This window comes from Aeromonas sp. MTB (assembly GCF_056632455.1).
In genome coordinates this window covers 3,006,673-3,237,358 of record NZ_CP147026.1, presented here as the reverse complement: position 1 = coordinate 3,237,358, position 230,686 = coordinate 3,006,673, and the positions used below count along the sequence as shown (strand labels likewise).

Sequence of the window (230,686 nt, the reverse complement as noted above, 5' to 3'; positions counted from 1 at the left end):
GCAGCGGCAACAAGGTAGCCGAGACTCTTTTAAAACGTATTGAGGGCATATAACTTCCGGGTTATTACGCGATATTCGGGAGATTTCCCGCATAGATTAAATTCGCGTGGATTCTAACACCGGGCTTGTCAGGTAAGCAGGGGGGAGGGACAAAAAAAACGGCGCCCGCAGGCGCCGTTTTCAACTCGTTCAGCTCTGATTAAAGAACGTGAACAGAAGCGGTGTTGGTTGTGCCGCTCGGTACCAGAGCACCGGAGACCATCACAACCACGTCACCTTTCAGACCCATGCCGATTTCCAGCGCGGCTTCTTTACCGATGCGATAGAAATCGTCGGTAGAGGCGATGCTGTCAACCACGTGAGCAACCACACCCTTGGTCAGAACCAGCTGGGCAGCAGTTTTCTTGTTGGTGGTGATAGCCAGGATCCAGGCTTTCGGGAAGTACTTGCGAATGGCCTTGGCAGACTTGCCGCCTTCGGTAGCAACCACGATCAGCGGGGCGTCCAGCTTCTCGGAGGTCTCTACGGCGCCTTTACATACGGCTTCGGTGATGCGCAGCTTGTTGCTGTCGTTGGCAGCAGACAGGTTGGACGGCATCACGGCATCGGTACGCTCGCAGATGGTGGCCATGATGGTCACGGCTTCCAGCGGGTACTTACCCTTGGCGGATTCACCGGACAGCATCACTGCGTCGGTACCGTCCAGGATGGCGTTGGCCACGTCACCAGCTTCGGCGCGGGTCGGACGCGGGTTCTTGATCATGGAGTCCAGCATCTGGGTGGCAGTGATAACCACTTTGCGGGCTTTGTTGCACTTGGCGATGATCATCTTCTGGGCGAAGATAACTTCTTCAACCGGGATCTCTACACCCATGTCGCCACGAGCAACCATGATGCCGTCGGAAACAGCCAGGATCTCGTCGAAGTTGTCCAGACCTTCCTGGTTTTCGATCTTGGAGATGATCTGGATGTTCTCGCCACCGTGGGCTTTCAGGTGCTCACGGATTTCCAGAACGTCTTCTTTCTTACGGATGAAAGAAGCAGCAACGAAATCAACGCCTTGCTCGCAACCGAAGATCAGGTCGCGCTTGTCTTTCTCGGCCAGGGCCGGCAGCTTGATGGAGACGCCCGGCAGGTTAACGCCTTTGTTCTCGCCCAGGTCACCGTTGTTCAGCACTTTACAGATAACTTCGCGCTCGGTGATTTCGATAACGTCCAGACCGATCAGGCCGTCATCAACCAGGATGCGGTTGCCGACGCGCAGATCGTTGGCGAAACCTGCATAGGTCACCGCCACTTTGTCTTTGTTGCCAACCACGGTCTGGTCGGTGGTGAAGGTGAAAGTCTGGCCAGCGACCAGCGCGACGTCGTTGCCGCCTTCCAGCTTCATGGTACGGATTTCCGGACCCTTGGTGTCCAGCAGGATAGCTGCGTGCTTGCCGGTCTCGGCCATTACAGCGCGCAGGTTGCTGATGCGGCTGCCGTGCTCGGCGTAGTCACCGTGGGAGAAGTTCAGGCGCATGACGTTCATGCCGGCGTCCAGCATTTTGGCCAGCATTTCTTTGGATTCGGTCTTCGGACCGATGGTGCAGACAATTTTGGTCTTTTTCATGTCAATCTTCATGGTTAAGGAATTTCCGCCGAGCAATATACACCAGTTTTTGGAATCTTTTTATGATCCAGAAACAACGTTTTGACCAGATAACGTTTTCTTTTCAGGGATAACGTTTTCCTGTGAGTCACATTTTAGAGCATACGGCCACAGGTTCGGGCTGAAGGGATACAAATGTTGCCATCTGTGGTTGTTTGGCCGGGTTGAGGTTCAGATGTTGTAAAATGACCACCCGTCCGCTGTCACCGTCTTGTCACCGGCTTGCGCAAAAATGTTAGTTCATTGGCGCACGGGTGAAGGAGGTCGGGATGAAAAACAGCCATGAAACCGGATGGGCTCTGCTCTTGCTGGGCGCCGCCCTGCTGCTGGTTCAGACGCTGCCAGCCCGCTACTGGCCTGATAATGCGCGACTGCTGGCGATTTTCTCCCTCCCAGTGAAAGGGGAGGCGGCCGCCGAGGGATTGGCGTGGCGAGAGTGGCAGGATCACAGTGCAGCGACCCGGATGGCGCTTCGTGCAGCCCGACCGCTGCCGGATGCTCCTCAGCCTTGATATTTATTGCTGCTTACCGGTCGTGAAAGCGTGAAATTATCAACCATTAGTTGATAGTTCTTATCTATCTTGCTGGATTGTCCACCTTTCATGGCAGGGGGATAATCGATTCCAACAGCGATATCCCCTCCGGTATCGCCCCCTGATACTTTGTTGGAGTCCGCTTTATGTCCCTCGCCCCTGTCTGGTTTATCTCTCACGGCGCACCGGATCTGGTGCTGCGTGAGCAACCCGCCACCCGCTTTCTGCGAACCCTGCGTCTGGGTGAGCTCAAGGGGCTGGTGGTCATCTCCGCCCACTGGTTCAGCCGCGAGTTGCAGATCAACGTCGAGCCCAAACCGGCGCTGATGTATGACTTTTACGGCTTTCCCGAGCCCCTCTACCGGATGCGCTGGCCTGCCAGCAGCCCCGAGTGGCTGCAACAAGGGGTGAGCGACCAGCTGGCACAGGCCGGACTGACCGCCACCCCGGTGCGGCGCGAGCTGGATCACGGGGTCTGGTCGCCCCTATCCCTGATCGACCCAAACAGCGAGATCCCGCTGGTGCAGATCTCCATTCCCGCGAGCTTCACCCCGGCCCAGTTGTGGCAACTGGGAGAGGTGTTGGGGGCGCTGCGCAGTCAGGGGATTGGTATCCTCGCCTCCGGCGCAATCACCCACAACCTGCGGGCGCTGGCACCGGAAGGCTCGCCAGTGCCGGAGTGGGCCAGCCAGTTTGTCGACTGGCTGGAGCAGAAGATGGCCGACGAGGATCGTCTGGCGCTGCTCGACTATCGCCAGCAGGCTCCCGGCGCGGTGGAGTCCCATCCCCACGATGACCACCTGCGCCCACTCTTTGTGGCGTTGGGGTCGGCCGATGGTGTGGCGCCCACCCGGCTGCACGAGAGCTGGGATGGCGGCAGCCTCTATATGGGCGCCTACCGCTTCGGCTGATACCCTCTCAACAAGACCCCGCCAATTGGCGGGGTCTTGTTGTTTACGGTGTGGGGGGTGAGCCGAAGGCTCTCAGGGGACCAGCACCCGGCTCTCGCCGCCGCCGAGGGCTTCGACCCTGATCTGCACGCCGATCCGCTCCACCAGCGTCTGGACGTGGGAGATGACCCCGATCTGGCGACCGGCGGCCTGCAGGGAGTCGAGGCTGGCTAGCGCCAGATCCAGACTGTCCGGATCGAGGGTGCCAAACCCCTCGTCGATAAACAGCGACTCGACCTGGGTCTGCCGTGACGAGAGGCTGGAGAGGGCCAGCGCCAGCGCCAGCGACACCAGAAAACTCTCGCCACCGGAGAGGGAGTCCACCGAACGCACCTCGTCCCCCATGTCGAGATCTACCACTTGTAGCGCCAGATCGGTGCCGGGTACCCGCTCCAGCCGGTAGCGCGGTGACAGCTCGGCGAGCTGGGCGTTGGCCTCCAGCAACAGGCGCTCGAGGGTGAGGCTCTGGGCGAAGGTGCGGAACTTGGCGCCGTTGGCTTGCCCGATCAGATCGCACAGCTGCTGCCAGTGGTCGGCCACCGCCTGCTGGGCGGCCAGCTCCTGTTGCAGGCTACCTGCCTTGAGCGCTGCGGCTTCGGCCTGTGCCAGCTTGCTCTTGCACTCGAACAGCTGCTCTTCAAGGGCGCGACAACGGGCATCGAGTGCCGCCAGCTGAGCGCTCAGATCTACATCCGGCAGGGCGGTCAGCTCGGGGTGATGTTCCCGATAGCGATCCCGTTTGCTTTCCTCCAGCGCCAGCGCCCGTTGCCGCTCGGCAAGACGGGTACGCGCCTCACCAAGGGCATCTTCCAGCCCCTGTAGGGCAGAGCGGCGAGCCTTGAGTTCATCGGGGCTGATGGCGAGCAGACGGCGCAGGTCGTATTCGGCGATGCCGAGGGTACTGGCGTGGGCAGCCCAGCGCCCCAGCACCTCCCGCTTGCGGCGGCTGCTGGTCTGCTTTTCCTGCTCCACATGAGTGAGGCGGGTCTTGAGTTCGGTCTGCCGCTCCCGCAGAGCGCGGGCGCCGCTTTGCATCAGCTCCAGTTCGCTGGCGAGTTGTTGCAGCCGCTGTTGCCAGCGGCTCTCGACCAGCGGGATCTCCTCGCCACCGAGACAGGCGGCGCGGCTGGTGAGCAGCCCCTGACGCTGCTGTTCGTGCTCCTTGTAGTCCCGCTCGAGTTTGTGCAGCAGCTCGCGCTGGGTCTGCAGGCGTGCCTCCTGCGCACTTAGTGTCGGGGTGAGGCTGGCGATCTCGCTGGCCAGTCGCTCCCACTCGCTCTGGCCGTGCAGCCAGGACTCGCAGGCTCGCTGCCACTCGTGCCACTGCTGGCTGCCGAGCCACTGGCGCCACGGTTGGCCGCCCATCTGTTCGTCGAGGCGGTGGGCGCCCTGTTCCAGACGCTGGCGCAGGGTCGCCTCCTGCTCGCCCATCCCCTTCACTTCCCCTTCCAGTGCGATGCGCTGGCGGTCGGCCTCTTGCCACTGCTGGTCAAACTGCTGGTGCTGGGCAGCCAGTTGGCTCAGTTGTTGACGCACCCCTTGCAGCTGTTGTTGGCCAAGCTGGGCCTGACGCAGCTGCTGCTGGCTCTGGGCCAACCCTTGCTCCAGCGCCTGGCCACGGCCAAGCAATGTGCTCATCAGCTCGTTCCACTCAATGGGGCTTTGGCGCAGCGGCAGCGGATGGCCGAGCAGGGTATCGCCCCCCAGCTGTTGCCAGCGCTGGGTCAGCTGCTCGGCGCGGGTTTCCAGCTCAGGCAGATGTTGCTGACGCACCGCCAGCTGGCGGGCCAGCTCCTGACGCTCGCTCTCGCACTGAATGTACTGATGGTTGAGCCGCTCCCACTCCAGCTCCAGACTGCGGGTCCGTTCCGCCAGTTGACCAAGAATGCCGGCCACCTTTGGCTGGCTCTGGCTGTAGGGGTGCTCCTCGGAACCGCACAGCGGGCAAGGTTCGCCATCGCTCAGGATATGGCGATACTGCTCGAAGCTGGCGATGGCGCGGGACTGCTCCAACGCATGGCGCGCCTCATCCCGCTGCAGGGCGAGCCGCTCGCGGGCGGGGGCCAGCTCTTCGCCAAGGGTGGCGAGCTTGCCAAGGGCCTGCTCCAGCTGGGCAATCTCCTGCTGCAAGCGGCCATGCTGCTCGCCGTGGTTGCGGCCATAATCGGCCAGCTCCAGCAGCTGGCGCAGCTGACCCAGTTGTTCAGTCTGCTGCTGCCACTGCTCCTGCGCCTTGGTGAGGCGACTCTCCCACTGCTGCTCCTGCAGCTCGTTCTGTTGCTGTTGCAGCCGGTCTTGTTCATGTTGCCAGTAGTTGCGCTCCTGCTGACCTTGCTCCAGTTGGCGCTGCAACTGTTGCAGGGCGCGCAGCTTGTGATCGCGCAGGGTGAGTAGTTGCTGCAGCTTGTCGGCATCCTCGGCCCAATCCTGCATGGCGGTGAGCAGGGGCTGCCACTGGCGGGCAACCGGTGCCAGCTCCTTGTGCTCTTCGAGCCAAAGTCCCCACTGCTGGTGCTGCTGCTTGAGCAGTTCCACCTGTCGGCTCTGCTCGCGCCAGCCTTGCTCGAGGGTGAGCTGCACTTCTCGCTCCTGCGCCCCCTCCTGCTGGATCTTCTGCAACTGCTGCATTTTCTCCCTGATGCGGGTATCGAGCTCCTGCGCCCGCTTGAGTTCGGGTTGCAGGGCGCCCCATTCCCGCTCGGCGGCGATCTTCTCTGCCAGCAACTGCTGCTCGGTCAGCGCGCTCTGCTGGGTCTGCTCCTCGAGCTTGGCTAGCTCCGGCCCAAGCTCTGCGATCACCTTCTCCTGCTGCTGCACTTCCAGAGTGAGGCGGGCCAGCTCGTCGTGATCGGCTCGGGCCACCTGGGCCTGTTCGGCACGGGCAAACTCATCGCGCTCGGGGGCCGCGCCGCCGTGGGCCTGCAGGGCGGCATCGAGCGCCGCCTGTCCCTCGGCGCAGCCCTGCAGCTGTGCGGCAATGCGGATGTTGAGGTCACGCAAGTCCTGCATCAGCTGCTGCTGTTGCTGCTCGTGTTTGAGGGTGGTGGAGAGGCTTACCTGCTGACTTACCCACTGTTCGCGGGTGGCTTCGTCCATCAGCGCCACGTCGCCGAGGCGCTGGGCGATGGTGGCCAGCTTCTGCTGTTCTTCCCGCGCCCGTTCATAGGTCTGGATGGAGATGGCGGAGTAGAGCTCGGTGCCGGTCATCCGTTCGAGCAGAGCGGATCGCTCGTTGGCATCCGATTTGAGGAAGGCGGCAAATTCCCCCTGCGGCAGGATCACCGCGCGGCGGAACTGCTCCCAGGAGAGACCCACCAGCTCGTCGATGCGATCCTGCAGCTCCCGCTTGCTGCCGGAGAAAACCTGCCCTGACTCCACATCGGTCAGGGTTCGTTCCTGCGCCTGAAAACGCCCCTCCGAGCGGTTTCGCGCCCGGCGCACCGCCCAGCGGGCCAGCCAGATGCGACCATCGCAGCCACGAAACTGCACCTCGGCAAAACCGCTGGCGTGGCCGCGACTGAGGATGCCGCGCACGTCGTTGGCCTTGAGTTTCTCCTCATCATCCATGCGGCCCACTTCGGCTACGTTCTTGCGATTGGCGATAAAGCGCGGCATCTCGTCGTAGAGGGCCAGACAAATGGCGTCGAGCAGGGTGCTCTTGCCCGCGCCGGTATTGCCGGTGATGGCAAACAGACCGGCGGCGCCGAGCGCCCCCCTGGTAAAGTCGATGGTGAAGGGGCCGGTCAGACTGGCCAGATTCTCACCTGACAGAGACAAGATTTTCATTGGTTTGACTCCTTCACCTGCTCCAGGATCTCTTCAAACGAGGCAACCAGCCCAGCCTCGGGCTCCCCTTCAAACTGGCGCTGATAGCAGAGGCGAAACACCTCGGTGGGGGATAGTTCATCGAGCCTGCGCCGCTCGCGACCATCGGCCAGTCCTTCTCCCGAGCCCTGATACTGGGTGCTGATGCGGGCCAGACGCACCGGTTTGTCTGCGATGGCGGCGAGAATCCGTTCGCGGATGCGGGCCTCGGGCTTGGGCAGCAGCAGCCGCACTTCGAGGAAAGGTTGTGCCTCTTGTGGACAATCAGGTAGCTCGAGCGATGCGATGGCTTTGAGTGCGTCGTCGAGGGTGCTCTGGGGCAGGCGGATCATCTCCACCGCGCGGGGCACCGGGATCCGCTCCAGCCCGGCCAGTTTCCCCCTCGCCAAGGTCACTTCCAGTACCTGATGGTTGTAGTTGGCTTCGGCAAGCGAGAGCGGTAGTGGCGAACCGCTGTAGTGCACCCCCTCGGCCGGGCTCTGGGCCAGATGGAGGTGGCCGAGCGCCGTGTAGTCGGCACTGACAAAGAGATCGGCAGGCAGGGCGTGCTGGTTGCCGCCAAGTACCCGCCGCTCCGACAGCTCGGAGAGCTGGCCCGCCGCCAGATAGGCGTGGCCCATGGCGATGAGCGGCAGCTCCTCCCCGCAGCGGGCGCGCCCTTCGGCCAGTACCTCGGCGTAGATTTGGCGTACCCCTTCGATCAGTCTGTCCTGCCCTTCTGCCAACTGCTCCACCCGCAGATCGCTGCTGCGCAGAAACGGCACGGCGGCGCACCAGGCGGCAATGTTGCCCTCCCGGTCTTGCAGCGGGACCAGAAGGCGGTCGGTTTCGAGCTTGCCCCCACTGTCGCGGCTGATGCTGCCCACCAGATGCAGATCAAAGGCGCGCAGCAGCTCGTGGGGGGCATCGAGCTTGGAGGGGGAGTCGTGGTTGCCGCCGATCAGCACCATGTTGAGGCGGGGCATCTCGGCGCGCAGCCGCGCCAGAAAACGGTAGAGTTGCTGCCAGGCGCTGGCGGGGGGATTGGCGGTATCAAACAGATCGCCCGCTACCAACAGGGCGTCGATCTCGCGCGCCTTGAGGGTGTCGCTCAGCCAGTCGAGAAAGGCATCGTGTTCAAAACGGCGGTCATGACCATGGAGTTGATGGCCAAGGTGCCAGTCGGCGGTATGGAGGATTTTCATTGGAAAGCAGCCCGGTTGCAGGGACGGTGCCTGTGGCACCCGATGAAGACAAGATGAGGATGCCCCGTGCTTTTTTCAAGTAAAACAGGGGGCTTGCATCGATTCAGGCGGGTTCGCAGCACATCCGGTATTGGGGGTGGCCGGTGAGGGGGTCGGACTCCTCGGCCTCAATGACGAAGCCGTGGCGGCGATAGAAACGCACCGCCTGATCATTCTCGACAAAGACCCGGGCGTGGAGCGACGCCCCCTGACGCTTGGCCTCCTGCAGCAGGGCATGGCCGACGCCGCGTCCCTGACGGTCGGGGCGCACGAACAGGGCGGCGAGATAGTTGTCCACCAGCGCCATAAATCCGAGCAGGTCGCCGCGCTCCTCGAACACCCAGATGGCGGCGCGATCGAGATAGCGGGTACGCAGATCCTCCTGGGCCTGCCACCAGCAGGAGGCATCGACGAAATCGTGGGCCTGCAGGGAGGCCAGCAACCAGATTTCGACGATCTCTTCCATGTCTTCCGGGCGACTGGGCCGCAACATACCTTCATCCTTATTAACAATTTACTTTCGCAGTCTAGGAGAACTTGATGAACAAACTGGTGACATAAATGAGACCCTGTGAGGTCGATCGCCCTTTATTTAGCGAGAATGATTGGCTGATCACAAAGCGCCTCTCTAGTACAATGCCCGCCGGACAATCTAGAGACCGAGGACGCCATGTGGTTTAAAAACCTGCAGATTTATCGCTTTACCCGCCCCTTTGACCTGACCGTGGATCAGCTGGAAACCCAGCTGGAAGCCTGTGCCTTCACCCCTTGCGGCAGTCAGGACATCTCCCGTTTCGGGTGGGTCAAGCCCCTTGGCAAATTCGGCTCAACCCTGACCCACTCTGCCTCCGGCCACATCCTCATTTGCGCCCGCAAAGAGGAGAAGATGCTGCCAGGTACCGTGGTCAAGGAGATGCTGGCCGAGAAGGTAGAAGCGATCGAGTTCGAACAGGGACGCGCCCTCAAGAAGAAAGAGAAGGAGGCGTTGAAAGAGGAGATCCTCCACACCCTGCTGCCCCGTGCCTTCAGTCGTACCAGCCAGACCTTCGCCTGGATCAATCCGGCCGACAATTTGATGGTGGTGGACGCAGGTTCTGCCAAGAAGGCAGACGATCTGCTGGCGCTGCTGCGCAAATCCATCGGCTCCCTGCCGGTGGTGCCGGTGGCTCTCAAGAACCCGCCGGAGATCACCATGACCGAGTGGTTGAACGAGGGCAACCTGCCCGCCTCCTTCACGCTGGAAGATGAAGCCGAGCTGCGCAGTGCTATGGAGCACGGCGGCATCATCCGCTGCAAGCAGCAGGATCTGATGACGGATGAAATCAAGAACCATCTGGCAAACGACAAGCTGGTGACCAAGCTGGCCCTCAACTGGGGCGAGACTGTCAGCTTCGTGCTGGGGGATGATCTCTCCATCAAGCGTCTGAAATTCAGCGAAGAGCTGCGCGAGCAGAACGACGACGTCACCAGCGAAGATCCGGCCGCCCGTCTGGATGCGGACTTCGCGCTGGTCACCGCCGAGCTGTCCCAGTTTATCCCGGCGCTGTTTGCCGCCCTGGGTGGCGAAGAGCAGTCCATCTAACCGGACTTGCGCCTGTTTGGCCTCTGCCATCCCATCGTAAAAACCGCCTTCGGGCGGTTTTTTTATGTCTGTTACGTATAGCCATTATTGATAGATGAGTAAGATATTGATCTTGTTCAATAACTTGAGCTGTCAGCGCCAATCGTGACATAGTCCCCCTTCATGGTCATAAAACAGACAAGGAGAGTGTCATGTTGCGCAAACCTCTGGGGCTGGCTGTCGCCCTTGCCCTGCTGGCCGGTTGTGCCAGTGACAACGGCTTTCACTACACCCCGCCAGCCCAGACCCTGATTGCGCCGGAGGCGGCCAGTGGCTGGACCGACAAACAGGGCTGGCAGAGCCATGACTTCATGGTTGCGGCCGCCAACCCGCTGGCGGTGGATGCGGGCTACCAGATCATCAAGGCCGGTGGCAGTGCCGTCGATGCCGCCATTGCGGTGCAGCTGGTGTTGACACTGGTGGAGCCGCAATCCTCCGGGATCGGTGGCGGGACGCTGCTACTGGTGTGGGATGGCCGCAAGGTGAGTGCAGTGGATGGCCGCGAGACGGCGCCGGCTGCCGCCACCGACCAGCTGTTTATGCATGATGGCAAGCCGCTGGCGTTTTATGACGGGGTGGTCGGGGGCCGCTCGGTCGGCGTTCCCGGCACCCTGCGCGCTCTGGCACTGGCCCATCAGCGTTATGGCAAGCTGCCCTGGGCTGTGCTGTTCCAGCCCGCCATCACGCTGGCAGAACAAGGATTTGTGATAAGTCCACGGCTAGCCACATTGCTGGCCAAGGATCCCTATCTGGCACGGGATCCGGAGGCGCGTGCCTACTTCTATCAGGCGAATGGCAGCCCCAAAACGGCGGGCACCCGGCTGACCAACCCGGCGTTGGCCAGGGTGCTGCGCACTCTGGCCACAGAGGGGGCGGATGCCTTCTATCGGGGGTCGCTGGCAGATGCCATGGTGGCCAAGGTACGCCAGCATCCCACCAATCCCGGGGTACTGGCAGCCACCGATCTGGCCAGCTATCAGGCCAAACTGCGGGATGGCCTCTGCTTTGACTATCGCCAGAGCAAGATCTGCGGCTTTCCCACTCCCTCGTCCGGTACTCTGGCGCTAGGCCAGATCTTCGGCATGCTGGAGAGCCGCGATATGGCAGCCCTCAAGCCGATCACCACGAAGGAGGGGGGGCTGGCTGCCTCCAGCGAGGCTATCCATCTCTACAGTGAAGCGGCGCGTCTCGCCTTCGCCGATCGCAACCAGTACGTCGCCGACAGCGATTTTGTCAGCGTGCCGGTGCAGGGGCTGCTGGACAAGGGCTATCTGGCCGAGCGCGGCAAGCTTGTCGGTCAGCACTCCATGGGGATTGCCAAGCCCGGCACGCCGCCACTGGCGCTGGCACGCGGCAAGGATGCGACTCCGGAACTCCTCGACCAGCCATGTCTCGATCGTCGACAAGGCGGGGATGGCCATCTCCATGACCAGCTCCATCGAGGATGGTTTCGGATCGCGTCAGATGGTCAACGGCTACCTGCTCAACAACCAGCTCACCGATTTTTCCTTCACCTCGGTAGATGCTGCCGGTCTGCCGGTGGCAAACCGGGTGGAGCCGGGCAAGCGGCCCCGCTCCTCCATGTCACCCCTGCTGGTGTTTGACAAACCAAGTGGCGAGCTGACCATGACGCTGGGCTCGCCGGGGGGCTCCGCCATCATCAACTACGTGGGCAAGACCCTGCTCGGCACCCAGGATTGGGGTCTGAACCTGCAACAGGCCATCAACCTGCCCAACTTTGGCAGCCGCAACGGCCCCACCGAGCTGGAAGCGGGGCGCACCCCCATGTCGGTGGTCGAGGGATTGAAGGCGAGGGGACATGAGGTGGTACTGAATGAGCAGACCTCCGGCCTGCAAGGGGTTGAGCGCAATGGCGGTGGCTGGTTTGGCGCAGCGGATCCGCGCCGGGAAGGGATCGCCAAGGGGGAGTGAGGTTCCCATAGCAACAAGGCCAGCATAATGCTGGCCTTGTTGCTGATGGTGTATGGCAGAGCGAGTTACTGGATACCCAGCAGCTCCACGTCGAAGATCAGGACTGATCCCGGCGGGATTTTGCCAGCGGCACGGTCGCCGTAGGCGAGGTTGGCAGGGATGTAGAAACGGGTCTTCTCACCTTCCACCATCAGCTGCACCCCTTCGGTCCAGCCTGCAATCACCTGATTGAGGCCAAACTCGATGGGCTCGCCACGGGCGACCGAGCTGTCAAAGACGGTGCCGTCCAGCAGCTTGCCCTCGTAATGCACCTTCACCTTGCTGGTGGCGGTGGGGTGAACGGTGCCGGTGCCCGGGGTCAGCACTTCGTACTGCAGGCCGGAGGCGGTGGTAGTCACCAGCGGTTTGTCCTTGTTGCTGGCGAGGAACTCGGCGCCAATCCGCACGTTGTCGGCCGCCAGCTTCTTGTTGTTGCTGCTGGAGTAGAAGTAGTAGGCCACACCGGCGATGAGCAGCGCGATCAGTATGAATTTCATCGGTTTTTCCTGTTCCATGAAATGTAAAAAGTGCAATGAGGGCGCCATCTTATCGCGCACCGCCCCTGATGGCGAGCCACAGGGTGGGAGGATGTGAGCGGGCAGGCAAAGCCCGGCGAGCTGGACGCAAAAAGGGGCGAGTCGGTGACTCGCCCCTTGTCATGACGGCGGCGCTTACTTGGCGGCCACCATCATCAGGGCGGGCAGGGCGAAGAAGAGACCCGTCACATAACCCAGAGCCAGCAGCTTGTTCTCGCTGCCGACCAGGGCCAGCCCCTCGGCTGCGCGCACCGGCAGGTCACGCAGGAAGGGAATGCCATAGATGATGACCACGGCAAAGAGGTTGAACAGCACGTGGACCAGTGCGATGGTCAGGGCCAGCTGGGCACCGGCTCCGCTGATGGCGGTGGCTGCCAGCAGGGCGGTGATGGTGGTCCCGATATTGGCCCCCAGGGTGAAGGGGTAGAGCTGACGGGTGCTGAACACACCGCCGCCGGCCAGCGGGATCATCAGGCTGGTGGTGGTGGAGGAGGACTGCACCATGATGGTCACCAGCGCACCGGAGGTGATGCCGGTCAGCGGGCCACGGCCCAGCGCCTTGTGCAGCACCTCTTTGGCGCGGCCAACCAGTACCTGTTGCAGCACTTTGCCCAGATAAGTGACGCAAGCGAGGATCAGCAGGATACCGATGATGATGGTCGCGATGGCGGCACCCTTGCCCGGCAGGAAGGCAACGGCGCTGTCAATCAGCTGCTGGGCCGGTGCGGTCAGCGGCTTCATGAAATCCATGCCCTTCATCGACATGTTGGCGGAGCCTACCAGCAGGTTGGCCAGCCACTCGGCGCTGTGTTGCAGCAGACCGAACATCAGTTCCAGCGGCAGGAAGATGAACACCGCCAGCAGGTTGAAAAAGTCGTGCACGGTGGCGGCGGCGAAGGCGCGGCGGAACTCGGCGCGATCCCGCACATGGCCCATGGAGACGATGGTGTTGGTGATGGTGGTGCCGAGGTTGGCACCCATCACCATGGGGATGGCCATGCTGATGGGCAGGCCGCCAGCCACCAGACCAACGATCACCGAGGTGACGGTGCTGGAGGATTGCACCAGCGCGGTAGCGAGAATACCCAGCAGCAGGGCGACAAAGGGGTTGTTGGCAAAGGCGAAGATCTGGGCTGCGCCCTCGGCGCCGCCGGAGAAATCTTTGAAGCCGTGGGAGATGGCGCCCACGGCAACCAGGATCAGGTAGACCAGTACGATGACACTCATCCAGTTGAACAGGGCGCGGGTCGCGGGCGGCTGTGACAAGGAGTGATGGTGTTGCATAAAGCCTCTTGAGACGGTCGTTCCGTCTTGGGTTGTTGATGACCCGCGCATTTAATCAGTGGTTAATGACAGAAATATGACAAGGTGACACTTTTATGATGGTTTTATGACTTGCTTTGGTGGTTTGCTCGTCAATAGATGATGGGGATGGCGAGAAATATGGCTGGTGGCGCCATCCACCCTGTCTGTTCCTTGCCGACCAAGCAAGTGCGGGAGAGTGGCAATAGTCGAACCCCATATTCAGCCCGTCAAATAGCAAGAAGGGGAGCCATGGCTCCCCTTCTGTCTATCCGTTATCCGCAAAGGATCAGGCGTCAGCTGCTTCTTCGTACTGACGGAACGGGATGCGGAACACCGCCAGACGCAGGAACAGATAGGTTGCGCCGAGACCAGCCCAGATCAGGCCCAGCTCCAGCGAGCTCTGCTCCAGGTTGATCCACAGAGCACCGATGGTGGCGGCGCCGAGCAGCGGCATCAACAGGTAGATGACGTGATCCTTGAGGGTCTTGTTGCGCTTCTCGCGTACCCAGAACTGACCGATCACCGACAGGTTGACGAAGCTGAACGCCACCAGTGCGCCGAAGTTGACCAGCGCCAGCGCGGTATCCAGATCAAACGACACGGCGGAGAGGGCCAGACCGCCCACCATCAGCACGTTGATGGCCGGAGTGCGGTATTTCGGGTGGATGTAGCCAAACACCCGCTCCGGGATCATCCGGTCACGCCCCATCACGTAGAGGATGCGCGACACACCGGCGTGAGCCGCCATGCCGGAGGCCAGTACCGCGACCGTGGTGCAGACCAGCACCACGGACTGGAAGAAGGTGCCGCCAACGTAGAGGGCGATCTCCGGCAGTACCGCATCCGGATGCTGGAAGCGGGCTAGGCTCGGGAAGTAGAGCTGCAGGCAGTAAGAGACCACCACGAAGATGATGCCGCCGATAAGGGCAGTCAGCACGATCGCCTTGGGGATCACCTTGCCAGCGTTCGGAGTCTCTTCGGAGAGGGAACTCAGACCGTCAAAGCCCAGGAACGAGAAGCAGAGGATGGTCGCACCGGTAAAGAGCGGTACCAGCTGTGCTGACTCGAAGTGGAACGGACGGCTGCTCATCAGGGTGCCAGCCCCTTCACCGTGGTAGATGCCCCACGCCATCAGGCCGATAAAGAGGGTGATGATGGCCAGCTGGATCACCACGATCAGACCGTTGAAGTTGGCGACCAGATTGATGCCGCGCAGGTTCAGGAAGGTCATCACGGTCACCAGACCGAAGATGAACACCCAGGGCTCGACGCCCGGGAACATGGCGGTCAGGTAGATCTTGGCCAGCAGAATGTTGATCATCGGCATGAACATGTAGTCGAGCAGGGATGACCAGCCGACCATGAAACCGACGTAGGGGTTGAACACCTTCTGGGCATAGGTATAGGCAGAGCCCGCAGAGGGGAACTTGCGTACCAGATGTCCGTAGCTGAAAGCGGTGAGCAGGATGCCACCCAGAGCCAGCAGATAGGCGGTGGCGACCCGGCCGTCGGTGATGTCACCGACGATGGCGAAGGTGTCGAAGACAGCCATGGGGGTCAGATAGGCCAGACCCATCACAATCACTTGTGTCAGGGTAAGGGTCTTGAGCAGCTTGGCGTTTTGCGATGCCATTACGCTTTCTCCTCAATCAGTGCCGCAGCACGTGCTTGCAACGAGCGCAGGGATACGATGGATTCGCAAGCCTGTACATCAAGGGCGCCGGGGAGGCGCATACCGGGCTGTACCGGCAGGAAAGCATTAAAACGCCCCATTGTTATCCTCTCAACGTCGGGAGATTGTTTGGCAATCTCGAATATCACTTCCGGAAACGTTCCGGCCTCTTGTGGTGGGTTTGTACTGCACTTCAAAAATACAAAAACCGATGTCGCAGTGAACATCGGTCCTTTATTGGCGGCGTATTGTGCATTCGGTCAGCCCCCTTGACAAGCAAAAAAGGGCGGATTAACGCATTTTTTTGCATACGCACGGGGCGGGTAAGTGGTCACTCGCCCCCTGCAGCCGTCCCCGAGCCGCTCCCCCTTTTTCGGGGGGGAAGAGAACCCTGTCATGGCGTATGAAAAATCGGCAAATCGGGGCTGCAGGGTGCATAGCGCCTCAACATTGATCCTGATCATATTTGCCGGCGCTCCCCCGGGCTCGAGTCCAGCGATCTTATCGGCTGGCGGGGGATGGAAGGGGGTGAAGTGGAAAAAGAGTGATTGCATATCCATTCATATTAATGACTGAGGATAAGAGGCGACGCGGCTCGGGCCATGGCACGGCGAGCGGCCCGGCTGGGTAGTTATTTGAAATCAGTCACACTTCCTGCAGAAACCGCATATCTGGCAACCCGTGCTGCTGGCCACCAGAGCACCGCAAAAACAACAAGGAGCCCGCAGGCTCCTTGTTCGCTATCGGGGGGAGGGGCGCCAGCGGTTACTGGGCGATCTCCACCTTGTCGGCGGTATGCAGCGGGATGCGGAACACGGTGAGGCGCAGGAACAGGTAGATGGCCCCCAGCGCCGCCCAGATCAGCCCCAGCTCGAAGGAAGAGGGCTCGAGGTTGAGCCACAGTACCCCGATGCAGGCAGCGCCACAGAGTGGCAGCAGCAGATACATCAGGTGGTCCTTGAGACACTTGTTGCGGCCCAGCTTCACATAGAAGTAGGCAATCACCGCCAGATTGACGAAGGTGAAGGCCACCAGGGCGCCAAAGTTGATCAGCGCCAGCGCCATCTCCAGATCCAGCGACACCGCAGAGAGGGCCAGCAGGCCGACCAGCAGCACGTTGAACGCCGGAGTCTGCCACTTCGGATGGATGTAGCCGAAGAAGCGGGCGGGCAGGGCGCGATCACGACCCATCACGTAGAGCAGGCGCGATACACCGGCGTGGGAGGCGAGCCCCGAGGCCAGCACCGCTACTGTGGTGCAGACCAGCACCACCGCCTGGAACAGCTTGCCGCCGACATAGAGGGCGATCTCCGGCAGTACCGCATCCGGATGCTGGAAGCGGGAGATGTCCGGGAAGTAGAGCTGCAGGAAGTAGGAGGTAGTGACGAACAGCACACCGCCGATCAGCGCCGTCAGCACGATGGCGCGGGGGATCACCCGATCCGCGTCCGGGGTCTCTTCCGACAGGGTACTGATGGCGTCAAAACCGAGGAACGACAAACAGAGGATGGAGGCCCCCATCAGCAGCGGTGACACCTGGATCTGCTCGGAGAAGAAGGGACGGCTGCTGGCCACGGTCCCCAGCCCTTCACCATTGTGAACGCCCCAGGCGATCAGGCCGATGAAGATGGCGATGATGCTGAACTGCATCACCACGATCAGGCTGTTGAAGTTGGCCACCAGCTTGATGCCGCGCAGGTTGAGGGCGGTCATCACCGCCGCCAGACCGAAGATATAGGTCCAGGGCTCTACGTTCGGGAAGAGGGCTTCCAGATAGATCTTGGCCAGCAGCATGTTGATCATCGGCATGAACATGTAGTCGAGCAGGGAGGTCCAGCCCACCATAAAGCCGACATAGGGGTGAAACACCTTCTGGGCATAGGTATAGGCGGAGCCGGCTGACGGGAACTTGCGCACCAGATGGCCGTAGCTCAGGGCTGTGAACAGCATGCCGATCAGGGCAAACAGGTAGGCGGTTGGCACATGGCCTTCGGTGATTTCGGTAACGATGCCGAAGGTGTCGAACACAGCCATGGGGGTGAGGTACGCCAGTCCCATAACCACGACCTGCCACAGTTTGAGGGTCTTTTTCAGACCAACCTGCTGGGCCGCCATTATGCATGTTCCTCATGCAGTGCCAGAGTGGCACGGTCCATCAACGAAACCGGGAGAGAGGCCCGGGAATCAAGGGCGCCAGGGCGGCGCACACCGGCCATGGCCGGTTGGAAAGCATTGAGATGCCCCATGTTGTTCCTCACTAGACTTGGTGTCGGGAGACTGCTGCCAATCTCGCTATCTTTTCCGGGGGTGATCCGGCCTCGTTTATGGGTGTGTTCACTGTCTAAAAAAGAACCGATGCCATTGTTTTACATCGGTTCATTCAGTGGCGGCGCATTGTGCATTTGCAGGGCCCCCTTGACAAGAAAAAAAGGGGGCGAAATTGCATTTATTTGCACAGGTAAGTGGTCACTTTCCTGCTGGTCAGGCCAGCACGGCCTCCAGTGATTTTTCAAGGAGTTGCAACCCCTCGTCAATCACTGCCGCAGGGGCTGTCAGGGGGGCGAGAAAACGGATGACATTTGCGCGCACCCCGCATGAGAGCAGGACAAGACCCCGTTTGCCCGCCTCGGCCACCAGTCGCTTGGTAAGGTCGGGATCGGGCTGGCTGGCATCACGCCGTTTCACCAGCTCCATGGCCACCATGGCACCGGGGCCGCGAATTTGACCTATGCAGTCAAAACGCTCGGCTATGCGTTCCAGCCCCGCCTTGATCTGCTCACCCTGATCCAGCGCTTTCTGGTTGAGTTTTTCCTCGTCGATCACCTGCAAGACCGCCAGCGCGGCGGCGCAGGCGATGGGGGAACCGGCATAGGTGCCACCTAGGCCCCCCGGCTTGGCCGAGTTCATGATCTCCGCCTTGCCCACGACCGCCGAGAGAGGGAAGCCCCCCGCCAGACTCTTGGCCAGGGTCATGATGTCCGGCTCGATGCCGGCATACTCGGTGGCGAAGGTCTTGCCGGTGCGGCAAAAACCGCTCTGGATCTCGTCACAAATCAGCAGAATGCCGTGCTGATCGCAGACGCTGCGCAGCTTCTGCATAAAGCTCAGGGAGGCGGGATAGAAGCCCCCTTCGCCCTGTACCGGCTCGATGATGATGGCGGCAACGCGGGAGGGTTCTATGTCGGCGCTGAAGCAGAGCTCGAGGGCGTGCAGGGCATCCTCTTCACTCACCCCGAGATAATCGGCGGGGAAGGGGATGTGGTAGACCTCGCCCGGGAAGGGGCCAAAGCCGGTCTTGTAGGGCACTACCTTGCCGGTGAGCGCCATCCCCATCATGGTGCGGCCGTGAAAGCCCCCTTTGAAGGCGATGGTGCCGCTGCGGCCGGTGTGGGCACGGGCAATCTTGATGGCGTTCTCGACCGCCTCGGCGCCGGTGGAGAGAAACAGGGTGCGTTTCGGGGTCGGGCCGGGCACCAGGGCGTTGAGCTTTTCGGCAAGCTCGATATAGCCCGGGTAAGGGGTGACCTGAAAACAGGTGTGGCTGAACTTTTCCAGCTGCTCGCGCACCGCTGCCACCACTTTCGGATGGTTGTGGCCGGTGTTGAGCACGGCGATGCCGGAGGCAAAGTCGATGTAGCGGTTGCCCTCCACATCCCACAGCTCGGCATTTTGCGCACGGTCGATAAAGACCGGCAGCAGGGTGCCAACGCCGTTGACCACGGCCGCTTCGCGGCGCGCTTGCCACGCCTTGTTTGATTCTGACTGACTCATCTTTCCTCCCTGAGGGGCCGCAGCCCCCGATATTCCCTGAAAATGTGGCAGGCGTTTTGGCGCCCATCACCGCCGATCAGCCCATCGGGCCAGATCGGCGGCGCCTTGTCTCTCTGTTGCTGCCCTAGCGGATAGAGCCAAAGCAGAGGTATTTGGTCTCCAGATACTCCTCCAGCCCCTCGGCTGCCCCCTCCCGACCAAGACCCGACTCCTTGATGCCGCCAAAGGGGGCCAATTCGGTCGAGATGATCCCCTCGTTGATGCCGACCATGCCGTACTCCAGCTGCTCGGCGACGCGCCACACCCGGGCGATATCGCGGCCATAGAAGTAGGCGGCCAGGCCATAAGGGGTGTCGTTGGCAATGGCGATGGCCTCGGCTTCTGTCTCGAAGCGTACCAGCGGGGCGACCGGGCCGAAGATCTCCTCCTGCAGGATGGGGTTGGTTTTAGCCACCTTGCCCAAAATGGTGGGGCGGTAGAAGAGGGGACCGGCGGGGTGAGCTTCGCCCCCCAGCAGCACTTCGGCACCGGCGGCGACCGATTGTTGCACCAGTTCGGCGACCTTGCTGGCGGCGGCCGGGTTGATGAGCGGGCCGATCTGGGTGCCCTCCGCCATGCCATCCCCCACCTTGAAGGCGCTGACGGCAGCGGTCAGCTTCTCGGCGAAGGCGTCATAGACGCTGGCCTGTACCAGAATCCGGTTGGCGCAGACACAGGTCTGCCCGGCGTTGCGGTATTTGGAGGCGAGCGCCCCTGCCACCGCGGCGTCGAGGTCGGCGTCGTCAAAGACGATAAAGGGGGCGTTGCCACCCAGCTCCAGCGACAGCTTCTTCATGGTGTCGGCGCACTGGCGCATCAGCAGTTTGCCGATGCGGGTGGAGCCGGTGAAGGAGAGCTTGCGCACCACCGGATTGCTGCACAGCTCGTTGCCCACCGCGCTCGCCTGATGACTGGTGACGATATTGATGACACCGGCGGGGATGCCCGCCTGCTCGGCAAGCAGCGCCAGTGCCAGCGCGCAGAGCGGCGTTTCTGCGGCGGGCTTGATGACGATGGTGCAACCGGCTGCCAGCGCCGGGCCCGCCTTTCGGGTGATCATGGCAATGGGGAAGTTCCACGGGGTGATGGCGGCGACCACGCCCACCGGCTGCTTGATGGTTGCCAACCGGCGATCGCCGCTAAAGCCCGGGATAGTGCGGCCATAAGCGCGCTTGCCCTCCTCGGCGAACCACTGGATAAAGCTGGCGCCGTAAGCCACCTCGCCCTTGGCTTCCGCCAGCGGCTTGCCCTGCTCGCAGGTCATGATACGTGCCAGCTCGTCGCTGTGGGCGGTGATGGCGGCAAACCAGGCGTAGAGCTTGTTGCTGCGCTCCTTGGCGGTCAGCGCTGCCCAGGCGGGTTGCGCCGCGTGGGCGGCCGCGATGGCGCGGCGGGTATCCTCGGCATCCATGTCGGGTACCTGGGTAATGACGGCCCCGCTGGCGGGGTTGGTGACCTCGAAGGTGCGGCCGCTGGCGGCCTCGCACCACTGTCCATCTATATAGGCGCGGGATGTGATCAAGCTGGAGTGGGGTGTTGTTCCTGACATGAGAAGCCTCGAGTGTGGGTCAGAGCAGCTGGTTGCCGGAGTGAGCCGACCCTTCCTGCGCCGCTGCCGTATAAAATAATAAGCACAGAAAGACCATAATTTGAGCTGAAATGTTTTTCAAGTGTTAAATATATTTGAATTGCTGGGGGGCGCCATGCTAGAAAATGGGCTGTGTAGCGCGCTTTCCTCCGTTCGCTTGCAGGCTGTAAGTGGGCAGACGACCGGGAGATGGTAAATCAGGTGTGCAAAATAATGAACGGCTGTGCTGTGTAACATAGTGAACGGCAAGGGAAAGCTGGTTGGCTATTTTAACCAGCAGGGTAAACAGGCAGCGCCTGATCCGATGCGATCACGCGCAAGCAGGAGAGGCTGATGATGCAAGGATGCAGACATGGCGCAGCAGGGGGCCTTTCATGAGCGGGCCACAGAGTCGGGAGGGCGTGGCTCGACCGTTGAGTGGGGCTGACGCCGGGGCGCGCACCATGGGGGAACGGCTGGCGGCGGTGCGCCATCAGTTGGGGCTCTCCCAGCGGCGGGCGGCCGAGTTGAGCGGCCTGACTCATGGTGCCATCTGCATGATCGAGCAGGACAAGGTGAGCCCCTCTGTGGCCTCCCTGCAAAAGCTGCTCACCATCTACGGCCTGCCGCTGTCGCGCTTCTTCGCCGAGGAGGAGAGCCGCACTCCGGAGGTGGTGATCAAGGCGGATCAGCTTATCGAGCTGGGCAGTCAGGGGGTCTCGATGAAGCTGGTGCACAACGGCAACAACCGCCGCCAGCTCGGCTTTATGCTGGAGACCTATCCCCCCGGTACCGACACCGGCGGGCAGGTCAAGCATCAGGGGGAGGAGGTCGGCACCGTGCTGGAGGGGTCGGTGACCCTGACGGTAGCAGGCCAGAGCTATCAACTCGAAGCGGGCGACAGCTATGTGATCGACACCGGCGAGCCCCACAGCTTCAGCAATCCGTCGGGGCAGACCTGTCGCATCGTCAGTGCCCACACCCCGGCGAGCTTTTAATCCTGACAGTAGTTTGGCAACAGAACCGGTAAGGAAACAGGGATCATGACCGAACATGTAAACAGTTACTACGCAGCCAGCGCCAATAAACACGCGCCCTACCCGACATTGACCGAGCAGCTGGAGTGCGATGTCTGCGTCATCGGGGCGGGTTATACCGGTCTCTCCAGCGCCCTGCATCTGGTAGAGAAGGGCTACAAGGTGGTGGTGCTGGAGGCCGCACGAGTCGGCTTTGGCGCCAGCGGCCGCAACGGCGGCCAGATCGTCAACTCCTACAGCCGCGACATTGACACCATAGAAGCGAACTGCCCGCCGGATCAGGCCAGGCTGCTCGGTTCCATGCTGTTTGAGGGGGGCCAGATCATCCGCGAGCGGATCAAGCGCTACAACATCCAGTGCGATCTGCAGAAGGGGGGCGTCTTTGCCGCCGAGACCGAGAAGCAGCTGCACGAGCTCAAATCCCAATATGCTCGCTGGCAGAAGTGGGGCAACGACCAGCTGGAGCTGCTCGATGCCAAGGGGGTGCGCGAGGTGGTCGCGAGCGATCGCTATGTCGGCGCCCTGCTCGACAAGAGCGGCGGCCATATCCACCCCCTCAATCTGGCGTTGGGGGAGGCGGAAGCGATCCGCATCCAGGGTGGGCAGATCTTCGAACAATCCGCCGTCACCAGCATCACCCCGGGTCAGCCCGCACTGGTCAAGACCGCCAAGGGGGCGGTGAAGGCGCGCTTTGTGGTGGTGGCGGGCAATGCCTACCTCGGTAATCTGGTGCCGGAACTGGCCAGCAAGAGCATGCCCTGTGGCACCCAGGTGATCGCCACCGAAGTGCTGGGAGAGGAGCGGGCCCGTTCACTGCTGCCGCAAAACTACTGTCTGGAGGATTGCAACTACCTGCTCGACTACTACCGTACCTCCGGCGATCACCGGCTGCTCTATGGCGGCGGCGTGGTCTATGGGGCGCGGGATCCGGCGGATATCGAGCGGCTGATCATCCCCAAAATGCTCAAGACTTTTCCGCAACTGGCCGACGTCAAGGTGGAGTACACCTGGACCGGTAACTTCCTGCTCACCCTGTCGCGGCTGCCGCAGTTTGGTCGCATCGGCCCCAACATTTACTACATGCAGGGCTACAGCGGCCACGGCGTCACCTGTACCCATCTGGCGGGCAAGCTGCTCTCGGAGGTGCTGAGCGGTCAGGCCGAGCGCTTCGATGCCTTTGCCAAACTGCCGCACTACCCCTTCCCGGGTGGCCGCCTGTTCCGCATCCCCTTCACCGCTGCGGGCGCCGCCTGGTACACCCTGCGCGACCGGCTGGGGGTATAAGAGCTACCCAGCGAGAAATGTGGGCTGGTGGTTGCAGCTTAGTTAGCGCAGATGCCAGCACCAATACCGGAAACAACAAGGCCACCGCGAGGGTGGCCTTGTTTATCAAGCTGCAGAGCGTTGTTTAGCTGTAGAAGGCTTCAACGGTGCCCTTGAGCTTGATCAGGATGGGCTGACCACGGCGATCCAGCGCCTTGGGGGAGGGGATCTTTACCCAACCTTCGCTGATGCAGTACTCCTCGACATCGGTGCGCTCTTTGCCGTTCAGGCGAATACCGATCGGGTGCTCGAAGCAGGCGGCCACATAGTGAGGGCTGCGGGGATTGCAGGAGAGGTGATCCGGCAGAGCCGGTTTGATGCTGGTATCGCTCATCGATATAACCCGAAATGAATAAAAAGTGGGTCATTGTAGAGAATGCCGCCATGGCATTCAAGGCGGCCACAAAACAGGCAAAGGGGTCTGCCATCTATGTTGGCGACCCGCTTATCCTCGTTGCCAATGCATCACCAGCTCGGGGTGGCCGCTATGCTCGCACAACTGCTGCTCACCCTCTTTGAAACCGTTGCGGGAATAGAAGCGCCGCGCCTGCTCATTTTCGGCGTAAACCGTCAACTCGAGTCGATCATATTGGGCTTTGAGATGATCGAGCAGTTGGCGACCCAACCCGCGTGCTTGGTGATCTGGGGAGATAAACAGGGCGGCAACAGACCCCTGATACCAGGAGATAAAGCCCAGTAGCTGTCCATCCTCCTCATAGCCCCAGCTCTGGCTGGCGGGCAGATAGATGTCCCGCATCGCTGCCCGTTGCTCACGCCAAAAGGCGGCGGGAATAAAGTCGTGGGCTTGTACTGATGCCTGATACCAGAGCTCGACAGCAGCATCCAGATCGGTGGCAGATAATGGGCGGATCATATTGGCCTCGACGGTGAAGAGTTGTCGCACGATATGCCCGATCCATGTCGTGTTATCGGGCATATTGTCTATCGCAGGCTGGCTACTATTTGCGGGTCAGCTTGTCGAGGTAGCCCATGGCGAAGGCCGAGAGGACAAAGGTGATGTGGATCAGCAGGTACCACTTAATCTTGTCGTTGGGGAGATTTTCGGCATTCATAAACACCTTGAGCAGGTGAATAGAGGAGATGGCGACAATGGAGGCGGCGACCTTGTTTTTCAGGGAGCCGGCATCGAGCTTGCCGAGCCACACCAGTTTGTCGCTCTCATCCCCGACATCGAGGCGCGAGACGAAGTTCTCATAGCCGGAAAACATCACCATCACGATAAGTCCCCCCACCAGGGTGATATCGATCAGCGACAGTGTGACCAGCACCAGATCCACCTCTTTCATCTCCAGTATGTTGGGCAGAATATGGAGGATCTCCTGAAAGAATTTCACTCCCAGTGCCAGCAGTATGAGGCTGAGCCCAAGATAAATGGGGGCCATGATCCAGCGGGATGCGTACATCAATCTTTCAAACATGTTTTCCATAGTGCGATTACAGGTCCATCAAATGGTTAACAAACGAGTCGGCCATAGCTTAACCGAGATGCCTCACATCTCAAGCATCTCGATAGCATATTGCTGAATTGGGTGGTGTCAGGCAGGAGTTTTTAACCCTGGGTAGGGCAGTGCAGCGGGCCCGTGGTCGGGCCTATCCGGTGTCAGGGAAGATCCAGGGTAAAGCGGGCGCCGCCGAGGGGGGATTCATCGACCCGGATTTGGCCGCCATAGCTGTGGACGATTTCGGTCACCACCGCCAGACCGATGCCCTGACCGGGTGAACTGTCTGCCCGCACGCCGCGCTGGAAGATCTGCTCCGATTTGGCCGGGTCGATACCCGGGCCATCATCTTCCACTTCGATGCGCAGCCGCTCGAGATGGCGGCGCACCGTCACCTTCACTTCGCTGATGGCAAACTTGCAGGCGTTGTCGAGCAGGTTACCCATCAGCTCCATCAGGTCGCCCTGTTCGCCGTGAAAGAGGGCGTCATCGTCGAACTTGAAGTGGGTTTGCAGCTTCTTGTGGCGATAGACCTTGGTCAGGCTGGCCAGCAGTTTTTCAATCAGCGGCACCGGCTCGGTGCCCTTGCTGGCAAGGCGCTGGCGGCCGGTAACGGCCCGTCTGAGCTGGTACTGGATCATCTGATCCATGGTGAGGATCTGCTCGTTGATGTTGTCGTGGATCTCCCGCCCCAGCTTCACTTCGCGGGTGGTGATCTGGATCAGCGCCAGCCGGGTTTTCAGGCTGTGGGCGAGATCGTTGAGGGCGTGCTGGTAGCGCTGGGTCTGCTGGCGTTCGTTCTCCAGCAACTGGTTGATGGAGTCGGTCAGCGGGGCCAGCTCCCGCTCAAAATCGCTCGAGAGGTCATCGCGCTTGCCGGCCCGGATATCGTCGATCTGACGGGCGATAGTGCGCAGGGAGCTGAGGCTCCAGAAGGTGGTGAGCAGCAGCAGCCCGGCCAGCAGCATATAGGCGAGCAGTGCCTGTTTGGCGGTCTGGTAGAGGTAGGTGCGGGACTCTTCGTGGTAGCGTTTGGCCGAGTCGATCATCACCACGTAGTAGGCGGTGGTGCCGCTGCCGGGATTGCGGATAAACCGCAGGCTGTAGACGAAGTAGCTCTCGCCGTTCTTGATGGTGTGCTTCTTGAAGAAGTAGTCGAGATCCATCCCCCCCAGATATTTCATCAGATCGCCGCAGATGGTCTGTTTGGCCTTGATCACCTCCGGCATATGGAGGCTTGACCAGACCAGATCGCCATCGGCGCGGCAGATCAGGGTATCGAGGTTGCGATCCCCCGCACCACGGGATATCCGCCCCAGCTCGACGTTCGACCCCTTGTCATCCGGCTCGGTGGAGGAAAACAGCTTGGCCAGGTTCTCCTGCATCCGGGCGCTGGCCTTCTGGGTCTGCTCCTCGACATGGCCGAGGTAGAGGGCGTAGACGGCAAACCCCATGATCAGCGCGATGACCAGCAGCGAGCTGAGCAGCAGTTTGATGTGCAGTGAGCTGCGGATCATCTTGATGGGGCGCGGCAGATGAAACTGCATCAGTTACAGGAGAGGTTGAAGATATAACCCTGACGCCGGATGGTGGAGATGGGTTGAATCGTCCCTTCCGGATCCAGCTTCTTGCGCAGGCGGCTCACCATCACCTCGATGGTGTTGGGGTCCCCTTCGCCGTCGCCGTAGAGCTGGTCGAGCAGTTGCTGCTTGGAGACCACCTGACGGGCATTGCGCATCAGGTACTCCAGAATGAGGTATTCAAAGCTGGTGAGCACCGCCACTTCACCGGCGATAGTCAGCTCCTTGCGGGAGAGATCCAGCTCGTAATCACCGGCCTTCACCTTGGGCGAGATAAAACCGGCGCTGCGGCGCACCAGCGCATTGAGTCGGGCCAGCAGCTCATCTTTCTGGAACGGTTTGACCAGATAGTCATCAGCACCTGCTTCCAGTCCTTCGACCTTGTCCTGCCAGTTGCCACGGGCGGTCAGCACAATGATGGGGAAGGGGATCTGCCGTTCGCGCAGTTGTCGGATCAGTTGCAGGCCGTCCATATCGGGCAGACCGAGGTCGATGATGGCCACATCAATGGGATAGTCGGCGGCGTAGTGCAGTGCAATCCCGGCCTGGTCGGTGCTGTAGACCTGATTGTCGGCTTCGGTCAGCAGAGAGGAGAGGTGGTGATTGAGCAGCTTGTCGTCTTCGACCAACAGAATTTTCATGATGTGAGCGGTCATAGGGATCCAGGCTGTCAATTAGAAAGTGTATGTCGCTTCGAGTCAATTCGAATCCTAATGCATCCCGGCTGTATCGGGACTGAATCAGCGGGACTTCAGAGTTCGCGCCAACTGGTCGTTTAACCATGGTCCGGGTTGTCGATGGCCTTCTGGTCGGCAGTCATGTTGCGAAAGGTTTGATGTGATGAGAGAGATGGCCGGGAGGCTGCTGGCGCGACTGCAACAGCGTGAGCGCAGCGACCTCCTCTATATTGTCTGGCTCTGCTGGGGGGCAGCCTTGCTGCTCTACGTGCTGGGGTCGCCCTGTTTTCTGTGGCCAGTGGCGCCGATGCCGCTGGTTCTGCTTGTGTGGTTGGTGGAGAGAGTACGGATGTTTGGAAGAAACAAAGGTGGTGCGGCTGCTGCGTCGGCCGGGGCCACTGTGATTGCAGCCGGTGCCCGCTTCAAGGGCGAGTTGCAGGTGGAGGGGGATCTGGAGGTGCGCGGTCAGATCAATGGCACCATCCAGCTCATCGGTGGTGTGCTGCGCATCATGCAGGGCGGCAGTGTTGAGGGAGAGGTGAGTGCGCCCCACGTGATCATCAATGGTCTGCTGGAAGGCACCTGTACCTCCGCCGAGGTGGAGATCCTGGAGAGCGGCAAGATGCAGGGGATCTTCAAGGGGGGCAGTCTCTCCATCTGCAAGGGCGGCAACTTTGTTGGCCAGTCCCAGCCCACCGTGGCCGGCAAGGCCGATCCCGTGTTGCAAGCCTTGTCTGAAAACAGTGCGTCCGGGAGCAAGCAGCCGGAGAGCAAGAGCAATGTGAAAAAGCTGCCGCACGAGCCGAAAGGCAAGCCGACCGAGGAGCTGGCCAAGCAGGCGTGATGCCGTTTGCCAGCTGTGCAGATGACGGTTGTTCAGGAAAACAGAGAGAGGGCCACGATGGCCCCCTCTGCATTTCCCCGTTACCCGTTAGCTGCGGCGCGGCGGCAGCATATTGGTGAGGGTGTTGTCTTTGAGAATATGGTGGTGATAGAGGGCCGCCACCGTGTGCAGGCCGATCAGGGCGTAACCGATATTACCCAGCGTCTCGTGTACCTCCTTGATAAGCCCCTTGAGGTCTGGACTTGGGGAGAGCAGGGCCGGTAGCTCAAGCCCGAAGAAGGGGATGGGCTTGCCCGCGGCGCTCAGCAGCAGCCAGCCAAACAGCGGGGTGAGAATAAGAAAACCGTAGAGGGCGAGGTGGGCCAGTTTTGCCAGCTTGTGCATGACCGGGGAGAGCTCGGGCACGATACGCGGTGTCGGGCTCATCCAGCGCAGGGCCAGTCTGACAAACACCAGAGCGAAAATAAGCAGCCCCAGCATAAAGTGCCACTCCTTCATCAGGTCCCGGCCAGGGTCCCCTTTGGGGAAAATATCGCGAAATTCGATCAGGGCGTAGACGGCGATCATGGCCCACAGGGTCAGCCAGTGCAGCCCGATATTCAGGGTGCCATAACGTTGTTCACTGTTCATCAGCATAGGTTTGTTCCTTCGAAGTGCTGTCACATCCGTGTGGCATCCCCGCACTCAAACGTGTCGGGGTGAGGCCAGATCCTTTGGCGGCAACAGGCTGGCTGCCATGCTTGCCATCAACCGGCAGCCTGCGGCTGGCCTCAGTCAGAGAGGAGATGCCCTCTGCTGTCTGCATGGTATCACTGGCAACCGGGGGGATAGTCTGATCAATGCCACACAATTTACAGGCTCATTAAGCCCCTTGTGACGTGAAGAAGGCGTGAAATACATCCGTGATGTCAGCCCGCCCAGGTTCAGGCGGGCTCGATGGCCAGCACCATGCAATCCGGTTCGTTGATGCGAAAACGGACGTTGCAGTCAAACAGCCGCACCCCGTACTCCTTCTCATCGGGCTTGCCCTTCTTGTAGGCGGGGCGCGGATCTTGCGCCAGCACTTCGCTCACCAGCTGGTGCAGCTCGGGGTGGGCCTTGAGCCAGGGTTGCAACTGCTGCTCGGCCTCGGCACTGAAGCTCACCGCCAGCGGCGGGGTGGGCGCGTCGGGGGCAAAGCCGCCACGGGCATCCGGCAGGCTGTCGGCATAGGGAATATAGGGTTTGATATCGACGATGGGGGTGCCATCGAGCAGATCCACCGCCCCCAGCTCCAGCCACAGCTTGCCACGCTCGCGACCGACCCCGTGTAGCTCGACCACCGAGAGCCCAAGCGGATTGGGGCGGAAGGTGGAGCGAGTGGCAAAGACGCCGACCCGTTCGTTGCCGCCAAGTCGTGGCGGGCGCACCGTCGGGTGCCAGCCCTGCGCCATGGTCTGGTGAAACACGAAGCTGAGCCACAGATGGGAGAACTGCTCGATGCCGCGCAGCACATCCGGCTGATCGTAAGGGGGGAGCAGCTCGAGGCGGGCTCGGGCCGATTTGACCAGACCGGGCTGGCGGGGGATGGCGAACTTCTCCTTGTAGGGAGAGCGGATGATCCCGAGGGTGTCGATTTCGAACTTCATGGCGGATCCTGACTGAAAACCCCGGCAATTTAGCACAGGCGGCCCCAAAACGCAGGCTTGGCCTCGTTACGCCAATTTCTGCGGCGCTGCCGTGATCCCTGTCTCATCCCGGCCAGTCGGGGGCTGTGCCATACCGTCAAGTTGCGTAGGGTGGAGGCAACTGGCGTGTCAGGATGAAATGTGCGCACTCGCGCCGAAGGGGGAGGGAGAGGGATGAAACTGCTGATTATCGGTGGCACCGGCTTTTTGGGGCGCCACCTCACCGCGCTGGCACTGGATTGGGGCCATGAAGTGACTCTGTTCAACCGTGGCCTGCACCAGCATCCGGACTGGCGCGATCTGGTGCAGCTCACCGGCGACAGGGACAAGAGCCTGAGCGCCCTGCAAGGGGCCGGGTTGCAGTGGGATCTCGTCATCGATACCTGCTGCTATCGCCCCGAGCAGGCGGCGAGCCTCTCGGCAGCTTTGCTCGGGCGCTGCGCACGGCTGATCTTTATCTCCACCATCAGCGTCTATCGCGATTTCTCAATGCCCGGGATGAATGAGTCGGCGCCGCTGCATGCTATCCCCGAAGGTGAAATGCCCACTGACTATGGCCCCCTTAAGGTGTTGTGCGAGCAGGAGTATCGCGCCCGCTGGGGCGAGCGGCTTTGCATCCTGCGCCCGGGCGTGCTGTGTGGCCCCCATGATCCTACCGGGCGCATGGCCTGGTGGATTAAGCGGGTGCAGCAGGGCGGGCCCTGGTTGCTGCCGGGCAGTGGTGAGGATCGCTTGCAGTATCTCGATGTGCGCGACTGTGCCGAGTTTGTGTTGCGTGCGGCCGAGCAGCAGCTATCGGGCATCTTCAACCTGCTCAAACCCGGCATTACCTTGAGTGACTGGCTGGAGCGGCTGAGCGCTAGGTTGCAGCCCGCTCGCCCCATCCAGCCCGAATGGTTGCCCTGGTCGACCCTGATGGCAGCCGGTATCGAGCCTTGGCAGAGCTATCCCACCCTGCTGCCCTGCGCGCAGGCGGAATTTGCCGGTTACGGCTCTATAAGCGCCGAGGCGGCCATCGTTAAGGGATTGAACTTTCGGCCGCTGGAGGAGACCGCCGCCGACCTTGCCCACTGGCTGGCCATCGAGCCTGCCGCCGGGGTGGCGGAACATGCCATGACTCAGGCCGAGGAGACTTCGCTGCGGCAGCAGTTGCTGGAGCCCAGTCTGCAATAGGAGAGGGAGCATCGTGCCGCTGCTACCGAGCGTGGCGCGGCAGGTGTGAATACAACGAGAGAGGGCATCCCGCGGGATGCCCTCTCTGTCTATCCATGCCTGATGGTTGCCGAATACAGGCTGACGCGATTCCCCGTCCCATCGCTGTCGCTCATCGAGTTAGCGAATGGCGGCCCCCGCGTCTACCAGCAGCTCTTTCAAAATGGCGCGATGGCAGCGGAACTCCTGCTCGCAGTAACAGCCCACCGACAGGTTGGTGGTGTGGGAGAGGGCGGCCAGCAGCGCCAGATCATGCCTGGCGGCAGGTTGCGCCATCTCGGCCTTGTACTGTTTGCCAAACGCTGCCCACTGGGCGGGCGTCTCGGCTGCCTGCCCCAGCTTCATGGTCTCGCTGCTGGGAGCCAGGTTGGGAAACCAGACATCGTACCAATGCTGGCTGGCAAATTCGCTCTTGGGTACGCCGCGGGGTGGGCGGCGCACCGTGCCGATCCGCAGCCCCTCATCGGGCAGGCGCGGGCTGCCAAGGCGAACGATAGCGAGGGCCATGACAGCGGGTTACTTCTCTTCGGCTACTTTCAGCGCCTGCCCGTAGCAGATCACCTGTTTCAGGCAGCCCGGGGTGTCGCTGAACTCGGCGCACTTGTCGATGGTGACGCCGTTGCCACCCATGTCGGCCGCGCGGCGGCGAGCCAGGGTGCGCGCTTCACCGGCATTGGGCACCGGCTGGTTGGTATCGGCCTGGCAGGATTCACCCTCGATGGTGCCGAGGTAGAGGTAGTTGAGGTCAGCCAGCTCATCCTGTTCATAGATGCGCACGCTACCGGGTTTGAAGTATTCGTCGAAGTTCTCTTTATCCAGATTGCTGTTGAAGGCGTAGTTGGCACAGCCGGAGGCAATCAGGGGCATCATCAGGATCAGGCGTTTCATCGTCTCGTATCTTGTGTCGGTGATGAGGACAGTAGAAATGCGCAGGCGCTCCATGTCGGCATCTTGTTGAATAATGAGGGGGACATTATAGGGGCCAGCCGCCTGCGGCGACCAGCCCCGTTTTGCGCCCGGTTGTCAGGGTGTGACCCCCATCAGCCTGATATCAAACCGGAGCCAGTCGCTGATAGAGGCTGCGGTAGTAATCATCCCCCAGCAGCTCGTCATGAGGGGCGCAGAGGCGGATCTGTCCCTCTTCCATCAGGGCAATCCGGTCCATCTGCTCCATCCCCAGCAGGCGGTGGGAGATAAGCAGCAAGGTGCGATCAGCCCCGAGCCGGAACAGCAGATCCATGATCTCCCGCTCGGTCTGACTGTCGAGCCCTTCGGTCGGCTCGTCCAGCAGCCAGAGCGGCGCATCGTGCAGCAGGGCGCGGGCGATGCCGATACGGCGACGCTCACCACCGGAGAGGGGGCGGCCGCCGTCACCGAGCCAGGCGTCGAGGCCCGCCTCATCTTCCAGCAGATTGGCCAGTCCGACCTGGGTCAGCACCGCAATCAGCTGCTCGTCAGTGGCGGTCGGGGCGGCCAGCTTGAGGTTGCCCCGCAGGGTATCGGCAAACAGATGCACCCGCTGGCTTACTACCGAGATGGAGGCGCGCAGCGCCCCTTCGCTGTAGTCGGTGAGCGGCTTGCCACCCAGCAGGATCTTGCCAGCCTGCGGGCTCCACTCCCGGGTCAGCAGCCCCATCAGGGTCGATTTGCCGCAGCCGGTCTGGCCCAGCAGCGCCAGCTTCTCACCGGCGTGCAGTTGCAGGGTGCAGCCACGCAGCACCGGCTGGGGGTTGCCGGGGTAGCCAAAATAGAGGTCATTGATCTGCAGCGCGCCAGCGGTGGCGTGGGTCTGTTCGTCGCCCCAAACGGGGGCTTTTGCTTCTTGCAGGATCTCGTTCAAACGACGGGCCGAGGTGAGGCTGGTGGAGAGGTGCTGGAAAGCCCCCGCCAGCGGCATCAGTGCCTCGAAGCTTGCCAGGGTGGCAAAGACCATCAATGCGGTGATGGGGTCGGGCGCAGCGCCCGCTACCCCATGACCGGCCAGCCAGAGCATCAGGGTCAGGGTCCAGCCGCTCAGCAGTTGCACCGAGAAGTTGGCCAGCCCGCTCACCTTGGCCATCCGGGCCTGCGCGACGAGCAGCGCCTGTTCGGCTTGTTGCAGCTCAACCAGCGCCTTGGGGGCGGCTGCAAACATCTGCAGCTCGGCCTGACCATCCAGATAGTCCACCATCCGGGTACGCAGGGTTGATTTTTCCGCAATCAGCGCCTGACCGGGGCGACGGCCGAGGAAGTAGAACACCAGCGGCAGGGCAATCATGCCAAATAGCAGAATGGCACCCAAGGTGAGGGCGAGACGGCTGTCGAAAAACGACAGGAAGAAGACCAGTCCGGCGGTGCTGAGCAGGGCCGCGCCTATGGGGGTGATCAGCCGCAGATAGACGTGGTCCATCGCATCGATGTCGGCTACCAGTCGGTTGAGCAGATCCGCCTGACGGAAACCGGCCAGGGTACCGGTGGAGAGCGGCGAGAGTTTTTGCCAGAACCAGACCCGCAACCGGGTCAGAACCCGGAAGGTGGCGTCGTGGCTCACGACCCGCTCACCCCAGCGACCGGCGGTACGGACGATGGAGAAGAAGCGCACCCCGCCTGCAGGGGTCATGTAGTTAAAGGCATGGGTCGTCGCAACTGTCATCCCCGCCACGGCAGCGGCGGAGAGGAACCAGCCGGAGAGGGAGAGCAGCCCCATGCCAGCGGCCAGGGTCACCAGCGCCAGCAGCAAACCAATGGTGAGGCTGAGCCAGTGTTGGCGATAGAGGCGCAGAAACGGCAACAGATCACTCATCGAGAGAACCTCCGGAACGTTGGGAGAGCAGGCGGGCAAAAGGCCCATCCGCCTGACTCAATTGTTGGAAGCTGCCTTGCTCCACCAGCTGGCCGTGGGCCAGCACCATTATCTTGTCCATCTTGGTAAGCTGGTCGAGGCGGTGGGTGATCATCAGCAGGGTCTGGCCAGCCATCACCTGCTCAATGGTGGTCATGATGGCGCGTTCGGAGTGGCGATCCAAACTGGCGGTCGGTTCATCGAGCACCATCAGCTGGGTTGATTTGAGCAGGGTGCGCGCCAGTGCGAGGCGCTGGGCCTGACCGACCGAGAGGCCGCCAGCCTGATCGCCGACCGGATAGTCGAGCCCCTTTTCCATGGCAAATTCCCACGCCTGTGCCCGTTTCAGGGCATCTTCCAGCTCGGCATCACTGGCCGTTGGCTTGGCCAGCAGCAGGTTGTCGCGCAAGGAGGCGTGGAACAGCTGCGGGTTTTGCGAGAGCCAGCCCAGTTGCAGGCGCCACTGGCTCATGTCGAGGGTGGCAAGCTCCTGCCCGTTGACCTTGAGCTCGCCACGATAGGGGGCAAAGCCGAGCAGGGCGTTGACCAGCGAGCTCTTGCCTGCGCCGCTGACGCCGATGAGGGCGGTGCGCGAACCGGCTTCCAAGGTGAAGTCGATGGGGCCGACCAGCACCTTGCCTTCGGCGCTCAGCACTTCAAGGGCTTTAGCTTCTACCTTGACCGGGCTGTCGGCATGGAACGGCGCTGTGCCTGCGGCCGGTTCGCTCACCTCGGCTTCGAGGAATTCAAGCAGCTGCTCGGCAGCGCCAATGGCCTGCGCTTTGGCGTGGTAGTGGGCACCCAGTTCCCGCAGCGGGGCGTAGAACTCGGGGGCGAGAAACAGCACGAACAGGCCGGTAAAGAGGGTGACCTTGACCCCATAGCTACCAAAGTTCAGATGGTCGATATAAGAGAAGCCGAAGTAGACGGCGACCAGCGCCACTGAAATGGCGGCGAAGAACTCCAGCACTGCGGTGCTCAGAAACGCCAGGCGCAGCACCTCCATGGTGCGTTCGCGAAAATCTTCCGAGGCGTCGCGAATGGCGTCACCTTCTGCCTGGGTACGCATAAAGAGTTGCAGCGTACGCAGCCCCTTCAGGCGATCGAGGAAGTGGCCGGAGAGACGGGCCAGCGCCTGAAAATTGCGGCGGTTGGCATCAGCGGCGCCCACACCCACCAGGATCATAAAGATGGGGATGAGGGGGGCAGTGCCCAGCAGGATCAGACCCGCCGCCCAGTTGACCGGGAACACGGCCACCAGAATGACCACCGGAATAAAGACGGCGATGGCCATCTGCGGCAGATAGCGGGAGAAGAAATCCTGCATATTTTCAATCTGTTCCAGCAACAGGCTGGCCCAGCTACCGGCCGGACGGCGCTGGATATAGGCAGGGCCGAGGCGACTCAAGCGAGTGAGCACCAGCTGGCGGATGGTCTGGCGCACCGCGCTGCCCGCCTTGAAACTGGCTACTTCGCGGCCGTAGGCCAGCGCCGCTTTGCCAAGCGTCACCAGCAGCAGGGTAATAAAGAACGTGATGGATTGCTCAGGCGTTGAGCCTTCGATGATAAAGCCGTGCAACAGGGTCGCCAGCAGCCAGGCTTGCGCCACCATCAGAATGCCCTGGCCAAGGCCAAAAGCGATGGATATCGTGATCCAGCGGCGACCGTGACTCGATTGCTTGCGCAACCAGCCATAGAGACGTTTTTGCGTTTTTTTATCCATTACCACCATCCTCGCGTCGAGTGGCGCAAGACTATCCTTGCCGTTTGGCCTTGGCAACCTTGTAAATTATCTGTGTTGAAAATGTTTGATTGAAAAAGCAACCGTCTGTTCAATCCTTGTCCGAACAGATTGATTTATTGAAAAAAGTGGCAAAGGCGCCATTGCGCTCGGCGGCAAAATGCATATAGTAAGAGCCCTGACGCGGGTGTAGTTCAATGGTAGAACGGTAGCTTCCCAAGCTGCATACGTGGGTTCGATTCCCATCACCCGCTCCAAATTTCAGATGCCAGGCGGGCATCGTATAATGGCTATTACCTCAGCCTTCCAAGCTGATGATGCGGGTTCGATTCCCGCTGCCCGCTCCAGCTTCAAAACAAAAAGCCCACTCCTGCGAGTGGGCTTTTTGTTTTTCATCTGTCTTGTGCTGCGTTCGACGTCACACTCACCGTTTCTCAGCTTTTAAGGCAAACCGCAGATACAGAAAAGGCGCCCTAGGCGCCTTTTCAGATCAACAGCGTCGCGGGAGCTTATTCCTGCTCCAGCTCACCACAGAAACGGTAGCCTTCGCCGTGGATGGTGGCGATGATCTCCGGAGTATCGTTGACGCTTTCGAAGTGTTTGCGAATGCGACGGATGGTCACATCGACGGTACGGTCGTGGGGCTTGAGCTCGCGGCCGGTCATCTTCTTCAGCAGTTCGGCACGGGTCTGGATCTGGCCCGGGTTTTCGCAGAAGTGCAGCATGGCGCGGAACTCGGAGCGCGGCAGCTTGAACATGTCGCCAGTCGGGCTGACCAGTGCGCGGCTGTTGATATCCAGCGCCCAGCCGTTGAACAGGTAGCGCTCAACCAGCTTCTTCTCTTCGCCACCGGCAGCCACGTTCATGGTGCGGCTCAGCAGGTTGCGGGCACGGATGGTCAGCTCGCGCGGGTTGAACGGCTTGGTGATGTAATCATCGGCGCCGATCTCCAGACCCAGGATCTTGTCCACTTCGTTGTCACGACCGGTCAGGAACATCAGGGCGATGTTGTCGTTCTCACGCAGCTCACGGGCCAGCAGCAGGCCGTTCTTGCCCGGCAGGTTGATGTCCATGATCACCAGATTGATGGTGTGGGAAGTGAGGGCCTGGTGCATTTCGTCGCCGTTGTTGGCTTCGAGCACGATGTAGCCTTCGGCTTCAAAAATGCTTTTCAGGGTATTGCGTGTGACCAGCTCGTCTTCGACGATCAGAATGTGTGGTGTTTGCATGAGTATTCCCAGATTCTTATCAGTTAATTATCTTAAATTTAACACTCTTTGGCGTTTCAAACCGATTTCCTGACTGATCCTGAAAATTTATTACGTCATCCTGGGTATGAGAGTCAGGTCGGAATATCGCGAATTAGGCATCAGTACCGGCAAGTATCCCTGTGCCACTTATAGGTTCCCGACAAGTCTGGTCGAGCAGAGCCTGGAAAGGTCGTCCATTACGAAAGTGGCCGCATTTTATCAGTTAACAGGAGCATAACAACACTCTTTGCCGTCAGATAGCAACTTTTTAACTCTGATTTGATATAGGTCAAACCCTGGTACAGCAGCATCATACTTGGCCTGAACCGGGTTTTCGCCCATACAAAATGTAATGGAATGTAACATGTGATTGACATGAATTTGTGGGAAAACTACAAGAAAACCTGCTTTATAGCGCCATTTGAGCCACCAGGCTGGTCTGCCTTTGCCATCATCACAGCCTGGAATCCGGCCAGCCAGTGGGTCACAGAACGACGCAATATGCGGCGGGAACGGGCGATGTGGCGCCATCTGACCGTGGATTTGCAGGTGCCCGTGGTGGGGCCATTTTGGGGATCTGACCCGGACGAACGCTGGCAGGAGTCATCGCTGGCGGTGGCGCTATCCCTGCCACAAGCCCGTCAGCTGGCTGCCCGTTTCGGCCAGAACGCCATCTACTGGGTGGAGGATGGCCAGCTCTGGCTGACACCAGTATTGATGGATAAATCAGCAGTTTGTCTGGGCAATATTGAATCCTTCTGGATTGCCAGAAACCTTGCCTGATGAAAGAATGAACACCTTCATGCATCTGAAAGGAATCAAATCATGCTGGATCTCCTGCCCGACCTCTGCGATCAACATGGCGACTTGCTGCAAGTGGCCGACCCGGTGTTTCAGGATTTTGGCGGCAAGGCCCTCTTTTATGGTCGCGCCGTAACGCTCTCCTGTTATGAAGACAACAGTCTGGTGCGGGATCTGGTGACCCGCCCCGGTCACGGCAAGGTGATGGTGATCGACGGTGGCGGCTCGCTGCGCCGTGCGCTGCTTGGCGATCAACTGGCGGTCAAGGCGGTGGAGCAGGGGTGGGAGGGGATCCTGATCCACGGCGCGGCGCGGGATGTGGGCACCCTGGCGACATTGGCACTCGGGGTCAAGGCGCTGGCAGCCTGTCCGGTCAAGACCGAGAAACGAGGATTGGGAGAGCTGGGGGCCGTGGTCAGCTTTGCCGGGGTGACCATCCACGAAGGGGATTACGTCTATGCGGATCGCAACGGCGTGGTGGTGAGTGCCACGCCGCTGATCTGATTCAGAAGTTGAAACCGACCCCCAGGCTCAGTGCCTGATCGGCAGTGATGGCGCTGACGCCGTAGTTGGCGGTGAGGGAGAGTCCGGGGGTCAGCAGCAGGCTGGAGTTAAGCTCCAGCAGGGTGCTGGCCTTGTTGAGATCGAGATGCTTGATCTGGCTGCCGATATTGAATGCCGGAGAGAGCTGGTAGCGTATCCCCGAACTCATATTGAAACCGGATGTGCGATTCTGATCCGCCACCGCCGGGCCCGCTTCCATAAAGAGGGTCACATCATCCACCACCGGATACTGATAGCCGCTATTGACCAGCCAGAGATCAAAACTGTCGCTGTGATGGCTATGGCCATTGAGCAACACACCCGAGTAACTTTTGACATAGAGAGACGGGTTGGATTGCGGCTGAACCACTGCCCAGTCGGCGGCCTGTACGGCCATGCTGGCGCAGGTTGCAAGCAGTGTGATGATGAGTGATTTGACCATTCGTTTCCCCTCCCTGGGTCCGGAACTGAGCCTAAGCATGGCACATGCCAGCTGGTAGTAAAGTGAAGGGAGATCACAATAAAATCCTTTGGCATGGGCGCCAGCCATGTTAAACAGGCTGCCGTATTGATGGCTCTAATCATTAAGAGGTGAATCCATGAACAAGAAACTGACTCTGCTGGCCGCACTGGCACTGGGAGGCTGCGCAATGGCAACAGGTTCCAGCATGGCTCAACTGCAAGCATCCAGCTGGCAGCTGCAAGGCGCCACCGGCGATACCTTCACCCTGCAAGTGGTCGACGGCAAGGTGGCGGGTAAGGGCGGCTGCAACCGCTATTTTGGCGGTATCACCACGCAGGGTGACGGAGTCTTGACGCTGGGGGCTATGGGCTCCACTCGCATGATGTGCATCGGCGACGCCATGAACAAAGAGACCGAGTTCCTGCAAAAGCTGGAGAAGGTGGCCACCTACTCCATCAACGGCAACCAGCTGACTCTGAGCGATGCCAACAAGGCGGCCCTGCTCACCTTCAACGCTGTGCGAGCTGCCAAATAAGGCACGCGTTCGTCTGATTGCCCCGACAGTTCTGACTGTCTGATACGCCCTCCCTCTGGGGGGCGTCTGTTTATCTGCGATGAGCCCTGTGTGCTCGTCCGCAACGGTTGTTCACTCGTCGATTCTCCAGTCAGCCCGCTTTGATGCCAGAACCTCGTCTCTTCGCTTCGGTACGCATCTTGATCACTTCAATGATTCATGTATAGTTGAAATGAAAGGTCGCACCAAGGGGAGTGAAGATGAACAAAGAGATGGCCACCAAGGTCTTTGAATCGCTGGCATCCGGCATCCGGCTCGATGTATGGCGGCTGCTGGTGAAGGCCGGGCTGGAGGGGCGGGTCGCCGGTGAACTTGCCAGCGAGCTCGATATTGCCCCCAATACCCTCTCGTTTCACCTCAAAGCGATGCTCAACACTGGTCTGCTGTCGGTGGAGCAGGAGGGGCGCTTTCTGCGCTACCGCGCCAATATTCCCCTGATGCTGGATGTGATCGCCTACCTCACCGAGGAGTGCTGCGCCGGTCATCCCGAGGCGTGCGGCGTGATGCGTGCCGAGTCAGCCTGCTCCCCCCATGTTCTGCCTGCGCAGCCCTGCTGCAACAAGGAGTAATGCCATGTCCTCCATTCAGATTTTTGATCCCGCCCTCTGCTGCTCCAGCGGTGTCTGCGGTACCGAGGTTGATCAGGCACTGGTCACCTTCGCAGCCGACCTTGCCTGGGCAAAGGAGCAGGGAGTAGCCATCGAGCGTTTCAATCTGGCCCAGCAGCCGATGCAATTTGCCGAGACACCTGCCGTCAGCGCTTTTCTGACCCACGCCGGGGAGGAGGGGTTGCCGCTGGTGCTGGTGGAGGGGCAGGTGGTGTTGACCGGTCGTTATCCGAGCCGCAGTGAGCTGGCCCGTTATGCCGGGCTGCCTGCGCCGCAAGCGGCCATCAAGGGGATCGTCAAGGGCGGCTGCTGCTCCGGCAGCGGTTGCTGCTGAGTCGTGACGCACCATTCGGGAGAGGCTATGTACCATTTTCTGACCAATCCACCGCCGTTTCTCTTTTTCACCGGCAAGGGCGGGGTGGGCAAGACCTCGCTGGCCTGCGCCAGTGCGGTGGCGCTGTGTGATATTGGCAAGCGGGTGCTGCTGGTGAGCACAGATCCTGCCTCCAATGTGGGGCAGGTGTTTGCCACCGAGATCGGCAATCGGGTCACCGATATCGCCACAGTGCCCGGTTTGTCGGCGCTGGAGATAGATCCCCCCGCGGCGGCCAAAGCCTATCGGGAGCGGATCGTCGGGCCGGTGCGCGGCAAGTTGCCCGAGAGCGTGGTACGCAGCATCGAGGAGCAGCTCTCCGGCGCCTGCACCACCGAGATCGCCGCCTTTGACGAATTCACTGCGCTGCTGACCGACCAAACGCTGCTGGCCGAGTATGACCATATCGTCTTTGATACGGCCCCAACCGGCCACACCATCCGGCTGCTGCAATTGCCGGGCGCCTGGAGCGAATTTCTGGAGCAGGGCAAGGGGGATGCCTCCTGCCTGGGCCCGCTGGCGGGGCTGGAGAAGCAGCGCAGCCAGTATGCAGAGGCGGTCGCTGCGCTGGCTGATGCTGCCCGCACCCGTCTGGTGCTGGTGGCGCGGGCCCAGCAATCCACTCTGCGGGAAGTGGCTCGCACCCACGAGGAGCTGGCCGCCATCGGCTTGTTGAACCAGCAACTGGTGATCAATGGCCTCTTCCCCGAAGGCGCCATTGCCGGAGATCCGCTGGCAATGGCGCTCTGGCAGCGCGAGCAACAGGCTCTTGCCCAGATGCCGCAAGGGATAAAGGGGCTGGCGCAGGATCATATCCCGCTGCTGGCCACCAATCTGGTGGGGGTCGATAGTTTGCGGCTGTTGCTGCAATCAGAGGGAACAACCGCTCAATCCCCGACAGTACAGCCCACTGTCAAGCAAGCCCAGCCCGAGTTGAGTTCGCTGGTGGACGAGCTGGCCGCCGACGGTCACGGCCTCATCATGCTGATGGGCAAGGGCGGGGTGGGCAAAACCACGCTGGCTGCCGCCGTGGCGGTGGAGCTGGCGAGCCGCGGCTTGCCGGTGCACCTCACCACCTCGGATCCCGCGGCGCACCTGAGCGAGACGCTGGCAGGTAGCTTGTCCCATCTTGAGGTGAGTCGCATCGACCCCCACGCCGAGACCGAGCGTTACCGCGCCCAGGTGCTGGCCAGCAAGGGAGCGGCCCTGGACGAGCAGGGGCGGGCACTGCTGGAGGAGGACTTGCGCTCCCCCTGTACCGAGGAGATCGCCGTGTTTCAGGCCTTCTCGCGCATCATTCGCGAGGCGGGCAAGCGCTTCGTGGTGATGGATACTGCCCCCACCGGCCACACCCTGCTGCTGCTCGACGCCACCGGCGCCTACCACAGGGAGATCGCTCGCCAGATGGGAAACAAGGGGCTGCACTTCACCACCCCCATGATGCAGTTGCAGGACCCCAAGCAGACCAAGGTGCTGATTGTGACGCTGCCCGAGCCGACGCCAGTGCAGGAGGCTGCCAATCTGCAATCCGAGCTGCGCCGGGCCGGTATCGAGCCCTGGGGCTGGCTCATCAACCACAGCTTGCAGCAAGCCGCGGTCAGCTCACCGCTGCTGCAACTGCGGGCCGAGCGCCAGTTGCCCCATATCGAAGCGGTCGAGCAGCAACATGCCAGCCGCTACGCCGTGGTGCCGCTGCTCGCCGAGGAGCCAGTGGGGCCCGATGCCCTGCGCCGTCTCTGCCAGCACCATTGAGTCGCCGCCCCGGTCTGCTGCCGGGGCGGCTTGAATATGCCGTTACTTGTTATAAACCTGTGTTTTGAACCAATAGAAGATGCGGGATTGCGCCGCATCGGGAGCTGTGATGTCTGCAACATGTGATGCCAAGGCCGTGCCTGCCATCGGCTTTTTTGAACGTTATCTGACCGCCTGGGTCGCCCTCTGCATTCTGGTGGGGATTGGTCTCGGGCAGGGGTTGCCGGATCTCTTCAAGGCGATCGGCGCCATGGAGGTGGCCAAGGTCAACCTGCCGGTGGGGCTGCTGATCTGGGTGATGATCATCCCCATGCTGCTCAAGATCGATTTTGGCGCCCTGCATCAGGTGAAGGGCCACATGAAGGGGATTGGGGTCACCCTCTTTATCAACTGGCTGGTCAAACCCTTCTCCATGGCCTTCCTCGGCTGGCTCTTTATCCGCGTGCTGTTTGCCGACTGGCTGCCAGCGGATCAGCTCGACAGTTACGTAGCGGGCCTGATCCTACTGGCGGCGGCACCCTGCACCGCCATGGTGTTTGTCTGGAGTCGTCTCACCAACGGCGATCCCTACTTCACTCTGTCGCAGGTGGCGGTGAACGACCTCATCATGGTGTTTGCTTTCGCCCCGCTGGTGGCGCTGCTGCTCGGGGTCTCCAGCATAGTAGTGCCATGGGATACCCTGCTTACCTCTGTGGTGCTCTATATCGTCATTCCGGTCATCATCGCCCAGCTGCTGCGCAAGGCCTTGCTGAAAAAGGGTGAGGCCCATTTTGACGGCGTCATGACCCGCATCCAGCCCTGGTCGGTGGCGGCCTTGTTGCTCACTCTGGTGCTGCTGTTCGCCTTTCAGGGCAACGCCATCATTGAGCAGCCGCTGGTTATCGCCCTGTTGGCGGTGCCGATCCTGATCCAGGTGCTGTTCAACTCAGGGCTGGCTTACTGGCTCAACCGCAAGGTGGGGGAGAAGCACTCGGTCGCCTGTCCTTCTGCCCTGATCGGTGCCTCCAACTTCTTCGAGCTGGCGGTGGCTGCCGCCATCAGCCTGTTCGGCTTTCACTCAGGCGCGGCGCTTGCCACCGTGGTCGGGGTGCTGATCGAGGTGCCGGTCATGCTGCTGGTGGTGCGCATCGTCAATGCCAGCAAACCCTGGTACGAAGCGGGGCTGGGCCGTTAACTGATGGCCGCTAACAGATGGCCGCCAACTGATGCTATCCATTTTCTATTCACTTGATTCATGAGAGACACGCAAATGAGTGCAATCACCATCTATCACAACCCGGAATGTGGTACCTCCCGCAACACCCTGGAGCTGATCCGCAACAGCGGCGTCGAGCCCACAGTCATCCACTATCTGGAGACGCCCCCCTCCCGTGACCAGCTGGTGGCGCTGATCGCCGCCATGGGCATGCCGGTGCGCGATCTGCTGCGCAAGAACGTGCCCCCCTACGAGGCGCTAGGGCTGGCGGAAGATCGTTTCAGCGATGATGAGCTGGTCGATGCCATGCTGGCCCACCCCATCCTCATCAACCGCCCCATCGTCGTTACGCCGCTTGGCACCAAGCTGTGCCGTCCGTCGGAAGTGGTGCTCGATATATTGCCCGATCAGCAAAAAGGGGCCTTCGCCAAGGAAGATGGCGAGCAGGTGGTGGACGCGAGCGGCAAGCGCCTCAAGTAATCATCTGAACGCTCAAGTACGGATCGAAACAGGGCCAGCTTCACGCTGGCCCTGTTTCGTTGTGTGAACAAGTTGAAAAAGTTATTCCGGCTAATCGTTTTACCGCTTTTTCTGTGACGATGATCACTGTACCATCGCCGCCCGACCTGCCACCCGGCCGCATCTCCCCCTGCGACTGCGCTGGCGTCACCCGATACATGCTGTCACCCGGAACGTGAATGACCCCAGGATGGGACCCGCCACTAACCTGTAGGTTTGTGGTCTGCGTGTCGCGTGGGTCGGCACCTCTCCCGCCGGATCGCCCGCGACGCCTGTCTGCAGACTTGCCATATGAAACTCCTCTCTTCATAGGTGCAAGATGACACTGTTATTGAGTCTGGTCGGTATGCTGGCCCTGATGTTTATCGCCTGGTTGGCGAGTGAAAACCGCCGAGCCATCCGCTGGCGAACCGTGCTGGGTGCGCTCGCCCTGCAAACCGGTTTTGCTGCCCTGGTGCTCTATTTTCCCCCCGGACAAATCATGCTCGGTGCCATGAGCAATGGCGTCTCCGCCCTGCTCGGCTTTGCCGACAGCGGCATCCGTTTCGTGTTTGGCGATCTCGCCAGCAACGGCTTTATCTTCGCCGTGCGGGTGCTGCCGCTGGTGATCTTTATCAGCGCGCTGATTGCCGTGCTCTACCACTTCGGCATTATGCAGTGGGTGATCCGGGTATTGGGCGGTGCCATTCATCGTCTGCTTGGCACCAGCCGCGCCGAATCTCTGGTGGCCACCGGCAATATCTTCCTGTCGCAAGGGGAGTCGCCGCTGCTTATTCGCCCCTTCCTCGCCGGTATGACCCGCTCCGAACTCTTTGCGGTGATGACCTGCGGCATGGCCTCGGTGGCGGGCTCGGTGCTGGGCGGTTACGCCGGTCTGGGTGTGGATCTGAAATACCTCATCGCCGCCTCCTTTATGGCTGCGCCCGGTGGCCTGCTGATGGCCAAACTGCTGGTGCCGGAGCAGCAGCAGGTGAGCGATCAGACCGAGATCACCCTCGACAAGAGCGACTACAGCAACGCCATCGACGCACTGGCGGGCGGCGCCATGGGCGGCATGAAGATCGCCGTGGCCATCGGCACCATCCTGCTGGCCTTTGTCAGCGTGATCACCATGATCAACGCCGGTCTCACCACCGTCGGCGAGTGGTTCGGCTGGGCAGACCTCTCCCTGCAGCAGCTGCTGGGTTATCTGTTTGCCCCGGTGGCCTGGCTGATTGGCGTGCCCGCCAGCGAGATGATGGCGGCAGGCTCCCTGATTGGTCAGAAGGTGATCATGAACGAGTTTGTCGCCTATCTGGACTTTGCCAATATCAAGGCAGACCTGAGTGCCCACACCCAGATCATCATCACTTTCGCGCTGTGCGGTTTTGCCAATCTGGGCTCCATTGCGGTGCAGCTCGGCTCCATCGGTACCATGGCACCGGAGCGTCGTCACGATGTGGCCAATATGGGCTTCAAGGCGGTGCTGGCGGCGACCCTGGCCAACCTGATGAGCGCCACCCTGGCCGGGATCTTTGTCTCCCTATGATGAGATAAAGCTAGGCTGCGCCAGTAAAAAAAGCGCCCGCCCCATGTGGGGCGGGCGCTTTGCTTTATGGGCAGGGTGCTAGCGAGCGTTCGCTTCCCCCAGCCGTGGGTTAAGGGAGAGGATCCGGGTCTTGCTGACCCGGTGGCGATAGATCTCCCGCAAATAGAGCAGCGCCTTTTTCACCGATTCGCGGCTGAGGCGAATATCGTTGATGGAGACGAACTTCTCCTTCTCGCGGATAAGCTCCCGATATTTCTTCTCATACATGGGCTTGATGGCGTACCAGTTGGTATCGAGGATCTTGGCCGGGTTCTCGAACTCGTTGAGCATGCTGTCGAGCAGCGCATCGTTCCACTCCTCATTGCAGATCATCTCGATCACCGCCTTGTCCAGATGCTCATCGAAGCGATAGTGATCCTTGGCAAAGCAGCGCTTGATAAAGGCCACGATCAGGGTCAGGAAGTCATCGCTCAGGCAGGGGCTCTTGACGATCAGGGTGGTGAGGGAGATGTTGGCCGACGCCCCGATGACCAGCGCATAGCGCTTGAGGGTGGTATTGGGGAAGAGCCCGTTGAGGTGAGACTTGAGCCGGTTGAGATCCATATAGGAGAGCTTGTACTCCTTGGGCAGGGAGATGATCGACACCACCGATGAGCAGTTCTTGAAGAAGTGCAGCTCGTTGAGGTGGGCCGGGTCATGGCCACTTTTCACATAGTCGTCCAGATACTCCCGATAGTTGCCCGCCTCGATGGGCAGCAGACTGATCCCCTCGATGGCCTGGGTCATCTTGTTGAAGTGGGGCAGCTCGATGGAACGGGTGAAGAGATCGTCCACATTGAGCCCGTCCTCCTTGTCAAACAGGCAGCCGGGGGGCGAGATGGACTCGGCATACGCCACCGCCACCGGCCCCGCCAGACTCATAAAGAGGTCGTTGGCATCGAGTCGAATGGTCTCGCTGATATCGATGCCCGCCCGGCGAAAGTAGTTCTCGTCGTAGTCGGTGGTGACGGCCTGGGCGGTAAGAATGTTGAAGATCTGCTGGGAGATGTACTGGTTGGCGTACTTCTCCATGGTGTTGACATCAACATGCTGGATCTCGCCATCGTCGCTCTCTTCGGCGTAGCGCATGATGTCGTTGGAGATCAGCATCATGGCATTCCAGGGCCTGATCCGCTTGAGCATGCTGGCATCGCACGCCTGCTCGTTGTCGAAGTGATAGGAGAAGTCCCACTCCTCGGCCAGGTATTTGCACAGCAGGCGCCCCGCGTTGATGTGCAGCGCTTCCGAGATCTCGATACCCCGATCACAGATATTGGGCAGGATACAGATGCCGCTGGTGAAGATGGGATCGAACATAAAGTGCTCCCCGAGGGAGAGGTGCTCCTCCTCTTCTGACGGGGGCGAAAAGGTCTTGCTCATGTAGGAGTACTGCTGGGCCAGCCCGAACTCGGAGGCCATGCCGGAGCCGGTGCCGCCCCCGGCACTGAAGATGTAGAAATAGAGGCGGGACTGGTTGGCCTTGATGCCGCAGGAGTCCACCAGATAGGTATGAATGGCCTGCCACTCGGAGTTGGCGAAGTAGTGGGGGCTCTTGTTGAGGATGATCTTGGCCAGATACTGGCCAAGGATGGGGGCGTTACCCGCGCCACCCGCGTGGATCTCCGACAAGTCCATCACCCGCATCTTGGCGTAATCACGCAAGGAGCCACCTTCGCCGCTGCGATTGGAGTGGCGGATGCGGCCATCGATGTCCTTGTCCAGATCCCCCAGCATCACCATGGGCTCGATCAGAAAGACCGGCCGGGCCCCGTTGTTTGGCAGCCGCAGATTGCGCCGGATCCAGCTCACCGGACCAAACTCCTTCTCCCGCTTGCGTTGCTCTTCACTGTTGAACTCATTGAGATAAAAGCTGCGGGCGTTGTAGACCAGCGAGGCCACATCCTGCGCGATGTTGGAGCCGCAGCGCCCCAGCCCCACCAGACAGACGGAGGGAAAGTTGTGGGGCACGGTGGCGCCCGTTTCACTCTCTCCGATGGCGGCCGGAAACACCGCGTGGCGCAGCTGTTCCAGATTGGCAAGAATGCGGGCCAGATCCCCTTCGGTGTAGTAGAGGTAACGGTTGCCTGCGTCCTGCTCATCATCCGTGTTGATAGGTAGCAGATCGATATGCTCGGTCATGAAAAAAGATCCCTCTTGGCGGCGAATGTATATAAATCAGCAGCTTTGGACTGCCCGGTAACTCTAGATGATAAAAAGCGGGGACGCGGTGAGCGGAGGGCGAGAGTTGTGACTGTGTGATCATGGGCACAGCAACACGCCGGAAATCTGCCGGTACCCCTTACCGGGCGGATTGGGTGATGGCGCCCCATTCCCCTGAAAAGGGGGCGACCACACTCAACAACGTGTTGGCCGTGCGCCGGATCATCCCGTTCTGAGCGGCCTGTTTCCCTTGCACTGGCGTGGTGGCGCACACATGAAAAAGAATTTTTAGATTGGTTTTAGCACTTCCAATCGATTATTTGATTGGGCAGTAACGGCATTAGCGGTGTCAGATTAGGGGAGCAGGTTGGCCAACGCGCCGTCAGCCAGTCTTTACGCGGTCACACAAGGAGACACTCTGATGGAAACACTTGACCAGAAAATCGACACCATGCGAGAAGCATTTATGCAGCAGGAGCGCAAACAGGCCCACGACAAGTGGCAAGCCAGGGTCGAGGAGCTGCTACAGATACGGGGTGAGGAGAGACAACCGGAGGAGCAGGAAGAGTAGTGCTCGCTCTCGGGCGAAAGTTGAGGTAGCGAACCCTTCATATCGGCTACCTGTTATCTACCACCGATAAAAAAACCACCGACCTTTTGCAGGTCGGTGGTTTTTTATGGATTGCGGCCGATTGGATGGCCTCACTTCCGGGCCGAGCAATGGGGTCACATCCAGGGGCGTAGGGGCGCGACTACTTCGAATGGGTGACGGGCTCTTCGGAGAGCAACTCGTTAACGAGTCCTGCGGCCAGATGAATATTCGACTCCATCTGGTCGCCGTCCACCGCGTTCTCTTTCCATGATTCGGGGGCTTCGGGGTGTGGCCCGGAAACCGCCACCTTGCCTTTGCCGTATGAGCTGATCAGCGCGGCAATCTGATGGTTTTGAAAGTGGGCGATGACCTTGAGCTGCTCGGGGTTTGGCACCGGCGTAAATTGCGGGCCGGCCTGGTAATACATCTGGCGCTCTTCACCAAGCCAGTTGATCGGGAAGATCCTGGCGCTAAAGTCGCCGTCATAATCATCGGATGTCGCAGGGACAAGGCCCAGCGCCGGCACAAAGCCCTCTTCTTCAGACCAGCCGGTGGATGCCACAAAGGCACCCCCGCAGATCCCGAGGTAGCGGCCACCGCTTAGCAAATAGGTTTTTAATGCCGAGCGAGCGTCCGCGGTGAAGGCGTTGAGGAGCGGCTCAACATCGTCCTCAGTGCCGCCAACGATAAACACCCTGGCATTATCGAGCTCTGCAGGCAGCGCCTCGATATTGGAGAGATACCTGACCGGCAAGCCCACCTGCCTGACCACATCCGCAATCGCTCTGGTGCTATCCCCATCAGAAACCGGCCCGTTATAGATCAGCGCGTACGGCTCTTGCTGCGGCTGCGCAGAGGCGGCCTCTGCCATGCACCCTGTCATTAACCAAAGGCTGATAACGCTCGCAATCAGCCCGACGCTTTTTGATACATTCATCGCTGCCACTGTCCCTGTGATGTGAACCGAAGAGACTACTTATCACGATCCCGTTCTGCATGTCAGCCGCTGTTAAATGAACATTTCAAGTTAACGCACCAACGCTGATTGGGCCTGCGTTTAGCAAACAGCGAGCCAATACAGTGGGCGCACTTCACCTTCACTTCACCGAGCGGGGGTAGGGTAGCCTCACGTTTTCAGTTGGAGCTTCACCCTATGCCCACCATCGTCACCCACGCTGCCGTACCCCTCTGCCTTGGTCTCGGGCTTGGCAGCCGGATTATCCCGCCGCGCCTGCTGCTGGCTGGGGTCGCTATCGCCATGCTGCCCGATGCCGACGTGCTCGCCTTTAAACTGGGGGTCGCCTACGGCCATGTCTTTGGCCACCGCGGTTTTACCCACTCACTGCTGTTCGCCCTTGCCCTGCCCACGTTGGCCATGCTGTTTCACCGCCAATTTCGGGCCAGCGCCGCCACCGTCTGGTCATTTTTGCTGGTCTCTCTGCTTTCCCACAGCCTGCTCGATTCCCTCACCACCGGCGGCAAGGGGGTTGGCTGGCTCTGGCCGTGGCGTGATGAGCGTTTCTTTGCCCCCTGGCAGGTGATCCGGGTTGCCCCCTTCAAGCTGGAGGCCTATCTCACCGCCCGAGGTGAGGCGGTGATCCTCTCCGAGCTCTACTGGATCTGGCTGCCGGGGGTTGTATTGATGTTGGTGTTGATGGGATGGCGGGTGTGGGGGCCTGATTTTATCTTAAAAATGTGAGCCCTTTTTTATGATTAAATTTTGCTGGCTGTTATAGGTTTTGTCATGTCGAAAATAAATGTTCTTATGTTATCTAAAACTGGGCTGTTATCCCTAATACCAATTTTATTTACATGATCTTGGATGTCTATATCATCGCCAATATTTGGCTTATCGAACCACTCACCTTTGAAACTCAAAATACAGTAAGCACCATATTTAGATTTTGTAGAAGCCATATATGCTGGTAGTTGTTTAATGAGACCATGAGCTAGATCTTTAGAGTGAGCTAGTTTGAATTCCACGCAGAGCCTTACCATTCCACGATCTTTGACTGATGCGATTAAAACAAAATCGATATTACCAACGCCAGCACCATATTCTGGAATGATTTCGATATTACTTAATAGCATTTGATCAGACAACATACAGTGAATGACTGGCTGTAAGTCAACCTCTATTTTAGGTTTTCTAGATATTATTTTTTGCCCTTTGTACTCGATATTCCAAAATGATTTATATGCATTAGCTTCGCTGATTTTATCGTTGATAGATGATAAAGATGAATATACCCTGTTCCGAAACTCCTCCTCTGAATAATAGATGTCTTTATTTAAAAGACTATTCTTTCTTGCCCAGCGTAAAAGTTCGACAGGCGGGGCGACAGATTTTGTTTTTATCTCATAATGTTTGCGGGAATCTCTATTTATTCCACAGTTAAGGGTGATGCTTGAAGTTGACCAAATAACAAATGTTCGGATATCAGCAGAGAGATAAATAAACTCGTTAAGTTCTAAAACAGAAACAGTATCATTTCTTTGGAATACGATTGAATTATTTTGAAAGCTTAGGGAGAGAATGAATTCTTCATATTCTATATGGAATATTATTCCGCCATGTATGACCATGTCGCAAGAAACATCAAACATAATTGTTGCTTCTGTTCTAAATAAATCAGAAGGAATGAGTCCTCCTCGAAATGCAGGACTAATATAAACTATAGGTTCTATCATATAAATCCTTTTGACCGAAGATAAGTTGGTGACGGTGGTTGTGATTCAACCGGCTCAGGTCAGCCTTAATTACCGCCATAAAGATTATTCTTCCATCTTCTTGAGTATTGGCTATGATATGTCTTGCTCGAAAAGACAGGGTTCCTAATGTTTGTTATATTTTTATTTTATCACCATTATCTTGTTTATCTCGTATGTTGGGCTAAAAATCGTAGGTTGGAGCTGAACGAAGTGAAGCCCAACGTTTACCGCGAAATATATCTGTAAATCTATTTTATGGATCTGCCACATCCATATTTATCCCGATCTGGTCGGTGCAATAATGCTCGCCTGTTGGGCTTCGTTATGTTCGGCACCAACCTAAAAAAAAAACGCTACCGCCCCTGAGTGACAGCTCCCAGTTCGCTGCTGTTAACCTGCGAGATTGCAACAATCGCTGTCATGGTGTTCTTCCGAGAGGTTGATTGTCATTCGGGTATCTTAAGGGGGAGGGGGGCGCGTTGAGAAGCTTGTTTTGGCGGGAATCTGTGTTGGATCAATAAATTAGTCATCAGTGGTATCCAATGCGAGCAAATTTGGTTGCCGCAGATTCCCCTCACCCCAACCCTCTCCCGGAGGGAGAGGGCACAACACCCCCAGAGTCGCAAGTGGGGCGAAGCGATAAAAAGAAAGGGAGCCGGTCAGGCTCCCTTTTACATGGTTATGCGAACTGGCAACTCAGGGCCACAGACAGCTGACCCCATACCCGACCTTAGCGGTTGGTCGCGGCCTTCATCCCTTCCACAAACTCTTTCAGACGAGTCAGCATATGTTCCGGGTTCTGGTGGTGGGTCTCGATGATCTTCACCACGGCGGAGCCGGAGATGGCACCGGCGGCGCCCGCAGCAATGGCTTCACGCACCTGAGCCGGTTCGCTGATGCCAAAGCCGAGCAGGGCGGGGGGGGCGTTGAACTCGCGCAATGTGTTGATCAACCCCTCCACCGGCATGCCAGCCTTGGTCTCGGCACCGGTGACGCCAGCACGGCTCACCAGATAGGTGTAACCATTGCCAAGCTCCGCCACCTGTTTCAGGGTCTCGGCGTCGCCATTGGGCGGGGCGATAAAGATGCTGTCGATACCGAACTTGTCGGCGGCCGCCTTGTAGGGGGCGCACATCTGTACCGGCACGTCGGCGACCAGCACCGAATCCACGCCCGCCTGCTGGCACTTCTCGTAGAAGCCGTCGATTTTGCGCACATAGACCAGGTTGGCGTAGACCAGCAGGCCAATGGGCAGCTGCGGGTACTTGGCGCGGATGCGGCCAAGCAGCTCGAAGCAGTCGTCCGGGGTGGTGTGGCTGGCAAACGCCCGCAGGGCGGCGCCTTGAATGGTGGGGCCGTCCGCCACTGGATCGGAGAAGGGAATGCCGAGCTCGAGGGCATCGGCGCCCCCTGCGACCAGCGCATCAATGATGGCCAGCGAGAGTTCAGGAGTGGGGTCACCCAGCATCACGAATGGCACAAAGGCGCCCTGATTGGCTTCATCCAGACGGGAGAAGAGTTGTGCGTAGCGATTCATGACAAGGTTCCTTCTTTCTCGAAAATGTCAGCGACGGTGAAGATATCTTTGTCGCCACGGCCGGAGAGGTTGACGATGAGCACCTGCTCTTTTTCCGGTTCACTGCGGGCCATCTTGAGGGCGTGGGCCAGCGCGTGGGAGGACTCCAGCGCCGGTATGATGCCTTCGGATTTGGCCAGCTCCTGGAAGGCGTCCAGCGCCTCCTTGTCGGTCACCGAGGGGTACTCGGCGCGGCCGATGGCGGCCAGATGGGCGTGCTGCGGGCCGACGGAGGGGAAATCCAGCCCTGCCGAAACGGAGTAGGACTCCTGAATTTGCCCCTGATTGTCCTGCATCAGGTAGGAGTGCATGCCAAAGAAGACTCCCTTGCTGCCGTGACCGAGCGGCGCACCGTGCTCGCCACTCTCGATACCGTGACCGCCCGGCTCGACGCCGATCAGACGCACCGACGGCTCATCGATAAAGTCGGCAAACATGCCGATGGCGTTCGACCCGCCGCCGACGCAGGCGATCACCGCATCGGGCAGTCGCTCCTCCTTCTCGAAGCACTGGGCCTTGGCCTCTTCGCCGATCATCTTCTGGAACTCCCGCACGATAGTGGGGAAGGGGTGCGGACCCGCGGCGGTGCCGAGCAGGTAGTGGGCCGACTCGTAGTTGGCGGCCCAGTCGCGCAGCGCCTCGTTGCAGGCATCTTTCAGGGTGCTGGAGCCGGAGTGCACCGGAATGACGGTGGCGCCCATCAGCTTCATGCGAAATACGTTGGGCTTCTGGCGCTCGCAGTCCTTGGCCCCCATATAGACCCGGCACTTGAGGCCGAGCAGAGCGCAGGCCAGCGCAGTGGCCACGCCGTGCTGACCGGCGCCGGTTTCGGCGATGATCTCGTTCTTGCCCATCCGCTTGGCGAGCAGCGCCTGACCCAGCACCTGGTTGGTTTTGTGGGCGCCGCCGTGCAGCAGATCTTCACGCTTCAGATAGAGGCGGGTCTTGGTGCCCTTGGTCAGATTGCGGGTCAGGGTGAGCGGCGTCGGGCGACCGGCATACTCGGTCAGCAGGGACTGAAACTCGGTGATAAAGGCCGGATCATCCTTGGCATCGACAAAGGCTTTCTCCAGCTGGAGCAGGGCCGGGATAAGGATTTGGGGTACATACATACCGCCAAATTCACCGAAAAACGGGTTGAGCAGGGTCATGGCTTCTTCCTTGTATTAGCTAAATCGAAACATCAAAAAGGGTTGCGTTACAGGTTGCGCAGTGCGCCGAAGGCGGCTGCAATCTTGTGCGCATCCTTCTGGCCCGGGGCACTCTCTACCCCGGAGTTGAAATCAAGGCCGAGGCAGCCCACTTGTGCCGCTTGCAGGGCGTTGTCGGGATTAAGGCCCCCCGCCAGCATCAGTTTGGCTTTATCGAGCGTGGCCAACAGGGCCCAGTCGAACGCCTGACCGGTGCCGCCGCTCTGGCTGCCGACTTTTGTATCCAGCAGCAGGCGATCCGCCGGGTAGTCGAGGGCGGGCAGCGGCTCGCCGCTTTCCTTGCCAAGAGAGATTCCGACCGCTTTCCAGATCTGGCAGCCAGTCGGCAGCAGCGGGCGCAAGGTATCGATATAGGCGGCATCCTCATCCCCATGCAGCTGGACTGCGGCGAGCCCCAGCGCATCCACCGTCTTGGCGATGGTGGCGGGCTGGGCGTTGCGAAAAACCCCGACGTAAGAGAGCGGCGCACCCGCCATCACGGCGCGGGCGGCGGGGATGTCCACATAGCGCGGGCTTTTGGCCACAAAAATCAGGCCGCCAAATACCGCACCCGCCTGATGGGCTGCGGCGGCATCTTCGGCACGGGTCAGGCCGCACACCTTGTTCTGGCCCAGTACCAGCTTGCGCACTGCGGCTTCCAGATCCGGCTCGGCCATCAATGACGAGCCCACCAGAAAGCCCTTGGCATGGTGGCGCAGATCCGCCACCTGAGCGCGGTGGTTGATGCCGGACTCGCTGATCACTACCCGATCGCTTGGAATGTCTTTGGCCAGCTGTTTGGTGCGGTTGAGATCGACGCTCAAGTCGCGCAGATCCCGGTTATTGATGCCGATGACCGGCGCACCCAACGCGATGGCCCGGGTCAGCTCCTCTTCATTGCTCACCTCGGTGAGCACGCCAAGACCCAGCTCCTTGGCCACCGCGAACAGGGCGCGATAGCCCTCGTCGGTGAGCACCGAGAGCATCAGCAGGATGGCGTCTGCCTGATAGTGGCGGGCCAGATAGACCTGATAGGGGTCAATCATAAAATCCTTGCAGAGCACCGGCTGGCTGACGCGGCTGCGCACCCGCGGCAGGAAGGCGAAATCCCCCTGAAAGAACTTCTCGTCGGTCAGCACCGAGATGGCGGTGGCGTATTTGCCATAGATGTCGGCGATGGCCTCCGGGCTGAAATCGTCGCGGATCAAGCCTTTGGAGGGGGAGGCCTTCTTGCACTCCAGAATAAAACGGGTGGAGCCCGCCTTGAGCGCGCCGACGAAATCCCGATCGCTGGGGGTCAGCGCGCTCTGGAAGCTATCCAGCGGCTGGGCCAGCTTGCGGGCGGCGACCCACTCCTGCTTGGCCGCCACGATTTTGCCGAGAATGGTCTGGCTGATGGAGGCCATGTTCAGAAAACCATGGGGAGCAATAAGGTCTGACATCTCGTTATCCTTGCGAAACTGGCTCTTGCCCTGTGGGCGTTCTGAATGACTGCTGTGCAATGTGGTGGCTGACATCATGCCTCCTGATGACCCGCTTCCTGATGACTCAGGGTGGCCAGCCGAGCGGCCAGATCCGCTGTCTTGCCGCTCGCCAGCACTGCCAGCACCTCGGCCGCCGCGCTCTTGAGATCCTTCGCCTTGCCCGCCATCAGCAGCAGCGGTGCCACGTTGGCGGCGATGGCGGCGTTGTGGGCCGGGGTGCCACGTCCTTCCAGAATGGCGGCGGTGATGGCGCGGTTCTCTTCCGGTTCCCCGCCCTGAATGGCGCTGACCGGATAGGTCTCCAGGCCAAAGTCAGCCGGGGTGATCATAAATTCGCGGATCTCGCCGTCACGGATCTGGGCCACCTGGGTCGGGCCGTGGATGGCGATTTCATCCAGCCCGGCACCGTGCACCACCATACCGGTTTTCAGCCCCAGTGCCAGCAGGGTTTCTGCGATGGGGCGCACCAGCTCGGGGGCATAGACTCCCATCAGCTGATAGGTGGGGCGAGCGGGGTTGATAAGCGGCCCCAGCACATTGAACAGGGTGCGGGTCTTGAGGGCCTGACGTACCGGCATGGCATGGCGCACCCCGGCGTGGTACTGGGGGGCGAACAGGAAGCAGATGCCGAGCTCATCCAGACAGCGACGTGCCTGCGCCGGGCTCATGTCGAGCTTGATGCCCATCTTGTCGAGCAGATCGCTCGAACCCGACTTGCTCGAGACCGAGCGGTTGCCGTGCTTGGCCACTTTCAGGCCGCAGGCGGCGGCGACCAGCGCCGAGGTGGTGGAGACGTTGATGGTGTTGAGGCCATCGCCACCGGTGCCGACGATGTCGCAAAATTCATAGTCCGGACGCGGGAAGTCGCGCGCTTCTGCCAAGAGGGCCTCGGCGGCGCCGGCGATCTCCTCCGGGGTCTCCCCCTTGATCTTGAGGGCGGTCAGCAGGCTTGCGAGCACGATGGGATCCACTTCGCCACGTACCACCTGGCCGAAGGCGTCACGGGTACTTTCACGGCTCAGAGACTGACCCTGATAGAGGGTGTTGAGATGTTGATGCATGTTGGTCTCCTTACCGCACACTGCTTTCTGGACGGGTGATATGGGCGAGCGCCTGAGTCAGCAGACGGGCCCCTTCCGAGGTCATGATGGATTCGGGATGGAACTGGAAGCCCAGCACCCGCTCATCCTGCTGCTCGATGGCCATGGGCATGCCCTGATAGTGGGCAATCACCGTCAGCTCTTCCGGTACATAGGTGGCGACCAGCGAGTGGTAGCGGGCCACCGGCAGCGGGCTCGGCAGACCGGCGAAGGCGCCGTGGCCGTTGTGCTCAATCAGCGAACGCTTGCCGTGGACGATCTCGCCCGCCGCACCGACGGTGCCGCCGTAGGCTTCGCACAGGGCCTGATGACCGAGGCAGATGCCGAGGATGGGCACCTGACCGCGGGCCAGCTTGATCAGATCAATCAGGCAGCCCGCCTCGTGGGGGGCGCCCGGCCCCGGTGAGAGCACCAGCACGGCGTCCCCTTCGCAGGCGGCGATCTCGCTCATGATGCGGCTGGCCGGCAGGCTGTTGCGGTAGATCCGCACCGGATAGCCGAGGGAGCGGAACTGGTCGACGAGGTTGTAGGTAAATGAATCGAAGTTGTCGAGCAGGAAGATATTAGTCATGGCTCACGTCCTTATGTTGCTCCTGCTGAGCGCTCAGGGCTTGCAGAGAGGTGCCATGGCTGGCAGCGATGGCGGCCAGCACGGCGGCCGCCTTGGCGCGGGTTTCGTCCGCTTCGGCTTGCGGCTTGGAGTCATAGACCACGCCGGCACCGGCCTGCACGTGGGCCACGCCCTCTTTGACAAAGGCGGAGCGGATCACGATGCAGGTATCCATCTCGCCGTCGCCGTTGATGTAGCCGACCGCGCCGCCGTAGCTGCCGCGGCGCTTGCCTTCCACCATGCGAATAAGCTCGCTGGCGCGGATCTTCGGTGCGCCGGTGAGGGTACCCATGTTCATGCAGGCCTGATAGGCGTGCAGGGCGTCAAGGTCGGAACGCAAGGTGCCGACCACCTTGGAGACCAGGTGCATCACGTGGCTGTAGCGATCCACTTTCAGCAGCTCCTTGACGTAGCGGGTGCCGGGTTCGGAGATGCGGGCGATGTCGTTGCGGCCCAGATCCACCAGCATCAGGTGTTCGGCCACCTCTTTCTCGTCCTGACGCAGCTCCAGCTCGATACGGCCGTCGAGATCCCGGTTGATGCTGCCATCCGGGTTGAAACCGCGGCGGCGGGTACCGGCGATGGGGTACATCTCCACGTCGCGGCTGGCGGCGCAGAATTTCACCGCGCTCTCGGGGGAGGCGCCAAACAGGGTGAAGCCCTCATCCTGTACGTAGAACATGTAGGGGCTGGGGTTGGTCTGTTTGAGGCGGCGATAGGCGGCCAGGGGGCTCGGGCAGGGCAGGGAGAAGCAGCGGGACGGCACCACCTGAAAGATGTCGCCACGGCGGATAAAGCCCTTGAGCTTCTCCACCTCGGCGCAGAACTGTTTGTCGCTCTTGTCCACGCTCATGCCGCCGGTCAGGGGCTGGGTGGTCAGCTCGGCGCTTAGAGGTTGCTGGCAAATCTGTTTGAAGTCGGTGAGTCGTTCGGTCAGGCGGGTGTATCTGTCTTCCACCTGGCTTTCGTCGCTGTCGCCGCCAAAGATGCAGGCGAGCAGTTGAGTGGTGCGTTCGATATGGTCGATGGTGATCAGGGTCTCGGCCACGTAGAAGCAGTAGTCGGGGCAGTTGTTGCTCCCCTCCGGCACTTCAGGCAGATCTTCAAAAGAGGCGATCAGGTCGTAAGCAAAGCTGCCCGCCATAAAGAGGGCTTCTTTACCCAACTGGCAATCGAGCTCCCGCTGCAGGGTGCGCAGCACGTCCAGCACGCTGCTCCCCTTGAGGCGGGAATCTTCGTCCAGCTCCCGATCGGAGGCCGGGAAGTCGAGTTGCAATTCGCCATCTACCAGCGAGCGGGCAACCACCGCAGGCAGCCGCTCGGCCAGCAGGCTTTGCAACTGGGCACCGTTGTCATTGAGGCTGCGAACCCGCACGGTGCGACCACGGCACTCGATGCGCAGGCAGGCGTCTACCAGCAGCAGGCTCTGCTTGCCCGCCTTGGAGTCGATCTCCACCGATTCCAGCAGCAGGTTGTTGGGGCGGCCCTGACAGAGACGGGTATAGAGCGCCAGCGGATCGGCCACATAGGGGGCGTTGAGTTTGAGGGTATCGAATTCACCCAGAGGAAGGCGATGTGTGGCTGTCATAGTGCGTTCCCTTGCGTGTGATGCGTGTTACCGATGTTCATGACGTTGAATTCCTTGAAAATTTAATTGGTCCGGGGTGGCTGGTTCAGGGGCGCCATCGCCAGGTCAGCTTGCTTGTCTGAATTCTCGGTTTCATCACAGGTCCATTTGCCGGATAATAAAAAAGCCCGCTGGGGTCAGCGGGCTTTTTCTTTGGGTTCTTAATTTGCTGTCAGATTACAGGTACAGCAACGACCACACGCCCGCATGTCAGGGAGTGTGCCACCACCAGATGGTCAGGATGGAAGTCGTTTGCATGATAAAGTCCTGTAAAAAGATGTTTGCAATGAAGTGCCTACAGAAAACGATAAAGCCGCGGCCAAGTCAAGTCGCTTTTTAGCCTTCTTTCACCGATTTGCCATGAATGGTGACCTGACCACGAGAGCGGAATAACCTGATGAGATTCGATCTTCACTGCCATACCACTGCCTCCGACGGGGTGCTGAGCCCAGCCGAACTGGTGCGCCGCGCCGCCGAAAAACAGGTCGAGGTGTTAGCGGTTACTGACCACGATACCCTTGCCGGGCTTGATGAAGTACGCCGCACCATCGACGCTGAGCAACTGCCGCTGCGACTGGTGAGCGGGGTCGAGATCTCCACCGGCTGGGAGCATCACGAAATTCATATCGTGGCACTGGGGGTGGATGAAAAAAATCCGCAGTTGACCGACTTTCTGGCCGGTCAGCTGGCTCGCCGTGAGGCGCGCGCGCTGGAAATCGGGCGTCGTCTGGAGAAGTGCCTCATCCCCGGCACCTATGAAGAGGCCAAGGCGCTGGCCGGTGATGCTGCCGTGACCCGCGCCCACTTTGCTCGGGTGCTGGTGGCGCGCGGGGTGGCCGACAACATGCAGAAGGTATTCAAAAAGTACCTGAGCCGTGGCAATAAAGGCTATGCCCCGGCCGAGTGGCCCGAGATGAGCGAAGCCATCGCGGCCATTCACGCCGCCGGTGGGCTGGCGGTGCTGGCCCACCCCAGCCGTTACGATCTCACCGCCAAGTGGATCAAGCGGCTGCTGGTGGCCTTCAAGGCGGCCGGTGGCGATGCCATGGAGGTCTCATTGCCCCAACAGAGCCCGCAGGAGCGGGCCAATCTGGGCCTGTGGGCCAAGGATCACGACCTCTATATCTCGGTGGGATCGGATTTTCACTTCCCCTCCAACTGGACCGAGCTGGGCCGCCACCTCTGGCTGCCAAAGGAAGGCATGCCCGTCTGGCTGGCCTATCCCGGTCACTTTGGGCTCACCATCGAGCAACATGCCGAGCTGCTGGCGAGTCGGTAATGGCGCCAGCGAAGCGGCCACAAACAGGTTAAGGTAGTGTCATGGGTCTTTGATCCGTGACCATACGAGCGGGCAGGTATTGCTGCCCCCATTGCGAGAACAAGCTATGAGTCAGCATTTTTACGTACATCCTGAAAACCCCCAGGCCCGTCTGATCGGTCAGGCGGTACAGATCATCCAGAACGGCGGCGTGATCGTCTATCCGACCGACTCCGGTTATGCGCTGGGTTGCCAGATGGGTGACAAGGGCGCGCTGGAGCGCATCTGTCGCATCCGTCGCCTCGACGCCAACCACGACTTCACCCTGGTGTGCCGCGATCTCTCCGAGATCTCCACCTACGCCAAGGTCGACAACAGCGCGTTTCGCCTGATCAAGAACAACACCCCGGGCGCCTACACCTTCATCTTCAAGGCGACCAAAGAGGTGCCGCGCCGCCTGATGAACGAGAAGAAAAAGAGCATCGGCATCCGGGTGCCGGACAACAAGATTGCTCAGGCGCTCTTGGAAGCCCTCGGCGAGCCGCTGCTCTCCACCACATTGATCCTGCCGGAGTCCGAGATGGCCGAGTTTGACCCGGAAGAGATCTTCGACAAGCTGGGCAAGCAGATTGATCTGGTGGTCAACGGCGGCTATCTGGGCGAGCAGCCCACCACAGTGGTCGATTTCTCTGACGACGAGCCGGTATTGCGTCGTCGCGGCGCCGGAGATCCAACCCCGTTTGAGTGATGTCGCTGAACCGGTGACAGTCCCCTCCGCCGAGACGGGGACTGGCGCCGCGCTACCCATCGCGAAAGTCCTGGGGCAGCCCTATCACGAGCTGCCCCAGGATCTGTTCATCCCGCCCGATGCGCTGGAGGTGTTCCTCGATACCTTCGAGGGGCCGCTGGATCTGCTGCTCTATCTCATCCGGCGCCAGCAGCTCGATATCCTCAATCTGCCGATCCTGCAGATCACCGCCCAGTACATGGAGTACGTGGAGCTGATGCAGGGGCTCAACCTTGAGCTGGCGGCTGAATATCTGCTGATGGCGGCCTGGCTCGCGGAGATAAAATCCCGCCTGCTGCTGCCCAAGGCGCCGGAGCTGGAGGATGAAGAGGAGGGGGAAGACCCGCGGGTGACCCTTATTCGCCGCCTGCAGGAGTACGAGCGTTACAAGGTAGGTGCAGAGAGGGTCAATGAGCTGCCACGGGTGGAGCGGGAGATTTATATCGCCACCGCCTTTCCCCCCGATTTTGGCGCCCTCAAGCCACTGGCGCCCGATGTTTCGCTGGTTGAGCTCGCCCTTTACATGCAAAGTGTGGTAAAACGCGCGACTCATTTCGAACATCACCAGATCCGCCGCGAACAGATCCCGACCCGGGTGCGCATGGCGGAGATCCTTGCCATGCTCACGCTGGGGCAGACCCTGCGCTTTGAGCAGGTGCTGCGTGCCGAAGAGGGGCGCATGGGGGTACTGGTGACGTTTCTGGCCCTGCTGGAGCTGTGCAAGGAGCAACTGATCTGGATCCTGCAGGCAGAACCGCTGGGACCAATCCATTTCGCATTGGCCGAGCAGAGCGAGGAGGGCAACCGTGGCGCTGCCCACTGAACGACTCAAGACCCTGATCGAAGCGGCGCTGTTTGTGGCCGGTCGCCCGCTCAATGTCAGCGAACTGAAAAGCAGCGTGCTGGCGGATTATCCGGTGACCAGTCGCTATGTTCAGCTGCTGTTGGCCGAGATCAGGCAAGATTACAGCTCGCGAGGCGTCGAGCTCAAGGAGGTCGCCTCCGGCTGGCGCTTTCAGGCGCGTCAGGAGTATGCCGAAGAGCTCTCGCGGCTCTGGAGCGAGCGGGCGCCGCGCTATTCCCGCGCCGTGATGGAGACGCTGACCCTGATCGCCTATCGCCAACCCATCACCCGGGCCGAGATCGAAGCGATCCGCGGAGTGGCGGTGTCGAGCCAGATAGTGAATACCCTGAAAGAGCGTGGCTGGGTGCGCAGCATCGGCCACAAAGAGGTGGCGGGTCGCCCCGAGCTGCTCGCCACCACCAGAGAGTTTCTGGATTACTTTAATCTGCAGAGTCTGGAGCAGCTCCCCGAGCTGGATCCGGAGCTGCAACCCCTGTTGCCCTCTGCGGTGGACGGGGAGAGCGATGCCCGGTGAATGGCGCCCAAGTGTGCCAATGTCACCGAGATATACATTTTTCAACTGTGGCGAGTGCTCCAACCGGCGTTTGTTACAGTTAACCCCGTTGCCCCTTTTACCAGTGGGCAGCGATCAACAATCAGGTAACCCCGATGAGTGAAAAACTGCAAAAAGTGTTGGCCCGCGCGGGTCACGGCTCCCGTCGTGAGATGGAGGCCCTGATCACCGCAGGTCGGGTCAGTGTGGATGGCAAGGTCGCCACACTGGGGGATCGCGTCGAAGTGAACGCCGTGATCCGGGTGGATGGTCACCAGGTCAAGACCCGTGCCGCAGAGGAAGTGATCTGCCGCGTACTGGCTTACCACAAGCCGGAAGGGGAGATGTGTACCCGTCACGATCCGGAAGGTCGTCCCACCGTGTTTGATCGTCTGCCCAAGATGGAAGGTGCCCGCTGGATCGCGGTCGGCCGTCTCGACGTCAACACCTCCGGTCTGTTGCTGTTCACCACCGACGGTGAGCTGGCCAACCGTTTGATGCACCCGAGCCACGAAGTGGAGCGGGAATACGCGGTACGTGTCTTTGGCGAAATTACCGAAGCCATGCTGCAGCGTCTGCGCAAGGGCGTGCAGCTGGAAGATGGCACCGCCAAGTTCAACAAGATCAAACCGGCTGGCGGTGAGGGTCTGAACCAGTGGTTCAACGTTACCCTGACCGAAGGACGCAACCGTGAAGTGCGCCGCCTGTGGGAATCCCAGGAAGTGCAGGTGAGCCGCCTGATGCGGATCCGCTACGGCGACGTCAAGCTGGACCGCGGCATCCCGCGCGGCGGCTGGCAAGAGCTGAAACTACCGGAAGTGAACTACCTGCGCGGTCTGGTCAACCTGCCGCCGGAGACCGAATCCAAGGTCGATCTGCAGCAGGATGGCAAAACCAGCCGTCACAAGCAGGCCGCCCAGATCCGTCGCGCTGTGCAGCGTCACAAAGAGATGCAGGGCAAAGAGCCGCGTGCCCGCGCCACCACCGCCCGTCGCAAGCCGCAAGCCTCTACCCGCAACTCCGGCACCGGCAGCAAGTAAGCCGACAACCCGTTGCGAACTGTGTGCCGTCAAATAGCGCACAGTCGGCCAAGCAAAGGCCCGCACCAACAGGTGCGGGCCTTTTTGTATCAACCCCCCTGGCTGGCAAAAGGGTGGCTGGTGAGACGTTGAGGGGCATTTCTGTCGTCTGCTTGCCCGCAGACTCGCCGCTGCGGTTGCTCTGCTCCGGTGAGCTTGTTAGCCTGTGCGGCTCTGATAGAGGAGTGAACGATGAGCAAGGTACTTGATGAGCTGCTGGCGTTGCTGGCGCTGGAAAAAATCGAGGAGGGCCTGTTTCGGGGCCAGAGCCAGGATCTCGGTCTGCGGGCCGTGTTTGGTGGACAGGTAATGGGGCAGGCCTTGTCAGCCGCCAAGCAGACGGTCGAGACCGGCCGTCAGGTTCACAGTTTTCACTCCTACTTCCTGCGTCCGGGGGATGTGACCCGTCCCATCGTCTACGACGTGGAGAATATTCGCGACGGTCAGACCGTCTCCACCCGCCGGGTCAAGGCGATTCAGGGCGGCAAGCCCATCTTCTATCTCAACGCCTCGTTTCAGGTGCCGGCCGACGGCTTCGAGCATCAGGCGCAGATGCCCACCGGCATCACCCCGCCGGAGGAGCTCAAGAGCGAGCTGGAGCTGGTGCGTCCCTACGAGAACCTGATCCCGGCCTCTCTGCGCGACAAGATCCTCTGCGAGCAGCCCATCGAGATGCGTCCGGTGACCCTGGTCGACCCTATTCGCCCGACGGTGCAGGATCCGGTGCGTCACGTCTGGTTCAAGGCTAACGGTCAGATGCCGGACGATCTGCGGGTGCACAAATACCTGCTGGCCTACGCCTCCGACTTCAACTTCCTGCTCACCTCGCTGCAGCCGCACGGGGTGTCGTACTGGGAGCCGGATATGCAGGTGGCCACCATCGATCACTCCATGTGGTTCCACCGGGATTTCCGCTTCGACGACTGGCTGCTCTACGTGGTAGACAGCCCGAGCGCCAGCAGCGGTCGCGGTCTGGTGCGCGGCCAGTTCTTTACCCGTGATGGCATGCTGGTGGCGAGCACCATGCAGGAGGGGGTGATCCGCCGTCGCGGCAGTTAAGGCCTCAAAGCGGATAGCAAAACGGGGTGGCTTGGGCCACCCCGTTTTCGTTGCTGCGATGTGGGCGGGCGCTGCGGGATCAGCCGCCGCGCTGGTACTTGAAGCGCTTCTTGCGCCGGTAGGGATAGACATCCTCGAACACCCCCACCTTGATGTTGCTCTGCAGCATCTTCCAGTAGTTGGCGTCGAACATCTCCTTGTGCAGTTGCAGCATGATCTCGCGCACCTGTGGCTTTTGCAGCAGGAAGGTGGCGAACTCCTCGGGGAAGATGTCGTTGGGGGCCACCGAGTACCAGGGCTCGGCGCTCCACTCATCCTCGGGGTAGCGAGGCGGCGGGATCTGGCGGAAGTTGCACTCCGTCATGTAGCAGATCTCGTCGTAGTCGTAGAAGACCACCCGGCCGTGGCGGGTGACGCCAAAGTTCTTGAACAGCATGTCCCCCGGGAAGATGTTGGCCGCCGCCAGCTGCTTGATGGCGTTGCCGTACTCCTCCAGCGCGAGGCGGGTCTGCTGCTCGTCCGCCTTGTCCAGATAGAGGTTGAGGGGGATCATCTTGCGCTCGGTGTAGAGGTGCTTGATCACCAGCTTGTCGTCGCTGATGGTGAGCGCCGACGGTGCCACCGTCTTGAGCTCGGCAAGCAGCTCGGGCGAGATGCGATCGAGGGGAAACTCGAAGTTGGTGAACTCCTGGGTATCGGCCATGCGGCCAACCCGGTCGTGCTGTTTAACCAGCCGGTATTTTGCCTTTACCTGCTCGTGGCTCACATCCTTCGGGGGAGTGAACTCGTCTTTTATCACCTTGAACACCACATCGTAGGAGGGGAGGGTGAACACGCTCATCACCATCCCCTTGATGCCCGGCGCGATGATGAACTGATCCCGACTCTGGGCCAGATGGTGGCGGTAGTGGCGATAGAGCTCGGTCTTGCCATGCTTCTGGCAGCCGATGGCGTTGTAGATCTCGTAATCGGGCTTGTGGGGCATGATCTGGCGCAGGAAGGCGACAAACAGCGCCGGTTCGCGGGCATAGACCATAAAGTAGGCGCGGGCGAAACCAAACACGATGGAGGCGAGATCCGGCTCGAAGATCACCGTGTCCACATAGATGCTGTGGCCGGTGCTGAGCAGGGGCAGGATAAAGGGGAAGACCTGATCTTTTACCCGGATCAGCCCCACCAGATAGGCCCCTTTGTTGCGGTAGAACACCTCTTTGAGCAGCTCGATGGCAAACGGCTCATCATGGAGTATTTGTGGGCCGTTCTCCGCAAGATGGCGGTGGATGTCGACAATATCCCGTTGCTTGTCCTCGTAGGGAAGGGTGAAGCTGTAATCCCCCAAAAGCTGGCTCAAGGTCTGCGGCAGGTGGGCGAGATCGGTGCGATAGATGCGCAGCAGGGCGCTCAGGTCCGGTTTTTCGCCACGGCTGACAAAGGGGTGGATATAGAGGTTCTCGTCGCGGATATTGCGATGGCGAAAGATCCGCCGATAGACGGAGTTGAAGAAGGACTCCGCCACCTCGAAGTTGTCACAACGGGGCAGCAGATCGCTGAAGGCGCTCTTGACCCGCTTGAGCAGCTCCTGGGTGGCGTGGTGCTCCCCCATCATCTGACGGATGGAGCTGGCGGTGGCCCCCACATGGTGGTCATAGAGGCGAATACGCTCGCGCCCGGCGAGCTGCACCCCCAGCCAGTCACTGTTCTCGAAGCGGCTCTTGCTGCCCTGGGTTATCTCGAGAAACCGGCTGTAAAACGACTCGAAGCGTTGCAAGATAGTCTCGGCGACGGCCTGTTCCAATGGCTGCTGCATCTCTCTCTTCCTTGTGATCTGTCGGGCCGATAGCGCGAAGGATTGGGTGTAATTTGTTCACACGTCTGGCCACTATCGCAACATTCAAACGTCTGTTCAAGTGGCAATTTTCGGGGATAAACGGTAGATTGCGCCCCTGTTTTGGTGATGGTTTAGCGACTGTTTGCTGTCTGTTTGAGAGGCCGTCCGGCCTGTGAGGAAACCTGATGAAGCTCTATTTTGTCCTGGTGGCACCTGCCCGTCCTGCGAACGTGGGGGCGGCGGCCCGCGCCATGAAAACCATGGGATTCGATGCCATGCGACTGGTGGCGAGCCGGGTACACGAAGAGGAGGAGGCGAGCTGGGTGGCCCACGGCGCCCAGGAGATCCTGACCCAGGCCGAGGCGTTTGACACCCTGTCCGAGGCGCTGGCGGACATGGATCTGGTGATCGCCACCACTGCCCGTGAGCGCGGTCGCTACCAGCACTACCTCACCCCGGGGGAGATCCGCGAGCAGATCCGCAGCAAGCCTTCACTCAACAAGGTGGCCATCGTGTTTGGCTGCGAGGAGTCGGGGCTTTCCAACGAGCAGCTGGCCGAGGTCGATCTCATCAGCTATCTGCCCCTCAAGGTGAGCTACCCGTCCCTCAATCTGGGGCAGGCGATCATGCTCTACGCCTACGAGATGAGTCAGCTGATGGATGAGCTGAACGCCGACGGCGGCGCTGCGGTAGCAGAAAATTTTGATAACGCCGGGCAGGTTCGGGTGCTGAAAAGCAAAACAGCAGAATTACTTGGTGAACTCGGAGTTTCGCAGGATGAAAAACTGCATCAATGGGTGATGGACCGGGTGCCCATGCTGCCGCAGCGGGATTTGAACATGCTCCACCTGCTCTGCAAAGACCTTGCGCGCAAACTTGGCAAAGAGGTTTAAGTTGACAGCCCAGCGCCCGCCGCGGTATTGCTAAAAGCCAGCTTCGTCAACGAGTGTTCGTCATGCAGTTATTCATCAACGTCATCACCACCACCATTATTACCGGTACCACCACAGGTGGCACTGGGGCCGGTTGATGCGCTGACGAACAAGCACAGAAATCAGAAAAGGCCCGTACCCACCCAGTACGGGCCTTTTTGTTGGATTGGTTTTTAGATTGAATTTCATAGATTTACAGGGAGAGAAAGCGATGAGAGTGTTGAAATTTGGCGGGTCTTCACTGGCCGATGCAGAGCGTTTTTTACGGGTGGCCGATATCGCGGTCAACACCCACGGCCAATCTCAGGTAGCCCTGGTGCTCTCTGCACCTGCCAAGGTGACCAATCATCTGGTGGCGCTGGTGGAACAGACCAGCCGCGGCATGGATGCCAGTTCCACCCTGTTTGAAGTCAACGGTATCTTCTCCCGCCTGCTGGCCGGGTTGAAGGCGGCCTATCCGGCGCTCGATGACAAGGCGCTGTTGGCCCGTCTCACCGCCGAGCTGGATCAGGTTGAGCGCCTGATGCAGGGCATCCGTCTGCTGGGCCTCTGCCCGGACAACGTGCAGGCACGCATTCTGAGCCGTGGCGAGAACCTCTCCATCGCCTTTATGCACGAGCTGCTGCGGGTGCGCGGTCTGGATCTGGAGCTGATCGTGCCGGAAGAGTTGCTGGTGACCGATGGCGGCTATCTGGAAGCCCATGTCGATATCGAAGCCTCCCGCCTGCGCTTTGCCGCCAAGGGGCTGCGTAGCGACTGCCTCTACCTGATGCCGGGCTTTACCGGTGGCAGCGACAAGGGCGAGACCGTGCTGCTGGGCCGTAACGGCTCCGACTACAGCGCCGCCGTGCTGGCCGCCTGTGTCGATGCCGAGTGCTGCGAGATCTGGACCGATGTCGAAGGCTGCTACAGCTGTGACCCCCGTCTGGTGCCGGATGCCTACCTGCTGAAAACCCTCTCCTACAAGGAGGCGATGGAGCTCTCCTACTTCGGCGCCAAGGTGCTGCACCCGAAAACCATCGCGCCGGTGGCCCAGTTCCACATTCCCTGCCTCATCAAGAACAGCTTCAACCCGCAGGGGCCGGGCACCCTGATCGGCCCCGAGAGCGGCGACGATGACCTGAAAGTGAAGGCCATCTCCGACTTGTCCGGCATGTGCATGTTCAACGTCTCCGGTCCCGGCATGAAGGGGATGGTCGGCATGGCCGGTCGCATCTTCTCCGCCGTCTCCCGCGCCGGGGTCAGCATTGTGCTGATCACCCAGTCATCTTCCGAGTACAGCGTCAGCTTCTGTATCCACAGCTACGACAGCGAGAAGACCCGCAAGGTGCTGGAGCGCGAGTTCGAGCTGGAATTCAAAAACCAGCTGCTGGAGCCGCTGGATATCATCAGCGATCTGGCGATCATCTCCCTCATCGGTGACGGCATGCGCACTAGCAAGGGGATGGCGGCCCGCTTCTTCACCTCGCTGGCGCAAGCCTCCATCAATATCGTCGCCATTGCGCAGGGGTCGAGCGAGCGCTCCATCTCGGCGGTGGTACGGGATCGCAAGGTGGCGGAAGCCATCAAGGCGTGTCACCAGAACTTCTTTGGCAGCCAGCAGTTTATCGATCTGTTTGTGGTCGGGGTCGGTGGCGTCGGTGCCGCGCTGGTGGATCAGATTGCCCGCCAGCAACCGGTACTGGCCGAGCAAGGCACTGGCCTGCGTGTGGTCGGCATCGCCAACAGTCGCCAGATGGCGGTCAACAAGGATGGCCTGAACCTCGCCAACTGGCGCGAACAGCTGGCGGAAGCCCGCGACAGCTTCTCGCTGGAAGGGGTGAAAAAGCTGGTGGAAGATAGCCACATCATCAACCCGGTGATCGTCGACTGCACTTCCTCCGAGGCGGTGGCCGTCCAGTATGCCGACTTCCTCGCCGCCGGTTTCCATGTGGTCACCCCGAACAAGAAGGCCAACACCGGTTCGCTCGATTACTACAAGGCGCTGCGCCGCACCGCCCGCCAGACTCGCCGCAAGTTCCTCTATGAAACCAACGTGGGGGCTGGTCTGCCGGTTATCGAGAACCTGCAGAACCTCATCAAGGCTGGTGACAAGCTGCGTGCCTTCGACGGCATTCTGTCCGGTTCACTCTCCTTTATCTTCGGCAAGCTGGATGAAGGGATGGCCTTCTCTGAAGCCACCAAGATTGCCCGCAGTAACGGCTTTACCGAGCCGGATCCCCGCGACGATCTCAACGGCATGGATGTGGCGCGCAAGCTGCTCATTCTGGCTCGCGAAGCCGGCATGGCGCTGGAGCTCTCCGATGTCGAAGTCGAACAGGCGCTGCCACCCGGCTTTGATGTGAGTGGCGATGTGGAAGCCTTTATGGCCCGCCTGCCGGAGGCGGACAGCTGGTTCCGCGACCAGTTCGCCGCGGCCCAGCGTGAAGGCAAGGTGCTGCGCTATGTGGGTTCCATCGAGGGTGGCAAGTGCAAGGTCGCCATCAAGGCGGTCGGTGGCGACGAGCCGCTGTTCAAGGTCAAAGACGGGGAGAACGCGCTCGCCTTCTTCTCCACCTACTACCAGCCGATCCCGCTGGTGCTGCGCGGCTATGGCGCCGGTACCGAAGTGACTGCCGCTGGCGTCTTTGCCGACGTGCTGCGCACCCAGAACTGGAAGCAGGAGCTGTAAGCATGAGTTCAGACATGTACCCCTCTTATATAACGGAAGGCGCCATGGGTAATGACAGAAGTGTGGTTGCCTACGCCCCCGCCTCCAGCGCCAACCTGAGCGTGGGATTCGATGTACTGGGGGCGGCGCTCGCCCCCGTGGATGGCTCTCTGCTCGGCGATCGGGTGCAGGTAAAATCGGCTGACGTGCCTTTTGCGCTTTCATCCGTGGGCCGCTACGCCCACAAGCTGCCGGACGATCCGAAAAAGAATATCCTCCATGACTGCTGGGTCGCCTATGGCGAGGCGCTGGAGAAGCGGGGCCTTAAACTCAAGCCCCTCGAAATGGTGCTGGAGAAGAACCTGCCGGTGGGCTCGGGTCTGGGTTCCAGCGCATGCAGCGTGGTGGCGGCCCTTGAAGGACTCAACGCCTTCCACGGCGAGCCGCTTGATGAGCACGACATGCTGCTGCTGATGGGGGAGATGGAGGGCAAGATCTCCGGCTCCGTTCACTACGACAACGTGGCCCCCTGTTATCTCGGCGGCATGCAGCTGGTGCTGGAAGAGCACGGCGTTATCAGTCAGGGCATTCCGGTGTTCGATCAGTGGTACTGGGTGGTCTGCTATCCGGGTACCGTGGTTTCGACCGCCGCCGCCCGCGCCATTCTGCCGGCCCAATATCGCCGTCAGGATTGCCTCACCTATGGCCGCCGCTTGGCTGCCTTTGTCCACGCCAGCTACACCGGGCAGGAGGGGCTGGCGGCGAGCGTACTGAAAGACGTGATTGCCGAGCCCTACCGCGCGGCGCTGATCGAAGGCTTTGCCGAGGTGCGGGCGCAGGCGGCCCAGAACGGGGCGCTGGCTACCGGCATCTCCGGCTCCGGTCCCACCGTGTTTGTGGTGATGAAGGATCTGGCGCAGGCCGAGCGGATGAAGGATTGGATGGAAGCACATTTTGTGCAGAACGAAGATGGATTTGCCCGGGTCTGCAAACTGGACATGGCCGGGGCACGGGTAACAGGAAGCGAGCTATGAATCTCTACAACATCAAGGACAACAGCGAACAGGTGAGCTTCGCGCAGGCGGTGCGTCAGGGCTTGGGTCGCGAACAGGGGCTCTTCTTCCCCGAACAACTCGAACCGCTCGCCGATGTGGATGCCCTGCTGGATCTGCCGCTGGCCGAACGCTCCGCCCGCATCATCAGCCACCTGCTGGGGGACGAAGTGCCCGCCGCGAAAGTGAGCGAGCTAATCAATGCCGCCTTCACCTTCCCGGCGCCGCTGGTGAAACTCAAGGATGGCACCTATGCCCTCGAGCTGTTCCACGGCCCGACCCTGGCGTTCAAGGACTTCGGCGGCCGCTTTATGGCCCAGTGCCTCGCGGCCTTTAGAACCAACGACAAAATCACTATCCTCACCGCCACCTCCGGCGACACCGGTGCCGCCGTGGCCCACGCCTTCTACGGGCTGGAGGGGATCGAGGTGGTGATCCTCTACCCGAAGGGCAAGATAAGCCCCTTGCAGGAGAAGCTCTTCTGCACCCTCGGCGGCAATATCCGCACCATCGCCATCGACGGCGACTTCGATGCCTGTCAGGCGCTGGTAAAACAGGCCTTTGACGACGAGGCGCTGAAAAAGGCCATTGGCCTCAACTCCGCCAACTCCATCAATATCAGCCGTCTGCTGGCGCAGGTTTGCTACTACTTCGAGGCGGTGGCCCAGTTGCCGAAAGCTGACCGCTCGAAGGCGGTGATCAGCGTGCCGTCCGGCAACTTTGGCAACCTCACCGCAGGTCTCATCGCCAAGGCGCTGGGGCTGCCGGTGAAGCGCTTTATCGCTGCCACCAACGCCAACGACACTGTGCCGCGCTACCTCAAAACCGGTCAGTGGGAGCCGTACCAGACAGTGGCAACCCTGTCGAACGCCATGGATGTCAGCCGCCCCAACAACTGGCCACGGGTAGAAGAGCTGTGCCGTCGCAAGGGTTGGGCGCTGGAGACCCTGGGTTCTGGTATGCGTGACGACGCCCAGACCCGCGCTGCCCTTAAACGCCTGCACCAGCAGGATTATCTGTGCGAGCCCCACGGCGCCATTGCCTGGGATCTGCTGGGGGAACAGCTGGCCGAGGATGAAGTGGGGGTGTTCCTCTGCACCGCCCATCCCGCCAAGTTCAAGGAGTCGGTGGATGAGATCCTGCATCTCGATGTGCCGCTGCCCGGCCCGCTCGCCAAACACGCCGAGCTGCCGCTGCTCTCCGTTAATTTGCCAGCGGAGTTTGCCCGGTTAAGGGCGTTTTTGGTTGAGTAAGACTGGTTAAGCAAGATAGCCGGGTGTTGAATAGCAGCCATAAAAAATCCCCCGATATCGGGGGATTTTTGTTTTTCTGGATTGGGACAGGTGGCTCAAGTTCGAGCTGCTGTTTGCGTCCCACTCTTTCGAGTTTCTTGCTGGGTTTTGGATTGAACGGCAATATTGATTGGATAGGAACTAAATTATGAGTCAGCTGTGGAATGTCTCGCTCAGAAAAGTAAGGTTTTCATATTATCCTCATAAGGCGGCTGGATTTCTAAGCATTATATCGCCACAATCTGTTCCCACTCATGCTAGATAAGGCTGAGTTAAATAAGTTCTCATGTGTATACCTATAAAAATCAAATGAACATGCACTTATTGGATAATCTCTAAAAATAGACATTCCGGAACCTAGCCTAATAGTAAAAGCATCAAACTGGATATATCGATCATGAGCCTTTCTCTTAAAAATTTCTTCATCACATGAATTAATCTCAAGTAATGATATTGATTTCTTGTAAAATGCCTTTTTTGAAAGAGTGCGATCTATATAGGTAGTTATTGTATTATATATATCACTAAACTTATTCCCTCCAACTGAATATATGGTTATTGCGAATGTCCCATCACATTGGCTCAGAAGTTCAATGAATTTTTCTATGGCAGGCTTCTTTTTTGGTAGGTCGCGTTCAAAGTTTTCAAACAAATATCTATCAATAACAGTTATTTTTTTTGTGTTTCTGGCTATTGGTGCAAATCTCTCGTTCCATACCACATTAATGTCATCTCCTTCTGGGATTCCTTGGTGGGATAAGGAGCGAGACTTTTCAAAATATTGTGACTCATTCAGGTTATTAATGTTAACAATTTCCACAAATTCATTAACAGTGTGTCTTCCATTATTTAGTTCTAATTTGTTGAGTTCCAGTTGATTAATAACTATAGTTGGTATCATTAATGTTTTTAAATAATCCATACAGCCTTGAGCATCGGCAAAGCCTGATACAGGCTTATATTCTTTTAACATGTTTTTTTGTAGAAAATATGTGAATGCTGTTTTCCATTGAGCACTTAACTTAGGATCAATGTAGTCAAGCCATTCTTTGTATGATTCAATTTCTCCTTCCGGGGAAATTAAACACCCATAGTTTTGCCAAGTTTCAATTATAGAATGACTTACAATGGATACATTCAATGAATCACAGGTTAAAAAGGTATGGCTGAAATGAAAGTCATTTATCATGATTATTTACCAAATTGCTCAACCAATCGCTCTTCAAAGAATCCATCAGGCCAGTGGACAAGGAAATCTCCATCGCTGTCCATTTTTAACTCTGTGACTCTAGCTCCTGACTTATCACAGTTAACATAGGAAACAATAACTGATTCATTATTTATTTCATTGCTCTTATTTCTTATCCTTCGTTGAAGGCGAAGCAATAGTGCCTCACTGTGAGTCTCAATTATCCATTGATTTTTATTTTTTATTGATTCAATAAATAGATCTGCCAAATGAGCTTGTAATCGTGGATGTAGATGGATTTCGGGTTGTTCAACGCAAATGGTGGCGTTTTTATTTACTACCGATTCTATTATTATAGGTAAAACCTGTCCAATCCCAAAGCCTACATCAGCAGGGGTTACAATCGTTTCAGTACGTCGATCAATCAGCTGTATTGATAGTATTCTGCCTGTGACAGAATTACCTATTTCTTCGACACTTAACGTGTAAGGTATTTCAAACTTATCGAACCAGAAATTTATTTTTTCTATTAAATAACCATTGTCTGAACTTAATTTCAAAGCAATGTTTTTTTCTCCGTCATTAATACTGCTATAAAATCTTTTCGGGGGACTTCTTAGAGGACCTAGATATTTTATATCATCAAGTTTAAATTTACTCTCTGAAAATATCTGGCTAAATATATAGTTAAGGTGCTCTCCACCATCTTGGAAAATTGAGTAAATTGGTAAGTTTATATCAGGAGATAGATTCAAATCCTCAGATAGAGCTCTTATTAGTTGGCTTTCTGATATGCTGCTATTAGTTTTGCTTATTCTAGAGTAAATGAATTTCCTTAATTTATCCTGACCATCGTTGTCGATGTAAAATGTAGATTCACGTTCTAAACCGAATCGCTTTTCCTTTCTGTTTTTTATGATGAAACTTACTAGTTCATGTTGACTTCGGTTCTGGCAACAAGAAAATGATAATGAGCTCAAATAATCAATGCTGCGATTTTTATCCTCGTAAGAAGAGTAAGTTAAATCTAATTTTCTTATGTCATGATTTCCAAAGATGGGTTTGTTAGATGTCTTTAAAATATGTTCTTGAGCATCGATTGTACTATTGTATTCAATGGTTACATGAATGTCTTTATCTAAATCATGTTTATGTACTACAGTGCTGTATGAACCTAGGTCAAGATTGTCACTTGAAAATACAGGGGCTGCATGTAAAGTTCTACTTTTTAATGTTTCTCTTGTTAGCATTAGCATCTGAATAATTGAGCTTTTACCTGAAGAGTTTGGTCCATAGAGTAGAGTTATTGGGGCTAGATTTATTTTCTGCTCATCTTTAAATGATTTGAAATTTTCTATAGTGATGCTTTTAAACATATTTAACGACCAAGGCTAAGTTATTGTATTTATAGATATGAATGGGGTTTTTTGTACGAAATTTAAAATATTTATATTTAAATCTCATATGTCGGGCTTCGCTGCGATCAACGCCAACCTACGAATGGCATCAATCACAGTTCAAAGTCCACGCTACCGCCCGTGGATTACAGCTTCCAAAATGCTCCATTAACCAGCGAGGGCAGCAGCCCATCACAGATGAATAGGCACCGGATGGCTATGTTAAGCCAATCGAATCTGGCCATACCAGTCAAAAAGTGACGTAAGTGTCAGTAATGACTGATTTTTTGCGCTGGCTCAACAAATCGAACTGAGTGGGCACCGGATTCCCATGGCCCTTGATTTTATTGGGGTTGGCGGATGTGGCGGGAAGGTAGGGGGCGGGCTTGCTGTTGGAGAAGGCCTTGCGGGGACAATCCTGCATGGGCAATCGGCGCTATAGTGCGGGCGCTGGTTGCCCTGTGCCCCGTCTCCCAAGCTGGCGAGGCGGGGGATCTGCGGCAACAATCAGCTGTTGCAATCACAGCCATTTGCAACACATCGTCATGCAAATATGACCATGCAAACACATCACCAGATAGAGAGGTTATCTCCCATGAAGCGTACCATCCTGTTCGGCCTGCTCTGCGGCAGCGTGCTGCTGGCCAATCCGGTCTTTGCCAACGACGCAGCCCAGTTGCAGTGCGAGGCGCAGGCCGCGGCCAAAAAGCTTAACGGCGCCGCCAAGACCAGCTTTGTCGGCAAGTGCGTGAAAGATGCCGCTGGCGCCGCAACCGGCGAGTGCGAGAAGGCGGCGGCCGACAAGAAACTGGCCGGAGCGGCCAAGAACAGCTTTATCCAGAAGTGCGTGAAGACGGGCGCGGCGGTGGATCCGGCGGCCAAGTGCGAAAAGGCGGCGGCCGACAAGAAGCTGGCTGGCGCTGCCAAGAACAGCTTTGTCCAGAAGTGCGTGAAGGATAGCGCCGCCAAGTAAGGCATCTTCTCATCCGGTGTGTTTGCGGGGGCCATCAGGCCCCCGCGCTTTTGGGCGCACTGATGGCGCAACGCACAAACCTTGTATCGGGGCGGCAATAGCGACACTATTGACTCCTTTTTGGGTTCCGCAGTGGCGCAACCATGACCTGCCGTGACCGGACGAGGGGTTGGCGAGCTGCATTTGTGCGGAATTATGCGGGATAAAAAGGAGCAGAGCAGGATGATGGAAGTGACGGCGTGGCGTTGGCTCAATGAACCGGCCGAGTGGCACCAGACAGACGACGGTTTGCAGGTAGTCACGGACCAGCAGACCGATTTTTGGCGCAGTACCTGGTATGGCTTCGAGCGCCACAGCGGCCATCTCTATGGTTGCGAGGTGGCGGGGGAGTTTACCTTTCAGGTCTGCGTCGAGGGGGAGTTCACCACCCTCTACGATCAGGCGGGGCTGATGCTGCTACTAGACGAGGCGCACTGGCTGAAAGCGGGGATCGAGTACAACGATGCCCAGCCGATGATCGGCAGCGTGCTGACCAATCCGCGATCTGATTGGGCCACCGGTATTTTCAGCGGTAATCCGCGCCGCTTCTGGCTGCGGCTGACCCGGCTGGCCGATTGCCTGCGTTTGCAATACTCCACCGATGGCAAGGTGTGGCCGCTGCTGCGTCTAGCCCCGTTTCCGCCAAGCGAAAGTTGCTTTATCGGGGTGATGTGCTGCACACCGGAGCGGCAGGGGCTGGCGGTGCACTTCTCTGATTTGCGCCTCACGCCGCCCCTTGGCAAGGCGCTCCATGATTTGAGCTAGGCCAGCGGTTTTGCCTGCGACATTGAGCCAATAAAAAAGCGCCCGCAGGCGCTTTTTCCATTTGGCTGTTAGAGCCTCAATTAGCTGATCAGGCTGGCCCACAGGTCATATTCGTCGGATTCGTCGATCCGCACCTTGACCATGTCCCCCGGCTTGAGGCCGGTTTCGCCGTTGAGGTAGACCAGACCGTCGATCTCCGGCGCATCGGCGAAGGAGCGGCCAGTGGCACCCTCTTCATCCACCTCGTCGATGATGACGGTCATCTCCTGACCCACTTTGCGGGCCAGTTTGCGGATGGAGACCTGCTGTTGCAGCTCCATAAAGCGCTGGAAGCGCTCTTCCTGAATCTCTTCCGGTACCGGATCCGGCAGCTCGTTGGCCAGCGCCCCTTCGACCGGGCTGTATTTGAAGCAGCCGACGCGATCCAGCTCTGCCTTGTCGATAAAGTCCAGCAACATCTGGAAATCTTCCTCGGTCTCGCCCGGGAAGCCGACGATAAAGGTGGAGCGCAGGGTGATCTGCGGGCAGATCTCGCGCCACTTCTGGATCCGCTCCAGGGTGCGCTCAACCGTACCCGGACGCTTCATCAGTTTGAGGATACGCGGGCTGGCGTGCTGCAGCGGGATGTCGAGGTAGGGCAGGATCTTGCCATCGCGCATCAGCGGGATGACGTCATCTACGTGCGGGTAGGGGTAGACGTAGTGCAGACGTACCCAGATATCGAGCTTGGCCAGCTCTTCGCACAGGGCAACCATGCTGGTCTTGACCGGCATGCCGTCGTAGAAACCGGTGCGGTGCTTCACATCGACGCCGTAGGCGGAGGTGTCCTGGGAGATCACCAGCAGCTCCTTCACGCCCGCCTCTTTCAGGCGCTTGGCTTCGGCCAGCACGTCGCCGATGGGGCGGCTCACCAGATCCCCACGCATGGAGGGGATGATGCAGAAGGTGCAGCGGTGGTTGCAGCCCTCGGAAATCTTCAGATAGGCGTAGTGGCGCGGGGTCAGCTTGACGCCGTGGGCCGGTACCAGACTGGTGAAGGGGTTGTGCTGCGGCTTCTCCACATATTTGTGGACGTGGCCCAGTACCTCTTCATAGGCGTGGGGGCCGGTGATCTCGAGCACCTTGGGGTGGATCTCGCGGATCTGATTCTCTTTGGCGCCGAGGCAACCGGTGACGATCACCTTGCCGTTCTCAGCCAGCGCTTCGCCGATCGCTTCCAGCGACTCTTGCACCGCGCTGTCGATAAAGCCGCAGGTGTTGACGACGACCAGCTCGGCATCGTCATAGCTGGGCACCACATCGTACCCTTCGGTACGCAGCTGGGTCAGGATGCGTTCTGAATCGACCAGGTTTTTGGGGCAACCCAAGGAGACGAATCCTACTTTGGGGGCCTGTTTTGTGTTGGACATCGCTCAATCACTCTTAGGTGGCTCTTCTTTAAGGGCGCGGATTTTACCGGAATGGTTAACCAAAAACTATACAGCCAGCATGGCAGAACCGAACAATATCTCCGACCAGGCAAGATTGGGCCGCACCAGCAGCCGGTGATGGCGCGCCCTTGGTAGGGCTATTGCCTCTGCCGTGCGGGCTTGTTGTGGGGATGCTGCTTTGTTGATTTTTCTGTCAATTTTGCTGCTGTGGCGGGGAGAGCGTCAAAGGGAGTCACTATACTTCCATCACGGGGTCCCGTTGGAGAAGGCGATGGAAAGTTCATTTGGCGAAAAAATGCAGAGCGTACACGCCACCCTCAGGCAGCGCTTTGACAAGCTGAGTCGGGTGGCCATCGCGATTTACGATCCCCATACCGATCAGCTCAAGACCTTTGCCCACAGCACAGAGGGGCCCTCGCCGCTGGTGCAATATGAGGTGAAGCTGAGCGATGTCCCCTCCCTGAGTTATCTGGCGGAGCACAAGCAGCCCCGGGTGCTCGGCAATCTCGATGCCCTGCGTGGCTCGGCGTCGGAGCACAGCCGCAAGGTGCTGGAGGCAGGTTATGCCTCCAGCTATACCGAGCCGCTGCTGTTCAACAGCAAGCTGTTTGGTTTTCTGTTTTGCGATGCCATGGAGCCGGGATACTTCGAGGAGCCGATCCGAAGCGAGCTGTCGGCCTATGCCCAGGCGCTCTCGGCCATCATTGCGGTGGAGTTTTTCTCCATCCAGACCCTTGGCGGGGCGCTGACCACGGCGCGGGAGTTCAGCCGTTATCGGGATGAGGAGACCGCCAACCATTTGCACCGGATGTCTGCCTACTCCCGGTTGATTGCCAAGACGCTGGCCCCGACTTGCGGGCTGAGCGATGAGGAGGTGGAGTTTATCTACCTCTTCTCCGAGCTGCACGACATCGGCAAGATCGCGGTGCCGGATGCCATTTTGCTCAAGCCGGGCAAGCTGACCCCGGAAGAGTTCGAGATCATGAAGATTCACCCCGGCAAGGGGCGGGAGATGATCAGCCTGATGATCAACGAGTTTGGTCTCGATGGCATTCATCACACCGATATGCTGACCAATATCATCGCCAGCCATCACGAGCGCTTTGACGGGACCGGCTATCCGCTGGGGCTGGCGGGGGAGGCGATCCCGCTGGCGGCGCGCATCGTGACGGTGGCCGACGTGTTTGATGCCCTGACCAGCGAGCGCCCCTACAAGAAGGCCTGGCCATTCGAGACGGCGTTTGCCTATCTGGAAGAACATGCCGGCAGCCAGTTTGATCCCGCCTGTGTCGCCGCTGCCCTGCACAACAAGGCCGAGTTTTATGCCATCTATCAGCAGTATCAGGATCCGGCCTGCTCTGCGAGTGTGCCGGCCAGCGGCGCCGAGCCGGGTTGAGCGTGTGTGATGAGCTTAAGGGGCAATATGGAGGCTCATGCATGAATGGAAAGCGTAACAAGAGAGGGGGCACCAGCAGGTGCCCCCTCTCTTTTATGCGCCTCTCGATTCCACGCGCCCTTATTTTGCCGACCTTGTATCTGCGGCTATGGCGGCTGCGGTCAGGTTACTTTTTGGGCGTCGGCTCGCTGATCTGGTAGAGGTGATCCGCGCAGGCGCTGGAGCAGCCACAGGGGCGCACCTCTTTATCTTCTCGTTTCTGGGCAAGCTGATATTGGCGCCACCAGATGATGGTGCCCATGGCCAGGATCAGCACGAACGAGGCGAGCAGGCTCAACAACCAGATGGACATGATCTCTTCTCCTTGATGGTGATGACATGCACAGCGATGGCATCAGTGATGATGGCAGCAACCACCCTGCTGGTTGGCGCCTTCACTGCCGTGGCAACAAGTATGGCCTTGTCGTGAGCTCTCTGCCTGATGGCCACTACTGGCGCAACAGTGATCGGAGCCACTGTTGCAACCACCGTGACAATGGCCATGACTCGAGCCTGCGCCGACGGGCTGGATGGCACGGATAGTCGCCTTGCTCTGATGACGGCGAGATGGACGCCCCTGACTGGCCGCGGTAAGAGGTTGCAGATTGGCGGGGGCCAGCAGCGCGGGCAGCGGCAGGCGGGCAGAGCGGCACTGCAGCACCCGGATATTGGCCGCCAGCAGGCGCCCCAGCATTCGTTCGCCGATATTGCGCACCACCACCTGACCCACCTGATGATGGGCAAGGGCGTCTAGCAGCGCTTGCTTGCCGTGGCAGCCTTCGGCTGCGGCCGGATTGGGCAGGGTGGCGATGACGTTCCCTTCGGGGTTAAGAATTTGCAGCTGCTCGGCACGGGTAAAGTGGCCAGCCAGCAACCCCTGACTCAGCATCAGGGCGCTTTTGCAGGGGATGTTTGTGACAGGATTCATTTCGGCTCTTCTCCACTGGTTGGGTGGTCGGGCTCGGCGGGTTGCATCATCAATGCTTTGCCCAGACTCAGACACTCCACCACCTTGTAGCGCCCTTTTTTCAGGATATTGGCCAGGGTCTGGCGGGAGACCCCCATCACCAGGGCGGCCTCCTGCTGCTGCATTCCTTGAAGGTCGACGAGGCGCAGTGCCTCGAACTCGTCAGGGGCCAGCGTGACCTGTTCCAGCTGATGCATGGGGCGGCCGTTGGGTTTGAAGCAGCTGTTGGCGGGGCGGCCACAGATCTGGCGGGCAATCTTGGGTCTTGGCATGGTGGCTCCTAATTGGCATAAGCCATTTATACGCTCATATGTAGCATATGCCAATAATTTTGTCTGATGCAGCGGGCAGCGCGAGTGCTGTTTACGGCAGAGGGGGGGTAAAGAGGGGGAGGAGGAATACGCACAAACACTGTGAAGGTGGCAGAAACGACGCAGGCCCGAACATGGTTCGGGCCTGCGGTTTTGCAGAGGATGGCGGTTGCCTTCCCGACGCGCTTACGCCTGTTCGGCCTCGGCCACGGGGGCTGCGCTCTCGCTACCGTTGGCGAAGCGATCCGCCCACAGGGCAATCACGCCGTCACCGGTGACGTTGCAGGCGGTGCCGAAGCTGTCTTGCGCCAGATAGAGGGCGATCATCAGGGCGATGGAGGCTTCACCAAAGCCGAGCATGGAGGTGAGCAGGCCCAGCGCCGACATCACGCCACCACCCGGCGCGCCCGGTGCGGCGATCATGATCACCCCCAGCATCATGATGAAGGGGAGCATGGTTTCGATGCCCGGAATGGCCAGATGCTCGGAGAGGAACATCACCGCGGTGGCGCAGGTGACCAGGGTAATGGTGGAGCCACAGAGGTGAATGGTGGCGCACAGCGGCACAGTAAAGTTGGCGATACCGTCGCTCACGCCGTTGTTCTTGCTCGATTGCAGGGCGACCGGAATGGTGGCAGCGCTCGACATGGTCCCCAGCGCGGTGAAGTAGGCGGGCAGCATGTTCTTGATCAGCTGGGCCGGTGAGCGGCCAAGGGCCAGACCGGTACCCACGAACAGTACGGAGAGCCAGATCCAGTGCATCAGGATCGCCATCACCAGCACCACGCCGAAGGTTTTCAGGGTAGCGAATACGGTGCCTTCAACCGTCATCTCGACAAAGACGCCAGCGATGTAGAACGGCAGCAGCGGAATGATCACCTTGGCCAGCAGGCGGTCGATGATGTCACGACCCTGATCGGCGACCCGGCGCAGATCGGTGGCCTGGGTGGCGCTGATGCCAATACCGAACACGAAGGCGGCGGCCAGTGCCGACATCACGCCAAACAGCGGCGGGATCTCCAGATTGACGTAGGAGGCGAGTTTGATAGCCGTGGCCGTGGTGGGCTCGGCAGCGGTGGTGAACTGCGGGATCAGGTGGCTCGCCACGGTAAAGGCGAACAGCCCAGCAAGAATGGTGGAGCAGTAGGAGAGGGCCACGGTTTTGCCCAGCAGCTTGCCGGAGTTTTTCGGCAGGCTGGCGATACCGCTCATGATAAAGAACAGAATGATGAGCGGAATGGTGAAGGTGATCAGCTGACCTATCACTGTCTTGGCCGTAAACAGCACGCGCGCCACCCACTCAGGGGCGTAGAGACCGAGCAAGAGACCGGCAAGGATGCCAGCAATGAGTTTCAGGACAAGTTTCATAAGGAAATCCGGAGTTGGTTGTATTGTCTGTTTTGTTATTAAATTTTGATATTAATCACACTTTTTAACACGTAAGCCGTGTTATGTCTGCCTTTTCTGCGTTAACGCCGAGTTAAATATTGTCGAAAGCCAAGATCGCCGACTAGCTGTCGGCTTGGCGTTGAACGGGAAAATCCGTGATGAATTAGCCCGTTAGGTGGCCTGATGATCGCCACGCAGCAACATGACGTACTGGGTGGCGTTTTGACTTGAGGAATCTGACGTACTGGCTGATACGGCGTCCATCGGCGCCAGTTGCAGTGTTATCCCGGATGTAGTGACCAGTTGCTGTAGCTGATGGTGACTTATCTTGCCGCTTGGGGGCAGGGGGAAGCAGAGCGGAGCGCCCGCTTTGAGCAGGGTCGCCAGCGGTTGCAACAGGTGGACAAGGGTGGACACGTCGCCATCAAGCGGGCGGCTTAGCCAGATGCCATCGTAAGGGAGCACCGAGTGCATCTTCGCCAGCGGGCAGACCCGCACTGCTTGTCCGGATTGCTGCGAGGCGACTTTGGCGTCGGCCAGCACAGCTTCACAGGCAGTGACCACATACCCTTCTGCACGCAGCCAGCAGAGATCCTCCCCCATACCGCACTGACCATTGAGCAGGTGAGCGCCGGGTTTGAGGCGCGCCACAAAGGCAGCTCGAACGTGGGCGTGCTGGTCGTTAAATAGCCGGGAAGCGGGGATGGCGTCAGAGTGTGGCACAGGGGTTACCTCAAGCAGGGGGCACACAGGGTAACAAATCGGGGCCTGACTGCCAAAACGTGCGGTCAGTCCCCGATTTGGATGTGAGGACGTTGCCGGAGCTGATTAGCGGCCGCAGGCAGGCCCGTGGGGCTGGGCCAGCATGGTGAACATGCTCTCTATCATAAAGGCGGATTCGCCCTGCAGGTCGATCCGCCCCGGAAAGTGGAGCCAGTTGATGATGTAGCCATCCAGAGTGCAGTGGAGCAGGGTGGCGGCGCGCTGCAGGTTGAGGTTGGCGGGCAGTTGGCCCCGCCGTACCGCATTGGCCAGGGTGGTCTCCAGGTCTCGAAAGAAGTTGGCGGACTGGCTGCGGATATGCTCGCGCAGTGAGATGGCTTCCCCCTCCAGCGATTCGAGATTGAACAGGATGGTGAACATCTGCCGCTGTGCCGGATTGTGAATGAAGCTGTGGAGTACCCCTTCGAAGAAGAGGCGAAGTTGCCCGAGCGGATCCGGCTCATCTGGATTGAGGCAGGCATCGAGCTGGTGGGCGAGGGGGCTGCAGAGCTCCTGCCAGAGCGAAATGAAGAGTTCATCCTTGTTCTTGAAGTGCCAATAGATGGCCCCGCGGGTCAGGTCTGCCGCTCTGGCGATGTCGGTCAGGCTGGTCTTGGCCAGGCCCTGAGAGCAGAACAGATCCAGCGCCGTGCTCATGATGTGGCAGCGTGTTTGCTGCGCCTCTTCTTTGGTTCGTCTGGCCATCGAAATTTGTGCCTCATGCAAGCAAAAAGTCACTTACATACATTTATGAATGTATGTATATTGCCTCATCTTTCGACTATTTACCAACAGGGCCCATGCGACCCTGATTGTTCATTGACTGGCAAAGGCTCAGGTGTTTCATGCATAAACATATTCTTGCTCGTTCAGTTGGTCTTGCCTTGCTGGCTACAGGCTTGCTGGCAGGTTGTGGTGACAAGGGGGGCGCACCCCAGGGACAGGGCGGCATGCCGCCCGCGGCGGTCAACGTGGTGACCCTGCAGAGCGGTCCGCTGATGTTGACCACCGAATTGACCGGCCGCAGCGCCCCGTTGCGGGTTGCCGAAGTGCGTCCGCAGGTGAGCGGCATCATCCTCAAGCGCCTCTTTACCGAGGGAAGCGATGTGAAGGCGGGCGACCTGCTCTATCAGATCGATCCAGCTGTTTATCAGGCGGCGGTTGCCAGCGCCAAGGCCAATCTGGCCAAGGCAGAGGCCAACGAGCAGAGTGCCCGCCTCAAGGCGCAGCGCTATCAGGAGCTGCTCAAGGTCAAATCCATCAGCCGTCAGGACTATGACGACGCCGACGCCAGCTGGAAGCAGGCCAAGGCGGAGATCATGGCAAGCAAGGCGGCTTTGCGTACTGCCGAGATCAATCTCGGTTACACCCGCATCACCGCCCCCATCAGTGGCCGCATCGGTAAATCCGCGGTGACCGAGGGGGCGCTGGTGACTGCCCAGCAGGCTGACAGCCTGACCGCCATTCAGCAGCTCGATCCCATGTATGTGGATGTGCGTCAGTCCACCGCCGATCTGCTGCGCCTCAAGCGACTGGTCGCCGAGGGCAAGCTGACCCAGGACGAGCAGAAAGGGGCCAAGGTGACCTTCCAGCTGGAAGATGGCTCCACTTATGGCGAAGAGGGCTCGCTGCAGTTCTCCGATGTGACCGTGGATGAAACCTCCGGCATGGTGACCCTGCGGGTGATTGTGCCCAACCCTCATCAGCTGCTGCTGCCCGGCATGTTTATGCGCGCCACCCTGCAAGAGGGCGAGCGGGCGCAAGGGCTGCTGGTGCCGCAAACTGCCGTGACTCGCACTCCCAACGGCGGCGCCACCGTGATGGTGGTAACCGCTGACAACAAGGTGGAGCTGCGCAACGTGCAACTGAGCCGGGTCGTCGGCAGCAACTGGGTGGTGGAGTCAGGGCTCACCTCCGGCGAGCGGGTGATCGTGGCTGGCTTGCAGAAAGTACGACCGGGCGCCGTGGTCAATCCCGCCGAGCAGGGTGCTGATGCAGCGTCTGCTCAAGCTGCGTCCAACACCCCGGCCAACAAGTAGGATGGAGTAGTCGCTTCATGGCTCGATTTTTTATAGACAGACCCATTTTTGCCTGGGTGATCGCGCTGGTGATCATGCTGGCGGGTAGCCTGGCCATCATCAAATTGCCGGTCGCCCAGTATCCGAGTATTGCGCCGCCCGCTGTCGGTATTTCTGCCAGCTATCCGGGCGCATCCGCCAAAACGGTGGAAGACTCGGTGACCCAGATCATCGAACAGAACATGACCGGGCTGGATCACCTGCTCTACATGTCTTCCCAATCTGACTCCGCGGGGCGGGTGTCGGTGACCCTCACCTTCCAGCCGGGGACCGATCCCGATATTGCCCAGGTGCAGGTGCAGAACAAGCTGCAGCAGGCGATGTCGCTGCTGCCGCAAGAGGTGCAGCAGCAGGGGATCAGGGTGCAGAAGACCTCCAGCAGCTTCCTGATGGTCGCGGCCTTCATCTCCAGCGATGGCTCGATGAACAACGACGATCTGGCGGACTATGTGGTCTCCAATATCAAGGAGCCCCTGAGCCGTCTGGACGGGGTAGGGGATATCACCTTGTTCGGCAGCCAGTACTCCATGCGGGTCTGGCTCGATCCCAACAAGCTCAACCGGGTGCAGATGACCCCGGGGGATGTGCAGGCGGCCATCAAGGCGCAGAACGCCCAGGTGGCGTTCGGCAAGCTGGGTGGCACACCATCGGTGGAAGATCAGCAGTTCACCGCCACCATCATGGGGCAGACCCGTCTCTCTACCGTGGAGCAGTTCAACGACATCCTGCTGCGGGTGAATCTGGATGGCTCCAAGGTACGGCTGAAAGATGTGGCCCGGGTCGAGCTGGCGGGCGAAAGCTATGACGCCGATGCGCTCTACAACGGTCAGTCTACCGCCGCGGTCGCCATCAAGCTGGCTACCGGCGCCAACGCGCTGGATACCGCCGAGAAGGTGCGTGCCAAGCTCAATGAGCTGTCGGATTACTTCCCGGCCAACATGGAGATCGTCTACCCCTACGACACCACGCCGTTTGTGAAGATCTCCATCGAGGAGGTGGTGCAGACCCTGATCGAGGCGATCTTCCTGGTGTTCTGCGTCATGTATCTGTTCTTGCAGAACTTCCGCGCCACCCTGATCCCGACCATCGCGGTGCCTGTGGTGCTGCTCGGTACCTTCGGGGTGATGGCGGCGTTCGGCTTCTCCATCAACACCCTCACCATGTTCGGTATGGTGCTGGCCATCGGCCTGCTGGTGGATGACGCCATCGTGGTGGTGGAGAACGTGGAGCGTCTGATGAGCGAGGAGGATCTCTCCCCGCTGGAAGCGACCCGCAAGTCGATGACCCAGATCACCGGCGCGCTGGTGGGGATCGCGTTGGTGCTCTCCGCCGTGTTCGTGCCGATGGCTTTCTTCGGCGGCTCGACCGGTGCCATCTATCGCCAGTTCTCATTGACCATCGTCTCGGCCATGGTGCTGTCGGTGCTGGTGGCGTTGATCCTGACTCCGGCGCTATGTGCCACCCTGCTCAAGCCGATGAAACATGGCGAGTTTGGGGCCAAGCGCGGCTTCTTTGGCTGGTTCAACCGCGCCTTTGATGCGGGTACCAATCGCTATCAGAGCGGCGTGCGCAAGGTGATCAAGCAGGGTGTGCGCTACAGCCTGATCTACGGCGCCATGCTGGCGGTGTTGGCCGTGCTCTTTATGCGAATGCCCACCTCCTTCCTGCCGGAAGAGGATCAGGGAGTCATCATGTCCATGGTGCAACTGCCGGTGGGGGCCACCAAGCAGCGTACCGGGGTGGTGCTGGCGGACATGCGCGACTACTTCCTGAAAAACGAGAAGGATAACGTTGACTCCGTACTGACCGTATCTGGCTTCAGCTTCGCCGGTAGTGGCCAGAATGCGGGGATGGCCTTTATCAAGCTCAAGGACTGGAGCGAGCGCAAGAGCCCGGATCGCAGCGCCAATGCCATTATCGGCCGCGCCATGGGCTATCTGTTCAGCATCAAGGAAGCGCAAGTGTTCGCCTTTAACCTGCCTCCTATCCCGGAGCTGGGGACGGCGACCGGTTTTGACTTCTTCCTGCAGGATCGCGGCGGTATCGGTCACGACAAGCTGATGGCGGCACGCAACCAGCTGCTCGGCATGGCGGCGCAGGATCCCACTCTGGTACGGGTACGTCCGAACGGGATGGAAGATACGCCGCAGCTCGATATCAAGATCGACTACGAGAAGGCGCTGGCGCAGGGGCTATCCATCGCGGATATCAACAACACCCTGGCCACCGCCTGGGGCTCGTCCTACGTCAATGACTTCGTTGACCGTGGCCGGATCAAGAAGGTCTACATGCAGGCAGATGCCCCCTTCCGGATGAACCCGGAAGACCTGAAACTCTGGTATGTGCGCAACAGTGCTGGTCAGATGGTGCCCTTCTCCGCTTTTGCCAGCACCGAGTGGAGCTTCGGCTCGCCTCGTCTGGAGCGTTACAATGGCGTACCGGCGATGGAGATCGTCGGTGAGGCGGCGCCCGGCAAGAGTACCGGTGATGCGATGGCCGCCATCGAGCAGATGGTGAAACAGCTACCGGAAGGGGTGGGTATCGAGTGGACCGGGCTCTCCTTCCAGGAGCGTCAGGCCGGTTCACAGGCACCTGCGCTCTACGCCATCTCCTTGTTGGTGGTGTTCCTCTGTCTGGCAGCCCTCTACGAGAGCTGGAGCATTCCGTTCTCGGTGATGCTGGTAGTACCGCTCGGGGTTCTGGGGGCCATTGTGGCTGCCACCCTTCGCGGATTGGAGAACGACGTCTACTTCCAGGTTGGTCTGCTCACCACCATCGGCTTGTCGGCAAAAAACGCGATTTTGATCGTGGAATTTGCCAAAGAGCTCTACGACAAGGGGATGAGCTTGGGTGAGGCGGTGGTGGAGGCGGCACGCCTGCGTCTGCGTCCGATCCTGATGACCTCGCTCGCCTTTATCCTCGGGGTGCTGCCGCTGGTGATCAGCTCCGGCGCAGGTGCCAGCAGCCGCAACGCCATCGGTACCGGCGTGATGGGGGGGATGATCAGCGCTACCGTACTGGCCATCTTCTTCGTACCCCTCTTCTTCGTATTGGTGATGCGTTACTTCACTAGCCACAAGAGTAAAGAGGCGCGCATGGCTGCAGCGGTTGAGTCAAAAGGTGACTGATGGCATGCAGGTTTAGCTAATTTGAACAGAGTTCAATAAATCGCCAGTCAGCTTTGGTCTGGCTGACAATCAAACAGGGCAACCCCATGGGTTGCCCTGTTTTTTGTGAAAAATGTAAGCAAAGATTGCGTGGTTGTAATTGAAAATGCGAGGTATGAGTAGGCGTTTCGCGCTCTTGAGGTTGTGATGAGCCTCAAGTTGCACCCATCACGAATTACTTTCAACTGTTCATCCTTGGGAAAAACGGGATAGAATTCCCTATAAAATCGGGCTGGTGCAGTGTGCCAACTCGCGGCGTGACCGTGAGAGAGGGTTGCGATCAACGCTGCCAAGACATAACGATGCTGGAGGCATGATGACCAAAGGCGTGAGCAATATGGTAAAAAGCAGCAAGCTGGGGGCTGTAACCCAAGGGCGGTAGCCATGATGTTTACCTATCATCAATGTAATTTTTGCTTTGTCTAAAATGTCAGATCCTCGGATCTCGGATATTGAGTGAATTTTAGACATTGTTTCAGCTTTTCAGCGTTTTATTCCATTTCAGTCCGCACCTATCACATATCAACTCTTCGCAAGAGATAACATATCTATGAAAATTCTCGTTACCGGTGGCGCAGGCTTTATCGGTTCTGCTGTTGTGCGCCATATCATCCGTGATACCCAAGATTCCGTTATCAATCTCGATAAGCTCACCTATGCCGGTAATCTGGAATCCTTGGCCGATGTATCGTCAAGCGATCGTTATGCGTTTGAGCAGGTGGATATCTGCAATCGTGCCGAGCTGGATCGGGTGTTTGCCCTGCACCAGCCGGATGCGGTGATGCATCTGGCCGCCGAGAGCCATGTTGATCGCTCCATTACAGGGCCGGCTGACTTTATCGAGACCAATATCGTCGGCACCTATATGTTGCTGGAAGCTGCTCGCGCCTATTGGAACGGTCTGGATGAGGGGCGCAAGACGGCCTTCCGCTTCCACCATATCTCCACCGACGAGGTGTATGGCGATCTGCCTCATCCGGATGAAGTCGCAGCCGGTGAGGTATTGCCGCTCTTTACCGAAACCACCCCCTACGCACCCAGCAGCCCCTATTCTGCCTCCAAGGCTTCCAGCGACCATCTGGTGCGCGCCTGGCGTCGCACCTACGGCCTGCCGACCATCGTCACCAACTGCTCCAACAACTACGGCCCTTATCACTTCCCCGAGAAGCTGATCCCGCTGGTGATCCTCAACGCGCTGGATGGCAAGCCGCTGCCTGTCTATGGCAAGGGTGACCAAATTCGAGATTGGCTTTATGTAGAAGATCACGCGCGCGCACTCTACAAGGTAGTGACCACGGGCGTGGTCGGAGAGACCTACAACATCGGCGGTCACAACGAGAAGCAGAATCTGGACGTGGTGCATACCGTGTGTGATCTGCTTGACGAGATGGTACCCAAAGCGGGTTCTTACCGCGAGAAAATCACCTATGTGGCGGATCGTCCTGGTCACGATCGCCGCTATGCCATCGATGCGACCAAGATGAGCAGTGAGCTTGCTTGGCAACCGCAAGAGACCTTTGAATCCGGTATTCGCAAAACTGTGCAGTGGTATCTGGATAACCAGCAGTGGGTGAGTAACGTCAAGAGCGGCGCCTACCAATCCTGGATTGAGCAGCACTATTCCGCGATTGAACAGAACGATGGGGAGCGTACCTGATGCATATTCTGCTGTTTGGCAAAAACGGCCAGGTAGGCTGGGAGCTGCAACGAGCACTGGCGCCGCTGGGCCGCATCACTGCGGTTGATTTTGACTCCACTGACTATTGCGGTGATTTCAGTAATCCGGCAGGGGTGGCCGACACGGTACGTCTGGTCAAGCCGGACGTGATTGTCAATGCCGCAGCCCACACCGCAGTCGACAAGGCGGAGAGCGAGCGAGAGTTTGCCGAGCTGCTCAACGCAACCAGCGTGGCGGCGATAGCCAAAGAAGCGGAAGTATTGGGTGCCTGGTTGGTGCATTACTCCACCGACTATGTGTTCGATGGCAGCGGTGAGCGCCCTTGGGGGGAAACCGATGCGACCGCCCCGCTCAACGTCTATGGCGAAACCAAGCTGGCCGGTGAACAAGGCGCCGTTCTCTGCTCACGTCACCTTATCTTCCGCACCAGCTGGGTTTATGCCGCCCGTGGCGCCAACTTTGCCAAAACCATGTTGCGTTTTGGCAAAGAGCGTAGCGAGATGTCAATCATCAATGACCAGTTCGGCGCCCCGACCGGTGCCGAATTGCTGGCCGATTGTACCGCGCATGCGATCCGCGTGGCGCAGCGCAAACCCGAGGTCGCCGGGCTGTACCATCTGATTGCCTCCGGTACTACCACCTGGTTTGACTACGCCCAGCTGGTGTTTGCCAAAGCCAGAGAAGCCGGTGTTGAACTGGCGGTGATGCAGCTCAATGCGGTGCCGACCAGTGCTTTCCCGACCCCGGCCAAACGCCCCCATAACTCCCGTCTTGATACCGGCAAATTCCAGCGCACCTTCGATTTGGTGCTGCCGGACTGGACGGTCGGTGTAGAGCGGATGTTGACCGAGATCCTCGGTAAGTAAATTACTGACTAGGGATGTAGTGACTGCCTCCCTGGCTGGCAGGGATAAAACGTAAAAGGTGTGGCCGCAAGCCACCCTTTTCTTTTGCACTTTAAAAATAAGAAACAAGCATCATGACCAAACGTAAAGGCATTATTCTGGCCGGTGGCTCAGGCACCCGTCTCTATCCGGTGACCATGGCGGTGAGCAAGCAGTTGCTGCCTATCTATGACAAGCCGATGATCTACTACCCGCTCAGTACCCTGATGTTGGCCGGTATTCGGGATATTTTGATCATTAGCACGCCGCAAGATACCCCCCGTTTTGAGCAATTGCTGGGGGATGGCAGCCAGTGGGGTCTGAACTTGCAATACAAGGTGCAGCCAAGTCCGGACGGGTTGGCACAAGCCTTTATTCTGGGTGAAGAGTTTATCGGGTCAGACCCCTGTGCACTGGTGCTGGGCGACAACATCTTCTACGGCCACGACCTGCAGAAACAGTTGGCGGCGGCGGCCATCAAAGAGAGCGGTGCTACCGTCTTTGCCTACCATGTGCATGACCCTGAACGCTATGGGGTGGTGGAGTTTAATAAAGAGGGAACCGCTATTTCTCTGGAAGAGAAACCGTTGGAGCCCAAGAGCAACTATGCGGTGACCGGCCTCTATTTCTACGACAACAGCGTGGTGGAGATAGCCAAGAGTCTGAAGCCGTCGCCCCGTGGTGAGCTGGAAATCACCGATGTGAACCGTATCTATCTGGAGCAAGGCAATCTGTCGGTGGCGATGATGGGCCGTGGTTATGCCTGGCTTGATACCGGTACTCATGAAAGCCTGATTGAAGCGAGCAACTTTATTCAGACCATCGAGACACGCCAGGGGTTGAAAGTCGCGTGTCCGGAAGAGATCGCCTATCGCCAGAAGTTTATAAATGCCGACCAGGTCCGTGAACTTGCCACGCCGCTGGCAAAGAATGCGTATGGACAATATTTGTTAAGAATGGTTGCCAAAGCCTGATGTGATATGGGGGGGAGGGAAGATGCTCCCCCCATAAAAATTGAATCAAATGTGGATAGACAGATGAATGTAATCAAGACAGCGATTCCTGATGTGCTTATTTTTGAGCCAAAAGTATTTGGTGATGAGCGTGGTTTTTTCTTTGAGAGTTTCAACCACAAGTTGTTTGAAGAGGCGGTAGGATATCCGGTTAACTTTGTGCAGGATAATCACTCCAAATCGTCGAAAGGGGTATTGCGTGGCTTGCACTATCAATTGCCTCCCCATGCCCAGGGCAAGCTGGTGCGTTGTGTGGCCGGTGAAGTATTTGATGTAGCGGTAGATATCCGCAAAAGCTCGCCGACCTTCGGGCAATGGGTTGGGGTTCATTTATCTGGTGAAAACAAGCGGCAGTTGTGGATCCCGGAAGGGTTTGCACATGGATTCCTGACGTTAAGCGAGACGGCAGAGTTTTTGTATAAAACAACAGCCTATTATTCTCCTCAAAATGAAAGAGGGATTATATGGAATGATGTTGACATTAACATATCATGGCCATGTCTTGATGCATATACGATGTCAGACAAAGATAAGGTGCATCCGAATTTTGGATGTACAGAGTGTTTTCAATGAAGATGATAGAATCATTTCTATACATTAACAGTGCATGTGGTAAATGAAAATGTTTTGTTCTAAACAAATAGGATTTTTTTCACTAGTTAGCAATCTATGGAAAAATAGACAGCTAATTATTCAAATGACGTTACGTGATGTTATTGGTAGATATCAGGGTTCTTTTTTGGGGCTATTATGGTCCTTTTTAAATCCAGTTTTGATGTTGTGTGTATATACGTTCTTTTTTAGTGTTGTATTTAAAGCTAGATGGTTAGGAGGAAGCGGCTCTAAAGCTGAGTTTGCGCTAATACTATTTTCCGGTTTGATTATTTTTAATTTCTTTGCTGAATGTTTAAATCGTGCACCATCTTTGATGCAATCTAACGTAAATTTTATAAAGAAAATCATTTTTCCATTAGAGATACTACCTGTTATCACTATGCTAAGTGCATTATTCCATTTGTTAGTTAGCCTCTGCGTCTGGATTTGTTTCTATATAGTAATATTTGGTATTCCTCATATTGAGATACTACTTTTTCCTATTGTTATACTACCATTGCTATTTATCATTCTTGGTATAACTTGGATGCTTTCATCGTTAGGGGTTTACTTACGGGATGTATCCCAAGTTGTCGGTACGGTCGTATCTATATTGATGTTTCTATCGCCAATCTTCTATCCTATAGAAAGTCTACCCGAATTATTTCAAGGGATAGTAAGGCTGAGTCCAGTGACACTTGCGGTTGAACAAGCTAGAAGTGTTATGTATTGGGGAAATGGTATAGACTGGGTTTTGTGGGGCTATTATATGATGATATCTGTATGTGTTTCTTGGTTAGGTTATGTATGGTTCCAAAAGACAAGAAAAGGATTCGCAGATGTCATCTAATGAGATATCCATAAAAGTAGAAAAGCTTAGTAAACGTTATGAAATATATTCATCTCCAAGAGAGCGCTTAAAGCAATTTATAATCCCTCCAATGCAAGGCTTACTTGGGTTTGAGCGTAGGCAGTATTTTAAGGAACATTGGGCTCTTCAGGATATTTCTTTTGAAGTAAAGAAAGGGGAGGCATTTGGTATTGTAGGGAGAAATGGTTGTGGAAAAAGCACGCTGCTTCAACTGATAACTGGAACACTAAATCCCACCGAGGGTTCGGTGTACACTAAGGGGCGTGTAGCTGCACTTCTCGAGTTGGGATCAGGATTTAATCCAGACTTTACTGGACGAGATAATGTTTATCTCAATGGTATGCTACTCGGCATGAGTCGAGATGAAATAGATGCTCGATTCGATAGAATTGCGGCATTTGCTGATATTGGTGAGTATCTAGAACGACCGGTAAAAACATACTCTAGTGGTATGTTAGTACGCTTGGCGTTTGCGGTACAAGTACAAATAGACCCTGATATATTGATTATTGATGAAGCATTGGCTGTAGGTGATGCATTATTTCAGAAGCGCTGTTTTCAGCGGATTGAAAAACTTCTTTCAGATGGGGTGACTTTATTATTTGTATCCCATGATCAAGAGTCTGTTAGAACATTAACTCAACGCAGCCTTCTCTTGAAACAAGGCAGAGAAGTTTTGTGTGATAGCTCCTCAAAGGTAATATTAGCTTACCGTAAGCTACTCCACGAAGAAGAGTCTTCTTATTTTTCAAGTTTAATTCCACAGCCAAACCAAACGGTCACGACTAAGGTTGAAGAAAAAAAAGATGAGCCTTTAAAATCTAACGTTAATAGCGATGTTGCTATCTCCCAATCTAGCCGAGCTGAGAGTTTATCATTTGGTGAAGGCGAAATGGAGATTGTTAGTGTTGCAACGTTCAACGAAAAAAATGAGTCTTGTGCCGTTTTTTACCCAGGGGATAAAATAAGAATATGCGTGAGGAGTCGTTCAAATATTGAAACAAATCACATTAACGTTTCGGTTAGAATTAGAAGCAGAGAGGGAATAAAAATATACTCTTGGGGTACTCTTAATCAAGATATGCAGATAATAGCTGGATTGAAACACGGGGAGCTCTTCTGGGATAAAAAAATAACAACACATGAAGAGTTTTATGTTTGGTTTGAATTTGACTGCGTATTAGGAACTAACTTATATGAGATTCAAGCTTGTTTGTCATATGAGGATAAACCTGACTACAGCGCTCAGCGGATTTTGCATTGGAAAGATGAAGCAGCTTTCTTTCAAACGTTGATTAGACAGGATGAGTACTTTTTCGGTGGCATGACGGATCTTCAGATGGCGGCAAATTGGGTGGATTGGAAATGACAGATGCTGAGAATATAAATCATCATGGTAAGTATGACTCATCTGGATGCCATGAATGCCGTGAGAATGAACGACATAATATTCCGGAGCTAATCGCTGGAACTTGTGGTTTTGGAAAGGTTCTCGACGTTGGAAGTGGAGAGGGTAATCTTGTCGGTGAGCTTCTAAAAAAGGGAATTGATGCGTATGGGTTCGATGCTTCAGATATAGTCATTGAACGAGCTAATATGAAATGGCCTGGACGTTTTTATCAAGGGTCAATCTTATCAATGCCATTTTCAGATGGTAGTTTTGACTATATTATTTCTACCGATTGCATGGAATATCTTGATAAAATTGATATACCAAAGGTTCTTCAGGAGCTATATAGAGTATCATCGAGATATGTTTTTCTCCAGATAGCGACCAAAGAAAATCTCGATGGGCATTGGCATTTGACTGTTGAGAATCGTGCTTGGTGGGAAAACTGCTGCTTTGAAAATGGATTCCGAAAGCATCCTCTTTATTATCATGTGAACAATTATGAATCGTTAAACAACGATGGATGGCAGATATTTATACTATTAGAAAAGGTTAATCAAAATGCTTTGGATAAGTATGACCTAAGGGTTCTTCCTGAAGAACGCCTACTTCATACAGATATGTTGCGCGAGACAGGTCGGCGTAGTGACGCTCATTGTATCAGATACCACAAGGCGGCTGAACTTATTCGTCCAGAAGACACTGTTCTTGATGTGGCGTGTGGATTAGGTTATGGGAGCCATATTTTATATCATAATTCAAGAGCAAAAAAAATTATCGGGGTCGATCTAAGTGATTTTGGTATTTCGTATGCTCGTGCTCACTATGGAATGACTGGAGAGGTAGAATTCTATGTTGGCGATGCACAGAGACTGGATAAAATATCAGACAATAGTATCGATTTCATTACTGCCTTCGAAACAATAGAACATGTTCCTGAACCAGAATTATATTTAAGTGCGTTAAAAAGAGTTCTGAAACCTTCTGGCCGGATAATGCTTTGTGCCCCAAATAATTGGGCAGATGAAACAGGAAAGGATCCAAATCCTCATCATTTACATGTGTATACTTGGCAGCGATTGGTTGGGGAGTGTAGCAAGTATTTCATGCTGGAAAAGGGATATACCCAAGTGGCGGGGGGCGCGATGAAATGTCACCATTCTCCCAGACAATGGACTGAGACTGACCCTAACAAGGAATTAGATAGTGAAGCCGAATGGATTTTACTGCTTGCAATGAAGAATCCAGCGGAGGGTATTAATGTTCCATATTCTGAAACTTGCTGGAAGATTCCTGAAAATGATGAGTTTAATGTTTCTGCCTTTTCCAGAGATTATAATAATCCATGGCTTGTGAAGGGCATGATCGCAATTGGAATGAGGAGTACCTCAGACAAATGTTTATCTTTAATGCAGCAAAATGTGCTCGATAATGACCCAACATCTTCGGTGGACTATGGCGCTGCTTTATGCGGATATATATATAGTGCCATGTCTTATGAGTTTATCTCTGAACAGGATTATAATGATCTTGTATCTAAAATAATGGACTATCAGAGAATAAATGAGCCATCGCCACACCAACTGCGTTGGATCGTTTCCCTACTTTATGCTGGCGGCGAGTTAGCAAGACAAAGGGGGGATATTTCAAGGGCTAAACAACTTTATACTTCTTGCACTGAATATGATGTATTGAAATATAGTCCATTACTTGGCTCTAAAATTATCGACTCATTATATTGGTTAGCTGTCTTGTATTTAAATGAAAAGTCACCTAAGAAAGCTAAGTCATACCTTTTAAAATCCATTCAAGAGGTACGTCGCTTTTCTACAGCATCTTGGTTGAATGTTATTGGTGATATTGATTCGCCTTTACCATTTGGTTTCCCTGAAATGGCTCAGTTGTTTGACAAGGCGAGTCGATGTGTATATCTACTGACTGCAATTAATAATGCTAGTACAACAAAACAGGGGTTAATCTATCAAGAAAGTAAAGGTTTCTTTGAGCGGCAACTATACGACCTGAAACGTCATATCGAGAACAAAGATATTGAAAATGCACAGCTGAAAGAAACTAATAATAACTTAGATAAAAACATTGAATTGCTAAAGATTTCTATTTTTTCTCAAAACTCTCGGGTTGAAGAACTTGGTATGGAAATAAAAAGACTAAATGAGCGGTCTCAGTCTTTAGCAAAAGAAATTATTGATATGGATGCACATGCTCAAGCGCTTGCACGTGAGGTAGCAGAGAAGGATGCACATGCTCAAGCGCTTGCACGTGAGGTAGCAGAGAAGGATGCACATGCTCAATCGCTTGCACGTGAGGTAGCAGAGAAGGACGCGCATGCACAAGCGCTTGCACGTGAGGTAGCAGAGAAGGATGCTCAAGCACAGTCCTTGGCACATAGACTTGTGGAAAAAGAGCATGATATATAAGTTATTATGAATATTCTGGCATCTCAAAAATAAGTACCGTTGTAAACAGCAACTAAGTTAAAACTTTAAATCTTAACGTATATATATTTAGAAAGTATATTACTAACCAGATATTGGCGAAATTATTTATGGCAAATTATAAAGTTGGTGTTGTTATTGTATCATATAACGCGTCAAATGCTGTTCAAGTTACACTGGAAAGCCTCCGCCTTGCTAAAAACAAAACAAAATATGAAGTCATATTAATTGATAATGCATCAGAAGAAATTGAAAGAGATAAAATAAAAAATATGATGAATTATTATTCATCTGTAACGGGTGGCGAATGGAAACATATACAGCAAGAAAAAAACCTTGGTTTTTCGGGTGGTAATAACATTGGTATAGATTTATTTATTGATAACGATGAGATTTCTCATGTCTGTCTTCTTAATAGTGATGTCATTGTTTCTGACTATTGGTTAGACAGATTAATAGAAAAAAATGTCGATATTATTAGCAGTGTCACAAATAAAGCTGATGGTGAGCAATGTATTCCAGTTGATTATAAGGTTGAGCTAAATTCATGTCTGAATTTTAGAGGTGAATTGAATTCATCCTTATTTAATAAAATAAATTCATTCTCAGAAAAAAGATACAAAACATGGAAGGGTCATGTAGTTGACTCTGATATAACCTTTTTTTGTGTTCTTCTGACAAGGAAAGCTATTCTTGAGATCGGTCGTCTAGATGAGAAATTTTTTCCTGGCGGCTTTGAAGATGATGACTACTTGATTCGAGCTAGAAACTTAGGTTACTCAGTGTATCTTGCTCGTGATGTTTTTATTCATCATTGGGGATCTGCATCTTTTGGGCAGTTGCAATATGAATATTTCAGTGGGCGTGCTGCTATAAATAAGGAATATCTAGAACAAAAACATTCTATTACATGGAAGCGAAGACCAGAGAAACCATTTGTATCTTTCAAAATGGATATCTTGTATGCACTAAATAACGTTAAGTCACCTGAAGAATTTAAGTATTTTATACTAGAGTATATTGATGAACTAACCACGACATTAAATTATTTTGATGAAGAGTTTAATAATATTCTTGGTGCGCTACGTGCTGCAAGCATAGTTTCTGATAATGAACTTCAGTTTAAAATAACTTTAGCTGAGGAATTTGGCGATATAAAAGAGATTTGGAATGAAATAACTCTTCTCATTACAAAATTCCTACACGATAAGACCCTTACCCAGAAGGATAAAGAGTTACTTCTATCAAAGTTAGATCTTATCATAGATGCGGTATATCATCGTGTAGATTGTAATTTTGCTATGCATCGTGTCATAACTGCTCATCAAAAAAATATAGAGAAAGATGAGCCATCTTTAGTTGAGAGCAACATATCAAAATCACCAGTCCCACAATTTACACAAACAAAAATTGAAAAGGTTAAGTGGTTTATAAAACATGCAATATCATTCATTATTCGCTTTGACGGGATTGTTTTCTTTGGGGGTTATCCCTATCCGGAAAGGCAAAGTGATGGATATTTTCAGCGTATTCAAATTATTGATAGATTATTTACTGATCGCTGGCGTGTATATGTTGAAAGTGATGAGCTTAAAGGTCGTGATAAATGGTTTGATAGACCAGAGAGCAAAGTGTTGGTGTTGAGAATTACTGGTGGCAATAAAAGAAAATTAATGGTCAGAATGTTAGCTTTAATCTCTGTCCTACGCTGTAGAAAAATATATTTCCATAGTGTATTGAGAATGAGAGATAATTTATTTGGACGATTAATGTATGTTCCATTTATCAAAAAGGCATTAGATGTTCATGGTGTGGTCCCCGAAGAGTTTCGTATGCATAGTGATTTTTATAGTGCCGTGCTATATGAGAAAGAAGAGCAATTAGCTGTAAATAAGGCAGGGCTAGTTATTGTTGTCACTGATGCAATGAAGAGTTATCTCACACAAAAGTTTAGAGATAGTCTTAAAGCGGATATTGTTTCATTTCCTATGTTTCCAACTATGCCACCGACGTTAAATGAGCGTCCTTATATAGATGGAAAACCAGTAGTAGTATATGCAGGTGGGTTGCATAAGTGGCAACAAGTATCAAAGATGATCGATGCGATGTCTAAAACCATAAATATTTGTCATCATAGGTTCTACTGTCCTCAACCAGATATATTTATGTCCATGTTGCCACATGAGTTGAAAGACAAAATTGATATTCAATCAAAATCTCATGATGAATTGACATCTTTATATGCCGAGTGCCATTATGGCTTTATCTTGAGAGAAAATATTATTGTTAATAATGTTGCATGTCCTACTAAGTTGGTTGAGTATCTTGCGATGGGTATTTTACCTATAGTGGATTGTGAAGATATAGGTGATTTTAAATCTTTAGGAATGAAATATATTCGTCTTTCAGATTTTTTGTTAGGGAATCTGCCTGACCCGCAGCTGCGAATGTCCATGGTAGCAGAAAACTTTTCTGTTTATGAAAAATTAAAGTGCGTTCGTAAAGTAGGTTCCCATCAGATATACGACTTTTTTACAAATAAGTCATCGTCATCTGTACATAAATTAAGAAATGAGATTACCCCTATAATATATAAGTTATTACCAGTTGATACTTTTCGAGGGGAATTTGCTCGCTTGTGCTATAGAACCCTAAAGGGAAAAAAAAAAATAGCTAGTTCTATAGATGTCAGTAAGTCATCATGCTCCTCAGTCAATATAAATCATGAATATGATCTTATTGTTCAGGTTGATAATTTTGAGGCTGGGGGGCTTGAGAATGTAGTGTTGGAGCTTAATGAGTTCCTAATGGAAAATGGCTATCGAGTATTATTGCTGGTTCTGGGGACGCAAGGTGTGTCGGTGCAAAGAGCCCGAGATATAGGCATGAGTGTCCATTGTATGGCTTATAGTAATGAGGCTTATATCGATTTACTTCAAGTAGTAAAACCTAAAATTGTCATGACACATTACTCCATTAATGGTGTAGGTATTTGCCATGAAAATAACATTCCATTTATTCAAGTCATACATAATTTGTATATGTGGTTTAATCCGCTTCAGAAGGCTGAATTTAAGCGTGCAGCTGAATTGACAAAAGTGTTTGTTGCTGTGTCTAGTGCGGTTAAAAACTATAGTGTTTCTAAATTAGCTGTACCTGAGGAAAAGTGCATTGTAATATCAAATGGAATTAATTTCGAACCATTTGACAAAATTGACAGAAATATCTCTAGGCTTAAATTAAGAACTGAATTTAGTATAGCTGAAGATGCCTTTGTATACATCGATGTCGGGGCTATAAATCATCAAAAAAATCATATTGCTGTATTACGTGCATTTAAGTCTATAGCGACAAAGTGCCCAGATTCGGTACTTGTTATTATCGGCCCTGCGTATGAACCTGATCTTTTACGGGAAATAGAAGAGTTTATCCTTGTTAATGACCTTGTGGATAGGGCGTACTACTGTGGTCAAGTAAAAAATGTTGATGAGTTTCTTGCTATGAGTGATGCTTTTGTAAGCGGAACAATATTTGAGGGGGGACCATTGACTCTACTTGAAGCTGTAAAAAGCGACTTGCCTGTTATTATGCCAAATGTTGGTCTTGCGAGTGATTTTTATGGAAAAAATGGGTTTGAAATAATTGATAGGGCTGTTGATATAGAAAATTATGATGGTCCTATATGGAGCATTCCAACGAGGCATGACTATGAGTCTGATCTAGCTGATGCCATGGTAAGGGTGTATTGCAACCCAGTTACGCCTCAATTATCTGCCGATGAATTCTGTAATATGAACAAAGATATTACGTATTCTAAATATAGGGATTTAGTTGATACAATAATATCAATTTCGAAACGGGCGAATTAATCAGTGTATTTACTAAATAGCATATGAAAAATTATTTAATTCGGTTTTTATATAAGGTGGCTAAAAATATATACTGGAAGTTGCCTTCTCCATTACGTAATAAACTGGTTGGTGAAGCGCACTCAGTAGTGCGGCAATTGAGATCTCTCGGTGGAGGTAATTACAAAAAAGTAAGTTGTGTGGACATTAGCTGGCATTTATTTAATGAGACGGTATTGTCTAAAAAGGATGATACTAAAAAAATTATTGTTTTTGAAAGAAATATTGATTGGGATATACCATTATTTCAGCGCCCACAGCATTTATCCGTTGCATTGGGTAATCTTGGCCATATAGTTATCTATATGACCACAGGCGATGGAGTAAAAGGGTTTCGAAATGTGGCTACTAATGTATGGTTATCAAATGATGAATCTGTTGCATTGATTCCTCATGCATACCACATTTTCCTAAGTACATCCTTAATGGCATCATCAAGAACGATAGAAAAGGTAAAAAAAAGTGGTTATGTTATATATGATTATGTTGATCACATAGATCCATTGATTTCTGGTAGTCAGCGTGAAATTTTACGTTTGCTCGATATGAAAAAGAAAGCTTTTTCTGGTTGTGCAGACTATGTTATCACTACTGCTAAGCAACTATACATGGAAGCAATCACACATGTGGATAGCTCTATATGTTCATATATACCAAATGGCGTTGACGTTGAGCATTACAGAAAAGCTATAAATACTGACTGTGTTTTGCCTGACAATTTGGTGGCATTTCGGAGTAAATATAGCATAACTGTTGGTTACTTCGGCGCGATGGCACCTTGGTTATGGTATGAGTTAATAGACTTGATTTCTTCCAAAATGCCAGACTTTGGGTTTATTTTTATCGGACCGGATTATCAAGGTGGACTGGAGAAACTTCCTTTAAAAGATAATATTATATATTGTGGTGCAGTCGAGTATAATAACTTACCATCATATGCTAAGTTATTTGATATTTCTTTTATTCCATTCGAGCCTAGTGAAATTGCTAGTTCAACGTCCCCTCTGAAGTTGTTCGAATATTTTGCCTTGGGGAAACCAGTAGTTGTTACAGAATGTATGAATGAGTGCACAGTTTATGAAGAAGTCTTTTCTGGTTCAGATGCTTTAAGTTTTATTAAAGCTATCAAATTGGCATCGCAATCTATTGGTGATTCTGCATATATAAGTAAATTGAGAGAGTTGGCTGAGAAAAATAGTTGGAGTGTTCGCGCAGAGCAGTTTGATAGAGATATTCTGAGTTAATACATTGGGAATCAATATGAAAAAAATAATGTGTGTTGTTGGCACTCGGCCAGAGGCCATTAAGATGGCTCCCGTGGTTAAAGCGTTACAGAATGCTGATGACTTTGATGTTATTGTTCTGGCAACGGCTCAGCATCGCGATTTGTTAGACCAAGCGTTTGCCCTATTCAATATTCAAGCGGACTATGACCTTAATGTGATGACTCCGGGACAAACGCTACCAGAGCTGACATCACGTCTAATGTTGAGCATAGATAAAACGCTGGATGAGGCAAAGCCCGACATGGTTATAGCTCAGGGTGATACAACAACAGTGTTTGTTACCGCTCTTGCATGCTTTTACAAAAAGATACCATTTGCACATCTAGAGGCTGGGCTAAGAACTCATGATCTATATTCTCCTTTCCCTGAAGAGGCAAATCGAGTTCTAGCTGGCCACTTGGCATGCTTGCATTTTGCTCCAACTTCCGTTTCCAGAGAAAATCTGCTTCGTGAGGGAATTTCACAAGAGCAGATTACTGTAACTGGCAATACAGTTATTGATGCACTCCTAGAAACAGCCAAGACTGACTTTAATCTAGGTATCGAGATCCCTAAAGATAAGCGAATTGTATTAGTAACATCTCATCGAAGAGAGAACTTTGGTCAACCAATAGTAAATATTTGTAAGGCGATTTTGGAGTTAATAGAAAAGCACGAAGATATTTATGTGCTTTTCCCTGTGCATCCCAACCCGAATGTCCGTGAGGTTACTGACCGTTATCTGCGTGGCCATGAGCGTATACAGCTAGTTTCGCCATTTGACTATGGTCCATTTGTGACGGCGATGAAGTCCGCATATCTTATTCTTACTGATTCAGGTGGAGTTCAAGAGGAAGCTCCGGCGCTTGGTAAGCCTGTACTGGTTTTGCGTCGTGACACAGAGCGTCCTGAAGCCGTAACAGAGGGGGTTGTCAGATTGATCGGTACAGAGACAATAGATATTGTTCGTGAGGCATCTCAGTTACTATCCGATAAAGTTGCATACGATAAGATGGCTATTGGTGCATCGCCTTATGGCGATGGTAATGCTAGTAAGCGCATTGTAGAGATAGTAAGAAATTACTTTAATAGCAAGCAAATATGAGACTGGTATATATATCACCTGTACCTTGGAGTAGTATAAATCAACGTCCACACTTTTTTGCGAAAATGGCAGTTATGTATGGAGTTGATGAGTTACTATGGGTTGAACCATATCCAAGCCGATTTCCTAATTTTGGAGATCTTCTTCCGGGGCGCCATGCCCCGGAACCATCAGGTCTTGCAAACATAGAGCATGTGCAGATTGTTTCGGCTGGTTCTTTAATGCCTTTAGAACCTATTGAAATATTATTTGATTTCTTCAATGGTAGTCGTATTAATAAGTTAATTAACTCAATTCTTGAGTTTGTCGGAACGGAAAAGGCTGGTATTGTTATAGGTAAGCCATGTCGCCTTTCTCTTGCCTTACTCAAGGCAAGAGGCTGGGACTTCTCCTGTTATGATGCTATGGATGACTTTCCATCTTTTTATCATGGCCTATCTAGAACACACATGGCTCTAATGGAAGCTAATCTCATCAAAGAGGTTGATATCATAATGTGTTCTAGCCATGAGTTATATGACAAGTTTATTCATGATAAAAAGTTGCTAGTTTTAAATGCCTGTGCTGATGGGGTAACTAAAGAGCAAGATGTTGACAAAAGTCAGGGGCATGTTTTTGGTTACATTGGGACGATTGCTAGTTGGTTTGATTGGAAATGGGTAATAGAGCTAGCCAATTTAAATCCAACATCATCTGTTCATCTATTTGGCCCTGTCAAGAGCAGACTCCCGACATGTTTGCCAAAAAATGTTATTTTGAAAGGTGCCATACCTCATAGTCAAGTCATGTCAGAAATCTCGAAATTTGATGTGGCAATCATCCCTTTTGTTATCAACGAGATTACCCGGTTTGTTGATCCAGTAAAATACTACGAATATGCGCTTGCAGAAATACCTATTCTCTCGACTAACTTTGGCGAAATGGTTTGGCATCATAGAGAGATTATAAATAAAAGCAATTGTCATTATTCTATACCTAGCGGGACATTATTTTTTGCGCATGACCATATGAAAGCAAGAGTGCCCAGATGGAGTGATCGTTTCGCTGTGTTGTTTGATGAGGTTTTTCAACGTTGCTCTTAATATCAATGGTGTTATTTAATCCTGATAAGATATTGTTAGGTACAGTTTTTGATAAGTTTTTTGATGCGTTGAACTCATTTAATCATCATGATTTATCCACTAACCTAGTTGTTATTGATAATAGTAGTCAACCATCAAAAGAAATTAAAGAATATATAGAATCCATCCAATGCTTTAACTCAATAAAATATATTGGCCGTGATGATAACCCTGGCTTTGGGATCGCACACAACCAATCCATGCGATATGATAGCAGTTTAAAATACCACCTTATCCTCAATCCTGATCTTGAAGTTGCTCCAGATGCACTGAAAAATGCGCTCGAGTTTATGGAGCAACATCAGGATTGTGGATTATTGACACCTTTCGCTACGTGGGAAGATGGTGAGGTACAGCGGCTTTGCAAACGCTATCCAACCGTATTTGATTTATTGCTGCGCGGTTTTGCGCCCGCATTTGTGAAGAAGTTATTCCAGACTCGCTTGGCGAAATATGAGATGGCAGACCAGCTCAACGATCGTGACGTGCTGTGGGACCCACCCATTGTCAGTGGTTGTTTTATGATATTTCGCACAGATGTTCTACAGCAGCTCGGAGGGTTTGACCCTCGCTTCTTCCTCTATTTTGAAGATTTTGACATCAGTTTGCGGGCAGGAAAGATCAGCCGGATTGCTTATGTCCCTCAGGTGAAGGTCGTTCATCACGGTGGGCATGCATCCCGCAAAGGCTGGCGCCATATCTGGATGTTTGGGCGTTCCATGGTGACTTTCTTCAATATTCACGGTTGGCGTTGGTGGTAATGGCAGATATCAAAAGTACAGTCTTGGTGACAGGTGCCAACGGATTTGTAGGCAAGGCGGTCTGTGAACACTTGCTGGCGCTGGGGGCGAATGTGAAAGGTGCAGTACGCAGTAGCCCGCTCGCTTCGTACCAGGTTCAGGCTCCCTCTCTGACTGCCGATGCCAACTGGATAGCCCAATTGCAACAAGTGGATGTGGTTGTTCACTGTGCTGCCAGGGTGCATGTGATGTCGGATACCGCGACAGATCCCCTGGCAGCATTTCGAGCGGTGAATACAGAGGGCACCCTCGCTCTTGCCCGGCAGGCTGCTGAGGCGGGGGTGAAGCGCTTCATCTTTATCAGTTCGATCAAAGTGAATGGCGAGCAGACCGAGCCAGGCAAGCCATTTGATGAGAATGTGCAAAGTCCGCCAGAAGATCCCTATGGACGCTCGAAGTATGAGGCGGAACAGGGGCTGATGGCACTCGCGAAAGAGTGTGGTATGGCTGTAACCATCATTCGTCCTCCTCTTATCTATGGAGAAGGAGTGAAGGCTAACTTTGCCAGCATGATGACCTGGGTGCGCAAAGGGATCCCGCTCCCTTTTGCCCGTTTGACCAATGCGCGTAGCCTGTTGGCGTTACCTAATTTGTGTGACTTCATTGCCCATGCGATGGCGCACCCTGCTGCAGTGAATCAGGTCTTTTTAGTCGCAGATCCTGTCGCAGTGTCGACGTCGCAGTTATTGGCGGCGATTGCAGAAGCAGAAGGCGTTAGCTGTCGGCTCTTTTATCTCCCACCAGGAGTAATAAGAGTGCTTGGACGCTGTTTGGGGATTGATGCCAAGCTACAACGGATTTATGGCTCTCTGGAAATGGATACCCGCAAGGCTCAGAGCCGATTACAATGGTCGGCACCCTATTCGCTCTCTCAGACTCTATCTCTGATGGCGTCAATCCATAGTGAGTCGTCTTGATGCTGGCATTTGTTTTGTTGTCGATATTTTGTCTTTTTCTTTCAATCACCATGACCGGCCTGCTCAGGCGCTACGCCCAGACCCGCTTGCTTGACCAACCCAATCATCGCAGTTCGCATCAGGTGCCTACCCCGAGAGGCGGTGGCATGGCTATCGTGGCGACCTTTCTGCTGGCAGCCCCGTTGTTTATCACCCTGATCCCACTGCCCTCTGGCATATCCCAGAGTAGCTTTGCATTGATATGGGCTGCGGCGCTGGGGATTGCCTTGGTTGGTTTTATCGATGACCACATCTCTCTCAAGCCCCGAACCCGCCTGATTGTGCAGAGCATGGCGGCAGCTTTGGTGGTTTCTGCGGTTGATGGTTTGCCAGCGCTGACCTTCTTTGGTTGGCAGTTGGATCTTGCCTGGTTTGGTTACCTGCTGGCCTGGCTGGGGGTGATCTGGTTTATCAATCTCTACAACTTTATGGATGGCATCGATGGCTTGGCTGCAGGTGAAGCCGTTGTCGTCTGCCTGTTCATGGTGTTATTTCACTATCTGGTTGGGGGAGAGTGGTCGTCTGCCAGTTTGATCCTGCTACTGGGGATTTCGGCGGCTGGCTTCTTGTGCTGGAATTTTCCACCCGCCAGGATCTTTATGGGGGATGGTGGCAGCGGATTTCTTGGCTTGATGCTGGCTTCCCTGATGCTGCTGGATGCTGCTTCTGCTCCTCAATTCCTGTGGGCATGGCTCGTCATGCTCGGAGTCTTTGTGGTTGATGCGACCTGGACGTTGCTGAATCGCTTTCGCCTGAAATGCCGTTTGAGCCAGGCTCATCGGACCCATGCATTTCAGTATGCGGCGAGGCGTTGGCAGAGCCATCGAAACGTGACTTTGGCTGTGCTTCTTATAAATAGCCTCTGGCTTGCGCCGATCGCTGTCATGATTGTATTGGGCCAGCTCGATGGTGTGAGCGGTCTGGTCATTGCCTACTTGCCGTTAGCTTTTCTTGCGTATCACCTGAATGCAGGAGTACCAGAATGAGAAATGAGCTTTTACCCAGTGGGAGCTGGCTACTGACTTGCCTGGGCTCCCTGTCACGAGCCAGCAAGCGTGCCATCTCTGTCACCGTTGATATGCTCCTGATCACCATGACCTATTGGGGAGCGTACTGGATCCGGCTTGAACACAACTGGCCAATCGATAGCCCGCATCACTGGGCACTGCTTGGCGCAATTATCATTGTCAGCATCGGTCTGTTTGTAAGGCTGGGGCTTTATCGTGCAGTGCTCCGATATGTCAGCTTTCGGGTGCTATGGACAATCTCGCTAGGGGCATTTCTTTCAACCTGTTTCTTTGTTCTCTCTGCGTTTTACTTCGATATCTTTCTGCCGAGAACGGTCTCGGTTATCTATCTCTCCTTTTTGGTGTTACTGGTTGGCGGTGTGCGGCTGTTTTTCCGGGCGCTCCTTAATACCACCCGTTTGGCTCGCACCCAGGTGTTGATTTACGGCGCGGGCTCTTCGGGTCGACAGCTGCAAATGGCCTTGTTGCAAGGCAATGAGTTTTATCCCGTCGCCTTTATTGATGACGATCCCGCCAAACAGGGATGCGTGATCCAGGGTTGTACCGTTTATCACAGTGCTCAGCTGCCAACTCTGATTGACCACCATGGGGTGCAGAAGATCTTGCTGGCTATGCCGAGCAGCACCAGGGCTCGCCGTCAGGAGGTGATCAATGCACTTGAGCCCCTATCTTGCGAAGTGCTCTCTATCCCGGGGATGGCCGATCTGGTCAATGGCTCTGCCCGCATAGATCAGCTCAATGAGGTCTCCATCGACGATCTATTGGGCAGAGATCCGGTAGAGCCTGTGACCACCTTGATGGAAGCCAATATCAAGGGCAAAGCGGTCATGGTGACAGGTGCCGGTGGCTCTATTGGTTCTGAGCTCTGTCGCCAGATCTTGCGGTGCCGACCATCCACTCTGGTACTGTTCGAACTATCCGAATACGCCCTCTATGTCCTGCACAAGAACCTGCGGGAGCAGTGTCAGCGTGAAGAAATCGAGACGGATCTGGTGCCGTTACTGGGGTCAGTGCAGCGCCAGCATCGTCTCAAGACGGTGATGCAGAGCTTCAGGATCCAGACCGTCTACCATACGGCTGCTTACAAACATGTCCCGCTGGTTGAGTTCAACATCATTGAAGGGGTTCGTAACAACGTATTCGGCACTCTTTATGCGGCACAGGCGGCCATTGAGGCAGGGGTTGAAACGTTCGTGCTGATCTCTACCGATAAAGCCGTGCGGCCAACCAATACCATGGGGGCCAGCAAGCGTCTGGCCGAGTTGATCTTGCAAGCCTTGACCCGCGAGAAGCACAGCACCCGTTTTTGTATGGTGCGTTTTGGCAATGTTCTTGGATCTTCTGGCTCGGTGGTGCCGTTATTCAGACAGCAGATAGATAAAGGGGGGCCCATCACCCTGACTCACCCCGATATCATCCGTTACTTTATGACGATACCTGAGGCTGCCCAGCTGGTGATCCAGGCAGGTGCCATGGGGGAGGGGGGCGACGTCTTTGTGCTCGATATGGGGCAACCGGTACGGATCATGGAGCTGGCCAAACGCATGATACGCCTCAGCGGTCTGACACTGCGTGATGAGCAGCGGCCCGATGGGGATATTGCCATTGAGGTGACGGGGTTGCGGCCGGGTGAAAAGCTCTACGAAGAGTTACTGATTGGTGATGATGCCAGAGGAACCGAGCATTCCCGGATCATGGTGGCACAAGAGAGCTGGCTGCCCTGGTCGCGACTGCGCCCCTTGCTGGCCTCGCTGGATGATGCTTGTCACCGTTTTGATCAACAGCAAGTGCGCGACATCCTGATGCATGCTCCGGCAGCCTTCGAACCGACGGATGGTATTTGTGATCTGGTGTGGCTGGCCAAACAGCAGCTACCACCAAGTGATAATGTTGTTAAATTGCCCTCACATAACATAGATTTTTTGCTTGCCAATCACTGAGTTTTTATATAGGCGCCCATTATTGGGCGCTTTTTTTTGCCCCCCCCTCAATTTGTTTGTTTTTTAATCGATCGAGCCAGTCGTGGACTAGATTGGCTACTCATTTTGATGAACCATAGGTACAATCCACCCCCGCTATTTCGGAATTATCCTACATTTTGGCGTGAAATATTGGTGCACAGTGTAGGGGTTATGGCGAATAGCTGGCGTGGCGACTGGTTTTGTCGCCCCTCTTGCCAGAGGTTGGTGATTGTAAATCACAACGCCATTTACTAACTCTTTTAACAATATAAAAAGACTGCATGCACACTGGGAGCTGTAACTCAGGGGCGGTAGCCATTCAATTTTTCAATAATCTGGTTGTTTATTGAGCGAGCATTGGCTGTTTTGCTATCGATTGGATGGCAGGCAGTTATCAAGCAAATAAAAAGCAGGTTGCCATCAGAAGCGAACCTGAAATTTCTAGGGATAAAACAATAATGGAAACGTCTGGTCTGGTTGCATTCGTTGGAACCGCGCTGGCTATCGCCTGTTTGCGTCCACTGTCTGCCAAGCTACAACTCGTTGACTTACCGAATCAACGTAAACAACATGTCGGTGCGATCCCCCTGATTGGTGGGATTGCGGTTTGTCTGGGGGTATACCTCAGCGTTTTCTTCACCCTTCCACTACAGAGCGCGATTATCACCATGCTGGCCTGTGCCGGTTGCATGATGGTGATTGGTGCTATCGATGATGCCAAGGATATCTCCCCCTGGATCAGACTGACCCTGCAAGCATTGCTGATCCTTATCCTCTGCCTGTCGACCGATATCAGCCTCCATCAGTTTGGTGATGTGCTGGGCATCGGGAACATCACAATTCCATTTATTGACTTGCTGATTGCCGTTGTTGCTGTCTGTGCGGCGATCAATGCCTATAATATGATGGACGGTATTGATGGTCTGGCTGGCAGCATGGCGGGTATTTCACTCGTGGGGCTATCTATTCTGTTTGCCAGCACCATGCCTGATATGACTCATATCTGTTTGGTGATCACCATTGCCCTAGTCCCCTATCTGATCGTCAATCTCAATATTCCTCCTTTTAAAAGAAAGATCTTCCTGGGTGATGCCGGTTCCATGTTCCTCGGCTTTATCATCGGCTATCTGGTGCTGTTTGGTTCACAACATAATGAGCTGGAACCAGCATTTCGCCCTGTCACCGCACTCTGGTTGATCGGCCTGCCGCTGATGGATATGGTGGGCATCATGATCCGCCGTATTCGCAAAGGCCAATCCCCTCTGCGCCCGGATCGCAATCATCTGCATCATATTCTGCTGCACGCCGGTTTTACCCCTCGCGAATCCCTATTGCTGATTGTCGTTGCCAACCTGGGTGTTGTGTTCTTCGGTATTCTGGCCGAACAGGCCAAATTGCCAGAGTGGCTGATGATGGGGCTCTATCTGTTGCTATTTGTGGCTTATTCGCTTTGTATGGCCTATGCGTGGAAGTTGGGAAGGTGGGTAAAAAAACTAAAAGATAAGAGTGTCTGCAAGACATAATGTATCGATCAAGTAATGCGGCGTTTCACAATTATGACGTGAAAGCAAGCTAATACATAAAGCGAAATCTTATTTTCCTTATCTAAATAAATTACGGCTGTATCTGGTATCAGGATCATAATGACGTTTTTTGACACACATTTTCGCCAGTCTAAACCATAATGGTAGGGATAATGAAAATATTAAAAGAAAATGCACTGTTAAAATCATTAATGTCGACATTTTTGGCAAAGATATGCGTGTCTTTTGGGGGCGTATGTCTTTCTTGGCTTATTGGAAACTACTATGGAATGTCGATTTTAGGTGATTTTTTTATTTTTCAAATGGCCGTAGTTACTGTAAGTGTTATACTAACGTTGGGGATGAATGAAACACTCGTTCTATTTAGTAGTAAGTATATAGATGAGTTTAATGTGTCATATTTATTACTCTATGCCTTACTACTATCAGGTACACTACTATTTTTATTTTCAGCCTTTATTTACATCTATCCATTTTCTACTGTTCTTGTTGATAAATATTCTATTATATTTAATAATAAGGTGTTTTTTTTAGTAAGTGTTACATCGTGCTTAATTAATTTATTGCTGTCAGGTTTTATGAGAGGGGTGAAAAAACCTGCTTATTCAGTTCTATTGGAAAATGGGGTGGTTTCAATAATATGTATTGTGATTATATTGTCAAGTCGCGCACTTGATATTGATATAGTGCATAGTTTTGCTGTGGTTTATGGTCTGTCAACTAGTATTGTTTCATTAATAGGGCTGCTGAATTTAAAAAATGAAATTCCAAAGACTTTAATAAAACCAAATGGAGTCTTATTTAGTTTATTCCTAGGGAAAAACTGGTCATTCTATATCATGGTTTTATGTGGGTTAGTCAGTACCAGTCTTATTTCACTTTATTTAGGTTATGTGTTGGATCCTAAAGATGTTGCAATATTTAGAGTCATGCAACAAATTTGCGTGTTTATATCATTCTCACTGATTATATTAAATGCTGTTATGCCAGCATATATAACAGGTTTATTTAAGGAAAACTCGATTAGTAATTTGGAAAAGATTTCAGTGCTCACATCAAAATATGCCATGTTACTATCACTGCCGATTTACATTATATTCTTATTCTACCCAAATGAGATTATGAGTATATTTGGGAAAGAAGTTATAATCCCCCCTTATTTGTTGTTAATACTTGCATCAGCCAGCTTTTTTAATGTTTCAACTGGTAGTGTTGCGTCAATATTAAAAATGTGCGGGTTTGAGAAAGTCTTAACTAAGACGATGATTTTTTCTAATATTATAGGGCTTATAACCCTATATATATTGACACCTATTTATGGTCTGATGGGTGCGGTTATTTCTGCATCCATTATTATAATTATTCAGAATGCTGCTTCTTTGTATTTTGCGAAATCAAGATTAGGTGTCGCTGCCGCATTTTATGTAGTGAGAGGATGAAATGAAGCTAAAAACAATTAAAATAAAGTCTAAAGAGTTATTGATGCAATATATTACATCAAATAATGAATTGAAACTCAATTATTGTGTTGAGGAAAATGCTGGTGATTCATTTAATAGGGCATTTGTGGAAGACTTTTTTAAAAAATCAGTTGCAAAATATACTATAGGTAGTAGTGAGCACTACCTATTTTGCGGTAGTATTTTAAGTCGTGCAAATAAAAGTAGTATTGTGATCGGGGCTGGGTTAATTTCTGAAAGTATAAAGTTTAGGCCATTCAAGAAATTAGTAGGTTGCAGGGGATTGCTGACTCTTAAAAGAATACATGAAATAGATCAAAGTGCTGACCCAGTTTTCTTAGGCGATCCAGGTTTACTAGTTAAAGAGGTGTTTTGTATAAATACGGACATTCGTGAACAAAATCAAAAAAAGGATAAAATAGGTATTATCCCTCATTTTGTAGACTATGATAGAGCTAAGGAATTATTGGGAAATGATGAACGATTTATGATAATAAATATCAAAGACGACTATAAGGCTGTGTGTGAGAATATTATTAGTTGCAGGTCAATATTATCATCATCGTTACATGGATTAATATTTTCAGATGGTCTCTCTGTAAAAAATAATTGGATTAAATTTAGTGATAATATTGTTGGTGGTGATTTTAAGTTTCGAGACTATTATTCCGTTATGGATAGAAAAAAACAATCACCGATAGTATGTAAAACAATTAATGATATCGAAAATGCTGAACGCAATGCGTTTGTTTCAATAAATCCTAACTACAATAAGATGTTAGAGACTATTATAGAGTACTTCGAATAAGATGGATATTTCAGTTGTTATTCCGCTTTTTAATAAGGAAAAGTTCATAGTACAGGCTGTTAACTCTGTATTGTCTCAAAAGTTGAAACCAAAAGAACTTATCGTTGTAAACGATGGTTCTACAGATAAGAGCCTAGAACTAATTAACGAAGTGATTTCTGATATACTTACTGATGTAAGTATAAGAGTATTTGATATAAAAAATAGTGGTGTCTCAGTTGCTCGTAATATGGGAGTGAAGAAATCAAATTCAGAGTATATCGCTTTCCTAGATGCTGATGATTCATGGGATACTGAATATTTATTTGAAATGGCTTCTTTAATAGAGGCCAATCCTAATTCAGGAATGTATTCCTGTAATCATGTGATTAATCGTAATGGCATGCAACGATTTATCGCAAAATGTCCACTGGATAAGAATTTTTCTGATGAAGTTGATTTCTTTCATTTAGTTCAAAAATATTCAGTAGTAAATAGCTCTAAGGTTATTGTTAATAAAAAATTCTTCTTAATGGTGGGAGGTTTTCCTGAAGGCGTAAAATATGGAGAGGATTTGTATTTATGGATAAAAATGGCCTTATCTTATTCTGTATGTTTTGTAAATAAGCCATTGGTTACAATTAATCAATTTCCTGATGAATCTCGTTTGTCGAGAGTGAATGATATATTATATCCACTGCTAAGAATAACAGAGTTTGAATATAGTAAAAATATTAATTTAAAAAAATATCTTCTTATTTTATTTAGAAATAGCTTTTTGTTTAGAATCAAGGAAGGGAATAAAAGAACAGCGTTTGAGACTTTTTTACAAGCATTTAAAATATCGCCGGCATATACATCTTTATTTTTACCATTTATGTTTTTACCTAGAATTATTATAGATATAATCTATTATAAACATAAAAAGGGTAGATAAAAATGGAAGTATATATTCTAGTTCTATTCTTGTGTATATTTTGTTTTTTTATTACCTCTATAGTTAGAGGTGTTGATTTGTTGGTTTCTGTTACACTCATTTTTGCGTTGCTTCTTGTATCTGGTTTTAGATATAAAGTTGGTACAGATTTTAATACCTATTTATATTTTATAGAGTTGATAAGGGACGGGCATGACACATATATGGAACCTGGCTTTGAGTTGATGGTGAGATTTCTCACATCATCAGGTTTTGAGGAACAATCAATTTTTTTAATAAGCAGTTTGCTTACATTAACATTTTTTTATCTATTTATAATAAAGCATTCCAAGCAATATACTCTTTCAGTTGTTATTTTTTATTTGTTTCCTATATTTTACTTGGCCTCATTTAATGGTGTGCGTCAATTTATAGCTGTTAGCATTTTTTTATACTCAATTAGATTCATTTTGGCAAATAACTTTATCTCATATTTTACTTTGATTGTTGCAGCATCATTCATTCATAAAACAGTTCTATTGATGTTGCCAGTCTATTTTCTTCTTAATATAAAAATAAATAACAAAAGAGCGGTTATTATATCAGTTTTATATATTGGTCTTATTAATTTTTTGCCATTTGTGGGGCGAGCTTTAGGATTTCCGGAGAAATATTTTTCTGATGCATTAGTTACAGATGGTAATAATTTTAAGGCTTTAATATTTCCATTGATATTTGCTTTTTATTGCTTTATTGAAAAAAGGTATCAAGGGAAATGTAAAGACGAGAATGTAACATATAATATGTTGTTAATTGGTTCGTTGATTTCAATTACACCGTTGATGTCATCACTCCCATCTGCACCTGTTATTAGAATGAGTAGCTATTTTACTCCAATAGTAATTGTGTTATTGGCAAATGCGCCCTTCGTGTTTAAAAGTTTAAGTGTTAAATTATTTTATTATACAGGGGTGGTGATTGTTTCAATTTTATATTTTTCATCTACCGTATTAATCGGTGGGGAAAAGTTTAATTTGGTGCCATACTCTTTTAATTTCCAAATTTTATAGTCACAGTCACAGTCATAGTTAGAGGTAATTGTGTTAAATCGTTCTGAAATTGAAACATATGCAAAATATATGGTCTGTCCTTCAGATATACATCATAATGCGTCTGAAAATGGACTAAATTCGTATGCTCGGTATAATTATAGACAAGCAAGTGAATATTATAAAGGGACCTCTGACCCATCTAAGATAATGGATGAATTAATTGCGGCTTTACGACGAAATTTAGATGGAAGTAAAGAGCCAATTTTATTGCTCAGTGATGGTAAAGACTCAATGAGTCTTGCTCTCGCACTATCTAAAATGAATCTTCACTGTAAAACCTTGACTCTTTTAAGGAAAAATGATGATTCGTTAAAGAAAGTTATCGAGGAAAAATGCGCTTTAATGGGACATATACCATATTTCATTGAAATTGATGAAATTATAAACTCATTTGATCATGCGCTTTTCATGAAATCATGTAGGCTAATGAAGAATCCTGTCTTAGATCAAGGAATGATTTTTTTCCTTGGTGGTCTCGATTTGTTTTTTGAAAAAGAAAAGATAGATCCAAATACATGTCAGTTGATTGATGGACTAGGGAATGATGAACATTTAGGATACTTACCATCTAAGTCACAGAGACATTCTTTTATTATATCTAAATTTGGATTGTGGAAGTTTAATAAATTTTTACCAAGATTTGTTAATTGGTACATTCGCTCACCTGCAGAATCACAAGGTGACCTCTCTGCTATTTCATGTTTTTTTGGTTTTAAAAACTCGTATGATTTAAATTCATATTTTTCGAAAATTAAAATAAAATCAGATGCCGAATATATTGATTTTAGAGCTTTTAGCCGAGGCTCATTTCATGATCATCAATGTATGATTGGTAAAACCAAGGTTGCAGCCTACGCTCATGGGGCTGACATTATTTATCCTTGGACAGATTCTATCTTGGCAAACTATTGTTTTAACCTCCCATCCGAACATAAATTTGATTTCAACGCGTTAAAGAACAAATTAATATTGAGACGGGTTCTTCAAGATGAGTTGTCTTGGAAGCAAGAGAAGCGTGGTGTAGATTTATTTATTGACTTGGATGTTGATAAGTTTATTCCAATTCTTAACAATTATGTTGATACAGAGGTGATTATGCAGATTTTGAAAGTCAAATTAATCCCTAGCTCAGTTAAGAAAAGAGCGTTATTGGAGTTACTAAATTTTTCAGGCTATTTGAATGCCAATGGTTACACAAGAGGGCAAATTATTTCTCTACTAATTGGGGATAAAGATGGAGTTAGATAGAGTTGCAGTAATAATGTCCGTCTATAAATCAGATACAGTGATGTTTCTTAGGCAAGCGATAGATAGCATAATAGGTCAGACGTATATCCATGTTGATATTTTCATACAAGTAGATGGTTTAGTATCACTAGAACTAGAGTTGTTGTTATCAAATTATGCTCATAATGAAAGAGTATTCGTTTTCTTTCACAAAGAAAATAGAGGCCTTGCAACTCGCCTTAACAACTCCATTGATAATGTCTTGAAAATTGGCATCTATAATTTTATTGCTAGAATGGATGCCGATGATGTTTCTGCACCTAATCGGATTGCAACACAGGTTAATTTCCTTAAAAAAAATCCTACGATCGATGTTGTTGGGAGTGATGTTATTGAAATCGATCGTGATGGCAACCATGTTTTTTATAAAAAGATGGATTCATCTCATGAAGTTATTTTAAAAAAAATAATTAAGAAATGTCCATTTAATCATCCCTCAGTTTTATTTAGAACTTCATTGTTTGACGAAGGTCTACGATACAAAGATTCGTTGATGAATACTCAAGATTATTATCTGTGGGTTGATTTGATCGCTGCGGGGAAAAAGTTTTCAAATATTAATAAACCGTTGTTATATTTTCGCATAGATGAAAATTTCCATTCTAGACGCGGATGGCAAAAGGCTATGAATGAATTTAACTCTAGACTATATGCATTTAATAAATTGAAGGTTGTTAATGTTGCCAATATGATACATGTCGTGATGTTGTTCATTCTACGACTATCACCATCCTTTATTAAAAAGGTTGTTTATAAATATTTTCGATGAGGTTGTTAATGAAGTATCTAGTCACGGGTGCCGCAGGATTTATTGGTAGTGCTGTTAGTCAGCGTCTTTGTCAGCAAGGTCATACTGTTATCGGTATCGATAATCTGAATGATTATTACGAAGTCTCATTAAAAGAGAGCCGTCTGGCCAGACTGGCGGGTGAAAGCAATTTTGTGTTTCGTAAAATTGATCTGGCCGATCGCGAGGCAATGGCGGAACTGTTTGCCAAAGAACATTTCGATCGGGTCATCCATCTGGCGGCGCAAGCCGGGGTACGCTATTCCCTTGAGAATCCATTTGCCTATGCAGACAGCAATCTGGTGGGGCACCTTGCCATTCTCGAAGGGTGTCGTCATAACGGTGTCAAACATCTGGTTTATGCCTCTTCCAGCTCTGTCTATGGGATGAATGGCAAAATGCCATTTGCCACGACCGATGCGGTTGATCATCCGGTATCGCTTTATGCAGCGTCGAAAAAAGCCAATGAGTTGATGGCCCATACCTATTCACATCTGTATGGCATTCCGACCACGGGTCTGCGCTTTTTTACCGTCTATGGCCCTTGGGGTCGCCCGGATATGGCGCTGTTCAAGTTTACCAAGGCGATGCTGGCCGGCCAGCCCATCGATGTTTATAACAATGGCCAACTGAGCCGTGATTTTACCTATATCGACGATATTGTTGAGGGGATTTTGCGCATTGCAGATGTCGTACCGGTGGCTAACCCTGACTGGCAGTCAGAGAAAGGCTCACCCGCTGACAGCAGTGCCCCTTATCGTATCTTCAATATCGGTAATGGCAGCCCGGTTAAATTGATGAGCTTTATTGATGCTCTTGAAAAGGCACTGGGTATCGAGGCGATCAAAAATATGATGCCGATGCAAGCGGGTGATGTGTACGCAACCTGGGCGGATACTGAAGATCTGTTCAAAACCACGGGTTATCGGCCCGCCATGTCGGTTGAACAGGGTGTTCAGGCATTTGTCGATTGGTATAAAAATTATTATAAAGTTCAGCAGTAAGCGAGGTTAGCTGTGAAGATTGCTATTTGTGGTACGGGATATGTGGGTCTTTCCAACGCAGTATTGCTGTCACAACACCATGAAGTGGTGGCCGTCGATGTGATCGCCAGCAAGGTTGAGATGATCAACCAGGGGCGCTCCCCTATTGTTGATAAAGAGATTGAGAGCTATCTGACAAGCCATGATCTGAATCTGCGCGCCACCCTTAATAAAGAAGAGGCTTATCAAGGGGCGGATTTCGTTATTATTGCGACGCCTACCGATTACGATCCTGAAACCAACTACTTCAATACCAGCACGGTGGAGTCGGTAGTTAAGGATGTGATGGCGATTAATCCCGAGGCGGTGATGGTGATCAAATCCACCATTCCGGTCGGCTTTACCGCTCGCCTGCGTGAAGAGTTGGGGTGTGACAATCTTATTTTCTCGCCGGAGTTTTTACGTGAAGGGCGCGCCCTTTACGACAACCTGCACCCGTCTCGTATTGTAGTGGGTGAACGTTCCGAGCGGGCTCACGTGTTCGCCAATTTGCTATTGGAAGGGGCGATCAAGAAAGATGTGCCTGTGCTGTTTACCGACAGCACCGAGGCCGAGGCGATCAAGCTGTTTGCCAATACCTATCTGGCGATGCGGGTTGCCTTTTTTAATGAGCTCGATACCTATGCCCAGCACCATGGCCTCGATAGTCGTCAGGTTATCGATGGTATTTGCCTGGACTCGCGTATTGGCAGCCATTATAACAATCCCTCATTTGGTTATGGCGGTTACTGCTTGCCGAAAGATACCAAGCAGTTGCTGGCCAACTACAGCCAGGTACCGAATAACCTGATCCGGGCGATTGTTGATTCCAATACCACGCGTAAGGATTTTGTTGCCGACTCGGTGATCCGCAAGAATCCAAAACGAGTGGGTGTCTATCGACTAGTTATGAAGGCGGGGTCAGATAACTTCCGTGCTTCTGCCATTCAAGGGGTTATGAAGCGGATCAAGGCGAAAGGGATTGAAGTGGTTATTTATGAGCCCACCTTGAACGAGCCCGAGTTTTTCCGCTCTAAAGTCATGACCGATCTGGCGCAATTCAAAGAGAGTTGTGATGTGATATTGGCCAACCGTATGGTTGAAGAGCTGAGCGATGTGACAGACAAGGTATATACCCGCGATCTGTTTGGTAGTGACTAATATGTCGACAGCGGTTCCCTCAAGCAGGGGGAACCGCATTGTATTGTAAATAAGCCGTTAAATATCACGTTGATATGATTCAATTACATATCTGGTTCAATCTTTTGGCAAATCAGGGCTGATTTTAATATCAGCACCAAGGATGGTGTGCTTGAAAATGGGTATATATCCATTGAATTGTCAGTGTTCTGCTCATATTGAGCGGTTCCATTGTTACTGTGATTTTATCCGTAAATTTATCTCAGAATTCTCCGTGTTTTCCGCTATCATACGGCGATTTTTCCGTTCAGTTCTTGATGGCAAGCTTAATAAGGTGTGGTAGTGAAAAGGATTCAGCTCATTCCTCTGTTGTCGGCCGTGGCCCTGCTCAGTGCGTGCACTGTGGTGCCCGGTACCAATCTTTCCACCAGTGGCAAAACCGAGGTGGCTACAGGTTCCGTTGATGTTGATCAGCTGGCAGATGTCTATCCGGTTACACCGGCGTTGATCAGCCAGCTGCGCAAGGCGCCGGTGGTGGGTAAGGCCAACCCCGAGCTCAATAGCGAGATCAGCCGTTACGAGTACCGGATTGGTGTAGGCGACATCCTCAATGTCACCGTGTGGGATCACCCCGAGTTGACCATCCCGGCCGGTTCTTACCGCAGTGCCAGCGAAGCGGGCAACTGGGTGCATGCCGATGGCACCATCTTCTACCCCTATATTGGCAAGGTGGACGTGGTGGGGAAAACTGTGGCAGAGATCCGTACCGATATCGCCAAGCGCCTGGCCCAGTTTATCGAGAGCCCGCAGGTGGATGTGAGCATTGCGGCGTTCCGCTCCCAGAAGGTTTATATCTCCGGTGAGGTGACCAAGCCGGGCGCCCAGCCTATCACCAATGTGCCGATGACCCTGCTCGATGCCTTCAATCTGGCTGGCGGGTTGACCCCGACCGCAGATTGGCACCATGTGGTGTTGACCCGCCAGGGCAAGGAGTTCCCGCTCTCCATGCAGGATCTGCTGCAGTATGGGGATCTCTCTCACAATCAGTTGATGCGTGACGGCGACATGCTCTATGTGCCGCGCAACGATGCCCAGAAAGTTTTTGTGATGGGTGAGGTCAACAAGGCATCGACCCTGACCATTGGCCGTGAGGGGATGAGCCTGACCGAAGCGTTGAGCACCGCAGAAGGCCTTAACCAGAATGCCGCCAATGCGACCGGCATTTTCGTATTGCGCCCCGCCGCGAAAGCCCAAGAGAAAGCCGCCATTTATCAGCTCGACCTGAGTGATGCCACCGCGCTGGTGATGGGGACCGAGTTTGCGTTGCAACCTTATGACGTGGTCTATGTCACCACGGCGCCGGTGACGCGTTGGAATCGCGTGTTGAGTCAGCTGGTGCCATCCATCAACGGCTTTAATGAGCTGACCGAAGGCATGCTGCGGGTTCGCAACTGGTAAGACCGTGATGTTGCTTAACCTCTCCCGCTCGATTGACGTGTAGCCGCACTCCCTCAGGGAGACGGCATTGAGGGGGGGGGGGCTGATGCCTCCCTTATCTCCGGTTGTTTGTTGCCTTGATACGGTGAGAAACGGGGGATAGGGCAGGGCAGTATGCCCTCTATCCGCCTTCCTTCAGCAAGATGCACGTAGTGAGGGGCGGTGGCTGCAGATTTTATTTTTAGAGAGCGACAGCGATATGTTTGAAAAAATTCTTGTGGTGTGTGTGGGCAATATTTGCCGCTCCCCAACCGGTGAACGACTGCTTCGCGAGCGTTTGCCCGGCCGTCAGGTCAGTTCTGCCGGGGTCAGTGCCCTGGTTGACAAGCCGGCCGACAAGGTCGCGAGCGAGGTGGCGCAGCAGCATGGGCTTTCCCTAGAGGGACACTCGGCGCGCCAACTGACCCGCGAACTCTGTCAGGATGCCGATCTGATCCTGGTGATGGAGAAAGGGCATATCTCTGCCGTCACGGCCATCGACCCGGGGGCTCGTGGCAAAACCATGCTGTTTGGCCACTGGCAGGGGGAGAGTGAAGTGCCCGATCCCTATCGTCTGAGTCGGGAAGCTTACGAACATGTTTACCAGCTGTTGGTGCGTAGCGCCGATGGGTGGGCGAAAAAACTGTAACGACATCCGCAGCGTCTGGTGGTGTTTGGGTTGTATCTGACTATAAAAATGGATTGTGTTTAATGACGACTTCTTCTGTTTCGTCCCGGCAGAGCAGTGCCGCGGTGGAGAATGACGAGATCGATCTGGGGCGCCTGCTGGGTTACCTGATCGATGGCCGTTGGTGGATTGTGACGATCACCGCTCTGTTTATGGTTCTTGGCGTTGCATACGCCCTGTTGGCGACCCCGGTCTTCAAGGCAAACGCCTTGTTGCAGGTGGAGAAAAAAGCCAGTGGTGCTGCGCTGCTCGGGGATATGGCTGACGTATTGGGCGGTGAACAGCCCGATGCTGCCGCCGAAATTGAGCTGCTGACTTCTCGTATGGTGCTTGGCCGTACGGTACAAGAGCTTCACCTCGATACCGTAGTGACTCCTAATTTCTTCCCGCTGGTTGGCCGTGGTCTGTCACGGCTGATGGGGCATCCCTATCCCAAGATGGCAGTAAGCCGTTTTGAAGTTGCGCCTGAATTGTTGGATGTACCGCTCACATTGACCTTGGGTGAAGACAAGCACTTTACCCTTGAGGTTGAGGGGCGGGTGCTGGAAGGTCAGGTAGGCAAGCTGCTTGAAAAAGAGGATGTCACCCTGCTGCTGTCTGATGTGGCAGCCGATGAGGGGCAGGTATTCACGCTGGTCAAACAACCGGTACTGGATGTGATTGCCGAGTTGCAGCGTGATCTTCAGGTCAGTGAAAAGGGCAAAAATACCGGGATCATCTCGCTGGCGCTGGAAGGGGATGACAAGGGCCGCATTCGTGCGGTGCTCGACAACATCAGCCAGAACTATCTGCAGCAGAATGTGGTACGCAAAACCGAAGAGGCCCAGAAGAGCCTGGATTTCTTGCAGACGCATCTCCCTCAGGTTAAGGAGGAGCTGAATCGTTCTGAAGAGCAGTTGAATGTTTATCGCCAGCAGAATGAGTCGGTCGATCTGTCGCTGGAAGCGAAAGCCGCACTGGATACCATGGTGGGCCTCGAGAAGCAGCTCAATGAGTTGACCTTCCGGGAAGCGGAGTTGCAGCAACTCTATACCCGCCAGCACCCCGCTTACATCGCCCTGATGGAAAAGCGCCAGACCTTGATGAATACCAAAAATGCGATCAACAAGTCGATCAAGCGTCTGCCAAAAACCCAGCAGGAGATTTTGCGTCTGACCCGTGATGTACAGGTCGGTCAGGAGATCTTCGTCCAGCTGCTCAACAAGCAGCAGGAGCTCAATATCATGAAGGCGGGCACTATCGGCAATGTGCGGATCATCGATGATGCCGCCGTTGAAACCCGTGCCGTCAAGCCGAAGAAACCGCTGATCGTGGTACTGGCGACACTGCTGGGTGGCATGCTGTCGGTGGGGTTGATCCTGGTGCGCGCTGCCTTCCACCGTGGTGTGGAAAGCCCGGAACAGTTGGAAGAGATGGGGCTGTCGGTCTATGCCACCATCCCCTACTCCTCTGAGCAGGCCACCATCGAGCAGCAGCAGAAGAAGCGGCGGCAGGCAATGCCTCTCAACGAAGCCTTGCTGGCTGCGCGAAATCCGGCCGATTTGGCGATGGAGTCACTGCGTAGTCTGCGAACCAGCCTCCATTTCGCCATGATGGAAGCCAAAAACAACATAGTGATGATCTCGGGCCCCGGCCCGGGTCTTGGCAAAACCTTCGTGTCGACCAACTTCGCTGCCACGTTGGCTCTGGGCGGCAAGAAGGTGCTGGTTATCGATGCCGACTTGCGCAAAGGCTATATGCAGAAGGTCATGGGGCAGGAGATGGGCGCCGGTCTGAGTGCCTACCTGGCGGGTCAGACGGAGCTGGCACAGGTTGTGAGTCAGACCGGGTTTGATGGCCTTGATTTTGTCTGTCGTGGGGCTGTGCCACCCAACCCTTCCGAGCTGTTGATGCACCCTCGTTTCAAAGCGCTGCTGGATTGGGCGAGCGAGCACTACGATTTTGTCATCGTTGACTCCCCTCCCATCCTGGCGGTCACCGATGCGGCCATCGTTGGTCAGCATGTGGGGGCATCCTTGCTGGTTGCCCGCTTCGCCAAGACTGCGGTCAAAGAGGTGGAGGTGGCCATTCGCCGCTTTGAGCAAAACGGGGTCGCTATCAAGGGGATCTTGCTCAACGCGGTCGAGAAGAAGGCGAGCAGTTATTACGGTAACTACGGATATTATCAATACAGTTATGGCAGCAAGGAAAAAGCCTGACATGCTGTTTGGATAACCGCAATAGGTGAATGCAGGGTGCGTCTTCATGGCGCACCTTTTTTATGACCACCATAAAATAGTTTTCGAATGCAACCTGTATTTCAGTGCAATAATAGCGTCCCGATGGTATGCTATATTTGCAATTATCTATGTTTACAATGAGTTACTTAACTTTTTGTGAACATGGCAATGCGTTGGTAAAGGGATATATGGTAATAGCATTGTTGTCATGCCATATTTTCTCCGAGCCACAAGTAGACAATAAACAAGGAAAGATGAAATGAAAAAAACCGCCCTGATTCTGGCTGCTGCCATGGCATTCTCTCATGGTGTGATGGCTGCTGAAGAAGCTGCTGCTGCCGCATCCACCGGTTCTGCCGGTGCCGCTGGTGCTGGTGCTGCCAGTGCTGCTGCCATCGGGACTGGCACCATTGTTGCCGTTGGTGTAGGTGCTGCGGTTGTTGCTGGTGTTGCCATTGCAAATGCCAACTCCAACGATGATGCCGGCCGTGGTACCGGAACCACAACCAGTACTCGTTAATATGATATAGGGCTGCTTTGGCAGCCTTATTTTTTTATATGTCACTGTGGTCACTCTATGTCTTTATCGCGCAATCTTGTTTTTCTTGGTTTGTTATCTCTCACCGGTTGTTCAAATACTGCTTCTGTGACGAGCGAAACTATCAAATATGCCGTGTTGGGGGCTGATGATGTGACCGTCAGTGCCGAGCATGTCAATAAACTGCCTTATGCAAGCGCTTATCTGAAAATCGGTGATAACCCGCGGATCTTTGTGGTATTGGCTTATGTCAATGGAGATGAACTCTCCTGGCTGACAGCCGATCGGGTCATGATTATTACCCGCCACGGTAGGGTCATTAAAACTGTCGGTATGGAAAATGACCTGGTCATGAGCGAGAGTGGTTCTGCCGACCCACTGTCGATGGCTGCAACCTCATCTGCCAACTGGAGTGCCTTGTCAGAGTGGGAACAGCGCTATCTCAGCGGTTACCGTCTTGAAGGGAAGATGGTCCGTGCCGGACAGGATGAGCTGGATCTGGTGACGCGCCGAGTTTCAGCTACGCGTTTTGAAGAGACGGTTTCAATGTTCCCGGGGGGGAAATCCTGGACCAACGTTTTCTGGCGAGATCCGGTTAATGGACAGGTAGTAAAAACCCAGCAACATCTCGGCCCTGATCTGCCGGTCATTGAACTCACCATTTTGAAGCCATTCTCGTCATGAAAAAACTGACCCTATCTCTTTTATTGCTGTCCGGTGCTTGCTTCGCGGATACCAGTGTCAGCATTTACTATCAGGGGCGTCTTCAAGATCCCATCACCTTGAGTGAAGGGGCACGCCTTGACGCCTTGCTGAGAAACAAGCTGCTGTCATCACCCATCTATTGGCGCTCTGCCCAGATTACGACACCGGCCCGTCAACATGAGTTTGAGCTCAAGCAAGCGGCGGTGATCCGTGAGTTGGAGAGTCTGGCGAGCATATGGCGTAGCGAAGGTGAGGCTCAACGAGCCTCTTCTGCTACTCGTCTTGCACATCAACTCGAAGGCATCACCGTTACCGGCCGCTTGCCTGTGATAGTTGATCCTGACAATGCCCAGCGCTCCCCGCAGGATAACCCTCGCCTGGAAGGCAACTACCGACTGTTTGTTGCTGCCCGCCAGCCTCAGGTTGCCATGTTTGGCCTGATGGAAGCGCTCCCCACGTTGCCTCTGGTTCCCGGTGCAGGTGTTGATGAATATTGGAAGCGTGATGCGCTGCTGGAGGGGGCCGACTCTGCTCATCTGCTGTTGATCCAGCCAACCGGTGATATTGATATGGTCCCCGTTGCCGTCTGGAACAAGCTTCATCGTGAACCCATGGCGGGGGCTGCACTGCTGGTCGGGTTTGATCCTGACCTGTTGCCCTCTTCATTTGCCGGAATAAATCAGCGGATCGCCGAGATAATTGCAAACAGGGTGCCTCATTAATGATTCCAAAACTTTCATATATAGCCCTGGCCGTCTCGACCGTTTGTGTTGCTGCACCCGGGGCGAATGATCCCTATGGCCCATCGCAAAGTGATTTCGGTGGGGCAGGTCTGCTGCAGATGCCCAGTGCCAGAATGGCCGCAGAAGGCGAGTTCAGTTTCAACTACATGGATAACGAAGAGTATCGACGCTGGTCGATCTCCATGCAGCCCTTTGACTGGTTTGAGGCCACGCTGCGTTATACCGATGTCAGAACTCGCCTGTATAGCCCTTACGAGCAGTTCAGCGGGGATCAGACTTATAAAGACAAGTCGATGGATTTTAAATTCCGACTTTGGCAAGAGTCTGATTACTTACCCCAAGTATCATTGGGCTTCAGAGACTTGATGGGGACAGGCCTGTTCGATAGCGAGTACGTTGTTGCCAGTAAACGTTATGGCCCGTTTGATTTCACCCTTGGAATGGGCTGGGGGAATATGGCCGAGAGCGGCAATATCAAGAACCCCTTCTGTGAATACAAAGAGAGTTGGTGCCAGCGTAATGATGGTTATGCGGGCAATGGCGGCAAATTTGAGGTCGATAGTCTGTTCCACGGCCCGGCGGCCTTGTTTGGCGGTATCGAGTATCAGACGCCATGGCGCCCTTTGCGTCTGAAACTGGAATATGACGGTAATGATTACAGCCGTGAGTATGCAGCCCGTAACAGCAAAGGCGGCTATGGAGCCTTGCCGCATAGCTCACCAGTCAACATAGGTGCCGTGTATCGTATTTTCGATAATATGGATACTCATCTCAGCTATCAGCGTGGCAATACCCTGATGTGGGGTATTACTATGCGGACCAACTTTAATGAGTTGCAGCAGGCCCATCTGGATGAGCCCCGGCCTGAGTATCAACCGGAAAAGAGTCCGGCCCAACTGGATGATGTCGATTGGGCTGCACTCAGTGGGCAGACGAAAAGCAATGCCGGATATCGTGATCTGGTCTGGTATGGCACGGACGATCGTGTTTTTGTCAGCGGTGAGCAGCTGAAGTATCGCAAGCCAGATGAAGCCGAAGATCGAATGTCATTATTGGCCGCGAATGCGTTGCCCGCTTCGGTTCACTCTCTGCATATCGTTGAGCAGAAGAAAGGGCTCGATATCCGTGAGACTGTAGTGGACATGGACTCTGTACGGTTGGCAAACAGTGACCTCCCATTGGGACAAGAGACTACTTATAAGTCGGATGTCATCGCAGCCAATGCACCGTCGGCACCTGTTCGCCATGAAAGTCGCAGCTCGGCGCTGAGTTACAGTGTGGATCCTGTGTTGAACCAGTCTGTTGGGGGGCCGGAGTCTTTCTACATGTATCAGCTTGGTCTCAACTTCAATGGTGATTGGCGGGTGACCGAGAAGAACTGGCTGGGGGGCACAGTATTTGTGAACCTGGCCAATAACTACGACAAGTTCAATTACAAGAATCCACCGCTGGACGGGGATGCTTTGCCCAGGGTGAGAACCTGGATCCGGGAGTATGTCAGCTCCTCCGATGTATTGCTTAACAACCTGCAAGCGACCCATTTCGAGCAGTTCTCACCTGAGTGGTATGGTCAGGCTTATGCCGGTTATCTGGAGATGATGTACGCCGGTGGTGGTGCCGAACTGCTGTATCGTCCTTTTGGTCGTTCATGGGCGATTGCGGCTGATGTGAACTGGGTCAAGCAACGGGATTGGAACAATACCTTGCGGATGGCCGATTACGATGTGGCAACAGGCCATGTGACCGGTTATTGGCAACTGCCCTATGTTGATGATGTGACTGCCCAGCTCTCTATTGGCCGTTATCTGGCAGGGGATGTCGGGGCGACACTGGATCTGTCCAAACGCTTCTCATCCGGCGTTGTGGCAGGGGTGTTTGCAACGCTGACTGATGTGTCTGCTGATGAGTATGGAGAGGGGAGTTTCACTAAAGGTATCTATGTGACGATTCCCTTCGACTTGATGCTGCTTCGCCCGACAACCAGCAAAGGCTCGATTGGCTGGATGCCATTGACCAGAGATGGGGGCCAGATGTTGGCCAGAAAATACAGTCTTTACAGTTTGAGTAGCAACGCGTCATTTCCTGACTAATTAATGCTATAGCTTGAGTAAAGCGCTCTGAATATGGTTGTATGAAACACCATTTTTTCAGAGCGCTTTTTTTATGTCTACATTTCCGTCCACCGGGTCATCAGTGCTATCAGCCCATCGGGAAAAGCGAGTATTTTTTCTCTTCTGGGGGATAAGCATACTTTGGTTGGGACTTGGAATGCATTTTTTCATGCATAACCCGGGTGGGGCAGGTCTCTATCTTCCTTTCAACGCATGGGGATGGATATTTGCTTCTTTGATGATCTGTCTGGGGTTGTGGCATATCACGTCGAAAGGCGAATTGGTATCCAGCAGGCTCTTGCAAGTTTGGGGGGGCGCGATTGTATTGATGCTGCTACCCATGGCGTGGTCTGACGCCACCTTGCGTGATTACGCACTTCCTCGCCTCGGTGGTCTTGTCGGCGGCGGATTATTTCTCTTCTCGCTCTATCAGTTCCGTCTTGCACCGAAGGCGCGTCAACAGCTATTGACGCTTATGCTGGTCGCGATAGCTATCGAAATGACTTTGGGTCTGGTGCAGTATTACCTGCTAACACCGGGCAATTGGCTTGGCTATGACACCAAAGCAAATCGCCCCTATGGCATTTTTCAGCAACCCAATGTGATGGCCAGTTTTATGGCCACCGGTTTGTCTCTGGCTGCTTGGCTAAATACCCTCAACCAACATCGATGGCTGAAGGCACTTCAGGGGTATGTGATCGTTGGTTCAGTGGTATTGCTGATTGTTCTTCAATCCAGAGTTGGGCAACTGGGTGGAATATTGGCTTTGCTGATGATGCTTCCCTGGTTGAAGAGAAACCACGCTTTGAAGGTGACTCTTTCATGTGTCTTATTGGGCGTGCTGTTTGGACTCGCATCTCTGTATGGTGTGGAAGGGGTCAAGCGGGGTCTTTCTGTCTATCAGTCGGGGGGATATCGTACGATTTATTGGTCGTATGCATTGCACCTGCTGTCACAACATCCTTTTACCGGATGGGGATATGGTTCTTTCGAATCTGTATTCCTGCATAACTATATGGCAGACAAGTTATTGAATCCGGCAATGCCACAGATTGAGTACAACCTTGATCATCCTCATAATGAGTTGCTCTATTGGGCTGTTGAAGGGGGTATCTTGCCTGTCATCGGGCTCTTGGTGATGGGGGCCGCTGTGATATGGCGTGTAGCGGGTCAATCCTGGTCGCATGGATTGGCCTTATTGGCATTAGTCGTACCCATTACACTTCATACCCAGGTCGAGTATCCCCTCTATCACTCCATTGCTCACTGGATTTTTTTATTGATGTTGGTCTGGTATATCGATGAAACCTGTGGGGCAGACGCGGCCAGAGGGATAGCCGTATACCGTTACCCCCATAAGTTGTTGTTGCGCTTTCTGGCGGTTTCCATCCCCTTGTTTATCGTACCATTCATGTTGACTGCGCTTCATACTGCCTGGGTCGTAACCAAATACGAACGGGGGGGGTATAAGGAGCCAGCATTGTTGCTGGATATTATTAATCCAATGGCTTGGTTGACGCGGGTTGAGTTTGATGTAAATGCGGTACGATTGATGGTGGGTTTACAGACTCAGAATAAGACCGAACTGGAGGCTTACCTGGCATGGGGGCAAGATTTTGTTCGCCATACACCCAGAGCAAATATCTACGCGAACATGGTTGTTGCATTGAATGCGTTGGGGCGCCCTGACGAGGCTCGTAATTTAAGAGCCGAAGCGCTCCGTTGGTATCCAAAAGAACCATTGCTGATTGAGGCAACCTCTAAACCAATGGTCAGTGGTGTGGATACGTTACCTACTGGAGCAGCCAACTAAGGCTTGGAAAATGGGATATGAGACAATCATAGCGGCTTGTCTCTATGCCGTTATAGCTGTAGGAATGAACCTGTGGTTTCCGTGCAAAAGGTAAGGTAGAGGGGAAACACACCTTTAGTCGCGCGCCTTTTTTATGTTCATTGGACTGTTTTTAACTTGTTGTTTCTAAACGATTTTAATCCATGGTGCGATCGATTGGGTAATATGACGCATGGTCTTAATCTGCTCATGATGCGAGCAGGCATCGTTCTATTTTTTTATGCAGGTACTGCTCAGGAATCGTTTGACGCACTAGTTGTATTTTCTGAAAAATGTTGATGGCAATTACCCTGAACCTCATATTAATAGTTTCAGATGTGTATGTTCGATTTGGTGGTGATATCAAAAGAGATGTCTAGGCGAGATAGGTTTAATGGGTGAAAGCGTGAGTTTGTTGGCAAGTTTATTTTCATATTCTTTCCAAGTATGCCCTGATAGTAAAAATTGCATGTAGTTATGAATTGTCCATGCTATTCTGAAACGGTATCCCTGTAACCGACTTTTTTGTGAGGAAATAATGAACGAGTTTCTGAAAGTTCTGCTGAACATTCGCAGTCTGCGTGCGGCTATTCGTGAGCTGCCGTTTGAGCAACTGCTGGAAGCTAAAGAGAAGTTTGACCTGGTTTACCAAGAGCGCGCCGATTCTGTTGAACAGGAGCGTGCTGAACAGGAAGAGCGTCAGCGCAAGCTGAATGAATTCACCGAAATGCTGCAGCAGGCTGGTATTGATCCTCGCGAGCTGCTGGCAACTGCCACTGCTCCGGCTGCTGCGACTGGCGCTGCCAAGAGCAAGCGTGCTCCGCGTCCGGCTAAATACAAGTACGAAGAAGATGGCCAAGAAAAAACCTGGACCGGTCAAGGCCGTATGCCGAAAGCCATTGCTGCTCAAGTAGCACTGGGTAAAGACCTGAACGATTTCCTGATCTAATTCGTCAGGTTCAGAGATTGAATAATGCCGCCCTTGGGCGGCATTATTTTTTGCCGTTTTACTCGTTGTTATCCAATCCGCCACTTCACCCCACTGTTATCTACATCCTCGCTTGTATCCTTTTTACCGTCGTTTTACTTCACTGTTACTTTGCTCAATATCACTCGTTGTTTGTGATTAATTTTGTCGTGCAGGATTAACTGCGTGATATCGCTATTTGTATACGTCGTGCAGATATGCGCTTCGGATATGTCGCTCATGATTCACGGGGCGCGGCTAGGTAAGAACCGAGCTCTCTGCGGATGGAATATCCGGTAACCGTTATCTCCGGTCAGGGAGCGTGGGGGATAGAGATAGCCGCAAGGTATGGCCGGGATATTCTGGGTCACCGATGCATGTAATAGGCTGCGCTGCCATAACAGCCCCTGATGATGGGCAATGGAGTTCGGTTACCGTGTGGGAGAGGGAATTCTGTGCGGTCGATGATGATGGCATTCCCCACTCTGCCGGCGGAGTGGGGAATGCCCAGGTGAAGCGCTATCGGGGCGTCACGCTATCGCTCCCACCCAGGGCGCGATAGATTTTGGCGGTGGTGGTGAGCTGCTCTTTTTGCTGGGCCAGCAGGCTCTGCTGGGCATCCCATAGCCGGTTCTGCTCATCAAGCCAGGCTTGCACACCGGTCGCACCCGCTTGGAAGCGAGCCTTGGCCAGTCGTTCGGCCTCCTGGGCATAACTCAGCTGTTCCTGCAGATAATCGAGTCGCTGCTGGCCATAGTGGCGGGCAGCCAGATTGTCTTCCACCTCCACCAGTGCGGTGTAGAGCTGTTTGCGAAACTCGGTTTCAGCGATTTGGTAATCCAGCTCTGAGCTTTCGATGGCGAGCTGGGTGCGGTTGTATTCAAGGAAGGGGAGGGCGAGGCTGGCTCCCAGCGTACCGACTGGATTTTGCAGCACCTGCGCCAATCTATCGGATGCGGTGCTGGCACTGCCGGTCAGGGTCAGGCTGGGGTAGAAGCTGGTGCGGATCTCGTCCCCTTTTGCCAGCGTCTTGCGCAGCCGTAATTCGGCCGCTTTGACATCGGGGCGGCGAGCCAGCACATCTGCCGGAATACCCACCGCAAGTTCTGGAATGGTCTGGGTTGCAAGGGAAGCGGGTGCATACTCCAGCGGCCCGCTGCTGCGGCCCAGCAGCAGACGCAGGGCATTGCGAGCCTGCTCCTGCTGCGCCTTGAGGGAGGCCAGCTCGGCCTGTTTTCCTGCCAACAGTTGGCGTGCCTGCGCCAGATCCAGCCGGGTGATGGCGCCTGCCTGGTATTTGGTCTGGGTCAGCTGCTCGGTACGGGTCAGGTTGGCCAGCTGCTGTTCTCCAAGTGCGATGGCAGAGCCGAGATAGCCGAGCTGCCAATACTGCTCCAGGGTATTGCCGATCAGCAGCAGTCGGGTGCTGGCGAGATCCTGCTCGCTTGCTGCCGCTTCCCAGCTTGCCTGATCTCGTACCGAGGCAAGCTTGCCCCACAAATCCACTTCGTAACTGAGGCTCAGAGAGGGGCCCAGACTGTTGGTGCCTTTGCCGGTTTTCAGATCCTTGTTGCCACTGGCTGCGATAGTGCCATTGACCGAGGGGGTGAGGTTGGTATCGGCTTGCTCGGCACCCAGTCGGGCGCTTTTGAGCTTGAGGGCCGCCACACGCATGTCCGGGTTGGCGGCTAGAACCGCCTCGACCAATTTGTCGAGTTGGGGATCATGAAATTCCTGCCACCATTGGCCTGCCTGCGCAGCCAGTTGGGCGCCCTCTGCTTGTTGCCATGTGGGGGCGATCGCCAGTTCGGGTCTTTGATAGGTGCTGTGCTGACTGCAGCCGCTGAGGGCCATAGAGAGAGCCAGCCAGGAGAGTTTGTGCATTGTTATTCCCTCGCCAGTGCGACAACAGGGTCGAGCCGCGCCGCATTGCGTGCCGGCAGGTAACCAAACAGGATCCCGATGAGTGACGAGCAGCCAAAGGCCATCAGGATGGAGAAGAGCGAGAACTGCATCTTGATGGAGTCCACCAACAGTGAAAAGAGCGCGCCAATGCCTAGCGAGAGGCCAACGCCGAAGATCCCCCCCAGCAGGCTCACCATCACAGCCTCAATCAGGAACTGCTGCAAAATATCTGACTGGCGGGCGCCCACGGCAATGCGAATGCCGATCTCGCGGGTGCGTTCGACCACCGACACCAGCATGATGTTCATCACGCCCACCCCGCCAACGATCAGCGAGATCACCGCGATGGCCGAGACCATCAGGGTCATGGTAGCGGTGGTTTTCTCTACCGATTTGATGATGCTGTCGCTGCTGAAGGTGAAGAAATCCTTCACCCCGTGGCGCTTGGTGATCAGCTCGATCACCGCCTGCTCGGCCAGTGCCGGTTGTACCCCGTCTTTGACCCGGATGGTGATCTGGCTGAAGTGGTGCTGCGAGATGAGACGACTCATCACCGCGCTGTAGGGCAGCCAGATATTGACTGACTGGCTGGTGGGGCCGAAGCCGGTCTCCTGCGAAACCACACCGACAATCCGTACCGGCAAGGTGCCGACCAATACCACCTTGCCGACAGGCTCCTCCTTGCCAAGCAGGCTGGTGATACTCTTCTTGTCCACCACGGCGACGGCGGCACGCTGCTGGATATCTTGCCACTCCAGTAAGCGACCACTGACCAGCGTCATCCCCTTTACCTTGAAATAGTCGTTACCGACCCCGGTCACGTTACCGCTGTTGGTCTTGTTGCGGTAGCGCAACTGGCCGGAGCTGCCGATCTCGGGGCTGGCGCCCGCAAGATAGGGTTGCCCCAACAGGGCATCGAGATCCCCCTTGTTGAGGGTCTGGATGCTGGCCATCTTCTCATCGCCCCATCCTTTACCCGGGAAGATTTCGATGGTGTTGGTGCCCATCGCATTGATCTGGTCGATCACCTTGGCGCGCGCCCCTTGCCCCAGCGCCACCACACTCACCACGGCGGCGATGCCGATGATGATGCCGAGCATGGTGAGGAAGGTGCGCATCCGGTGGGCGAGCATGGCATGGATCGCCATCCGTCCCGCTTCCCGATAGCGATCCCAGTCGTGACCCATGGCGCCTTTAGTGGGCACTATTTTTTGAGGGGCAGTGGTTGTGCTTGTGGCGGTGGCTGGAGCCAACACGGCCGTTTGGCAGGGGCCGCTATCTTGTTCAATCCGACCATCCTTGAGAGTGATGATCCGGTCGGCATGGCTGGCCACGTTCATATCGTGGGTGACCAGAATGATGGTGTGGCCCTGAGCGTGCAGCTCCTTGAGGATCGCCATCACCTCCTTGCCGCTCTGGCTATCCAGTGCGCCGGTCGGTTCATCGGCGAGGATCACTTCGCCGCCATTGGCCAGCGCCCGGGCGATGCTGACCCGCTGCTGCTGACCGCCGGAGAGCTGGCCCGGGGTATGGTGGCTGCGATCGGCCAGCCCCAGTCTGCCCAGCAGCTGACGCGCACGTGCCTGGCGATCCGGGCGGCTGGTGCCGGCATAGACGGCGGGGATCTCCACGTTGGCGGCGGCATCGAGGTGGGGCAGCAGGTGGTAGCGCTGAAAGATAAAGCCGAAGTGGTGGCAGCGTAGTCGGGCCAGCGCCAACGCATCCATGGTGGCGGTGTCCTGACCGCGAAACAGGTACTGGCCGCCGCTCGGGCTATCGAGACAACCCAGCAGGTTCATCAGGGTCGACTTGCCGGAGCCGGACGCGCCGACAATGGCGATCATCTCTCCTGCCGTGATGGTGAGGTCAAGAGGGTGGAGCACGGTGACTTCGCTGTCGCCGCTCTGGTAGCGTCGCTCGACCCCTTTCAGCTGGATCAACGGCAGCTGGTTCAGGGGCTCACTCATAGCATCACCGCCATCTCATCATTGTCGGCGGGGGCTCCGTGATTGAGCTGCACCTCCTCCTTCTCATTCAGCCCGCTGATCACCTCAATGCGGATCTCATCCTTCATACCGGTCTTGATATGACGGGTTTCGGTTGTCTCATCGTCCTTGATCACGGTGACTTCATACTCGTTGTCACCCAGCGACTTGCCGAGGGCGGTTTGCGGCACAGTGAGCACCTGCTTGCGCTCGCCGAGCACTATGGTCACCTGGGTGGTCATTGCCACCCGCAGGGTATGGTTGGGATTGGGCACATCGAACAGGGCGTAGTAGTAGACAGCCGCATTGTTGGTGGTGGTGCCTGTGGTGGCCTGATCGTTGATGTTGGTAGGCGCTAACTCCACGGCGCGAAGCGTACCCTGATAGCGGGTATCCGGATCGCCAATGAGGGTGAAGTAGACTGGCATGCCGGCTTTGACCTTGGTGACATCGGCTTCGGAGATCTGCGCCTTGACCGTCATGGTCTCGAGGTTGGCCAGCTTGAGCACGGTCGGCACCGTCTGGCTGGCAGCCAGGGTCTGGCCCTGACGGGTCACAATGCTGATGACGGTGCCATCCATCGGCGCCAGGATCTTGGTGTAGCCCAGCTCGGTCTTGGCCCGATCAACCTTGATCAGGGCATTGTCGATATTGGCCTGGCTGTTTTGCAGTTCGGCGCGGGTGACCGCCAGCAGTGCCTCGGCACTCTCCAGATCGGCCCGTGAGCTCGCTTCCTGCTTGAACATCTGCTGCTGGCGCCGCCAGGCGAGCTCGTTCTGTTTGAGTTGCGCCTGCTTGATCTTGAGCTGGGCGCGGTTGCTGGCAAGTTCCGCCTCGGCCGTCTTGAGGTTGTTCTGGGCAATCAGGGGATCGATCTCGGCCAGCAGGTCTCCCTGCTTGACCTGATCACCGGCCTCGACGGCCAGCTTGGTAACCTGACCGGAGACCTGGGCCCCCACATCCACCTGCTCTACGGCCTGCAGCACACCACTGGCCAGCACGGTCTGGGCAATATCCTCGCGGGTCACTTGAGCGGTTAGCATCGCCTTGGGTGGTTGACTTGGCCAGAGCAGCCAGCCGAGGAGTACCACGGCGATCAGCATGGTGATGGCCAGGGTTCTCTGCTTGGGGGTTATGTTCATCGATCACCTGAATGGAAACGGAAAAGGTTGTGCGCGGCGATTATCCTGCAGCAAAGCCCTGATAAATAACAGCCGCAAATATGTAAGCAAAGTTATGGCGTTAACTGTCAATAAGCCGTGAAAGGAGTAAGCGAGAGACCGCAGTGGTGAGCAAGATGGTCAGCAAGAGGGGGGGGGAGTGCGACTGGTGGTGGCGATGAAAAAGCCCTGCGCAGAGGCAGGGCTTTGGAATAGGTGATGGCGAGGGAGGATCAGGCCTTGGCCAGCAGATCCATCACCCAGGGCAGACCCTGCTTCTTGCGGCTGACAAAGCCCGGGTGGTAGCTGGACTCGGCCGGTACTTTGGCGTGCTCGGTAAAGTAGATACGGCTGGCTGCGGCCGTCAGGTCAGTCACCATCAGCGCGAAGAAGTCGAGCCCTTCGCTCTCCACGCGCAGGGCCATCTCCTGCTGCAGGGTTTCGATCTGGTCGGCAAGCTGTTGTTCGCTGCCCACTTCAATCTGGCTCATGATGAAGTTCAGACCTTCGGCTTGGAATGCCTTCTCATCCTGCTGCAGCAGTTGAGCCGGAGTCAGGCCGCTCAGGTCGGTTTTCGCCATCAGCAGCTGTTGGCCGAATTCGGCCAGCGATACTTCGGCCAGCGGTGCCAGACGCTCACAGGCGATCTTGTCCTGTTCGGTGGTGGTCGGCGAGGTGAGACAGAGGGTGTCGCTCATGATGGCGCCCAGCATCAGGCGAGCCTGGCTGCGGGTCACGGTGCCTTGCTGGCTCAGCAGATCGAAGGCGATGGTGCAGGTGCAGCCGACGGCACGGATCCAGGCATCCAGCGGAGATTGGGTGACCAGAGTGCCGAGACGGTGGTGATCCACCAGGCCCAGTACATTGGCTTGTGCCAGTGTGGCAGGGCCCTGTTCCAGATCACTGAAATCCACCAGCCAGACATCTTCACCGGTCAGATCTTTGGTCAGCAACTCGGGTTCGCTGACGCCAGCCTGCTCCAGAATAAAACGGGTTTCGGTGCGCAGGTCACCCAGACGCCATGGGGTGGCCTGACGGCCCTGGCCATTGAGCCAGTCGGTGATAACCAGCGCACTGCAGATACTGTCGCTATCAGGATTCTTGTGACCAAAAACGTGGATCATAGACAAAGCCTCACAATTGGATACCCATAAAGGGGGGCAACACTATGCGAAATCCGCTACATGAAGGCAACCGGATCCACGCCCATGTTGCTGCCAGCTTCGCCTAACTCGCCATTTTATTGATCTGGGTCGGTAATCCTGACGCGAGTTCAGTTATCACAGTTGGCTATTGGCTATTGGCTATTGGCTATTGGCTATTGGCTATTGGCTATTGCTAACTGTGCAGGCTATGGCACTCGTCCGTGCCTGCGCAGTCAGCATGTTCTGTCAGCGTTATCAGTCGCCATCGCTGCAAGTGGGCTTTATTGCCTGATTCAGCGACGCAGCAGCTCGCGGGCATTGGCCAAGGTGTTGTCGGTGATCTGGTCGCCACCGAGCAGGCGTGCCAGCTCGTTGAGACGGGCTGTCTCATCAAGGGCACTCATTTGGGTTTCGGTGGTTTTGCCATCGGTATGCTTGCTCACCACCATATGCTGGTGGCCGTTGCCTGCCACCTGAGGCAAGTGAGTGACCACCATCACCTGAGTGGACTCCCCGAGCTGGCGCAGCAGGCGACCTACCACTGCGGCGGTCGGGCCGCTGATCCCCACATCCACTTCGTCGAAAATCAGGGTTGGGGTGGAGATCTTGCGAGCACTGATCACCACGATGGCGAGGCTGATACGTGACAGTTCACCGCCGGAGGCCACCTTGCCAAGCGGCTGGATCGGTTGGCCCGGGTTGGTGGTGACCATAAATTCCACCCGATCTATACCCAGCGGAGAGAGGCTGCTCTGGGCATCGGGACGCACCTCGATGGCAAAGCGGCCATCGGGCATCGCCAGTTCGTGCATGCTGCTGGTTACCTTGGCGCCCAACTCCTGGGCGTAACGCTGACGGCTCTGGCTCAGGGCCTCGGCGGCCTGGACAAAAGCCTGACGGGCCTCGGCCAGTTCATCTTCCATCCCCTCTAACCGCTCTTCGTCAGAGTTGAGGCGAGCGAGATCAGAGGCCAGCTCCTGATGGTACTGAGCCAGATCTGCCGGTTTGACATGGTGCTTGCGGGCCAGATTGATCGCCTTGGAGAGGCGGGCCTCCAGCTCGTTAAAACGCTCGGGATCCAGCTCCAGCCGATCGAGGTAGCTGCGCAGTTCGCTGTGGCTCTCCTGCACCCCGATCAGCGCTTCGTTCAGCATCTCCAGTACCGGAGTGAGGCGGCTGTCCATGCTGACCAGCCCCTCGGCCCGATCGACGGCCGATTGCAGCAGCCCTGCGATAGTGGTCTCTTCGTTGTCATAGAGCAGATCGAGGCAAGCCCCGCACTCTTGCATCAGTTCTGTGCCGTTGGCCAGACGCTGGTGCTCCTCCTCTATCTCTTCGAACTCCCCCGGCTGCAGGGCAAATTCGTCCAGCTCCTGCACCTGATACTCGATAAGCTGGCGGCGGGCCTCCCGCTGCTGCTGCTCGGCCTTGAGCCGGTTCAGCTCGTTTTGCAGTTGGCGCCACTGCTGATAGTGCTGGCGCACCTCGTCGAGCAGCAGATGGTGGCCGGCGTAGCCGTCGAGCAGGGCGAGCTGGTAGTCGGGTTTGAGCAGCATCTGGTGGGCATGCTGACCGTGCACGTTGACCAGCAGCTGACCCAGATTCTTGAGCTGGGTGAGGGGGACGGGCACGCCGTTGATATAGCTGCGTGAGCGGCCCTCGGCGGAGATAACTCGCCGCACGATACACTCACCTTCATTTTCCAGCTCGTTGGTGGCGAGCCAGGCGCGGGCGGCCGGGTTGTTGTCCAGCAGGAAGCGGGCGCTGACCTCGCTTTTGTCGCTATCGGGTCGCACCATGCCGGCTTCGGCCCGCTCTCCGAGGCAGAGACCGAGGGCGTCGATGGCGATGGATTTACCGGCACCGGTCTCACCTGTGATGCAGGTCATGCCCGGTTGCAGATCGAGTTCGAGAAACTTGACGATGGCGAAGTTGTTGACGGTCAGCTGGGTCAGCATGGTCTCATCCTGTATAGGTCAACATTACTGTGTATGCATCCAGTATATACTGGTCTTATATACAGTAAAGAGGGCACCGTCATTTTTAACAAAGGAAAGCCGCGCCAGTGCGGTATGGCTATGAGAATGCGGTACTGACCATTGGCACGCGGTACGGATATGAGAGTGCAGGGGCGGTTGCTACGAAAGAAAAGAGAAGGGCGCCAATTCAGGCACCCTCTGTGGCAATGTTGCTGTCGGTCAGCGCCGATTAAAACAGCTTGCTACCCCAGCCGAGTTTGTTGCGCAGCACGTGGAAGTAGCTGTAGTCGAGGGGATGCACCAGATGAAGCTGATGGTGGCTCTTCTTGATTAGTATCTCGTCCCCCGGGTGGACCGCCAGGGTCACCTGACCGTCACAGCTGACCTGCATGGCATCGTCCTGATTATCCGGCGAGACCAGCAGCCGTACTTCGCTGTCGGCATCGAGCACGATGGGACGGCTGCTCAGGGTGTGCGGGAACATGGGCACCAGCGTGATGGCGTTGAGCTTGGGAGTGAGGATGGCCCCACCTGCCGACAGGGAGTAGGCAGTTGAGCCGGTCGGAGTGGCGACTATGATGCCGTCCGAGCGCTGGCTATACATAAAGCTGCCATCGATATAGACCTCGAACTCGATCATGTGGGCGATCTTGCCCGGGTGCAGCACAGCCTCGTTGACCGCCAGATTGCTCGACTTGCGCTCGCCGTGGCGATAGACCGAGGCTTCCAGCAGGAAGCGGTGTTCGCTCTTGTAGTGACCGGAGAGCACCTGCTCCAGCGGCAGCAGATAATCCTGCGGCGAGAGGTCGGTCAGAAAACCGAGGTTGCCCCGGTTGACCCCGATCACCGCCACATCGAAGCGCGACAGCACCCGCGCCGCCCCCAGCATGTTGCCGTCACCGCCGACCACGATGGCGAGATCGGCCTGCTGGCCCAGTTGCACCAGATCCATCACGTTTTCATCGAGGATGCTCAGGGTCTGGGCGACCCGGCTCTCCACCAGAACCCGAAAGCCGCGGGCGGTCAGGTATTGATGCAGGCCGGTCAGCGTCTGGTTGGCCCCCTCATGGTGGGGTTTGCCAATCAGGGCGATGGTTTTGAACGGAGAATCCATAGTCAGTCAGATCTGGGATGGGTATTGCGGGCCAGTATACAGTGCTTTGCTCCGCTTGTGACGCTCTCCCGTGTGACGGTGCTGGCTATCCCCTTGAGGCTACTGGTTAAACGGTGAGCAGTAACCCGGATAAACCGACGGTTGCGGCTATTCAGCAACCCTGATTGCCCTTTACCCCTTGAAAGCCGGGGATGCATCCCCATAATAGCGCCAACATAGTCGGTCTGTTGTCGTCCGGTCGCTCAACCAGACGTCAGGGCCCTCATAAGTAACCCCGGAATTGGAGATGTCATGAACCACGAAGAGCAAAAGGTTGAAGCGATGGAGCAAGTGGAAGCCCAGCCAGTCGAGCCGACCGATGTAGACAGTGAAGTGACAGCCGAGCAGGCCCGTATTGCCGAACTGGAAGCGCAGTTGGAAACCGCCATCCAAAAAGCGGCGGAAGAGCGTGAACGCGCCCTGCGTACCGCCGCCGAGATGGAAAACCTGCGCCGTCGTACCGAGCTGGATGTGGAGAAGGCGCACAAGTTCGCTCTGGAGAAGTTCGCCAATGAACTGCTGCCGGTGCTGGACAACCTTGAGCGTGCCATCGAACTGGCCGACAAGGAGAACGAAGCCCTCAAGCCGATGATCGAAGGTGTCGAGCTGACCCTGAAATCCATGCAGAGCGGCGTGGCCAAGTTTGGTCTGGTGGCGCTCGACCCGATCAACCAGCCGTTTGACCCCAACGCCCATCAGGCGATGAGCATGGTGCCGAGTGCCGATGTGGCGCCGAACACCGTCATTGCAGTGATGCAGAAGGGCTATGACCTCAACGGTCGGGTGATCCGTCCGGCCATGGTGATGATCGCCAAAGCGGTCGACTGATTGGCTGTGGGTGCCCGAGCCCGCCCTGTGGCGGGCTTTTTGTTTCGTAGTGCAGCACCTGTTCATCTTGCCCGGTTTTACGGCTCAACGTGACCGCGCAACCATGACAAAGGGTGTGGTTTTTTAGGGTTGGGGCTTGAAGCTGCGTCTGGCGACCCCATATAGGTAGCAAGGCCGCGGCGGCACAAAAAATTTGATGCCGGGAGCTTGAAAGCCAGATTGGCAGCCCCCACCTAGCCGTTAACGCATTAAGGCGAGTTCCTCGCCAGTTTATTCAAAGTATTTGGAGATTCGTCAAATGGGTAAAATCATCGGTATTGACCTGGGTACTACCAACTCCTGCGTCGCTATTCTGGACGGCGACACTGCTCGCGTGATCGAGAACGCAGAAGGCGATCGTACTACTCCGTCCATCATTGCCTATGCCGATGATGGCGAGATCCTGGTTGGTCAGCCGGCCAAGCGTCAGGCCATCACCAACCCGAAAAACACCCTGTTCGCCATCAAGCGTCTGATCGGTCGTCGTTTTGAAGATGAAGAAGTGCAGCGTGACCTGAAAATCATGCCGTACGCCATCGCCAAAGCTGACAACGGCGACGCCTGGGTTGAAGTGAAGGGCAAGAAAATGGCACCGCCGCAGATCTCTGCCGAAGTGCTGAAGAAGATGAAGAAGACCGCTGAAGACTACCTGGGCGAGCCGGTAACCGAAGCCGTTATCACTGTTCCGGCCTACTTCAACGATGCCCAGCGTCAGGCTACCAAGGATGCCGGTCGCATCGCCGGTCTGGATGTAAAACGCATCATCAACGAGCCGACTGCAGCAGCTTTCGCTTACGGCGTGAACAAGGTCAAGGGCGAGCGCAAGGTTGCCGTCTATGACCTGGGTGGCGGTACTTTCGATATCTCCATCATCGAGATCGACGAAGTTGAAGGCGAAACCACCTTCGAAGTACTGGCGACCAACGGTAACACCCACTTGGGTGGTGAAGACTTCGACAACCGCGTCATCAACTATCTGGTAGACGAGTTCAAGCGTGAGCAGGGCATCGACCTGCGTAACGACCAGCTGGCTCTGCAGCGTCTGAAAGATGCCGCCGAGAAAGCCAAGATCGAGCTCTCTTCTGCCCAGCAGACCGACGTAAACCTGCCGTACATCACTGCAGATGCCACCGGTCCGAAGCACATGAACATCAAGGTGACCCGCGCCAAGCTGGAATCCCTGGTAGAAGACATGGTGAAAGACTCTCTGGAGCCGGTTCGTGTCGCCCTGAAAGACTCCGGTCTGGCAGTTGGCGAGATCGACGACGTGATTCTGGTTGGTGGTCAGACCCGTATGCCGCTGGTTCAGAAGACCGTTGCCGAGTTCTTTGGCAAAGAGCCGCGTAAAGACGTTAACCCGGACGAAGCCGTGGCCATGGGTGCTGCCATCCAGGGTGCCGTACTGTCCGGTGACAAGACCGACGTACTGCTGCTGGACGTTACCCCGCTCTCTCTGGGTATCGAAACCATGGGTAGCGTGATGACTGCGCTGATCGAGAAGAACACCACTATCCCGACCAAGAAGTCCCAGGTGTTCTCCACTGCCGAAGACAACCAGTCTGCCGTGACCATTCACGTGCTGCAGGGTGAGCGCAAGCGCGCCAGCGACAACAAGTCTCTGGGCCAGTTCAACTTGGAAGGCATCCGTCCGGCACCGCGCGGTCTGCCGCAGATCGAAGTGACCTTCGACATCGATGCCAACGGTATCCTGCACGTCTCTGCGAAAGACAAAGAGACCAACAAAGAGCAGAAGATCACCATCCAGGCCTCCTCTGGTCTGTCTGATGACGAGATCGAGCGCATGGTACGCGAAGCCGAAGCCAACGCGGCCGAGGACAAGAAGTTTGAAGAGCTGGTACAGGCTCGCAACCAGGCTGATGGTCTGGTCCACTCCGTACGCAAGCAGATCACCGAAGCCGGTGAAGCCCTGCCTGCCGACGACAAGACCAAGATCGAAGCTGCTCTGAGCGAGCTGGAAGTTGCCATCAAGGGTGACGACAAGGCTGCTATCGAAGCCAAACAGCAGGCTCTGCTGGAAGCGTCCCAGAAGCTGATGGAGATTGCCCAGCAGCAGGCTCAGGCCCAGGGTGCAGCCGGTGCTGATGCCGGTCAGTCCTCCTCTTCTGCCAAGGCTGACGACGACGTAGTCGACGCCGAGTTCGAAGAAGTGAAAGACGACAAGAAGTAAGCCCTACCCAGATGGGCGGAGTCCGCTTCGCCCATCGGCTTGGTCAATGAATTCACGGGCGTTGGGTAACCAACGCCCGTCTGCGTAACCACAGGATGAGTATGTCGAAGCGCGATTTCTACGAAGTACTGGGTGTGGCGAAAGATGCCGACGATCGCGAGATCAAGAAGGCGTACAAGCGCCTGGCCATGAAGTATCACCCGGATCGTAACCAGGGTGATGCCGCATCCGAAGAGAAGTTCAAAGAGGTCAAGGAAGCCTACGAGGTCCTGACCGATGCCAACCTGCGTGCCCGTTACGACCAGTACGGCCATGCCGGTGTCGACCCGAGCCAGGGTGGCGGTGGCCACGGTGGCTTTGGCGGCGGTGCCGACTTCGCCGACATGTTTGGTGACGTATTCGGTGACATCTTCGGCGGTGGCCGTGGTGGTGCTCGTCGTGGCCCGGCCCGTGGCTCCGACCTGCGTTACACCATGGAGCTGACGCTGGAAGAGGCGGTACGCGGGGTCTCCAAGGAGATCAAGGTGCCGACTCTGGTTCACTGCGAAGTCTGTAACGGCTCCGGTGCCCACACCGGCAGCAGTGCCCAGACCTGCCCGACCTGCCACGGCTCCGGCCAGGTGCAGATGCGTCAGGGCTTCTTTGCGGTGCAGCAGGCGTGTCCGCACTGTCACGGTCGCGGCAAGATCATCAAGGATCCGTGCCGCAAGTGTCACGGTGAAGGTCGCTACCAGCGCACCAAGACCCTGTCGGTGAAAATTCCGGCGGGCGTCGATACCGGCGATCGCATCCGTCTCTCCGGCGAAGGGGAGGCAGGGGAGGCAGGGGCTCCGGCAGGGGATCTCTACGTACAGGTGCACGTCAAAGAGCACGAGATCTTCGTGCGTGACGGCAACAACCTCTACTGCGAAGTGCCCATCAGCTTCACCGCAGCTGCGCTGGGTGGCGAGATTGAAGTGCCGACCCTGGATGGCCGCGTCAAGCTCAAGGTCACTCCGGAGACCCAGACCGGCAAGATGTTCCGCATGCGCGGCAAGGGCGTCAAGTCCGTGCGCTCCGGTCAGGTAGGGGATCTGATGTGCAAGGTGGTGATCGAGACGCCGGTCAACCTCACCGAGCAGCAGAAAGAGCTGTTGCGCCAGCTGGACGAGTCGTTCAGCGGTGCCGCTGCCAAGACCCACAAGCCGAAATCGGAAGGCTTCTTCGAAGGGGTGAAACGCTTCTTCGACGATCTGACCAGCTGATTTCAGCGACCCGAATAAACAGAGCCGGCCTTGTGCCGGCTCTTTTTTTGCCCGCCGTTTAGCCAGGATCCGCCCTATTGAGTGGATCCTGATGAGGGATCCTCCTCACAACTCCCGCCAATTCCTGCTGTACAAATGTTATCCCGCTCACACTGTTGCTGAAACGGTTTAGTTGTCATATTGAGTTAGCTAAATTGGTTTAGCTATGCTCTGGCTGTCGATAACAACAGCGCCCGTCCGGGCCACAGATGACAGGTGAGGAAGATGATGATGTTCAAGAGCAAGTTGGCGCTGGCGGTAGCGCTGGGATTGGGGATGAGCAGCCCGCTGTGGGCGGCGCAGGCGAGTATTGCAGGTGAGAGTGTCGAGGCCAGATTGGCGGCGCTGGAGGCGCGGGTACAGGCAGCCGAAGCGAGAGCCGAGGCGGCAGAGAGCCGTGCCAGTCAGGCGGAAGTGAAGGCGAGTGCGGCCAGCGAGCAGGCGCAGGTGGCCGACAACCGCAGCCAGCAGGTGGATGAAAAGACCGCTGGTGCCCAGGGCTTCGAGTTTCACGGCTACGCCCGCTCGGGCCTGTTGGTCAACAGCAATGGCAATGGTGGGCGCGGCGGCCCCTACATCACGCCAGCCGGTTCGGTGGGTGGGGCCGTCGGTCGCCTTGGCAACGAGGATGACACCTACATGGAGGCCAACCTGCTGAAAACCCAGACCTTCGAGGATGGCAGCTGGGCCCGCTACAAGCTGATGCTGGCAGACGGGGTGGAGACCAGCAACGACTGGACCGCCAGCGATTCGAGCCTCAATACCCGTCAGGTGTTTGCCGAGATCGGCAATCTGGCGAGCTTCGACGGCCCCTTCAAGAATGCGGTGCTGTGGGCGGGTAAGCGCTTTGATCGGGACAACTTTGACATCCACTGGCTCGATTCCGACGTGGTGTTCCTGGCCGGTACCGGCGGCGGTGTCTACGACGTGCAGCTGGCCGATAGCTGGAAGGCCAATTTCTCCCTCTATGGCCGCGATTACGGCGACATCAGCGCCAGCGGTCTTTCCGATATCGAGAGCTACATCCTCACCATGAACAACCGCGTCGGCAACTGGCAGTGGATGGTGAACGGTCTCTCGGCCAAGGACAATGACGCCCGCATCAATGACAAGGGGACGGGCAGCAAGGCGGCGGACAAGGGGGCACACACCCTGCTGGCCTACCACGGCGAGAGCTTCTTTGGCCTCAACCCCGGTTTTGCCAAGGCGGCGGTGTTGTATGGTCATGGGCTGGGGGCCGAGGTCAAGGGGCTGGGCTCTGACAGCGAGCTGTTGCCGGACGCCGATGCGGTGCGGGTCGCCGTGTTTGGCGCCACCGATCTCAACTCGCGCTGGCGTTTTGCCCCGGCCCTGCTGGCCGAGCAGAGTCAGGATCGCTACGTGAAAGGGGATGAGTACCGCTGGCTTACCTTCAATACCCGGGTGGCGCAGGTGCTGAGCCAGAACGTCGAGCTGGTCTACGAGGCGGCCTGGCAGTACATGGATCTCGATCCCAAGGGTTACAAGGGACGCCAGGCGGTGAACGGCAACTTCACCAAGCTCACCTTCGCCCCCACCTTCAAGGCGCAGACCGCCGGCTTCTTCGAGCGGCCCGAACTGCGGGTGTTCGCCAGCTGGATGGACTGGTCCTCCGAGCTCGACAATTACGCCAGCGACGATGCCATGGGCCAGAGCAACTTCACCGCCGGTGGCGAGTGGAACTTTGGCGTACAGATGGAAACCTGGTTCTAGTTCGTTATCCCGATCACAAAAATGGCAGCCGGTGCCGAGATCTGTTGGTTGGCTAAAACGGTTTAGCTGATAATGCCAGCCAACAGAACAGAGTTCGGGTTTGACCGTGGATCCGATGCAGCAGTGGAGTAGCAAGGTGACGAATCGTGTGTGGGTAATGGGGGATGCGGTGGTGGACTTGATCCCGGAAGGGGCGTTGCACTACCTCAAGTGTCCGGGTGGCGCACCCGCCAATGTGGCGGTTGGCGTGGCACGGCTGGGTGGCGATGCGGCCTTTATCGGCCGGGTCGGTGCTGACCCGTTCGGCCGCTTTATGGCCGACACCCTGAGCGGGGAGGGGGTGGATATCGGTGCACTGTGGCTCGATCCTGACCATCGCACCTCTACCGTGCTGGTAGAACTGGATGACGAGGGGGAGCGCAGCTTCACCTTTATGGTGCGCCCCAGTGCCGACCAGTTCCTCACCCCGGATGAGTTGCCCCGCTTCGATGCCGATCAGTGGTTGCTCACCTGCTCCATCGCGCTCGCCAACGAGCCGGTGCGCACCAGTTGCCTGCAGGCCATGGCGGCCATCAAGACGGCAGGCGGGCGAGTCTGCTTCGACCCCAACCTGCGCCCCGAGGTGTGGGGCAACCCCGCCGAGATGCTGCCGCTGGTGCGTCAGGCAATTACACAGGCGGATGTGGTCAAGCTCTCCATCGAGGAGCTGCAACTGCTGAGTGGCGAGGATGAACTGGTCGCTGGGCTCGCCACTCTCTCTGGCCCGGCGCTGGTGCTGGTGACCAGAGGGGCGGCCGGGGTGGTGGCTCGCCTTGATGGCGAGTTGCTGGAGTGGGGGGGGCAGAAAGTGACGCCCATCGACACCACGGGGGCGGGGGATGCCTTCGTCGCCGGTCTGCTGGCGGCGCTGGCCGGGCGCTCGTCGCTGCCGACTCTGGCCGAGCTACCCGCCATCCTGGCTCAGGCCCACGGCTGCGGGGCGCTCGCCACCACCGCCAAGGGGGCGATGACGGCGCTGCCGACCCGCTCAGAACTGGATGCCTTTTTGCGATCAGGCGCAAGCGGCTGTTGAGCTGCGGCTAGAAGCCCGGCTCGACAGCCCCTACTCTCATGTGACAAGGGCCCGCCAGCGTGGCGGGTCATAAGAGGAAGAATATGAATATCAGTGCGATAGCCAAGGATCTGGTGCCCCTGCTCGGGGGCAAGGAGAACATCGTCAGCGCTGCCCACTGCGCCACCCGGCTGCGGTTGGTACTGGCCGATGACAGCAAGGTAAACAAGGCCGCCATCGACAAGCTGGAGGGGGTCAAGGGGTGCTTTAGCAACGCGGGCCAAATTCAGGTGATCTTTGGCACCGGTCTGGTCAACAAGGTCTATGCGGAGTTTGTGGCGCTGACCGGTACCGGCACCGCCAGCAAGGCTGAGCTGACCGACATGGCGGCGGCCAAGCTCAACGTGGCCCAGCGGTTGGCGCGAACCCTCTCCAACATCTTCGTGCCGATCATTCCGGCCATCGTCGCCTCGGGCCTGCTGATGGGGCTGCTCGGCATGGTGCGCACCTACGGCTGGGCCAATGCCGACAGCGCTCTGTTTGTGATGCTCGACATGTTCAGCTCGGCGGCCTTTATCATATTGCCGATCCTCATCGGCTTTACGGCAGCACGTGAGTTTGGCGGCAATCCGTACCTCGGGGCGACCCTTGGCGGCATTCTCACCCACCCGGCGTTGACCAACGCCTGGGGCGTTGCCGGTGGTTTCAAGACCATGGACTTTTTCGGGCTCGATGTCGCCATGATCGGCTATCAGGGCACCGTCTTCCCGGTGCTCTTGGCAGTCTGGTTTATGTCCCATCTGGAGAAACAGCTGCGCAAGCGCATTCCGGATGCGCTGGATCTGATCCTCACCCCGTTTTTGACCGTCATCATCACCGGTTTCGTGGCACTGCTCTTTATCGGCCCGGCGGGGCGGGTGCTGGGGGATGGCATCTCGTTCGGTCTGAGCGCCCTCTATGAGCAGGCAGGCTGGCTGGCGGGGCTGGTGTTTGGCGGCACTTACTCGCTTATCGTCATCACCGGCATCCACCACAGCTTCCACGCCATCGAGGCGGGGCTGCTGGCCAATCCGCAAATTGGCGTCAACTTCCTGCTGCCCATCTGGGCCATGGCCAACGTGGCACAGGGTGGGGCTTGCCTCGCGGTCTACTTCAAGACTCGCGACGTGAAGATCAAGGCCATTACCGTGCCGGCGGCCATGTCCTGCCTGCTGGGTATCACGGAAGCGGCGATCTTCGGGGTGAACCTGCGTTACATCAAACCCTTCCTCGCCGGTCTGTTTGGCGGGGCCTGCGGCGGCGCCTACGTGGTGGCGGCCAAGGTGGGGATGACGGCGGTGGGGCTGACCGGTATTCCCGGCATGGCCATCGTCCAGCCCATGAGCCTTATTCACTACATCATCGGGCTGGTGATCGCCTTTGGTGCCGCCTTCGCAGCTTCCTACCTGCTCAAGTACAAGGTGGAGTGATGAAGGAAAGCGATCTTCTCAACCAGATTGTCCGGTCGTTGCTGGCCGGACAGCTCAAGGCGGCGGCCGATCCCCATCGGCCCCGCTGGCATCTGGCAGCCCCGGTGGGGCTGCTCAACGATCCCAACGGTTTTATCGAGCATGACGGGCGCTACCACCTCTTCTACCAGTGGAATCCGCTGGGCTGCGAGCACCGCAACAAGGGCTGGGGCCATGTCACCTCCACCGATCTGCTGCACTGGCAGCACGAGCCGCTGGCGCTGTTGCCCACCGAAGCCTATGAGAGCCACGGCTGCTATTCGGGCTCTGCGGTGAGCGACGAGCAGGGGCGTCTGACCCTTATCTACACCGGCAATGTCAAATACCCGGATGGCAGCCGCACCGCCTATCAGTGTCTGGCCCGGGCCGACGGTGAGGGTGGTTTTGCCAAGCTGGGGCCTGTGCTGGATCTGCCCGAAGGCTACAGCGGCCACGTGCGCGACCCCAAGGTGTGGCACGACGGTCGGCAGTGGCTGATGGTGCTGGGTGCTCGCACCCTGGATGACAAGGGGGAAGTGCTGCTCTATCGCGGCGAGACCCTGCAGAGCTGGCAGCGGGTGGGCCCCATCGCCGGTAGCGGGCGAGGGGGGCTGGGTGAGTTTGGCTATATGTGGGAGTGCCCGGATCTCTTCCCGCTGGGGGCGCGCCATGTGCTGATCAGCTGCCCGCAGGGGATTGCCCCGGCGGGCGAGGATTATCGCAACCTCTACCAGTGCGGCTGGCTGGCGGGCAACTTCGACGGCGAGCACTTCGAGCACGGGGCTTTCCACGAGCTGGATCGGGGCTTCGAGTTCTATGCGCCGCAAACTACCCTGGACAGTCAGGGGCGCCGCCTCTTGTTTGGCTGGCTGGGGCTGCCGGAGGAGAACGAGATGAGCCAACCTACTGTCGCTCACGGCTGGATCCACCAGATGAGCTGCCCGCGGGAGCTGTTCTGGCAGGATGAGTGGCTCTGCCAGCGACCGGTGGCGGAGCTGGCGGCATTGAAGGGAGAGCTGACCCGCTTCGAGGGGACGCGTGGCGAGTTTCCGGGGTTGGCCATCGACTCGGCCTGGCTCGATCTGGATCTCTGCGGCGAGGGGAGCCTCTGGTTCGGCGCCGTGGCCGAGCTGGTGTGGCAGCCGGGGCGCATCACCTTGCGGCGCCAGAACTGGCAGAGCGGAGCGTGGGAGACCCGCAGCAGCCCATGGGCTGGCGGGCGGATCACCGTCCTGTGCGATCGCTCCAGTCTGGAGTGTTTCATCGATGAGGGGCGACACAGTCTGTCGGCGCGCTACTTCCCCGGGGACAAGCCGCAACTTTCATCAGGTAACGGCGATGATGGCTGCAAAATTTGCCTCAATCACTGGCCGCTGTCGGCGTGCCTAGTACAATAGCCCGGTTCTAGTCAGCCGGGAGGCCAGGTGGAGAAGAAGAAACGGATCACGATTGCCCAGATCGCCGAACTGGCGGGGGTGTCCAAGGCGACCGCCAGTCTGGTGCTCAACGGGAAGAGTGCGGAGTACCGGATTGCCGACGATACCCGCAAGCGCATTCAGGCGGTGGCGGAGGAGTGTCACTACCTGCCGAGCTTTCATGCCCGCTCCCTGCGCGAGACCCGCAGCTACACCTGGGGGCTGGTGATCCCCGATCTCACCAACTTCGGTTTTGCCCGCATCGCCCGCGCCCTCGAGGCCCACTGCCGGGAGGCGGGTATCCAGCTGCTGATCGCCTGCTCCGAGGATGATCCCGCCCTTGAGCAGCGGGTGGTGGACAACCTTATCAGCCGTCAGGTGGATGGGCTGATTGTCGCCTCCAGCGGCCACAGCGATGACATCTATGCCCGCATTCACGACCGCCTGCCGGTGGTGCAGCTCGACCGCCATATTGGCGAGTCGCGCCTGCCCATGGTGATCTCCGATGCCTGCAAGGCCACCGCCGAGCTGGTGCGGGACATGGCCAGCGAGTGCGGCGAGGAGATCTACTACTTCGGCGGCCTGCTGGATCTCTCCCCCAGTCGTCACCGGCTGGCGGGCTATGAGCTGGGGCTCCATCGCGCCGGTTTTGAAGCCGATGTAGCCCGGGTGCGTCATCGCGACTACCAGCCGAGCTCCGGTTATCAGCTGATGGCCGAGCTGGTGGCCGAGCTGGGAGCGCCTCCCAGGGGGCTCTTTACCGCCTCTTTTACACTGCTGGAAGGGGTACTGCGCTACCTCAACGAGGCGGGGCTGATGGAGACAGGGATGCGCCTGTGTACCTTCGATGATCATGACCTGCTCGACTGCATTCCCATGCGCATCGACTCGGTGGCGCAGGATTGTCCGGCGCTGGCCCTCGCCGCTTTCGAGCTGATGCAGCAACTGATTGCGGGCAATCCTCCGGCTCAGACCGCTCAGGTGATTACCCCCAGGGTGCGCTGGCGCAGTCGCCGCTAGCCACGCCGTGTCACCCATCCCATATGAGAAAGCCCCGCCATTGCTGGCGGGGCTTTTTGCTGTGGGCGGGTGGCTCGTTCCTCTGACCGGCAGCTCAGTCGGTGGTACTGGTGCGCCAGAACACCTGCTTGATATGGGGGTGGATGCCGAGTTTCACCATCAGGGCATCCAGCTCGTCGCCATCGATGGAGGTAGCCAGCAGCACCGCAGAGATCTCCAGATCCCCCGCGCCAAACGGCTCGATATCGAGTTCGCTCAAGGGGTAGTTGGCCTGCTCCAGCATCTCCTCGAGCCAGTGCAGCACCTCTTTTTGATGCTCGCGCTGGGTCAGGGCTGTCACCTTGTAGGTCACTTCGGTGTCGGTATTGTCCACCGGGCGGCGGTTGATCTGATTGACCAGCGGTCGTAGCAGGGTGTTGGCGGCGAGCACGAACAGGGCGCCCAGAATTGCCTCCATGGCCAGCCCGGCGCCACAGGCGGCGCCGACCGCTGCTACGCCCCAGAGGGTGGCGGCGGTGTTGATGCCGCGGATATTGCCCGACTCGCGCATGATGACGCCGGCGCCGAGAAAGCCGATGCCGGAGACGATATAGGCCACCACATGGACCACGTTGTAGTTGCCGCCGTGCAGGTCATAGATGCGCTGGGCCAGACTGACGAACAGGGCGGCCCCTACGGCGACCAGCACGTTGGTGCGAAGACCCGCGGTACGTTGGCGGTACTGGCGCTCCAGCCCGACCAGACTGCCAAGCACAAAGGCGAGCAGCAGGCTGGCCAGGGTGTCGAGCAGGGAGATCATGTCAATTTGTTGCCACATCTTCATGGCGTACTCCTTCTGATAAGCGCTGGCTTGGCGCAATCCATGATGAAACGCCGTGAGGCGGATGGATCAGGGGATGATTGCGCGGATAGTCAGCAGACAAACAAAAACGCGGCGTCCCGGGGCGCGAGCACCATCAGATGCCCTGACGCTCGGAGAGGACGCAACAAGCAGGGCCAGCGTGGCTGGCCCCTTTCACTGTGGTTAACGCAGATGAGCGGTCAGTTGAGCTCGGGATCGCAGTCGATGCGCGGGCGCAGTTGCCAGCGCACCGGATGTGCCACCCCGACCTGATGAACGAACTGCACCAGATAGCGTCGCTGGGGCGGGGTGCACTGCAGGTTGAGCACCAGCTCTCGCCCGCCGCCGCGACCCGGCTTCATCGATTGCATCGGTTGCAGCCCGGCCGGTTGCAACGTGTGGTTCACCATATCCAGCACCTGCTCCATATCGGCGCGATCCTCACAGCGGATCTGCAGCCGGTAGTGGTGCTGACGCTGTTTGCCGCCCAGCCAGCGTGGCAGCATGCCACGGCCGAGCCGGCTCAACAGGGGGTGAGCCCGGGTAGCAACAGAACCTGTTGCTACCGCGCGATCCGCAGCCGGTTTGATTGAGATAAAACGCATAGCAGCCTCCTTGTGGGAAGCAGAAACTATGCAGGCATGGCGACCGTGGCGGTTGGCCACTGGTTGCCAGACGTCAAGTGTAAAAAGGGAGAAGAGGGGAGTGGATTTCCGCTTCTCGCAGGGTTGCGAGTGGCGGCAGAGAAAGACCTGCGGCTAGCTCGCGACCTTGGTACCGACGATGAGGGTCGGTCTACAACTGTCACTTGATGAGTTGCCCACTGATGGTCTCCGCTATTGATAAGAGGCTCGAATGATAGCCGAGGCGGCAGGCAGGGTAAACCCCGCGCTGCCCGCAGCAACATCTTGAAACATAATCGAAAGCCCCGTTTTGCCGCGCAGGGCCGTAAAAAGAGACCCGGCGAGGGCCGGGTCTGCGGGGTCATTCGGTCTTGTCGATACCGAGGTATTTGAGCATCAGTTTCTCGTAGATGGGCTCGGTATCCCCCACCTGCATCTTGTGCAGGAAGTACTTCTCGAAGGCGATCTTGGCCAGATGGACCCACTTCCCTTTCTTGAACCAGGCGACGTTGCGCGGCGGGATCTGCGGCATGGCGACGAAGGCGGCACCGGTGTCCCCCATGTCCGCCAGACAGATGGCATTCCATACAGCCTTGGTCACCGGCGGCTGGCCGCTGAGCTCCGCCTTGATGTTGTGGCTCAGGGTGCGCACCATCGCCTCAATCATATAGCCGGTCTTGGGCACCCCGGTTGGTACCGGCGTCTTGTGCGGCGGGGCAATGGCGATGCAGACCCCGGCGGCGTAAATCTGCGGGAAGGCGGGGTTGCGCTGGTGCTCGTCGACGATGACAAAGCCGCGGGGATTGACCAGCCCCTCGATGCCCCGCAGCGGCGCAATGCCGACAAAGGCGGGCAGCATCATGGCGTGTTTGTAGGGCAGGGTGTGGGTGCGCTTGATGTTGCCCTCATCGTCCAGCTCCTCCACCGTCATCTGGCCATCTTGCGCCGCCACGGTGCGGGCATTGCAGATCCACTGCACGTCGCGCATCCGCAATTCGCTCTCCAGCATCCCCTTGGAATCGCCCACGCCGTTGAGACCCAGATGGCCGATGTAGGGCTCGCTGGTGACAAAAGTCATGGGCACATTTTTTCTCACCTTCTTGTCGCGCAGGTGGCGATCGAGGATGAACGCATACTCGTAGGCGGGACCGAAGCAGGAGGCGCCCGGCATGGCGCCGACAATCACAGGGCCGGGCTCATCGACCAGTGCGCTGACACTGTGGCGGCACTCTTCGGCGTGGGAGAGGGTACAGACGCTGGTGGTGCCACCGGATTCGGGGCCAGCCCCCGTCACCTCGTCAAAGGCGAGGGCCGGGCCGGGCCGGTGCAGATCGCCAGAAAGTCGTAACGCAGGGTCTGGCCATCGGAGAGGGTGAGCTGCTGCGCCGCCGGTTGCAGCTCGGTCAGGGCGGCATGGATAAAGCGGATCCCCTTTTTCTTCACATGGGGTTCGATGGGGATCGAGGTCTCCTTACGCTCCCGCCACTGGACGGCAATCCAGGGGTTGGAGGGGGTGAATTCAAAGTCCGGCTTGTCATTGATGAGGATCACCTCATGCTGCTTGCCCAGTTCGGCCTTGAGTTCGTAGGCGGCAGACATGCCCCCGAGACCCGCGCCGATGACGATTACCGTTGCCATGTTCAGCCTCCTGCGTTTATTACACGCTCATGTGAGCCGGGTCATCCGACCCTGTTATTTAAATCCCATCCGTTTGAGGATCATTGCTGCCGGGCAGAAACCGGTGAATGCGCTCTGGATCAGGTTGACCCCGACAAAGGCACTCAACCAGACAAAGCCAGGATGAACCCAGGTGGTAAGGATCAGCGAGAGCAGCAACATGCAACCCGCGACGATTCTGACTCCGTTATCTACTGTCATGGTCTTTCTCCTTATCTACTTTAGATATTGCTAATTTAGTGTTGTTTTATACAATAGAACAAATATCAGCAATTGCTAATTTACTCTTATGAGCCAATTCGACGAGATGAACAGACATGCGACAGCCGCCGCCTCCCTGCTCAAGGCGTTGGCTCATCCCGAACGCCTGATGGTGCTCTGCCAGCTGGTGGAGGGGGAGAAGGGGGTCGGGGAGCTGCTGGCCCATAGCCAACTCGGGCAGTCGGCGTTTTCCCAGCAGTTGTCAGTGCTCAAGCGCTACGGCCTGATCCGTTCGCGCAAGGTCTCCCAGCAGATCTACTACTCGCTGGTGAGCGAGGCGGCCGCCGATGTGCTGGGAGCGCTGCAAACCCATTTTTGTCACTCGGAAAATAAGGAATCTTGATGATGGAAAGCCAATGGCTGCTCTCTTTGGGCGGTGGCATGCTGGCGGGGCTGTCGGCCCTGATCCTGATGTTGTTCAACGGCCGGGTTGCCGGGATCAGCGGCATTCTGGCCGGTGCGCTGCAACACCGTGCACCGTGGCGGGTGCTGTTTCTGCTGGGGCTGGGGGCGGGCGCCTGGTTGGCGCTGACCCTGGGTTGGGCCAGCATGCCCGCATTCACCACCTTGCCCGGCTGGCCTGTGGTGCTGCTGGCCGGTCTGCTGGTCGGCATCGGTACCCGTCTTGGCAATGGCTGCACCAGCGGTCACGGCATCTGTGGTATGGGGCGGCTCTCCCTGCGCTCCATCGTCGCCACCCTGACCTTTATGGCGGCAGGCTTTATCACCGTCTTCGTCACTCATCATCTGCTGTAAGGGGCTGATTGCCATGAAGTTGCTGACAAGTTTGTTTGCGGGTGTGTTGTTCGGACTGGGGATGGCTATCTCCGGCATGATGGATCCCGCCCGGGTCACCGGTTTTCTCGATCTGGCCGGGGCCTGGGATCCCAGCCTCGCCTTTGTGATGGGGGGCGCCCTGCTGGTCTTTATCCCGGGTTACTTTCTGCTGGTGAAACCCCGTCGCCAGAGTGTGCTGGGGGAGCCCATCGCTGCCGTACCGGCCCCCAGGCTGGATCGCCGGCTGATCGGCGGGGCGGCGCTGTTTGGCATCGGCTGGGGATTGGTGGGTATCTGCCCGGGGCCTGCTCTGAGTCTCATTTCCAGCGGGCAGCCCATGATAATGTTGTTTATAGCGGCCATGGTGGCCGGGATCTTGCTGTTTGACAGAGGGCTGGCCAGGGTGCTGACCAAGGCGCCAGTTCGGGGAGTGGATAAGGTGCGCCAGTCCCATACCGCCTGATCCCGTGAAGTGACAGATTACGCCAGGGAAGGAGAGTAATGATGGAAAAGATCCGGTTGCTGGGGATCACCTTGTTGGTGATGACATCGCAGGCCATGACATCCCCCCGGGCCTTTGCCGCGGACGGGGAGCCAGAGCCCTTGTTGACAGTGGCGCCACAGCCGGTGACCGACTGGCTGACGCTGGATGGCACCGTCAGTGCCATCAATCAGGGGACGGTGGCGGCCCAGACCAGCGGCCGGGTCTCCCGCATGCTGGTGGATGTGAACGATCATGTGCAGGCGGGGCAGCCGCTGCTGGAGATCAGCGGCAAAGAGCAGTTTGCCGCCGTCACGGGTGCCGAGGCGCGGCTGGCGCGGGCGCAGGCCCAGCAAGTGGAAGCCGAGCGCCAGCTTGCCCGCTTTCAGGCGCTGATCGCCAAGGGGGTGATCACCCGCGCCCAGCTCGATAATGCCCAGGCGACGGATCGCGCCGCCCGCGCCGAGGTCAATGCTGCCGATGCGGCTCTCACTCAAGCCCGCGAGGCTTACGGTTATACCCGCATTCTGGCCCCTTACGCCGGAGTGGTGACCAAACGGCTGGTAGAGCTGGGGGAGACTGTCGCCCCCGGTACCCCGCTGCTCTCCGGCTTCTCTCTCGACACCTTGCGGGTGGAGGTGGAGTTGCCCCAATCCGCCCTGACGCTGGCTCGTGAGCCTGCGGATGTGCAGGTGCTGCTGCCGGATGGCAAGCTTGTTACCCCGGTCAAACTGACCCGCTTCAATTATGCCGACAGCCAGAGCCACGCCTTCAGGTTGCGCCTCGACTTGCCGCCGCAAACCGCCGGGGTATTGCCCGGCATGTGGCTCAAGGTGCAGCTCAAACAGGGTGAACGTCAGGTGTTGCAGGTGCCGGATCGCGCCCTGCTGCGGCAAGGGGAGTTCAACGGCGTCTATCTGCAGCAGCCCGCTGGCTGGGCCCTGACGCCGGTGCGGGTCGGCCATTGCTTTGAAGGGCAGTGCGAGATCCTGGCCGGGCTGCAAGCCGGTGACAAGCTGGCCCCTGATGCCTGGGCGCAGCAGCAGGAGGTGGCCCATGAGTAGCGAGCTGAACGGCAACAAGGAGAGGCTGGGGCCTGCCGGTCGGCTGGCTGCGCTGTTCCAAGGCTCGGCTATCACGCCGCTGCTGGCGCTGGTGGGGCTGTTGCTCGGTCTGTTTGCCGTGCTGGTGACCCCCAAGGAGGAGGAGCCGCAGATCGATGTCACCTTCGCCGATGTCTATATTCCCTTCCCGGGAGCCAGCCCGTCTGAAGTGGCCTCTCTCGTTACCACCCCTGCCGAGCAGGTGGTCTCCCAGATAAAGGGCATTGATACCCTCTACTCTTTTTCCCAACCCGATGGCGCCCTGCTGGTGGTGGTGTTCAAGGTGGGGGTGAGCCGCGAGCAGGCCATCGTCGATCTCAACAACCAGCTCGACTCCAACCGCGACTGGTTGCCACAGGGGATCGGAGTCGGTCAGCCGCTGATGAAACCCCGGGGGATCGATGATGTCCCCATCGTCAGTCTGACCTTATGGAGCAAAGAGGGGAGCAAGCAACTGGGAGCACCCGAGCTGACCCAGGTCGCCCATGAGCTGGAGACCGAACTCAAGCGCCTTCCCGGTACCCGCAATATCTACACGCTGGGCAGCCAGAGCGCTGTGTTGCGGGTGATGCCGGATCCGGCGGCCCTCAGCGCCCACGGCATCAGCTGGGGCGAGCTGAGCCAGCGACTGGCGGCCGCCAATCAGGTAGGCACCACACAGGCTATCGAGCAGAACAACAGTGAGATCAAGGTGCAGGTGGGGCAGTTCCTGCAAAGCGAGCAGGAGGCTAGAGAGCTGGTGGTGGGGCTGCACGACGGCAAGCCGGTCTATCTGGGGGAGGTGGCCAAGGTCTCTCTGGGTCAGGAGACTCCGACCAAACGCAGCTGGATGGGATTGGGACATGCCAGTTATCCGGCGGTGACCCTGGCCATCGGCAAACAGCCGGGCCAGAACGCGGTCGATGTGGCCAAGCGGGTGGAGGCGCGGGTCGAGAGTCTCAAGAATCGGCTTATTCCTGCCGGGGTCGAGGTGACGGTGACCCGGGACTACGGCGTCACCGCCGAGACCAAATCCAACACCCTGATCGGCAAGCTGATTTTTGCCACCACGGCGGTGGTGCTGTTGGTGCTGGTGAGCATGGGCTGGCGCGAGGCGCTGGTGGTGGGGGTTGCCATCGTTATCACCCTGGCACTGACCCTGTTTGCCAGCTGGGCCTGGGGCTTTACCCTCAACCGGGTGTCGCTGTTTGCGCTGATCTTCTCCATCGGCATTCTGGTGGATGACGCCATTGTGGTGGTGGAGAACATCCACCGCCATCGCGGTTTGGGCAAGGGGGCGCTCAAGGATCTGATACCGGGGGCGGTGGACGAGGTGGGGGCCGACCATACTGGCGACCCTGACCGTCATCGCGGCCCTGCTGCCGATGGCCTTTGTCAGCGGGCTGATGGGCCCTTACATGAGCCCCATTCCCATCAATGCCAGCATGGGGATGCTTATCTCCCTGCTGGTGGCCTTCATCTTCTCCCCCTGGCTGGCGAGCCATTTGCTCAAGGGGGAGGCGCACGGTACCCACGGCGAGGCCAAGGCGGGTCTTTTTCACCGGCTGATGACCCCTTTCCTGATCGGTGATGGCGCCAAGCGCGCCAGACGCAAACTCTGGCTGGTGGTGTTGCTGCTGGTCGGGGCCGCCACCGCCATGCCGGTGGTGCAGTGGGTGGTGCTCAAGATGCTCCCCTTCGACAACAAGTCGGAATTTCAGCTGGTGCTCGATATGCCGGAGGGGGCGACCCTAGAGCAGACCGAGCGCACCCTGCTGGCGGTCGGGCGGGAGCTTGCCAAGGTGGAGGAGGTGAAGGATTACCAGATTTACGCTGGCACCGCCGCCCCCATCAATTTCAACGGGCTGGTGCGCCACTACTTTATCCGCAGCGGCGCCAACGTGGGGGATATTCAGGTCAATCTGGTGGACAAGCATGAACGGGATCGCAGCAGTCACCAGATTGCCCAGTCGGTTCGGGAGCCGCTGCAGGCTATCGCCAGTGCGGCAGGGGGCAACCTGAAAGTCGTTGAGGTGCCGCCCGGTCCACCGGTCTGGTCACCTATAGTTGCGGAAGTGTATGGCCCGACGCCTGCCGCCCGTGAAGCGGCGGCGCGCGCCGTACAGGCCCGTTTTGTGGCCACGGCGGATCTGGTGGATGTGGATATCTATCTGACCGACCCGCAGCCCAAGTGGCGGCTGGTGGTGGATCGCAGCAAGGCGGCCCTGCTCGGGGTCGATCTCGGGGTACTGGTGAACACCCTCAATGGCGGGGTGGGTTATCAGGATGCCAGCTGGCTGCAGGGTCACGGCGCCAAGTATCCGGTGCCGATCCGCATCGAACTGGCTCCCGGTGACAAACGGGATCTGGCGGGCGTGCTGGCCCTCAAGGTGCGCAGCCAGAGCGGCCAGCTGGTGCGGGTCTCCGAGCTGGTGAGTCGCCGTGATGAGGTAGCCCCCAGCTATATCATGCACAAGAACATGCAGCCCATGGTGATGGTGGTGGCCGACATGGGTGGCCACACCGACAGCCCGCTCTACGGCATGTTTGCCGCCGGTGCCGATATCGACCTGCCCCAATATTACGTGCAGCAGCCCGATAAGCTGGGGGAGGTGGCGCTGTTGTGGGACGGTGAGTGGAAGATCACCTACGAGACCTTCCGCGACATGGGTATCGCCTACGGGGTGGGGATGATCCTCATCTATCTGCTGGTGGTGGCCCAGTTCCGCTCCTATCTGGTGCCGCTCATCATCATGGCTCCCATTCCGCTCACCATCATAGGGGTGATGCCGGGCCACGCCCTGCTGGGGGCCCAGTTTACCGCCACCTCGATGATCGGGATGATCGCCCTGGCCGGGATCATCGTACGCAACAGCATCCTGCTGGTGGACTTTATCGAGCAGCAGCGCAGCGCCGGAGTGGCGTTCGAGCAGGCGGTGATCGAAGCGGCGCAGGTGCGGGCCAAACCCATCATGCTGACGGCGTTGGCGGCGATGATCGGAGCCCTGTTTATCCTCGATGATCCCATCTTCAACGGACTGGCCATCAGCCTGATTTTCGGGATCCTGGTCTCCACTTTGCTCACCCTGGTGGTGATACCCTTGCTCTATTATGCCCTGCTCTCCCGACGCTCATGACGGGAGTCACTAGCGAAAGGATGCGCGATGAAGAGAGGTTGGTTGTGGTGGGGAAGTGGCGCTGTGGTAGCGGTGGCTGCTGTGGCATGGTGGTGGCGACCGCAGCCGACGCCGATCAGGCTGGCTGAGGTCGGGCGGGGGGATGTGCTGGTCACTGTGGTCAACACCCGGGCTGGCACCATCAAGTCGTGTCAGCGGGCCGGGCTCAGTCTGCCCGGTGGCGGCGTGGTGGAGCAGATCGCCGTCAAGGCCGGGGAGCGGGTAGCCCGGGGAGATCTGCTGCTGACCCTCTGGAGCGACGATATTCACGCCGATCTCGCCCGGGCCCGCGCCCAGCAGGCCCTTGGCAAGACCCAGCGCGAGGAGCGTTGCAGCGAGGCGGCCTACTACGAGCGGGAGGCTAACCGGCTGGCCACCTTGCTGGCCAAAAACCTCACCTCCCGCACCCTCGCCGAGCAGGCCCAGAATCTGGCCGATACCCGCCGCTATGTCTGCCAGGCATCCCGTCAGCAGGAGCGGGTCGACGAGGCGCAGGTCGCCCAGGTGGAGGCTCGCTTGAGCGAGCGCCGCCTGCTGGCGCCGTTTGCCGGGGTGGTGGCGGAGGTCAACAGCAAGCTGGGCGAATACATGACCCCCTCACCGCCCGGAGTGGCCATGCCTCCGGTGATCGATCTTATCGATGATAAGTGTCTCTATGTCTCAGCCCCCATCGATGAGGTGGATGCCGCCCGCCTCAAGGTGGGCCAGTCTGCCCGGGTACTGCTCGATGCCATGCCCGGGCGTGATTTTGCCGCCACCGTCACCCGTATCGCCCCCTATGTGAAGGAGCTGGAGAAGCAGGCCCGCACCGTCGAGGTGGAGGCATCGCTCACTGCCCTGCCCACCGATGTGCCCCTGCTTATCGGCTACAGTGCCGACCTTGAGGTCGAGGTGACCCGCGCCACCGATGTGCTGCGGGTAGCGGCCAGCAGCCGGGCCGACGATGGCAGTGTGCTGCGGCTGGAAGGGGATACGCTGGTGCGGGTGGTGCCCCGTTGGGGCGTGGAGAACTGGAACTGGATTGAAGTCGCCGAGGGGCTCGCTGCCGGTGATCGGCTGGCAGCTCAGCCTGGACAGATTGTCGGGGAGGGCCCTTTCAGCGCCGCCACGGAGCACACGGATGAGTGATCTCATTCGCCTTGATGCCGTCAGCCGTCGTTTCACTCTGGGGGGGAGCGAGGTGGCCGCCCTCGACTGCGTTTCCCTGCGGGTTGCCGAGGGGGAGTATCTGGCGGTGATGGGCCCCTCGGGCTCCGGCAAATCGACCCTGCTTAATGTGCTGGGGCTGCTGGATCGGCCCGATGAGGGGCGCTACTGGCTGGGGGGAGAGGACACCGCCACCCTGTCAGAACCGGCGCTGGCCCAGCTGCGCGGCCATCGCATCGGCTTCGTGTTCCAGTCGTTTCACCTGATCTCCCGCCTCACCGCCCGTGAAAACGTCGAGCTGCCGCTGATGCTGTGCGGGATCGCTCCCGCCGAGCGCCATCGCCGCAGCCAGCAGTTGCTGGGAGAGCTGGGGCTGGAGAACCGGGCCGGACACCGCCCTGCCGAGCTTTCCGGCGGTCAGCGTCAGCGGGTAGCCATCGCCCGGGCCATGGCAATGGCGCCGCGGCTGATCCTGGCCGACGAGCCCACCGGCAATCTCGACTCCCGCTCCGGGGAGGAGGTGATTACCCTGCTGGAGGGGCTCAACCGGGAGCAGGGGATCACGCTGGTGGTGGTGACCCATGATCCGCGCCTCGGTGAGCGGGCGGGCAGGCGGATCCTGATGAACGATGGCCGCATCAACATTGATAGCGGCGGTGGCTGAATGCGGCGCCCCGATGTGATCCGCTTTGCCGCCGTGGCGTTATTGCGTCAGCGTTCACGGGCGCTGGTCTTGATCCTAGCGGTGAGTCTGAGCGTCACCTCGGTGCTGCTGCTCACCGCGCTGGGGGAGGGGGCGAGGCGCTATGTGGCCGACCAGTTCAGCTCCCTTGGCAAGGATCTGCTGGTGATGTTCCCCGGCCGCAAAGAGACCACCGGCGGGCTGCCGCCGGTCACCGGCAACAGTCTGCGGCAGATCACTCTCGATGACATGCACTACCTTGGCCAGCACCAGCCAAACGTGCGGCTGGTGCCGCTGGTGATGGGCTTTGCCGAGGCCAAACAGGGGGCACGGCTGCGCCAGACCATGCTGCTTGGCAGTAGCAACGGGCTGCGCGATACCCACGGGCTGGAGCTGCTCTCCGGCCGCTGGCTGCCGGGGGATGCCGCAGAGGATCGACCGGCCGTCCTGCTCGGGGCCAAGGTGGCCCGTGAGCTGTTCGGTCAGGCCGACCCGGTCGGCCAGTGGCTGCGTTTTGACAATCGTCGCTTTCGGGTGGTGGGGGTCTTCACCAGCCAGAGCAGCAATCTGGGGATGGACATGGCCGAGGCCGCGCTGATCCCGGTCGGTAGCGCCATGCGGCTGTTCAATACCGAGGGGCTGTTTCGGCTGCTGATCCAGCCGCTGGCGGGGCAAGCCGTGCCGCCGCTGGTCAAGCGACTGGAGCAGCTGATGCAGGCGCGCCACGGGATGCTCGATGTGACCGTGGTGCGCCGTGACGCCATGCTGGCCACCTTCTCCACCATTCTCTCGACCCTCACCCTGGCCGTTGCCGGCATCGGCGCCATCAGCCTGCTGGTCTCCGGTATCATGATGATGAATCTGGCGCTGATCAGCACCCGCCAGCGCACCGGCGAGATCGGCCTGCTCAAGGCGCTGGGGGCCGACAGTCGCCAGATCCGCCAGCTGTTTTTGTGGGAGGCGCTGCTGCTGAGCGGCAGTGGCGCGCTGTTTGGCACTGTGTTGGGCTATGCCCTGGTTGGCCTCGCCGGAGTGATTTGGCCCGGATTTCCGGCGGCAGTCCCTCTGCTCGCTACTTTCTGCACCATACCGGCGGCCCTGCTGACCGGGCTGTTTTTTAGCTGGCTGCCCGCCTCCCGGGCGGCACGGCAAGATCCTGTCAGCAGCCTGCGCAGCGGGCAGTGGAGCGGTGGCTGATGCGCGCCGCCGATCTGCTGTTCTGGCTCTGGCGCGCCTTGCTGGCGGGGCGCAGTCGCAGCCTGCTGTCGGCGCTCGGCATCGCCATCGGGATCGCTTCGGTGACCCTGCTCACCGGCATCGGCGAGGGGCTCAGGCTCTATCTGCTCGACAGCTTCTCCCAATTTGGCACCCGGCTGATCGCCGTGACCCCGGGCAAGACCGAAACCGCAGGCGGCCCGCCCGGCATCCTCTCCAGCAGTCGTCCCCTGCTGCTGGAGGACGCCGATGCCCTCGCCAAATTGCCGGGTATCGATGCGGCGCTCCCTGTGGTGCAGGGGCAGGGGGAGGTGCGCAGCCGCGGGCTCACCCGCAGCACCGCCATTCTGGGCACAGGTCCGGCGGCGCTCTCCGGCTGGCGGCTCACCCTGGTGCAGGGGCGTTTTCTGCCCGCGGACGACAGTGCCATGCCCCGCGCCTATGCGGTGCTGGGGGCCAAGGTGGCGGCTGAGCTGTTTCCCGGTGGCGATGCGCCTGGGAGTCTATTGCGCGCCGGTGATCGCCGTTTTCGGGTGGCCGGGGTGCTGGCGCCCAAGGGGCAATTTCTCGGCTTTGATCTGGACGACATGATCTATCTGCCCGCTGCTCACGCCCAGGCGCTGTTCAACAAGGAGGGGCTGCAGGAGATCGACGTCATCTATCGCGCCGGACAGACGGAGGCCGAGATCACCGCCCAGATCCGGCGCGTGCTGATCGCCCGCCACGGCGCCGAGGATTTTACCCTCACCTCCCAGCAGGATATGCTGACCAGCCTCGACAAGATCCTCTCCATCATCAAGCTGGCGGTTGGCGGGCTCGGCATTATCTCGCTGCTGATCGGGGCGGTCGGCATCTTCAGCATCATGAGCATCGCCCAGCAGGAGCGGATCCCCGAAGTGGGCTTGCTGATGGCGCTGGGTTGCCCACGGCGGCGCATTCTATTGTTGTTCCTGCTCGAAGCCGTGGTGCTGGCGCTGCTGGGCGGAGCCATGGGGCTGGCCCTGCTCGGCGGGCTCAAGCTGCTGCTCACCCTGCTGGCGGCCGGCTTGCCGCTAACCCTCCATCCTCTCTATCTGCTGCTGGCGCTCGGTTGCAGCGCTCTGGTCGGTCTGCTGGCCGGGGTCGCTCCCGCCTTGCGGGCGGTGCGTCTCGATCCCGTGGTGGCTCTGCGGGGTGACTAGGTCGCCCCTTTCGCAAGAGGCGCGTTGCGCTCGGGTCTGAGCAGAGGGGGACTAGGCGACCCCCTCTGCAACCGACAGGCTGCGCTCAGATCTGAACAAGGGGAAGTAGCGGCGATCCGCCTGACTCATGTGGCCGACTACCAGCTCCTGAATGATGAAGTTGAGCAGCTCGTCGTTGCCCAGTGTCCCCGCTTTGGCGGCGTGCAACAGCTGGCCTGCCTTGTTGAGCAGGCGCTGGTGATCCTGACGGTGGCTGACGAGTTCCCGATAGGCGATCTCCGCCAGCATCTGCTCTTCAAAGGCGAAGTGATGGCGGGCCATCTCGAACAGGCTCTCCAGACTCTCCAGAAACGGTGCCGGATCCTCGTGCTGATCTTTCATCCGCTCCAGCAGCCGGTTGGTCAATACGAAGAGCTGGCGATGCTCGGCATCGATGCGCGGGTGACCGCACTCGTGGCCGGGTTGCCACAGCAGGGCGCCCTGCTCGGGATCAAGGCCTTCGGTATAGAGGCAGACCCGGCCGCGGCCGCGATTCTTCGCCTGATACATGGCCTGATCGGCGTGGTGCATCAGCGTCTTGGCATCCTCCCCGTGCTCGGGATAGAGCGCCAGCCCGATACTGCTGGAGATAAGCAGCTCCTGCCCCTCCAGCTGGAACGGATGGCGCAGCTGCTGGTGCAGCTTGTCGGCCACTGCCAGCACTTCGTCGCCACTCTCCGGCAGCAAGATAACGAACTCGTCGCCCCCCAGCCGTGCCACCAGATCCTGTTTGCGCACGCAGTGGCTCATCCGCTCGGCCACCATATTGAGCAGAATATCCCCGGTCTCATGGCCGAAGGTGTCGTTGATCGGCTTGAAGTGATCGAGATCGATAAACATTAATGCCAGCGGACGGGGCGCCTCCTGCTCCATCAGCTCCTTGAGCCGTTGCTGCAGCAAGCGGCGATTGGGCAGCCCGGTCAGGGGGTCGTAGAAGGCGAGGCGGCGCATCATCTCCTCTCGCGCTGCCCGCTCGGTGATATCCCGGGTGACCCCGAGGATCGCCTCCGGCTGGGCATTGTGGTTGCCATGGAGGGTGGTGATGGTCTCGGTCGCCACCAGATGGCCATCCTTGTGGCGCAGCTGGGTGCGAATGACCCGGCGGGTCTGGTCATGTTCTCCCCGCTGCCAGGCCTCCAGGGTGGCGGAGATCTCCTCGCGCAGCAGTTGTCTTGAGGCATCCGGCAGCAGCTGTTTGAGGGGCAGGGCAAACAGCTCGGGGGCCTCGTAGCCGCTCAGAGGAGTGATGGCCGGGCTGACATAGCGAAAGCGCAAGCTGGCGGCATCCATGGTCCAGATCACATCGGCACTGTTCTCCGCCACGAAGCGATAGTGCTGCTCACTCTGGGCCAGTTCACGGGTCAGCCGCTGGCGATCCCGCGCCTCCTGGCGCAGGCGCAGATAGAGGTGCAAGAAGATGCCGAGCAGGGTCATCAGGGTAAAGGTGATGAGCATGGCCACCGCCACGCTCTTGTCGAGCAATTGCCGTTGCTGGCGCAGCCGCTCCTGCGCCGGGTCGTAGATAAAGCGGTCGAGGTTAGGCAATACCGTGAGCATGCCCGCCTCCAGATAGGTTTTGGCGATCTGCAGCCAGCGCTCCTGCTGCATGTAGCCAGGTTCGATCAGATCCGGCTGCATCAGCTCTCTGGTTTCGCGCGCCTCGAACTCCAGCTGTTCACGGCCAGCTCCGGTCGGGTACTGCTCCATGATGAGGTTGATCATCTCTTCGGGGTGGTCCATCGCATAGCGCCACCCCTTGAGGCTGGCCTGCTGGAAGGCGTAGACCCGATCCTGTCGGGTGATCAGCTCCCGCTCGGAGGTAAAGAGGTTGTCGCCGTAGAAGTCGAAGTCGATGGTGCGCGGACTGAAGACCCGATAGGGGATCCCTTTTTGTTGCAGATAGAAGGGCTCGGTAGTGCTGTAGGCGCTGATGGCATCCACCTTGCCCGCCAGCAGTGCCTGAATCCCCTGTTTGTAGGGAAGGGTGACCCAGTCGCGGCTGCGGGTATGGTGGGAAAGGTAGGTCAGCAGCTCGTTGGAGCCTGGCTCCAGCATCAGTCGCTTGTTGGCCAGATCGGCCGGGTTGCGAATATCTGGCCGATCCAGCGTGAGCAGGATCAGCGGCGAGTGCTGCAGCAGGGCGGCGAGCACCACCACCGGACGACCGGCAGCCCGATCCAGCAGCAGATCACTGCCGCTGATGCCAAACTGGGCCTTTCCCGAGATCACCTCGCTGACCACATCGGTGCGGGAGTCCGCTTCGCGCAGGGTGACATGCAGACCGGCCTCCCGATAAAACCCTTTGGCGATGGCCGCGTAGTAACCGGCAAACTGGAACTGGTGTTGCCACGGCAACTGGACGATGACCTGCTCGCCGGCTCGCACCGGGGGAGAGGTCAGGGTCGCGATGACCATACTGACCAGCATTGGCAGAAACCAGCTGAGGGGCTGGCGGGGGGCTGCGTTCTCCGTCATACAACGTTTCTCTCGGGAGCGGTGTCTAGGCTAGATTCAAGCAATTTTGTGTCACCTGCAAGGGGAGAAAAGGCGTTTGCAATGGGGTATAGGGGGGTTGGGAAGTCATTTTTGTGTCGTTCATCACACGGGATGGATACATGCCGTTTTTTTGCAAGTTATGTGACCAATAAGAGAGTCATATGGCCTATCGAAGTGGTCGCATTCTAGCCACTTTTTCCCGTTTTTATCGTTGTCATTGTGGCTTGACTGCATTTTTTTCGTGGTTGCACGTCAAGCTGTGTCGTTATATCAATAGATACTTTTATGGGGCAGTCAGGTGTGACGCAAATGTGTCGCGGCTGCTGCGCACCGGTTAATGTGCGACAGCTCAGTGATGGTACCCCATCAGTGTTATCATGCTGCCCCCAGTTCCGGATAAGGTCTTTTTATGTCCCGCTTGCGTCTGCTTGTCTCCGACTCTCACGATCCCCTGTTCAATCTGGCCGTTGAGGAGTGCATCTTCCGCCAGATGGATCCCGGCCAGCGGGTGCTGTTCCTCTGGCGCAATGCCAATACCGTGGTGATTGGCCGTGCCCAGAATCCGTGGAAGGAGTGCAATACCCGCCGCATGGAAGAGGACGGGGTGACCCTGGCGCGTCGCAGCAGCGGTGGCGGCGCCGTGTTCCACGACCTTGGCAACAGCTGCTTCACCTTCATGGCGGGCAAGCCGGAGTATGACAAGAGCGTCTCCACCGCCATTGTGCTGGACGGGCTCAAACGATTGGGGATCGAGGCGTTTGCCTCCGGTCGCAACGATCTGCTGGTGGCGACTCCGGACGGGGAGCGCAAGGTATCGGGGTCGGCCTATCGGGAGACCCTGGATCGTGGGTTTCACCACGGCACCCTGCTGCTGGACGCCGATCTCGGCCGGCTTGCCAACTACCTCAACCCCGACCCCAAGAAGCTGGCGGCCAAGGGGATCACCTCGGTGCGCAGCCGGGTGGCCAATCTGTGCGAGCTGCTGCCGGGGATCGACCATCAACAGATGAGCGAGGCGCTGCAGGAGGCCTTCTTCCACCATTACGGCGCGCGAGTTGAGCCCGAGCATATCTCCCCGGAGCAGATGCCGGATCTGCCGGGCTTTGCCGAGACCTTCGCCCGCCAGCGCAGCTGGGAGTGGAACTATGGCCATGCCCCGGCGTTCAGCCATCTGCTGGAGGAGCGGTTCAGCTGGGGCGGGGTGGAGCTGCACTTTGATGTGGAGAAAGGAGCCATCACCCGGGCGCAGCTCTTTAGCGATACTCTGGAGCCGGCCCCGTTTGATCTGCTGGCGGCCGAACTGGCGGGTTGCGGCTATCGACCGGAGGCGGTTGCCGCGCGCCTGCAGCCCTGGCTGGCGGCTTTCCCACATCAGCAGGGCGAGCTGGGGGAGTTTGCCGAGTGGCTGTTGACCTCCCTGCGTTGAGGGGGCGCTGCGCGGATGGTGGCTGGTAGTGAGGGCGCTGTCAGCCAGGGTGGGAGCAAGATCACGAAATATAAAGAGGCGCCTCAAAGGCGCCTTTTTGCCAGCCCTTGTGATGGCTGATACATGACAAAAAGTAGGGTAGGCCATTAGATATTGTCACTGTCGGCCCCGCTGGTACAGGGGTATAACGGCCGCACATTTGCTGTACTAATGGTATAAAAATGAGTGACTTAGTTTATCTTCAAGACGAAAGCGTCAATGCCGTCCACCCCGATTTTTCCGCCCGTTTCGCCACAGTCAAAGCCAACTTTTTCTCGCGCAATCCCGATCTCTGGCCCGTTTTTCGCGAACCCGGATTTGCCACCCTCAATGAATTTCGGGCCCGTGGCCTGGCCCCCGATGCCCGTTTGAATGCCTGGCCTGATGGCCGTGCCCGCCTGGCCGATCTCTGCGAGACCATGCCGGTGCCCACCACCATGCGCACCCCGGGCGAGCCCATGGTCGAGCTGCTGTTTGCCGCCGCTTTGTCGAAGGATTGGGAGAACCCCTCCAGCGTCGAGAACGTCATCACCATGTCGGCGGACCCCGCTATCTATGGCGCCCAGATGGGTATTCTGGCCAACCCCAATCTGGTCTACTCCGAATATGCCGGAGTGGCCGAGGAGCTGGAGAAGAAGGTAGTGCGCCAGATTGCGCTGCTGGCGGGTTACGACCCGGCTCGCGCCACCGGCATCTTCACCCAGGGGGGGACCTTCTGTAACCTCTATGGCTACCTGCTCGGCATTCGCAAAACCTTGCCGGAGGCCAAGCACAAGGGGCTAGGCCACTATCAGGATTACCGCATCATCAACTCCCAAGGCGGTCACTACTCCAATATCACCAACCTCTCCCTGCTCGGGGTCGACATCGAGAACAAGACTATCCGCATTCAGGTCGGCGAGAACAATGACATCGATCTCGACCATCTCGAGCGCACCCTGACCGCCTGTTTTGCACTGAAACACGTGGTGCCCACCATCATGCTCACCATGGGCACCACCGACACCTTCGGGGTGGATCAGGTGAAACCCGTGTTCGAGCTGCGCAATCGCCTCTGCGAGCAGTTTGAGGTGGCGGTCAAACCTCACATCCACGTCGATGCCGCCATCGGCTGGTCGATGATCTTCTTCCTGGGTTACGACTTTGCCGCCAACCCGCTCGCCATCAACAGCGCCACCCTGGCGGGGATCGAGCGCAACGTGGCGCGCTTTGCCGAGCTGAAATATGCCGACTCCTTTACCGTCGACTTCCAGAAGTGGGGGTATGTGCCCTACACCTCCAGTCTGGTGATGATCAAGGAGCAGGATGACCTCAAGGCGATGGAGAATGACCCGGAGAACTTCTCCTACTTCGAGCGGGACATTCAGGGCCAGACCCACCTGCAATCCACCATCGAGTGTTCCCGCGGCGCGAGCGGTCTGTTTGGTGCCTATGCGGCGCTCAACTATATGGGGGTGGAGGGGTATCGCACCGTGCTGGCCCACTGCCTGCAAAATGCCAACTACTTCCGCTTCCGGTTAAGCCAGCTGGGCAACGTCAAACTGGTGGCGCAGGAGAATCAGGGGCCGAGCGTCGGCTTCAAGATCTACAACCCCGAGTGGGTGAGCGATCCGGAAGCCGAATTCGCCTTCGAGCTGGCCCGCTCCAGCGACCCTGCCTACAAGGCGCGACTGCAGCGTAACACTGACTACCACCGCAGCCTGTTCAAGGGGCGCGGCAAGGTGGGGCTCTACACCAACTGGGTGGAGGCGGTGGCCCACTCCGACTATGACGCACGGGGCAAGTACTCCTACATCGCTGGGGAAAAGGCAGTCTTTATGAATCCTGCCTGCACTCGCGAGCAGATCGACGCCTTTATCGACCATATTCGCGGTTGATGGATGTTGCCCTGACAGCCGAGCGCTGCCTGTGATGGCAAGAGGCGGTCAGGGTACCTCGCCAACAGATAAACAAAGGGCAAGCCAATTGGCTTGCCTGCTGTTTTTACGGCATAGAGCTTAAGTAGTGGGGAAGGCCGGGTTCAGAGGGCCAGCAGTTGCTCGTTCTCGACAATCTCGCACCCGGCGGGCAGTTTCGAGAGGGCGATCATGGCGCGGGCCACCTGACGGGCCTCGATGGCGCGCCAGCGGGCGAGCTTGCCCACCAGCAGCGGCCGAAACAGCGGGTAGATGGTCTGAAAGATCTGCTCGGAGAGGCGCGGTGGCTGGCGATCCCCGAGCAGCATGGCGGGCCGCACGATGGCGAGCCGTGGCCAGGATTGGGCCAGCAGGGCCTGCTCCATCTCCCCCTTGGTACGCGGATAGAGAGCCGGGGACGATGCACTGGCCCCCATGCTCGAGACCACGATGAGCCGTTGACAGCCGTGACGGCGGGCCAGCTCGGCAAAGGCGACCACATAGTCGAGATCGACCCGGCGAAACGCCTCGGCAGAGCCTGCCTCCTTGCGGGTAGTACCGAGGGCACAGAAGGCGATATCCACCGGGCGGGAGAGGGTGACGCTGGCCAGATCATCAAAATTGACCGGCAGCCAGTGGTGCGCCTCCTTGCCCGGCTTGCGACAGAGCAGGGTCAGTTCATGTTCGGCAGGCAGTTGCTGCACCAGTTCGCGACCGATCAGGCCGCTGGCTCCGGCAATCAGGATCCGGCTCATGGGGATTCTCCCTGTGTCATTCGATGGTGTTGATGCCATGGTGGGTGCTCATCAGCATCAGGCAATTTGCGAGCAGCTGCAATGGGGGAGATGACACGTATCCCCTGACAGGATAACGGGCAAGATAGATAGTGCGGAGGCTGGATAAAACAAAACCGGCGCGAGGCCGGTTTTGCGGGATATCAGAGCGGGGTATTGAAAGCTGCTGGCAGCGGGAAGTCACCCGTCACAGTGGTCAGCCTGTCGTTGGCGAAGGTGACGGTGAGCTCTTTGCGCTCCTTGTCGCCGTGGCCCGGCTGGAATTCATAGAGGTAGTACCAGGTGTTGGGGTCAAAGCCGTCACGCAGCATGGGGGTCCCCAGCACATAGCTGACCTGCTCGCGGGTCATCCCCTGGCGCAGTTTGTCGACCTGTTTTTGTTCCACATAGTTGCCCTGGGGAATATCGATACGATAGACCAGGCTGCAACCGGAGAGGGTGAGGGCGGTCAAAGCCGCGGCAATCAGGTGTTTCATCCGCATATCGAGTTCAGATCATCCATTCAAGTCTTTTTACGCTGGCCGAATCATACCTACTCCCTTGGCGGAAGTAAAAAGCCAAGGCAAAAATTGCCAAAGGGAGTTACCTCCCTTTGGCCAGCACAGCATCATTCACTGTGGCTAGGGATTGGCCTGACGAGCCTAAGCATAGGTGCACTGTGACCGCCTTCATTAAACACTTCATGTGGTGGTGCGAACTCAAGGTAGTTGTATCCATCCCCGGAGGAACTGTCAGAAATAAACTGGAGCATGGTTAAGGCATTGCTTTGCTCGGCTAGCTTGTTGCAAGCCTGTGTCTGCTCTTCGGTCGGCTCAATATATTCATTGGTCACCGGATCAGATCTGGCTTCGCACGCCCGTTGTTTGAGGGCTTCAGTGTCTGCGGCCAGCTGAGGGTCTGGAAAGCCCACTGCGCTGTAGGTAGCAGGTTGGCACTGAGGGTTGTAGAGGGTAAACAGCTCCTTGATGTCTGGGGCCCGCCAAGGGTGTGCAGGGGTGTTCAGTCGGTCGTTGGCCTGCATGATGATGGTCATCAAGGGGTTGTCGCTCTGGCTTGCGCTGCTGTTGATCACTTCAGGCATGCCCTCGCAGCCAGAGCCATTACCACTGACTTGTTGACCGTAGGGGCAGTAGAGCCACTGCAGACCGGTGGCTCTGTCGTTGACCACCTGCAGCTTGCCTTCGGCCGTGTCGATCAGTTGGCTAACGAAACGGGTACCATCGTCCTGATAGCCAGGCAGGCATTCACGGGCCTGGCTTGCTGCCGGCAACAGGGCGGCAGCAAGTAATAAGGGGAAGAGAGAGTGGTGCATTTTATTCTCCTGTGACCTTGAAGCCATCGCTCACCAGCATGACGTAGTGGGGTTGATACTGGCGGGCAATGCCGCCGCGTAGATATTTATCCGGGCGAACCTTGTAAGCATCTGGCCCCCCGTCATCTTTGTCCCAGGTGCCGATGGGGCGACTGACCGGCATCACATCCGAGGTCCAGAAGCCGTAGAAGATCTCCTCCAGCTCCTGCCCTTTGCCATAGGTGTATTGCAAACCTGAATAGAGCGGGAAGTAGCGGGTATCGAGAGCAATGGGGTTATCCCGGGTCAGGGTCATGATGCCGTAGAACTCCTGCTGACTGGGGGCGCGCCAGTTGGAGAGGCCGCACAGCTTGCTCTGGTTGACCTGGCTTATCTGGCGTTTCAGATTGCAGCGGCTACGGTCACTGGCCAGGGCGCCACTTTGCGGGTCATAGCAGCTGCCGTTGAAGGCGTTGTTGCTCTGGATATCGTCATAGGCAAACAGGCTTTTGTCATCGTGCAGGGAAGATTCGCCATCCTTGTGTTGTACCTTGGTCTCCCACACCAGCCCGCTCAGGGCGTCGGCCACGCAGGCAAACGGCATCTGTTTGTAGGAGAGATCCTGGCGTGGCAGGGGGTCTCCCCGGTTGTCCAGCTTGATGTAGCGAGCGCCAAGCACTCCATCCAGATTGCTGTTGACCGCTTGTCCACTCAAGGGATCGCAGCGGCTATCTAGGTCCCGGCCACGCTTGCCATCATCTAGCCCCATGCTGTGGGTGATACGGGTATCGGCCACATGCAACTGCCCGGCTCGGTAGGTCAGTGGGGCACTGATGGTGCCACCCTCGCTCATCACTCTTATCTGGTAGTCCTGATAGTGAGGGAGACCCTTGAGGGTGATGCGAGTCTGCAGGCTGATGTTTTGCTGTTCGGCGTTTTCAATATGTTCAAACGGGGTTTTCCCCCAGCCAATTCGATACTGACTCACTCCCTCCTGGGGTTGCCAGCCGAGGGTGACCCAGTGGCTGCCATCCTGATCACGGCCCTGGCCCAGAATAGCCAGGCCGATCACTTGATCTGACAACACCTCGCGCTGACAGACAGGGGATATGGGGCTGTTGGGGTAGGGGGTGAGCCAGCTACCCGCTGTGCTGGTTCCGGGATAGAGAAGAGCATCGCTTTCCGAGTTGCGGATCAGACCTGCCGCCGCCTTGATGATGTGGGAGATGTTCTTGTCTGGATTGGCATTCAACAGGGGGCCCAGCCCGCTATTTTCGGCGATGGTGGTTTCCAGTTTGAACAGGTCCGGTATCTGATTGTTGCGGGACACGGTTGAATATTCATTGGCCATGTTGATCTCCAGCCAGCTCAGCAGTTGCTGGCGAAAATCAGTGCCCTCGATCAGGTTGACAGGTTGCTGCCAGAGCTCCCCCTCGGCCTGCAGGGCAACCATGGCTGCCAGTAGCTCAACCTGATGCCTCGGTAGTGCCTTGAGTTTTTGATCCAGCTCAGCCAGGGTCCAGGCTTGCCAGTCCAGGAAAGAGCCCATGCCGGCACTGAGTGTGGTTTTGAGCAGCAGAGCCCACTGCGCCGTGGTGGTATAGCCCACATTGAGGCGCGGATATTCGTTGGCACCGAGCATGCCATCGCGATTTTCATCGCGCTTGACCAGCTCGCAGAAAGAGCCGAGCACCGAGCGCAGTTCCACCTCACTCTTGGCATCCTGTACCACCAGGGTCAGGGTGTCTTCCATCAGGTCATCACTGGTCTCGCTGCTGCCCGGTTTGCAACTGGCGAAGCTGTTGTTGAGGTCAGCGAGCGTGAGAGTGATGCTGTACTGGTTGCCCTGCTTGATGGGAAGAGACTCTTGCATCCGACCACTCTGGGCCATTACCGCAAGCCGTTGTGGCCGAATGGGGCGTTCGGGTTTGAAATAGTGGGTATTGAGCCCATCGTGGTTGGGTTTGGCACCGATCTCTACCGATACCGATGCTTCGCTCAGACGAGAGGGGAATTGTCCCAGCAAGGTCAGTTTGCGCTGTGGGTAGAAGGTGGTGAGCAGCTGGTAGGTCGCTGTGCGGGTATCCAGTTTCTCCATGGCAGCGAGGGCATCGTTCAGCCGGGCTTCGGCGTCGTCAGGTAATGTTGTGCCTTGGCTGGTGGCCAGTGTCGTTAGGTGTTCAAGCAGGGTGGATGTCGGGTTGGACTGTTGCTGGCTGACCAGTGCAGTTGCCAACTCACCGAGCTGCTGAGCCGGGTTCGGCATATCGCCGTTCAGGGTCAACTGCAGCAAGGCGGTGAGATCTCGGGCAAAACGGTGATTGAGATGAGGGTCACTGAAGAGCTGGCCAGAGACATCCTGTTTTCCCTCCTGCTTTTGCAGCGCCGCCATGATGCTCTGATATGCCAGCGGCATGGGGGAAAGGTGCAGACGAGGACTCTCTTGCTCGGTGATGATGCCATCCCCGTTTTGATCCTGTTTGAGCAGTTGTGTCAGCGTAGGCAATTCACTGCTGAGGGATAGCGCGCTGTTCTGACGGTGGCTGGCGACAAGGCGCAGCGCCTTGTCTTGTGGCCATTGGCTCAATTTCAGTTTGAAGCCGAAACTGCCATCAGCCTGAGCGCTCTGGGTGACGCAGACCTTGTCGGCACAGAGCTGAATATCAAATTGTCCACCCTGTTCGTGAGTCAGCGGCAGTGCGCCGGCCAGATCCAGCGAAGTGGGTGGGGCGGGCTGTGTCGTCTCCGTTGTTGGTTGGCCCGATTGGTCTGGTGCAGTTGCTCCCGAGCCGCTACCTGAGCTCCCTCCGCTGCTACTGCTGGTGTTTCCTCCGCTGGCAGTACCTCCCGCAGTGCCCGGGGTGTTGCCACTTCCGCTATCCGGTGTGGTGGGTTGCTGGTTGCTACCGCTTCCTCCGCTGTTGCTTGCGTTATTTCCCGCCTGCTCGGGGCTGCCCAGCTCTGCCTTGCATGCCAGCAATGTGGCGCAGCAAAGGAGCAACAGCAGTGGTTTCGTTGTCCTGAACACGTTCGACTCCGTTATTGTTGTTTAGATTATTAATCTGCCAAGTCCGGTTTTTAGCGCGTAAATTAAACCCATTGCAGATGTTTTTGCTGTTAACTTCGTTAGATTGGCGAATTCACGCTGCGAATTATTTCATTTGGTGATAGTGATATTGATTCTCGTTTGTGATCTCAATATCATCCTGTCGTTGTTTAATTTCAGGCATAAAAAACAGGGACAAAAAATGACGATGCGAGTTTGGGATTACCTTCGTGACTACCTGAAGGATGAAAGCGGTGCCACGGCCATTGAGTACGGCATCCTGGCTGCAGGGTTGGCGGCCGGGATCCTGGCCATATTTGGCTCGGACGGGATCTTCATCACGGCGTTGAAGGAGAAGTTCACCGCCATTGTTGCCGGGTTGAATATGGACGCGGCTGGCAAGTGATGGCGTGGGGGCAATGGCTCGCCATACTGATGGCCTGCTGGTGTCTGGTCAGTGATTTGTTCGAACGGCGGATCCCCAATCTGGCGGTGCTGGTACTGGCCCTCTGGGGTGGCTGGTTGTTGCCGTTCAATCCGCTGTCACTGGTGTTGGCCATACTGACCTTGCTGTTGGGGCTGGTTGCCTATCACCGAGGCTGGTGTGGCGCCGGGGACAGCAAATTGCTGGCGGTCTGCCTCTATGGGGCAGGCGAGCAATGGCCCGAATTATTGCTGTTGATGGCGTTCTCCGGTGGCCTGCTCAGCCTGGTGTGTTTGAGCCATAGCCGCCTGCGCCCTTCACCCAATCCAACTACTGTGCCTTATGGGGTTGCCATCCTCTGGGCGGCAGCTCTGACCACACCTCTATTTATGTAGTCACACCATATGAAGAAACTCTTTTTGCTTATCGCTGCACTGCTGGTGCTGGCGGCGATGCTGGCTACCTTGTGGCCAGCTGAACCTGCGCCGCAGAGCGGTGCATCCCCACGGGATCCGCCAGCAGAATCGTTGGCGCCAGATCGGGTGGCCCAAGTACTGGTTGCCGCCCATCGGGTACAGGCCGGCTCTTTCATCCATCCCGAAGATCTAGGCTGGCAAGCCCTTCCCGAAGCCGAAGAGAGGAACCTGCCGGGTCTCTTTCTGTTTGGTTTTACCGATACCAAGGCCCTCAAAGGGAGTCTGGTGACCCGCACGCTGGAGGCGGGCCAGATAGTCTCTGCCGATGATCTGGTTCGTCCCGAGCAGAGTCACTATCTCTCCGCCATGATGGCGCCGGGCATGCGAGCGGTGACGCTGGCGTTGGGGAGGGAGGCGGCCAGCCACGGCCTGATCCGGCCCGGTAACCGGGTGGATGTGATCCTCACCAGCAAGCATGCGCGTCAGCACAATGCCCAAGGGGCAGAGGTAACCAGCAATCAGTCGGCCGAGATCATTCTGACCGATATCAAACTGCTGGCCATCGATGCCCAGGTGACCGATATCGCCGCGCTTAACGGCAATCCTGCGGCACAGGATAACTTCGACCAGGTCGCCGTGACCTTCGAGTTGCCCCCTCGGGCGGCAGCACGCTTGTTGCTGGCACATCGCTTGGGAGAGCTGGCTCTGGTACTGCGTTCGGCACAGAGCGCACCTGCGGGCAGCCCTGCGATGGCGCTGCCGGAGGGGAGTCTGATATGGGCTGAACAGGTCGCTCGCGGCCAGAACCCGAGAGCCATTCCAGGTCATGGGGTCAAGATCAGTTATGGCGACGGTAACGACCGAACCCGTCAACCCTAATCAACACAGAAAGGAAATGATGTTGCGAACATTTGTCATATTGCTCGCCATGCTGCCGCTCTGGGCCGCAGCCGCCGAGAGCCTGACGCTCACTCCCGAGCAATCCACCCTGCTTAATTTTGATGAACCTGTGCTGGATGCCTTTGTTGCCAATTCGGAGTTGGTCAGAGTGCACAGCCCCTCTGATCAGCAGTTGCTGATCTATGGCCGCAAGGTGGGCCACACCGATCTGGTGGTGACCGCCCTCGATGGCCGAACCCTGGGTCACTATCGGGTAACCGTCGTCGCTGACCTCGCACCGCTTGAACAGCTGGCCCGTCAGCATTTCCCCCAGAGTCAGCTCACCTTTAGCGAGTCGGGCGGTGCCATCGTAGTGGCAGGAGAGGTGACCAGCCCGCTGCAGGCGCATGAAATCCTCAGCATGGTGGAAGGCTTTGCCAAGGGACTGCAACCGCAATCCGTCGCCCAGAGTACAGTGATGGCCCCTTCGCCTCAGGCGGGTAACCAGGATGAAGGTGCTGCAGTCGCAGGTGGGGGCAGCGGTCAGTACGCCAATGTCATCAATCAACTGCGACTGGCCGGATCGGATCAAATCAACATATCGGTGCGCATCGTCGAGATGCAGCGTACTACCAGTGAACAGCTGGGGCTGCGCTGGAGCGCTATGGGGGAGTATCTGCAGTTGGGTGTCTCGCCGGGTAACCGTTTCCCGAAGCCGCTGGAGCGAGGCAGCTGGACCGGCAAGAAAGATGTGGTCTACATCAACGCTATCATCGATGCGCTGGTGGAAAACAGCCTGGTCAATGTATTGGCCGAGCCCAACCTGACGGCCAAATCGGGAGAGGCGGCGACCTTTATGTCCGGCGGTGAGTTTCCCTTTCCGGTTGGCAACGGGGATAACGGGCCCGAGATTGAGTTCAAGAAGTTCGGCATCTCGCTGGAGCTGACGCCGACCCTGCTGGACAATAATCGCATCAGCCTGACGGTCTCCCCGGAAGTATCGACCCTGAGCCGGGAGAACAGCGTCACCATTGCCGGTGTCGTGGTACCGGGCATCGAGACGCGTCGTACCACCACCACCATCGAGCTGGCTGACGGCCAGAGCTTTGCGCTGGCAGGTCTAGTGCGCAGCCATCGCAACCAGAATAACGAAGCGCTGCCCTTCCTGGGAGAGATCCCCGGGCTGGCCCCCTTCTTTGGCAGCAACAGCTTCAAAAATCAGGAGAGCGAGCTGGTGATCATCGCCACCGCCCGTCTGGTGCAGCCCACCAGCGATCCCCTCTCCCTGTCGACGCCGCTGGATCACTACCGGGCTCCGAGTCGCTTCGAGCGACTGTTCTTCACCGACATGGGGTCAACCCAATTGCCGGCGGCGCAGACAACCCGCCTGTTCGGCAACTATGGCTACAGCTACTGAGGAGGATGACCATGTTGAAAGAGACGCTGTTGCTGGCCATGACGTTGCCGTTACTGGCTTGTACCACCCCACCTCCGGCTGCCCCTCTCAAGGATCAGCTGCAATTCCGGGTTGCCCCGTCGCAGTTGCAACAGCAGTTGCAATGGCAACTGGCCTCCTTGGCCAATCGGCTGGAGGCGGGCACCGTCACGCTGCAGATCAGCGGGCCGCAGCCAGCAAGCCATGCGCCAACGCCGGAGGCGCTGCGCCAGCAGCTGGCTCAGTGGCTGGCGCTCGATACCCGGCTCATCTTCACCCCGACCGGGCAAGGTGACTATCAGGTGCAACTCGATGCCACCTTGCAGCCGGATAGCTGCCGTTATACCAGAGGCGGGGCGTCAGCCCCTGTCAGCGCCTGTCTGGTGCTGCGCAATCAATATCGTGCCCAAAGCCATGGCGAGCACTGGGCTCGTGGTGCCCGTTATGACGGTAGTGGTAGTGCCCTCGATGCCGGCGCGGTACAGCGCCTCTATCAGGGCAAGGCCAAATCGGCCAAGAAACAGCAGACGACCGGGGAGTAAGTCATGAGTGAACAAGCCAAACGGCTGGTGGCCGTGACGCGCCAGCCTGCCTTGAGTGCCGGGGTCGAGCGGGTGATGGCCGGATTGAGCGATGTGGAGCACCTGCAACTGACGGGCTCTCTGGCGGAGGCCAGAGCGCACTGTCTGGCTCACGGTGCGCCCGATATCCTGCTGGTGGAAGTGGAAAATCAGCAGACGCTGGCGGCCGATCTGGCGGCGCTTGCCGAATGTTGTCCACCCCAGATGCGACTGGTGTTGCTGGGAGAGCGGGGAGATGTTGCCCTGTTTCGCTGGTTGATCTCGGTGGGGGTGGATGATTACTACCCGGCGCCGCTGGATCCTGATGCGCTTCGTGCAGGTCTGCTGCGTCTGCTGGGGGGGCCGCTGGTGACCTCCTTGCGTAAAGGGAGAGTGATCTGTGTCGTGGGGGCCGCGGGTGGCGTGGGAACCAGTACCGTCTGCGCCAATCTGGCACTGGAGCTGGCAGAGCAGCATCACCGTCAGGTGGCCCTGCTGGATCTCAATCTTTATCACAGCCGTCACCCTATTTTGCTGGGCAGCGACTATGCCCCGCCCGGCGAGCAGTGGTGGCAGGCGACCGATCGGTTAGATGGCACCTTGCTGGCTCACACCGCTCATCAACTCGGGCCACGGTTGTTCCTTTTCTATGACGAGGGCGCTGAGCTGGTGCTCGGCGCCGAGCAGTTGGTGGCCGCGGTCAATGTGATGGCTGAGCACTACAGCACCCTCATTATCGATGTGCCGGACCTGCGCAGCCATGGGTTACGCGCCTTGCTGCAAGAGGCAGATGTGGTGATCTGGTTGCACGATTTCAGTCTGGGGGGATTGCGACTGTTGGGGAACTTGCCCAAAGGGGGGCAGGCTCAACGTCACCTGCTGGTAGGCAACCATTGCCGCGGCAAGGAGGGGCGAGTGCCCGCCACGGAGCTGGAGCGGGTCTGTGGTCAACCTCATGCCGCCGTATTGCCTTATGACCACGGCGCCTTTGTGCGAGCCGAGCGGGCCGGCATGGCGCTTATCAAGCAAAAAAGCAAACTGGCCCGAGCAATCAAGTGGCTGGCAGCCGAGCTGGTTGGCACCCAACCAGCGGGACGCCGCCGGGGAGGATTGCGTTGATGTTCGGACAAGCCAGCAATCGGCAGCCGCCGGTACAAGGGGCGCTGCTGACCATGTCTGAGGCCGCGCGCGAGGCGTTTTACGAGCTGGTGGAGCCCTCGGTGGCCGCCACCTTGCCCCGTGATGCATTGCTGGAGCGGGTCGCCAATGCTCTCGATCAGCTCTCGAGCCGCCGCATGCTCCCTTACAACCGTCAGGAGTTGCTCCTGCTGGGGCGGCAACTGGTGGACGAGATGGTGGGGGTCGGGCCGCTGCAACCCCTGCTCGATGATCCCGAGGTGTCGGATATTCTGGTCAATGGTCCGGACAAGGTCTATGTGGAGCGGCACGGCAAGCTGGTGTTATCAGGGGTGCGCTTTCGCGACCGTCAGCATGTGTTCAATGTGGCGCAGCGGATCGTCAATGCGGTGGGACGGCGGGTGGATGAGTCCACCCCCATGGTGGATGCCCGTCTGGCCGATGGCAGCCGGGTCAACGTCATTGCACCGCCTATTGCCCTGTGCGGTACCTCCATCTCCATTCGTAAATTCCCGAGTAGCCGCCTGACGTTGGCTCATCTGGCGGAGAAAGGGGCCTTGTCGGACGCCATGGCCCGCTTTCTCGGTCTGGCTGCTCGCAGTCGTTTCAACGTGTTGATCTCGGGGGGGACGGGGTCGGGCAAGACCACCCTGCTCAACGCCTTGAGCAAGCACATCAACGACGACGAGCGGATCATCACCATTGAGGATGCCGCCGAGCTCTCTCTTGAACAGCCGCACTGGGTACCGCTGGAGACGCGCAACGAGAGTGCCGAAGGCAAGGGTGAGGTGAGTGTGCGGGCGCTGGTGCGAAATGCGCTGCGGATGCGGCCGGACCGGATCATCTTGGGAGAAGTGCGCGGCGCCGAGGCGTTCGACATGCTGCAGGCGATGAACACCGGCCATGACGGTTCACTCTGCACCCTGCACGCCAACACACCGGAAGATGCGCTGCTGCGCCTGACCAACATGTTGCAGATGGGGGCTGAGCGCCTCTCCGAGCAGATCATTCAGGCCCAGATCGCCAGCGCGGTGGATCTGGTGGTGCAACTGGAGCGAATGCGCGATGGTCAGCGCCGCATCACTGCCATCAGTGAAATCACGGCGCTGGAGGGAGGCCAGATCAGGATGCAACCGTTGTTTCGTTTCGTGCTGGAGTCCGAGCTGCACGGCAAGTTGCAGGGGCGCTTCATGGCCCATCCGCTCTCGGCCGGGGTACAAGAAAAGGCTCGTCAGGCGGGCCTGCTACCCGAGTTGCAGGCGTGCATGGATGAAGATGGGGAGGAGGGCGAATGAGTGTGCTGTTATCCGTCTGCCTTGGCTGGGGGGCGGCCTGTCTGCTGCTCTGGCAGTGGCAGAGTCGGCGTGAAGCCTGGCTGCAACAGAGCCTGCGTTATGGCGGGCAACCGGAGTCCCGGGAGGCGGCGCATCCCTTGCCCCAGTGGTATCAGCAGATGGTGACCATGGTGGGGCAGGAACAATTGACTCGCTGGTGCTGGCAGGGGCCGGCAGGCGCTGCACTTGCCTGCATCTTGCTGGTCGCCAATGGCATGCCGCTTTGGCTGGCGTTGCTGCTGGCGGTTGGCGGGGCACTGCTGCTTGGTCTGCTGCTCTATCAACAGCTGCAACAGCGAGCGCTGGAGCAGTTTCGCACTGGCCTGCCCGAGGTGATTGACGGGATGATCCGGGCGCTGCGGGTGGGGGCGCCGCTGGCCGATATTTTCCAGCAAGTGGCACGGCAGCAGCGCGGCTTGATGTCACGGCTGTTTGCCCAGATGCACGACGAGTTGCAGGTGGGGCAACCGGTGGCGCAGGTGATGCGACAGGCGGCAAGCAGGGTCACGGTGGCCGAGTTCCAGTTTCTGACCATAGTGCTCAGCCTGCAGCAAGAGACCGGTGGTCGCCTCTCCGACGTGCTGGCACAACTGGTCGAAACCCTGCGTGCGCGTCAGACCCTGGCGGCCAGCATCCAGACCATCACCGCCGAGAGTCGCAACTCTGCCAAGGTATTGGCCGCTCTGCCTGTCATCATCCTGCTGGTGCTGTTCAGTACCGGGCGGGAGCACTTTACCTATCTGATGACCACGGCCAGCGGCCAGTGGGTGATGGGGTATGTCTCAATCAGCGTGGCGGTGGGGCTCTGGCTTATCCGCCGGCTCACGCGTCTGCAGGGGTAGGTCATGGCTGTTACCCAACTATTCGCATTGGCACTGCTGTCGCTTGCGCTTGCCGCAGTGACGGGCTGGTACGGTTACCGGCAACAACAACAGTGGCAACAACAGTGTCGCCGTTATGCCACTCTTACCGCGGCAAAGGTGCCGGGGCGTGAGTGGCTGGCGTGGTGCGGCCGCTGTTATCCGGTGGGCGGCCGCGAGCAGACACGCTTGCAGCAGTTACTGGCGCAAGCCGGGATCTTTGCCAGCCAGGGTTTTGACCGGTTACGGGGGCCAAACTGCTGGGGGGCTGGGGTTGGCCATCATGGTGCTGACATGGCGCCTGCTGGGTGCCCCGGCCGATGGATTCACCCTGATGTGGGTACTGATGGCCTATGTTGTAGGGGCCGGTTTGCCGGAGCGCTGGCTGCAGTGGCGGGCCCGCAAGGTCAAGGCGGCTCAGCAGAAGGTGGTGCCTGATGCCATCGACCTGCTGGTGATCAGCGTCGAGGCGGGGCTTGCGCTGGATCGGGCGTTGCTGCGAGTGGGTCACTATCTGGAGGCGTTGGAGCCGGGGCTTGCCCGGCAATTCTTGCGTACTCATGCCGAGATCCAGATGCGCGGCGATCAGGCCAGCTGTCTGGCACGGCTTGCCTGGCGGACCGGCTTGCCCGAGCTGGATCGTCTCGCCAACACCTTGCAGATGGCTCAGCAGTACGGGTCGCCATTGGCCGAGACCATGCGCACCATTAGTCAGGAGGCGCGCCAGATGCGGAGACTGGCACTGGAGGAGCAGGCTGGCTCCCTGCCGGGCAAGATCACCCTCATCCAGATGGCGCTCATCATGTTGCCCATGCTGGTGCTGATCATTGCCCCCACCCTCAATTTGTTGATCAACAGCCTGCGTTGAGCAGGCGATGGAATCGGATATGAAATCGAGCTATTACCTCATTTTTATCTCGCTGCTTCTGCTGGCGGGATGCAGCAGCCATGGTGATGCATCGGCGCAGAGTCAAAGCAATGGCATGGCGGTGGCCAAGGCCGCTTTTGATTCTGCCCAGTATGAGAAGGCTGAACGCCTCTATCTGGCGCTCTTGAGCAGTGATGCCTCGCTGGAAGAGGCGCAGCTGATGCTGGCGCGAACCCGTTATCAGCAAGATAAAAAGCAGGCCGCGCGCGATGGTCTGCAACAGCTGCTAGACCGCGCTGGCAAGCAGGCACCGGAGGCGGCCAATTATCTGGGCAAGTTTCTGCTCGATGATGGTCGTACGGAGGAGGCCGCAACCGCTTATCGTCAAGGACTCGCCTTGCCGGAGCTGACACCGTTGGCACGGGCCCGGCTCAGCAACGGGCTGGGGGTAGCCAGTCTGCGGCAGGGGGCGTTTGCCAAAGGGCGTGCGCTGTTTGAGGCGGCGGTAGCCGCTGCTCCGGATGAGCCTGACTATCGCGGCAATCTGGCATTGGGTTGGCTGATGGAGGGTAACCGGGTCGCAGCTCGTCAGGCCTTCGAGCCGCTGCTGCATTATCAGAGTCTGCCACCCCAGGTGGAGATGAACTACGCCCTGCTGCTGCTGGCCGAGGGCAATGAATCTCAGGCTCGCCTCATCCTGTCGCGCTTTCTCAGTGCCAGCCAGCTGGAACACGATATCCGGCTGCTCAAGGCGCAACTCAGAGGGCAGTCTGTGTGAATCATCAGCGTGGCGTGGCCAGCATCGAACTGGTGATCATCTTGCCACTGCTGCTGGCGTTGTTGTTGCTGGTGGTGGATGTGCTGCGGATACAGCTGCAATACAGCACCCTGGAGTATGGCCTGCGCGCTGCATTGCGGGAGCTGCAGGCCGAGTCGGCCGCAGGGCGGATCCCCTTGGCTGGCGCTATTCGGGAGCGGTTACTCAAGCAAGGGCACGGTGAATTGGCCGGGGTGGAGGTGACTGTCAGGCATCATGTGTCACTTGCAGCCATGTTGGGGCAACAAGAGGGAGGGCTGGATCCGGGCAGTGACACCCGTGCGCCTGCCGATCCCGTGCTGGAGGTGACTGCCAGACTTCGCCCCCGTTTGCTGCTGACCCCGAGCTGGCTGGTGGCCGATCGCCAGCTGGGTTATCAGAGCACCTTGTTGTTGCTGACTGACCGGTTGCCGGCAGGTGGTGCAGGATGAGCAGAACCATCTCTCGACCCGCACAAAACAGAGGGAGCATCAGCATCGAGGCGATGCTGTTTATCCCCGCGCTGTTGGCCCTGCTCAGTTTTGGCAACGAGGCATTGCAACTGCTGCGCCTTGAACAGCGGTTGCACAATGTGGCCTATAACGTGACGCAGATCGTGACCCAGCAAGGGGTCACGCAGGATGCGGCGGCAGTTTCCCAGCTGGCGTTTTATCAAGGATTTGTGCAGCAGCAACTGGCGGCTCTGCATGGTGGGCAAGCGGCGTTGACCATAGAGCAGTACAACAGCGCCAGTGGTGAACTGTTGCCGCTGTTGCAGGGAAGTGGCTGTGCCGGGCAGGGCAATTGGCCGCCGCTGCGGGTTGGCACCTTGATGCGGGTGACCCTCTGCTATCGCCCGGATGTGGACGGGGGGGGCATGTTTAGCCGCCTGTGGGGCGATCGTGCGTTGACCACCTACTTTATTCAGGAGGTTCACTGATGCCACTATTGTTTGAACAGCGTGGCGGCTTATCTCCGGCATTCGCATTGATGCTGGTCGGGGTATTGGCGCTGACCGGGGTCGCCATCGAGCTGGTGCGCGGTTACAACGGCCAGAGTCTGCTCAGCGCCGCTGCCGATGCAGTCATCTACTCTGCGGCAGATAGCGACACAGCCTTGCAAGATGCCCAGGCGCTGATGCAGGCCAATCTGAGCGGGCGTAATCTGCAGGTGGCTACTCCCCGCCTGAGCCAGGGAGAGCAGGGGGCGCAGGTGATCTTGCAGGGAAAAGTTCCCGCTCTGATGGATCTCTCGGCGATAGATGAAGGGGAGGAGGGGATGCCGATTGCGGCGGCTGCGCGTGCCAGCAGTGCACGAAGCCGGATCGAAGTCGCGCTGGTGCTGGATATTTCCGATTCCATGTCAGGTGCACCCATGAAGGCAATCAAGCAGGGCCTTGTCGAGTTTGGCGAGGTGCTGTTTGGTCGCGAGCGGCGCAATCAGGATCGGGTGGTCAGCATCATTCCCGCCACCGGGCTGGTCAATATCGGCGATCATCCCGAGCTGTTTCATCCCGAAAGTATTGAGTTTCCCTTCGGGTTGCGGACGCTGGCAGAGGAGCGTGGTTGGCTCAATCTGTTGTCGCGGGAGGTGCCGGGGCGTCAACGCAAGGCATTCTGTGCCAGATTGCCGGAACATGTTGATGGTATCGACCGGGTGGCGGAAGTGACTCCTGGCTGGATCCGCAAACTGGAGCAGGCCCCGCGGGATGAACTGCGGCCCCATCTCTTTTACAGCACCAAGCCTCCCCCCATTGCCCGTTATGGCGATGGGACGCCCTTGCTGGCCTTTGCGCCCAAAGATAATCCGCTGGATCGCTATCTGGAGAACCGCCGTGACAAGCTCGGTATTTTCGATGATGCAGATTGCGGGGTCAGTCCGATCCAGCCTCATCTTGCGACCCGTGCCGACTATCGTCAGGCGCTTGATACACTCTATGCCGCATTCAATACCAACACGGCAGAGGGGGTGATGTGGGGTTGGCGGCTGCTTTCGCCAGAGTGGCAGGGACGCTGGCGACAGGGTGCGGCAGCCTTGCCGCGCCCATATGGATTGCAGGATAACCGCAAGATCATGGTGCTGTTTTCTGATGGGGAGCACATGGGGCCCGAGGCAGCATTGCGGGATCGCAAGCAGTTGCTGTTATGCCGGGAGATGAAACGCAAGGGGATCCAGATCTACACGGTGGCGTTCGAAGGGGATACCCGTTTCGTGGCCCAGTGTGCCAGTGATCGCTCCCTGGCCTTCAAAGCAACCAAAAGCAATATTCGTACTGTGCTGACCCGGTTGGCGAGCTCCATCAATGATGTCGTGTTGACGAAATAATGCAAAGAGGGGCCTGATCGGCCCCTCGCTATTCAAGGTGTTAACAGGGTCACATCGCCGCGCGGAAAATGGCAACGATCTCTTCGTGGCTCGCCTGTTTCGGGTTGGTGAAGCCGCAGGCATCTTTCAGGGCGTTGCTGGCCAGGGTATCGAAGTCATCGGCTTTGACGCCGAGTTGCTCCAGACCGGCCGGGATCTTCACATCCAGCGCCAGCTGCTTGATGGCAGCAATGGCAGCGGCGGCGCCCTGCTCGTCGCTCATGGCACTCACGTCTACCCCCATGTAGCGGGCCACATCCTTCAGACGAGCCGCGCTCACCTGGGCGTTGAACGCCTGAACGTGGGGCAGCAGCACGGCGTTGCAGACGCCGTGGGGCAGGTCATAGAAACCGCCCAGCTGGTGGGCCATGGCGTGCACGTAGCCGAGGCTTGCGTTGTTGAAGGCCATACCGGCCAGGAACTGGGCGTAGGCCATCTGCTCGCGGGCATGCAGGTCATCGCCGTGGTGAACGGCGGTGCGCAGGTGCTTGGCAATCAGCTCGATGGCCATCACGGCGCTGGCATCGGTCACCGGGGTGGCGATGGTGGAGACATAGGCCTCGATGGCGTGGGTCAGGGCATCCATACCGGTGGCGGCGGTGAGACCCGCTGGCTTGGCCAGCATCAGCTCGGGGTCGTTGACCGACATCAGTGGGGTAACGTGCTTGTCGATGATGGCCATTTTCACGTGGCGCGCTTCGTCGGTGATGATGCAGAAGCGGGTCATCTCGGAGGCGGTACCGGCGGTGGTGTTGATGGCGATAAGCGGCAGTTGCGGCTTGGCGGAGCGATCCACCCCTTCGTAATCCTTGATGCTGCCACCGTTGGCGGCCACCAGCGCAATGCCCTTGGCGCAGTCGTGAGGCGAGCCGCCACCCAGCGAGATGACGCAGTCGCAGCCGTTGGTCTTGATCATGGTCAGACCCGCTTCGACGTTGCTGGTAGTGGGGTTGGGTTTGGTCTCATCGAAAACAACGCTTTCAATGCCATGTTCAGCCAGCAGGGTGGTGAGCTTGGCGACCACGCCGATCTGGTTGAGGATTTTGTCGGTGACGATCAGCGCCTTGCGATAGCCGTAACCCTTGATATCGGCGGCGGCCTCTTGCAGACAGCCGGCACCCATCAGGTTGATAGCGGGAATATAGAATTTGAATGTAGCCATGATGGACTTCCTATAGTTAGCCATTAAGTGGTAGTTGAGTGCTAGGCTACCATCTAGAAAGGGATACAAAAGCATCTTGTTTACAACTTTACGGGGTCGATCACGAGTCGTTAATTAAGCGCTGAACCAGGCTTGACTTTCCCGCATCTGACTTGATTTGTAGAAAAACGTTTGTCAATTATTTCATTGAGTTAGCAAACGTTTTGCGCAATGTTTGTCACTGTCAATGCGTGGAAGTGTGAGGCGCTTCAAGGAATTGGAAAGCGCTTTCGACCATAGTTGGCGCCTCCCCGAAGAGGGGGGTAAAGGCTTGAAAGTATCATAAAGAATCATCTTAACTTGTGCCCTGACCATGCTGGCAGGGGGCAACCAGGAGTCCAATATGTCTGATGTATTTCACTTGGGTTTGAAGAAAGCGGATCTGCAAGGCGCCACCCTGGCGATCGTCCCCGGTGACCCCGAGCGCGTGAAGCGTATCGCAGAGCTGTTGGATAACCCGGTGCACCTGGCCAGCCATCGTGAATTCACTACCTGGCGCGGCGAGATGGACGGCAAGGCCGTGATCATCTGCTCTACCGGTATTGGTGGCCCGTCCACCTCCATCGCGGTAGAAGAGCTTGCCCAGCTGGGTATCCGCACCTTCCTGCGTATCGGCACCACCGGCGCCATCCAGCCGCACCTGAACGTGGGTGACGTGATCGTGACCACCGGTTCCGTGCGCCTCGACGGTGCCAGCCTGCATTTTGCACCGATGGAGTTCCCGGCTGTTGCCGACTTCGACTGCACCACTGCGCTGGTTAACACCGCCAAAGAGATGGGCTCCAAGCTGCACATCGGTGTGACTGCCTCCTCCGACACCTTCTACCCGGGTCAGGAGCGTTACGACACCGTATCCGGCCGCGTAGTGAGCCGTTTCCAGGGTTCCATGAAAGAGTGGCAAGCCATGGGCGTGCTGAACTATGAGATGGAATCTGCAACCCTGCTGACCATGTGCTCCAGCCAGGGCCTGCGTGCCGGTATGGTGGCTGGCGTTATCGTCAACCGTACCCAGCAAGAGATCCCGAACGCCGAGACCATGGCGAAGACCGAATCTGATGCCATCAAGATCGTACTGGGCGCTGCCCGCAAGCTGATCTGATAGCACTACAAAGAGTGGGGGGTGGGGGCCGTTGCGAAAGCGCGGCCCCTATCTTTATCCGCCGTTTACCGCTTTTCCTCTCCCGTCACCCCTTTCACTGATCCCGCCGCACTTGCGCTGGTTGTCTCTGCTGGCTGCCTCTACCTATTGCCCCTAAAAAGGCGCTGGACAGCGCACTTGCATCGGCTCGCCGCTCATCGGATGAGTAAAATTCAGCTCGCTGGCGTGCAGCATCAGCCGCGGCGCCTGTTCGCAGCCGGGGGGAAGCAGGCCACCATAGAGATCGCAACCTAGGATGGGGTGGCCCAGCAGCTGGCTGTGGATGCGCAGTTGATGGGTGCGGCCGGTCTCCGGCACCAGTCGTACCCGGGTCAAAGGCACGGTCTGCCCCTGCATCTGCTGCGCCAGCCGCTCAATCACCTGATGGCGGGAGCGGGCGGGTTTGCCACTGACGGCGCAGATCTTCATCTGCGGGAAAATCGACGGATCCTTGGCGATAGGGGCGTCGATAACTCCTTCGTCGTCAATCAGATGACCGCAGAGCAGGGCGCTGTAGGCCTTGCTCACCGCCCGCTGACTGAACTGCTGGCAGAGCAGGGCATTGATGGCCTTGTTTCTGGCCACCACCATGATGCCTGAGGTGCCAAAATCTAGGCGATGCACCAGGGTGCAGCCGGGGAAATCCTGCACCAGTCGATAGTGAACCGAGTCGAGGTTCTGCGGATTTTTGCCCGACAGACTCAGCAGGCCGCTCGGCTTGTTGATGAGCAGCAGGTGCTCATCCTCGAACAGGATCTCGATGGCTGCACTGCAGGGCGGGGCGATAAAGGTGTCGACGATAACGGACATAGGGCACACGGGCTGGAAACGGGGGACGATCATACCCGAACCGGCGCGGCCGGGCGAATGGGCGGTGCGCTGCCTCGGAAAATGAACGGCATGACGCCATGCAACCTATTGATAATGAGCTGTGTTGAGCGAGGTGGCGTGGCGTGCAAACCGCCCAGGTCAGCAACAAGGCCCCGTTTTGTGACCCCTTCCCGAGTTCATCCGAGGCTTGCTTGTTAAGGTATGGCTCCCTGTTATGTTGTAAGGACTCATCCCATGGCACTGCCCGTTATTCTCGATTGTGATCCCGGCCACGACGACGCCATCGCCCTCATTCTGGCGCTGGCCAGCCCTGAACTTAAGGTGCTGGCGGTCACCACCAGCGCGGGCAATCAGACGCCGGACAAGACCCTCAACAATGCCCTGCGCATCCTCACCTTGCTGGGGCGGGACGATATTCCGGTGGCGGTCGGGGCACCGAAACCGCTGGCCCGCGAGCTGATTATCGCCGACAACGTCCATGGCGAATCTGGGCTCGATGGCCCCAAACTGCCTGATCCTGCCTTTGCGCCGCAGGCCATGACTGGGCTTGAATTGATGGCCAAGTGCTTGCGCGAGAGCCCGCAGCCCGTGACTCTGGTGCCGACTGGGCCGCTGACCAATATCGCCCTGCTGCTGGCGGCTCATCCCGAGCTCAAACCCAAGATTGCCCGCATCGTATTGATGGGGGGCGCCGCTGGGGCTGGCAACTGGACGCCGGCGGCGGAATTCAATATTTATGTGGACCCGGAAGCGGCCGATATGGTCTTTAAGTCGGGTATCCCCATCACCATGTGCGGCCTCGATGTGACCCATGAGGCGCAGGTGATGGACGAGGATATCGAACGGGTGCGCGCCATCACCAATCCGGTGGCCCAGTGCGTGGCCGGGCTGCTCGACTTTTTCATGATCTACCATCGGGATCCCAAGTGGGGATTTGCTGGTGCACCGCTCCACGACCCCTGTACCATTGCCTGGTTGCTGGCTCCCGAGCTGTTCCACGGGGTCGAGTGCCGGGTCGATATCGAGACCCGGGGTGAGCATACCGTGGGGATGACGGTGGTGGATCGTTATGGTCTGACCGGCAAGTCAGCCAATGCGCTGGTATTGTTGGGGCTGGATCGTCCGGGCTTTATCGATCTGCTGGTGACGCGGCTGCGGGCGTTTGACTGAGCGCCGGTTCATTTTTGCAAGAAGGGGCGGGGAATGTGGAAGAGAGGCTTGGTGCTGCTGGCCGGGTTGCAACTGACAGGCTGTGCGACGCCATTCGAGCGGATGTGGCAGGGGCTGGCGACCTGTGAATTTACCGATCTCTATGTGGATGAGACGGGCAGGCCCGCCCATCTACAACTGGCCAACTACACCCCCTACAAGGTGAGCGACGGCTTTGCCTGGTACAAGGTGCACGAGGAGCTGCACGGCCTGCCGGTGGTCGGTTTTATCGTGCCCGCTTCCAGCTTCGAAGTGCATGCTCTCTTTGTCGATACCCCCATCGCCAATGCCCGCCGGTTGACCCACAACGCCTACGGCAGCGAGTTTGGCGACGAGCAGAAGCATGACGAGGGCTCAGCCCCTCTGCTGCTGCGCGATCCCAACAACCCCAAGCGCTCCATCATCGACTGCACTCGCGGCGAGTCTGACGGGGAGCTTGAGGATTCGGCCATGCCCGAGTAGAGCCACCTGTCACGCCATCGGCCTGAAAAAAGAGGGGCCAGCCTTGTCGGCTGGCCCCTCTTTTTTATTGTTGCTTAGCGCCCTGATCAGGGATAGCTCAGCGTCTCCTTGATAAGCGGCAGCTGGGCCTTGATCCATGCCGGATTGCAATAGGTTCCCCAGTCGCAGGCCTGACTCGACATCATTTCAGGGATAGCTCAACGTCTCTTTGATAAGCGGCAGTTGAGCCTTGATCCACGCAGGGTTGATGGGGCCCCAGTCGCTGATGCGGTAGTGTCCCTGCAGGTGGCGAGCCCCCTCGGTCTGCTCGAAGGCGCAGCTGATGTCGAGCTCGGCCAGCGCCGTCAGGGTATCCTGCGCGGTGCGGCGCGGCATGCCGGTCGCCTCCATGATGGCAGGCACCGTATCCGTGCCCTGGCTGATCAGCCAGGCCACGTAGAGGCGCCGGTAGAAGCTGGTGCGGGTCTTGCTCGGCTCGCTCATAGCTCGTCCTCAAGACGATCGAAGTAGCGCCAGGTCGCAATGGCGGCTTTGCCCATCACCAGTGCCCAGAGGCCGAACCAGAACCAGCGGAAGAAGCTCCAGGTGGAGGCGTCAGGCTCGGTACTCTCGATCTTGGTGACGTTGGGGAACATGGAGAACATGTTCACGCGCCAGCCGTAGGAGGTAATGATGGCCAGGCGTTTCTCGAACTCCATCGACTTGGCCTTGGCCTGGACGTCGGCGGCGTTGAATTTGAAGTAGAAGGGCCAGCCCCACTCGGTATCTTCATTGCGAAACACCCGGATCTTCTCGCCGGGGCGTTCGGTGTAGATGTAATAGACGTCGGTGGTGGGGCCGTCAGCCGGGTTTTTCTGGCTGATGGGGCCATCCTTGTCGGTGCGCTTCACCTCGACCCCAGTGATGGTAGCGATGGTGTGCTCCGGCAGGTAGTAGTCGAGCCAGGCGGCGGAAATGAGGGCGATGAGCCCCAGGGCGATAAAAGCGGGTTTCTTGAATCTCAGGCTCATGGTGTGCTCACGTGAGGGGGAGTAACGTGCCTCTACCATACCGATATTTGACAGGGCAGCCCAGCCCCTTATGGCGCCACAAGCCAAAAAATGGCGTTTAAAACAGAGACAAAGCCATTGCTCCATCAACAAGAAAGGCCCTTGCGGGCCTTTTTGTCTGGTTCACTTTGTGCGCTTACAGCTGGAATTGAGCCAGCTGTTTGCGTTGCTGCTCGGCGAGCTGGGAGAGTTCGTTGCTGGCACTGGCGCTCTGGCTGATGCCGGCGGAGCTCTGGCTCACGATCTCGTGAATATTGGTGATGTTGCGGTTGATGTCGGCAGTGACGCAGGACTGCTCCTCGGCGGCGGTGGCGACCTGGGCGTTGGCGTCGTTGATCTGGCGTACGGCACCGGTAATGCCGCTTAGCAGATCCTGCACCTGAGCCGACAAGCGCTGGTTATGGCTGAGGATCTCCAGCGTTTCCTGTACGCCGTTGTTGGCGGATTGGGACTGGCTCTGCAGCCGCTCGATGATGGCCTGGATCTCCTTGGTGGAGTCCTGGGTACGGGCCGCCAGCATTCTCACTTCGTCGGCCACCACCGCAAAACCACGACCCGTTTCACCGGCACGGGCCGCTTCGATGGCGGCATTGAGCGCCAGCAGGTTGGTCTGCTCGGAGATCCCCTGGATCACTTCAATTACCTTGCCGATCTGCTCGGACTGGGATTTGAGCTGGGCCACGATGGCGGCGGCATCTTCCAGACTGCCCGCCATCCGGCTGTTGGCGGCGATGCTTTCGGTAAAGAGGGCGAGCCCCTGTTCGACCCGGCCATTGGCATCCCGCGCCAGCTCATCGGCGATGGCTGCGTTGTGGTTGACGTTGTCAGCGGTGCTGGAGAGTTCGGTCACGGCGGAGGCGACCTGTTCGATCTCGCTGTGCTGCTGCTTTGCATTGGCCTCCGACTGGGTCATCACGGCGGCCAGCTCGGTGGCGGCGGAGGCGACGCTGTTGCTGATCCCGGTCAGGTTCTCGATGGTGTTGCCGAGCTGGGTAAGGGTGAGGTTGATATCTTTGGCCAGACGGGTCAGCTCGTTGTTGCCCTCCGCTTTGGCGCGCACGTTGAAGCGCCCTTGCGCCACGGCGTGCATCACCTCTTGTAGCTGACTGATGGGGCTGACGATGCGCCCGGAGAGGACCCAGCCACAGATCAGCGCCGCCAGCAGGGTACCGGCGGTGAGCAGCAGGGTACGCAGCAGGGTGGCGTCGTAGTGGGCCTGCTCTTCGGCCAGCTCTTGCTGGATCAGCTGGTTGATGTGGGCCGACATGCTGTCGATCTGTTTGATCAGCTGTTCACCCAGCTCGCGGAAATGGAGGCGGGCCGCCTCGTAGGCGACCGGATCGCCGCCACCCTGATGTTTTTGCGCCAGCAGCGGCAGCATGTTGCTGCGGGTATGGCTGAGGTAGGCCTGCAGGGCGGCAGCGACCTGACGGTTATCCTGCTCGGCACCGGGGAGCACCAGACGGCCGAGGATGGCGTTGATCTCCTGCTCGGCGCTGTTGAGGTTTGCGGGCAGTGCGGCAAACAGCTTGGCATCGTAGAGGCCATAGATGGCGCTGGTGCGCAGCCGGTAGGTGGCGTGGATCAGTTTGGCAATATCGTCCTTGTGCTGGACCACGCTCTGGGTCGTCTCATCTATGTCATTGATGGCTTCATCCAGACCCTGTTTGCTGATGGCGATCATCACCATCATCAGCAGGCTGGCCAGCAGCAAAGGTATCAAGACCTGGACGCGTATTGATAGATTATTCAATGACATAAATGGCTCTAATCCGGAATTGGAGGAGCCGACATCTTACACATGCACGTCAGGAGCTGTCACAGGCTTTTATTGCTGAAATGTGCTGAAGAAAAGGTTTTTTCTTGTGAGAAAGGAGCCATTTAGGCATGATTGAGCGCTTTATCCCCTGAATATGTGGTACAACTGGCTGGGTTGTGTCAATTCTGTCCCGTTTTCGTGATTTCCCGCTCTCGTCATATGGAGGTGTGTTGTGTCCAGCTGGATCGATCCGGCCATTCTGGCTCTGTTTATCCCGACCTTTTTCTTTGTCTCGGTGACCCCCGGCATGTGCATGACCCTGTCGATGACCCTGGGGATGAGCCTGGGGGTGCGCCGTACCCTGCACATGATGTGGGGGGAGCTGATCGGGGTCGGGCTGGTCTCGGTGCTGTCGGTGATCGGGGTGGCTGCCATCATGCTCAACTACCCGGGGATCTTCGCCGCCTTCAAATATGTGGGGGCGCCTATCTGGTGTGGCTTGGCATCCAGATGTGGCAGGCTAAAGGGAAGATGGCCATTCCGGCGGATCTCTCGGCCGGTCAGCAGACCAGCGCCATGGGGCTGGCGCTGCAGGGCTTTGTCACCGCTATCGCCAACCCCAAAGGGTGGGCCTTCATGATCTCTCTGCTGCCCCCCTTTATCTCTGCCGACAAGCCGATGGCGCCGCAGATCAGCGCGCTGGTGGCGCTGATCCTGGTCATCGAGTTCTCCTGCCTGCTGCTCTACGCAAGCGGTGGCCGCACTCTGCGCCACTTCCTCGCCAAGAGCGGCAATGTCACCCTGATGAACCGCATCGCCGGTACCCTGATGCTGGGAGTGGGGGTCTGGCTGGCGCTTGGGTAAGAGCTGTCAGTGACTCTCGCCACAAAAGAAAAATGCCACCGGTCGGTGGCATTTTTTATGGGCGCAGGGTGGCTCAGCGAGGCTTGAAACGCTCGACCCAGGGGTTGGCGGAGAGGCCGTGCAGGATGACGCTCAATATGATGGTGCAGAGCACGGTGGCGATGATAGGGCGCTGGCCAATCAGGGCAGGCTCGTTTTGCAGCACCATCACCGCAAAGACGATACTGGCAAGGCCCCGCGGCCCGAACCAGCCGATAAAGAGCTTGAGCTCCGGCTTGAGGCCGGTGCCGATGAGGCTCAGCCAAACCGGCACCATCCGCAGCAGGGTGAGGCTGGCAATGGCATAGAGCCAGTATTGCCAGTGCAGCAACTCCGGCAAAATGGGCATCAGGGTCGCGCCAAACACCATCCAGATCACCACGGAGAGCAGGTCGCCGTAGCCTTCGCAGCTGTCCATATAGGCGTGCTTGTGCTCGCCGAGGCGGTGGCCGATAAAGAGGCCGCCGACAAAGGCGGCGATAAAGCCGCTCCCCCCGAGAGTCTGTGCCAGCGCAAAGCAGAGCAGGGCTAGGCCTGGCATGGTGAGCTGACGCCAGAGTGGCAGTTGCCAGCCATTGAGATAGGAGATCTTCAGCAGCCGGATGGTGAGGCTGGTCAGTACAAAGGCGACCAGCAGGCCAATACCGATCTCCTCCAGCATCAGGGTGATAGCCAGAGTGGCGGTGCCTGCGTGCTGCTCGGTGGGGGCGATAAGGGCCAGCAGCAGAAGCAGCACCGGTACGCAGATGCCGTCGTTGAGGCCGCTCTCCTGATTGAGCCCTTCACGCACCGGTGCCGGCACCGCGGGGTTGCTTACCACCGCCTTGCCGAGCGCCGCATCGGTGGGCGCAAGAATGGTGGAGAGGATAGCCATCTCCAGCAGTGGCAGGTCGGGGAAGATCCAGTGGCCAAACAGGGCACCACAGAGCAGGGTGAGGGGCAGGCCAATCAGCAGCAGCCGGATGGGGAGCTGGCGGTTGGCCAGCAATATCTGCCAGTTGGTGTTGGCGGCATCGTTGAACAGCACGATGACCAGCGTCAGCTCGGCCAGCAGCTTGATGCCGGCGCTGTCGATAGAGAGGGAGAGCAGCTCAAGCCCGCCCGGCCCCAGCAACCAGCCGGTCAGCAGAAAGAGCAGGGGGCCGTTGACCAGTTTTGACTCGAAGCGCCCCGCAATCAGGCTGTAGATCAGCAAGAAGGCGGCGATCACCGCCAGATTCTGGTAAAGCAGGTGTGCATCCATACAACCTCCTTTCTGCCCCCCGCAGGGGGCGGTTTAGTCGGTCAGGCAGTCGGGGTCGAACACATACTCCCCGTCCAGCCAGCGCACGATTTCGTCGACGCAGGATTGGTCACGAAACGGCAGATAGCGCGCCTTGAGAGCGGCAATCTGCTCGGAGGTGAGCTGTGCCAGCCCCAGATCCTGAAACAGCGGCAGGTCGGCCTCGATCATCGCCGAGATCTGCGGGCCACAGGTGGCGTTGAGGGCGGCATGCAGCGCCTTGTCGGGGTCGTACTGCTTGCCGAGTCGGTAGCTCATCGGCAGGGTAGCGAGGGGCAGGGCGGAGAGCGCTGCCTGCTTCATCGGGTTGACCGCATGGCCGGCGAGCAGATCCGCCAGCTCGGCGGGGCGGTTCTCGAAGGCGCGCAGGTGCAGGTAGCTGCTCGCCTTGCTGCCATCGTTAACCGGGTAGTTGTCCCACAGGAAGGGCTTGCGGCCGAGCAGTTCGGTCACCTGCTTGAGGTGGCTGGCTGGATATTCGCTGGAGCAGACCTTGGGGCCGGTCCAGAAGATCTCGAAGCGGCGGTCGAGCTGTTCGCCAAGCTCCTCCAGATAGCGGGGAGGCATGGCGCCAAACACCTTCTCCAGCACCGGATCGGTCGAGTAGTAGCTGGGGCAGAAGATGAGGCGGGCCGCCTTGCTGTGAGCCGCGATGTCGTGGGCGATGGTGAGCTGGTGGCGGGCCAGATCCGGGGTATCCCCCTTCATGTCGTCAAACAGCACCGCCAGAATGTCGGGCTGGAGCATCTCGTCGATGAGGCGCACTTTCTCAAGCAGCGCCGGGCGTTTGCGCTCGTAGTCGTGGTGCGCCCCCATGGGGCTCAAGCCCACCCCGAAGGCGAGCCCGTTGGCACGGCACTGGCGCGCCAGCTCGGCGAGATCCGCCAGCTGCTGCTCGGGCCAGGGGAGGGCCCAGTGCTTGCGCAGATAGCCATCCTCTTTCGGGGCATAGATATAGAAGCCGTAGCCGTGGCGTGGCAGCCACTGGGCGTAGCGGGCGCGGGCCTGCCAACTCCATCCCTTGCCAAAAAAGCCTTCAATGACCCCCAGATTGGCTGCGGGGGCAGGGGGCCGGACAGCAAACTTTGATATGGCATAACACTCTCCCTTCTTGCTGGGGACTTGATACGGGACGGTCGGTCAGACCGGGTCCTCTTCCTGAAAGCGCACCCCAATCTTGCCCGGCACGCTCTCGTCCATTTCGGCCACGGTCCAGATCAGGCCCTGCCATTCGATGTTGTCACCGACCACCAGATTATCGCCCAACTGGCTGGCAATAAAATCACCCAGTGTCTGATCCGCCACCTCGCTCACATCCAGCCCGTAGAGGGGGGCGAGATCCACCAGCCGCGCGGCTGCTTCCAGCAGGAAGTCACCGAAGAAGCGGGGGCCGAGATCCTGTTCCGGCGCCTGACTGAACAGCTGGCCGAGGGCGGGGAGGTCGCGTTCGTGACCGATCACGCAGAGGATGTCATCGGCCTGCAGACAGGTACTACCCGAGGGGTGGAGCAGCTCGCGGCCTCGAAACAGGGCGCAGATCCGGGTGCCGGTGGGCATCTGCAGATCCCGCAGCGGCGAGCCGATGCACCACTTCTCCTCCCCCAGCTGGTAGACGAAGGTCTCCCACTGGCTGTCGAGATCGATCTCGAGCCCCGAGCGGTTGATGGGCGACGGTGGGGCCGGTACCTCCACCCGTGCCAGTTTTGAGGCCAGCGGCAGCGAGCTGCCCTGCAAAATCAGCGAAACCAGCACCACAAAGAAGGCGACATTGAAGTAGAGCTGGGCGTTGGGCAGCCCCGCCATCATGGGAAACACCGCCAGAATGATGGGCACGGCGCCACGCAGGCCAACCCAGGAGATAAACCAGCGCTCGCGGGGGGCGAAGTTCTTGAACGGCAGCAGCCCGATCCAGACCGACACCGGGCGGGCAAACAGGATCATCCACATCGCCAGCGCCAGCGCGGGCAGAGCGATGGGCAGCAGCTTGTGGGGCGAGGCGAGCAGCCCCAGCACCAGAAACATGCCGATCTGGCTGAGCCAGGTCAGACCGTCCAGCACCGACAAGGTAGTGCTGCGGCTGCGCAGGGCGAGGTTACCGAGCAACAGACCGGTGAGATAGATGGCGAGAATGCCGCTGCCACCGACCGCCGTGGTGAGGGCGAAGATGAGCAGACCGCCGCTGACGGTGAGCAGCGGATAGAGCCCAGGCGCCAGGCGGGCGGTGTTGATAAGGCGCCACAGCAGCCAGCCGCCGCCAAGGCCGATCCCGGCGCCAAGGCCGAACTGTTTGATGAGCTGCAGCAGCAGAAAACCGGCGTTGAGATCCTGCTGGCTGCTGGCCAGCACCTCGATCAGGGTGACGGTAAGAAACACTGCCATGGGATCGTTGCTGCCCGACTCTATCTCCAGCGTCGCGCTCACCCGCTCGTTGAGGCTGCGCCCGCCAAGCAGGGAGAAGACCGCCGCCGCATCGGTGGAGCCGACGATGGCGCCGATCAGCATCCCCTGCATCAGGTTGAGGTCAAACAGCCAGGCAGCGGCGAGCCCCGTCAGGCCGGTGGTGATAGCCACCCCGACCGTCGCCAGCGACAAGGCAGGCCAGAGCGCCACCCGGAACGAGGAGACCCGGGTGCGCATGCCGCCGTCGAGCAGAATGATGGCAAGCGCCAGGTTGCCCACCAGATAGGCGATGGAGTAGTCAGCGAAGTGGATGCCACCTGGGCCATCCTCACCGGCCAGCATGCCGACGGCGAGGAAGATAACCAGAATGGGAATACCGAGGCGGGAAGAGAGGGCGCTCAACAGTACGCTGGCTCCCACCAACAGGGCAGCGACAAAGAAGAAACTGTTGATGGTAGCGGCATCCAAGGGCGAACTCCTTCCTGGTAATGTGCAAAGTAGGCACATTATATGCAGTTAGGCCCCCCTTGTGTGGCTTATTTGTGCATCAATTTGCACTTTCTTACATTTTTCATCCCTTTTTTCAGCATGGCCGCGCCATATTCTGACAGTGACGGGGTCAACGAAAGCGGAGTCAAAGGAGCGTCGATTTAAGGATGCGCAGGGAGGAGAGGGCGGGGAAAAGCGAAACGGCACAGCAGAGGGAGAGGGGAGCACAAGGGCGCTCCCCACGGGATGGGGCGGGATTCAGTCGTCCTCGTCATCCTTCACTTCGCGGATCTTGTCCTTGTAGTTGGGCAACTGCTTCTCCAGCCGTTTCATGTCTTTGATGGCATTGAGAAACAGCCCGAGCAGGAACAGCAGCGGCAACCCTATCCACAGCCAGAGATTCATGGGATTTTCCTTTCGTCAGGACAGGTGGTGACATAACGGGCCAAAATTTCATCAAGGTTGGCCAATATGGTCGACTTGCCTTCAATATCCGCCTGTTGCAGGCAAAGCGCCAGTGCTGCGGGATCGAGCCGCTGCTCGTCGGACTCCAGCGAAAAGCTGATATGCCAGGGCTCGTAGGCAACGCCGCTCTGTGCCCCGACCGGCTTGGCATAAGGGAGGAAGAAGCCGAAGTCGCTCATATGATCGCTGAGCCACTCGCTGAGATCCGCAAACCAGCCCCCGGCTTCATACTCCCACGGCTCCAGCGCCAGTTTGGTATCGGTAGGCAAACAGTCCGGGTCGTAGATGTCGAGATCGGTCCCCCAGTGGTGACGGCTGGTGCCGGGCAGGGCACTCCAGCGCAGGATGGCGTGCAGCCGCTCCACCTCGCTTAGTTGCAGGGCATCGATGGGCTGACTGTTGGCATCGAGCAGAGGCCGTTCGCCGCGCCACTTGCCATTCCAGATGGCGAGCTGGCGCTCGAAGCTGCGCCAGCTGGAGGCCGCCTGCAGGTTGAACCCCTCATAGGCGGCCGCAACCTGCATGTCGTTGAAGGCCGCCGCGGTGGCGGCAGTCAGACGATGGGGGCCGCGTCCCACCAGAATAAGGTGGCTCTCGTCGAGCCCCAGCAGTTGTTCCTGCGTCATGCCAGCAATCTCTCGAGCACCCCTTGGTACATGTCCGCAAGCAGATCCAGATCGTCCGCCTTCACGCACTCGTTCACCTTGTGAATGGTGGCGTTGACGGGGCCAAGCTCAATCACCTCGGCGCCGGTGGGGGCGATAAAGCGCCCGTCCGAGGTGCCGCCGGTGGTAAGCAGGGCCGGTCGCTGGCCGTTCACTGCCTCGATGGCCGCCACAGCCGCATCGAGCAGCGCGCCGGTGTCGGTGAGGAACGGCTGGCCGGAGAGGGTCCAGTTCAGCTGATAATCGAGGCCATGTTTATCCAGCAGCGCTTCGACCCGCTCGCGGATATCCAGGTCGGTCAGTTCGGTGCCGAAGCGGAAGTTGAACTGTACCTGCAGCTCGCCCGGAATGACGTTGGAGGCGCCGGTGCCGGCCGAGATGTTGGCGATCTGGAAGCTGGTGGGGGGGAAGTAGGCGTTGCCCTCATCCCACACGGTGGCGGCGAGTTCCGCCAGCGCTGGCGCGGCTTTGTGAATGGGGTTGTCCGCCAGATGGGGGTAGGCGACATGGCCCTGCACTCCGCGCACCAGCAAATCGCCGGTGATGGAGCCGCGGCGGCCGTTCTTCACCACATCGCCTACCACGGCGGTGGAGGAGGGCTCACCGACGATGCACCAGCGGATCTTCTCGTTGCGGGCCTCAAGGGTGTCGATCACCCGGGTGGTGCCATTGATAAAGGGCCCCTCCTCATCGGAGGTGATGAGAAAGGCGATGGATCCGGTGTGATCCGGATGCTCGGCCACGAAGCGCTCGACCGCCACCACCATGGAAGCCAGCGAGCCCTTCATGTCGGCGGCGCCGCGCCCGTAGAGCACGCCATCCTTGATGGTCGGCTCGAACGGCGGGGTGTGCCATTTATCCAGCGGCCCGGCGGGCACCACGTCGGTGTGACCGGCGAAGCAGAACAGCGGCCCCTTGCTGCCACGGCGGGCCCAGAGATTGGTGGTGTCCTCAAACACCATGGGTTCGATAACGAACCCGATCCTGGCGAGGCGCTCCGCCATCAGGGTCTGGCACCCTTCATCGAGGGGGGTAACGGAGGGGCGGCGGATCAGATTCTTGGCCAGTGCGATGACATCCGACATCAGTTGTCCTTAGTTGTCCTTAACGGGAAAAGAGGGATTGGTAGTGATCAGCCTTGAAACCCAGGGTCAGTTCGCCGTCACGGTCGAGCAGCGGGCGCTTGATCATGGCCGGATGTTCCAGCAGCAGGGCGCGCGCCTTGGCGGTGTCGAGCCCCTGTTTGGCCTCATCCGGCAGGGCGCGGAAGGTGGTGCCGCGGCTGTTGAGCAGGGCTTCCCAGCCGAGTTTTGCCAGCCAGCTGTCGAGATCGTCCGGGTTCAGGCCGTCGGCGCGGTGGTCGTGAAAGCGGTAGTCGATACCGGCCTCATCCAGCCACTTGCGGGCTTTCTTGATGGTGTCGCAGTTCTTGATGCCATAGAGGGTGATGGCCATGGGGAGTCCTTCTCTTGTGGGCGCTAGCCGTGGCCGTGCCCGAAAATCCGAATCAACAGAGTGCAAGTGCCCGATTCTGGCATTGTGGCAATCCCATGGCAACGCCGATGGTCTGGCTCGCGGGTTTTGCCGGAACTGGTCACACCTGAACGGCGATTTTGAGATCAAGATCAGAAGCGGTGCGGCGGGTATGCCCGATGGGGTTGGGTATTGCGGGAGAAGATCGACTATTGCAGGAGAAAAATAGAAGGGGGCAAAGGCCTGATAGCCAAAACGCGCCAGCGGGCGCGTTTTGGTCGGCATCATCGAGCACCTCAATCAGTGCAGGGTGGTCCACTCATGGTCAAAGACCCGGGCCCGTTCCCAGGGTGCATCAGGCAGGCTGGAAGAGAGGCCAGTGTATTTGCCCACGTCGTCCACCACGATGGCGGAGAGGATCGGCAGGTTGTTTTCGGTGCAGTACATGCGGATGCGTTGCAGCAGGGTGCGCAGTTCATCCTGGCACTGCTCCAGCCCGGCCTGCTTGGCCAGTTTGGAGTAACGAATGGTAGTGCGTTCCTTTGCAGACTCGACGAGGATGTCCCACAGCTTGTAGTCACAGGTCGAAGCACCTGCGGTGGCTTGGCTTGTCATAACTCTCTCCGGCGCGAAATGGTCGCTATATGTCGAAGCGCATCTTCGCCAGTTCGGCGCCGTCATATGTTGATCCAACGCAAAAAAGAGGGGAGTCGCGTCACACAATTCCCGGATATGGGGTGATAAAGGTTTTCTGGCAGTTGAAATAACTAAAAATTGTTACATAGCTGACATATTATGCTAATGAATCACGGTGACGGCACCTTTATTGATAGGGATCAAAGGCAAACAGTGGTCAGATCACTAGATTTCGCTCTTCGATAAATTTATCAGGAGTGAATATTGGAACTTTTATTCGTCTTGCTCGTTCTGGTCGCCGTGGTCTACGGCATCATCAAGGATTACAACCCGCAGGCGGTGCTGGCGCTGGCGGGCATGGCCATTTTTGCAGTGGCCTACTGGTTGGGGTTGCACCCTATTCTCCCCGCTGACAAGAGCACCGGTTTCGCCCTGTTCGACCTGTTCGAAGTGTTCAAGGGGATCTTCTCCTACCGCGCGGCGGGCCTCGGCCTCACCATCATGGCGGTGGCGGGTTTTGCCACCTATATGTCCCATATCGGGGCCTCCCAGGCGCTGGTGCGGGTGGCGGTCAAACCGGTGGCAGGCATCCAGTCCAGCTACCTGATGCTCTCCATCTGCTATCTGGTGGCGGTATTCGTCTCCCTGTTCGTCACCTCCGCTACCGGCCTTGGCCTGCTGTTGATGGTCACCATGTATCCGGTGATGCGCAACCTCGGCATCAGCCCGGCCTCCGCCTGTGGTGTCATCGCCACCTCACAGGCGTTTGAAATTGGCCCGACCCAGACCAACGCCATCTTCTCCGCCGGCCAATCCGGCATGGATCCGACCAGCTATTTCGTTGACTACCAGATCTGGCTGGTGGCCCCCATGCTGCTGGTGACCATGGTGCTGCACTTCTTCTGGCAGCGTCACTGCGATCGCAAGGATGGCTGGGATCCGGCGCTCCATCGCGGCGATCACGCCGAGCTGGACGAGCAGGGCACAGAGAGCGTGCAGGCGCCCACCTGGTATGCCCTGCTGCCGATCATCCCCTTCGTGCTGATGATGACCTTCTCCAAGCTGCTGGTGAGCGACATCAAGATGAGCGTGGAGGTGGCCATGCTGCTGTCGGTCTTTATCGGCATGCTGTGCGAGCTGCTGCGTAGCCGCTCGGTGCGTACCGCATTCGCGGGGCTGTCGAGCTTCCTCGATGGTATGGGCAAGGTGTTTGGCCCCGTGGTGGCGCTGATCGTCTGCGCCGAGCTGTTTGCCGAATCTCTCAAGGCCATCGGCGCCATCGATACCCTGCTGCACTCTGCCAGCAATGCCGGTATCGGCAGCGGTCTGATGACGCTGGTGATGGTGGCGCTGATCATGGTAGCGGCGGTCATCATGGGCTCCGGCAACGCGGCGTTCCTCAGCTTCTCGACCCTGGCACCGGCGGTGGCAGCCAAGTTTGGCGTACCTGCAGTGACCATGCTGCTGCCGATGCAGCTCGCTTCCAGTATCGGCCGTACCGTCTCTCCCATCGCGGCTGTGCTGATCGCCTGTGCGGGGATTGCCAAGGTATCGCCCTTTACCGTGGTCAAGCGCACCAGCGTGCCGATGGCGGGTGCGCTGGTGACGGCGCTGACCCTCAACTATCTGCTGTTTATGTAGTGATGTGGGTTATGTAGTGGTGTTTGGAATTTACCGGTCGGGCGGGTGGCATGGCTGCCCGCCTTTTTCTCACTGTGTCGCATTGTTGCAATAGACGATCGGCCATCAACGCTGATTGTTGCATGGAGAAGATAATGACAGTTGTAAAGAGCCCGTTTTCCCTCGATAACTATCTGGCCGATTTGGCCCCGCTCATCAACCTCGATTGCGGTACTCGCACCCCGGCCGGAGTAGCGAAGGTGGCCGACATCATGACCGAGAAATATGAGGCCATCGGCTGGCAGGTGACTCGCCACCAGTTTGCTGCCGAGTGCGGCCCCTGCCTCGAGATCACCAATGCGCCGGGTGCCGATCACTACGACGTGATGCTGTGCGGCCACATGGATACCGTCTTCCCCGAGGGGACGGCGGCCAAGCGCCCGCTCAAGATTGAAGGCAATCAAGCCTTTGGCCCCGGTGTGTCGGACATGAAGAGCGGCCTGCTCTCTATCTGGTATGCCCTCAAAGAGATGGATCCGGCATTGCTTGCCAAGCTCAAGGTGCTGGTCTGCTACAACTGCGACGAAGAGATTGGCTCCCCTTGGTCGAAAGATTGGCTGGTGGAGAAGGCCAAACAAAGCGGCTGCGTGCTGGTGGCCGAGGCGGCGCGTCCCAACGGGGATCTCATCAGCGCCCGCAAGGGCAATGCCAAGTACCGCATCACCTTCCACGGCAAGGCGTCCCACGCCGGTTCGGCCCTCACCGAAGGAATCTCCGCCATCACCGAGCTGGCGCACTGGGTACTGGCCATCAACGAGCAGGTCAACATGACCACGGGCACCACCATGAACGTCGGCGTGGTACAGGGCGGCACCGGTGTCAACGTGGTACCGGACTTTGCCGAGGCGATCGTCGATCTGCGCTTCTGGAGCAACGAAGAGGCCGCTGCGGTGCACGACCGGCTCACCTTTATGGCCAACAACCCCTTCCTCGCGGGTTGTCGGGTCGAGGTGGATCGCCAGACTTTCAAGCCGGCGATGCGCCCGAGTGGCGACACCGAGGCGCTGATGGCACTGGTGGAGGCGGCAGCCAAGGAGGAGGGGATCCCCTTCAACTGGCTGGAGGCCGGTGGCGGCTCGGATGCCAACTTCACCGCCGCCGCGGGGGTGCCGTCGCTGGATGGCTTCGGCCCCATGGGGGGCGGTTTTCACTCGGAGGCGGAGTTCCTGCTGCTGGAGAGCATCGAGCCGCGCATCCGCCTGCTGCAGCGGGTGCTGGGCAAGCTGGCGAAATAAGCTGGTTTATCCCTTGTTCGGGTCGTCATGGCCCGCTCAAAACTGGTCCGCTCAAATCCAAACGGGAGGCTGTTGCCTCCCGTTTTTTATCTCGATTTTTCGCGCGCTGAGTGAGCGGGCCAGATGGCTTGCGGCCGTTACCCCTGCGGTTCGGCCAGATAGGCCAGGTGATCCTGCCGCGCCACCAGCCAGCCATCAAGGCGCAGCGGGGCGGCAAAGCCCGGGCCGTCGGTCACCATGGTGTGGTACTCCCCCTGCTCGCCGCTGGCATCGAAGCCTTCGCGCTCGGCCAGTTGTTGCAACTCGGCGAGGGTGGCGGCACCGAGGGTGCGTCCAGTCCACTCGGGAGCCAGCACCCGGGTATCGACGCAGGAGAGGTGGGCGACGATGCCGCGTGTCAGCAGATCCGCCAGCAAGGCTTGGCGAGATTGCTGCCAGAGCGGGGTGTGGACGGTGAGCCCCAGCGGCTGGCAGCGTTCGCGGATCCAGTTTGGCGCGCCGCCCACGCTGTCGATATCGCCGGTCACCACTCCATCGAGTTGCCACTCCTCCTTGAGCCGCGCCAGTGCCCGCTCATAACCGAGATCGAACGGCGCTTCTATGGTGACCAGCAGATGGGGCAGCCCGAGGGCTTCCGCCTGACGGCGCACCAGCGGCAAGGGGTGAGCGAGAAATCGGGGCTCTGGCGGCGCAAAGGTGGCCAGTGCCATCACCTGATGGCCCGCTTGGCGAGCATGACAGAGGGCCAGCATGGCATCTTTGCCACCGCTCCAGAGCAGGATGACGCGAGACATGGATGAGATTCCGGTGGTGAACGAGGGGGCATGCTACCCAGCGGCGGGGGCAGAGGTAAAGGCATAGTGTCCGGAAATGGCGGCGGGGAAATGGTTGGGGTCACAGAGCGGGAAAAAAGCAGGCCCCCGAAGCGGGGGCCTGTCTGGCAATGTGTTAAACGCGACTGCGATTAGAGCAGGATGCTGGTGAGGATAAAGCCCAGCGAGCAGGAGGTCACCACCCCGATCAGCCCCGGAATGATGAAGCTGTGGTTGATGATGAACTTGCCGATACGGGTGGTGCCGGAGCGGTCGAAACCGATACAGGCCAGATCGCTCGGGTAGGTCGGCAGCACGAAGTAGCCGTAGCTCGCTGGCAGGAAAGCGATCAGCAGCTTCGGCTCCACACCCAGCGCCAGACCCATGGGGGCGATGGCGGTGAGGGCGGCGGCCTGGCTGTTTACCAGCTTGGAGATGAGGAACAGCACCAGGGCGTAGGTCCAGGGTTGGGCCTGTACCACATGGGCCAGGGTCTCTTTGAGCAGGGGCATGTGAGCCTGGAAGAAGGTCTCACTCATCCATGCCACCCCGAATACGGAGAAGATGGCGACCATGCCCGCCTTGAAGACGGCACCGTTGGCGATCTCGCCCGGCTTGACCTTGCAGCGCATCAGGATGATGGCACCGGCGATCAGCATCATCATCTGGATCACCAGGTTCATGGAGAGCGGGCCGGTCTTGTCCTTGATGGTGAACACTGGACGCAGACCTTCGTTGGCACCGAGCAATACCACGGCAGCGATGGCGGCGAAGAAGATCCAGGTAGACCAGTAGGCCTCTTTCGGGAACTTGGTGTTGAGCAGAGTTTCACCACCGCCGTAGATAAAGGCACGCTGCTCCGGGTCTTTGATCTTGGCCTGGAACTCTTCGTCCTTGTCCAGATCCTTGCCGCGACGCAGGCTCCACAGGGCCGCCACGATGACACCGGTCAGGGAGGAGGGGATGGCGATCATCAGGATGTCGAGCAGGCCGTAAGCCTGACCGATACCGTGACCTGCCGCCAGAATGGAGACCATGGAGACCACGGCAACGGAGACCGGGGAGGCACAGATGGCCATCTGGGAGGCAACGGAGGCGACAGCCATCGGGCGCTCGGGACGGATGTTCTTCTGCAGCGCGATGTCAGCGATGATGGGGAACATGGTGTAGACCACGTGGCCGGTACCGCACAGGAAGGTGAGGGTCCAGGTGGTGAGCGGCGCCAGGATAGTGATGTATTGCGGGTGACGGCGCAGCAGACGCTCGGCCACCTGCATCATCAGGTTGAGGCCACCGGCAGTCTGCAGGGTGGCGGCACAGCCGATCACCGCCAGAATGGTCAGCATTACCTGAACAGGCGGTTCGCCCGGCACCAGGCCGAAGACGAAGGTCAGCAGGAAGAGACCGATACCACTGATGAGACCGAGTCCCATGCCCCCAAAGCGGGTACCCAGCAGCAAGCAGCCGAGTACCACTAAAAATTCCATCAAGATCATTCCGTTACCTCGTGTGATTCAACCCATATTGCCGCGGGTAGCCTGAACCATGAATTGTCATTGTCTGTTTTATTTAGCCCAAAAGGGTTAGTTGCTATTCTGCTCCCCTGAAAAAGTGAAAAAATTGAGTTACTTCAATAACTCGATGAATTTTTGATTAAACCACTTAAAAACCACGTACTAACAAAAACATCATTTTTGTCACCAAGTGGTATCACTCGGGGCCAAGCCATCGGGTGGTCATGGTGGCAGCACAGAGTGGCAGCAGGGCTGCAGGGGAGGGGCATAAAAAGGGCTCGATTGCGGCAGAAGAGGGTGAAAAAGCCAGCGCTCAGGCTATTTTTGCCAGCAAGGGCTGACTTTGGCGGGTTGGCTCATTTGGCCGCAGGGCCTTGCTGCAGATAGCGGCGCTGATAATCCTCGCTCAGCTTGGCAATATCCAATCTGGCAATGGCCTGCGCCACCCGTTGCTGCAACGCCTGCTGATCGGGGCGAAACATGATGTGCAGGCTCTTGTGTTCGAGGATCTTCGGGTGAAATTGCAATCCGGCGCTGCTCAGCTTGCGATCATGGTTGATGAGCCAGTGAAAGACATCCCGATCGATCACCGCCAGATCGAGCCGGTCGCGCTGCAATTTGCGCAGGTTGAGCAGGTCCGCATCGACGGCGGCAGTGTTGAGGCGCTTGCTGGCCATCAGGGCATCGAATTCACGGGTGTTGACGTACCCCTCCACCACGCCGATCCGGTAGGGGGCGAGATCCGTGAGCTGCTGCCAGGGGATGGGGGGGCCTGAGCGCTGCGCCATGCCCAGCACGCTGTCGCCTACGCTGGCGGAGCTGCGCCACAGGGTGGGCAGGGTGTCGGAGAGGTACTCGGGAAAATAGCCGCTATAAGGCTGGGTCGGGTCGGCCGCCAGCCGCACCGCCCGCTGCCACGGATAGAAGTCGAATGTCACCTCCAGTCCCGCCTCGGCAAAGGCGCGCTTGACGATATGACCGGTGAGGCCGCCATCGGGCAGGCTCTGGCTGGTGTAGGGGGGCCACTCCAGGGTGGTCAGACGAACGGGCTCGGCCCACAGTTGAACAGGCATGCAGGACAGCAGTAGCGAGAGCAGCAGGCGATATCCCATAGGCGACGAGTTCCTTGTGCCGGTTGATCCTGAGTATCACCCATAACGGTGACAATAAAAAAGCCGACCCACAGGTCGGCTTTTGCAATGCAGTGACAAGATGCCGCTGATCAGAACTCGGCGGTACGCGGAGTACGCGGGAACGGGATCACGTCGCGGACGTTGCCCATGCCGGTCACGTATACAACCAGACGCTCGAAGCCCAGACCGAAGCCGGAGTGCGGCACTGTGCCGTAGCGACGCAGGTCGCGATACCACCAGTAATCTTCCTTGTTCAGGCCCATCTCGGCCAGACGGGCATCCAGCACGTCCAGACGCTCTTCACGCTGGGAACCACCGATGATCTCGCCGATGCCCGGTGCCAGTACGTCCATCGCGGCAACGGTCTTGCCGTCGTCGTTGAGGCGCATGTAGAAGGCTTTGATATCTTTCGGGTAGTTCTTCACCACCACCGGAGACTTGAAGTGCTCCTCGGCCAGATAGCGCTCGTGCTCGGAGGAGAGATCGATACCCCAGGAGACCGGGAACTCGAACTTCTTGCCGCAGTTTTGCAGCACTTCGATGGCGTCGGTGTAGTCGATCTGGGCGAAGTCGGAGGAGACGAAACGCTCCAGACGGCCGATAGCATCCTTGTCCACGTGCTGGGCGAAGAACTCCAGATCGTCGCGACGCTCGGTCAGTACGGCGTTGAAGACATACTTCAGCATGGCTTCGGCCAGTACGGCGTTATCTTCCAGATCGTTGAAGGCCACTTCCGGCTCAACCATCCAGAACTCGGCCAGGTGGCGGCTGGTGTTGGAGTTTTCAGCGCGGAAGGTAGGGCCGAAGGTGTAGACCTTGGAGAGGGCGCAGGCATAGGTTTCGGCGTTCAGCTGGCCGGATACGGTCAGGAAAGCCTCTTTGCCGAAGAAATCTTCGTTGTAGTCCACCTTGCCGGCGTCGGTGCGCGGCAGGTTTTCCATGTCCAGAGTGGAGACGCGGAACATCTCGCCGGCACCTTCGGTGTCAGAGGCGGTGATGAGCGGGGTCGCAACCCAGAGGAAACCCTCTTCGTGGAAGAAGCGGTGGATGGCTTGCGCCAGGCAGTGACGAACGCGGGTCACGGCGCCAACGATGTTGGTGCGCGGGCGCAGGTGGGCCTGTTCACGCAGGTATTCGATGCTGTGGCGCTTGGCGGCCATCGGGTAGGTGTCCGGATCTTCGACCCAGCCGACTACCTTCACCTCGGTCGCCTGCAGTTCGAAAGCCTGGCCGCTGCCCTGAGAGGCGGCAACCACGCCGGTCACTTCCACGGAGCAGGCAGTGGTCAGACGCAGCACTTCATTCTCGTAATTGGCCAGGGTATTGGGGACAACTGCCTGTACCGGATGGAAACAGGAGCCATCGGAAATGGCCAAAAATGAGATCCCCGCCTTGGAATCACGGCGAGTCCGGATCCACCCTTTGACAGTTTGGGTGGTGCCGACCGGATACTTACCGGCCAGCACATCTACTACGGATGCGTGCGTCATCGAAATATTGTCTCCAGCTTGTTCTTGCAGCGCTATTTGCAACACTAGGGAGTCTGGCCCGGGCACAGATGGCCCACCATGGCAGACTAAGCCGTCAATCTTACCCGCGCGGGTTTGATAAACAAGCAAAAATGTCGGACTCTGGTGGGGTTTTCGGCATGGTTCACTCAACAAGAGTGTCACGGGCGCAGGAGAGGTGGGTGAAAGATCGGCGGCATGGGCCAGATTGGCTGACACGGGTGTTACAGGGGCTGGTGATGCTCTGCTGGGGCGGCTTTATCGTGCTGCTCTCCCTTTACCACTATGCCCGGCCCGAAATTGCCTACGGTTTTCTGGTCTATGGCGGGATCGAGGTGCGCGATTATTGGCACCCGTCCCTTACCCCCTGGCTGGTCTACGGGCTCTGGAGCTGTTGCGCCCTGACGCTGGCGGTGTTGCTGCTGGAGCGCAAGCGCAGCCGCCGTCAGGATGATTCCCGGCATGTCAATCTGGCCATCCTGCTATTGGTGCTGATCGCCAGCTTGCTCTTCTACTACGTCGGTTAAGCGTTCGTCTTAGCGGGGCTGATCCGGCTCCTGCCTGCTGGCCTTGGTGCGCTTGCCGAGCTGGCGCTCCACGCTGTCGAGCATCTGGTTGTAGGCCACCGCCACCCGGCCAATCTCGTCGCCGTCATCCCCCTCCAGCCGGTGGCCGAAGTCGTGCAAGTCAGTCGCCTCTTCCATGGAGCGGGTCAACTGGTTGAGAGGGCGCACGATCCAGGTGCGGATGACCCAGAGGGTCAGCAGCAGTCCCATCCCGAAGATGCCGGTGAGAATGAGCGCCGAGGTGAGAATATTCTGCTCGACCCGGGTAAACAGCGAATCGAGGGAGTAGTCAAAGCGCACCGCCCCTAACACAGTGTTCTCCGGCACCAGATGACAGCTGGTGCAGTCGGTGCCGCGAAAATCCTTCTTGGCCAGCAGCGGTCGGGTGACCACCAGACGGCTGTGCATGCCGTTGTGCACCACCTCCAGGCTCCCTTTGCCCGCCAGAGCCAGCTCATCAAACTCATCTTTTACCTGCTCTGTCTCCCGTCCCGGCCCGAACTGTTTGCTCACCGCATCGCCACGAACGATGCGGGCATCCTCCACATGGGCATGGTCGAGAAATTTGCCGCGCAGGGTATCGCGGGCATCCATCTTGCCGGTCAGCATCAGCATGTTGAGGCCGTCGAAATAGGCTTCGGTCTGCTCGCGGCTCTGCTCCTTGATGAGGGTCAGGATGAGATCGCGCTCGCGCACCGCCTGATAGGCTGCGGAGAAGACCAGTACCATGGAGAAGATGAAGAGCAGGAAAAAGTTGATTTTGGCAGCAATGGAGAGGCGCATGAGCAGTCTTTCTTGATGGTAAAACCGCAGCAGTTTACCCCTCTTGGGGCCTCAGGTCTGGTGTTTTGCTCACATTACGGCAAGTGAAACTGCACTGAAGTGGATAAAGTTGCCCTCTTTATATATCAAATGCCGGTAGTCAAACGGGCGGCAGCGATGGCCGCCCGCTGCATGCATTAAAACTCGCCTTCGGTGATGGCCTGACGGATGGCGCCGGTCAATACCCGCAACTCTTCAGGGGTGATGACGAAGGGGGGCATCAGGTAGACCAGCTTGCCAAAGGGGCGGATCCAGGCGCCCAGTTCGACAAACTTGCGCTGGATGCGCGCTACATCCACCCGCTCTTTCATCTCCACTACCCCGATGGCGCCGAGCACCCGCACATCCGCGACCGCCGGGTGCAGGGTCAGCTCTACCAGTTCTGTTCGCAGCTGATGCTCGATGGTGCGCACCCGCTCCTGCCAAGGTGAGGCCAGCAGCAGATCGATAGAGGCGTTGGCCACCGCGCAGGCGAGCGGGTTGCCCATAAAAGTGGGGCCGTGCATAAAGACCCCCGCCTTGCCGTCACAGATGGTGCGGGCGACATGCTCGGTGGTCAGGGTCGCCGAGAGGGTGAGATAGCCCCCAGTAAGCGCCTTGCCCAGACACATGATGTCGGGGCTAATCCCCGCCCAGTCGCAAGCAAACAGCTGACCGGTACGGCCAAAGCCGGTGGCGATCTCGTCGGCTATGAGCAGCACGCCAAACTCATCGCACAAGGCGCGCACCCACTGCAGGTAGCGGGGGTGATAGAAATGCATGCCGCCAGCGCCCTGCACTATGGGTTCGAGCACGATGGCGGCGATCTCCTCGTGATGATCGGCCATGAGTGTCGCCAGCTCCACCACGCACTGCTCGTCCCACTCGGCGTGGAAGCGACAGCTCGGCGCATCGACAAAATAGTGCTCCGGCAGGAATCCCTTGTAGAGCTCATGCATACCGCCATCGGGATCGCAGACGCTCATGGCGCCAAAGGTGTCGCCGTGATAGCCGCTGCGCAGGGCGACAAATTTGGCTCTGGGCGCCCCCTTGGCGTGCCAGTACTGCTGCGCCATCTTGAGCGCCACTTCCACTGCCACCGAGCCGGAATCGGCCAGAAATACCCGATCAAGCCCTTTTGGAGTGATCTCCACCAGTTTGCGGCAGAGCTCAACCGCTGGAGCGTGGGTGAGGCCGCCAAACATCACGTGGGACATCTTGCCGAGCTGGGCGGTGGCGGCGGCGTCCAGCTCCGGCACCTGATAGCCGTGCACGCAAGCCCACCAGGAGCTCATGCCATCCACCAGTTCACGGCCGTCGCTGAGGGTGATGGTCACCCCTTTGGCACTGGCCACTTCATAGCAGGGCAGGGGGTGGGTGAGGGAGGTATAGGGGTGCCAGATGTGGTGCAGGTCGAATTCTTGGTTGGTCATTTGTTGTTCTATTGTCAATTGGTTTGATCTGGTCGGTGTTGACAGTCTACGCGTGCTCTCTACACTAGCCAACAATTTCAGCCACTTGGCACTGCGCATCACCCTGAGCGCGCAGGCCCGGCGGCGGGTTTTGTGGCCGTCCATCCCAAGATGGCGGGCGCAGGATCCCACTAATAACAACCGGAAGCCATGTATGAATGCTCTCACCGTGGGCGGTCACGCCCTTCGTCATGACTGGACCCTCGCCGAGGTTCAGGCCCTGTTTGCCCTGCCGTTCAACGATCTGCTGTTTCAGGCCCAGACCGTCCACCGCGCCCACTTTGACCCGAATGAAGTGCAGGTGAGTACTTTGCTCTCCATCAAGACCGGCGCCTGCCCGGAAGATTGCAAATACTGCCCCCAGAGCGCCCGTTATCACACCGGTCTTGAGGCCGAGCGGCTGATGGAGGTGGAAAAGGTGCTGGAGCGGGCCCGCGAAGCCAAGGCCAACGGCTCGTCACGCTTTTGCATGGGGGCCGCCTGGCGCAACCCCAAAGAGAAGGACATGCCCTACATCATCCGGATGATTGAGGAGGTGCGCGGGCTGGGGATGGAGACCTGCATGACCCTGGGGATGCTCACCGCCGATCAGGCGGCGCGTCTGGGGGCCGCGGGGCTCGATTACTACAACCACAACCTCGACACCTCGCCGGAGTTTTACGGCGAGATCATCTCCACCCGCACCTATCAGGATCGGCTCGATACCCTAGAGCATGTGCGTGGCGCGGGCATGAAGGTCTGCTCTGGCGGTATCGTCGGTATGGGTGAGCAGGCCAAGGATCGGGCGGGCCTCTTGATGGCGCTCGCCAATCTGCCCCGTCACCCGGAGAGCGTGCCCATCAACATGCTGGTCAAGGTGAAGGGCACGCCGCTGGAGGATCAGGAGAACCTCGATCCGTTCGAATTTATCCGCACCATCGCCGTGGCACGGATCATGATGCCTGCCTCCCATGTGCGCCTCTCAGCCGGGCGGGAGAAGATGAACGAGCAGATGCAGGCCATGTGCTTTATGGCGGGGGCCAACTCCATCTTCTACGGCTGCAAATTGCTGACCACTCCTAACCCGGACGAGAACAGCGATATGCAGCTGTTCAAGCGACTCGGTATTCGTCCCGCCCAGCGCGCCCAGAAGCCGGATCAGGTTCAAGAAGAGGAGCTGCTGGCCGAGGTGAGTCGCCAGAGCGAGCCTGCCGAGATGTTTTATGACGCCACCCGCCCCCGTGCAGGGGCTGCGCGGTCATGAACGGCCCTGCAGTAACGGGCCCCTTTGGGTTGAGCACGGCGCTGGCCGAGCGCGAGCAGGCGGGTCTGCTGCGCAACCGCATCGCGACCGACGGGGCGAGTGGCGGGCAGCTCAGGGTCGCGGGGCGCGACTACCTCAACTTTTCCGCCAACGACTATCTGGGACTTGCAGATCACGGCGCCATCAAAGCCGCCTTCAACGCGGGGATTGAGCGTTATGGCACGGGCTCCGGCGCCTCGCCGCTGGTGACCGGTTACAGTCATGCCCACCAAGAGCTTGAGGAGACCCTGGCCGAGTGGCTCGGGGTGGAGGCGGTACTGCTCTTCAATTGCGGTTTTTCCGCCAATCAGGCGGTGCTCAAAGCGCTGCTTGGCAAGGAACACCTGCTGTGGCAGGACAAACTCAACCATGCCTCTTTGCAGGAGATGGGCAGCCAGCTCCCTTGCAAGATGAAGCGTTTTGCCCACAACGATATGGCGGCCCTTGAACGGCAGCTTGAGCCAAATCGCGGATTGATTGTCTCGGAAGGGGTGTTCAGCATGGACGGGGATCAGGCCCCCTGGGCTGAACTCGCAACCCTCGCCGCCCGGAGCGGCAACTGGCTGATGATCGACGATGCCCACGGCCTCGGCGTGCAGGGGCCCGAGGGGCGCGGCACCCTGGCGGCGCAGGGAGTAAATCCTGCCAACGTGCATATCCAGATGGGCACTTTTGGCAAGGCGCTTGGCGTCGCCGGTGCCTTTGTCGGTGGCAGTCGCGAGCTGGTGGCGTATCTGGTCAACTTCGCCCGCCACTATGTCTACAGCACCCATATGCCCGCCGCGCAGGCCTGCGCTGTCAGCAAGAGTATCGAACTGGTACGTGCCGCCGAGGATGCCCGCGCCCATCTTGGCCAGCTGATCGCCCGCTTCCGGCAAGGGGCAAAGGCGCAGGGTTGGCAACTGGGGGCGAGCGACACCCCGATCCAGCCGCTGCTGGTGGGGGAGAGCTTTGCTGCTTTGCAACTGGCAGAACGGCTGCGGGAGCGCGGTGTCTGGGCTGGCGCCATTCGCCCGCCTACGGTGCCAGTTGGTACGGCGCGGCTGCGTATTACCCTGAGTGCGGCTCACCGCGAGCAGGATGTAGATCGCCTGCTCGATGCCTTGGGGGTCTGCCCTGCAGCGACAACGGTTGGGGAGACTCATCATGGCTGAGCGTTTTCAAACGGTCGACAAGGCGCAGCTTGCTCGCCGTTTCGGCGCCGCCGCTCGTCATTACGATGCCCACGCCCGCTTTCAGCAGGAGGTGGGGCAGGCGCTGTTGGAATGGATGCCGAGCAGGCCGGTTGGCACTGATCTGACGGTGAGCGGGCTGGATCTGGGCTGCGGCACCGGCTTTTTCTTGCCCCAACTGGCGAATCGTTGTCACCAGCTGGTGGGGCTGGATCTCGCCCCCGGCATGCTGGCGCAGGCCGCCTTGCGTGGCAGCGGTGCTCGCCTGCTCTGCGGCGATGCGGAGCAGCTTCCTTTCGCCGATAATGCGTTCGACTGGGTTTTCTCCAGTCTGGCGCTGCAGTGGTGCGAGCGTCCGGCCCAGGCTTTCGGCGAGCTGCTGCGGGTGGTCAAACCGGGCGGCCAGATCTTTTTCTCGACCCTGCTCGATGAGTCGCTCTGGCAGTTGCGAGCCGCCTGGCATCAGCTTGATGGTCGCGCCCATGTCAATCGCTTCCTCAGCCTGCCACAATTGGAGCAGGCGCTGGCTAGCGCCGGGGTATCTGCTCCCGAGCTGCGTTGTATCACCTGGGATCTCGCCTATCTTGAATTGCCGCAGTTGTTGCGTGATCTCAAGGGGATTGGGGCCAATCAGGTCAATGACAATCAGGGGAGTGCCGCCCCAGCCGGTCTGAGCGGGCGCGCCAGATTGCAGCAGCTGGCGCAGGCGTATGAGGCGTTTCGCCAGCCCGATGGCAGGTTGGTCGCCAGTTATCGGGTGTGCCTCGGCCGTCTCAGCAAGCCTCGCTGAGCGCCGGGAATCGCATTGTGTGCAGGGTAGTCAACGGGCCCTGCCAAGGAGAGAACCGTATGAAATCATTCTTTATCACCGGCACCGATACCGATGTGGGCAAGACGCTGGTGGCGCGCACCCTGCTGCGCGAATTCAGCGCACAGGGAATCAAGTGTGCGGGTTACAAGCCGGTCTCGGCCGGATGTGCCCGCACTCCGGACGGGCTGCGCAACCTGGATGCCGTTCTGTTGCAGGAGGCGGCGAGTCTGCCGCTGCCCTATGAGGTGGTCAATCCGTTCGCCTATGAGCCGCCGATTGCGCCCCACATCGCCGCCAGCGAGGCACGCCAGCCTATCACCATGCAGGGGTTGAGCGAGGGGCTACGCAAGATTGAACAGGCCGGGGCCGAGCTGGCGGTAGTGGAAGGGGCGGGGGGCTGGTATCTGCCGCTCGATCGCAAGCATTTGCTGTCGGACTGGGTGAAACAGGAGAACATGGCGGTGATCATGGTGGTGGGGGCCAAGCTGGGTTGCCTCAATCATGCGCTGCTCACCTTTGCCGCCATTCGCAATGATCAGCTGCCGGTGGCGGGGTGGGTAATTAATCGGCTCCATGGTTCCATGAGCCATTATCAGGAAAATCTGGACACCCTGAGGGGCTTGCTGCCAGCCCCCTTCCTCGGCGAAATTCCGTTTATAAACAATCCGCTTGAAGCCGATTTGCAGGGGCGTCTTGATATCTCGCCGCTACTTTGACGGCATATTCAGCGAACATTCATCGAATCTCCCTAGAATGTCGACATTAACATGATCAGGTGGGGATCCCGAGTGATCCCCGGTCATGTCCCTTATCTTCACAAGGAGTCTATATGAAGCGAATTATGCTATTCCTGGTGACCAACCTGGCCGTCATGCTGGTGCTGGGGGTGGTACTCAATATCCTGTTCTCGGTTCTGGGGATCAACAAGTCCAGCATTTCCGGGCTGTTGGTGTTCTGTGCCGTGTTCGGTTTTGGGGGTTCCTTTATCTCCTTGCTGATGTCCAAGTGGATGGCCAAGCGCAGCTATGGCGTCCAGGTCATCGAGCAACCCCGTAACGAGACCGAGCACTGGCTGGTGAGCACTGTGGCCCGTCAGGCCCGCGAAGCGGGTATCAAGATGCCGGAAGTGGGGATCTACGACTCTCCCGAGATGAACGCCTTTGCGACCGGCGCTCGCCGCGATGATTCGCTGGTGGCGGTCTCCTCCGGCCTGCTCTACAGCATGAGCCGTGACGAGGCGGAAGCGGTACTGGCCCACGAGGTGAGCCACGTGGCCAATGGCGACATGGTGACCCTGACCCTGATCCAGGGTGTAGTGAACACCTTCGTGATGTTCTTCGCCCGGATCGTGGCTGGCGTGATCAGCAACTTCTTCAGCTCCAACAACGAGGAAGAGAGCAGCAGCTCCGGCGGTTTTGCCTACATGATCACCGTGTTCGTGCTGGAGATGCTGTTCGGTATTCTGGCCTCCATCATCGTCATGTGGTTCAGCCGTCAGCGCGAGTTCCGTGCTGATGCCGGTGCCGCCAAGCTGGCCGGTCGTGACAAGATGATTGCCGCCCTTGAGCGCCTCTCCCGCGGTGCCGAGCCTCAGCTGGAAGGCTCAATGATGGCCTTTGGCATCAACGGCAAGCGCTCCATGAGCGAGCTGTTCATGAGCCACCCGCCCATCGAGCAGCGTATCGCCGCCCTGCGTGGTTGATAGATACTGAATGACGGGGGATCACCCCGAATAAAAAACGGCTGCCTTCGGGCAGCCGTTTTGCTTTTCAGCGTTCTTTAAAGCTTGAAGTGTCCCATCTCCTGACGCAGTACCCGTGACAGCTGCTTGAGCTTGGCCGCCTCTTGGGATACGTGACGGGCGGCATCCCCCGATTGCTCGGAGAGGGAGGTGATGTTGCCGACGGTAGAGACCACCTCGTTGGCGGCGGTGGACTGCTCGCGCAGGGTGTGGCTGATCTCCCCCATCAGGCCGGTGAGGTTGGAGGCGTGGCTCTGGATGCTGGCGATCGCCTCGCCGGTCTGGTTGGCCAGCGTGACCCCACGGGAGACGTTGTTGACCGTGTTCTCCATGCTGCGGATGGAGGCATCGGCCCCGCTCTGGATCTTGCTGATCATCCCGGTGATCTGCTGGGTTGAGGCCGCCGAGCGGCTGGCCAGATTGCGCACCTCGTCGGCCACCACCGCAAAGCCGCGACCCTGTTCACCGGCCCGCGCTGCCTCGATGGCCGCGTTGAGAGCCAGCAGGTTGGTCTGATCGGCGATACCGCGGATCACCCCGATGATCTCCGAAATCTGCTGGGTATGGCCGTTGAGCTCGGAGATAGTGCTGGCTGCATCCCCCACAGTGGTGGAGATATTCTCGATGCTGCCGAGAGTCTCTTTAATGACCCCCGAACCCTCCTCCAGGGTATTAGCGGAGACCTTGCTCAGCTCGTCGGCATGGGTGGCATTGTCGGAGAGGTGACTGATGCTCACCACCAGCTCCTCGATGGCGGCGGCCATGGTCTGGGTGCTGGTTTGCTGATCGGTGGCAAACTGGGCTGTCTGCTCGGCAATTTGGGCGATGCTGTCGGCAGAGTGGGACAGCTCCTCGGTGGAGTGGGAGACCTTGGCGATGATCCCTTTGAGAGTGGTCTGCATACCGCCGAGCAGGCCGATCAGGCTCTCTTTCGATCCTGCCGGCACCTTGATGGGGCGCGAGAAGTCCCCTTCCGCCATCATATGGAGATCGGTCTTGAGCTGCTCGACCGAGGTGCCCACCAGATCGAGCAGGGAGCGATAGGTGCGCCAGAGGAAGAACATCAACACCAGACCGAGGGCGATAAAGAGATAGCGCAGCATATCGGTATTGGCGATGGCGCTCTCGACCGCCTCATGGTTGCGCTGCTCCATCATCACGTAGAAGTCATCGATGGGGGACATGATGCGCCCTTTGTTCTGGTGATAGGCCTTGTCATGCATCATGGCGATGGCTTTTTGCTGGTTGGCAACCAGGTCGCCATCGCTCTGCTGCACCAGTTTGAAGGCGGCGACCTCGGTGTTGACCAGCGCATCCGAGTTGTTTTTGGCCTCGTTCAGTTTGGCGAGTTCGCCGTCGGTGAAACCGGCATCCTTCATCAGGTCGATCAGACCACGGCGAACATTGCTGTCGGGGCGGGGATTCTGGCCGTTGGCGGCGACAAAGTCCCAGTAGATACGGTTGTAGCCATCCGGTCTCGGCTGTTCGCCGTTGCGAATGGCCAGGATCCGCATGTACTGCTGCTCGTAGGCTGGATCCTTGGTGATGACGTAGGTGCGCCCGAGTCGGGTCAGGTCATCGGAGGATTGGCGCAACTCATCGGCCAGCAGGTAGGAGACATATTGTTGTCGATAACTCTCTTCCAGTTGTTTACCCGCCCAGCTGTAGGCGAAAAACACCAGTGACAGCAGGATCAGGGTGATGACGGATAGCAGCAGGTTGAGCTGAAAGGCGGGCTTGTTCTGTTCCATGGTATGGGCGTCCTTTCCCTATGGCGGAGTGTCGTATGGAGCATCGCCAAGTCAATGGCTGGCAAGGCTTTTTGCTCTGAGAGTATAGGAAGGGAAACTCACTGATGAAGGCGGTGGGGACAAATTAAGGGCGGATCAGGTGAACAAGTGTGGATAAAGATGACCGGGGTCAATTCCCCGGTCATCTGGGGTGGCGTGAGTTAATGCGGCCCGATCACCCGATCATAGGATTTCAAGGTCGGTGAGCGGCACGGCGCAGCAGGCAAGGATCTTGCCCTCGGCCCGCTCGGCGGCGGTGATGGCGGGGGCGTCGGGGTGATCCACCTCGCCCGAGATCAGCGTCTGTTTGCAACTGCCGCAGATCCCGGCGCGGCAGCTCCATGGCAGCTCTACACCTTGCTTGTTGGCCTGATCCAGCACAGTGCCCTGATTGTTGCCGGTAAAGGCTTGGGCGCCGATACGCAGTTGTACCGCCTGATGGGGGCGGGCCACCGAGAGAATGGCGCCGCCAAAACTCTCCTGTTTGATCCGCGCGGCCGGAACGCCGAGGGCCGCAACTTTGGCGGCAGCATCGGCCATAAAGCCGTGGGGGCCACAGATAAAGACCTCTTTCCCGGCCAACCCTTTGACCAGTTGCAGATGCTCATCATTGAGTCGCCCTTGCAGCCCCTGCCAGTGATTGTCCGGCTGGCTCAGGATAATGGTGAGGGTCATCCCCTGCTGTGCCATGGCATGCAGTTCGCTGGCGGCGGGAATGTCCGCTTCTCTACGGCACAGGAGCATAAAGTGAACCTCTTCCAGCTCCCCGCGTAGCGCCAGGGTGCGGGCTATCGCCAGCATGGGGGTGACGCCGGAGCCTGCGGAGAGCAACAGTAGGTTTCGCTCGTGGCCCAGGTGAAACTCACCAGCAGGGTTGGCGGCCAGCAGCCGATCACCCACCTGCAACTGCTGGTGCAGCCAGTGGGAGATGCGGCCACCCTCCACCTTTTTGACGCTGATGCTGTAACGCTCCGGGTGATCCGGCGTAGAGCTCAGGGTATAGCGCCGCTGGATCCGCTCGTTTTTGATATCGAGGCTGATGGGCAGATGCTGGCCCGGCAGGTAGTCGGGCAGGGGTTCGCCATCGACGGCTTCGAACCAGAAGGTCTCCAGATCCCGCGCCAGCGGTTCGCGGGCCACGCAGACCAGCTCCCGCTTCTTCGGCGCGGCGGCGGGATAGACCACCGGACGGGTGCGCTCCAGCACTTCTATCTCGCTGCCTGCCTCAATCCAGCCCTCGTTCAGCGCCACCAGATTCTGGCCGAAGTAGACCTCGCCATCCTCGCCACGGCGGTAGCGGGTAAGGGTGGCCAGCGGCTCTTTCAGGGCGTTGAAACGATCGGTGCCCGCTTCCACCGTGGTCATGATGCAGCGGCTGCAGGGCTTGACCACTTTAAATTCCACTTCGCCGATGCGGATGCGCACCCAGCTGTCCTCCTCGAAGGGCTGGGTATTGCTTGCCACCAGATTGGTGCGGAACTGGCTCATCTGGTGCAGCGCATCGGAGCGCAGATTGAGATCCTCAAGGGAAGCCTGGCTTATCAGCAGCAGCGGATAACCGTCGGCAAAGCTGACCCGGGTGCCGGTCTTTTCACGAAAGCGATCCGAGGTTTCACCCAGCCAGAGCAGTTGCACCGTCTCCCCTGCCACCCGGCTTAGCCACCCATCGGCTTTGGGGTCGGTGTGCAGGGCGGTAAAGCGGTCGCTCCAGACTCCGGTAGCTTGCGGGGCGCGGCTGAAGTCGACCTCTTGCAGGGTGAGCGGTTCAAAGCCCGGATAGCGCAGTTGCAAGCCTCCTTCGATGGGGGTGGCCACGACCTGTTGCAGCTGGGGATGGGTACGGGCGGTGATAAAGGTGCCGTCCGGTTTGACCACCATGTAGCGGCGATCCCCTGCCAGTCCCTCTTCGGTCACCCGGGCGCGAGCCAGCGGCATACCTGCAGTCGATTTGATGGGGTAGAGGTGAATGCTGTCTAGCCTGGACATCTTCATATCCTTGTGACGCGGCGCGATCGCCTGGAAAAAGGGGAACATAACGGTTCCCCGGCGATCCGGCAATCCTTTCAAGGGGGCGGTCTATAGTTGGGAAAACAGAACAAGAGGGCATCGGGATGAAAATAAGCTGGTTGCTGGCGGGGAGCCTTTTTGCCACGGGCTCTGGGCGCAGGAGCTGACCTTGACCACGGGAGAGTATCCCCCTTACTGCTCCGAGACGCTGAAATATCAGGGGCTTATCCCTCATGTGGTAAGCGAGGCGTTCAAGAGTGAAGGGGTGAGCGTCAAGTTCCAGTTTCTTCCTTGGAAGCGGGCCTTTCGCTTGTCGGAGGAGGGGGGTGGATGGCACTGTCCACTGGTATGAGTCGAGCGAGCGGCGCAAAACCCATCTCTACAGCGATCCCATCCTGAGCGAAACCTACGTCTGGTTCTATCTCAAGTCCGATCCGCTGGAATGGCGTGGCTATCAGGATCTGGCGGATCGCAAGCTGGCTGCGGTCAGTGGCTATACCTACAATGCAGATTTTTTTGCAGCCATCGCGCAGGTGCCGCTGCAGGTGCAGTTCGTCACCCGGCTGCGCCAGAGTTTCGATCTGCTGCTCTCCGGCCGCGCCGACCTGACCCTGGAGAACATAGATGTCGGCTACTACTCCCTGCGTCAGTTCTACCCGGCCAGCACGGTCGATCTCTTTGCAACCCATTCAAAACCCGTGATGAAAGTTGAAGGTCACCTGTTGATCAGCCGCAAGCGTGCCAACGCTGACGAATTGATCAAAACCTTCAATCGGGGGCTCGCCAAACTGAAAGCCAGCGGTCAGCTGGAGAAGATGTTACTTGAGTCACGTTCTGGTCTCTATGAACCATAAAGTGCAACATTTTTTGATCCTGATTCGCTAATCAGTACAAAAAAGCGGCCATTATCGACTCAGTTCCCAGTTTCTAACGCTTTCGCTTCTTCCCCATCCGGCCACCGTCCGCTTCGGCTACACGGTATCAAGCGCCATCGGGTGGGGCCTGTCACACAAAAAGAAGAAAGCAATGTATGAGCAAACAACTGGACATGACCCCATTGCCGGATCTCTCCCTGAAAACGGGAACAGGCCCGGTGCGTACCCGGCTACCCGTCTGGCGGCCGGCCCTGCCACCCTGCAATCATGCCTGCCCGGCCGGAGAAAATATCCAGGCCTGGCTCTCTTTGGCGCAGGCCGGCCGTTTTGAGGCGGCCTGGCAGACCCTGATCGAAGAGAACCCTTTGCCCGCCATTCATGGCCGGGTCTGCTATCACCCCTGCGAGAGTGCCTGCAACCGCGGTCAGGTGGATGAATCCGTCTCCATCCACGCCATCGAGCGCTTCCTCGGCGACGAGGCGCTGGCCCGTGGCTGGCAGCCTGCGCCACCTGCCCCTGCCAGCGGCAAGAAGGTGCTGGTAATTGGCGCTGGCCCCTCCGGTCTCTCCTGCGCCTGGCACCTCAACCGGCTCGGCCATCAGGTGGAGATCCGCGAAGCGGGGCCGCTTGCTGGCGGCATGCTGCGTTTCGGTATTCCCGCCTACCGTTTGCCCCGCGATGTGCTGGATCAGGAGGTAGCCCGTATCGTGGCGGCTGGAGTGACCCTGACCCTCAACCACAAGGTGGAGGATGTGCTGCGCGAGCGCGACGAGGGGGGCTTTGATGCCGTCTTTATGGCCATCGGCGCCCATCTGGCCAAGCGGGTCGATATTCCGGCCCGGGAAGCGGGCAAGATCCTCGATGCGGTGAGTTTCCTCGAACAGGCGAGTCTGGCCGAAGAGCAGGGCTTGCCGCCCCCAAACTGGGACGGCGGGTAGCCATCTACGGCGGCGGCAACACCGCCATGGACGCGGCCCGTACCGCCCGCCGTTTGGGCGTTGAAGAGGCAATGATCATCTACCGCCGCGACCGGGACCATATGCCTGCCCACGCCTTCGAGGCCGACGAGGCCGAGGAGGAGGGGATCAAGATCAACTGGCTGCGCAGCATCCGCCAGCTCGACAGCACCAATATCGAAGTGGAGGTGATGGCGCTGGATGCAGAGGGCAAGCCAGTGCCCACCGGCAAGTTTGAAACTCTCGAAGCGGACTCCCTTATTCTGGCGCTCGGTCAGGAGGTCGACCTCTCGGTGCTGGAGAGCATTCCCGGCGTGCGGGTCAACAAGGAGGGGGTCGTACAGGTGGCTAGCAACCTGATGACGGATGTGCCGGGTCTGTTTGCGGGCGGCGACATGGTGCCCTCCGAGCGCACCGTCACCATCGCCACCGGCCACGGCAAGAAGGCGGCGCGCCATATGGATGCTTGGCTGCGCGGTCGTCACTACCAGAAGATGCTCTCCTACCCGCTGGTAGGGCCGGAGCAGTTGCAGCTCTGGTTCCAGACACACGCGCCCGCCAGCAGTCAGCCGGTCAAACCGGCGTGGGCGCGGGATGATTTTTGCGAGATCATCGGCGGGCTGGATGAGGTGGCCGCCCGTTACGAGGCGGCGCGTTGCTACTCCTGCGGCAACTGCTTCGAGTGCGACGGCTGCTATGGCAGCTGCCCCGAACAGGCCATCGCCAAGTTGGGGCCGGGCAAAGGCTATCAGGTGGATGCCGAGCGCTGCACCGGCTGCGGTGCCTGTCATGACCAGTGCCCTTGTCACGCCATCGAGCTGCGCCAACCGGAGGAGTCCCAATGAAACATGAACTGATCATGGTCGATGGCAACGAAGCCGCGGCCCGGGTGGCGTACCAGCTGAGTGAAGTGTGTGCCATCTACCCCATTACCCCGAGCTCGACCATGGCCGAACTGGCTGATGCCTGGGCGGCGGAGGGGCAGACCAACCTGTGGGGCAACATTCCCACAGTGGTAGAGATGCAGAGCGAAGGGGGGGCGGCTGGTACGGTACACGGCGCCCTGCAGGCGGGGGCGCTCGCCACCACCTTCACCGCCAGTCAGGGGCTGATGCTGATGCTGCCCAACATGTACAAGATTGCCGGTGAGCTGACCTCGGCGGTGTTCCATGTGGCGGCCCGCTCGCTGGCGGCGCAGGGGCTGTCGATCTTTGGCGACCATCAGGACGTGATGGCGGCGCGCAGCACCGGCTTTGCCATGCTTGCCTCCGGCTCGGTGCAGGAGGCGCAGGACCTGGCCTTGGTCGCTCACAGCGTCACCCTGCAGTGCCGGGTGCCCTTTATCCACTTCTTCGACGGCTTTCGCACCTCCCACGAGGTGAACAAGATCACCGCCCTGCATCGGGATGAAATTCGCGCCCTTATCGACAACGACTGGGTACGCGCCCACCGTGCGCGGGCGCTCAACCCGGATCATCCGGTGATGCGCGGCACCGCCCAGAACCCGGATACCTATTTCCAGTCCCGCGAGAGCGTCAACCCCTTCTACGAGGCGGTACCGGCGCGGGTGCAGCAGTGCATGGACAATCTCGGCGAGCTGACCGGCCGCCACTACCGGCTGGTGGAGTACCACGGCGCAACCGATGCCACCGACGTCATCGTGCTGATGGGCTCGGGGGCGGCCACCGCCCGCACTACCGTGGATTGGCTCAACCAACAGGATCGCAAGACAGGGGTACTGGTCATTCGCCTCTATCGCCCCTTCCCGGTACAGGCGCTGCTCGATGCGCTACCGCAGAGCGTGCGGCGCATCGCCGTGCTGGATCGCACCAAGGAGCCGGGGGCGGGCGGTGAGCCGTTGCTTCTGGATGTGCAGAGCGCGCTGATCGACGGCTTGCAGCGCGGCCTTATCAAGCGGCTGCCGTGGCTGAGCGGCGGTCGCTATGGCCTCTCTTCCAAAGAGTTCACCCCCGCCATGTGCGCGGCGGTATTCGAGGAGCTGGCATCCGATGCGCCGCGCCCGCGCTTTACCGTGGGGATTGTCGATGATGTGTCGGGCCTCAGTCTGGCCTGGCACCCCATAGGCGATTTGGAGCCCGCCAGCCGGGTGCGGGCGCTCTTCTTCGGCCTTGGTGCCGACGGCACGGTGGGCGCCAACAAGAACAGCATCAAGATCATCGGCGAGCTGGAGGGCTTCCACGCCCAGGGCTACTTCGTCTACGACTCCAAGAAGTCGGGCTCGCGCACCGTCTCCCACCTGCGCTTTGGCCCCGAGCCCATCGATGCCCCCTGGCTTATCGAGCAGGCGAGCTTTATCGGCTGCCACCAGTGGGGCTTTGTCGAGTCGGTAGACCTGCTGGAGCATGCTGCCGAAGGGGCGACCCTGCTGCTCAATGCTCCCTATGAGCCTGACCGGGTCTGGGCCGAGCTGCCCGAGCGGCTGCGCGCCCGTATTCGCGCCTTCAATATCCGGCTCTACTGCATCGATGGGGATCGGGTGGCCGAGCGCAACGGCATGGGCAATCGCATCAACACCATCATGCAGACCTGCTTCTTCGCACTGGCTGGTATCTTGCCGCGGGATGAGGCGATTGCGCTGATCAAGGAGAGCATCGAGAAGAGCTATGCCCGCAAGGGGCCCGAAGTGGTCGAGCGCAACTTCGCGGCGGTGGACGACACCCTGGCCCATCTCCATCAGGTGGCCATCCCGGCCGGTGAGGAGCAGATCAGCGACTATCCGCTGCCACTGGCACCGGGTGGCAGCGAGTTTGTCCAGCGGGTCACCGGCGAGATGCTGGCGGGGCGTGGCGATCTTATTCCGGTCTCCATGCTGCCGGTGGATGGCACTTACCCCACTGCCACCAGCCGCTTCGAGAAGCGGGATATCGCCCGCGAGATCCCGATCTGGCACTCCGATATCTGCATCCAGTGTGGCAACTGCGTCTTTGTCTGCCCCCACGCGGCGCTGCGGGCCAAGTTTTACCATCAGGACTGGCTGGCGACCGCCCCCGAGGCAGCGCAGTCGGTGCCGGTCACCGCCAAGGGTTTCCCCGACAGCCGCTACACCTTGCAGCTCTATCCGGAAGATTGCACCGGTTGTGGCCAGTGCGTGCAGGCTTGTCCGGTGCGGGCCGGAGCCGATGAGGAACACGAGGGCGAGCGCGCCATCACCATGATGGACAAGGCGCCCCATCTGGCTGGCCAGAAACAGGCGCTGCGCTGGTTCGAGAGCCTGCCCTGGCCTGCCCGCGAGCGGGTGGATTTCTCTACGGTGCGCGGTGCCCAGTTCCTTGAACCCCTGTTCGAGTTCTCCGGCGCCTGCGCCGGCTGTGGCGAGACTCCCTATCTCAAGCTGCTGACCCAGCTGTTTGGCGATCGCATGCTGGTAGCCAACGCCACCGGCTGCTCCTCCATCTATGGCGGTAACCTGCCGACTACGCCGTGGGCCAAGAATGGCGAAGGGAAGGGGCCGGCCTGGTCGAACTCCCTGTTTGAGGACAACGCCGAGTTTGGCTTTGGTTTTCGTCTCACCGCCGATCAGCATCACGGACAGGCGGTGGCGGCCCTCGAAGCGATGAAGGGGGAGCTGGGCGCAGAGCTGGTCGATACCCTGATTAGCGCACCACAGCGGCTGGAGTCGGAGATCCGTGCCCAGCGCACCCGGGTGGCGCAAGTGCGGGAGCGGCTGGAAGAGGTGAAATCCGGCAAGGCCCGCGAGCTGCTGTCACTCATCGATCAGCTGGTGCGTCGTTCGGTCTGGATCATCGGCGGCGATGGCTGGGCTTATGACATCGGCTCATCGGGGCTCGACCATGTGCTCGCCTCCGGGCGCGATGTGAACGTGCTGGTGATGGATACCGAGGTCTACTCCAACACCGGCGGCCAGATGTCTAAATCGACCCCGCTCGGTGCCGTCGCCAAGTTCGCGGCGGGAGGCAAGACGCTGGCCAAGAAGGATGTAGCCTTGCAAGCCATCTCCTACGGCAACGTATATGTTGCCCGCATCGCCTTTGGTGCCAACCCGCAGCAGGCGCTGCAGGCCTTGCGTGAGGCCGAAGCCTATCCGGGCCCGTCGCTTATCATCGCCTACAGCCACTGTATCGCCCACGGCATCGATATGGAGTTTGGCCTGACCCAGCAAAAACGGGCCGTGGCTTCCGGTCACTGGCCGTTGATGCGCTACAACCCTGTATTGCGCAGTGCGGGGCAGAACCCCTTCAGCCTCGACAGCCTGCGCCCCTCCATCCCCCTTGCTGAATACCGGCAGGAGGAGACCCGTTATCGGGTGCTGGCCCAGAGCCATCCGGAGGAGGCCGAGCGGCTGATGCAGGTAGCGCAACAAGTGGCGTGGCAGAAGTGGGCCACCTACGAGGAGATGGCCACTCGCGAAGCCAGCCATTTCCATCCGCCGGTGTGAGGATGGGTGAGTGAAATATAACCAAGCGGGCCATTGGCCCGCTTTTTATTGAGAAGACATGGGCTCTATAGAACGCAAGATTTATCAAAAAATATGGTCATAATATTTATGATGATAGTATTTGGAGAAATTTGAGAAGCTATTGATATATGAAGTTTGTAAGGGCAGTATACAGGGAGCGAAACATTTTGCTGAGTTGTTCATTGAATAATGGATTTTATTTGTAAGGGGTTCGTGTGCAAAAAGATATAATGCAAGCCGCTCAATCGTTCAAAGAAGAATTCGGGGCTATCTCTCATGAAATGTCGATGAAGAGTTTCGAGAGGCAGCGAGAGATGTATGAAATCGAATATGCTGATTTCTTGTCTCACTATGAACGTGAAGAATGCTATTTGTGTGGAAAGCCATTTAAGACCATAAGTAAAGAACAACCATGTATTCATTGGTTGTTGCGTCGCTGCAAATTCAAAAAGAAAGATTTTCCTAAAATTGTAGAGAAATATGATTTTTACAATATATCGGCTTTCTTAAGATGGGTCGCTAATGTAGAGACTGGAGTGAAAAACATAAACAACCTCAAGGAGGAAAGTAGCGAACGTAAGCTATTTGAAACAACAATAAAATGGAAGAATATTGAGTGGACATTAGATTGCTCAAAAAATGACTTTGACGGTCACAAGGGGAGTAAAACGGACTTTCCTCATTGGCATTTTCAAATGAGAGTTGATGGTGTTCAATTTATCAACTTTAATGATTTTCATATTAGGTTCTCTAAAGATGACCAACTAAAAATTGTTCTTGAACGTGACCCTGATTCTGGTTTCTTGCATTCATTCGGTCCCGGAGGACAAGGAATGCAGGAGCATATGGACAGCTTGGCTAATAATCCTGATGAATTTATTGCCAATGTAAAAACAACTTCGAATCCAGAGGAAGGGACTGTTCATATGCAGTCAATTGTGAAGGGGCCAGAAGGAGGAATTTCGGGAGATAAGATCAATAAGGCTCTAGATATGGCTAGAAAGACAGGTAAATCACTAACTCACTGCTTTAGGGAAGTGTTAGGGGAGGATGAAGGCATTTCTATAACAACTATCGCCAGCCCTGCTGACAGTGTTCCTCAAATTGCAAAAAGAACAGAGCGAAATCGAAGGTAAAGACAGGTGTCCTTACCAAGGCTTCCTTTTCCTACCAAGGCAGGTAAGCTGCGGGGCAAATAGCGTCAAGCAGGAGAGGGACGATGACAGAGCAAGATGTAACCGGGTCGATCGGCATTCTGGGGGCGGGGTGGCTGGGGCTGCCGCTGGCGCGGGCCCTGCTGGCGGCAGGCAAGCAGGTGGCGGTCACGGTCAGCAGCGCCGAGAAGGCGGCCCGTCTGCAGGGGGAGGGGATCAACGCCTATCCGCTGATTATTTCTGCTGATATGGCAACTGCAGATATAAGCGTCGCTGATAAAAAAGCGCCGTGGCCCATCCCCTGCGAATCGCTGGTTATCTGCGTACCGCCCAGCAAGACCGATGACTATCCACAGGCAGTGGCAAGGGCCTGCCAGCTTGCCAAAGCGAATGGCACCCGGCGGGTGCTGTTTGTCAGCGCCACCTCGGTATGGGGGGCGGGGCAGCAGGAGGGGGAAGAACCCCAACCCCGCCATGCCCGTGGCGAGCGGATGCTGGCGGCGGAGCAGGCGGTGCTGGCGGCCGGTTTCGAGACGGTGATGATAGTGCGCCCCTCCGGCCTTTATGGCCCGGATCGCCATCCCGGCCGTTTCCTCGCGGGCAAGACCCTGGATGGCGGCGCCCAGTCGGTCAATCTGGTCCATCTGGACGATGTGGTGGCGGCCTGCATGCTGCTGCTTGAGCGGGGCAAGGACGGGGATGTTTTCAACCTGAGCGCGCCTGTGCATCCGCGTCGCGAGCAGTTTTACCCCTTTGCGGCGCGCCAGCAGGGGCTGCCCGCGCCGGTCTTTATCGAGCCTGCCGGTGAATTTCAGCCCATCGACGGTCAGCTGATTTGCCAGCAGATGGGATTCAACTATCGCTGGCCCGATCCGGCCCACTGGTTTGCCGAGCTCGCCGCCTCGGGCAATTGAGGTTTGCCAAGGGGGTGATCGCCCCCTATCATGCCGCCATCCATGAGAGAGAGGCGGTAATGATGGTAGATACAAAACGTCACCCCGATGGGGAGTTGTTGCTGAGAACCCTGGCAATGCCAGCCGATACCAACCCCAATGGCGACATCTTTGGTGGCTGGATCATGTCCCAGATGGATATAGGTGGGGGCATTATGGCCAAGGAGCTGGCAAAAGGACGTATTTGTACCGTATCCGTCGAAGGCATGACCTTCCACAGTCCGGTCAAGGTGGGCGATGTGGTCTGCTGCTACGGCCGCTGCATGAAGATCGGCCGCAGCTCCATGAAGCTCAAGCTGGAGGTGTGGGTCAAGCCGGTACTGCGGGAAAACGATGCCCAGCGTTACTGCGTGACCGAGGGGATCTTCACCTATGTCGCCATCGACGAGCAGGGCAAATCCCGCCCGGTTCCGGTGAGTGCCTGATTAAATCAGCCGGGCATTGATGATGGATATTTCCTGCTCAAGCCCGGTTTTTTGCCGTATCATGCGTTCCAGCATCTCTTCCGAGCCCACATATTGCAGGGTGTCAAACAGGCAGAGATCGCATTGAGGGTCCCGTCTTATCTGATAGACGGTGGCCAGCTCCACTTGATGACAATTTCCTTGTTGATCATAAAACGTCACGTTGTACCGAAGTTCTTTCGCCATGAGACAAGGTCCTTCTGGTTGGGTGGAACAGGGACTATCAGCTTAGTCGGCGTGGATGACGTTTGTGATGGTCGCAACAAAAAGCAAAGGCGGGCGGTTGTTAGCCAATGAAAAATAGTTATCGCATTCTTGGCACCTCCCTGCTGACCCTGGGGTTGGTAGGCTGTTTTGAGGTGCCGGATCAGAACCATCTGGTCACAGCTCAAGGGATTGTGCCGGGACTCGACTGCCAGCGTCCGCCGCTGGTAGCGTTGGCGACCACGGCGCTGCCCCGTGAATTCGGGGTGACGGTGTGGAATCTCTACAAGGGCCAGCGCAAGAACTGGCGTGAAGGGATGGACAGTTATGCCAAGGGGCAGGATCTGGTGCTGCTGCAAGAGTCGGCCACCCGTCCCGAGATGCTCGACTGGCTGCGCGCCGGTGATTTCCAGTGGCAACAGCTGCAAGCCTTCACCCAGGGCGGCGTCTCGTTCGGGGTAATGACGGTGGCCAAGACCCCGCAGGCGTTCGTCTGTGGCGTGCGCTCCCCCGAGCCTTTGCTGCGCATCCCCAAATCCGGGCTGGTGAGCCTCTATCCGCTGCAGGGCGATCCTGACGGCGTTATGGTCATCAATATCCATGCGGTCAATTTCGAGCTGGGGATGGCGACCTTCCGCGAGCAGCTCAACGATTTGACTGCCTTGGTGCGCCGCCATCAGGGGCCGGTGATCCTGGCCGGTGATTTCAACACCTGGAGTGACAAGCGTCAGTTCTGGTTAAGCAAATTGGTGGACGAGCTGGGTCTGCAAGAGGCCGTGCCGGTGCCGGACTTGCGCCGAACCGCCTTCGGTCGCCCGCTGGATCACCTCTACTACCGCAATCTGGACCTGGTTGAGGTGAGTTCACCGGCCACCGACAGCTCCGATCACAACCCCATCATTGCGCGCTTTGCCGCCCAGTCTGTGACCCCCTGATCGGGAATGATGTGTGCGTGTTGCCCATAAAAAATCCGGCGCCTGATGGCGCCGGATTTTTTATACGCTCTGGTGGTCAACCCGCTCGGGATGACCCGCAGGCATTACTGGTAGAGACCCAGATTCGCTTTGGCGTAGGCTTCGAAATCGGTGCAGCCACCGATGTGCTGCTCGTCCAGGAAGATCTGCGGCACTGTGTTGACCGGCTTGCCGGCGCTCTTGGCCAGATCTTCTTTGGTGATGCCTTCGGCGTGGATATCGACGTAGCGGAATTTGAAATCATCGCGCTG

At 57.5% G+C, this 230,686-nt stretch carries 196 protein-coding genes, 2 tRNA genes and 6 pseudogenes (2 of these 204 running past the window's edge); 121 read left to right on the top strand and 83 right to left on the bottom strand.

The genetic code is table 11. The features are described from left to right. Together mscK and pykF are read right to left on the bottom strand one after the other, a co-directional pair. A protein-coding gene (gene mscK / locus WBR25_RS14765; protein WP_058057772.1) for a mechanosensitive channel MscK crosses the window boundary here: on the bottom strand, nucleotides 1–49 show its 5' end (the start). It extends 3,281 nt beyond the left edge of the window; only the first 49 of its 3,330 coding nucleotides appear in the window; the start codon lies at nucleotides 47–49; its stop codon lies off the left edge, out of view. A 150-nt stretch (nucleotides 50–199) separates the two neighbouring features. Next, nucleotides 200–1,612 (bottom strand): pyruvate kinase PykF, encoded by a 1,413-nt coding sequence (gene pykF / locus WBR25_RS14760; protein WP_031227651.1) that lies wholly within the window; start codon nucleotides 1,610–1,612, stop codon nucleotides 200–202. A gap of 308 nt (nucleotides 1,613–1,920) precedes the next feature. On the opposite strand from pykF, the gene WBR25_RS14755 reads away from it, so the two are divergent. Together WBR25_RS14755 and WBR25_RS14750 are read left to right on the top strand one after the other, a co-directional pair. Next, nucleotides 1,921–2,163, top strand: coding sequence for a hypothetical protein (locus WBR25_RS14755; protein WP_100646456.1), 243 nt, complete (start codon nucleotides 1,921–1,923; stop codon nucleotides 2,161–2,163). 167 nt (nucleotides 2,164–2,330) lie between these two features. Next, a complete protein-coding gene (locus WBR25_RS14750; RefSeq protein ID WP_479748449.1) occupies nucleotides 2,331–3,095 on the top strand; it encodes a DODA-type extradiol aromatic ring-opening family dioxygenase in 765 nt (254 codons plus the stop codon). A 72-nt stretch (nucleotides 3,096–3,167) separates the two neighbouring features. On the opposite strand, the gene WBR25_RS14745 is transcribed toward WBR25_RS14750, so the two are convergent. The 3 genes from WBR25_RS14745 to WBR25_RS14735 form a co-directional block, all read right to left on the bottom strand. Next, nucleotides 3,168–6,920, bottom strand: a complete 3,753-nt coding sequence (locus WBR25_RS14745) for an AAA family ATPase (protein ID WP_479748448.1) — start codon at nucleotides 6,918–6,920, stop codon at nucleotides 3,168–3,170. Beyond that, a complete protein-coding gene (locus WBR25_RS14740; RefSeq protein WP_479748446.1) occupies nucleotides 6,917–8,143 on the bottom strand; it encodes an exonuclease SbcCD subunit D C-terminal domain-containing protein in 1,227 nt (408 codons plus the stop codon). Before WBR25_RS14740 ends, WBR25_RS14745 begins: the two co-directional genes overlap by 4 nt. A gap of 103 nt (nucleotides 8,144–8,246) precedes the next feature. Further along, nucleotides 8,247–8,675, bottom strand: coding sequence for a GNAT family N-acetyltransferase (locus tag WBR25_RS14735; protein WP_005338252.1), 429 nt, complete (start codon nucleotides 8,673–8,675; stop codon nucleotides 8,247–8,249). A 177-nt stretch (nucleotides 8,676–8,852) separates the two neighbouring features. Between WBR25_RS14735 and rdgC the strand changes: the two genes are divergently transcribed. Together rdgC and ggt are read left to right on the top strand one after the other, a co-directional pair. Further along, nucleotides 8,853–9,764, top strand: a complete 912-nt coding sequence (gene rdgC / locus WBR25_RS14730) for a recombination-associated protein RdgC (RefSeq protein ID WP_005347467.1) — start codon at nucleotides 8,853–8,855, stop codon at nucleotides 9,762–9,764. A gap of 191 nt (nucleotides 9,765–9,955) precedes the next feature. Continuing rightward, nucleotides 9,956–11,735 (top strand): annotated as a pseudogene (gene ggt, locus WBR25_RS14725) (gamma-glutamyltransferase). A 65-nt stretch (nucleotides 11,736–11,800) separates the two neighbouring features. On the opposite strand, the gene bamJ reads toward ggt, so the two are convergent. The 7 genes from bamJ to WBR25_RS14690 form a co-directional block, all read right to left on the bottom strand. Further along, entirely contained in the window at nucleotides 11,801–12,271 is a 471-nt protein-coding gene (gene bamJ / locus WBR25_RS14720) for a BamJ family beta-barrel-assembly machinery protein (RefSeq protein ID WP_005338245.1), read from the bottom strand. A 174-nt stretch (nucleotides 12,272–12,445) separates the two neighbouring features. Next, a complete protein-coding gene (locus WBR25_RS14715; RefSeq protein ID WP_479748443.1) occupies nucleotides 12,446–13,594 on the bottom strand; it encodes a Na/Pi cotransporter family protein in 1,149 nt (382 codons plus the stop codon). Nucleotides 13,595–13,901: 307 nt separating this feature from the next. Next, a complete protein-coding gene (locus WBR25_RS14710) occupies nucleotides 13,902–15,248 on the bottom strand; it encodes an APC family permease (RefSeq protein ID WP_021230506.1) in 1,347 nt (448 codons plus the stop codon). Further along, complete coding sequence (locus WBR25_RS14705) at nucleotides 15,248–15,514, bottom strand: hypothetical protein (RefSeq protein WP_021230505.1); 267 nt, start codon at nucleotides 15,512–15,514, stop codon at nucleotides 15,248–15,250. Before WBR25_RS14705 ends, WBR25_RS14710 begins: the two co-directional genes overlap by 1 nt. Before the next feature lie 538 nt (nucleotides 15,515–16,052). Then, on the bottom strand, nucleotides 16,053–17,402 hold the full coding sequence (locus WBR25_RS14700; protein WP_479748441.1) for an APC family permease: 1,350 nt from the start codon (nucleotides 17,400–17,402) through the stop codon (nucleotides 16,053–16,055). 366 nt (nucleotides 17,403–17,768) lie between these two features. Next, nucleotides 17,769–19,058 carry a 4-aminobutyrate--2-oxoglutarate transaminase gene (gene gabT / locus WBR25_RS14695; protein ID WP_479748439.1) on the bottom strand — a complete coding sequence of 430 codons (1,290 nt, stop codon included), beginning with the start codon at nucleotides 19,056–19,058 and terminating at the stop codon, nucleotides 17,769–17,771. Between the two features lie 124 nt (nucleotides 19,059–19,182). Next, complete coding sequence (locus tag WBR25_RS14690) at nucleotides 19,183–20,646, bottom strand: NAD-dependent succinate-semialdehyde dehydrogenase (protein ID WP_479748438.1); 1,464 nt, start codon at nucleotides 20,644–20,646, stop codon at nucleotides 19,183–19,185. Nucleotides 20,647–21,059: 413 nt separating this feature from the next. On the opposite strand from WBR25_RS14690, the gene puuR reads away from it, so the two are divergent. Both puuR and WBR25_RS14680 read left to right on the top strand, forming a co-directional pair. Further along, the gene (gene puuR / locus WBR25_RS14685; protein WP_425332790.1) at nucleotides 21,060–21,662 is read left to right on the top strand and encodes an HTH-type transcriptional regulator PuuR; all 603 of its coding nucleotides are present in this window, start codon (nucleotides 21,060–21,062) and stop codon (nucleotides 21,660–21,662) included. A gap of 45 nt (nucleotides 21,663–21,707) precedes the next feature. Beyond that, on the top strand, nucleotides 21,708–22,985 hold the full coding sequence (locus tag WBR25_RS14680) for an NAD(P)/FAD-dependent oxidoreductase (RefSeq protein ID WP_279485898.1): 1,278 nt from the start codon (nucleotides 21,708–21,710) through the stop codon (nucleotides 22,983–22,985). Nucleotides 22,986–23,109: 124 nt separating this feature from the next. Here WBR25_RS14680 and WBR25_RS14675 read toward each other — a convergent pair whose 3' ends face one another. The 5 genes from WBR25_RS14675 to WBR25_RS14655 form a co-directional block, all read right to left on the bottom strand. Further along, nucleotides 23,110–23,358: a DUF3297 family protein gene (locus tag WBR25_RS14675; RefSeq protein ID WP_368176624.1), complete on the bottom strand. Its 249-nt coding sequence runs from the start codon at nucleotides 23,356–23,358 to the stop codon at nucleotides 23,110–23,112. Between the two features lie 111 nt (nucleotides 23,359–23,469). Further along, entirely contained in the window at nucleotides 23,470–23,928 is a 459-nt protein-coding gene (locus WBR25_RS14670; RefSeq protein ID WP_479748434.1) for an N-acetyltransferase, read from the bottom strand. A gap of 55 nt (nucleotides 23,929–23,983) precedes the next feature. Further along, the gene (locus WBR25_RS14665) at nucleotides 23,984–24,463 is read right to left on the bottom strand and encodes a TIGR00645 family protein (protein ID WP_227096060.1); all 480 of its coding nucleotides are present in this window, start codon (nucleotides 24,461–24,463) and stop codon (nucleotides 23,984–23,986) included. Between the two features lie 182 nt (nucleotides 24,464–24,645). Then, entirely contained in the window at nucleotides 24,646–26,031 is a 1,386-nt protein-coding gene (locus WBR25_RS14660) for an ATP-binding protein (protein WP_005338217.1), read from the bottom strand. Then, nucleotides 26,031–26,705, bottom strand: a complete 675-nt coding sequence (locus WBR25_RS14655) for a response regulator transcription factor (RefSeq protein ID WP_040066247.1) — start codon at nucleotides 26,703–26,705, stop codon at nucleotides 26,031–26,033. The genes WBR25_RS14660 and WBR25_RS14655 overlap by 1 nt, the downstream gene beginning before the upstream one ends. 199 nt (nucleotides 26,706–26,904) lie before the next feature. Between WBR25_RS14655 and WBR25_RS14650 the strand changes: the two genes are divergently transcribed. Further along, nucleotides 26,905–27,585 carry a bactofilin family protein gene (locus WBR25_RS14650; protein ID WP_479748432.1) on the top strand — a complete coding sequence of 227 codons (681 nt, stop codon included), beginning with the start codon at nucleotides 26,905–26,907 and terminating at the stop codon, nucleotides 27,583–27,585. A gap of 87 nt (nucleotides 27,586–27,672) precedes the next feature. Here WBR25_RS14650 and WBR25_RS14645 read toward each other — a convergent pair whose 3' ends face one another. Both WBR25_RS14645 and tsaA read right to left on the bottom strand, forming a co-directional pair. After that, the gene (locus tag WBR25_RS14645; protein WP_064341216.1) at nucleotides 27,673–28,221 is read right to left on the bottom strand and encodes a cytochrome b; all 549 of its coding nucleotides are present in this window, start codon (nucleotides 28,219–28,221) and stop codon (nucleotides 27,673–27,675) included. A gap of 287 nt (nucleotides 28,222–28,508) precedes the next feature. Continuing rightward, nucleotides 28,509–29,213, bottom strand: a complete 705-nt coding sequence (tsaA, locus tag WBR25_RS14640) for a tRNA (N6-threonylcarbamoyladenosine(37)-N6)-methyltransferase TrmO (protein WP_236352639.1) — start codon at nucleotides 29,211–29,213, stop codon at nucleotides 28,509–28,511. Nucleotides 29,214–29,426: 213 nt separating this feature from the next. Between tsaA and WBR25_RS14635 the strand changes: the two genes are divergently transcribed. After that, entirely contained in the window at nucleotides 29,427–30,425 is a 999-nt protein-coding gene (locus WBR25_RS14635; protein WP_479748429.1) for an NAD-dependent epimerase/dehydratase family protein, read from the top strand. A gap of 159 nt (nucleotides 30,426–30,584) precedes the next feature. On the opposite strand, the gene WBR25_RS14630 is transcribed toward WBR25_RS14635, so the two are convergent. From WBR25_RS14630 to cydD, 4 genes are all read right to left on the bottom strand, one after another. Beyond that, nucleotides 30,585–30,971, bottom strand: a complete 387-nt coding sequence (locus WBR25_RS14630; RefSeq protein ID WP_479748428.1) for a DUF488 domain-containing protein — start codon at nucleotides 30,969–30,971, stop codon at nucleotides 30,585–30,587. A gap of 9 nt (nucleotides 30,972–30,980) precedes the next feature. After that, on the bottom strand, nucleotides 30,981–31,352 hold the full coding sequence (gene rcsF, locus WBR25_RS14625; RefSeq protein WP_479748426.1) for an Rcs stress response system protein RcsF: 372 nt from the start codon (nucleotides 31,350–31,352) through the stop codon (nucleotides 30,981–30,983). Between the two features lie 163 nt (nucleotides 31,353–31,515). Continuing rightward, nucleotides 31,516–33,246 (bottom strand): heme ABC transporter ATP-binding protein/permease CydC, encoded by a 1,731-nt coding sequence (cydC, locus tag WBR25_RS14620; protein ID WP_157161167.1) that lies wholly within the window; start codon nucleotides 33,244–33,246, stop codon nucleotides 31,516–31,518. Then, complete coding sequence (cydD, locus tag WBR25_RS14615) at nucleotides 33,239–35,008, bottom strand: heme ABC transporter permease/ATP-binding protein CydD (protein ID WP_479748424.1); 1,770 nt, start codon at nucleotides 35,006–35,008, stop codon at nucleotides 33,239–33,241. The genes cydC and cydD overlap by 8 nt, the downstream gene beginning before the upstream one ends. A 201-nt stretch (nucleotides 35,009–35,209) precedes the next feature. Between cydD and WBR25_RS14610 the strand changes: the two genes are divergently transcribed. Next, a tRNA-Gly gene (locus WBR25_RS14610) sits at nucleotides 35,210–35,283 on the top strand. A gap of 15 nt (nucleotides 35,284–35,298) precedes the next feature. Next, nucleotides 35,299–35,373, top strand: a tRNA-Gly gene (locus tag WBR25_RS14605). Between the two features lie 162 nt (nucleotides 35,374–35,535). On the opposite strand, the gene arcA is transcribed toward WBR25_RS14605, so the two are convergent. Further along, complete coding sequence (gene arcA, locus WBR25_RS14600) at nucleotides 35,536–36,255, bottom strand: two-component system response regulator ArcA (protein WP_005338193.1); 720 nt, start codon at nucleotides 36,253–36,255, stop codon at nucleotides 35,536–35,538. Nucleotides 36,256–36,651: 396 nt separating this feature from the next. On the opposite strand from arcA, the gene WBR25_RS14595 reads away from it, so the two are divergent. Both WBR25_RS14595 and WBR25_RS14590 read left to right on the top strand, forming a co-directional pair. Further along, nucleotides 36,652–37,059, top strand: a complete 408-nt coding sequence (locus tag WBR25_RS14595; RefSeq protein ID WP_479748422.1) for a DUF3293 domain-containing protein — start codon at nucleotides 36,652–36,654, stop codon at nucleotides 37,057–37,059. 42 nt (nucleotides 37,060–37,101) lie between these two features. Next, nucleotides 37,102–37,581 (top strand): putative 4-hydroxy-4-methyl-2-oxoglutarate aldolase, encoded by a 480-nt coding sequence (locus tag WBR25_RS14590; protein WP_005338188.1) that lies wholly within the window; start codon nucleotides 37,102–37,104, stop codon nucleotides 37,579–37,581. 1 nt (nucleotide 37,582) lies between these two features. Here WBR25_RS14590 and WBR25_RS14585 read toward each other — a convergent pair whose 3' ends face one another. Further along, on the bottom strand, nucleotides 37,583–38,062 hold the full coding sequence (locus tag WBR25_RS14585) for a hypothetical protein (RefSeq protein ID WP_429024591.1): 480 nt from the start codon (nucleotides 38,060–38,062) through the stop codon (nucleotides 37,583–37,585). A 157-nt stretch (nucleotides 38,063–38,219) separates the two neighbouring features. Between WBR25_RS14585 and WBR25_RS14580 the strand changes: the two genes are divergently transcribed. From WBR25_RS14580 to WBR25_RS14550, 7 genes are all read left to right on the top strand, one after another. Further along, nucleotides 38,220–38,618 carry an META domain-containing protein gene (locus WBR25_RS14580; protein WP_479748420.1) on the top strand — a complete coding sequence of 133 codons (399 nt, stop codon included), beginning with the start codon at nucleotides 38,220–38,222 and terminating at the stop codon, nucleotides 38,616–38,618. A 239-nt stretch (nucleotides 38,619–38,857) separates the two neighbouring features. Next, a complete protein-coding gene (locus WBR25_RS14575) occupies nucleotides 38,858–39,226 on the top strand; it encodes an ArsR/SmtB family transcription factor (RefSeq protein WP_005338181.1) in 369 nt (122 codons plus the stop codon). Nucleotides 39,227–39,230: 4 nt separating this feature from the next. Then, nucleotides 39,231–39,599 carry an arsenite efflux transporter metallochaperone ArsD gene (arsD, locus tag WBR25_RS14570; protein WP_005347398.1) on the top strand — a complete coding sequence of 123 codons (369 nt, stop codon included), beginning with the start codon at nucleotides 39,231–39,233 and terminating at the stop codon, nucleotides 39,597–39,599. A gap of 27 nt (nucleotides 39,600–39,626) precedes the next feature. Beyond that, nucleotides 39,627–41,390, top strand: coding sequence for an arsenical pump-driving ATPase (gene arsA / locus WBR25_RS14565; RefSeq protein ID WP_479748417.1), 1,764 nt, complete (start codon nucleotides 39,627–39,629; stop codon nucleotides 41,388–41,390). 109 nt (nucleotides 41,391–41,499) lie between these two features. Further along, nucleotides 41,500–42,564 (top strand): ACR3 family arsenite efflux transporter, encoded by a 1,065-nt coding sequence (gene arsB, locus WBR25_RS14560; RefSeq protein ID WP_479748415.1) that lies wholly within the window; start codon nucleotides 41,500–41,502, stop codon nucleotides 42,562–42,564. Between the two features lie 75 nt (nucleotides 42,565–42,639). Next, nucleotides 42,640–43,065: a glutaredoxin-dependent arsenate reductase gene (gene arsC, locus WBR25_RS14555; protein WP_479748413.1), complete on the top strand. Its 426-nt coding sequence runs from the start codon at nucleotides 42,640–42,642 to the stop codon at nucleotides 43,063–43,065. A 358-nt stretch (nucleotides 43,066–43,423) separates the two neighbouring features. Further along, nucleotides 43,424–44,632, top strand: a complete 1,209-nt coding sequence (locus WBR25_RS14550; protein WP_021230483.1) for a NupC/NupG family nucleoside CNT transporter — start codon at nucleotides 43,424–43,426, stop codon at nucleotides 44,630–44,632. Between the two features lie 78 nt (nucleotides 44,633–44,710). Here WBR25_RS14550 and WBR25_RS14545 read toward each other — a convergent pair whose 3' ends face one another. Then, complete coding sequence (locus WBR25_RS14545) at nucleotides 44,711–46,810, bottom strand: hypothetical protein (RefSeq protein WP_479748412.1); 2,100 nt, start codon at nucleotides 46,808–46,810, stop codon at nucleotides 44,711–44,713. A 442-nt stretch (nucleotides 46,811–47,252) separates the two neighbouring features. Between WBR25_RS14545 and WBR25_RS14540 the strand changes: the two genes are divergently transcribed. Next, nucleotides 47,253–47,402, top strand: a complete 150-nt coding sequence (locus WBR25_RS14540) for a hypothetical protein (protein WP_005338159.1) — start codon at nucleotides 47,253–47,255, stop codon at nucleotides 47,400–47,402. A gap of 181 nt (nucleotides 47,403–47,583) precedes the next feature. Here the strand turns inward: WBR25_RS14540 and WBR25_RS14535 are convergent, their stop codons facing one another. Beyond that, nucleotides 47,584–48,360 (bottom strand): BPL-N domain-containing protein, encoded by a 777-nt coding sequence (locus WBR25_RS14535; protein ID WP_479748410.1) that lies wholly within the window; start codon nucleotides 48,358–48,360, stop codon nucleotides 47,584–47,586. 216 nt (nucleotides 48,361–48,576) lie between these two features. Between WBR25_RS14535 and WBR25_RS14530 the strand changes: the two genes are divergently transcribed. Beyond that, nucleotides 48,577–49,122, top strand: a complete 546-nt coding sequence (locus tag WBR25_RS14530) for a metal-dependent hydrolase (RefSeq protein ID WP_479748408.1) — start codon at nucleotides 48,577–48,579, stop codon at nucleotides 49,120–49,122. 14 nt (nucleotides 49,123–49,136) lie between these two features. Here WBR25_RS14530 and WBR25_RS14525 read toward each other — a convergent pair whose 3' ends face one another. The 7 genes from WBR25_RS14525 to WBR25_RS14495 form a co-directional block, all read right to left on the bottom strand. Beyond that, nucleotides 49,137–50,114, bottom strand: a complete 978-nt coding sequence (locus WBR25_RS14525; RefSeq protein WP_479748407.1) for a hypothetical protein — start codon at nucleotides 50,112–50,114, stop codon at nucleotides 49,137–49,139. 751 nt (nucleotides 50,115–50,865) lie between these two features. Continuing rightward, nucleotides 50,866–51,672: a tryptophan synthase subunit alpha gene (gene trpA / locus WBR25_RS14520; RefSeq protein ID WP_019445645.1), complete on the bottom strand. Its 807-nt coding sequence runs from the start codon at nucleotides 51,670–51,672 to the stop codon at nucleotides 50,866–50,868. Further along, nucleotides 51,669–52,862, bottom strand: a complete 1,194-nt coding sequence (gene trpB, locus WBR25_RS14515; protein ID WP_088869817.1) for a tryptophan synthase subunit beta — start codon at nucleotides 52,860–52,862, stop codon at nucleotides 51,669–51,671. Before trpB ends, trpA begins: the two co-directional genes overlap by 4 nt. A 47-nt stretch (nucleotides 52,863–52,909) precedes the next feature. Next, entirely contained in the window at nucleotides 52,910–54,418 is a 1,509-nt protein-coding gene (gene trpCF / locus WBR25_RS14510; RefSeq protein WP_479749912.1) for a bifunctional indole-3-glycerol-phosphate synthase TrpC/phosphoribosylanthranilate isomerase TrpF, read from the bottom strand. Further along, nucleotides 54,418–55,446: an anthranilate phosphoribosyltransferase gene (trpD, locus tag WBR25_RS14505; RefSeq protein ID WP_323923942.1), complete on the bottom strand. Its 1,029-nt coding sequence runs from the start codon at nucleotides 55,444–55,446 to the stop codon at nucleotides 54,418–54,420. Before trpD ends, trpCF begins: the two co-directional genes overlap by 1 nt. Before the next feature lie 10 nt (nucleotides 55,447–55,456). Next, nucleotides 55,457–56,056 carry an aminodeoxychorismate/anthranilate synthase component II gene (locus WBR25_RS14500; protein ID WP_005359135.1) on the bottom strand — a complete coding sequence of 200 codons (600 nt, stop codon included), beginning with the start codon at nucleotides 56,054–56,056 and terminating at the stop codon, nucleotides 55,457–55,459. Further along, entirely contained in the window at nucleotides 56,049–57,683 is a 1,635-nt protein-coding gene (locus WBR25_RS14495; protein ID WP_479748404.1) for an anthranilate synthase component 1, read from the bottom strand. Before WBR25_RS14495 ends, WBR25_RS14500 begins: the two co-directional genes overlap by 8 nt. A 436-nt stretch (nucleotides 57,684–58,119) precedes the next feature. Here WBR25_RS14495 and rnm point away from each other — a divergent pair, with 436 nt between their 5' ends. From rnm to tesB, 6 genes are all read left to right on the top strand, one after another. Then, complete coding sequence (rnm, locus tag WBR25_RS14490; RefSeq protein WP_479748402.1) at nucleotides 58,120–59,001, top strand: RNase RNM; 882 nt, start codon at nucleotides 58,120–58,122, stop codon at nucleotides 58,999–59,001. Between the two features lie 106 nt (nucleotides 59,002–59,107). After that, nucleotides 59,108–59,728 carry an L-threonylcarbamoyladenylate synthase gene (locus WBR25_RS14485; RefSeq protein ID WP_021231208.1) on the top strand — a complete coding sequence of 207 codons (621 nt, stop codon included), beginning with the start codon at nucleotides 59,108–59,110 and terminating at the stop codon, nucleotides 59,726–59,728. Beyond that, nucleotides 59,721–60,590 carry a segregation and condensation protein A gene (locus tag WBR25_RS14480; RefSeq protein ID WP_167572313.1) on the top strand — a complete coding sequence of 290 codons (870 nt, stop codon included), beginning with the start codon at nucleotides 59,721–59,723 and terminating at the stop codon, nucleotides 60,588–60,590. Before WBR25_RS14485 ends, WBR25_RS14480 begins: the two co-directional genes overlap by 8 nt. After that, nucleotides 60,574–61,146 carry an SMC-Scp complex subunit ScpB gene (scpB, locus tag WBR25_RS14475; RefSeq protein ID WP_005350230.1) on the top strand — a complete coding sequence of 191 codons (573 nt, stop codon included), beginning with the start codon at nucleotides 60,574–60,576 and terminating at the stop codon, nucleotides 61,144–61,146. Before WBR25_RS14480 ends, scpB begins: the two co-directional genes overlap by 17 nt. Nucleotides 61,147–61,280: 134 nt before the next feature. Further along, nucleotides 61,281–62,204 carry a 23S rRNA pseudouridine(2605) synthase RluB gene (gene rluB / locus WBR25_RS14470; RefSeq protein WP_005347347.1) on the top strand — a complete coding sequence of 308 codons (924 nt, stop codon included), beginning with the start codon at nucleotides 61,281–61,283 and terminating at the stop codon, nucleotides 62,202–62,204. 231 nt (nucleotides 62,205–62,435) lie between these two features. Continuing rightward, nucleotides 62,436–63,302, top strand: a complete 867-nt coding sequence (gene tesB / locus WBR25_RS14465) for an acyl-CoA thioesterase II (protein ID WP_019445657.1) — start codon at nucleotides 62,436–62,438, stop codon at nucleotides 63,300–63,302. 79 nt (nucleotides 63,303–63,381) lie between these two features. Here the strand turns inward: tesB and aceK are convergent, their stop codons facing one another. Beyond that, on the bottom strand, nucleotides 63,382–65,109 hold the full coding sequence (gene aceK / locus WBR25_RS14460) for a bifunctional isocitrate dehydrogenase kinase/phosphatase (protein WP_101531469.1): 1,728 nt from the start codon (nucleotides 65,107–65,109) through the stop codon (nucleotides 63,382–63,384). A gap of 206 nt (nucleotides 65,110–65,315) precedes the next feature. Between aceK and WBR25_RS14455 the strand changes: the two genes are divergently transcribed. The 4 genes from WBR25_RS14455 (at nucleotide 65,316) to thrC (ending at nucleotide 71,017) form a co-directional block, all read left to right on the top strand. Further along, the gene (locus tag WBR25_RS14455; RefSeq protein ID WP_371177553.1) at nucleotides 65,316–66,023 is read left to right on the top strand and encodes a tRNA/rRNA methyltransferase; all 708 of its coding nucleotides are present in this window, start codon (nucleotides 65,316–65,318) and stop codon (nucleotides 66,021–66,023) included. A gap of 250 nt (nucleotides 66,024–66,273) precedes the next feature. Next, nucleotides 66,274–68,733 carry a bifunctional aspartate kinase/homoserine dehydrogenase I gene (thrA, locus tag WBR25_RS14450; RefSeq protein WP_479748399.1) on the top strand — a complete coding sequence of 820 codons (2,460 nt, stop codon included), beginning with the start codon at nucleotides 66,274–66,276 and terminating at the stop codon, nucleotides 68,731–68,733. A 2-nt stretch (nucleotides 68,734–68,735) separates the two neighbouring features. Beyond that, the gene (gene thrB / locus WBR25_RS14445) at nucleotides 68,736–69,746 is read left to right on the top strand and encodes a homoserine kinase (RefSeq protein WP_479748397.1); all 1,011 of its coding nucleotides are present in this window, start codon (nucleotides 68,736–68,738) and stop codon (nucleotides 69,744–69,746) included. Further along, on the top strand, nucleotides 69,743–71,017 hold the full coding sequence (gene thrC, locus WBR25_RS14440; protein WP_479748396.1) for a threonine synthase: 1,275 nt from the start codon (nucleotides 69,743–69,745) through the stop codon (nucleotides 71,015–71,017). The genes thrB and thrC overlap by 4 nt, the downstream gene beginning before the upstream one ends. 259 nt (nucleotides 71,018–71,276) lie before the next feature. Here thrC and WBR25_RS14435 read toward each other — a convergent pair whose 3' ends face one another. Both WBR25_RS14435 and WBR25_RS14430 read right to left on the bottom strand, forming a co-directional pair. Beyond that, nucleotides 71,277–72,245, bottom strand: coding sequence for a hypothetical protein (locus WBR25_RS14435; protein ID WP_479748395.1), 969 nt, complete (start codon nucleotides 72,243–72,245; stop codon nucleotides 71,277–71,279). Nucleotides 72,246–72,247: 2 nt separating this feature from the next. Continuing rightward, nucleotides 72,248–73,621: a DUF3696 domain-containing protein gene (locus WBR25_RS14430; protein ID WP_479748394.1), complete on the bottom strand. Its 1,374-nt coding sequence runs from the start codon at nucleotides 73,619–73,621 to the stop codon at nucleotides 72,248–72,250. A gap of 616 nt (nucleotides 73,622–74,237) precedes the next feature. On the opposite strand from WBR25_RS14430, the gene WBR25_RS14425 reads away from it, so the two are divergent. Next, on the top strand, nucleotides 74,238–74,615 hold the full coding sequence (locus tag WBR25_RS14425; RefSeq protein ID WP_005338113.1) for a hypothetical protein: 378 nt from the start codon (nucleotides 74,238–74,240) through the stop codon (nucleotides 74,613–74,615). A gap of 222 nt (nucleotides 74,616–74,837) precedes the next feature. Continuing rightward, nucleotides 74,838–75,419 carry a DUF1349 domain-containing protein gene (locus tag WBR25_RS14420; protein WP_479748393.1) on the top strand — a complete coding sequence of 194 codons (582 nt, stop codon included), beginning with the start codon at nucleotides 74,838–74,840 and terminating at the stop codon, nucleotides 75,417–75,419. A gap of 80 nt (nucleotides 75,420–75,499) precedes the next feature. Here the strand turns inward: WBR25_RS14420 and rimO are convergent, their stop codons facing one another. Continuing rightward, the gene (gene rimO / locus WBR25_RS14415; protein WP_069527475.1) at nucleotides 75,500–76,828 is read right to left on the bottom strand and encodes a 30S ribosomal protein S12 methylthiotransferase RimO; all 1,329 of its coding nucleotides are present in this window, start codon (nucleotides 76,826–76,828) and stop codon (nucleotides 75,500–75,502) included. 292 nt (nucleotides 76,829–77,120) lie between these two features. Between rimO and WBR25_RS14410 the strand changes: the two genes are divergently transcribed. After that, nucleotides 77,121–78,245 carry an HD domain-containing phosphohydrolase gene (locus tag WBR25_RS14410; protein WP_479748392.1) on the top strand — a complete coding sequence of 375 codons (1,125 nt, stop codon included), beginning with the start codon at nucleotides 77,121–77,123 and terminating at the stop codon, nucleotides 78,243–78,245. 166 nt (nucleotides 78,246–78,411) lie between these two features. On the opposite strand, the gene WBR25_RS14405 is transcribed toward WBR25_RS14410, so the two are convergent. The 6 genes from WBR25_RS14405 to WBR25_RS14380 all read right to left on the bottom strand — a co-directional run bounded on the left by WBR25_RS14405 (nucleotide 78,412) and on the right by WBR25_RS14380 (nucleotide 82,418). Beyond that, complete coding sequence (locus tag WBR25_RS14405; RefSeq protein ID WP_005338109.1) at nucleotides 78,412–78,597, bottom strand: hypothetical protein; 186 nt, start codon at nucleotides 78,595–78,597, stop codon at nucleotides 78,412–78,414. Between the two features lie 42 nt (nucleotides 78,598–78,639). Further along, nucleotides 78,640–79,212, bottom strand: coding sequence for a NifB/NifX family molybdenum-iron cluster-binding protein (locus WBR25_RS14400; RefSeq protein WP_445980996.1), 573 nt, complete (start codon nucleotides 79,210–79,212; stop codon nucleotides 78,640–78,642). Continuing rightward, complete coding sequence (locus WBR25_RS14395) at nucleotides 79,209–79,523, bottom strand: DUF134 domain-containing protein (RefSeq protein ID WP_069527472.1); 315 nt, start codon at nucleotides 79,521–79,523, stop codon at nucleotides 79,209–79,211. Before WBR25_RS14395 ends, WBR25_RS14400 begins: the two co-directional genes overlap by 4 nt. A gap of 225 nt (nucleotides 79,524–79,748) precedes the next feature. Then, a complete protein-coding gene (locus WBR25_RS14390; RefSeq protein WP_005359180.1) occupies nucleotides 79,749–80,930 on the bottom strand; it encodes a dicarboxylate/amino acid:cation symporter in 1,182 nt (393 codons plus the stop codon). Nucleotides 80,931–81,122: 192 nt separating this feature from the next. Continuing rightward, nucleotides 81,123–81,674, bottom strand: a complete 552-nt coding sequence (locus WBR25_RS14385; protein ID WP_479748389.1) for a hypothetical protein — start codon at nucleotides 81,672–81,674, stop codon at nucleotides 81,123–81,125. Nucleotides 81,675–81,779: 105 nt separating this feature from the next. Next, entirely contained in the window at nucleotides 81,780–82,418 is a 639-nt protein-coding gene (locus tag WBR25_RS14380; RefSeq protein WP_005359187.1) for a TetR family transcriptional regulator, read from the bottom strand. A gap of 140 nt (nucleotides 82,419–82,558) precedes the next feature. Here WBR25_RS14380 and WBR25_RS14375 point away from each other — a divergent pair, with 140 nt between their 5' ends. The 35 genes from WBR25_RS14375 to WBR25_RS14205 all read left to right on the top strand — a co-directional run bounded on the left by WBR25_RS14375 (nucleotide 82,559) and on the right by WBR25_RS14205 (nucleotide 129,303). Then, complete coding sequence (locus WBR25_RS14375; RefSeq protein WP_100646408.1) at nucleotides 82,559–83,752, top strand: efflux RND transporter periplasmic adaptor subunit; 1,194 nt, start codon at nucleotides 82,559–82,561, stop codon at nucleotides 83,750–83,752. A gap of 17 nt (nucleotides 83,753–83,769) precedes the next feature. Beyond that, nucleotides 83,770–86,919, top strand: coding sequence for an efflux RND transporter permease subunit (locus tag WBR25_RS14370; protein ID WP_429102330.1), 3,150 nt, complete (start codon nucleotides 83,770–83,772; stop codon nucleotides 86,917–86,919). A gap of 589 nt (nucleotides 86,920–87,508) precedes the next feature. After that, nucleotides 87,509–88,615, top strand: a complete 1,107-nt coding sequence (gene rfbB, locus WBR25_RS14365) for a dTDP-glucose 4,6-dehydratase (protein ID WP_479748386.1) — start codon at nucleotides 87,509–87,511, stop codon at nucleotides 88,613–88,615. Further along, on the top strand, nucleotides 88,615–89,502 hold the full coding sequence (rfbD, locus tag WBR25_RS14360) for a dTDP-4-dehydrorhamnose reductase (RefSeq protein ID WP_479748384.1): 888 nt from the start codon (nucleotides 88,615–88,617) through the stop codon (nucleotides 89,500–89,502). Before rfbB ends, rfbD begins: the two co-directional genes overlap by 1 nt. A 113-nt stretch (nucleotides 89,503–89,615) precedes the next feature. Further along, the gene (gene rfbA / locus WBR25_RS14355) at nucleotides 89,616–90,494 is read left to right on the top strand and encodes a glucose-1-phosphate thymidylyltransferase RfbA (protein ID WP_429102321.1); all 879 of its coding nucleotides are present in this window, start codon (nucleotides 89,616–89,618) and stop codon (nucleotides 90,492–90,494) included. Between the two features lie 63 nt (nucleotides 90,495–90,557). Beyond that, nucleotides 90,558–91,106, top strand: coding sequence for a dTDP-4-dehydrorhamnose 3,5-epimerase (gene rfbC, locus WBR25_RS14350; protein WP_479748382.1), 549 nt, complete (start codon nucleotides 90,558–90,560; stop codon nucleotides 91,104–91,106). A 43-nt stretch (nucleotides 91,107–91,149) separates the two neighbouring features. Beyond that, on the top strand, nucleotides 91,150–91,977 hold the full coding sequence (locus tag WBR25_RS14345; protein WP_225159847.1) for an ABC transporter permease: 828 nt from the start codon (nucleotides 91,150–91,152) through the stop codon (nucleotides 91,975–91,977). Next, on the top strand, nucleotides 91,967–93,367 hold the full coding sequence (locus WBR25_RS14340) for an ABC transporter ATP-binding protein (protein ID WP_479748381.1): 1,401 nt from the start codon (nucleotides 91,967–91,969) through the stop codon (nucleotides 93,365–93,367). The genes WBR25_RS14345 and WBR25_RS14340 overlap by 11 nt, the downstream gene beginning before the upstream one ends. Continuing rightward, nucleotides 93,364–95,826: a class I SAM-dependent methyltransferase gene (locus WBR25_RS14335; protein ID WP_479748379.1), complete on the top strand. Its 2,463-nt coding sequence runs from the start codon at nucleotides 93,364–93,366 to the stop codon at nucleotides 95,824–95,826. Before WBR25_RS14340 ends, WBR25_RS14335 begins: the two co-directional genes overlap by 4 nt. Nucleotides 95,827–95,954: 128 nt before the next feature. After that, nucleotides 95,955–99,713, top strand: coding sequence for a glycosyltransferase (locus WBR25_RS14330; protein WP_479748377.1), 3,759 nt, complete (start codon nucleotides 95,955–95,957; stop codon nucleotides 99,711–99,713). A 215-nt stretch (nucleotides 99,714–99,928) separates the two neighbouring features. Further along, entirely contained in the window at nucleotides 99,929–100,996 is a 1,068-nt protein-coding gene (locus WBR25_RS14325) for a glycosyltransferase (RefSeq protein WP_479748375.1), read from the top strand. A 16-nt stretch (nucleotides 100,997–101,012) separates the two neighbouring features. Continuing rightward, nucleotides 101,013–102,122: a non-hydrolyzing UDP-N-acetylglucosamine 2-epimerase gene (gene wecB / locus WBR25_RS14320; RefSeq protein WP_479748373.1), complete on the top strand. Its 1,110-nt coding sequence runs from the start codon at nucleotides 101,013–101,015 to the stop codon at nucleotides 102,120–102,122. Further along, entirely contained in the window at nucleotides 102,119–103,204 is a 1,086-nt protein-coding gene (locus tag WBR25_RS14315; RefSeq protein WP_479748371.1) for a glycosyltransferase family protein, read from the top strand. The genes wecB and WBR25_RS14315 overlap by 4 nt, the downstream gene beginning before the upstream one ends. A gap of 32 nt (nucleotides 103,205–103,236) precedes the next feature. Beyond that, the gene (locus tag WBR25_RS14310) at nucleotides 103,237–104,004 is read left to right on the top strand and encodes a glycosyltransferase (RefSeq protein ID WP_479748370.1); all 768 of its coding nucleotides are present in this window, start codon (nucleotides 103,237–103,239) and stop codon (nucleotides 104,002–104,004) included. Further along, nucleotides 104,004–104,960 carry a UDP-glucose 4-epimerase family protein gene (locus WBR25_RS14305; RefSeq protein WP_479748368.1) on the top strand — a complete coding sequence of 319 codons (957 nt, stop codon included), beginning with the start codon at nucleotides 104,004–104,006 and terminating at the stop codon, nucleotides 104,958–104,960. The genes WBR25_RS14310 and WBR25_RS14305 overlap by 1 nt, the downstream gene beginning before the upstream one ends. After that, on the top strand, nucleotides 104,960–105,985 hold the full coding sequence (locus WBR25_RS14300; RefSeq protein WP_201942240.1) for an MraY family glycosyltransferase: 1,026 nt from the start codon (nucleotides 104,960–104,962) through the stop codon (nucleotides 105,983–105,985). The genes WBR25_RS14305 and WBR25_RS14300 overlap by 1 nt, the downstream gene beginning before the upstream one ends. After that, the gene (locus WBR25_RS14295; protein ID WP_479748366.1) at nucleotides 105,982–107,967 is read left to right on the top strand and encodes a polysaccharide biosynthesis protein; all 1,986 of its coding nucleotides are present in this window, start codon (nucleotides 105,982–105,984) and stop codon (nucleotides 107,965–107,967) included. The genes WBR25_RS14300 and WBR25_RS14295 overlap by 4 nt, the downstream gene beginning before the upstream one ends. Before the next feature lie 401 nt (nucleotides 107,968–108,368). Next, nucleotides 108,369–109,511 carry a UDP-N-acetylglucosamine--undecaprenyl-phosphate N-acetylglucosaminephosphotransferase gene (wecA, locus tag WBR25_RS14290; RefSeq protein WP_479748365.1) on the top strand — a complete coding sequence of 381 codons (1,143 nt, stop codon included), beginning with the start codon at nucleotides 108,369–108,371 and terminating at the stop codon, nucleotides 109,509–109,511. Between the two features lie 173 nt (nucleotides 109,512–109,684). Continuing rightward, complete coding sequence (locus WBR25_RS14285; RefSeq protein WP_479748363.1) at nucleotides 109,685–110,971, top strand: lipopolysaccharide biosynthesis protein; 1,287 nt, start codon at nucleotides 109,685–109,687, stop codon at nucleotides 110,969–110,971. Nucleotide 110,972: 1 nt separating this feature from the next. Next, entirely contained in the window at nucleotides 110,973–111,800 is an 828-nt protein-coding gene (locus WBR25_RS14280; protein WP_479748361.1) for a polysaccharide pyruvyl transferase family protein, read from the top strand. Nucleotide 111,801: 1 nt separating this feature from the next. Next, nucleotides 111,802–112,716 (top strand): glycosyltransferase family 2 protein, encoded by a 915-nt coding sequence (locus tag WBR25_RS14275; RefSeq protein ID WP_479748359.1) that lies wholly within the window; start codon nucleotides 111,802–111,804, stop codon nucleotides 112,714–112,716. 2 nt (nucleotides 112,717–112,718) lie between these two features. Continuing rightward, the gene (locus WBR25_RS14270) at nucleotides 112,719–113,765 is read left to right on the top strand and encodes an EpsG family protein (RefSeq protein ID WP_479748357.1); all 1,047 of its coding nucleotides are present in this window, start codon (nucleotides 112,719–112,721) and stop codon (nucleotides 113,763–113,765) included. 30 nt (nucleotides 113,766–113,795) lie between these two features. Continuing rightward, on the top strand, nucleotides 113,796–115,055 hold the full coding sequence (locus tag WBR25_RS14265; RefSeq protein ID WP_479748355.1) for a hypothetical protein: 1,260 nt from the start codon (nucleotides 113,796–113,798) through the stop codon (nucleotides 115,053–115,055). Then, on the top strand, nucleotides 115,042–115,863 hold the full coding sequence (locus WBR25_RS14260; RefSeq protein WP_479748353.1) for a glycosyltransferase: 822 nt from the start codon (nucleotides 115,042–115,044) through the stop codon (nucleotides 115,861–115,863). The genes WBR25_RS14265 and WBR25_RS14260 overlap by 14 nt, the downstream gene beginning before the upstream one ends. A gap of 8 nt (nucleotides 115,864–115,871) precedes the next feature. Further along, on the top strand, nucleotides 115,872–116,885 hold the full coding sequence (locus WBR25_RS14255; RefSeq protein ID WP_479748351.1) for an NAD-dependent epimerase: 1,014 nt from the start codon (nucleotides 115,872–115,874) through the stop codon (nucleotides 116,883–116,885). Nucleotides 116,886–116,897: 12 nt separating this feature from the next. Further along, nucleotides 116,898–118,064: a nucleotide sugar dehydrogenase gene (locus WBR25_RS14250; protein ID WP_479748349.1), complete on the top strand. Its 1,167-nt coding sequence runs from the start codon at nucleotides 116,898–116,900 to the stop codon at nucleotides 118,062–118,064. Nucleotides 118,065–118,385: 321 nt separating this feature from the next. Then, on the top strand, nucleotides 118,386–119,501 hold the full coding sequence (locus WBR25_RS14245) for a polysaccharide export protein (protein WP_429062540.1): 1,116 nt from the start codon (nucleotides 118,386–118,388) through the stop codon (nucleotides 119,499–119,501). Between the two features lie 238 nt (nucleotides 119,502–119,739). Next, on the top strand, nucleotides 119,740–120,168 hold the full coding sequence (locus WBR25_RS14240) for an arsenate reductase/protein-tyrosine-phosphatase family protein (protein ID WP_042018640.1): 429 nt from the start codon (nucleotides 119,740–119,742) through the stop codon (nucleotides 120,166–120,168). Nucleotides 120,169–120,230: 62 nt separating this feature from the next. Beyond that, on the top strand, nucleotides 120,231–122,405 hold the full coding sequence (locus WBR25_RS14235; protein WP_479748347.1) for a polysaccharide biosynthesis tyrosine autokinase: 2,175 nt from the start codon (nucleotides 120,231–120,233) through the stop codon (nucleotides 122,403–122,405). A 280-nt stretch (nucleotides 122,406–122,685) separates the two neighbouring features. Then, nucleotides 122,686–122,946, top strand: a complete 261-nt coding sequence (locus tag WBR25_RS14230; protein WP_150388737.1) for a hypothetical protein — start codon at nucleotides 122,686–122,688, stop codon at nucleotides 122,944–122,946. Between the two features lie 57 nt (nucleotides 122,947–123,003). After that, the gene (locus tag WBR25_RS14225) at nucleotides 123,004–123,648 is read left to right on the top strand and encodes a YjbF family lipoprotein (protein WP_100654156.1); all 645 of its coding nucleotides are present in this window, start codon (nucleotides 123,004–123,006) and stop codon (nucleotides 123,646–123,648) included. Next, nucleotides 123,645–124,391: a capsule biosynthesis GfcC family protein gene (locus WBR25_RS14220; protein ID WP_479748345.1), complete on the top strand. Its 747-nt coding sequence runs from the start codon at nucleotides 123,645–123,647 to the stop codon at nucleotides 124,389–124,391. The genes WBR25_RS14225 and WBR25_RS14220 overlap by 4 nt, the downstream gene beginning before the upstream one ends. Beyond that, the gene (locus tag WBR25_RS14215; RefSeq protein ID WP_201951813.1) at nucleotides 124,391–126,502 is read left to right on the top strand and encodes a YjbH domain-containing protein; all 2,112 of its coding nucleotides are present in this window, start codon (nucleotides 124,391–124,393) and stop codon (nucleotides 126,500–126,502) included. Before WBR25_RS14220 ends, WBR25_RS14215 begins: the two co-directional genes overlap by 1 nt. A gap of 178 nt (nucleotides 126,503–126,680) precedes the next feature. Continuing rightward, a complete protein-coding gene (locus WBR25_RS14210) occupies nucleotides 126,681–128,336 on the top strand; it encodes a PglL family O-oligosaccharyltransferase (protein ID WP_368216246.1) in 1,656 nt (551 codons plus the stop codon). Between the two features lie 556 nt (nucleotides 128,337–128,892). Continuing rightward, nucleotides 128,893–129,303 carry an H-NS family histone-like protein gene (locus tag WBR25_RS14205; RefSeq protein WP_005338054.1) on the top strand — a complete coding sequence of 137 codons (411 nt, stop codon included), beginning with the start codon at nucleotides 128,893–128,895 and terminating at the stop codon, nucleotides 129,301–129,303. Between the two features lie 537 nt (nucleotides 129,304–129,840). On the opposite strand, the gene WBR25_RS14200 is transcribed toward WBR25_RS14205, so the two are convergent. The 6 genes from WBR25_RS14200 to nadK form a co-directional block, all read right to left on the bottom strand. Then, nucleotides 129,841–131,205, bottom strand: coding sequence for an efflux transporter outer membrane subunit (locus tag WBR25_RS14200; RefSeq protein ID WP_479748344.1), 1,365 nt, complete (start codon nucleotides 131,203–131,205; stop codon nucleotides 129,841–129,843). Between the two features lie 2 nt (nucleotides 131,206–131,207). After that, entirely contained in the window at nucleotides 131,208–133,193 is a 1,986-nt protein-coding gene (locus tag WBR25_RS14195) for a MacB family efflux pump subunit (protein ID WP_479748342.1), read from the bottom strand. Continuing rightward, nucleotides 133,190–134,353, bottom strand: coding sequence for a macrolide transporter subunit MacA (gene macA, locus WBR25_RS14190; protein WP_479748341.1), 1,164 nt, complete (start codon nucleotides 134,351–134,353; stop codon nucleotides 133,190–133,192). Before macA ends, WBR25_RS14195 begins: the two co-directional genes overlap by 4 nt. Nucleotides 134,354–134,604: 251 nt before the next feature. After that, entirely contained in the window at nucleotides 134,605–135,495 is an 891-nt protein-coding gene (locus WBR25_RS14185; RefSeq protein ID WP_479748339.1) for a manganese-dependent inorganic pyrophosphatase, read from the bottom strand. A gap of 314 nt (nucleotides 135,496–135,809) precedes the next feature. Further along, the gene (gene recN / locus WBR25_RS14180; protein WP_103250576.1) at nucleotides 135,810–137,474 is read right to left on the bottom strand and encodes a DNA repair protein RecN; all 1,665 of its coding nucleotides are present in this window, start codon (nucleotides 137,472–137,474) and stop codon (nucleotides 135,810–135,812) included. Nucleotides 137,475–137,724: 250 nt separating this feature from the next. After that, entirely contained in the window at nucleotides 137,725–138,609 is an 885-nt protein-coding gene (gene nadK, locus WBR25_RS14175; protein WP_005338038.1) for an NAD(+) kinase, read from the bottom strand. A 291-nt stretch (nucleotides 138,610–138,900) separates the two neighbouring features. On the opposite strand from nadK, the gene grpE reads away from it, so the two are divergent. From grpE to WBR25_RS14135, 8 genes are all read left to right on the top strand, one after another. Next, complete coding sequence (grpE, locus tag WBR25_RS14170) at nucleotides 138,901–139,476, top strand: nucleotide exchange factor GrpE (RefSeq protein ID WP_005338036.1); 576 nt, start codon at nucleotides 138,901–138,903, stop codon at nucleotides 139,474–139,476. A 298-nt stretch (nucleotides 139,477–139,774) separates the two neighbouring features. After that, the gene (dnaK, locus tag WBR25_RS14165) at nucleotides 139,775–141,703 is read left to right on the top strand and encodes a molecular chaperone DnaK (RefSeq protein WP_042053028.1); all 1,929 of its coding nucleotides are present in this window, start codon (nucleotides 139,775–139,777) and stop codon (nucleotides 141,701–141,703) included. Between the two features lie 101 nt (nucleotides 141,704–141,804). Next, nucleotides 141,805–142,947: a molecular chaperone DnaJ gene (gene dnaJ / locus WBR25_RS14160; protein ID WP_005338032.1), complete on the top strand. Its 1,143-nt coding sequence runs from the start codon at nucleotides 141,805–141,807 to the stop codon at nucleotides 142,945–142,947. A gap of 264 nt (nucleotides 142,948–143,211) precedes the next feature. Next, on the top strand, nucleotides 143,212–144,717 hold the full coding sequence (locus WBR25_RS14155) for a carbohydrate porin (RefSeq protein ID WP_479748335.1): 1,506 nt from the start codon (nucleotides 143,212–143,214) through the stop codon (nucleotides 144,715–144,717). A 115-nt stretch (nucleotides 144,718–144,832) separates the two neighbouring features. Then, the gene (locus WBR25_RS14150) at nucleotides 144,833–145,789 is read left to right on the top strand and encodes an aminoimidazole riboside kinase (RefSeq protein ID WP_479748333.1); all 957 of its coding nucleotides are present in this window, start codon (nucleotides 144,833–144,835) and stop codon (nucleotides 145,787–145,789) included. Between the two features lie 83 nt (nucleotides 145,790–145,872). Continuing rightward, complete coding sequence (locus tag WBR25_RS14145; RefSeq protein WP_043818633.1) at nucleotides 145,873–147,237, top strand: sucrose-specific PTS transporter subunit IIBC; 1,365 nt, start codon at nucleotides 145,873–145,875, stop codon at nucleotides 147,235–147,237. Further along, a complete protein-coding gene (locus WBR25_RS14140; RefSeq protein WP_479748331.1) occupies nucleotides 147,237–148,652 on the top strand; it encodes a glycoside hydrolase family 32 protein in 1,416 nt (471 codons plus the stop codon). The genes WBR25_RS14145 and WBR25_RS14140 overlap by 1 nt, the downstream gene beginning before the upstream one ends. Nucleotides 148,653–148,679: 27 nt before the next feature. Continuing rightward, nucleotides 148,680–149,690 carry a substrate-binding domain-containing protein gene (locus WBR25_RS14135; protein ID WP_064336901.1) on the top strand — a complete coding sequence of 337 codons (1,011 nt, stop codon included), beginning with the start codon at nucleotides 148,680–148,682 and terminating at the stop codon, nucleotides 149,688–149,690. Nucleotides 149,691–149,784: 94 nt separating this feature from the next. On the opposite strand, the gene WBR25_RS14130 is transcribed toward WBR25_RS14135, so the two are convergent. From WBR25_RS14130 to WBR25_RS14110, 5 genes are all read right to left on the bottom strand, one after another. Next, nucleotides 149,785–150,513 (bottom strand): MgtC/SapB family protein, encoded by a 729-nt coding sequence (locus tag WBR25_RS14130; protein ID WP_123173429.1) that lies wholly within the window; start codon nucleotides 150,511–150,513, stop codon nucleotides 149,785–149,787. 218 nt (nucleotides 150,514–150,731) lie between these two features. Beyond that, nucleotides 150,732–151,136 carry a hypothetical protein gene (locus tag WBR25_RS14125; protein ID WP_005359258.1) on the bottom strand — a complete coding sequence of 135 codons (405 nt, stop codon included), beginning with the start codon at nucleotides 151,134–151,136 and terminating at the stop codon, nucleotides 150,732–150,734. A gap of 379 nt (nucleotides 151,137–151,515) precedes the next feature. Beyond that, the gene (locus tag WBR25_RS14120) at nucleotides 151,516–152,448 is read right to left on the bottom strand and encodes an NAD(P)/FAD-dependent oxidoreductase (protein ID WP_440016815.1); all 933 of its coding nucleotides are present in this window, start codon (nucleotides 152,446–152,448) and stop codon (nucleotides 151,516–151,518) included. Further along, nucleotides 152,445–152,792 carry an FAD-dependent oxidoreductase gene (locus tag WBR25_RS14115; protein WP_440016816.1) on the bottom strand — a complete coding sequence of 116 codons (348 nt, stop codon included), beginning with the start codon at nucleotides 152,790–152,792 and terminating at the stop codon, nucleotides 152,445–152,447. The genes WBR25_RS14120 and WBR25_RS14115 overlap by 4 nt, the downstream gene beginning before the upstream one ends. Nucleotides 152,793–152,846: 54 nt before the next feature. Beyond that, on the bottom strand, nucleotides 152,847–153,032 hold the full coding sequence (locus WBR25_RS14110; protein ID WP_005338011.1) for a YgaP family membrane protein: 186 nt from the start codon (nucleotides 153,030–153,032) through the stop codon (nucleotides 152,847–152,849). 88 nt (nucleotides 153,033–153,120) lie between these two features. On the opposite strand from WBR25_RS14110, the gene WBR25_RS14105 reads away from it, so the two are divergent. From WBR25_RS14105 to WBR25_RS14065, 9 genes and pseudogenes are all read left to right on the top strand, one after another. Further along, complete coding sequence (locus WBR25_RS14105; protein WP_005338008.1) at nucleotides 153,121–153,435, top strand: ArsR/SmtB family transcription factor; 315 nt, start codon at nucleotides 153,121–153,123, stop codon at nucleotides 153,433–153,435. Continuing rightward, complete coding sequence (locus WBR25_RS14100; protein WP_041202268.1) at nucleotides 153,435–153,848, top strand: YeeE/YedE family protein; 414 nt, start codon at nucleotides 153,435–153,437, stop codon at nucleotides 153,846–153,848. The genes WBR25_RS14105 and WBR25_RS14100 overlap by 1 nt, the downstream gene beginning before the upstream one ends. A 13-nt stretch (nucleotides 153,849–153,861) precedes the next feature. Then, entirely contained in the window at nucleotides 153,862–154,332 is a 471-nt protein-coding gene (locus WBR25_RS14095) for a YeeE/YedE family protein (protein WP_164979993.1), read from the top strand. 41 nt (nucleotides 154,333–154,373) lie between these two features. Then, nucleotides 154,374–155,414 (top strand): efflux RND transporter periplasmic adaptor subunit, encoded by a 1,041-nt coding sequence (locus WBR25_RS14090; protein ID WP_129504394.1) that lies wholly within the window; start codon nucleotides 154,374–154,376, stop codon nucleotides 155,412–155,414. Then, a pseudogene (locus tag WBR25_RS14085) lies at nucleotides 155,407–158,569 on the top strand (efflux RND transporter permease subunit). Before WBR25_RS14090 ends, WBR25_RS14085 begins: the two are co-directional and overlap by 8 nt. Nucleotides 158,570–158,596: 27 nt before the next feature. Continuing rightward, entirely contained in the window at nucleotides 158,597–159,736 is a 1,140-nt protein-coding gene (locus WBR25_RS14080; protein WP_479748327.1) for an efflux RND transporter periplasmic adaptor subunit, read from the top strand. Further along, entirely contained in the window at nucleotides 159,729–160,418 is a 690-nt protein-coding gene (locus WBR25_RS14075; protein ID WP_139459876.1) for an ABC transporter ATP-binding protein, read from the top strand. The genes WBR25_RS14080 and WBR25_RS14075 overlap by 8 nt, the downstream gene beginning before the upstream one ends. Further along, complete coding sequence (locus WBR25_RS14070; protein ID WP_335841614.1) at nucleotides 160,419–161,633, top strand: ABC transporter permease; 1,215 nt, start codon at nucleotides 160,419–160,421, stop codon at nucleotides 161,631–161,633. It abuts the gene before it with no gap. After that, entirely contained in the window at nucleotides 161,633–162,832 is a 1,200-nt protein-coding gene (locus WBR25_RS14065) for an ABC transporter permease (RefSeq protein WP_479748324.1), read from the top strand. The genes WBR25_RS14070 and WBR25_RS14065 overlap by 1 nt, the downstream gene beginning before the upstream one ends. A gap of 51 nt (nucleotides 162,833–162,883) precedes the next feature. Here the strand turns inward: WBR25_RS14065 and WBR25_RS14060 are convergent, their stop codons facing one another. After that, complete coding sequence (locus WBR25_RS14060) at nucleotides 162,884–165,346, bottom strand: diguanylate cyclase domain-containing protein (RefSeq protein WP_479748322.1); 2,463 nt, start codon at nucleotides 165,344–165,346, stop codon at nucleotides 162,884–162,886. 430 nt (nucleotides 165,347–165,776) lie between these two features. Here WBR25_RS14060 and lplA point away from each other — a divergent pair, with 430 nt between their 5' ends. Beyond that, nucleotides 165,777–166,793 carry a lipoate--protein ligase gene (lplA, locus tag WBR25_RS14055; protein WP_479748321.1) on the top strand — a complete coding sequence of 339 codons (1,017 nt, stop codon included), beginning with the start codon at nucleotides 165,777–165,779 and terminating at the stop codon, nucleotides 166,791–166,793. Between the two features lie 221 nt (nucleotides 166,794–167,014). Further along, entirely contained in the window at nucleotides 167,015–168,709 is a 1,695-nt protein-coding gene (locus tag WBR25_RS14050) for a pyridoxal phosphate-dependent decarboxylase family protein (RefSeq protein WP_479748320.1), read from the top strand. A gap of 143 nt (nucleotides 168,710–168,852) precedes the next feature. On the opposite strand, the gene WBR25_RS14045 is transcribed toward WBR25_RS14050, so the two are convergent. From WBR25_RS14045 to WBR25_RS14030, 4 genes are all read right to left on the bottom strand, one after another. Further along, nucleotides 168,853–169,482, bottom strand: a complete 630-nt coding sequence (locus WBR25_RS14045; protein ID WP_088869760.1) for an NAD(P)H-binding protein — start codon at nucleotides 169,480–169,482, stop codon at nucleotides 168,853–168,855. Between the two features lie 182 nt (nucleotides 169,483–169,664). Beyond that, complete coding sequence (gene bamE, locus WBR25_RS14040) at nucleotides 169,665–170,003, bottom strand: outer membrane protein assembly factor BamE (RefSeq protein ID WP_005337980.1); 339 nt, start codon at nucleotides 170,001–170,003, stop codon at nucleotides 169,665–169,667. Nucleotides 170,004–170,128: 125 nt separating this feature from the next. Continuing rightward, nucleotides 170,129–170,833, bottom strand: coding sequence for an Lcl C-terminal domain-containing protein (locus tag WBR25_RS14035; protein WP_479748318.1), 705 nt, complete (start codon nucleotides 170,831–170,833; stop codon nucleotides 170,129–170,131). A 1-nt stretch (nucleotide 170,834) separates the two neighbouring features. Further along, nucleotides 170,835–173,840: a DUF1566 domain-containing protein gene (locus tag WBR25_RS14030; RefSeq protein WP_479748316.1), complete on the bottom strand. Its 3,006-nt coding sequence runs from the start codon at nucleotides 173,838–173,840 to the stop codon at nucleotides 170,835–170,837. A 220-nt stretch (nucleotides 173,841–174,060) separates the two neighbouring features. Between WBR25_RS14030 and WBR25_RS14025 the strand changes: the two genes are divergently transcribed. From WBR25_RS14025 to WBR25_RS13965, 13 genes and pseudogenes are all read left to right on the top strand, one after another. After that, the gene (locus WBR25_RS14025) at nucleotides 174,061–174,264 is read left to right on the top strand and encodes a Flp family type IVb pilin (RefSeq protein WP_005350403.1); all 204 of its coding nucleotides are present in this window, start codon (nucleotides 174,061–174,063) and stop codon (nucleotides 174,262–174,264) included. Further along, nucleotides 174,264–174,677 carry a prepilin peptidase gene (locus tag WBR25_RS14020; protein ID WP_193558404.1) on the top strand — a complete coding sequence of 138 codons (414 nt, stop codon included), beginning with the start codon at nucleotides 174,264–174,266 and terminating at the stop codon, nucleotides 174,675–174,677. Before WBR25_RS14025 ends, WBR25_RS14020 begins: the two co-directional genes overlap by 1 nt. 9 nt (nucleotides 174,678–174,686) lie before the next feature. Then, nucleotides 174,687–175,577 (top strand): Flp pilus assembly protein CpaB, encoded by an 891-nt coding sequence (gene cpaB / locus WBR25_RS14015; RefSeq protein WP_040066030.1) that lies wholly within the window; start codon nucleotides 174,687–174,689, stop codon nucleotides 175,575–175,577. Between the two features lie 19 nt (nucleotides 175,578–175,596). After that, complete coding sequence (locus tag WBR25_RS14010) at nucleotides 175,597–176,994, top strand: type II and III secretion system protein family protein (protein ID WP_129504381.1); 1,398 nt, start codon at nucleotides 175,597–175,599, stop codon at nucleotides 176,992–176,994. Nucleotides 176,995–177,005: 11 nt separating this feature from the next. Next, nucleotides 177,006–177,554, top strand: a complete 549-nt coding sequence (locus tag WBR25_RS14005) for a pilus assembly protein FlpD (protein WP_129504377.1) — start codon at nucleotides 177,006–177,008, stop codon at nucleotides 177,552–177,554. A 3-nt stretch (nucleotides 177,555–177,557) separates the two neighbouring features. Next, nucleotides 177,558–178,691, top strand: coding sequence for a CpaE/TadZ family protein (locus tag WBR25_RS14000; RefSeq protein WP_479748314.1), 1,134 nt, complete (start codon nucleotides 177,558–177,560; stop codon nucleotides 178,689–178,691). Further along, nucleotides 178,691–180,004, top strand: a complete 1,314-nt coding sequence (locus WBR25_RS13995; protein WP_479748312.1) for a TadA family conjugal transfer-associated ATPase — start codon at nucleotides 178,691–178,693, stop codon at nucleotides 180,002–180,004. Before WBR25_RS14000 ends, WBR25_RS13995 begins: the two co-directional genes overlap by 1 nt. Continuing rightward, a complete protein-coding gene (locus tag WBR25_RS13990) occupies nucleotides 180,001–180,885 on the top strand; it encodes a type II secretion system F family protein (protein WP_479748310.1) in 885 nt (294 codons plus the stop codon). Before WBR25_RS13995 ends, WBR25_RS13990 begins: the two co-directional genes overlap by 4 nt. Nucleotides 180,886–180,888: 3 nt before the next feature. Beyond that, nucleotides 180,889–181,771, top strand: a pseudogene (locus WBR25_RS13985) (type II secretion system F family protein). A 19-nt stretch (nucleotides 181,772–181,790) separates the two neighbouring features. Further along, nucleotides 181,791–182,549 (top strand): tetratricopeptide repeat protein, encoded by a 759-nt coding sequence (locus WBR25_RS13980; RefSeq protein ID WP_429639582.1) that lies wholly within the window; start codon nucleotides 181,791–181,793, stop codon nucleotides 182,547–182,549. Continuing rightward, nucleotides 182,546–183,019, top strand: a complete 474-nt coding sequence (locus WBR25_RS13975; protein ID WP_005359316.1) for a TadE/TadG family type IV pilus assembly protein — start codon at nucleotides 182,546–182,548, stop codon at nucleotides 183,017–183,019. Before WBR25_RS13980 ends, WBR25_RS13975 begins: the two co-directional genes overlap by 4 nt. Beyond that, a complete protein-coding gene (locus WBR25_RS13970) occupies nucleotides 183,016–183,507 on the top strand; it encodes a pilus assembly protein FlpK (protein ID WP_139733961.1) in 492 nt (163 codons plus the stop codon). The genes WBR25_RS13975 and WBR25_RS13970 overlap by 4 nt, the downstream gene beginning before the upstream one ends. Next, entirely contained in the window at nucleotides 183,507–184,892 is a 1,386-nt protein-coding gene (locus WBR25_RS13965; RefSeq protein WP_447748039.1) for a vWA domain-containing protein, read from the top strand. Before WBR25_RS13970 ends, WBR25_RS13965 begins: the two co-directional genes overlap by 1 nt. A gap of 49 nt (nucleotides 184,893–184,941) precedes the next feature. Here the strand turns inward: WBR25_RS13965 and yiaY are convergent, their stop codons facing one another. After that, nucleotides 184,942–186,093, bottom strand: coding sequence for an L-threonine dehydrogenase (yiaY, locus tag WBR25_RS13960; protein ID WP_335876214.1), 1,152 nt, complete (start codon nucleotides 186,091–186,093; stop codon nucleotides 184,942–184,944). 382 nt (nucleotides 186,094–186,475) lie between these two features. Between yiaY and udp the strand changes: the two genes are divergently transcribed. Continuing rightward, nucleotides 186,476–187,231: a uridine phosphorylase gene (gene udp / locus WBR25_RS13955; protein ID WP_005337975.1), complete on the top strand. Its 756-nt coding sequence runs from the start codon at nucleotides 186,476–186,478 to the stop codon at nucleotides 187,229–187,231. Nucleotides 187,232–187,384: 153 nt separating this feature from the next. On the opposite strand, the gene WBR25_RS13950 is transcribed toward udp, so the two are convergent. Further along, nucleotides 187,385–188,113: an RluA family pseudouridine synthase gene (locus WBR25_RS13950; RefSeq protein ID WP_479748306.1), complete on the bottom strand. Its 729-nt coding sequence runs from the start codon at nucleotides 188,111–188,113 to the stop codon at nucleotides 187,385–187,387. A 222-nt stretch (nucleotides 188,114–188,335) separates the two neighbouring features. Between WBR25_RS13950 and rihA the strand changes: the two genes are divergently transcribed. Together rihA and WBR25_RS13940 are read left to right on the top strand one after the other, a co-directional pair. Continuing rightward, a complete protein-coding gene (gene rihA / locus WBR25_RS13945) occupies nucleotides 188,336–189,271 on the top strand; it encodes a pyrimidine-specific ribonucleoside hydrolase RihA (RefSeq protein WP_479748305.1) in 936 nt (311 codons plus the stop codon). Nucleotides 189,272–189,304: 33 nt separating this feature from the next. After that, nucleotides 189,305–189,772 (top strand): hypothetical protein, encoded by a 468-nt coding sequence (locus WBR25_RS13940; protein WP_479748303.1) that lies wholly within the window; start codon nucleotides 189,305–189,307, stop codon nucleotides 189,770–189,772. 186 nt (nucleotides 189,773–189,958) lie between these two features. Here WBR25_RS13940 and WBR25_RS13935 read toward each other — a convergent pair whose 3' ends face one another. The 3 genes from WBR25_RS13935 to WBR25_RS13925 form a co-directional block, all read right to left on the bottom strand. Beyond that, nucleotides 189,959–190,255: a winged helix-turn-helix domain-containing protein gene (locus tag WBR25_RS13935; RefSeq protein WP_005337957.1), complete on the bottom strand. Its 297-nt coding sequence runs from the start codon at nucleotides 190,253–190,255 to the stop codon at nucleotides 189,959–189,961. Continuing rightward, nucleotides 190,252–190,782, bottom strand: a complete 531-nt coding sequence (locus WBR25_RS13930) for a DUF1523 family protein (protein ID WP_005350438.1) — start codon at nucleotides 190,780–190,782, stop codon at nucleotides 190,252–190,254. Before WBR25_RS13930 ends, WBR25_RS13935 begins: the two co-directional genes overlap by 4 nt. Nucleotides 190,783–190,957: 175 nt before the next feature. Next, nucleotides 190,958–192,580, bottom strand: a complete 1,623-nt coding sequence (locus WBR25_RS13925) for a methyl-accepting chemotaxis protein (RefSeq protein WP_439965548.1) — start codon at nucleotides 192,578–192,580, stop codon at nucleotides 190,958–190,960. A gap of 232 nt (nucleotides 192,581–192,812) precedes the next feature. Between WBR25_RS13925 and WBR25_RS13920 the strand changes: the two are divergent. Next, a pseudogene (locus WBR25_RS13920) lies at nucleotides 192,813–193,444 on the top strand (LysE family translocator). A 73-nt stretch (nucleotides 193,445–193,517) separates the two neighbouring features. Here the strand turns inward: WBR25_RS13920 and WBR25_RS13915 are convergent. The 8 genes and pseudogenes from WBR25_RS13915 to WBR25_RS13880 all read right to left on the bottom strand — a co-directional run bounded on the left by WBR25_RS13915 (nucleotide 193,518) and on the right by WBR25_RS13880 (nucleotide 200,872). After that, a complete protein-coding gene (locus WBR25_RS13915) occupies nucleotides 193,518–194,726 on the bottom strand; it encodes a cation:proton antiporter (protein ID WP_479748300.1) in 1,209 nt (402 codons plus the stop codon). 33 nt (nucleotides 194,727–194,759) lie between these two features. Beyond that, nucleotides 194,760–195,862 (bottom strand): annotated as a pseudogene (locus tag WBR25_RS13910) (beta-N-acetylglucosaminidase domain-containing protein). A 43-nt stretch (nucleotides 195,863–195,905) separates the two neighbouring features. Then, nucleotides 195,906–197,633 carry a potassium/proton antiporter gene (locus WBR25_RS13905; RefSeq protein WP_157162268.1) on the bottom strand — a complete coding sequence of 576 codons (1,728 nt, stop codon included), beginning with the start codon at nucleotides 197,631–197,633 and terminating at the stop codon, nucleotides 195,906–195,908. 279 nt (nucleotides 197,634–197,912) lie between these two features. After that, on the bottom strand, nucleotides 197,913–198,059 hold the full coding sequence (locus WBR25_RS13900; protein ID WP_005337933.1) for a hypothetical protein: 147 nt from the start codon (nucleotides 198,057–198,059) through the stop codon (nucleotides 197,913–197,915). After that, nucleotides 198,056–198,745: a M15 family metallopeptidase gene (locus WBR25_RS13895; protein ID WP_110302849.1), complete on the bottom strand. Its 690-nt coding sequence runs from the start codon at nucleotides 198,743–198,745 to the stop codon at nucleotides 198,056–198,058. The genes WBR25_RS13900 and WBR25_RS13895 overlap by 4 nt, the downstream gene beginning before the upstream one ends. Further along, the gene (gene dapE, locus WBR25_RS13890; protein WP_110302850.1) at nucleotides 198,742–199,869 is read right to left on the bottom strand and encodes a succinyl-diaminopimelate desuccinylase; all 1,128 of its coding nucleotides are present in this window, start codon (nucleotides 199,867–199,869) and stop codon (nucleotides 198,742–198,744) included. Before dapE ends, WBR25_RS13895 begins: the two co-directional genes overlap by 4 nt. Nucleotides 199,870–199,888: 19 nt before the next feature. Then, entirely contained in the window at nucleotides 199,889–200,239 is a 351-nt protein-coding gene (locus WBR25_RS13885; protein WP_005337930.1) for an ArsC family reductase, read from the bottom strand. A gap of 318 nt (nucleotides 200,240–200,557) precedes the next feature. Next, nucleotides 200,558–200,872 (bottom strand): hypothetical protein, encoded by a 315-nt coding sequence (locus tag WBR25_RS13880; protein ID WP_005337929.1) that lies wholly within the window; start codon nucleotides 200,870–200,872, stop codon nucleotides 200,558–200,560. A gap of 285 nt (nucleotides 200,873–201,157) precedes the next feature. Between WBR25_RS13880 and dcuC the strand changes: the two genes are divergently transcribed. Next, nucleotides 201,158–202,534: a C4-dicarboxylate transporter DcuC gene (dcuC, locus tag WBR25_RS13875; RefSeq protein WP_005350454.1), complete on the top strand. Its 1,377-nt coding sequence runs from the start codon at nucleotides 201,158–201,160 to the stop codon at nucleotides 202,532–202,534. Between the two features lie 134 nt (nucleotides 202,535–202,668). Next, nucleotides 202,669–203,808, top strand: coding sequence for a M20 family metallopeptidase (locus WBR25_RS13870; RefSeq protein WP_088869747.1), 1,140 nt, complete (start codon nucleotides 202,669–202,671; stop codon nucleotides 203,806–203,808). 137 nt (nucleotides 203,809–203,945) lie between these two features. On the opposite strand, the gene WBR25_RS13865 is transcribed toward WBR25_RS13870, so the two are convergent. The 4 genes from WBR25_RS13865 to asnS all read right to left on the bottom strand — a co-directional run bounded on the left by WBR25_RS13865 (nucleotide 203,946) and on the right by asnS (nucleotide 208,757). Beyond that, on the bottom strand, nucleotides 203,946–204,602 hold the full coding sequence (locus WBR25_RS13865) for a Dph6-related ATP pyrophosphatase (protein ID WP_110302852.1): 657 nt from the start codon (nucleotides 204,600–204,602) through the stop codon (nucleotides 203,946–203,948). Between the two features lie 170 nt (nucleotides 204,603–204,772). After that, on the bottom strand, nucleotides 204,773–206,116 hold the full coding sequence (locus tag WBR25_RS13860; RefSeq protein WP_005337916.1) for an anaerobic C4-dicarboxylate transporter: 1,344 nt from the start codon (nucleotides 206,114–206,116) through the stop codon (nucleotides 204,773–204,775). Nucleotides 206,117–206,490: 374 nt separating this feature from the next. Continuing rightward, nucleotides 206,491–207,246, bottom strand: coding sequence for a substrate-binding periplasmic protein (locus tag WBR25_RS13855; protein ID WP_110302854.1), 756 nt, complete (start codon nucleotides 207,244–207,246; stop codon nucleotides 206,491–206,493). Between the two features lie 110 nt (nucleotides 207,247–207,356). Further along, entirely contained in the window at nucleotides 207,357–208,757 is a 1,401-nt protein-coding gene (gene asnS / locus WBR25_RS13850) for an asparagine--tRNA ligase (protein ID WP_110302855.1), read from the bottom strand. Between the two features lie 200 nt (nucleotides 208,758–208,957). On the opposite strand from asnS, the gene WBR25_RS13845 reads away from it, so the two are divergent. Next, complete coding sequence (locus WBR25_RS13845; RefSeq protein ID WP_110302856.1) at nucleotides 208,958–209,302, top strand: hypothetical protein; 345 nt, start codon at nucleotides 208,958–208,960, stop codon at nucleotides 209,300–209,302. A 9-nt stretch (nucleotides 209,303–209,311) separates the two neighbouring features. On the opposite strand, the gene WBR25_RS13840 is transcribed toward WBR25_RS13845, so the two are convergent. Further along, entirely contained in the window at nucleotides 209,312–210,124 is an 813-nt protein-coding gene (locus WBR25_RS13840; RefSeq protein WP_005350472.1) for a HAMP domain-containing protein, read from the bottom strand. A gap of 176 nt (nucleotides 210,125–210,300) precedes the next feature. Beyond that, nucleotides 210,301–211,575, bottom strand: coding sequence for an adenosylmethionine--8-amino-7-oxononanoate transaminase (gene bioA / locus WBR25_RS13835; protein WP_168769870.1), 1,275 nt, complete (start codon nucleotides 211,573–211,575; stop codon nucleotides 210,301–210,303). 193 nt (nucleotides 211,576–211,768) lie between these two features. Between bioA and bioB the strand changes: the two genes are divergently transcribed. From bioB to htpX, 5 genes are all read left to right on the top strand, one after another. After that, nucleotides 211,769–212,857, top strand: a complete 1,089-nt coding sequence (gene bioB, locus WBR25_RS13830) for a biotin synthase BioB (RefSeq protein ID WP_110302858.1) — start codon at nucleotides 211,769–211,771, stop codon at nucleotides 212,855–212,857. Continuing rightward, the gene (gene bioF / locus WBR25_RS13825; protein WP_479748295.1) at nucleotides 212,854–214,050 is read left to right on the top strand and encodes an 8-amino-7-oxononanoate synthase; all 1,197 of its coding nucleotides are present in this window, start codon (nucleotides 212,854–212,856) and stop codon (nucleotides 214,048–214,050) included. Before bioB ends, bioF begins: the two co-directional genes overlap by 4 nt. Beyond that, on the top strand, nucleotides 214,043–214,858 hold the full coding sequence (bioC, locus tag WBR25_RS13820) for a malonyl-ACP O-methyltransferase BioC (RefSeq protein ID WP_168769871.1): 816 nt from the start codon (nucleotides 214,043–214,045) through the stop codon (nucleotides 214,856–214,858). The genes bioF and bioC overlap by 8 nt, the downstream gene beginning before the upstream one ends. Before the next feature lie 59 nt (nucleotides 214,859–214,917). Further along, nucleotides 214,918–215,595: a dethiobiotin synthase gene (gene bioD / locus WBR25_RS13815; protein ID WP_005337893.1), complete on the top strand. Its 678-nt coding sequence runs from the start codon at nucleotides 214,918–214,920 to the stop codon at nucleotides 215,593–215,595. Between the two features lie 113 nt (nucleotides 215,596–215,708). Continuing rightward, nucleotides 215,709–216,581, top strand: a complete 873-nt coding sequence (htpX, locus tag WBR25_RS13810) for a protease HtpX (protein WP_005344374.1) — start codon at nucleotides 215,709–215,711, stop codon at nucleotides 216,579–216,581. Between the two features lie 77 nt (nucleotides 216,582–216,658). Here the strand turns inward: htpX and WBR25_RS13805 are convergent, their stop codons facing one another. Beyond that, complete coding sequence (locus WBR25_RS13805) at nucleotides 216,659–218,371, bottom strand: methyl-accepting chemotaxis protein (protein ID WP_110302860.1); 1,713 nt, start codon at nucleotides 218,369–218,371, stop codon at nucleotides 216,659–216,661. A gap of 222 nt (nucleotides 218,372–218,593) precedes the next feature. Next, nucleotides 218,594–220,396: an MOSC N-terminal beta barrel domain-containing protein gene (locus tag WBR25_RS13800; RefSeq protein WP_479748292.1), complete on the bottom strand. Its 1,803-nt coding sequence runs from the start codon at nucleotides 220,394–220,396 to the stop codon at nucleotides 218,594–218,596. 190 nt (nucleotides 220,397–220,586) lie between these two features. On the opposite strand from WBR25_RS13800, the gene WBR25_RS13795 reads away from it, so the two are divergent. From WBR25_RS13795 to yciA, 7 genes and pseudogenes are all read left to right on the top strand, one after another. Continuing rightward, a complete protein-coding gene (locus tag WBR25_RS13795) occupies nucleotides 220,587–220,769 on the top strand; it encodes a hypothetical protein (RefSeq protein ID WP_479748290.1) in 183 nt (60 codons plus the stop codon). Next, on the top strand, nucleotides 220,744–221,271 hold the full coding sequence (locus WBR25_RS13790) for a substrate-binding periplasmic protein (protein WP_479748289.1): 528 nt from the start codon (nucleotides 220,744–220,746) through the stop codon (nucleotides 221,269–221,271). The genes WBR25_RS13795 and WBR25_RS13790 overlap by 26 nt, the downstream gene beginning before the upstream one ends. 176 nt (nucleotides 221,272–221,447) lie before the next feature. Then, nucleotides 221,448–223,093: pseudogene (locus WBR25_RS13785) on the top strand (NAD(P)-binding protein). Continuing rightward, nucleotides 223,090–226,665: a pyruvate:ferredoxin (flavodoxin) oxidoreductase gene (gene nifJ / locus WBR25_RS13780; protein ID WP_479748287.1), complete on the top strand. Its 3,576-nt coding sequence runs from the start codon at nucleotides 223,090–223,092 to the stop codon at nucleotides 226,663–226,665. Before WBR25_RS13785 ends, nifJ begins: the two are co-directional and overlap by 4 nt. Nucleotides 226,666–226,901: 236 nt before the next feature. Then, a complete protein-coding gene (locus WBR25_RS13775) occupies nucleotides 226,902–227,822 on the top strand; it encodes a hypothetical protein (protein WP_479748285.1) in 921 nt (306 codons plus the stop codon). Between the two features lie 83 nt (nucleotides 227,823–227,905). Then, complete coding sequence (locus WBR25_RS13770) at nucleotides 227,906–228,754, top strand: NAD-dependent epimerase/dehydratase family protein (RefSeq protein WP_479748283.1); 849 nt, start codon at nucleotides 227,906–227,908, stop codon at nucleotides 228,752–228,754. Between the two features lie 59 nt (nucleotides 228,755–228,813). Then, complete coding sequence (gene yciA, locus WBR25_RS13765) at nucleotides 228,814–229,218, top strand: acyl-CoA thioester hydrolase YciA (protein WP_005337875.1); 405 nt, start codon at nucleotides 228,814–228,816, stop codon at nucleotides 229,216–229,218. Here yciA and WBR25_RS13760 read toward each other — a convergent pair whose 3' ends face one another. Then, nucleotides 229,219–229,443 (bottom strand): hypothetical protein, encoded by a 225-nt coding sequence (locus WBR25_RS13760; protein WP_005337874.1) that lies wholly within the window; start codon nucleotides 229,441–229,443, stop codon nucleotides 229,219–229,221. It lies immediately after the preceding gene. Between the two features lie 107 nt (nucleotides 229,444–229,550). Between WBR25_RS13760 and WBR25_RS13755 the strand changes: the two genes are divergently transcribed. Further along, on the top strand, nucleotides 229,551–230,396 hold the full coding sequence (locus WBR25_RS13755) for an endonuclease/exonuclease/phosphatase family protein (RefSeq protein ID WP_019445438.1): 846 nt from the start codon (nucleotides 229,551–229,553) through the stop codon (nucleotides 230,394–230,396). Nucleotides 230,397–230,500: 104 nt separating this feature from the next. On the opposite strand, the gene WBR25_RS13750 is transcribed toward WBR25_RS13755, so the two are convergent. Then, nucleotides 230,501–230,686, bottom strand: partial view of a GrxA family glutaredoxin gene (locus tag WBR25_RS13750; RefSeq protein WP_223849348.1) — the 3' portion only. The gene runs 111 nt beyond the window's last position; only the last 186 of its 297 coding nucleotides appear in the window; its start codon lies off the right edge, out of view; it ends in the stop codon at nucleotides 230,501–230,503.

Excerpts from the sequence above, each read along its gene's own strand:
- thrC (WP_479748396.1), top strand. The coding sequence starts at position 69,743 with ATGAATCTCTACAACATCAAGGACAACAGCGAACAGGTGAGCTTCGCG.
- WBR25_RS14220 (WP_479748345.1), top strand. The coding sequence starts at position 123,645 with ATGAAAAAACTGACCCTATCTCTTTTATTGCTGTCCGGTGCTTGCTTC.
- WBR25_RS13950 (WP_479748306.1), bottom strand. The coding sequence starts at position 188,113 with ATGATCGTCCCCCGTTTCCAGCCCGTGTGCCCTATGTCCGTTATCGTC.
- rihA (WP_479748305.1), top strand. The coding sequence starts at position 188,336 with ATGGCACTGCCCGTTATTCTCGATTGTGATCCCGGCCACGACGACGCC.
- WBR25_RS14500 (WP_005359135.1), bottom strand. The coding sequence starts at position 56,056 with ATGACTAATATCTTCCTGCTCGACAACTTCGATTCATTTACCTACAAC.
- WBR25_RS14225 (WP_100654156.1), top strand. The coding sequence starts at position 123,004 with ATGTCTTTATCGCGCAATCTTGTTTTTCTTGGTTTGTTATCTCTCACC.
- WBR25_RS14715 (WP_479748443.1), bottom strand. The coding sequence starts at position 13,594 with ATGCAACACCATCACTCCTTGTCACAGCCGCCCGCGACCCGCGCCCTG.
- WBR25_RS14390 (WP_005359180.1), bottom strand. The coding sequence starts at position 80,930 with ATGAAACTTGTCCTGAAACTCATTGCTGGCATCCTTGCCGGTCTCTTG.
- WBR25_RS14525 (WP_479748407.1), bottom strand. The coding sequence starts at position 50,114 with ATGATAGAACCTATAGTTTATATTAGTCCTGCATTTCGAGGAGGACTC.
- arcA (WP_005338193.1), bottom strand. The coding sequence starts at position 36,255 with ATGCAAACACCACACATTCTGATCGTCGAAGACGAGCTGGTCACACGC.
- rimO (WP_069527475.1), bottom strand. The coding sequence starts at position 76,828 with ATGTCCAACACAAAACAGGCCCCCAAAGTAGGATTCGTCTCCTTGGGT.
- tsaA (WP_236352639.1), bottom strand. The coding sequence starts at position 29,213 with ATGAAGTTCGAAATCGACACCCTCGGGATCATCCGCTCTCCCTACAAG.
- bioB (WP_110302858.1), top strand. The coding sequence starts at position 211,769 with ATGAATGCTCTCACCGTGGGCGGTCACGCCCTTCGTCATGACTGGACC.
- WBR25_RS14710 (WP_021230506.1), bottom strand. The coding sequence starts at position 15,248 with ATGGCATCGCAAAACGCCAAGCTGCTCAAGACCCTTACCCTGACACAA.
- WBR25_RS14395 (WP_069527472.1), bottom strand. The coding sequence starts at position 79,523 with ATGCCAAGACCCAAGATTGCCCGCCAGATCTGTGGCCGCCCCGCCAAC.
- WBR25_RS14075 (WP_139459876.1), top strand. The coding sequence starts at position 159,729 with ATGAGTGATCTCATTCGCCTTGATGCCGTCAGCCGTCGTTTCACTCTG.
- WBR25_RS13855 (WP_110302854.1), bottom strand. The coding sequence starts at position 207,246 with ATGGGATATCGCCTGCTGCTCTCGCTACTGCTGTCCTGCATGCCTGTT.
- thrB (WP_479748397.1), top strand. The coding sequence starts at position 68,736 with ATGAGTTCAGACATGTACCCCTCTTATATAACGGAAGGCGCCATGGGT.
- rnm (WP_479748402.1), top strand. The coding sequence starts at position 58,120 with ATGAGATTCGATCTTCACTGCCATACCACTGCCTCCGACGGGGTGCTG.
- WBR25_RS13990 (WP_479748310.1), top strand. The coding sequence starts at position 180,001 with ATGAGTGTGCTGTTATCCGTCTGCCTTGGCTGGGGGGCGGCCTGTCTG.
- bamE (WP_005337980.1), bottom strand. The coding sequence starts at position 170,003 with ATGCGGATGAAACACCTGATTGCCGCGGCTTTGACCGCCCTCACCCTC.
- dapE (WP_110302850.1), bottom strand. The coding sequence starts at position 199,869 with ATGTCGGATGTCATCGCACTGGCCAAGAATCTGATCCGCCGCCCCTCC.
- WBR25_RS14740 (WP_479748446.1), bottom strand. The coding sequence starts at position 8,143 with ATGAAAATCCTCCATACCGCCGACTGGCACCTTGGCCATCAACTCCAT.
- WBR25_RS13880 (WP_005337929.1), bottom strand. The coding sequence starts at position 200,872 with ATGACAAGCCAAGCCACCGCAGGTGCTTCGACCTGTGACTACAAGCTG.
- WBR25_RS14025 (WP_005350403.1), top strand. The coding sequence starts at position 174,061 with ATGACGATGCGAGTTTGGGATTACCTTCGTGACTACCTGAAGGATGAA.
- WBR25_RS14315 (WP_479748371.1), top strand. The coding sequence starts at position 102,119 with ATGAGACTGGTATATATATCACCTGTACCTTGGAGTAGTATAAATCAA.
- lplA (WP_479748321.1), top strand. The coding sequence starts at position 165,777 with ATGTCCCGCTTGCGTCTGCTTGTCTCCGACTCTCACGATCCCCTGTTC.
- WBR25_RS14645 (WP_064341216.1), bottom strand. The coding sequence starts at position 28,221 with ATGCTGATGAACAGTGAACAACGTTATGGCACCCTGAATATCGGGCTG.
- WBR25_RS14300 (WP_201942240.1), top strand. The coding sequence starts at position 104,960 with ATGCTGGCATTTGTTTTGTTGTCGATATTTTGTCTTTTTCTTTCAATC.
- WBR25_RS14240 (WP_042018640.1), top strand. The coding sequence starts at position 119,740 with ATGTTTGAAAAAATTCTTGTGGTGTGTGTGGGCAATATTTGCCGCTCC.
- WBR25_RS14005 (WP_129504377.1), top strand. The coding sequence starts at position 177,006 with ATGTTGAAAGAGACGCTGTTGCTGGCCATGACGTTGCCGTTACTGGCT.
- WBR25_RS14065 (WP_479748324.1), top strand. The coding sequence starts at position 161,633 with ATGCGCGCCGCCGATCTGCTGTTCTGGCTCTGGCGCGCCTTGCTGGCG.
- WBR25_RS14665 (WP_227096060.1), bottom strand. The coding sequence starts at position 24,463 with ATGTTTGAAAGATTGATGTACGCATCCCGCTGGATCATGGCCCCCATT.
- WBR25_RS14130 (WP_123173429.1), bottom strand. The coding sequence starts at position 150,513 with ATGAAGATGTGGCAACAAATTGACATGATCTCCCTGCTCGACACCCTG.
- asnS (WP_110302855.1), bottom strand. The coding sequence starts at position 208,757 with ATGACGCACGCATCCGTAGTAGATGTGCTGGCCGGTAAGTATCCGGTC.
- WBR25_RS13930 (WP_005350438.1), bottom strand. The coding sequence starts at position 190,782 with ATGAGCCTGAGATTCAAGAAACCCGCTTTTATCGCCCTGGGGCTCATC.
- recN (WP_103250576.1), bottom strand. The coding sequence starts at position 137,474 with ATGCTGACCCAGCTGACCGTCAACAACTTCGCCATCGTCAAGTTTCTC.
- WBR25_RS13965 (WP_447748039.1), top strand. The coding sequence starts at position 183,507 with ATGCCACTATTGTTTGAACAGCGTGGCGGCTTATCTCCGGCATTCGCA.
- WBR25_RS13770 (WP_479748283.1), top strand. The coding sequence starts at position 227,906 with ATGACAGAGCAAGATGTAACCGGGTCGATCGGCATTCTGGGGGCGGGG.
- WBR25_RS14330 (WP_479748377.1), top strand. The coding sequence starts at position 95,955 with ATGGCAAATTATAAAGTTGGTGTTGTTATTGTATCATATAACGCGTCA.
- arsC (WP_479748413.1), top strand. The coding sequence starts at position 42,640 with ATGAGTGCAATCACCATCTATCACAACCCGGAATGTGGTACCTCCCGC.
- pykF (WP_031227651.1), bottom strand. The coding sequence starts at position 1,612 with ATGAAAAAGACCAAAATTGTCTGCACCATCGGTCCGAAGACCGAATCC.
- WBR25_RS13925 (WP_439965548.1), bottom strand. The coding sequence starts at position 192,580 with ATGTCATTGAATAATCTATCAATACGCGTCCAGGTCTTGATACCTTTG.
- WBR25_RS13755 (WP_019445438.1), top strand. The coding sequence starts at position 229,551 with ATGAAAAATAGTTATCGCATTCTTGGCACCTCCCTGCTGACCCTGGGG.
- rdgC (WP_005347467.1), top strand. The coding sequence starts at position 8,853 with ATGTGGTTTAAAAACCTGCAGATTTATCGCTTTACCCGCCCCTTTGAC.
- rcsF (WP_479748426.1), bottom strand. The coding sequence starts at position 31,352 with ATGAAACGCCTGATCCTGATGATGCCCCTGATTGCCTCCGGCTGTGCC.
- WBR25_RS14400 (WP_445980996.1), bottom strand. The coding sequence starts at position 79,212 with ATGAATCCTGTCACAAACATCCCCTGCAAAAGCGCCCTGATGCTGAGT.
- WBR25_RS14585 (WP_429024591.1), bottom strand. The coding sequence starts at position 38,062 with ATGGTCAAATCACTCATCATCACACTGCTTGCAACCTGCGCCAGCATG.
- WBR25_RS14540 (WP_005338159.1), top strand. The coding sequence starts at position 47,253 with ATGGAAACACTTGACCAGAAAATCGACACCATGCGAGAAGCATTTATG.
- rfbD (WP_479748384.1), top strand. The coding sequence starts at position 88,615 with ATGCATATTCTGCTGTTTGGCAAAAACGGCCAGGTAGGCTGGGAGCTG.
- WBR25_RS13865 (WP_110302852.1), bottom strand. The coding sequence starts at position 204,602 with ATGTCTCGCGTCATCCTGCTCTGGAGCGGTGGCAAAGATGCCATGCTG.
- nifJ (WP_479748287.1), top strand. The coding sequence starts at position 223,090 with ATGAAACATGAACTGATCATGGTCGATGGCAACGAAGCCGCGGCCCGG.
- WBR25_RS14010 (WP_129504381.1), top strand. The coding sequence starts at position 175,597 with ATGTTGCGAACATTTGTCATATTGCTCGCCATGCTGCCGCTCTGGGCC.
- WBR25_RS14285 (WP_479748363.1), top strand. The coding sequence starts at position 109,685 with ATGAAAATATTAAAAGAAAATGCACTGTTAAAATCATTAATGTCGACA.
- WBR25_RS14235 (WP_479748347.1), top strand. The coding sequence starts at position 120,231 with ATGACGACTTCTTCTGTTTCGTCCCGGCAGAGCAGTGCCGCGGTGGAG.
- WBR25_RS14755 (WP_100646456.1), top strand. The coding sequence starts at position 1,921 with ATGAAAAACAGCCATGAAACCGGATGGGCTCTGCTCTTGCTGGGCGCC.
- WBR25_RS14115 (WP_440016816.1), bottom strand. The coding sequence starts at position 152,792 with ATGGCAACGGTAATCGTCATCGGCGCGGGTCTCGGGGGCATGTCTGCC.
- WBR25_RS14255 (WP_479748351.1), top strand. The coding sequence starts at position 115,872 with ATGAAGTATCTAGTCACGGGTGCCGCAGGATTTATTGGTAGTGCTGTT.
- nadK (WP_005338038.1), bottom strand. The coding sequence starts at position 138,609 with ATGGATTCTCCGTTCAAAACCATCGCCCTGATTGGCAAACCCCACCAT.
- WBR25_RS14430 (WP_479748394.1), bottom strand. The coding sequence starts at position 73,621 with ATGTTTAAAAGCATCACTATAGAAAATTTCAAATCATTTAAAGATGAG.
- WBR25_RS13895 (WP_110302849.1), bottom strand. The coding sequence starts at position 198,745 with ATGACGCAGGAACAACTGCTGGGGCTCGACGAGAGCCACCTTATTCTG.
- WBR25_RS14105 (WP_005338008.1), top strand. The coding sequence starts at position 153,121 with ATGAGCCAATTCGACGAGATGAACAGACATGCGACAGCCGCCGCCTCC.
- WBR25_RS14550 (WP_021230483.1), top strand. The coding sequence starts at position 43,424 with ATGACACTGTTATTGAGTCTGGTCGGTATGCTGGCCCTGATGTTTATC.
- WBR25_RS14535 (WP_479748410.1), bottom strand. The coding sequence starts at position 48,360 with ATGAATGTATCAAAAAGCGTCGGGCTGATTGCGAGCGTTATCAGCCTT.
- WBR25_RS14080 (WP_479748327.1), top strand. The coding sequence starts at position 158,597 with ATGAAGAGAGGTTGGTTGTGGTGGGGAAGTGGCGCTGTGGTAGCGGTG.
- WBR25_RS13885 (WP_005337930.1), bottom strand. The coding sequence starts at position 200,239 with ATGGCCATCACCCTCTATGGCATCAAGAACTGCGACACCATCAAGAAA.
- WBR25_RS14295 (WP_479748366.1), top strand. The coding sequence starts at position 105,982 with ATGAGAAATGAGCTTTTACCCAGTGGGAGCTGGCTACTGACTTGCCTG.
- WBR25_RS14095 (WP_164979993.1), top strand. The coding sequence starts at position 153,862 with ATGAAGTTGCTGACAAGTTTGTTTGCGGGTGTGTTGTTCGGACTGGGG.
- WBR25_RS13970 (WP_139733961.1), top strand. The coding sequence starts at position 183,016 with ATGAGCAGAACCATCTCTCGACCCGCACAAAACAGAGGGAGCATCAGC.
- WBR25_RS13860 (WP_005337916.1), bottom strand. The coding sequence starts at position 206,116 with ATGATCTTGATGGAATTTTTAGTGGTACTCGGCTGCTTGCTGCTGGGT.
- WBR25_RS14020 (WP_193558404.1), top strand. The coding sequence starts at position 174,264 with ATGGCGTGGGGGCAATGGCTCGCCATACTGATGGCCTGCTGGTGTCTG.
- WBR25_RS14195 (WP_479748342.1), bottom strand. The coding sequence starts at position 133,193 with ATGAGTGAGCCCCTGAACCAGCTGCCGTTGATCCAGCTGAAAGGGGTC.
- WBR25_RS13760 (WP_005337874.1), bottom strand. The coding sequence starts at position 229,443 with ATGGCGAAAGAACTTCGGTACAACGTGACGTTTTATGATCAACAAGGA.
- WBR25_RS13900 (WP_005337933.1), bottom strand. The coding sequence starts at position 198,059 with ATGAATCTCTGGCTGTGGATAGGGTTGCCGCTGCTGTTCCTGCTCGGG.
- WBR25_RS14260 (WP_479748353.1), top strand. The coding sequence starts at position 115,042 with ATGGAGTTAGATAGAGTTGCAGTAATAATGTCCGTCTATAAATCAGAT.
- rfbC (WP_479748382.1), top strand. The coding sequence starts at position 90,558 with ATGAATGTAATCAAGACAGCGATTCCTGATGTGCTTATTTTTGAGCCA.
- bioD (WP_005337893.1), top strand. The coding sequence starts at position 214,918 with ATGAAATCATTCTTTATCACCGGCACCGATACCGATGTGGGCAAGACG.
- bioA (WP_168769870.1), bottom strand. The coding sequence starts at position 211,575 with ATGACCAACCAAGAATTCGACCTGCACCACATCTGGCACCCCTATACC.
- WBR25_RS14425 (WP_005338113.1), top strand. The coding sequence starts at position 74,238 with ATGAAGCGTACCATCCTGTTCGGCCTGCTCTGCGGCAGCGTGCTGCTG.
- WBR25_RS14700 (WP_479748441.1), bottom strand. The coding sequence starts at position 17,402 with ATGGCGGCCCAGCAGGTTGGTCTGAAAAAGACCCTCAAACTGTGGCAG.
- aceK (WP_101531469.1), bottom strand. The coding sequence starts at position 65,109 with ATGCAGCAGCCATTGGAACAGGCCGTCGCCGAGACTATCTTGCAACGC.
- wecB (WP_479748373.1), top strand. The coding sequence starts at position 101,013 with ATGAAAAAAATAATGTGTGTTGTTGGCACTCGGCCAGAGGCCATTAAG.
- WBR25_RS14410 (WP_479748392.1), top strand. The coding sequence starts at position 77,121 with ATGGAAAGTTCATTTGGCGAAAAAATGCAGAGCGTACACGCCACCCTC.
- WBR25_RS14580 (WP_479748420.1), top strand. The coding sequence starts at position 38,220 with ATGAACAAGAAACTGACTCTGCTGGCCGCACTGGCACTGGGAGGCTGC.
- thrA (WP_479748399.1), top strand. The coding sequence starts at position 66,274 with ATGAGAGTGTTGAAATTTGGCGGGTCTTCACTGGCCGATGCAGAGCGT.
- WBR25_RS14495 (WP_479748404.1), bottom strand. The coding sequence starts at position 57,683 with ATGACAGCCACACATCGCCTTCCTCTGGGTGAATTCGATACCCTCAAA.
- udp (WP_005337975.1), top strand. The coding sequence starts at position 186,476 with ATGTCTGATGTATTTCACTTGGGTTTGAAGAAAGCGGATCTGCAAGGC.
- WBR25_RS14575 (WP_005338181.1), top strand. The coding sequence starts at position 38,858 with ATGAACAAAGAGATGGCCACCAAGGTCTTTGAATCGCTGGCATCCGGC.
- cydD (WP_479748424.1), bottom strand. The coding sequence starts at position 35,008 with ATGGATAAAAAAACGCAAAAACGTCTCTATGGCTGGTTGCGCAAGCAA.
- WBR25_RS14125 (WP_005359258.1), bottom strand. The coding sequence starts at position 151,136 with ATGCGTTTTATCTCAATCAAACCGGCTGCGGATCGCGCGGTAGCAACA.
- WBR25_RS14375 (WP_100646408.1), top strand. The coding sequence starts at position 82,559 with ATGCATAAACATATTCTTGCTCGTTCAGTTGGTCTTGCCTTGCTGGCT.
- WBR25_RS14455 (WP_371177553.1), top strand. The coding sequence starts at position 65,316 with ATGAAGCTCTATTTTGTCCTGGTGGCACCTGCCCGTCCTGCGAACGTG.
- WBR25_RS14000 (WP_479748314.1), top strand. The coding sequence starts at position 177,558 with ATGAGTGAACAAGCCAAACGGCTGGTGGCCGTGACGCGCCAGCCTGCC.
- WBR25_RS14215 (WP_201951813.1), top strand. The coding sequence starts at position 124,391 with ATGATTCCAAAACTTTCATATATAGCCCTGGCCGTCTCGACCGTTTGT.
- wecA (WP_479748365.1), top strand. The coding sequence starts at position 108,369 with ATGGCAGGCAGTTATCAAGCAAATAAAAAGCAGGTTGCCATCAGAAGC.
- WBR25_RS14270 (WP_479748357.1), top strand. The coding sequence starts at position 112,719 with ATGGAAGTATATATTCTAGTTCTATTCTTGTGTATATTTTGTTTTTTT.
- rluB (WP_005347347.1), top strand. The coding sequence starts at position 61,281 with ATGAGTGAAAAACTGCAAAAAGTGTTGGCCCGCGCGGGTCACGGCTCC.
- WBR25_RS14110 (WP_005338011.1), bottom strand. The coding sequence starts at position 153,032 with ATGACAGTAGATAACGGAGTCAGAATCGTCGCGGGTTGCATGTTGCTG.
- WBR25_RS14635 (WP_479748429.1), top strand. The coding sequence starts at position 29,427 with ATGAAACTGCTGATTATCGGTGGCACCGGCTTTTTGGGGCGCCACCTC.
- WBR25_RS13870 (WP_088869747.1), top strand. The coding sequence starts at position 202,669 with ATGACAGTTGTAAAGAGCCCGTTTTCCCTCGATAACTATCTGGCCGAT.
- trpCF (WP_479749912.1), bottom strand. The coding sequence starts at position 54,418 with ATGTCAGCCACCACATTGCACAGCAGTCATTCAGAACGCCCACAGGGC.
- WBR25_RS14205 (WP_005338054.1), top strand. The coding sequence starts at position 128,893 with ATGAACGAGTTTCTGAAAGTTCTGCTGAACATTCGCAGTCTGCGTGCG.
- WBR25_RS14655 (WP_040066247.1), bottom strand. The coding sequence starts at position 26,705 with ATGAAAATTCTGTTGGTCGAAGACGACAAGCTGCTCAATCACCACCTC.
- yciA (WP_005337875.1), top strand. The coding sequence starts at position 228,814 with ATGATGGTAGATACAAAACGTCACCCCGATGGGGAGTTGTTGCTGAGA.
- bioF (WP_479748295.1), top strand. The coding sequence starts at position 212,854 with ATGAACGGCCCTGCAGTAACGGGCCCCTTTGGGTTGAGCACGGCGCTG.
- WBR25_RS14275 (WP_479748359.1), top strand. The coding sequence starts at position 111,802 with ATGGATATTTCAGTTGTTATTCCGCTTTTTAATAAGGAAAAGTTCATA.
- trpA (WP_019445645.1), bottom strand. The coding sequence starts at position 51,672 with ATGAATCGCTACGCACAACTCTTCTCCCGTCTGGATGAAGCCAATCAG.
- WBR25_RS13840 (WP_005350472.1), bottom strand. The coding sequence starts at position 210,124 with ATGCGCCTCTCCATTGCTGCCAAAATCAACTTTTTCCTGCTCTTCATC.
- bioC (WP_168769871.1), top strand. The coding sequence starts at position 214,043 with ATGGCTGAGCGTTTTCAAACGGTCGACAAGGCGCAGCTTGCTCGCCGT.
- dnaK (WP_042053028.1), top strand. The coding sequence starts at position 139,775 with ATGGGTAAAATCATCGGTATTGACCTGGGTACTACCAACTCCTGCGTC.
- WBR25_RS14735 (WP_005338252.1), bottom strand. The coding sequence starts at position 8,675 with ATGTTGCGGCCCAGTCGCCCGGAAGACATGGAAGAGATCGTCGAAATC.
- WBR25_RS13940 (WP_479748303.1), top strand. The coding sequence starts at position 189,305 with ATGTGGAAGAGAGGCTTGGTGCTGCTGGCCGGGTTGCAACTGACAGGC.
- puuR (WP_425332790.1), top strand. The coding sequence starts at position 21,060 with ATGAGCGGGCCACAGAGTCGGGAGGGCGTGGCTCGACCGTTGAGTGGG.
- WBR25_RS14155 (WP_479748335.1), top strand. The coding sequence starts at position 143,212 with ATGATGATGTTCAAGAGCAAGTTGGCGCTGGCGGTAGCGCTGGGATTG.
- WBR25_RS14545 (WP_479748412.1), bottom strand. The coding sequence starts at position 46,810 with ATGACCGAGCATATCGATCTGCTACCTATCAACACGGATGATGAGCAG.
- arsA (WP_479748417.1), top strand. The coding sequence starts at position 39,627 with ATGTACCATTTTCTGACCAATCCACCGCCGTTTCTCTTTTTCACCGGC.
- WBR25_RS14660 (WP_005338217.1), bottom strand. The coding sequence starts at position 26,031 with ATGCAGTTTCATCTGCCGCGCCCCATCAAGATGATCCGCAGCTCACTG.
- WBR25_RS13980 (WP_429639582.1), top strand. The coding sequence starts at position 181,791 with ATGAAATCGAGCTATTACCTCATTTTTATCTCGCTGCTTCTGCTGGCG.
- WBR25_RS14690 (WP_479748438.1), bottom strand. The coding sequence starts at position 20,646 with ATGTCAGGAACAACACCCCACTCCAGCTTGATCACATCCCGCGCCTAT.
- WBR25_RS14485 (WP_021231208.1), top strand. The coding sequence starts at position 59,108 with ATGAGTCAGCATTTTTACGTACATCCTGAAAACCCCCAGGCCCGTCTG.
- WBR25_RS13805 (WP_110302860.1), bottom strand. The coding sequence starts at position 218,371 with ATGGAACAGAACAAGCCCGCCTTTCAGCTCAACCTGCTGCTATCCGTC.
- arsD (WP_005347398.1), top strand. The coding sequence starts at position 39,231 with ATGTCCTCCATTCAGATTTTTGATCCCGCCCTCTGCTGCTCCAGCGGT.
- WBR25_RS14305 (WP_479748368.1), top strand. The coding sequence starts at position 104,004 with ATGGCAGATATCAAAAGTACAGTCTTGGTGACAGGTGCCAACGGATTT.
- htpX (WP_005344374.1), top strand. The coding sequence starts at position 215,709 with ATGAAGCGAATTATGCTATTCCTGGTGACCAACCTGGCCGTCATGCTG.
- WBR25_RS14650 (WP_479748432.1), top strand. The coding sequence starts at position 26,905 with ATGAGAGAGATGGCCGGGAGGCTGCTGGCGCGACTGCAACAGCGTGAG.
- WBR25_RS14210 (WP_368216246.1), top strand. The coding sequence starts at position 126,681 with ATGCATTTTTTCATGCATAACCCGGGTGGGGCAGGTCTCTATCTTCCT.
- WBR25_RS14630 (WP_479748428.1), bottom strand. The coding sequence starts at position 30,971 with ATGGCCCTCGCTATCGTTCGCCTTGGCAGCCCGCGCCTGCCCGATGAG.
- macA (WP_479748341.1), bottom strand. The coding sequence starts at position 134,353 with ATGAACATAACCCCCAAGCAGAGAACCCTGGCCATCACCATGCTGATC.
- WBR25_RS14150 (WP_479748333.1), top strand. The coding sequence starts at position 144,833 with ATGCAGCAGTGGAGTAGCAAGGTGACGAATCGTGTGTGGGTAATGGGG.
- WBR25_RS14705 (WP_021230505.1), bottom strand. The coding sequence starts at position 15,514 with ATGTTCACTGCGACATCGGTTTTTGTATTTTTGAAGTGCAGTACAAAC.
- WBR25_RS14050 (WP_479748320.1), top strand. The coding sequence starts at position 167,015 with ATGAGTGACTTAGTTTATCTTCAAGACGAAAGCGTCAATGCCGTCCAC.
- WBR25_RS14380 (WP_005359187.1), bottom strand. The coding sequence starts at position 82,418 with ATGGCCAGACGAACCAAAGAAGAGGCGCAGCAAACACGCTGCCACATC.
- cydC (WP_157161167.1), bottom strand. The coding sequence starts at position 33,246 with ATGAGTGATCTGTTGCCGTTTCTGCGCCTCTATCGCCAACACTGGCTC.
- trpD (WP_323923942.1), bottom strand. The coding sequence starts at position 55,446 with ATGCATCAACATCTCAACACCCTCTATCAGGGTCAGTCTCTGAGCCGT.
- WBR25_RS14090 (WP_129504394.1), top strand. The coding sequence starts at position 154,374 with ATGGAAAAGATCCGGTTGCTGGGGATCACCTTGTTGGTGATGACATCG.
- WBR25_RS14530 (WP_479748408.1), top strand. The coding sequence starts at position 48,577 with ATGCCCACCATCGTCACCCACGCTGCCGTACCCCTCTGCCTTGGTCTC.
- WBR25_RS14140 (WP_479748331.1), top strand. The coding sequence starts at position 147,237 with ATGAAGGAAAGCGATCTTCTCAACCAGATTGTCCGGTCGTTGCTGGCC.
- yiaY (WP_335876214.1), bottom strand. The coding sequence starts at position 186,093 with ATGGCTACATTCAAATTCTATATTCCCGCTATCAACCTGATGGGTGCC.
- WBR25_RS14405 (WP_005338109.1), bottom strand. The coding sequence starts at position 78,597 with ATGTCCATCTGGTTGTTGAGCCTGCTCGCCTCGTTCGTGCTGATCCTG.
- WBR25_RS14230 (WP_150388737.1), top strand. The coding sequence starts at position 122,686 with ATGAAAAAAACCGCCCTGATTCTGGCTGCTGCCATGGCATTCTCTCAT.
- WBR25_RS14145 (WP_043818633.1), top strand. The coding sequence starts at position 145,873 with ATGAATATCAGTGCGATAGCCAAGGATCTGGTGCCCCTGCTCGGGGGC.
- WBR25_RS14070 (WP_335841614.1), top strand. The coding sequence starts at position 160,419 with ATGCGGCGCCCCGATGTGATCCGCTTTGCCGCCGTGGCGTTATTGCGT.
- WBR25_RS14185 (WP_479748339.1), bottom strand. The coding sequence starts at position 135,495 with ATGATCCACGTTTTTGGTCACAAGAATCCTGATAGCGACAGTATCTGC.
- WBR25_RS14200 (WP_479748344.1), bottom strand. The coding sequence starts at position 131,205 with ATGCACAAACTCTCCTGGCTGGCTCTCTCTATGGCCCTCAGCGGCTGC.
- WBR25_RS13915 (WP_479748300.1), bottom strand. The coding sequence starts at position 194,726 with ATGGATGCACACCTGCTTTACCAGAATCTGGCGGTGATCGCCGCCTTC.
- WBR25_RS14340 (WP_479748381.1), top strand. The coding sequence starts at position 91,967 with ATGTCATCTAATGAGATATCCATAAAAGTAGAAAAGCTTAGTAAACGT.
- WBR25_RS13995 (WP_479748312.1), top strand. The coding sequence starts at position 178,691 with ATGTTCGGACAAGCCAGCAATCGGCAGCCGCCGGTACAAGGGGCGCTG.
- gabT (WP_479748439.1), bottom strand. The coding sequence starts at position 19,058 with ATGAGTCAGTCAGAATCAAACAAGGCGTGGCAAGCGCGCCGCGAAGCG.
- rfbA (WP_429102321.1), top strand. The coding sequence starts at position 89,616 with ATGACCAAACGTAAAGGCATTATTCTGGCCGGTGGCTCAGGCACCCGT.
- WBR25_RS14345 (WP_225159847.1), top strand. The coding sequence starts at position 91,150 with ATGAAAATGTTTTGTTCTAAACAAATAGGATTTTTTTCACTAGTTAGC.
- cpaB (WP_040066030.1), top strand. The coding sequence starts at position 174,687 with ATGAAGAAACTCTTTTTGCTTATCGCTGCACTGCTGGTGCTGGCGGCG.
- WBR25_RS14745 (WP_479748448.1), bottom strand. The coding sequence starts at position 6,920 with ATGAAAATCTTGTCTCTGTCAGGTGAGAATCTGGCCAGTCTGACCGGC.
- WBR25_RS14680 (WP_279485898.1), top strand. The coding sequence starts at position 21,708 with ATGACCGAACATGTAAACAGTTACTACGCAGCCAGCGCCAATAAACAC.
- WBR25_RS14035 (WP_479748318.1), bottom strand. The coding sequence starts at position 170,833 with ATGCACCACTCTCTCTTCCCCTTATTACTTGCTGCCGCCCTGTTGCCG.
- WBR25_RS13800 (WP_479748292.1), bottom strand. The coding sequence starts at position 220,396 with ATGTCCAGGCTAGACAGCATTCACCTCTACCCCATCAAATCGACTGCA.
- WBR25_RS14045 (WP_088869760.1), bottom strand. The coding sequence starts at position 169,482 with ATGAGCCGGATCCTGATTGCCGGAGCCAGCGGCCTGATCGGTCGCGAA.
- trpB (WP_088869817.1), bottom strand. The coding sequence starts at position 52,862 with ATGACCCTGCTCAACCCGTTTTTCGGTGAATTTGGCGGTATGTATGTA.
- dnaJ (WP_005338032.1), top strand. The coding sequence starts at position 141,805 with ATGTCGAAGCGCGATTTCTACGAAGTACTGGGTGTGGCGAAAGATGCC.
- WBR25_RS14060 (WP_479748322.1), bottom strand. The coding sequence starts at position 165,346 with ATGACGGAGAACGCAGCCCCCCGCCAGCCCCTCAGCTGGTTTCTGCCA.
- WBR25_RS14595 (WP_479748422.1), top strand. The coding sequence starts at position 36,652 with ATGAATTTGTGGGAAAACTACAAGAAAACCTGCTTTATAGCGCCATTT.
- WBR25_RS14675 (WP_368176624.1), bottom strand. The coding sequence starts at position 23,358 with ATGAGCGATACCAGCATCAAACCGGCTCTGCCGGATCACCTCTCCTGC.
- grpE (WP_005338036.1), top strand. The coding sequence starts at position 138,901 with ATGAACCACGAAGAGCAAAAGGTTGAAGCGATGGAGCAAGTGGAAGCC.
- WBR25_RS14100 (WP_041202268.1), top strand. The coding sequence starts at position 153,435 with ATGATGGAAAGCCAATGGCTGCTCTCTTTGGGCGGTGGCATGCTGGCG.
- bamJ (WP_005338245.1), bottom strand. The coding sequence starts at position 12,271 with ATGAAATTCATACTGATCGCGCTGCTCATCGCCGGTGTGGCCTACTAC.
- WBR25_RS14420 (WP_479748393.1), top strand. The coding sequence starts at position 74,838 with ATGATGGAAGTGACGGCGTGGCGTTGGCTCAATGAACCGGCCGAGTGG.
- WBR25_RS14750 (WP_479748449.1), top strand. The coding sequence starts at position 2,331 with ATGTCCCTCGCCCCTGTCTGGTTTATCTCTCACGGCGCACCGGATCTG.
- tesB (WP_019445657.1), top strand. The coding sequence starts at position 62,436 with ATGAGCAAGGTACTTGATGAGCTGCTGGCGTTGCTGGCGCTGGAAAAA.
- WBR25_RS14280 (WP_479748361.1), top strand. The coding sequence starts at position 110,973 with ATGAAGCTAAAAACAATTAAAATAAAGTCTAAAGAGTTATTGATGCAA.
- WBR25_RS14370 (WP_429102330.1), top strand. The coding sequence starts at position 83,770 with ATGGCTCGATTTTTTATAGACAGACCCATTTTTGCCTGGGTGATCGCG.
- WBR25_RS13935 (WP_005337957.1), bottom strand. The coding sequence starts at position 190,255 with ATGAGCGAGCCGAGCAAGACCCGCACCAGCTTCTACCGGCGCCTCTAC.
- WBR25_RS14590 (WP_005338188.1), top strand. The coding sequence starts at position 37,102 with ATGCTGGATCTCCTGCCCGACCTCTGCGATCAACATGGCGACTTGCTG.
- arsB (WP_479748415.1), top strand. The coding sequence starts at position 41,500 with ATGTCTGCAACATGTGATGCCAAGGCCGTGCCTGCCATCGGCTTTTTT.
- WBR25_RS14335 (WP_479748379.1), top strand. The coding sequence starts at position 93,364 with ATGACAGATGCTGAGAATATAAATCATCATGGTAAGTATGACTCATCT.
- rfbB (WP_479748386.1), top strand. The coding sequence starts at position 87,509 with ATGAAAATTCTCGTTACCGGTGGCGCAGGCTTTATCGGTTCTGCTGTT.
- WBR25_RS14435 (WP_479748395.1), bottom strand. The coding sequence starts at position 72,245 with ATGATAAATGACTTTCATTTCAGCCATACCTTTTTAACCTGTGATTCA.